This is a genomic window from Vulcanococcus sp. Clear-D1 (genome assembly GCF_014654725.1).
Taxonomy (GTDB): Bacteria; Cyanobacteriota; Cyanobacteriia; order PCC-6307; family Cyanobiaceae; genus Vulcanococcus.
In genome coordinates this window covers 218,189-403,792 of record NZ_JACVZV010000015.1, presented here as the reverse complement: position 1 = coordinate 403,792, position 185,604 = coordinate 218,189, and the positions used below count along the sequence as shown (strand labels likewise).

Genomic DNA, 185,604 nt, shown 5'->3' with positions numbered 1-185,604 from the left:
CTGGCCGCTTGGGAAGCTCTCATAAGGACTGGTTCAGTTTTTGGGGTCCACGTCAGGTAGGTCCGTTTAGGCCCAGGAGGCTCGAAACAAAAAAGCCGCCTCTGGGGGAGAAGCGGCTCAGGGACTGGGTTTTAGGCCGGTGATTGAATCGGAGCGGCGGGATTTGAACCCACGACCCCCACTACCCCAAAGTGGTGCGCTACCAAGCTGCGCTACGCCCCGGCGAGAAAGAAATTATCACAGCGCCTTCCCGCGTCTGGCCTGGATTTTGCGCAGTAGCGACACGGTGAGCTGCTCGCGATTGAGGCTGCTGTAACCCCAGAGCCGAAGGGCGCGCGCGAGGTCCCGCAACTCCATCAGATTCATCGAGGCAAGCCGCAGCTCCGGGATGCGCTGCCAGGCCGAGGTGGTCATGGGCAGGTCGCTGCCATCGCGGCCGGCCCGCAGACCCGCCAGGGCCCCATCGGCCATCCATTCCGGCACCAGCACGAACAGCACGGCCAACAGTCCGTAGAGCTCCACCAGTCCCCTGGGCAGCGGATGCAGCTGGCGCTGGGGCTTCGGGTCCACGCGGGTGATCGGAAACAGGTGCGGCAACAAGTGCGACGTCAGTGCCACCGGGGCATTGTCTCCCAGATCATCGGCATTCGTTTCGAGGCGAGTGAATCTGGCCCGTTCAGATCAGCTCGCCGCCACTGCGGCCCGGTTGTGCTGGCGGTTGAGGTGCAGGTGCTGCCTTCGGTTCCAGAGGGGCCGAGTCGCGCCACTGCAGCGCGGGCTCCGGCGATGGTGCCAACCGCACAAACCAGAACACCAGGGCGAACACCAACCCCAGGGTGATCACCATCCCGAGGATCACAGTGCGGTCGGGCAGGGGATTCATCGGCGGCTCAGGCTTGATCGGTGCGGGTGCATTGCAGCTTGCGGCGGCCCTGCTCCAGGGTGAGGTTGTCGCCCCAGAGGATCAGCTCCATCGCCTCGCTGCCGTAGCGCAGCCCAGGCTGGCTGCTCGCCACGCGAAACAGCGTGAAGCGGTTGCTGCCGCTGATCAATGACGCCTGCGCGTCGTTGCGCTCCACCACCAGCACACCCTGATCGCCGCAGAGAAAGCGCTCGCGGGTGTCGTAGTCCTCCCACCAAGGGCTGCTGAGGGCGAGGAGGGGAACCAACAGCGCGATCACAACCCAATCGGCGTGTTGTCGCCCCGCAGTACGCAGTGATCAATCGACCAGTCGTAGTGGCTCCACACCGCTGCCGGCAGCTTGTAGCTGGAGCCTTGAAAACCATCGAGCAGCACGCCGCTGGGGCGGGCTGAGCAGTAGGGGCGGCTGCCGGGGCGCGCCAGATATTGCTGGTGGTAAGTCTCAGCGAAGAAGAAGGGCTTGCCGGTTGCGATCTCCGTGGTGATCGCTCCCTTGCCGTTGGCGTTCAGCAATGCCTGGTAGCGATCGCGGGAGGCTTCAGCAAGCTTGAGCAGCTCAGGGTCATCCACATACACAGCTGAGCGGTATTGCGTGCCGGTGTCGTTGCCTTGGGCCATGCCCTGGGTGGGGTCGTGGCATTCCCAGAACAGCTTGAGCAGGTCGCTGAAATCCACGGCGTTCACATCCCACACCACCCGCACCACTTCGGTGTGGCCGGTGCGGCCCGAGCAAACCTCCTCGTAGGTGGGGTTGGGGGTGTAGCCGCCGGCGTAGCCCACGGCGGTGCTGATCACACCGGGCAGGCGCCAGAACCCCTTTTCAGCCCCCCAGAAGCAGCCGCAGCCAAACAGCGCCTCCTGCTGGCTGGTGCTGAGCGGTGCTTTCAAGGCGGTGCCGAGCACCACATGGCGATCGGCCGTGGCCATGGGCTCGGCGCGGCCAGTCAGCGCGGCATCGGGAGCGATCAGCGCGCCCTTGGATCCACCCAGTCCACCAAACAGTCCGAACACTGATGCCGCAGCCGATGTGCTGATTTCAGCCTACGGCGCTCATCCTTGTGGTGCGCCGGGCTCCAGAGCGATGTGGTTGAGCAGCGTGGTGGTGAAGGCGAACAGCAGAAACGGCAGCGAGAGCACCAAAATCAGGCCCACACCCACAAGCGCAAACAGCGGTTTGCTGGCGCCCATCAGGGCCAGCCCGGCCGCCAGGCTCACGAAGATCACCAGCATCCAAATCAGGATCTGGCCGTAGATATCGCCGAAAGTGAGGGTGCAGCGCAGGCGGTAAGGCACACCGGTGGTCATGGCAGCGGCGCGGGGCATCAGCTTCAGCTAAGCCACGGCTGCGTGAGTTGTCTGGTGAAGCGCACAGAGTGTGACTGAACCCGCTGATCCGCTTCTGGCGTGGCTTAAGCCGCCTTGCTCAGTTGTTGCTCCGCCTGTTCGCGCTCCCACAGACGGCGGTAGGTGCCGCTCTTCTGCACCAAATCGTTGTGATGCCCCTGCTGCACGAGGCGCCCGCCATCCATCACCAGGATGCGGTCGCAGGCGGCGGCGGCCGAGAGCTGGTGGCTGATCATCAGGATCGTGCGGTCCTGTTGGCTGCGCACCGATTGCAGAATGTCGGCGGCGGTGTTGTTGTCCACGCTGGCCAGAGCGTCGTCGAGCACCAGCAGCGGGGCCTGCACAAGCAGCGCCCTGCCCAGCGCCGTGCGCTGGCGTTGCCCGCCGCTGAGGGTGATGCCCCGCTCGCCCACCAGGGTGCTGTAGCCATCGGGGAAGCCGCGGATGTCGCCTTCCAGGCGTGCCTGGATCGCCGCCATTTCCACGGTCTCCTGCCCGGCTGATGGGTCGCCGTAGCGCAGGTTGTCGGCGAGGGTGGCGGTGAAGAGGTAACCCTCCTGCGGTACCAGGGCCACCTGGCGGCGCAAATCATCGAGGGCCACCCGAGTGATGTCGGTGCCGTTCAGGAACAGCGCACCCTCAGGCACCTCCACCATGCGGCCGAGGGCCCGCGCCAGGGTGGTTTTGCCGCAGCCCACTGGCCCCACCACCGCCACCAGCTCGCCGGGTTCGAGCCGGAAGCTCACGTGCTCGAGGGCCAGGCGCTCAGCATCCGGGTAGCGCAGCGAAAGATCGCGCGCCTCCACGGCTGCAGCGCGGCGTCCGGCCTTGGTCGGTGCCGCGATCGCCACCGGTTGAACCGGTGAGGTGACGCGGGGCTTGCGCCGCAGCAGATCCTCCACCCGCTCCAGGCTCACCTGGCCGGTCTGGAACGTGTTGAGTGTGAAGCCCAGCAGCGCCGTGGGGAACACCAGCCGCTCCACGTAGAGGATCAACGCCACCAGATCGCCGATGCTCAGGCGGCCGGTTTCCAGCTGCCCGCTGCCCAGGGCCAGCAGCAGCAGCAGGCTCACCGACGAGATGCCCTCGAGCAGCGGGAACAAGGTGCTGCGGGTGCGGGCCAGTTGGAGGGCGTCGTCGCGGTAGCGGCGGTTGCGATCGGCGAAGGCCTGCCGCTCCGTGGCCTCCTGGCCATAGATCTTGATCGCGTTGATGCCAGAGAGGTCTTCCTGGATCAGATCGCTCAGCTGGGCCAGGGCCTCCTGCTGCCGCCGCTGCTGGCGCATCATCCGCCCGCCGAACAGTCGCACCGTGACCAGCATCAGCGGGTACAGCCCCACCGCCGCCAGGCTGAGCAGCGGATCGATCGCCAACATCGCCGGCAGGGTGAGTGCATAGGCCAGCACCGTGTTGGTGAGGCTGAGCACGGCGAACCCCAGCAGCCGCCGCACGTTTTCCACATCGCTGGTGGCGCGGCTGATCACCTCGCCGCTGCCGGTGGTCTGCACCCACCCAGGTTCCTGGCGCAGCATGTGATCGAAGATCTCCTGCTTCACGCCGGCTTCCACCTGGCGGCCCACGCCGAACACCAGCATCCGCGACCACAGCCGCACGGCCCCCATCACCGAGGCCAGGGCGATGATCAGCGCCGCCTGGCGCAGCACATCGCTGAAGGTGAAACCGTCCTGCAGGTCGTCGATCACGCCCCGCACCAGCAGGGGCAGCGCCACGCTCAGCAGGTTCACCACCACGAGGGCGGCCACCCCCAGCAGCACCGTGCGCCGATAGGGCCGCAGGTAGCGCCCGATCAACCCGAACCGGATGGCTGCCATGACGCCTCGCAGGAAGCTGCCAACCTAGGGAGCCAGCCCAGCCGCACGATCTGATGCCTGCCAGCGATCAGCCTGAGCAACAGCATCCTTTGTATGCCAGTGATCGGGAGCTGGTGGATTCCCTGCTGGCCACCCAGCAGCCTGCCGATGGTCAGCTGGTGGATCTCGGCCGGCTGCTGATGCGCTACGCCGGCTTCCCTGGTGCCCTGGATCTGCAGGACGACCTGCAGAAAACCCTGCGCCTCTGGGGCCTCAGTCAGGCTGAACTGAATCAGCGCTGCCGAGCGATCTGGGCGGCCGGCTACCGCCCCGGCGTTGAGGCCCAGGAGCAGGCGGTGGGCTCAGGCTTTGATACGGCCGATCAGGACAGCCCTTGAACGGCTTTTTCTGCTACATCAGCCGCAGCTGATGCCTCCCCCATGGCCGCTGTTCCATCCTGGCCCGCGCTGCTGGAGCAGCTCTTGCAGGGGGATTCGCTCAGCGCTGATCAAGCCACGGCACTGATGCAGGGCTGGCTGGCCGAAGAGCTTGAGCCTGTGCTCACAGGTGCTTTGCTCGCGGGCCTGCGGGCCAAGGGGGTGAATGGTGAGGAGCTCGCGGCCATGGCCCGGGTGCTGCGCCAGGCCTGCCCCCTGCCAGGGCCCAGGCCCGAGCTTCCCCTAGTGGATACCTGCGGCACAGGCGGTGATGGGGCGAACACCTTCAACATCTCCACCGCTGTGGCCTTTGTGGCCGCTGCCTGCGGGGCGCACGTGGCCAAACACGGCAATCGCAGCGCCAGCGGCAAGGTGGGGTCGGCCGATGTGCTCGAGGCAGTCGGGCTCAATCTCAAGGCACCGGCGCAGCAGGTGATCGCCGCTCTGGAGCCGGCGGGTGTCACCTTTCTGTTCGCACCGGGCTGGCATCCGGCCTTGGTGGGGCTGGCGCCGCTGCGCCGGGCCCTCGGCGTGCGCACGGTCTTCAACCTGCTGGGCCCGCTGGTGAATCCGCTGCGGCCTGATACGCAGGTGCTCGGGGTGGGTGCTGCGGATCTGCTCGATCCGATGGCCGATGCTCTGGCACGCCTGGGGCTGGAGCGTGCCGTGGTGGTGCATGGCCATGGCGGCCTGGATGAGGCTTCGCTCTCAGGCCCCAGCGAGCTGCGGCTGGTGGAGGCCGGCACGGTGCGCGCTGAAACGATCACACCGGCCTCGGTGGGGCTGGCGGAGGCGCCGATGCAAGCTCTGGCCGGTGGTGAGCTTGCTGAGAACCAGGCGATTCTTGAGGCGGTGCTCCAGGGCCGGGGCACGGCTGCTCAGCGTGACGTGGTGGCCTTGAACGCTGCTTTGGTGCTCTGGGCTTCTGGCCGGGCTGAATCCGTGGTGGATGCGGTGTCGCAGGCCCTCGAGGCCATGGCTAGCGGTGGCGCCTGGCAGCGGCTCGAGCGGCTGCGTTCGGCTCTTGAGGCTCCCCTGGCTTGATCCCTCTGGAGGGGATGATGGGGTCATGACCACAGCCCCTTCCTCCTCTCCTGCTCTATTGGTGCTGGCCGATGGCCTAGTGCTGCGCGGTGAAGCCTTCGGCGCCAGTGGCACCGCCGTGGGTGAGGTGGTGTTCAACACCGGCATGAGCGGTTATCAGGAGGTGATGACCGACCCCAGCTATTCCGGTCAGCTGGTGACCTTCACCTACCCGGAGCTGGGCAACACCGGCGTGAACAGCGCCGATCAGGAGGCGGACGCACCCCATGTGCGCGGCGTGATCGCCCGCGAACTGGCCCCCGCAGCCAGCAACTGGCGCAGCGAAAGCACGCTCGAGGCCTGGTTGCAGCGTCACAACGTGGTGGGCATCCGCGGCATCGACACCCGAGCGCTGGTGCGCCATTTGCGTGAGGGTGGGGCGATCAACGGGGCCATCAGCAGCGATGGCAGCACCCCTCAGCAGCTGCTGGATCAGGTGCGCTCTGCTCCCTCGATGGCGGGCCTCAACCTGGCCCAGGCCGTGAGCACCAGCGCTCCTTACACCTGGAGCAGCCTCTGCCCGGCCGCCTTCGACCAGCGACTCCAGAGCAATCCCGCCACCCCCTTCCGGGTGGTGGCGATCGACTTCGGCATCAAGCGCGCCATCCTCGAGCGCCTCGCCGCCCACGGCTGCGACATCACGGTGCTGCCGGCGGATGCCTCCCTGTATCAGGTGCTCGCTCTTCAACCCGAGGGGGTGTTCCTCTCCAACGGCCCCGGTGATCCCTCGGCGGTGACGGCGGGCATTGAGCTCGCTAAGGGATTGCTGCAGCAGAAGAACTTGCCCGTTTTCGGTATCTGCCTGGGCCACCAGATCCTGGGCTTGGCCATGGGTGGCAGCACATACAAGCTTGGCTATGGCCACCGCGGCCTCAACCATCCCTGCGGCAGCCCCGGCGTGGTGGAGATCACCAGCCAGAACCATGGCTTCGCCATTGATGCCACGTCGCTCCCCGCTGATGCGGTGGAGGTGACCCACTTCAACCTCAACGACCGCACAGTGGCAGCCCTGGCCCATCGCCACCAGCCAGTGTTCGGCGTGCAGTACCACCCGGAAGCCAGTCCTGGCCCCCACGACGCGGACCACCACTTCGGCCGCTTTGCCGCCCTGATGGCCGAGCGGCGCGGCTGAGTGATGCGGCGCTGGCCGGCGCCCCATCAATGCAGCTTTGTTGCGGTCCTGCCCGTTCCGAAAACCATCACTACACTGCAGGCGCCCCAAACGTCAGAGGTCAGGAGCCATCACTGATCTGCAGCGATTGACCGTGTCTCTGCGCGGTGGCTTTCAGCAGCAGGACGGCTGTCTGCTGTTCAGCTTCACCGGCCAGCTCGACGCCTACTCCGAGAAACAGTTTCTCGCCTTCATCACCGAGCACCTCACCAGCACGCCTCAACCGCTGGTGATCGATCTGAGCAAGATTGACTTCATCGACTCCTCCGGGCTCGGTGCGCTGGTGCAGATGGCGAAGCTCTGCAACGACCAGGCCATGCAGTTCCTGGTGGTGGGCAATGCCCGCGTCGTGCAGACGGTGAAACTGGTGAGGCTTGAGCAGTTCCTCCATCTCCAGCCCGACCTCGATACCGCCCTCGGATCCATCGCTGCCTGATTGGCTCGCGGCCATCCCGGCCGCCTCGATCACGGCGGATCTCGGTCCGCTGCAGCTGGCCTGGCTGGGCGATGCCGTGTGGGAGTTGCATCACCGCTTGCGCCATTGCCGCCAGCCAGGCCGCAGTGGCGCCTTGCATCGCGCCGTGGTGGCTGAAGTGCGCGCCGATGCCCAGGCCGCAGCCCTGGCTGTGCTCGAGCGCGATGGCCTATTGACGCCGGAGGAGCTAGAGCTGGTACGGAAAGGCCGCAACCGTGCCGGCCGTGGACCCCGCAAAGGAGAGGCCGGCATTTATGGCCGGGCGACGGGGTTTGAGACAATGGTTGGCTGGCTCTTTCTTCAAGACCCCAGCCGCCTTGCCCAGCTGCTGGCACACCTCGAGAACGCCGACCCGATAACCCCTTTGCCCGCTGACGCATGAGCCCCCGTTTTGATCGCCGCAGGGACCAGGGCCAGGGATCGGGGGCGGCAGGATCGCGCCCCGCACGCCCGGGCCGTCCTGATGCCCGGGGTGGCTCGCGCCGCCCCTTTGCTCCGCGTGGTGAATGGCGTCCAGAGCGTTCCGAGGGCGGTGATCGTCCCGAGCGCGGCGATCGCCCCAGCTTTAGCCGTCGGCCGGAGCGAGGTGAGCGTTCTGAGCGCTTTGGTGATCGCGATCGTTCGCGCCCCGAGCGTCGCTTCGATGGCGCGCGCCGCCCTGGTGGCGATCGGCCTCGCTTCGAGCGCCCGGGTGCAGACCGTTGGAGCGCGGATCGCTCCGGCACCGATCGGGCTGCTTCCGATCGCGGTCCCTCCGATCGCGCTGGTGCAGAGCGCCGCGGTGGCGAATTCCGCCCCCGTTTTGATGGGGCCCGCGGTAGCGGTAGTCGCACGGAGCGCCGCCCCGGGCGTCCCCAGGGGCAGGGCCGTTTCGGTGCTCGGCCTTCCTTCCAGGAGCGCCGCTTCGATCGCAAACCCCTGCGGGGCGATCGCGATCAGCCGGCCGCTTCCCGCCCGCTGATTGTTGATGCCCCCAGTGGTGAATCGGAGCGCTTCAACGCCGGCCCGGCCGATGATCTGATCTGGGGGCGCCATGCGGCCCAGGCGGCTCTGGAGAGCGATCGCCCGATCCATCGCATCTGGTGCACGCCGGAGATGCGCTTCCAGCCCCGCTTCATGCAGTTGCTGCGTGAAGCGAAAGCGGGCGGTGTGCTGGTGGAGGAGGTCACCTGGGCGCGCCTCGGTCAGCTCACGGATGGAGCGGTGCACCAGGGCATCGTGCTCCAGGCCGCTGCCGCCGACACCCTCGATCTGGGCAGCCTGATCGATGGCTGCCGCTCCATCGGCGAGCCGCCGTTGCTGATGGCACTGGATGGTGTCACTGACCCCCACAACCTCGGCGCGATTGTGCGCAGCGCGGAGGCTCTCGGCGCCCATGGCCTGGTGCTGCCGCAGCGCCGCAGCGCTGGCCTCACCGGTTCGGTGGCCAAGGTGGCCGCCGGCGCCCTTGAACATCTGCCCGTGGCACGGGTGGTGAACCTCAATCGTTCTCTGGAAACCCTCAAGGAAGAGGGCTATCGCGTGATCGGCCTGGCCGGTGAAGCCGGTGTGGCCCTGAGCGAGGCTGATCTCGACGGCCCCCTGGTGATCGTGACCGGCTCGGAAGGCTCTGGTTTGTCGATGCTCACCCGCAAGCATTGCGACCAGCTGGTTCGCATTCCGCTGCGGGGTGCCACCCCGAGCCTCAACGCCTCTGTGGCGACCGCGATGGTGCTCTACGAGGTGGCTCGCCGCGGCTGGATGAAGCAGATCACGGGTTCAGCTCCGGCGCCGCGGATCGTGCGTCCCCAGATCCCCTCGACACCTCTGGTCAGCACTGCCGCGGCAGTTGTTGCTCCCGCCCTGGATGTGGGAGAGATCGATGAGCTCGATGCCTTCAGCCCCGAGGAGACAGAGGCCGCACAACAGGTTGTGGATCAGGTGGTGAGCGAGCTCAATGCCGGCCACAGCGCCCTGGATCACGGCGTTGCCACAGGTGCTGCCCCCACCCACGCTGCCCTCACGCACAGCGAGGCCGTGCCGACCGACCCCTCCGCTGAGCCGCTTCCCGACCTCGTGTTGACCATGGCGCCCGGCGTCGCCGATGGCTTCTCTGGCGATATCAAGCTCTGATGGCTGCGTTCGCCGCTTTCACGGCCACAATGAGTCCACTTCCCACCGCCCCATGACCACCCTGTTCCAGCCCATTCGCAGCGTTGCCAATGGGCTTGGTCTGGCCTGGTGGGCGCGGGTGGAAACGCGCCAGCCCGATGTCACCTACTGGTTCGGGCCCTATGTGCGGCGCAGCAGCCTGGAGGAGGCCCTGCCTCCCTTCCTGGCTGATCTGCGCAGTGAGGGAGCCGTTGAGGTCAACCACGCCCTGCTGCGCACCCGCCGCAGCGAGCCCTTCACCATCAGTGCCGACTGATAGCGTCGAGCCCTGGATTTGCAGCAGGGTTGATGGGGATCGCCGAGTGGCGTGAGCAGCTCAAGCGCGGCGAGGTGTCCGCCCGCGAGCTCACCGATCAACACCTCAGCCGCATTGAGGCGGTCGAGCCCAGCATCAACGCCTACACCGAGGTGACGGCTGATCGAGCCCGCGCCGATGCTGATCGCATCGACGCGGCCCGCGTCGCCGGTGAGGAGCTGCCACCCCTGGCCGGGGTCCCCCTGGCGATCAAGGACAACCTCTGCACCCGTGGTGTGCGCACCACCTGCTCCAGTCGCATGCTGGAGAACTTCGTGCCTCCCTACGAATCCACCGTCACCGGGCGCCTCTGGCAGGCCGGTGCGGTGTTGTTGGGAAAGACGAATCTCGATGAGTTCGCCATGGGCAGCTCCACCGAGACGTCGGTGTTCGGTCCGAGCCGCAACCCCTGGAACACCGAGAAGGTGCCAGGCGGCAGCTCCGGCGGCAGCGCCGCTGCTGTGGCGGCGGGTGAATGCGTGGGTTCCCTCGGGTCCGACACCGGTGGTTCGATCCGCCAGCCCGCTGCCTTCTGCGGGGTGGTGGGCCTGAAGCCCACCTATGGCCGTGTAAGCCGCTACGGCCTGGTGGCCTTCGCCAGTTCGCTGGATCAAGTGGGCCCCTTCGCCACCAACGTGGCGGATGCCGCCGAATTGCTGCAGGTGATCGCCGGTGAGGATCCACGCGATTCCACCTGCCTTAAGGCCCCCGTTCCCGACTACCGCGCCGCCCTGCAGCAGCCCGTGGCGGGCCTGAAGGTGGGCATCGTGCGCGAGTGCTTTGAGGCGGAGGGGCTCGACCCCGAGGTGAAGGCCTCGGTGATGGCTGCCGCTGCCCAGCTGGAAGCCCTCGGCTGTGAGCTGGTGGATGTGAGCTGCCCTCGCTTCAACGACGGCATCGCCACCTACTACGTGATCGCCCCATCGGAAGCCTCGGCCAACCTGGCCCGCTACGACGGTGTGAAGTACGGCTACCGCGCCGCCGATGCCGCCAGCCTTGCGGAGATGACCTCCCGCAGCCGCGCCGAAGGCTTCGGCGATGAGGTGAAGCGCCGCATCTTGATCGGCACCTACGCCCTCTCGGCTGGCTACGTGGATGCCTATTACAAGAAGGCCCAGCAGGTGCGCACCCTGATCCGCCGCGATTTCGATCGTGCCTTCGGCGCGGTGGATGTGCTGCTCACCCCCACCTCCCCCACCACCGCCTTCGGCTTCGGTGCGCATAGCGAGGATCCCCTCGCCATGTACCTGGCCGACCTGCTCACCATCCCCGCCAACATGGCCGGGCTGCCCGCCATCAGCCTGCCCTGCGGTTTCGATGGCGCCGGCCTGCCGATCGGTGTGCAGCTGATCACCGGCGTGCTCCAGGAAGAGCGTCTACTCCAGGTGGCCTGGCACTACGAACAGGCCGCCCGGGTGATGCAGAACCGTCCGGCTGCTGCCCTGGTGCCCTAACGCCACAGCTGGCGTTCACCGCCGCTGATGCCGTTGCTCAGGCCCTGAATCTGGTGGTGGCCCCTTAGCCTGGGGTGACTGCTTCAACCCTGCGGCACCGCCTGTGGCTTTCGTTCCGCTTCACAACCACAGCGACTACAGCCTCCTGGATGGGGCCAGTCAGCTGCCGGCGATGGTGAAGCGGGCCGAAGAGCTGGGCATGCCGGCTCTGGCCCTCACCGATCACGGTGTGATGTATGGCGCCATCGAGCTGTTGAAGCTGTGCAAGGGCACCTCGGTCAAGCCGATCATCGGCAACGAGATGTATGTCATCAATGGCTCGCTTGATGACCCCAACCCCCCCAAGAAGGAACGCCGCTACCACCTCGTGGTGCTCGCCAAGAACGCGGTGGGTTACCGCAACTTGGTGAAGCTCACCAGCATCAGCCACCTGCGCGGCATGCGCGGCCGTGGCATCTTTTCGCGCGCCTGCATCGACAAGCCCACCCTTGAGCAATACAGCGAGGGCTTGATCGTGGCCACCGCCTGCCTCGGCGGTGAGATTTCCCAGGCCATCCTTCGCGGTCGCCCGGATGTCGCCCGTGATGTGGCCCGTTGGTATCAGGCCGTGTTCGGCGACGACTTTTATCTGGAGATCCAGGACCACGGCTCCCCGGAAGATCGGATCGTGAACGTGGAGATGGTGCGCATTGCCCAGGAGCTGGGCATCCCGCTGATCGCCACCAACGACGCCCACTACCTCACCAGCAACGACGCCGAAGCCCACGACGCGCTGCTCTGCATCCTCACCGGCAAGCTCGTCACCGACGAGAAGCGCCTGCGCTACACCGGCACTGAATACATCAAGGGCGAGCAAGAGATGCTCGGCCTGTTTGCTGATCATCTTGAGCCCGAGGTGGTGGCGGAAGCCGTGGCCAACACCGCTCTGGTGGCCCAGAAGGTGGAGGACTACGACATCCTTGGCCGCTACCAGATGCCCCGCTTCCCGATTCCGGAGGGGCACACGCCGGTGAGCTACCTACGTGAGGTGAGCGAGCAGGGGCTGAGGGCCCGTCTGCAGCTACCGGAGGAAGCCGCCTTCACGCCGGAGTACGGCGAGCGGCTCACCTTCGAGCTGCAGGTGATGGAGCAGATGGGCTTCCCCACCTACTTCCTGGTGGTGTGGGATTACATCCGCTTTGCCCGTGAAAACGGTATCCCCGTGGGGCCCGGCCGCGGATCGGCCGCCGGTTCGCTGGTGGCCTACGCGCTGGGCATCACCAATATCGATCCGGTCACCAACGGGCTGCTGTTCGAGCGCTTCCTCAACCCGGAACGCAAATCGATGCCGGATATCGACACCGACTTCTGCATCGAGCGCCGCGGTGAGGTGATCGACTACGTGACCCGCCGTTATGGCGAGGAGAAGGTGGCCCAGATCATCACCTTCAACCGCATGACCTCCAAGGCGGTGCTCAAGGACGTGGCCCGCGTGCTCGATATTCCCTATGGCGACGCCGATCGCTTGGCGAAGTTGATCCCGGTGGTGCGCGGTAAGCCCGCCAAGCTCAAGGAGATGATCGGAGAGGAATCGCCGGCACCGGAGTTCCGCGAGAAGTATCAAAGCGACCCCCAGGTGAAGCGCTGGGTGGACATGGCGATGCGCATCGAAGGCACCAACAAAACCTTCGGTGTCCACGCGGCGGGTGTGGTGATCGCCGCCGATCCTCTCGATGAGGTGGTGCCGTTGCAGCGCAACAATGATGGCCAGGTGATCACCCAATACTTCATGGAAGATGTGGAGTCGATGGGGCTCCTGAAGATGGACTTCCTCGGTCTCAAAAACCTCACCATGATCGACAAAACGATCGATCTGGTGGAGCAGAGCACCGGCCAGAAGGTGGATCCTGATGCTTTGCCGCTTGATGATCCCGGCACCTACGGCCTGCTGGCCCGCGGCGATCTCGAGGGCATCTTCCAGCTCGAATCGAGCGGCATGCGCCAGATCGTGCGCGATCTCAAACCCTCATCGTTGGAAGATATTTCTTCGATCCTGGCGCTCTATCGCCCGGGCCCACTTGATGCCGGCCTGATCCCGAAGTTCATCAACCGCAAGCATGGCCGCGAAGCGATTGATTTCGCCCACGCCAAGCTCGAGCCGATCCTGCAGGAAACCTACGGGATCATGGTGTATCAAGAGCAGATCATGCGGATTGCGCAGGATCTGGCCGGCTATTCCCTCGGTGAAGCCGATCTGCTGCGCCGCGCGATGGGCAAGAAGAAGAAAAGTGAGATGGAGAAGCACCAGAGCATCTTCGTGAAGGGTGCCACCGAGCGCGGTGTGGACTCGAAGATCGCCGAGGCACTGTTTGAGCAGATGGTGCTCTTTGCCGAATACTGCTTCAACAAGAGCCACTCCACCGCCTACGGCGCGGTGACGTATCAAACGGCGTATCTGAAGGCCCACTACCCAGTGGCCTACATGGCGGCGCTGCTCACGGTGAATGCCGGCACCACCGACAAGGTGCAGCGCTACATCTCCAACTGCAATGCCATGGGCATTGAAGTGATGCCGCCGGATGTGAATGCTTCGGGGATCGACTTCACCCCCGTGGGCGATCGGATCTTGTTCGGGCTCTCTGCTGTGCGCAACCTCGGCGATGGCGCCATCCGGGCGCTGCTGGAGGCTCGCAGTAGCGATGGCCCCTTCCGCTCCCTGGCAGATCTCTGCGATCGCATCCCGGGCACCACGCTCAACCGCCGCTCGCTCGAATCACTGATTCACTGTGGTGCCCTCGATGCCCTGGAGCCCAAGGCCAATCGCGCCCAGCTGATGGCCGATCTCGATCTGATCGTGGATTGGGCCGGATCCCGCGCCCGTGATCGTGCGAGTGGCCAGGGCAACCTGTTCGATCTGCTTGGCGGAGGGGGAGCTGATGCCGAGGTGGCCTCGGCCGCTGGTGGTGATCTGAGCACGGCCCCCAAAGCGGCCCCGGTGCCCGATTACCCCCCCACCGAGAAGCTGCGGCTCGAGAAGGAGCTCGTGGGTTTCTATCTCTCCGATCACCCGCTCAAGCAACTCACCCGGCCGGTGCAGTTGCTCTCACCGGTGGGGCTAGGCAGCCTGGAGGAGCAGGCCGATAAGGCCCGTGTGAGCGTGGTGGGCATGGTGGCCGGTTTGCGGCCGGTGACCACGCGCAAGGGCGATCGGATGGCGGTGCTGCAGCTGGAGGATCTCAGCGGCAGTTGTGAAGCGGTGGTCTTCCCGAAGACCTACGCCCGCCTCGCCGATTTCCTGATGGTGGATGCGCGCCTGCTGATCTGGGCGTCGGTGGATCGGCGTGATGAACAGGTTCAGTTGATTGTTGACGACTGCCGCGTGATCGATGAACTGAAGGTGCTACTGGTGGAGCTCGAGGGCAGCGAGGCCAGCGATATCGCCGTGCAGCACAAGCTGCGTGAATGCCTGAATCAGCACCGCACCGATAAAGACGACGCTGGTGTGCGCGTACCCGTGGTCGCGATGGTGCGCCACCACGGCCAGACCCGCTTCGTGCGCCTCGGCCATCAGTTCTGCGTGCGCGACAGCGAGGCCGCCCTCAGCAGCCTCACCGCCCAAGCCTTCCGGGCCCGCCTCAGCTCGCCGTTGGTGGCCGCTTGATCGAGCTACGCAGTCGGCTGATGTTCAGGCCCATCTGCTCCAGCCCCAGAAGGCTCCCGGCTCCCGGCTCCCAGCTGGCGGAGAGCACCCCGTAACTCAGCCCCACCAGGCCCAACAAGAAGAATCCCCCTGACGTCACCAGAGTGACGCCGGGGGGAATATCCAACACGCCTTTGCTCACCAACAGATAGCTCGCCACAAAGGTGGACATCCCAAGAATGCTGGGGATGCCGGTGGCGACCGCCACGCGCCGGGCCATGCGATTGGCCACGTAGTCGGGGATGGTCTGCTGGGGCTTGGCTTTGGTCTTGTTGAGGCTGGCAGGGGGTTGTGGTCCCAGACCACCGCCGCCGCTGGAGCGGTTGTTCCCCTTGCCTGCCATCGTCAGCCGCGGATGCCGAGCTTCTGGATCAGAGCGATGTAGCGCTGTTCGCTGTTGCTGCGCAGGTAGCTCAGCAGACGCTTGCGGCGGCCGATCATCTTCAGCAGGCCCTGCCGCGAAGAGAAATCGTGGATGTTGTTCTGCAGGTGTCCGCTCAGCTTGCTGATGCGCTCGCTCAGCATGGCCACCTGAACCTCAACAGAACCGGTGTCGGTGCCGTGGGTCTGATGAGCGTTGATCAGTTCCTGCTTCTTGGTGGTGTCGAGCGACATGCGCGGCGTCTGGCCCTGACGGTGCAAACATCCAACTTACCGCCTCGTGGTCACCCAACCTCAGGCCGCCTGGCTGCGGGAGAGCCAGCGCAGACACTCCCGCAGCCAGTCGTCGGCGGCTTCGATCTCAGGGCTTTGCAGGGCTGCCACGGCCCTGAGGGCACGGTTGATCTCCAGCGCTTCGTAGCCAAGGGCCGTGAGGGTGAGGCTCACCTCATCGCGCACCGCGTTGGGCAGCGCCTGCGTTTCGCCGTTGGCCGTGAGGCTCAGATCGGCCGTGTCTTCCGGATCGGCACTGCTGCCAAAGCGCTCCTGCAGGCGGGTGCGCAGTTCCACCGCCAGGCGTTCGGCAGTGCGTTTGCCAACCCCTGGTGCCTGGGTGAGCAGCCGCAGGTCGGCCTGCACGATCGCCCGCACCAGCTCCTCGCAGCTCAACTGCCCCAACAGCCCGAGCGCCATTTGCGGCCCGACACCGCTCACCGCCACCAATTCCCGGAACAGATCACGCTCGGCGCGGCTGGCGAAGCCATAGAGGGTCCAGGCGTCCTCACGGATCACCTGATGAATGTGCAGGCTCAGGGCACTGCCAGCTTCCCCCAGGCGATCCCACTGGCGCCGGGGCATCTGCACCTCGTAGCCCACACCACCGCACACCAGCAGCAAGCTGCAGCGGCTGGCCTGCTGCCAGCGATCGGCGAGTTGCCCTTGCAGCCAGCCGATCATGGGAACACCGTTGATGCTCCCCATGCTGCCCGCTCCGACAACCCCATCCCCGTTGCTGGCAGTGCTGCGCCGGGTTGTGGCGCTGTTGCTCTGTGTGGTGCTCAGTTTCACGCTGAGCGCCTGCGGTGGCGCGCAACCCTCCCAGAAGGTGCTGCTCTCGGCTTTGGCTCTGCAGATTGATCTCACCCAGCGCTCGATCGCTGAGGCCCTGCAGCTCAACCCGGCCGACGGCATGCCCCAGGTGAGTCGGGTGCGGGTGGAATCGCAGCAGGCCATCGCGGTCGGCGGCAGCAAGGGATTGCATCTCACCGGCCGCTTCGACTGGCGCCTGCCGGGTGACCCGATCCGCGTCGACAGCTCCTTCGATCTCTTTTTGCAGCGGGGCGAGCGCGGCCAGAGCTGGCGCTTGGCACGGCCCAGCGGCAGCAGCGATGGCACCACGCAGGACTGGATCATCGATCCTTTGCCGATCGCCTGAGGCTGAGCAGGGTGGCGGCCAGCACGAGAGCCATCGCCAGGGTTGTGTCGGGGTCGAGGGCTTCGCCAAAGAACCACCAGCCCCAGAGCGCCGCCAACGGCACCTGGCCGTAGCTCAGGGCCGTTGCCCGTGCCGCTGGCATGCCCAGCAAGCCATTGGTCACCCCCAGCTGTCCCAGTTGGGTGAACAGGCCCACCCCCACCAGGGCCAGGGCTTCCCAGGCCGTGGGCCACACCGGCTGAAGCAGCACCAGCGGGGCGGTGAGCACCAGCCCCACCAGAGGGAAATAGAACACGATCACCAGCGGGTGTTCGGTGCGGCCCAGGGCACGCACACTCACGTAGGCGCAGGCCGAGAGCAGCGCGCCGGCAATGGCCAGCAGCACTCCTCCCAGGGGTAGTGGAGCTGCACTGCCCTCCAGCCAACCGCTGGCGATCGGGCCCAGCAATCCCATCAACTCGCTCGGATTGCTCAGCAGCACCACCGCCAGCCACCCCAGCAATGCCGCTAGCAGCACCCGCGGCCCCACCCGTTCTCGCAGCAGCAACCAGGCCAGCAGTGCCGTGAAGGTGGGCTGCAGGTACTGCAGCACTGTGGCCGGTGCCAGCGGCAGTTGCGCCAGAGCTGCGAACACGCACAGCAGGGCGCCGGTGCCGATCACCCCGCGCAACACCAGCAGGCCCCGCCGCTGCCCCCAGGGGTTCAGCCCCGCCTGCTTCAACATCGCGATGCTCAGCAGCAGGCTCACTGCCGACCTGGCCAGCACCACCTCCGCCACCGGGATCCGGCCGCCCACGGCCTTCACGCACACCCCCATCAGACTGAAACTGACGGCGCTGGACAGCATCCACAGGGCTGCCCTGCCATCCTGAAGCCGCACCCGCGTGCGCAGCGTGTCTGCTCCTCGCCTCCACCCCCGCACGATCGAGGCCGTTAAGGAACGCGCTGACATCGTTGATGTGGTGGGTGAGCACGTGGTGCTCAAGAAAAAGGGCCGCGAGTTCGTCGGGGTTTGTCCGTTCCACGACGACAAATCGCCGTCGATGACGGTGTCGCCGGCCAAGCAGTTCTACTACTGCTTCTCCTGCGGAGCCGGGGGCAATGCGATCAAGTTCCTGATGGAGCTTCAGCGCCAGAGCTTCAGCGATGTGGTGCTGGAGCTGGCGCGCAAATATCAGCTGCCGGTGGAAACCCTCGAGGGACCCCAGCAGGAGCGTCTGCGCCAGCAGTTGTCCCGCCGCGATCAGCTGCACAAGGTGTTGGGCTTGGCGGCGGGTTGGTTCCGCAGCCAGCTGCGCAGCCCTGAGGGGGCTGGCGCTCTGGCCTACCTGCGTGAACAGCGGGGCCTGAGCGAAACCACCCTCGAGACCTTTGGGCTTGGCTATGCCCCCGAGCGCTGGGATGGCCTGCTCTCCCACCTGCAGCAGGTGGAAGGCTTTGCGCCGGAATTGCTGGAGGCAGCTGGCTTGGTGGTGCCGCGACGGGGCGGCGATGGCTTTTACGACCGCTTCCGCCACCGGGTGATGGTGCCGATCTGCGATCGGCAGGGCCGGATCATCGGCTTTGGCGGCCGCAGCCTTGATGGCGGTGAACCCAAATATCTGAACTCACCGGAAACGGAGGTGTTTGAGAAGGGCAAGCATCTGTTTGGCCTGGATAAGGCGGTGAACGCTATCCGCAAGGACGATCGGGCCGTGGTGGTGGAGGGCTATTTCGATGTGATTGCTCTGCATGCCGCCGGCATCACCAATGCGGTGGCGGCTTTGGGCACGGCCTTGAGCAGCCAGCAGATCACCCAGCTCTGCCGCTGCTGCGATGGCAAGCGGCTGATTCTCAATTTCGACACCGACCGCGCTGGCGTTCGCGCCGCCCAACGGGCTATCGGTGAGGTGGAGCAGCTCGCGCTGCAGGGGCAGCTGGAGTTGCGGGTGTTGCATCTGCCCGCCGGCAAAGACCCCGATGAGTTCCTCAAGGAGCACGGGGCTGGGGAGTATCGCTCCCTGCTCGATCAGGCGCCCCTGTGGCTCGATTGGCAGATCGATCAGGTGCTTGAAGATCGCGATCTGGCCCGCTCCGATCAGTTTCAGCAGGCCGTGAGTGAGCTGGTGGTGCTGCTGGGCAAGCTGCCCGCCAGTGCCGTGCGCTCCCGCTACCTGCAGCAGGTGGCCGAGCGCCTCAGCGGCGGCCAAGCGCGGCTTGCCTTGCAACTGGAAGACGACCTGCGCCAGCAGGTGAAGGGGCAGCGCTGGCACGGCCGCTCCCAGCGCTGGGAGCAGCCCGGTGAAGCCGGCCTACGCGAACGCGCAGAAGCCGAGCTGCTGCGCCTCTATCTGCACTGCCCTAACCACCGCGGCGCCATCCGCGCTGAGCTGCGCCGCCGCGAGCTTGATGATTTCGCCATCGCCCACCACCGCCAGCTCTGGGCCGCGATCAGCGCTCTGGAGGAGGACAACCTGGGGGTGGGCCGGCTTGAAACGATCAACCGCGGCAGTGATCCAGGCCTGGAGCTGGCGGATCTGGATTTACCGCGCCTGCTTTCCGATCAGCTGTTGCTCAGCGATGCGGAGGTTCCTTCGGATCTGCTCACGCGGCTCACCCCGCTGCTCGAGCCCACCGATGTGCAGCGTCTCGCGTTGGCCAATCCCCTGCTGCAGTTGCGGGGGGCCACGGCTTCTCTGGAGCGCCAGCGCAGCCTCAAGCGCTGCCGGCATCTGCTCAATGCCTGGAGTGCCCAGCGGCTGGAAACCCTTGAGCGCTGTATTGCCCGCCTACTGGAAGCCGGTCATGGAACGGGGGAGGCGTCGGCTGATCCTCCTGGCGCCCGCGATCCCAGCGGCGCCCTGCAGCCCGCCGCCCTCGACATGGAAGCGCGCATCGAAGCGATGTTCGCCGATCTCAACGGCGATGCTCTGCGCTTTCAGGAGCTGTACTACAACGAGCGCCAGCACATCGCCCACCTCGATCAGCAGCGCCGCGCCGGCTTTGAAGATGTGCTGCAGGAGCAAGCGGATTCGCTCACGGCCTGAGCCTGATCGCCATCAGGTCTGGTAAGACACATGCATGTCCCTGCACTCCACCCCTCGCACCACCACGGCCCTGCTGGCTGCTGCTGTTGTGGCTGGCCTCGCCGCTCCTGCGCAGGCCAGCATGATCGACCAGATCATCCTGAATAAGTGCTCCGCTGCCATGCGTGAGGACTTCCAGAAGGCTGGCAAAACCCCGCCTGAGGGCATGGTGGCCGACACCTGCAACTGCGTGGTGGAGCAGGTGAAGAACCGCCAGACCATCGACCAGGCCAAAACCTTCTGCACCAAGCAGAGCCTCGAGAAGTACGGCCAGCCCTGAGGCTCAGCGGGCCCAGGCCGTGGGCAGATCGGCCAGTCGGGTGGTGGACGCGCGCGACAGCTGCTCGCGCCGCATCATCCAACCGGGCGTCAGCCCGCAGGCGGCCCACTGCACCGTGCCTTGCCCGTAACGGCGGTTGAGGCCATCGATGCGCTGCATCAGGGCCGCGCGCCGCTGTTGTTCCGCCTCCGGCAGCGGTGCCAGCAGATGGTGTTGCAGCTGCTCCTGGCTCTGCAGGTCTTGCAGCAGCACCCCGGCTTTGGCAAAGCGCTTGTGGGGCCGGTAGATCCGCGTCACCAGGGGCAGGGCTGCCTGCAGCAGCACGGCCGTGTCGTTGCTGGCCACGGGCAGGGTGGTGCCGGCGGCCTGGCTGTAGAAGCCGGGGCTGAAGGGGCTGGTGCGGGCGAACACGGTGAGCCGGCCGCTGCACTGCTGCTGGCGGCGCAGTTTCTCGGCGGCTCGCACCACGTAGGTGGCCATGGCTTGGCGCAGCTCGCCGGCATCGGTGATCGGGCGGCTGAAGCTGCGGCTCACGCAGGTTTCCCGCTTGGCTGAGGGGCCGTGCTCCAGGGGCAGGCAGCTCACCCCCTGCAGCTCCAGCTGCAGCCTGAGCCCCACCACCCCCGCCTTGGCCCGCAGCTCGCCACTGGCCATGTCGCGCAGCTGCCGGGCATTGGCGATGCCCCGCAGCCGGCACCAGCGGCCCAGCTGGCGGCCCACACCCCAGATCTCCTCCACGGGGGTGAGCTCCAGCCAGGGATCGGGGTTGGCTTCGCGGCCTAGATCGAACACGCCCGCATGGCGGCGATCCCCCTTGGCGATGCGGTTGGCGAGTTTGGCCAGCACCTTGCTGGAGGCCAGGCCGATGGCGATCGGCAGGCCCAGGTTGTGACGGATGCGGCTGCGCAGCTCCCCTGCCCAGGCGCTGAGGTCGCCGTGGCGCGGGCGCGGCAGCCGCGCGAAGGCTTCATCGATGGAATACACCTCCAGCTCCGCCACAAACGGCTCGAGGCTGCTCATCAGCCGTTGGCTCATGTCGCCGTAGAGGGCGTAGTTGGAGCTGCGCACCACCACGCCGTGTTGGGCCAGTTGCGCCGCAATCTGGAAATAGGGCTTGCCCATGCCGATGCCCAGCTGCCGCGCTTCGCTGCTGCGTGACACCACGCAGCCGTCGTTGTTGGAGAGCACTACCACCGGCCGGCCGATCAGGGCCGGATCGAAGGCCTGCTCGCAGGCGGCGTAGAAGTTGTTGGCGTCGATCAGCGCCAGCACATCAGCCATGGCGCGTGAGGGCATGGATCACGTGGATCGCCACGCCCCAGATCTGCACGTCACCGCATTGATGGAGCTCCAGGGGCGGATAGGCGCTGTTGGCCGCCTCCAGCCGCAGCCGGCCGTGGCAGCGCACCAGGCGTTTGAGGGTGAAGGCGCCATCGAGCACCGCCACCACGATCAGGCCGGGCCGGGGCTCCAGGCTGCGGTCCACCACCAGCAGATCACCGTGCTGGATGCCGGCGTCGATCATCGAATCGCCGCTCACCCGCAGGAAAAAGGTGCTGCTCGGGTGGCGGATCAGGGCCTCGTTGAGGTCGATGCCCACATCGATGTAGTCGTCGGCGGGGCTGGGAAAGCCCGCCGCCACGGTGCTGGCGGCCAGGGGCAGCCGCAGGCTGGGCCGCTGGCCGCGCAGGCCGCCGATCAGCAGGAGTGACACAGACCGCCCGGGCACGCTCCCGCGCAGGCTAGTTCATCTGTACTGATCTGGTGTTGTCGTTCAGTCCTCCTCGTCGCCTTCCAGCAGCAGTTGCTGGAAGGCGGTGTAGAGCTCCAGTTCCTCGCTGTTGGCGGGAGAGCGGCGCTGGCGATTGGGGCGCAGTTCGTTGCTGGCGCCCCGCGGCTGCAGGCCTGATGCAGTGGTGGGCCCCGGCGAGCTCTGCCGTTGGATGGCCTGTCGTTGCTCGGCCTGGCGCTGGCGCTGCTGATCGGCTTCCGCCTGGCGCAGCCGGTCCATCAGGTGGGGCGGAACGCTGCCATCGGGGCTCACCTGCATCAGCTCGCGGAACAGGGCCTGGGGGTCGGTTTCCGTTTCCACCCGATGGCGTTGTTGGCTAGCGGGGGCAGGTGCTGGCTCCGCTTCCGGCTTGGGTAGGGGCTTGGGCAGGCTGCGGCCCAGCTGCTGCAGGCGCTCAAGGCTGCGGGCGTCGAAGCTCATGGCGTGGCTCTCCTCAGCTGCACTCGAGGGTGTCGCGGGTGTTGCGGCCCGTGACGGGGTTGGTGCCGCTGGCGCTGGCGCACAGGGTTTTGAGCACGTCACCGCGGAAGGGAACGTTGGTGAAATCGGCGCCTTCGATCAACACATTGTTGAAGCGCGTGTTGAAGGCGAAGGCGTTCTCGAGCACCGCGTTGCGCAGATCGGTGCCGTCGAGCACGGCCGAGTCGAGGGTGGCGTCGGTGAGGTCGGTGCCGGAGAGGTTGGCGTCCTGGAGCTTGGCCCCAAACAGGCTGGCGCCGCGCAGGTCGGAGCCATGGAAATCCGCTTCCCGCAGGTTGGTGAGGTTGAAGGTGGCGCCGCGCAGATCCATGCCGGCGAAGTCGTGGCCGATCAGCACCTGCTTGGCCACATCCATGGCCGCCTGGGCGGTTGGGGCCGCCAGCAGCAGTGCCAGAGGCAGCAGCAGGAGCGAAAACAGCGGTCGCAGCAGGCGGCCCATCGGATCGGGATCGGGTCGGCCAACCCTAGGCAGCCTGTCGCGATCACCACCAATGCCTCGAGAGGCTTCCCTTAATCTCCGGCTCAATGCATCGATCGATGCAGCCCCTTGTTGCCGAATCGGACAGCGAGCGTTCGCGATGGGCAATCCGATCGATCAAGACACCTTTCTGGCTCGGGCCCGCTCCCGTTTCGGGGATCGCTACGACTACAGCGCCATCGTTTACAAGAGCTTCAAGACCCCGATCAAAATCCGCTGCCGTGAGCATCCGGTGCGCTGGATTTCGATTACTCCTGAGCGCCACCTGGTCACCACAGGTGGTTGCAAGTACTGCCTGCGGGCCTTGCGCGGCCAGTGGCCCGGTGAGTGACTCCCCCAGGGGAATGCTCAGAGCTGAAGTGCACCTCAGCAGCGATGGCCATCAGCACGAGCCAGCGGCGCGGCAATTGGGCCGAACAACGCGCCCTGCGCCTCCTGCGGGGCACCGGCTGGCAGCTGCTGGCGCGGCAGTGGCGCTGCCGTTGGGGTGAGCTGGATCTACTGCTGCACAAGCCGCAGCGCCTGCTGCTGGTGGAGGTGAAGAGCCGTGGCCGGTGCGGCGTGGATGGCTGGGGCCTGGCCAGCTTCACGGCGCTCAAACGCGTGCGCCTGGGCCGCGCTTTCGATTGCTGGCTCGCCGCCCATCCGCGGTATCAGCACTGCAGCTTGGAGCTGGTGCTGGCCCTGGTGCCGCAACCGCCGGCTACGGAGCCGGTGCGCTGGATCCGCTGCTGGGGCTAGCGCCGCTGGCAGCAGGGGCAGCCGGAGTGGTGGTGTAGTCGAGCGTGCAGATGTAGCGGTAGTTGCCGATGCGCACGTTCACCACGGTGCAGTGGGTGTTGGTGACGGTGGCATTCGCGGGCAGTTGTTGCTGGGCCCGTTCAATCGCGTTCTTTTTGTCCCAGATCGATTCGGCGGTGATCGATCCGGCCTGCACCCGAGGGCTGAAGCCGAGGAGAAGGGCGCTGGCGCAGGGGATCGCGGCGAGCCAGGCAGCAGCAGTGGGATGACGCATGGGTGAGAGCTGGATCCTCCTGTGTTTAATCACGTTGGCGCCGGACGGCCAGGGGGCAATCTGGAAGCAGGCCCTGTGGCGCACGGATTGATGACCTTCGCGGCCCACCGCACCCGGAAGCGCTTTGGTCAGCACTGGCTCAAGGATGAGCGGGTGTTGCAGCAGATCCTCCTGGCGGCAGAGCTCAGCGCAGAGGACACGGTGCTGGAGGTGGGGCCAGGTCGCGGAGCACTCACCGAGCAGCTGCTCGCTTCCCCGGCAGCGGCGGTGCGGGCGGTGGAACTCGACCGTGATCTGGTGGAGGGGCTGCAGGAGCGTTTTGGCGGTGATCCGCGCTTCGAGCTCACCCAGGGCGACGTGCTCGCGGTGCCGCTGCCGGCGGCCGGGATTGTGGTGGCCAACATCCCGTACAACATCACAGGGCCATTGCTGGAGCGGCTGGTGGGGCGGCTCGATCGCCCGGTGGCGCAGCCCTACCGGCGCCTGGTGTTGTTGATGCAGCAGGAGGTTGGCGAGCGCATCCGCGCCCGGCCTGGCAGCAGTGCCTACTCAGCCCTGAGCGTGCGGATGCAGCTGTTGGCCCATTGCAGCACAGTGTGTCTGGTGCCGCCCCGTTGTTTTCAGCCGCCGCCGAAGGTGATGAGCGAGGTGGTGGCGATCGATCCGTTGCCGGTGGATCAGCAACTGGATCCCGCCCTGGCCCGAACCGTGGAGAGCCTGCTGCGCCGCTGTTTTGCAGCGCGCCGCAAAATGCTGCGCAACACTCTGGCCGGGTTGCAACCGCCCGACCAGCTGGCGGCCCTCACCGCTGAAGCAGGGATTGCTCTCGAGCAGCGCCCGCAGGAGGTGGCGCCGGCGGCTTGGGTGGCACTGGCGGCGGGCTTGAATCGGCTCACCGCCTGAACCCCTCGCATGGCTGAGCTGCTGGTCAGCGCCCCCGCCAAAATCAATCTGCACCTGGAAGTGCTCGGGCTGCGGCCCGATGGCTTCCATGAGCTGGCGATGGTCATGCAGACGCTCGATCTGGCCGATCAGCTGCGCCTGCGGCCCACGGCCGATGGCCGCATCAGCCTCAGCTGCCAACGCAGCGATCTGCCCACCGATGGCAGCAACCTGATCGTGAAGGCCGCCGAGCTGCTCAAAGCCCGGGTGGGTTTGCCGGAGCTGGGGGCTTCGATCGAGCTGGAGAAACGCATTCCCATCGGCGCGGGTCTGGCGGGCGGCTCAAGCGATGGCGCCGCTGCCCTGGTGGGGCTCAATGCCCTGTGGGGTTGCGGCTTCAGCCGTGAGCCACTGCTGGAGATGGCGGCTCAGCTGGGCTCTGATATGCCGTTCTGCATCGATGGCGGCACGCAGCTTTGCTTCGGGCGCGGCGAGGTGCTGGAGCCGGCGGGGCTGGCGGCGCCGCCAGCCCTGGGCGTGCTGCTGATCAAACACCCCGAGGCGAGCGTCTCAACCCCCTGGGCCTATGGCCGCTGCCGTGAGCAGCGCGGCGATTTCTATCTGAGCTGTGAAGCTGATTTCGAGCAGCGCCGCCAGGCCCTGCGAGAGGGTCCACTGCTGGGGGCGTTGGCTGGCGAGAGGCCGCTTGCGCCGTTGCGTAACGATCTACAGGGGGTGGTGGAGCCGGAGGTGGCCAGCGTGCGCGAAGGCTTGGCGCTACTGCGCCAGGCCAGCGATGCTCTGGTGGTGGCGATGAGCGGCTCGGGGCCGAGCTTGTTTGCGCTGTTTGCCGAGGCCACCGGCGCCGAGGCTGCGCGCCGGCAGCTGCAGCCGGCGCTCACGGCGGCTGGTTTCGAAGCGTGGGTCTGCCGCTGCACCGGCTCCGGTGCCACGCTGGTCTGACGCCACACCCCGCCACCCCGTGAGCGAGAAGCCTGTCGCCAAAGCCACTCCTGACAGCACCAGCGAGGCCAGCAGCCCGAAACGGCAGCGCAAGGGGCCGATCAGCTTTCTGAGCGGATCGCTCACCAGCTTTGGTTTTGGCTGGCTGGCGCTGCAGCTGGCCCAGCGGATCGTGGGCTATTACGCCGAGCATCCGCCCCACTACGACGTGCGCTTTGCCCAGAGCATCGCGGTGTTCATGAAGACGCTGATCGTGGGGATGAGCTTCCTGGCCACCTTCACCTTTGCTTTCGTGGGCTTGGGGCTGTTTTTCACGTTCCTGCGCAGCTTGATGCCGGGTTGGAGCGAAGCGGAGCAAACTCCCTAGCCTGGGCGGGCGGAACCTGCTGCTCGATGACTGCCCACGACCTGCAGCTGCTGGTGCTGCTGCTCTCCCCCGGCATGCTGCTCTCGGTGCTGCTGCTGCTCACCTTTGCTGCGGGCGGCTGAGATAAGTTGGCGCAGCGACCGGCCTGAGCCGGACTGAGTGCTCCGCTGTGGCTGAGACCCTGCTGTTCAACGCCCTGCGCGAAGCCATCGACGAAGAGATGGCTCGCGATCCCCACGTGTGCGTGATGGGGGAAGACGTGGGCCAGTACGGCGGCTCCTACAAGGTCACCAAAGACCTCTACGACAAATACGGCGAACTGCGGGTGTTGGACACCCCGATCGCCGAAAACGCCTTCACCGGCATGGCCGTGGGCGCTGCGATGACGGGCCTGCGCCCGATCGTGGAGGGCATGAACATGGGCTTCCTGCTGCTCGCGTTCAACCAGATCTCCAACAACATGGGGATGCTCCGCTACACGAGCGGCGGCAATTTCACGATCCCCGCCGTGGTGCGGGGTCCAGGCGGTGTGGGCCGTCAGCTGGGTGCTGAGCACAGCCAGCGCCTCGAGGCCTACTTCCACGCGGTGCCCGGCATCAAGATCGTGGCGGTGAGCACCCCCACCAACGCGAAGGGCCTGATGAAGGCCGCCATCCGCGACAACAACCCCGTGCTCTTCTTCGAGCACGTTCTCCTCTACAACCTCTCCGAGGAGATCCCCTCCGGCGACTACACCTGTGCCCTGGATCAGGCGGATCTGGTGAAGGAAGGCTCCGACGTGACGATCCTCACCTATTCGCGCATGCGCCACCACTGCCTCAAGGCGGTGGAGCAACTGGAGAAAGACGGCGTGAGTGTGGAGCTGATCGACCTGATCAGCCTCAAGCCCTTCGACATGGAGACCATCTCCCGCTCGATCCGCAAAACCCACAAAGTGTTGATCGTGGAGGAGTGCATGAAGACCGGCGGCATCGGCGCTGAGCTGATGGCTCTGATCACCGAGCAGTGCTTCGACGATCTCGATTGCCGGCCGGTGCGTCTGTCCTCCCAGGACATCCCGACGCCCTACAACGGCACCCTCGAGAACCTCACGATCATTCAGCCTCACCAGATCGTGGAGGCGGCCAAGGCCCTCAAGAACGGCCAGGTCTGAAATCAGAGCTGAGATCGGCGTGATGCCGCTCAGCCGCTCTCCACACCAGTCAGCCTGGCAACCCTGTCACCCTTGCAACACTGATGGCGCGTCAACAGGGGTGGTTTGCCCTGATCCTGGCTCTGGCAATTGCGGCTGGGGCCGTGTTGGCCAGCTTCCCCCTCCAGCTCGGCCTTGACCTCAGGGGTGGCAGCCAGCTCACGCTGCAGGTGCTGCCGGCCGGTGCCATCAAGCAGGTGAAGAGCGAGCAGCTTGAGGCGGTGAAGGACGTGCTCGATCGCCGCATCAACGGTTTGGGTGTGGCCGAATCCACCCTGCAGAGCGTGGGTGATGACCAGCTGGTGTTGCAGCTCCCCGGTGAGCAGGATCCAAGCCGGGCGGCCAAGGTGCTCGGCACCACGGCGCTGCTGGAGTTCCGGGCTCAGAAGACCGGCACCGAGCAGGAGATGAGCGGTCTGCTCAAGCTCAAACGGCAGGCAGTGGCGGTGCTCAACCAGAGCCGCGCGCAGCAGGCTGCTGGTGATCAGCCAGCCGCGATCCAAACCGAAGAACTGGCCAAGGCCCTCGATCAGCTGGGGGTGAAGGTGCCGCCCGGCAGCAGCGAAACCGACCAGCTGGAGTTGCTCCTGGCTGAGGTGAATCAACGCATCGTGGCCCTCTACGAACCGGCCCAACTCACCGGTAAAGATCTCACCAGTGCCGGCCGCCAGCAGCAGCAAACAGGCAGCGGCTGGGATGTGACACTCGCCTTCAATGCCGAAGGCGGCCGTCAGTTCGCTGAGCTCACCCAGGGCATCGCCGGCAGCGGGCGCCTGCTTGGCATCGTGCTCGATGGCCGCTCCATCAGTGAGGCGAGCGTTGGGCCCGAGTTCAAGCCTGCTGGGATCACGGGCGGTGCCGCCAGCATTACCGGCAACTTCACTGCTGAAGAGGCTCGTGATCTGGAGGTGCAACTCCGTGGTGGTTCTCTGCCCCTACCGGTGAAGGTGATCGAGCAGCGCACCATTGGCGCCACTCTGGGTGCCGAAAACGTGCAGCGCAGCCTCGCCGCCGGCCTCTTTGGCCTCGCTCTTGTGGCGGTGTTCATGGTGGTGATGTATCGCTTGCCGGGCTTTGTGGCCGTGGTGGCCTTGGCGCTCTATGCCCTGTTCAACCTGGCGCTGTATGCGCTGATTCCAGTCACCCTCACCCTGCCCGGCATCGCCGGCTTCATCCTTTCGATCGGCATCGCCGTGGATGCCAACGTGCTGATCTTCGAGCGGGTAAAGGAGGAGCTGCGCCGCGGCAATACGTTGATCCGCTCGATTGATACCGGCTTCTCCCTGGCGTTCTCGTCAATCCTTGATGGCCATGTCACCGGGTTGATCAGCTGCGCCGCGCTGTTTGCCCTGGGCACCGGCCTGGTGAAGGGTTTTGCACTCACCCTGGCCATCGGTCTGCTGCTGAGCCTGTTCACCGCCCTTAGCTGCACCCGCACCTTGCTGCGCCTGCTGATGGGCTATTCCGGCTTGCGCCGCCCCACGTTCTTTCTCCCCGCCGCCCAGCTGCCCGGGAGCGCTTCCTGATGACTGCCAGTTCTCCCTCTCCTCAGATCGGCGCAACCGCCATGGCAGAGCCCCGTTTTCGCATTACCCGCATTCGCCGGCAGGGTTGGTTGGTGTCGGGCTTGGCCGTGCTGCTCAGTCTGGTGGGCATGGCCCTGTGCTGGAGCAATCCCCGCATCGGAGCTCCGCTACGGCCTGGCCTTGATTTCACGGGTGGTACCCAGGTGCAGATCGAGCGCAGCTGCAGCGGCTCCGCCTGCGCCAGCCTCACGGCCGGCCTTGTGCAGCAACGCCTCGCAGCGATCACCCTTCCTGGTGTGGCTGGAGCGGAAGCGCCGCGGCTGAGCAGCGCCGGGGTGCAGGTGCTCGATGGTGGGCGCTCTCTGGAGCTGCGCCTGCCTGATCTGGAGCCTGAGCAAACCCAGGCACTGCTCAACCAGCTCACCCCTTTGATCGGCGTGGTGAATCCCGAGCAGCTTTCGGTGAACACGATCGGGCCGTCGCTGGGCAGCCAGCTGTTGCGCAGCAGCGCGGTGTCGCTGCTGTTGAGCTTTGCCTTGATCGCGGCTTACATCAGCTTCCGCTACGACGGCATCTATGCGGGCCTTGCCCTGCTCTGTCTGGCCCACGATGTGCTGATCACCTGCGGAGTGTTCGCCTGGTTGGGGTTGTTGCAGGGGGTGGAAGTGGATTCGCTGTTTGCTGTGGCGTTGATCACGGTGGCTGGGTATTCGGTCAACGACACCGTGGTGGTGTTTGACCGCATTCGTGAGCAACGGCGTGAATTGAAGGACGTGGCTTTGAACGATCAAGTGGATCTGGCCGTGGATGCCACCCTCACTCGATCGCTCTACACCTCGCTGACCACCTTGCTGCCGCTGATTGCCCTGCTGCTCTTCGGTGGCGGAAGCCTGTTCTGGTTTGCCGTGGCGCTCACCGTGGGGATTGGTGTAGGCAGCTGGTCGAGCATCGGCATCGCTCCCACCTTGCTGCCCCTGCTGGCGCGGCGATGAGGGGTGCAGGGCGCCCAGCTCGCCTGCAGCTGCCGCTGATTCCGCTGCTGCTGGCGTTGCTTGCCCTCATGGATCTGCGCACGGAGCTGCAGCTCCTGCTTGACCACTTCACCATCACCAGCTTGGTGGAGATCCCGCGCCATCACCCTTTGGCGATGGCCGTGCTGCTCTGCACACCCTGGCTCTGGAACCGATCGCGCTAGCGAGCCAGTTGCTGTGTTCTCGTTAGAGCCAGCGATCCATGATTTGCTCCACCAGCACCCGCTGGGACAACACCTGAAGCACCACCACCAACGGCAGCGCCAGCAGCACCCCGGGCAGCCCCAGCAGAGCCCCCAAGCTGAGCTGTGCCATCAGTGCCACGGTGGGCAGCAGATTCACGGTTCGGCTTAACAGGAGTGGGGTGAGCAGAAATGCCTCCGCGTTCTGCAACACCAGCCGGAGGATCAGCACCTGCAGTGCCAGGGCGGGAGACACCAGCAGTGCCACCGCGAGTGGCAGCAGCGTGGCCACGGTGGGGCCGATCGTGGGCACAAACGTGAGCAGGCCGCACACCAGGCCGCTCAGCAGGGCCAGCGGCACCTTCAGGGCTGCCAGGCCGGCCCAGGTGAGCAGGAACACGGCGCTGGCAGAGATCGTCATCCCGGCCAGCCAGCCACCCAGGGCTTCCCGGCAGGCGCTCAGCAGCTCCCCCACCAGTGGCCGGTAATGGGCGGGGGTTGCCGCCAGCACCAGGCGCTGGTGGCTACGGGGATCGAGCACCAGCAGCAGGGCTAGCAGTCCCATCAGCAGCAGCTGAATCGTGCTGTTGGCGGCTCCTCCGGCGAAACCGAGCAACTGCCCACCGAGTGGCTGCAGTTTGTCGAAGGTGGCCAGGTCGGCGACGCGGCCTTCCAGGCTTTCCAGCATCGCCACACCACCCAGCAGCTCCCCAACGCGGTTGAGCAGGGCCGGAACCAATTGGGTGAACTGCTGCACCTGCTCGATCAACTCGGGCAGCAGCAGTTCCCCTAGCTGCCAGCCCCCCAGGAGCAGCAGCACCACCACCCCAGCCAGAGCCTGGGGGCGGTTCATCGGTGTGAAGCGCCGCAGCCAACTCACAGGCACATCCAGGGCCACCGCGAGCACCACGGCACCAAACAGCACCAGCAGCACCCAGCGAAGCTCCCAGGCCAGCAGGCCCAGCACCACCAAGGCCAGCAAACCGATCAGGCCGCGCAGGGTCATGGGATGCGCTGCTGCTGCCAGGGATCAAGCACATCGTGGATCAACACCTCACGAATCACCACCTGCAGGCACACCGCCAGGGGCAGGGCCAACAGCAGGCCCAGTGGCCCAAACAGCACGGTGAACAGGAACTGAGCCGCCAGGGTGAGGCCTGGCAACAGATTCACCTGGTGCTGCATCACCGAGGGGGTGATGACATAGCTCTCCAGGTTTTGCACCAGCACGTAGAGCCCCAGCACGGCCAGTGCCTTCCACGGCGACACCAGCAGCGCCACCGACATCGGGAAGATCGTGCTCAAAGTGGGCCCCACGTTGGGGATCACATTGAGCAGACCGGCCAGCAGGGCATTGGCTACCACGAGCTTCACCCCCAACAGCGACAGACCGATGCCCGCCAGCAGGGCCACACACAGGGAGCTGATCAGCACACCGCCCATCCAGCTGCTGAGGGCATCGCCGCATTGCAGCAGCACCTCGCGCAGGCGTCGCCGGTAGAAGGACGGAGCCAGCAGCACCGCCACCTCCCGGTAGGCGGTTGGATGCACCGCGATCATCAGTGCCACCGCGAGCACGAACAGCAGCTGAAGCAGGCCACCGCCCAGGTTGCCGGCCAGATCCAGCAGGTTCTGAAGACCCTGCCCCAAGGCCTCATTGCTGGAGCCGCCGCTGCCCCAGCTCTGCTTGATCCAATCGAGCGCCTGCTGGCCGTAGAGCATGCGGCTGCTGACATCCATCAACTCCTGGAGCAGTGCTGCGGCGCGGTTGGCCGCCAGCGGCAGTTGCAGCAGCAATTGTTGGAACTGCTCCAGGAACGGCGGCACCACGGCGGCCAGGGCAACGGCCACAAGCACAAGCAAGCCGAACAGGCTGAGCAGCAGGGCGAGCGGGCGGCTGCAGCGCAACCGCTCCCGCACCACGCCCACGATGGTGCAGAGCGCCATGGCCAGAACGACCGCGGCGAACAGCTGAATCACCACGTGCCGCAGCGACCACAGCAGCAGCGCTGCGGCTGCTGTGGCCAGCAAACCCAGCCCCTGGCCGAACTTCATCGGGCCGAACTCACTCGGCGTCGTCGGCCGAATCGCCAGCGTTGTTCTCCTTCTGGGAGAAGCCAAGGTCGTGGCTATCGGCGTAGCGCTGGGCAAAGCGCATGAAGCGCTCGAAATCGTCCGGAGTCTTCCAGGTGTAGGTGGCTTCCAGGGCGGCGGGCTTGCCGTTCACAAACTTGGCATTCACTTCGCGGGTGACGAGTTGCCCTTCCTCATCCACCATGTACATCCCGCCGATGTCGCCCATGCTTTCGGGCGAGAGGGCTTCGGGCTGATCGAACACAAAAATCGCCTGACCGGTGCGTCCATCGCGCGAGCGGGTCATGCGGATATCAGGAACCACAGGCTCGTCGACACCGCGGAAGAACTGAATGGCGGCCATCGATCGAACCCAGCAAAGCTCGATCCTAGGCAGCGTTCCGGCCCTGGGCCCTGATGACACCACGGCTGATCAGCTGGTCGGCGGCGGTCTCCGCGCTCAATCCGGCCAGATCCTCATGACCGAGCAGCCGGTGCTGATCGGCGGCGCCATGGCGCTCCAGTTCGTGGTCGTAGCAGCGGTCGTAGTAATCGAGCATTTGCTTTGCCGCTTCACCCCACTGCTGCTGGTCGATCGCCGTGAGGGCGGCAGCGGTGCGCTGCGGTCCGAGGCGGCGGCCAATGCGCTCGGTCGCCTCTTTCAGCGCCGCTGGGTCCTGGGAGCCATAGACCGCCACCAGTTGCTCCAGTCGCTCCTCGAGAGGTCTGCGGATCTCCAGCAGCGGTGCTGCCTGCATCTGCCGCCAGATTCCGCCCGGAATGCGGCAGCGGCCCACCTGCACGCTCTCGGCTTCCACCCAGATCTGCTCGGCTTCTCGGAGCCCATGCAGCGCCAGAGCAATGCGGTTTTCGTAGTGCTCGTTGCTGGGCTGCGGCGGCATCCCGAGGCTGCCAAAGCTGCTGCCGCGGTGATGGGCCAGGCCCTCCAGATCAACCACCGCCACCTGGCGTTCGGCCAGGGCGATCAGCAGGTCCGTTTTGCCGCTGCCGGTGCGTCCACCCATCAAATGGATGGGCCAAGGGGTGTCAAACAGCGCCAGCGCCCAGCGGCGAAAGCTCTTGTAGCCGCCCTCGAGCAGCACCACCGGTAGGTCCAGCTGCGTGGCCAGCCAGGCCACGCTTTCGGAGCGCATGCCACCGCGCCAGCAGTGCAGGCGCAGGGGTGCACCGCCGGCCTCCATTGCCCAGGCTCTGAGCTGGCTGCCGACCTCGCCCAGCCGCGGACCCACCAGCTCGAGCCCCAGCTGCACGGCGGCTTGCCTGCCCTGTTGCTTGTAGGTGGTGCCGACGGCGGCCCGTTGCTCATTACTGAACAGCGGCAGGTTGCGGGCACCGGGGATGTGGCCCTGGGCAAACTCCGCCGGTGCCCTCACATCCACCACCGGAGCCGTTCCCTGGAGAAACCGTTCCACCGGTTGGCGATTCAGTTGCATCCCAACCATTCGGGAACCCGCCTTGGCCTGGCCATGCCTGACATAGTGGGCCAACGCTGGCCCCATGGCAGGTCTGATCTCTCTTCATGCTTTCCGGACCCCCCGTCACCACAACGGTTAGCGCCGAACAACTTCTGGAGCGTTTTCTGGCGGCCAATGCCCGCCAGCGCCGCAGCTTGCTCAGCCAGGTGCAACAGCGCGCGGCTGAACTGCGTCCGCTCCTTCCAGAGCAGATCGATCGCCTCGATGCCACCGGCGATGACTGGGCAGCTGGCCTGCTGATTCAGCTGCTGGTGTCGGTCGATGATGGTCTGGCCCAGGCTTTCCGCGAGCGCTACCGCGACGGTTGGTTGGCGGTGACCAGTGCGGCTGGTTTGGATTACGCCCCGCTGCAACGGGCGCTGATCGATCAGGCCTTTGAGGAGGCGGATCGCCTCACCAGCGAACACCTGCGCCAACTGGCCGGTGAGGCGGCGGTGAAGCGGGGATACGTCTATTACTCCGAGGTTCCTCCCATCGCTTCGGTGGACCTCGAGAGCCTGGATCGCCTCTGGGTGGTGTATTCGCAGGGCCGGTTTGGCTTTTCGGTGCAGATCCGTCTGCTGCGTTCGCTCAACGGCCGCTGGGATCAGCTGTGGCCACGTTTGGGCTGGAAGCAGGGCGGCGTGTGGACCCGCTACCCCAATGCTTTCACTTGGTCGCTGGAGGCACCGGAGGGCCATCTGCCCCTGGTGAATCAGCTGCGCGGCGTGCGCCTGATGGATGCGCTGCTCTCCCATCCCGGGCTGCAACAGCGCGTGTCGGCCTAGATCGGCGGGTTCGCAGCAGCGGTAGCTTCAAACCACTGCACGGCTGCTCCGCCGGCTTGGGTTCGATGCCACATCGCTGGGCCGATTTCATCACCCCCTCCACCCTGCAGCTCTCGCCGCTGTTGGAGGTGTTGCTCGAGCCGATCAGCTGTGCCCAACAGATGGCCTCGCTGCAGCTGGGCTTGCAGGAGGTGCTGGTGAATGCCGTGCGCCATGGCAATGGCAACGACCCGGGCAAGTGCCTGCGGGTGCGCCGCATCGTGACGCCCCGCTGGTGGGTGTTTCAGGTGCAGGATGAGGGTTGCGGTGTTCCTGCGGATGCCCGCTGCGGAGCGCTGCCGCAGGAGCCGGATGCCTTGTGTGGCCGCGGGTTGTTTCTGATCCACTCCTGCTTCGACGACGTGCGCTGGAGCGCCCGCGGCAACCGGGTTCAGGTGGCCCTGCGGCGTCAGTGACCGTGGCTGGGGCAGCCGGGGTCCTTCAGCTCTCCGCGCAGCCAGCCCAGCCCATGCTCCAGCAGCTCGATGGCGTGCTGGCGTTGTTCGGTGGCCACTGGGGCGTTGGCGGGATTAGCCGGATCCAGCAATTGCACCAGAGCGGCAGCCACCTGTTCGGCGGCACGCCGCTGCGGCTGGCTCTTGAGCGCGTGCCACTGGCGGTTGTCGATCGTGAGCAGCCGATGCAGGGCTTCCGCCGCCTCGCGGCTGCCTTCGGGCCACTGTTGACTCGCTGCCACTGGACACAACCTCGGCTGGAAGGCCATCCTGGCGCCATGCAGCAGCGTCCGCGCTCCCCCCACACCCCTATTCGCTGGCTGCATCAGCTGGCGAACCTGATGGCGCAGGTGTCGAGGGCTGAGCGCATCAGCAGTGGCGACGAAAGCCTGCAAGCCCGGCGGCTGCGCCAGCGCATGGCCCTAGCTCAGCGCCTGCTTGATCCCCTTCCAGCTCCGCTCCGCCCAACCACCTGGCAGGAAACCACGCTCTGGACCGCGTTGCGCTGGGGTGGGCTCGGGCTGGTTCTGGCTTTGTGGCTGAAGCGCTAATCCCGGTACGGCTCAAGCCACTAGGCGGATCAGTGGCTCGAGTTCGGGCTGCTCAAGCGGGGTGGGCTCCACATCAGCGCTGGCTCCATTGAGGGGAGGTGCAGGCTCAGCCGCCGGAAGCCGATTGCCACGCAACCAGGCGTTGTGCAGGGCGCGGCGCCGCTGATCCTCAGCCAGCACCAAGCGGTCGGCAGCAACAACAGGGCTTTCGCCAGGTAGCAACGGTGTGCGCAGGCAGATTCCGAAGCCATGGGCTTCCACCTGCACACACCCTTCCATGAAGACGGTCTGGAAGGTCCAGCCTGCCAACCAGCGCACGCTGAACGGATTGCTCATGCCCTCATCGCTTTAGGCGGACCCTATGGCGTTTGGGCAGCGGTCACGGCCCTTTGTCAGGGCTTGGTGGCACTCCACACCCGCGTCATCAGATGCGAGGTGGCGCGGATGCCGCTGAAGCCAGTGGCAGTGAGGCGCGCCTCAATGTCATCGCCGATGTAATCGCGGTAGTACGGCTCGTGGAATACGCGGCGGAAGTTATCCATGGCTGTTTCGAACTGGGGAGAATCCGCCAGCTGCACGGAATCAGCAAGCACCAGAACACCGCCGGGCTCCAGAACACGGAAGCACTCATCGATCACGTTCTGGCGAGCATCGCCGGGCAGCTCGTGCAGCAGGAACACGCAGGTCACGCCCTGCATGCTGCCGCTGGCGAAAGGCATGCTCTCGCCATTGCCCTGCACCAGTTGCGGGAGTTCATCCGGCAGCTGGCTGAGCCAGCGGTTGGCCTGACGCAGATAGGCGGACGAGAGATCGAGGCCCACCAGCTGCACCTGCGGCAGGGCTGCACGCACCTGCCGCAGGGTGCGGCCGGTGCCGGTGGCCACATCCAGCACCCGCAGCTGGGAAGCCGGCCGCTCTGCAAACGCTCTCAGGCCCTGCACCAGCGGTTTGATCACACGGCGCCGCATTGGATCAGCGGTGCCGTTGAACAGGATCTCCACCTGCAGGTCGTAGAGCGAGGCGGAGTGATCGCTCAGGTAGCCATCAGTTTGGTGATGGAAGTTCTGGAGGTAGTAGTCGGGATAGTTGTCGCTCTCCACATCCGGCGGCAGGTCGCTCACGTTGCGTTCACTGCGCCGATTCCAGGTGCTGGGCATGTCGAGCCACACCATCGGATAGCGGGCGGCCCAATCCAGCCAGGGAGCATCGAAGAGAAGGCTGGTGGGGTAGAGCCCCTGCTCGGCTTCTTCCCAATCGATCTCCATCAATGCCGAATTGGCGGCTTGCAGATCCATCAGCATCTGCGGAGGGATTGGCCGTGTTTTCGGTGCTCCCTGGGGGGCCACCAGCTCCATCAACTTGGTGCTCACCTCCTTATGGGCGACACCCACCAGGCTCTTGCCCTGCTGCAGGGCCTGATAGGCGAGCTTGGTGAGGGTGTCGGCCATGGAGCGAGGCAACGTCGCAGCGATGCCCCATTCCAACGGATCACGGCCTGGATCGCGATCGGCCAGGTCCACGCGCTCTTCTGTGCCCTAACGAACGCAGATCACGTTTCGTGGAGCAGATCGGATTTCCGTAGCAACCGCTACAGAATGAATCCATGCGATCACCCCGGAGGGTGAGATGAAAGCCTCTCAAGGCGAGCCACTGTTTGTGGAGTACATGCGGCACCGTCAGATTGAGCAGCGTCGTCACCAGCCCGTCGTCGCTCAACGCCACGCCACCGCCGATCAGAGCGAAGCGTCCGGCGTGCATTCCCAGGAAGTGGCCTGGGCGGAGCGCCATGCCCATGAGCGCCGGCTGCACGACAGCGCCATCGCTCAGATCCGCCACGACTGAACCACCGGGCCTCGGGCCTGTTCATGGCGAACAGGCTCTGGCACGTTCTAGCGATCTACGCTCGGCCCACTGAATCGTGTGGTCATGCGCGGCCCTCGATGGCTTCGGCGGATTCGGGCAGTTCTGCTCCTGATGCTGCTCGCCCTGGGCCTCACGGCTCTGCCCCCAGGTGAAGCCAGAGGCATGCAGCAGCCCCTGCGCGTTCAGCTGCGCTGGCTTCCCCAGGCCCAGTTTGCCGGTTTTTATGTCGCCAAGGATCTCAAGTTCTTTGAGAACGAAGGCCTGGCCGTTTCCCTTCAACCGGGTGGACCATCCATCAACGGTCTGCAGCGGCTGATCGATGGTGAGGCCGATGTGGCGATCGGCTGGTCATCCGATGCTCTGGATCTTCGCCGTCAGGGCGCTGATCTGGTCAATGTGGCTCAGTTGCTGCAGCGTTCGGGCACGATGCTGATCTGCAGCGCTGAATCCGGTGTGAAACAACCGCTTGACCTCAAGGGGAAGCGGATTGGCACCTGGTTCCTGGGTGATCAGTTTGATGTGGGCCACTGGCTCAGGTCCCATGGGCTGGATCTGAAGGATGTTCGTCTGGTCCGGCAGCGTCCCGCTGCCCAGGATCTGCTCGATGGCCGCGTGGATTGCGCCACGGCCATGAGCTACAACGAATTTCAGACCGTTCTCAGAGCAGGAGCCTTCCAATCAAGGCTGTTCACTGTGCGTTTTGCTCTGGAGAACAGCGGCTTTCTCGAGGATGGTCTGTATGTGCGTGGTTCTGATCTGCAGGACCCCACGAAGCGAGCACGATTGATTCGCCTGCTGCGTGGCCTCGCGCGCGGTTGGCGCTACGCCTCCCGGCATCCTCAGGAAGCTGTTGCGATCACGGAACGTTATATGACCCACAGTGACAGCCAGCATCAAGCCGACATGCTTCAGGAGATTCTGAAGCTGATGGACCTCAGCCGAGGCTTTGCTCTGCTGGATCCGGTCAGCTTTGCCCGCAGTGCGGCGATTGTGGGGCAGGGGAGTGGTCACGAAGCGGCCATCCGGAATGCGGCCGAAGGTGCCTGGAGCCTGAAGATCTGGAGGGCAGCCCGGATCGATGGGCCGCAGCGCGGGCCCCTTGGCCCGGCGGGGCGACAGGTGTTTTCCGCCTTGGTTCAATCTCCATGGTTTTACGGGCTGGACCTGGTGGGCACGGCTGCCTTTGCCTTGTCAGGCTTCCTGCATGCCCTGCAGCGCCGCTATGACCTCTGGGGATGCTTCATCCTCACCCTGTTGCCAGCCGTCGGCGGAGGAACGCTGCGCGATCTGTTGATCGGCGGCATGCGATCACCTCCGTTCATCTTCAAGGACAGCACCTATCTGCTGGTGGTTGCACTGGTGGTGGCGGCAGGGTCTGTGCTGGCGGGCCTGCTGTCCAGTGGGGCTGCAGATGGTCAACGCTTCAATCGCGTTCTGGGCGTCTGCGACAGTGTCGGTCTGGCCACCTTCACGATCATCGGCGCACAGGTTGCCCTTGAGGGTGATCTGAGCTGGTGGTGGATGCCGATCTGCGCGGCGCTCACCTGTGCCGGCGGAGGCATGCTGCTCGACGTGGTGACCGGGCGTGAACCCCGGACCTTCCAGGGCGAACCCTATGAGGAGATCGCGGTTGCGGGTGCTTTGCTGCTGATCGTGGGTCTCCTGGTCGCCGACCAGTTCGAAACCCTGCAGTGGCCTGTCCTGGTTGTGATGATCCTGAGTTGGATCTTTGTGTTTGTCACCCGGCAGCTCGTGGTGCAGTTCAATCTCCGTTCCTGGAGTCCTGGTTGAGCTCCTCCGAACCCGCCAGGGCTTGGCGGTGCAAATCCTGAACCACGCCACTGCGTTTCAGCTCGCTGATGGCCAGATCAATGCGTCGCACCAGATCGGCAGGCAGGCTGGGAGAGAGGGCGAAGCCCTGGAGTTCCGGCCGGATTCCCTGAATGGCGAGCACGGGAATGATGTTGGGTGATTGATTGCTGGCGATCAGGTATCTGAGTTGCAGCTCATCGGCCAGCATCACGTCGATCTGCTCCCGGCCCAGTGCATTCAGGGCCTGGTCGATGCGAGCGATCGGCACGATCACGGCCTGATCGGTTCCGCTGCTGCGGTTGATCTCATGCACCAGTGTTTCGCTCACGGTGCCAGGTTTGAGCCCAACCCGCAGACCGGCGAGGTCGCTGAGCCTCTGCACCCGCCTGCCGGCTCGGCCCTGGGCTTCCTGCACCAGCTCAACGGTGAGAAAACCAACCAGCACGGCGCTGACGATCAGCCGCACGAGATAGGCCAGCAGCACCAGGGCACGCCCTCGGCTGGTGGTCACCACAGCGTCGTCGCCGCTGCCTGTGACCATCACCGCAAACACTCTGGAGAAGCCCCGCAGCTGTTGTCGCCAGCCCATGGCGCGCCGCTCAGGTTGTTCTTCCACCCACCAGACGGACCCTGTCAGGGCCAGCGTGAGCACCAGCGTCACCAGCAGCAGGCGGAGCAAGGTGCCGCTGAACAGGGCACTCAGAAAGGCCTGCCCCAGGCTGAAGGGGTTGCTGATCACCATCAGCGCCTGGCCATCCTCCTGGAAGGGAAGGCTGAAGCGGTAGCGGCGCAGACGATCGGGCGAAAGATTGATGCACTCCACCGCGACATCAAGCCCCCCCTTGCGCGTGGCTTCGAGCATGGCCCGGATCGAGGGCATCGGCTGCAGCACGTAGGGAATCCGCTCCCGTTGTGCGATCTGACTCCACAGCCGCACCGCAAGCCCCTGCCAGGCTCCCCCCTCGCGATAGCTGCAGGGCTGACTGCCATCCACAACACCAACCCGCAGGACGTTGGGTGCCATCGGCACGGCTTGAAGGGAGGCTGCGCCGAGCAGCAGACCGGTCAGCGGCGCCGCGACCCAGATGGTGAAACGCTTCAAACGATGGTTGGACACGTGGCTCACGACCAGAACCTCGGCGACGAGGGCACGGCCGGCCTCACGGCGGACTCCTGATTCCACCACAGGCCGACCCCGCACTGTTCAAGAAGGAACCCCCCGCGGTCCCCGGGCCGGCTGAGGCCCAGACCACGGGGGGTGCTCATCAACGTCGACAGCGCGATCCGTGGATCAGGCGTCGTAGTACATGGTGAATTCGTGGGGGTGAGGCCGCTGACGCAGCTGCTGCACCTCCTCGTACTTCAGGGCGATCCAGTTGTCGATGAAGTCTTCGCTGAAGACACCGCCGGCAAGCAGGTATTCGTGGTCGGCCTTGAGGGCTTCCAGAGAACCGTTCAGAGAAGCGGGGACCGTGGAAATCTTGGCCAGCTCTTCAGCCGAGAGTTCGAACAGGTCAACGTCGGTGCCGTCGCCCGGATCGATCTGGTTCTTGATGCCGTCGATGCCGGCCATCAGCATCGCGGCGAAGCCCAGATAGGGGTTGGAGAGGGCATCGCCGGAGCGGAACTCGAGGCGCTTGGCCTTGGGGTTCATGCCGGTGAGCGGGATGCGCACAGCAGCGGAGCGGTTGCCCTGGGAATACACCAGGTTCACCGGAGCCTCGAAGCCCGGCACCAGGCGCTTGTAGCTGTTGGTGGTGGGGTTGGTGAAGGCCAGGAAGCTGGGGGCATGCTTCAGCAGACCACCGATGTACCAGCGGGCGGTTTGTGACAGGTTGGCGTAGGTGCCTTCACCCCAGAACAGGGGCTGGCCGCCCTTCCACAGGCTCTGGTGCACGTGCATGCCGCTGCCGTTATCGGCAAAGATCGGCTTGGGCATGAACGTGGCGGTCTTGCCATATTTCTTGGCAATGTTGCGCACCACGTATTTGTAGATCATCACGTTGTCGGCGGCGCTGATCAGTTCAGCGAACTTGATACCGAGTTCGTGCTGGGCTGTCGCCACCTCGTGGTGTTGCTTCTCAATCGGCACGCCCAGGGCACCCATCGTGAGCAGCATTTCGCTGCGCATGTCCTGCAGGGTGTCGTTGGGGGCGACGGGGAAGTAGCCCTCCTTCAGTTGGATCTTGTTGGCGAGGTTGCCACCTTCTTCCACCCGATCGGTGTTCCAGGGGGCTTCAATCGAATCAACGCTGTAGAAGCTGGAGCCGTTGGAGCTCTTGTAGCGAACGTCGTCGAAGATGAAGAATTCCGGTTCCGGACCGAAGTAGGCGGTGTCAGCCAGACCGGTCGAGCCGAGGTAATCGAGGGCCTTCTGGGCCAGGGCGCGGGGGCAACGGGCGTAGGGCTGGCCGCTGCGGGGCTCCTGGATCGAGCAGATCAGGCTGAGGGTTTTGTGGCTGTAGAAGGGATCGATCCAAGCGGTATTCGGATCCGGCACCATCGCCATATCCGATTCGTTGATCGCTTTCCAACCGCGGATCGAGGAGCCGTCGAAGGCCACACCCTCAGTGAACGCGGCTTCGTCGATCAGGTCCTGGCACACGGTGAGGTGCTGCCACTTGCCATGAAGGTCGACGAACTTGAGATCAATCAGTTCGATGCCCTCGTCCTTGATCTGACGGAGGACGTCCTGGGCGGTTTTGGCCATGACGTGAACGCTTGGAGGCTGAGAGGAAGCCCGCCTGGAACCGGGCTCGCGGGACCGTACGGAGCAGCCTGACCATCTCTGTGTATCAGGTGTAACCAAACCGACGACTGGTGAGGGTGGATTCGCTTGCGTAACCGTTTCTGTCAACTTGATCAGATCCATGCAATGGCAAGGGATCTGGGCGTTTGCAGGTGCTACGTTCCGGCTCAGGTGCGTCGATCCTTCACGCCATGCGCGATGCCATCACCGGTCTGATCGGTCGGTACGACCAGCTGGGCCGCTATTTCGATCGTGATGCGGTCGACCGGATTGCCATCTATTTCTCTCAAGCGCAGCTCCGTCTGAGCGCCGTTGAGCTGATCAACCGTGAAGCCGCCGAGATCGTGCGCGAAGCCAGCCAGCGCCTCTGGCAGTCGGATCCGGAGCTGCTGCTTCCTGGCGGCAACGCTTACACCACCCGTCGTTGGGCCGCCTGCCTGCGCGACATGGACTACTTCCTGCGCTATGCCAGCTACGCCCTGGTGGCTGACGACAGCACGATCCTCAACGAGCGGGTGCTGAACGGACTCGACGACACCTACAAGAGCCTGGGTGTGCCCACCGGCCCCACCGTGCGCAGCATCGCCCTGATGGCGGATGTGGTGTGCGAGCTGCTCCTGGATGCCGGTGTGGCCAGCGCCGATCAGCTCAACGCTGTTGTGCGTGCACCGTTTGAGCACCTCTGCCGCGGTCTGGCTGACAACAACGTTCGCGCCCGCTGATCCGCCACGCCACGACTGCGTAGGCTCCACCCCACAGACCCCTCTAGGCCTTGGCAAGCACCACTCCTTCAGTGTCCGATCGGCATCGTCTGAACCTCGCTCCGATCGCGACACCGGATCGGTTGCTGCTGGGTCCTGGTCCTTCGAACGCTCACCCCACGGTGCTGCAGGCCCTGAGCCGCACGCCCATCGGGCACTTGGACCCCCTCTACGTCGCCCTGATGGGTGAGGTTCAGGAGCTGCTCCGCTACGTGTGGCAGACCGACAATCGCCTCACCCTGCCAATGAGCGGCACGGGCTCGGCAGCCATGGAAGCCACCATCGCCAACATGGTGGAGCCTGGTGACACCGTGCTGGTGGCCGTGAAGGGCTACTTCGGCCTGCGCCTGCAAGACATGGCCGGCCGCTACCGCGCTGACGTGCGCACGATTGAAAAGCCCTGGGGCGAGGCTTTCAGCCTCGACGAGATCGAGGCCGGACTGAAGGAACATCGCCCCAAGATCCTGGCGATGGTGCACGCCGAAACGTCCACCGGTGTGCGCCAGCCGATGGATGGCATCGGTGATCTCTGCCGCCAGTACGACTGCCTGTTGCTGCTCGACACCGTTACCTCCCTGGGTGCGGTTCCCCTCTTCCTCGATGACTGGAAGGTGGATCTGGCCTACAGCTGCAGCCAGAAAGGCCTTAGCTGCCCTCCGGGCCTGGGCCCCTTCACCATGGGACCCCGCGCCGAGGAGAAGCTTGCAGCCCGCAGCGGCAAGGTGCCGAACTGGTATCTCGATGTGAGCCTGCTCAACCAGTACTGGGGAAGCGACCGCGTGTATCACCACACCGCCCCGGTCAACATGAATTTCGGGATGCGTGAGGCCTTGCGCCTGATCGCGGAAGAAGGTCTGGAGAACGTTTGGGAGCGTCACCGCCGCAACGCAGAGCGGTTGTGGTCGGGTCTGGAAGCGCTCGGCTTGGAGTGCCATGTACCGGCGGAACTCCGCCTACCCACCCTCACCACCGTGCGCATCCCCGAGGGTGTGGATGGCAAGGCCTTCACGCTCCACCTGCTCAACAAGCACGGCATTGAAGTGGGCGGTGGCCTTGGGGCACTCGCCGGGAAGGTCTGGCGCATCGGCCTGATGGGCTACAACAGCCGCGAAGAGAACGTGGATCTGCTGCTCAACCTGCTGGAGCAGGAGCTTCCCGCATTCCGCAGCGCTGCTCCCGTCGCTGCTGCCGCCGCCGCCTGAACCAGCGTTCGAGCTGAGTCGCACAGCCCTCTGCCTCCACGCCACCCACTACGTTCATGTGGTGGTGAGCGCTGGGGCTGGTGCTCAGATCGAGCACGCCGCCCAATCCACCCCGTTTGGGGTCATGGGCGCCAAACACCACCTGGCCAACCCGCGCTTGCACCAGGGCTCCTGCACACATGGGGCAGGGCTCCAGTGTGACGAGCAGGGTGCAGTCGTTGAAGCGCCAATCGCCACGCAGGCGAGCCGCTTGCTGTAGCGCCACCAGCTCGGCATGGCCGAGGGGTTGTTGGTCTTGCTGCCGCCGGTTACTGCCCCAGCCCACGGCCCTTCCCTTCCCATCCACGATCACGGCGGCCACGGGAATCTCGCCCTGCTGGCCCACCAGCTCAGCGCGCCTCAACAGCCTCTGCATCCAGAGGATTTGCTCCGCCGGCCCCAGAACATCCGCCCACGCTCTGTGCACAATGCCAGCGCCTGATCCCATCCCGCCATTGGTGAGAATGGGCGAACCCTGTGGCGCCCCCTTGGCTCCAGCCCCTCAGCACGAGCCAGCGGCCGCGCCTTCCTTGCCGCTCTTTCCAGATCCTGAACGGCTGGATGCGGATCTTCTGGCGTTTCTGAAGCAGGCCAGCGATCAGCTCTGCCGCTGGTGGGGGGATTCCAGCCAGCGCTCGCCCCTGCCCCTGCTGAGCGTGTTGCCCGAGGTGGCACCGGCAGCGGATGGTTTGGATCCACTCGCCCTGCTCGACGATCTCCAGCTGGTGATGGATGGGGCGTTCAACCCGGTGCATCCGGGTTCAATGGCCCATCTGGACCCGCCCCCACTCACCGCATCGGTTGCAGCGGATCTGATCTGCGCGGGCCTGAACAACAACCTGCTGGCGGAAGAGCTCTCGCCGAGCCTCTCGCGGCTCGAGCGCATCCTGTGTGCCTGGATGGCTGAACGCCTGGGCCTTGGCGCGCAAGCCGGTGGTGTGGCCGCCAGCGGCGGCAGCCTCAGCAACCTGATGGCGTTGGTGGTGGCGCGCCAGCAGCGGCAGTTGCTTGGCGCACAGGAGGCGCTGGTGTTCTGCAGCGCGGATGCCCATGTCTCGATCGCCAAGGCGCTGGCGGTGATGGGACTGCCGCCATCGGCCCTGCGGCCAGTGGCGGTGGATGGTGGTGGTTGCCTTCAGGTGGATCAGCTGGCCGCGCAGCTCGATGCGGCCTCAGCGGCTGGCCAGCCAGTGCTGGCCGTGGTGGCCACCGCCGGCACCACCGTGCGCGGTGCGATTGATCCGCTGGGGCCGATTGCGGCCCTCTGCCGCGCGCGCCAGATCTGGCTGCATGTGGATGGGGCCATCGGGGCTGTGTTTGGGCTCAGTTCCCAGCACGCCGCCCTGGTGCAGGGTCTCGGACGGGCCGATTCACTCACGGTGAATCCCCAGAAGCTACTGGGCATCACCAAAACGTCCTCGCTGCTGCTGCTGCGCCAGCCCGATGCGCTGGCCTCCTGCTTTGCCACCGGCCTGCCCTACATGGAGCCCAGCTGGGCAGAGGCCCACGGTGGTGAGTGCGGTTTGCAGGGCACCCGCCCCGCTGAGGTGCTCAAGCTCTGGCTGGGGTTGCGGCAGCTGGGGCTGAACGGCATCGACCAGGTGCTCAGCGGAGCGATCGAACGTCGTCAGCAGCTCCAGACCCTGCTGGAGCCGTTGCCCTTGGAGCTTCGCAGCGGCCCGCTGCACCTGTTGGCCTTCACCCCCCGGCACCTCAGTGCTCCGGAGGCGGAGAACTGGTCGCAGCAGACACGCCATCGCCTGCTCGAACGCCAATTGATGCTGTCGAGGCCGCTGTATCAGGGTCGACATCACCTCAAGGCTGTGCTGGGCAATCCCCACACCGGCGTCGCCCAGCTCGAAGCTGTGGCCGATGTCGTGGCGGCTTCCCTGCCTGCACCGCAATCCCTTCGCTGATTCCACCGCATGACTGCACCCCAGACCCGCGGCCGCTGGGTGGCCATCGTGACGGGTGCCATCTCGATCCTGATTGCAGTGGCTTATTTGGTGTTGATCACCGTGCTGGATTCCCGGGGCCCTCTGCTGCCACCACCACCGGAGGCCATGGGCCTCGGCGCTAGCGCTTCCCCTCTGGCCTCGGTGGCAGCTGCTCCTGCTTCTGCTGACGCTGCAACGGCTCCACCACTCGGCTGAAGGCCGCGCTGAGGAAGGCCTTGAGCGCTGAATCGCGGCGGTTGAGGTCGTACTGGCGCTGCACCACCTCCTGCATGCCGCCATCACCCCAATCCTGATCCTGCTGGAAGTAGGTGATGAAGCTGCGCCCGGCCACCCGCGTGAGCCAGCCAGCACCCACGGCCTGCACGGCGCGGCTCAGCACCAAGGCTGGCAGGTTCAGGCTGAGCGCGGCGCTGATCAGCCCCATCCCCCCTTTGATCACACCCAGGCTCGCGAGGGTGCGCCCCACCGACACCGCCAACTCCTGGGCGGAGCTGCGGCTGAGGCTCACCCCATGGATGCGCCCGATTTCCATCACCATCTGGGCATTCACCGCCGCCGCCCCCAGCAGATCGATTCCGGGTAGGGGCGTGGCGGCGATCACTCCGGCGCTGATCCAGCTGTAGCGATCCACCACCGCCTCGGCATCCTGCTGGCGTTGGTCGTTGAGCAGCCGCCGCCCCGTTTCGCTCAGCCGGCGGCTCTGCATGAGGATGTTGTCGGCGATCAGTTCTTCGCCATCGCTGTGCAGCACCTGGGCGATCCGGCGCAGCAGCGCATCGAGTTCAGGCTCGGGCTGCAGCGGCCTGCCGCCCGGCATCGGCACCGATTGCGGTGCCGCGCTGGCGGCGATCACATCCTCCGGGGCGATGCGCCCCTGGCAACGGCGACGCAGTAGGGCCAGGAGGCGCCGCTCCTCGTCGCTGCCGCGCAGGTCGCATTTGTTGAGCACCAGCAAGAGCCGCTTGCCCAGCTGCGCCAGCGCCACGAACACCTCCTGCTCGGCGGCGCGCAAATCTCCATCCACCACCAGCAGCAGCAGATCGGCCTCCGCTGCTTGTTTGCGGGCCAGCTGTTCACGGCGCTGGCCTGCATCGCCGGCTTCAAGGATGCCGGGGGTATCCACCAGGCGAATGCCGCGGTTGAGGTTCTGCAGGCGCAGCCGATAACTCACGCAGGCATCGGTTGACCCCATCGCGGCACCCACCCGTCCCACTACATCCTTCAACAACGCTCGGATCAACGAGGTTTTGCCGGCGGAGCCGGTGCCAAATACCACCAACACCAGGTCGCCGCGCTCCAGCTCGGCGGCCACCCGTTCGCGTTCCTGCTGCAAGGCCTCCCGTTGCACGGCATCACGGATCCGCTCCAGCAGTTGATCCACAGCCTGCAGCTGCTGTTGCGCAGCCTCCTGGCGGTTGTGCGGAGCCGCGGCGGGGGAGGGTGTTCCGGCGCTGCTCCCATGGCGCTTGCGGCGCCAGCCCTCCAGCCAAGGCCATGCCACCCGGGCGATCAGCAAGGCACCACTGCCAAACAGCAGCAGAGTGAAGGGACCCACCAGCCAGGCCGGCAGCAGGTAGCTCAACTGCCAGATCAGGTTGTTGATCGCTTGCAGCACAGCGGTGAACACCACCAGCACCAGCAGGCCGCCACCGAGCCAGAGCCAGAGCCGTGCAGGAGCTTTCACAGGTGCCGGGCCTCAGCGCAGGGTGATACCGCGATCGAGGCTGCCTCGACCGGCTGAGCGGATGATCTCGCCCCAGAGCTCTGCCGCCAAGGCGCTACTGGATCCGGTGGGGGTGTTGTCGTCATTACCGAGCCACACACCCATCACCCAGTGGCGGCTGGGTTCAGCCCCGATGAACAGCAAATCCCGGCCGTTGTTGGTGGTGCCGGTTTTGCCCCATTCGTCGCCGCCGAGCCGTGCGGCGCGACCTGTTCCGGAACGCACCACGGCCCGCAGCATCGCCTGCATCTGGCGGGCCTGGGCTTCGCTGAGCACGCGCCGTCCCGGACCTGTCCCCTGGCCCTGCGGCTGGCTGACGCGACTGCGCTGCTGTTCGGCATCGGTGAGCTGGCGAATCGTGCTGGGCGGATGCCAGATGCCCTGGTTCGCCACCGCGGCATAGGCGCCTGTGAGTTCCACCAGGCGTACCTCCGCCTGCCCGAGAGCCAGGCCGGGCACGGCCTCCAGGGGTGTGGTGATGCCGAGCTTGCGGGCGGTTTCGATCACCCGATCCAGGCCTACGCGCCTGGCCAGGCGTAGGGCGGCTGTGTTGCTGGAGCTGGCCATGGCCTGCTCCAGGCTCAGGCTGCCGCCGCAGTTGCTGCGAAAAACTTGCCCGCCCCATTCCAGTGGCCCACAGCTCACCCGATCGCTGGGTTGAAGGCCGAGCTCCAGTGCTGCGAGATAGGGAAAGAGCTTGAAGGTGCTGCCCGGTTGGCGCAGGGCCATGCTGGCCCGGTTGTATTGGCTCTGGCTGTAGTCGCGGCCGCCGGCGATGGCGAGGATGCCGCCGTTGCGGCTGTCGATGACCACCACCGCACCCTGCTGGGGCCCCAGCTTGGAGCGCAGCAAGGTGCTGAGGCGCCGCTCCACCACCTGCTGCAGCAGTGGGTCGAGGTAGGTGCTCACCAGGAAATTCCCTTCCGCTGCGACATCCGCCCCCAGCAGCGCCTCCAGATCGCGCTTCACCTGGTCGGTATAGAAGGGCAGCGGTTGAGCGGCCTGTTGCAGGCCCGCGCCGCAGGCCTGGGGTGCCAGCTGCAGGGGTTGCCGCCTGGCACGTCTGGCCCGCTGCTGGCTGAGCCGCCCTGCTTCCACCATCTTCAGCAGCACCCGATTGCGGGAACCGAGTGCCGCTTCCGGTTGGGTGCAGGGATCGAAGCCGTTTGGCGACGGCAACAAGCCCACCAGCAGCGCCGCCTGCTCGAGGGTTAGCGCACTGGCCGGGCTGGCGAAGTAGTCCCGGGCGGCGTCTTCAAAGCCCCAACCCACTCCCAGATACACCCGGTTCAGATAACTGAGCAGCAGATCCCGCTTGCTGTTGCCGGCCTCCAGCTGCAGCGCCACCAAGAGCTCGCGCCACTTGCGGCCGAAGGTGTCACCGCGACCCACCGTTTCCGGATGCACGCTCCGTGCCAGCTGCTGGGTGAGGGTGCTTCCCCCCTCAAGAACACGCCCACCGCTGAGATTGGTGAGCAGGGCCCGGGCCGTACCAATCGGATCGATGCCTGGATGCCACCAGAAGCGGTTGTCCTCGCTGGCCAGCAGGGCGCTGATCAGCTCCGCTGGATACCGGCTGAGATCGTTCTGCTCGCGGTGCTGAATCGACTCGGCAGAGATCAACGGCCGATCGGCTCCATCGAACAGCAGCAGCGGCCCGCGGCTGGCTCCCAGGCCCGCTCCCACCGGAACCTGCAGCCGGCCGACGCTCATCAGGGCGAGCCCTCCGGCGGCCAGCAGCGCGGCAGAGGCGCTTCCCCACTGCCGCAGCAGCCGCCAGGGCCGTTGCGCCGGTTGATGAAACACCAGTTCGGCTGCTCCTTCCGCGCCGCTTGGTCCCAGGCGGATGCAATCGCCATCGCAGAGCAGCAGCTGCTGGATCCGCCGCCCACGCCACCACAGCCCGTTGGTGGACTTCAAATCTGTGAGCAGCCAGTGGCCGGCCACCCACTCGAGCAAGGCGTGCTGCTGGCTGACGCCGGCAGCCTGGATGGAGAGTTCGGCAGCTGGATCGCGGCCGATGCGGTAGGTGCCGGGCTGGAGCTGTTGGCGCTGTTCGCCCTGGCCAAGGGTGGTCCAGCTCAGTTCAGCGGGCCGGGCGGTCATGACGCCCATCCTGGCGGCGCAGCAGATCGATCAGGAGGCAGACCACCGCCAGATTGATCGCGGTGTCAGCCAGGTTGAACACCGGAAACTGCACCGGCACGAACTCGAGAAAATCCACCACGCTGCCGAGCCGCCAGCGATCAAGCCCGTTGCCAATCGCTCCACCCAACAGCAGCCCAAGCCCAAGGCTCTGCCAACGGCTGAGGGTCCCGCTGCTCTGAATCCAGAGCACCAGGCCCACGGCCACCGCGGCGCTGACGAGTCCGAGGCCAAAGGCATTGCCCTCCAGCATGCTGAAGGCCGCGCCGGTGTTGAACACCAACCGCTGCTGCAGCAGACCTGGCAGCAAGGGTTGAACGCCTCGCCCGCTGAGCTGCTGCAGCGCAACGAGTTTGCTCAGTTGATCACTCAGCACCACCGCCAGTGCGGTGAAATACACCGGGCGGATCATGACTCCAGTAGCAGCACACGCCGCAAGCCCAGGGCGAGCACGGCCACGGCGCAACACAACAGCAGCTGCGGCACGAGCGGGCCAAAGCTGTAGCTGATCAGCAGTTGGGGCAGGGCGCCGTTCCAACGCCCCACCAGGCCACCCAACAACAAATTGGCAAGGCCGCAGAGCTGCAGCACCAACAGCCCGAGCATGGCGGCGCCGGCGAGGCTCAGCAGGTTGTCCATGCCGTTTTGGCGGGCCAAACGGCCCGTGAGCCAGGCCGCCGGCAGGAAACCGGCGAGATAGCCGAAGCCAGGGTCGAGCAGGTAGTTCACGCCGCCACCGGCCTGAAACACAGGCAGTTGAAACAGTCCAAGGCTGATGTAGGCCACGCCCGCCAACATGGCGGAGCGGGCACCACACACCAGGGCGGTGAGCAGCAGCGCCGGCACCTGCAGGGTGATTGGCAGCGGGATCAGGCTGAACCCCGTGGGCCCAAGCCCGGGAAGGGCCGCCTGCACCAAGCCGCCACACACAATCAGCAAGAGGCCGGCGAGGGCACCGCTCCAGTTGGTGAGGGCTCGCACGGAGGGCCAGTCGCTCGCCCCATCCTGCAGGAGAGTGGAAGCCTTGCAAGCGATTGTGTCGCCATGACCGACCCCGCATCGCCGGCCATGCCCTTCGCCATTGGCAGCCGCGTGCGCCTGCGCGAGCTGCCCTCCTATCTCAAGAGCGCAGATCCGATGCCGATGCTGCGCCCGCCCGATCTGGTGGATGCCCAGGAGGAGGGCGAGGTGGTGGGCTTACGAGCCCTGGAGCAGCTGGCTGTGCGCTTCCGCCGCGGCACCTTTTTGCTGGAGGCCCGGCAGCTCGAGGCCATCAGCTCCTGACGCCACCACTGAGGCTGTGGGACTGCCACACCGCCTCGGCCTGCTGCAGCGCTGCCGAGGGGCCGCACAGGCTCAGGCTCGGCTGGGCGAGTAGCTCCCGTGCTGCCTCCAGCAGCTGCTGAGGGGAGAGCTCAGCGGCCTCGTTCAGGCTGCGGTCGGCGAAATCAAAGGGCAGCCCATGGCCCAACACCAGGGCATGGCGATCGGCGATCTGGCTGCTGTTCTGCCGGCCGAGGGCTTCCTGGCCGCGGAACTTGGCCAGGGCGAGCTCCAGATCGGCGGCGCTGATCGCTTGATCCAGCAGTCGTTGCCATTCGGCCAGCAGCTCGCGGGTGGCTTCCGCTGCCCGATCACTACTGGTGGAGAGATGGAACACAAAGGGGGCATCTCCAAGCCGGGCCGGGTAGTGAACGCCCACGTCGTAGGCGAGGCCATGTTCCTCACGCAGCGCCACGAACAGCCGGCTCGACATGCCCACCCCCAGGTGGCAGTGCAGCAGCCGCAGTGCCAGGGCGTGGGGGGCCCCAAGGGGCGTGGTGCTGGCGCCCAGCATCAGCACCAGTTGTTCGGTGTCGTCGTTGCTGCAGGCCAGCCTTGGCTGTTTCAGGCCCGTTGGGCCAGCCTTGCGCTCCGGCTCGCTGCAGGGCCATGCCTCGCCGTTCAGGCCTGAGAGCAGCCACGCTTCGGCTTCGGCAGGCAGCTCACCCGCCAGCACGAGCACCGCGCCTGAGCGGCCATAGCTGCGCGCCAGCAGCTCCAGCTCCGGCCGGCCGATCGCTTTGAGGTCGGCTTCAACGCCCAGGGCATCGTGGCCATATGGTCCATCGCCGTAAAGCAGGCCGCGCAGCTGGTCGTGGGCCAGTTGAAACGGGTCTTCCTTCTGCCGCTGCAGCGTTTGCAGATTGAGCTGACGCTCCAGATCGATCTGGTCGTCCACCAGCCACGGCCGCCGCACCATCAGCAACAGCAGCGGCAGCAGGGCTTCGGCATCGCTGCTGGCGCACTTGAGGCTGATCAAGGTGCCGTCTTCCGCCGCTTCACAGCGCAAGCCGGCGCCGCAACCCTCCACCAGATCGGCAAGGGCATCACCGCTGAGATCACCGCAGCCGCGGCTCAACACCCCGGCCAGCAGCTGGGCAGCACCGCGCTGGCCGCTTCGATCGCCGCTGCTTCCCCCCCGCATCCACAACTTGGCCGAGAGGATGCCGGCCCCGGGCCGATCGATCAGCCAGAGCGGGCATCCGCCCGGCAGCAGCCGTTGCTGCACAGCGCGCTCCTTCATGCCGGCACCGCCTGCAGGCAAAAGGCCTGATCGGGATGCAGCAAGGGAATCACGTCGCGGCTCAGCCGCTCGCTGCTCCAACCCTCGAGCCATTCCAGCGGGCGCTGCAGGTTGTGCTGTCTGCCCCACAACTGGCTATTGCCCACCATCGCGGCCACCGAGCCGGCCACCTCCAGGCTGAAGCGGTAGCCATTGCCCACCAACCGTTTGGCCCGATCCAGCTCCGCCTGCTTGGGCGCGTGCTCGATCAACTCCAGCAACACCTGGCGCACCTGCTGCTCCACCGCAGGCAGTTGCTCGGGATCGCACACCGCCTCCAGCAGCACCAGGCAGCCCGACTCGAGCACGTTGAGGTCGAGATCGATGCTTTCCACCAGGCGCAGGCGCTCCCGCAACTGTTCCACCAGCCGGCTGCGCCGACCCTCTGCCAGCAAGGTGGTGAGCAGATCGCCGCCCATCACGCTGTCTTGATCGGCGGCACCCGGCAGCTGCCAGGCCATCAGCAGCCGCGCCGCCTCCAGCCGCGCCAGTTCGATCCGATCGCGGCCGGGTTGCAACGTCAAGTTGGGGACTGGCGCCAGCGGCTCCGAGGGTTGGAGCGCAGCCAGGGGGGATTGGTTTAGGCGCGTCTCCAGCTCGAGGCCTGCGAGGGGCCCGGCCACAGACAGGCAGCAGCGATCGGCCCGGTAGTGCCGCCGATGGAAGGCGGCCATCGCTTCGGGGGTATGGGCCTCCAGGGCCTCCCGCCTCCCCAGGATCGGCAGCCCATAGGCATGGGTGCCGCAGGCCTGGCGCAACAACTCCTGGAATGCCACCTCCTCAGGTTGGTCTTCGCTCTGGGCCAGCTCTTCGAGCACCACCTGGCGCTCCATCGCAAAGTCGCCGCCATCGAGGCGTGGTTGCAGCACCAGATCCAGCAGCAGATCCAGCGCCTCAGGTGCTGCCTGGGGCGGGATCAGCACGTGATAGTGCACATCATCGAAACCGGTGGCGGCATTGCTGTTGCCCCCCAGGGCCTCCACCTTGAGGTCGAACTCACCAGCCTCAAGCTTCTCGCTTCCTTTGAACACCATGTGCTCGAGGAAGTGCGCCAACCCGGATTCAGCCTCGCCTTCACAGGCGCTACCGGCCCGGCACCAGAGATCAAGGCACACCACCGGCGCCTCGGGCAGCTCGATCTGCACCAGGCTCACGCCGTTTTCGAGTTGGTGGCGCCGCGGGTCCGGCAGGGGCGGGGTCGAGGGACCAGGCGACGCGGGCAACGGATCGAGTGCTGTGTCTGAAGGTTCATTCTGCTGTCAGGATCGGCAGCCTGTTTCCCAGGAACCCCAATGAGTTCAGCCGCCTTGGGAATTCATCCGCTGGTGGATGCACTGGCTGATCAGATCCGCCAAAGCTGGGATCACCTGCCAGGTCTGCAGCCGTTGGCTGTGGATCCAGAGCTCGAGGCGATCAGTGGCAGCCTCGATGGCGAGGCGCTGTTCATTCGCAATGAGCTGCGCCAGTGCCAGGGCCTGCGCAAGCTCCACCTTGAGACGGCTCGCCTGGGAGCCGGTTTGCAGATCCTGCACTGCGTGTATTTCCCCGACCCCCGTTACGACCTGCCGGTGTTCGGTGCCGACATCGTGGCGGGCCGGGGTGTGGTCTCTGCTGCGATCGTGGATCTCTCGCCCGTGACCGGTGCACTGCCCGAAGCCGTGGCCCAGGGGCTTTCCGCCTTGCCAGAGCGCAGCTTCAGCCAGGAGCGAGAGCTGCCGGAGTGGGGCTCAATTTTTTCTCCCTATGTGCGCTTCGTTCGCCCAGCCACTGGGGAGGAAGAGCAGCAGTTCATCAGTGTCGTGGGCGACTTTCTGCAGGTGCTCAGCACGGCATGCCGGGCGGCTCAGCCGCAGCCGATCGACCACCCGGATACCGTGAAACGGCACGAAGGGCAGCTCTCCTATTGCCGGCAGCAGAAGCGCAACGACAAGACCAGGCGGGTGCTGGAGAAGGCCTTCAATCCAGTCTGGGCGGACCGCTACATCGAGGAGCTCCTCTTCGACGATCCTCTGCCCCTGGTCTGATGCGTCGTCCCTGGCTGATTGCCGGCAGCGCTTTGCTGGTTGTGGTGCTGGCTGTGGCTGTGTCCCGCCGGTCGACTCCGAAAGTGCCGGCTCCTGTCCCGGCTACAGCTACGGCGCCGCGGCTTGAAGCCGTGTCGGCACTCGGCACCCTCCAGCCCGCCGGCGATGTGCGCCGCTTGGCAGCTCCCACCAGTGCCATGGGGGGAAGTCCGCGCCTGCTCAGCCTGGCTGTGGAAGAGGGCCAGCGCGTAAAGCAGGGCCAACTGCTGGCCACGTTTGATAGCCGCCCGAAACTGGTGGCAGATCTGGCTGCGCTGCAAGCACGAATCACCAGCCTGCAGGTGCAGATCCGTATGCAGACCCGTGAGGTGGAGCGCTACCAGAGCGCCGCCACCTCAGGCGCGGCGGCCATGGTGCTTCTCGAGGAGAAAAAAGATGAGCTGGTGAAGCTCCAGGGCCAACTGCGGGAGGCTGTGGCCCAGCGCCAGGGCCTGCAGGTGGATTTGGCGGATAGCGAGCTGCGCGCTCCACTGGCGGGCACGGTGCTGAAGATTCACAGCCGCCCCGGTGAGCGCCCCGCCAACGACGGTGTGCTCGAGCTGGGTGCCGGCGATCAGATGGAAGCGGTGGCCGAGGTGTACGAAAGCGATATCAACCGCGTGAAGCTGGGTCAAGTTGTGTCGCTGGTGAGTGAAAACGGTGGTTTCAGCGGCAGCCTCCAGGCACGCGTGATCCGCATTTCGCCCCAGGTGCGTCAGCGGGCCGTGCTCTCCACCGATCCCACCGGCGACGCTGATGCGCGTGTGGTGGAAGTGCGATTGGCCTTGGATCCATCTGATGCGGGCAAGGTTCACGATCTGGCCGGTTTGAAGGTGATCGCCCGCTTCGCCCCGTGAGCCTCGAGCCTGTGCGCGCTCAGCCCCTCACGGTTCAACGCTGGCTGGCTGGCCTCTGGCAGCGCCGCGGCATCCCCCTGTCGTTGCTCCTGCTCACCCGGCAGCCCGTGCGGCTGGCGGTGGCACTGGCAGGCATCAGCTTCGCGGGAATCCTGATGTTCATGCAGCTGGGTTTTCGCGACGGCCTGTTTGATGCCAGCGTCACCATTCATCGGCTGTTTGATGCCGATCTGGTGCTGATCAGTCCGCGCTCCACCAGCTCGGTGAGCATGGCGGGCTTTCCCAAGCGGCGCCTGGTGCAGGCGATGGCCGCGCCGGAGGTGGAAGGGATCACCCCGGTGCATTGGAACCTGCTGCTCTGGCGTAACCCAGAAACCCGCGGCACCCGCTCGATCCTCACCCTCGGCTTTGAGCCCAACGACCCCCTGTTCACCGATCCCAGCCTGGCGCCGAAAGCCCGTTTGCTTACCCAGAAGGGCCGTGTTCTGTTTGATGAGCAATCACGCCCGGAGTTTGGCCCGGTGGCCTCCTGGTTCAAGGCCGGTCGCACCGTGGAGAGTGAGATCGCTGGCAAGCGGGTGCGCGTGGCTGGTCTGGTGGGCTTGGGCACGTCGTTCGGCGCCGACGGCAACCTGCTCACCAGCTCTGAAACCTTCCTCGAGCTGCTGCCCAATACGCCCCCAGGCAGCATTGAAGTGGGGCTGATCCGGCTGAAGCCAGGCAGTGATCCGGCCGCGGTGGCCAAGCGGCTTCAGACGCAGTTGCCCAGCGATGTGACCGTGCTCACCAAGCAGGGCTTCATTGACTTCGAGCAGAACTACTGGCGCACCAGCACGTCCATTGGCTTCATCTTCACCTTGGGGGCCGCTATGGGCTTTGTGGTCGGCTGCGTGATCGTGTACCAGGTGCTCTATTCCGATGTGAGTGATCACTTGCCGGAATACGCCACCTTGATGGCCATGGGATACAACCTGATCAGCCTGTTGGGTGTGGTGGCCCGTGAGGGGCTGCTGCTTGCGGCCTTTGGATACCTGCCGGCCTACGCCGCGGGTCAGGGGCTGTATCTGTTGGTGCGCAGTGCCACGCAACTGCCTGTGTTTATGGACACCACCCGCGCGGTGACCGTGTTCACCATGATCCTGGTGATGTGCATGGCCTCCGCTGGTTTGGCCATGCGGCGCTTGGCGGATGCCGATCCCGCGGAGATCTTCTGAGCACCATGGCTGCTGCCGCTGCGATCGATGTTCAAGACCTCTGCCACTGGTATGGCAGCGGCAGCATGCGCCGTCAGGTGCTGCAGGGTGTGAACCTGCGGGTGGCGGCCGGTGAGGTGGTTCTGCTCACAGGTCCTTCCGGTTGCGGCAAAACCACCCTGCTCACCCTCGTGGGTGCCCTGCGGCAGGTGCAGCAGGGATCCGTGCGGGTGCTGGGCCAGGACCTGCAGGGGGCCGGTCGCCGCGAACGCCAGCAACTGCGGCGCTCGATCGGGATGATTTTTCAAGGCCACAACTTGTTGCGTTGCCTGACGGCTGAGCAGAACGTGCAGATGGGATCGGATCTACTGCCGGGATTGAGCTACCGCGTCCGGCGTGATCAGGCCCGCGAATGGCTGCGTGCCGTAGGCCTCGGTGATCAACTCAACAAATTGCCCCATGATCTCTCGGGCGGCCAGAAGCAACGTGTGGCCATCGCCCGTGCTTTGGCCGCACGGCCGCGCCTGTTGCTGGCGGATGAGCCCACGGCGGCGCTGGATTCCAAAACCGGCCGCGAAGTGGTGGAACTGCTGCAGCGCCTCGCCCGCGAACAGGGATGTGCCGTGCTGATGGTCACCCACGATCCCCGCATTCTCGATATCGCCGATCGCTTGGTGCGCATGGAGGATGGTCAGCTCAGCGAGGCTGAACCGATGGGCTTGGTCACCAGCGGTTGAACCCCATTCAGTAGTGTGGTGTTTACCCCAAAGTTCCAGCCGTCTCGATGGCCAAACGCCGCAACCTCAAGAAAGAAAAGCAGGAGCGCAACCGCGCCTACGCCCGCAAGTTCAAGAAGCGCAAGCTCCGCAACGACGGCCGTGGTGAAGGTGCAGGCAACGGCGTGACCGGAACAGCCAACAACGGTGGCGCTGCCGACTGATCGGCTCACACGAAAGCGTCAGCTGGGGATCCTGCGGGGTCCCCTTTTTTGTCACTGCTCTAGCTCCCATCCGGGCTGATCCCTCTGCCGCGCCATGTTCCTCAGCGTCGTCATCCCCACCTACAACCGGCTGCCGATCCTGGAGAAGTGTCTGCGGGCGCTGGAGCAGCAGCAGTTGGAGGCACCGATCAGCGCCTATGAGGTGGTGGTGGTCGACGACGGCTCCACCGACGACACGGTGCATTGGCTGCTCCGCCATGGCAGTCAGTTTCCGCACGTGCGCTTGGTGCAGCAGGACCATGGCGGGCCGGCCGAAGGTCGCAACCGTGGTGTGGATCACGCCCGCGGGGATGTGATCGTGTTCATCGACAGTGACCTGGTGGTCACTGACAGCTTTTTGCTCAGCCATGCGCGCCGGTTGGAGCAGACCTGGCAGCAGCGCGGCGATCGGCTCTGCTTCACCTATGGCGCGGTGATCAACACCGCCAATTTCGACGATCCCACCAGCGAGCCCCACAAGCTCAGCGATCTCTCCTGGGCCTATTTCGCCACCGGCAATGTGGCCATTGATCGCGAGGTGCTGGAGCGCAGCGGTCTGTTTGATACCCGCTTCCGCCTCTATGGCTGGGAGGATCTCGAGCTTGGTGAACGGCTGCGGCGCATGGGGGTGGTGCTGGTGCGCTGCCCGGAAGCGGTGGGATACCACTGGCATCCGCCCTTGAGCCTTGAGCAGGTGCCCCGCCTCATCGCTGTGGAGGGTGAGCGGGCGAAAATGGGCCTGGTGTTCTACCGGAAGCACCCCACCCGGCGGGTGCGCTTCATCATTCAATTCACCGTGCTCCACCGGCTGCTCTGGGAGTTGCTCACCCTCGGTGGCCTGCTGAATGAGCGCAGCTTGCGGCCGCTTCTGGCCTGGTTGATTCGCCGCGGCCAGCCGGCTCTGGCGATGGAGCTGCTGCGGCTCCCGCTCAACCGCATCGGTGTGCGGGCGCTTTACCGCGAGGCGCGGGCCGAGGGGCTCGCCTGAGCGGAGTTCAGCACTGCCATTTGGTAAGGTCACTGGGTTCATTCACACCGCACACCTGCATGTTTCGGGTGACCCGCTCGCGGAGTCCCTGGCAGGTGGAGGCGAACCCGAAACCCTCAACTCATGGCTGTTGTCACTCTCGCCGAAATGATGGAGGCGGGTGCCCACTTTGGGCACCAAACCCGCCGCTGGAACCCCAAGATGTCGCGCTACATCTATTGCGCGCGCAACGGTGTTCACATCATCGACCTCGTGCAGACCGCTGTCTGCATGAACAACGCCTACAAGTGGGTGCGCAGTGCTGCACGCAGCGGCAAGCGCTTCCTGTTTGTGGGTACCAAAAAGCAGGCCTCCGAGGTGATTGCCATTGAGGCAACCCGTTGCGGCGCTGCCTACGTGAACCAGCGTTGGCTGGGCGGCATGCTCACCAACTGGACCACGATGCGCGCCCGCATCGACCGCCTCAAGGACCTCGAGCGCATGGAAGCCTCCGGCGCCATTGCGATGCGTCCGAAGAAGGAAGCCGCTGTGCTGCGTCGTGAGCTCGAGCGTCTCCAGAAGTATCTGGGCGGCCTCAAAAACATGCGTCGTCTGCCCGATGTGGTGGTGCTGGTGGACCAGCGCCGCGAGACCAACGCTGTGCTCGAAGCCCGCAAGCTCGATATTCCCCTGGTGTCGATGCTCGACACCAACTGCGATCCCGATCTCTGCGACGTGCCCATCCCATGCAACGACGACGCCGTGCGTTCGGTGCAACTGGTGCTTGGCCGTCTCGCCGATGCCATCAACGAAGGTCGCCACGGCGCTAACGACCAGCGCGGCGGTTACGACGACGAGGAAGGCTGAACACCAGCCCGTCAGGCCTGAGGGCTGAGAAGCTCTCGCCTGATGACCTCAACCCTGCGGCGATGGAGCTTCCCTGAGGGGGAGCTCCTGCCTGTTTGAGCCCAGCATTTTTTCCCTCTTTCCACTTCAGATCCATGGCTGAGATCTCCGCCAAGCTCGTTAAAGAACTGCGCGACGTCACCGGCGCCGGCATGATGGACTGCAAGAAGGCTCTTGCAGAAACCAACGGCGACAAGGACAAAGCCGTTGAGTGGCTGCGTCAGAAGGGCATCGCTTCCGCCGAGAAGAAGTCGGGCCGTACCGCAGCTGAAGGCGCTATCGGCAGCTACATCCACACCGGTGCCCGCGTGGGTGTGCTGGTGGAAGTGAACTGTGAAACCGATTTCGTGGCCCGCGGCGAGATCTTCCAGGAGCTGATCCGCAACGTGGCCATGCAGATCGCTGCATGCCCCAGCGTTGACTATGTGAAGGTCGACGACATCCCTGCTGAAGTGGCCGAGCGCGAGAAGCAGATCGAGATGGGTCGCGACGACCTCGCCGGCAAGAAGGAGGAGATGAAGGAGAAGATCGTGGCCGGCCGCATCGGCAAGCGCCTCAAGGAAATGGCCCTCATGGATCAGGCCTACATCAAGGACAGCGGCATGACCGTTGAGGAGATGGTGAAGCAAGTAGCCGGCAAGGTGGGCGAGAACATCCAGGTGCGCCGTTTCGTGCGCTTCACCCTGGGTGAGGGCATCGAGGTGCAGAAGATGGACTTCGCGGCTGAAGTGGCTGCGATGCAGGCTGCCTGATGCGCGAGGAGGCCCAGCGCCAGATCAACCTGCTCCTGCAGCAGCAGGAGCAGCTGGCACCGGAGCTCTATCGCGACCTGGCCCTGTATCTCCAGGTCCTGCGTGAAGGCCTGCTGCATGGCGTGCAGCAGGCCTGTTTTCATCTGGCCACTCAGGTGGTCCCTGATCGCTACAACCAGTTACCGCCTGAGCGGCGCCAGGCCTTTCAACAACGCCTGCAAGAGCTGGTGCAACGCACCGGCACCCTGCTCACGGTGGAGCAGGTGATCGGTTTGGCTTCCCAGCAGCAGCGCCGTGAGCATCGCCGCCAGCGCGCCCAACAGCAGCGGATGCTGGAGGCCTTTCTCAATGGCGACGGCGCCGACAACAGCGACGAGGGCGACAGCCGCGCAGCGGCAGCAGATGACGTGGCTGCACAGCCAGGGCCCAGTGCCAGCGGATCGGTGCATCTGAGCTTGGATCTGCCTGTTTCAGCTGATCTCTTTGATCGCGGGCTACCCGGCCTTGCCGTGCCACAGCCTGCATCGCAGTCACCCGCGCCGGAGCCCTCCGCCGACGTGCCAGCGGACTCGCCGTCTTCGGAGCAGGCGTTGCTGCAGTCGCTGTTCCAAATGGCCGCCGAGGGTCTGCAAGCCAGCAGCAACACCCCAACACCCTCAGCTGATGCGCAGGCCGAGCAGGATGCCGAGCCCGCCGGTGAGGCGGCGATGCTCCTTGCCGCGCCTGCTGATCTCGACACGCGGGTCACCGCTGCATCGCTTCCCCGCGATCCACTGCTGCAGCTGCGCTGGTGGACCCATTTCGATCGCGCCCTACGCCGCCGGCTGCGCAACCTCTCCCATGCCATCAACGTGGAGATGCTGCGTCTGGGCCTGGCCCAGGGCTTGCTACCGATGAATCTGTTGGATGCCGTGCTCGATGGGCAGGTCGACGCCCTGCCGGCCCCGGCCAACCTGCTGCGACTGCCGTTGCCCTTGGGCCAGGTGCTCGGGCCCAATGCCCCCACCGAGGTGCTCACCCTGCTGCTGCGCTGCTCAGATCTCGAATACGAGCAACCTCGGCTGCGCACCTGCCGCAAGCGACTGGAGCAGCGCCGTCGCGCATTGCGCACAATGGCCAAGCGTTACCGCAGTTGGCAGCGCCGGCTGGATGCCCTCGAGGCTGAACATCAGTGGTATCAGGACCATGCTCACAACCTGAAGCCGGCGGCGGAGCATTCCTGAGCCTTCAGGCCTGGTTGCGGCCCCTGCAGCAGGGGTTGCAGCTGGAGGCTGATCATGGTTTTGGCAACCTGCAGGGCCGGCGTGAGCCCTTCCAAGCCTTTCTGAGCCGCAGCCTGCGCGAGGTGCCGCAGCCCTTGCCTCCGCACCAGCAGCAACTGCTCAGCCAGCTCGCGGAACAGTTCGATGCCTACGGAGAGCTGAGCCAGGCCCGCCGTCAGGCTTTGGTGCGCCGCACCCGTCAGTCGCTGCATGAGCTGCAGCGAGCCCATGCTCCCGCGTTGCCGGTGTCTGCGCCGCGGTTGCGCCTGGTGTCCGATGCTCCCCAGCCCAGCGGCACGGTTGGTGTCATCCACCCCCAGACCCCGCTCAGTGAGATCAAGGGAGTCGGTCCCAAGAGCGCCGCGCGTCTCGCGGCCCTGGATCTGTGGGTGGCACGCGATCTGGTGCGGTATTACCCGCGCGACTATCTCGATTATTCGAACCTGGTGCGCATCGCAGCGCTGGAGCCCGGCCGCACCGCCACGATCGTGGCCACGGTGCGCCGCAGCCACAGCTTCACCAGCCCCCGCAACCCCAACCTCTCGATCCTGGAACTGCAGCTGGTGGACATCACCGGCCGCATTCGCATCTCCAAGTTTTTTGCTGGCAAACGTTTCAGCTCACCGGCCTGGCTGAAGTCACAGCAACGGCAATACCCCGCGGGTGCCACGGTGGCCGTGAGCGGTTTGGTCAAGGAAACGCCCTACGGGCCAGCCTTTCAAGATCCGTTGATGGAGGTGCTGGCCAGCCCTAATGCACCGGTGCAGAGCGAGCAGATCGGCCGGCTGCTGCCCGTGTATGGGCTCACGGAGGGCCTCACGGCGGATCGTTTGCGGGCTCTTGTTCGGCCCCTGCTACCGGCGGCCCAGCGCTGGCCGGATCCTCTGCCCACGGGGCTGCAGCAGCAGGAGCAGTTGGTGGATCTGGCGACGGCTCTCACGCAGATCCATGCCCCCAGCAACCAGGACACCCTGGCCAGCGCGCGGCGGCGCCTGGTGTTCGACGAATTCCTGCTGCTGCAGCTGGGCCTGTTGCAGCGCCGCCGTCAGCTCACCAGCCGCCCCGCTCCGGCCCTCCATCACCCGAACGGCAACCTGCTCACGGCCTTCCTGCAGCTCTTGCCCTTTCCCCTCACCGGCGCCCAGCAACGGGTCCTGGCAGAGATTCGCGCCGATCTGGAGCGCGAGCAGCCGATGGCCCGGCTGGTGCAGGGCGATGTGGGTAGTGGCAAAACCGTTGTGGCCATTGCCTCGCTGCTCACCGCCATCGAAGCGGGTTGCCAGGGGGCGCTGATGGCGCCCACCGAGGTGCTCGCCGAGCAGCACTACCGCAAGCTTTGTGAATGGCTGCCGCAGCTGCATGTGAGCTGCGCCTTGCTCACCGGATCAACGCCTGCCCGGCGCAGGCGGGAGCTGTTGGCTGATCTGGCCAACGGCACGCTAAAGATGCTGGTGGGAACCCATGCGCTGTTGGAAGACCCGGTGCAGTTCGCGCGCCTGGGGCTGGTGGTGGTGGATGAGCAGCACCGTTTCGGCGTGCATCAACGCAACCGCCTGCTGGATAAGGGTTTGCAGCCCCACCTGCTCACCATGACGGCCACGCCGATCCCCCGCACCCTGGCCCTCTCGTTGCACGGTGATCTGGAGGTCAGCCAGATCGATGAGCTCCCGCCGGGCCGTACACCGATTCGCACGGCCCTGCTTTCAGGTGGTGAACGGGATCAGGCGTATCAGCTGATCCGTGAGCAGGTTGCCCTTGGCCAGCGGGCCTATGTGGTGCTGCCTTTGGTGGAGGAATCGGAGAAGCTCGATCTGCGCTCCGCGGTGGAGGTGCATGAGCAGCTGAGCACCCAGATCTTTCCTGATCTGCAGGTGGGCTTGCTGCATGGCCGCATGCCCAGCCCCGAGAAGCAGGCGGCGATCGGTGCCTTTGCCGCCGGCGACACCCAGGTGCTGGTGAGCACCACGGTGGTGGAGGTGGGTGTGGATGTGCCGGAAGCCAGTGTGATGGTGATCGAGCATGCCGATCGCTTTGGCCTTGCGCAGCTGCATCAGCTGCGGGGGCGGGTGGGCCGTGGCGCAGCCGCCTCCTACTGCCAGTTGATCAACGACAGTCGCAACGCCCTGGCGCGGCAGCGGCTGGAGGTGCTGGTGCATTCCACCGATGGCTTCGAGATCGCCGAGATGGATCTGCGCCTGCGGGGGCCGGGGCAGGTGCTGGGCACCCGCCAGAGTGGATTGCCGGATCTGGCCCTGGCCAGCCTCACCGATGACGGCGATGTGCTCGAGCAGGCGCGCCGCGTGGCTCAGCAGATCATGGAGAGCGATCCCAGCCTGGAGGCCCACGCCGGCCTGGCCGCCGCCCTGGCCGAGCAGCGCCAGCGCACAGCGGCCCCAGCCCGTCTGAACTGAGCGGTATGCGCCCCTGGAGCCCGATCCCCATCCATGACTGCGGCGAACCGCTGCTGCCGTTGCCGGGTGCGTTGCTGCGGCTGGAGCCCCATCCCTATGTGATGGCAGGTGCCCCCTACGGCGCGGACATCTGCCCGTTTCGCCTGCGGGAGGGGGTGATCGAGCGCCTGCTTCAGGCGCAGCGGTTGTTGCAGGACCGCAGCCCCGGCGATCGCCTGGCCATCTTTGATGCCTGGCGGCCCCTGGCGGTGCAGCGGTTCATGGTGGCCTACGCCATCGCCGAGGAATGCCAGCGGCGTGGGGTGGAGCCCCACCAGCGCAGCCCTGAGCTGGATGCGGTGGAGCAAGAGGTTGGGCGCTTCTGGGCACCACCCAGTGAAGATCCAGCCACGCCACCGCCCCACAGCACCGGCGCTGCTGTGGATCTCACCCTGGCGGGGCCTGATGGAACGCCCCTCGATTTGGGTTCGCCGATCGATGCGATCGGCCCCGTGTCAGAGCCCGATCACTTCGCTGTTGTCGCCAGGGAAGCCAGCGATCCAAGGCTGCGCAGCCAGGCGGCCTTGTTTCAGCAGCGCCGCGATCGACTCGCTGCCGTGATGCTGGAGGTGGGGTTTGCCCAACACCCCAACGAGTGGTGGCACTTCAGCCACGGCGATCAGCTGTGGGCCTGGCGCACGGGGCATCACCAGGCCATCTACGGACGCTGCGGCGGCTCAGGCAGCTCCAGCTAGCAGCTCCTTGACCTGCTCGCGGCCCAGCTTCGCCACATAGTCGCCGAAGGAGCGGCGACCGCCTGCCGCTTTCCAACCCAGCAGGAGCGGTTCAAGGGTGCTTTCCAGCTTCTCCAGCGGCATCCGCTCGAGGTAGGGCTCCGCCAGGCGAGTGAGGTTGGGCGTGCCACCCAGCCAGAGCTGGTATTGATTCACGCCGTCGCCCACCAGGCCAAGCTCCGCCATGTAGGGCCGCGCGCAACCGTTGGGGCAGCCCGTCATGCGCACCAGCATCGGCTTTTCGATCTCCAGCCGCCGCAGTTGTGCGTCCAGACGATCCAGCACATCGGGCAGGATGCGCTCGGCTTCCGTGACGGCTAGGCCGCAGAGGGGAAGCGCGGGGCAGGCAATGGCATGGCGTGCCAGCAGCGGTGGTGCATCCGGTGTGGTGATGCCCATCGCCTCCAGGGCACTGCGCACACTGGCGCGCTGGGCGGTGCCGATGTTGCAGAGCAGCAGGTCTTGGTTGGGGGTGAGGCGCACGTCCAGTTGATAGGTCTCAACCAGTTGGCGCAGGCCGCGCTTGAGATCACCGGCGAGGCGCCCGCACAACAGCGGAATCCCCACGAACCAGGTGCCGCTGCCCTGGCGGTGCCAGCCCAGGTAATCCTGGAGTTTGGCCTTGGGCTCCAGCCGCATTCCCTTGATCGGGTGCTGGAAGTACTTGGCTTTGAGCTCCTGCTTGAACCAGGCGATTCCCTGATCGTGAATCAGGTATTTCATCCGGGAGTGGCGGCGGTTGTTGCGATCGCCGTAATCGCGTTGCAGAGCCAGGATGGCCTGCACCAGATCCAGCACATGCTCGGCCTCCACATAGCCGAGGGGATCGGCAGTTCGAGCGAAGGTTTCCTCCTTGTTGTGGGTGCGCCCCATGCCACCGCCCACGTACACATTGCAACCGCGCAGGCTGCCGTTCGCGTCGGCGAAGGCAACAAGTCCGATGTCCTGCGTGAGCAGATCCACCGAGTTATCGCCAGGCACCGTCACGGCACACTTGAATTTGCGGGGTAGATAGGTGGTGCCATAGAGCGGCTCCTGGCTGTCGCCGCTGAACACACCGTCATCCATCTGGCGCTCGCGCACCTTGTTCACCGCGCGGCTCGGCTTGATCCGATAGCTGAGTTCTCCATCCACCCAGAGATCCAGATAGGCGCCTTCAGCGGCCACGGGGCTCAGGGTGTCGGCGATGTCATTGGCGAGTTGGCGAGCGGCGGGGTAGGCACCCTTGTCGAACGGGGCGGCGGGAGCCATCACGTTGCGGTTGATGTCGCCGCAGGCCGCCAGGGTGGAACCCATGCCGCGCACGATCGTGCCGATGACCTCGCGCAGGTTGTGCTTGCGGATGCCATGCATCTGAAACGCCTGGCGTGTGGTGACACGCAGCGTTCCATTACCCAAACGATCGGCCAGATCGTCCATGGCGAGAAACAGTGAGGCCGGAATCCGGCCGGCAGGGCTGCGCAGCCGCAGCATCATCTGCCAGTCCTTGTCTTGACCCTTCTGTCGGTTATCGCGGTTGTCCTGTTGATAGCTGCCGTGAAACTTCAGCAGTTGAACGGCCCCCTCACTGAAATTGGGGAGCTCGTTCTCGAGCTCGGTGGCCAGGGGTTCGCGCAGGTAGCCGCTGTCGGCCTTCAGCTGCTCAAATTTGGTGCGCTCGGCGCCGTTGGCGATGCAAGGCGAGAAGCTGCGGCCGCTCTGAGGTTCAGAGCTGCGCTCATCGGACCCTGCCGTCACGGTCACACGCTGCATCGAAATGGAACCATGACCGTAGCGAAACGCCGATCAGCACTGGCTTCAATCCGCTGGTGTTGCCCCTGCAACGCGGGCTCGGGCCAGCTCTTAGGCGAGGTCGAACCATCCAGACCCCTTCAATACAGTGGTCGGCTGTTGTGGGCTGAACCTCGTGTCGACCTTTCTGCTGGAGATCGGGACCGAGGAACTCCCTGCTGATTTCGCCCGGCTAGCGCTGCCTCAGCTTGAGCAGATGCTTCGCCGCGATCTCGCTGAGGCTCGCCTGGGTCATGGTGCGATCCGCTGCACCAGCACCCCGCGCCGCCTGGCGGTTCAGGTGGCAGACCTAGAGGCTGCCGCACCCGATCTGGAGGAGGAGCGCAAAGGGCCGCCAGCGGCTCAGGCCTTCAAGGACGGCGCGCCCACACCGGCTGCCGTGGGTTTTGCCAAGCGTTGTGGCATTGATCCTTCGGCCCTCGAGGTGCGTGAGACCCCCAAGGGCCCGTTTGTGTTCGCCACGGTGCTCGAGCGTGGGCGATCGGCCCCGGAACTGCTGAGTGAATGGATTCCGCTGTGGATCAGCAGTCTTCAGGGCCGCCGCTTCATGCGTTGGGGCTCGGGCGAAAGCCGCTTCTCCCGCCCTGTGCGTTGGCTGGTGGCGATGCTCGATGGCCAGGTGGTGCCGGTGCGGCTGGAGGGCAGTGATCCCGAGGTGGTCAGCGGAAACACCAGCCGCAGCCACCGTCTGCGCGGTGGAGCGGTGACGATCAGCAGCGCCGCCGCCTACGACAACGATCTTGCGGCAGCTGGGGTGCAGGTGGATCGTGGCCAACGGGCGCACTGGATCCGGAGCAACGTGGATCAAGCGGCAGCGGCACTACAGGCGAACCCCGATCTGCCGGAGGATCTGTTTGAAGAGCTCACCGACTTGGTGGAAGCTCCTCTGCTGATCGAAGGCAGCGTGGATGAGCACTACCTCGCCCTGCCGGCTGAGGTGCTGAGCACGGTGATGCGCGCCCATCAGCGCTACGTACCGCTGTATCGCCAGGGTGCGGCGCAGGACCCATTGGCCCTCGATGCGCGCAGCAGCTTGCTGCCTCGCTTCCTGTGCATCGGCAATGGCCTTCCCGAGGCGCTCGCCACGGTGCGCCGCGGCAACGAGCGGGTGCTCAAGGCCCGTCTCGCGGATGCTGAATTCTTCGTGCATGCTGACCGTGCGGTGCCCAGCATCGATCGGCGCGATCAGCTCGCCCGCGTGACCTTTGCCGCCGGCCTGGGCTCCCTGCTCGATCGGGTGGAGCGCCTGGAATGGTGCACGGATGTGCTGCTGGAGCTGTTGGAGCTTCCTGCAGGCACCGCGAGCCACGCCCGCCGGGCGGCCCATTTGTGCAAGCACGATCTGGTGAGCCAGATGGTGGGGGAATTCCCCGAACTTCAGGGGGTGATGGGCGGAAAGTACCTCCTGGCTGAAGGTGAGCCCCGTGAGGTGGCTCTGGCGGTGCTGGAGCACTATCTGCCCCGGGGTGCAGGCGATGCCTTGCCAGAGTCGGATGCCGGTGCGGTGGTGGCCCTGGCTGAGCGCCTGGAATTGCTTCTGAGCATCTATGCCAAGGGGGAGCGCCCCAGCGGCTCTTCTGATCCCTATGCCCTGCGCCGCGCCGGCAACGGCGTGCTCCAGATCCTCTGGGCGAAAGGCTGGAGCCTGAATCTGCAGCAATGGCTGGAGCGGGCCACGGCCCACTGGGCTCAGCTGCTGCCGGAGTTCAAGGTGGATGCCGCTGCCCTGGCTGCCGAGCTGTCTGAGTTTCTGCGCCAGCGCCTTCAGAGCCTGTTGGAAGAGAGCGGCACGGCTGTGGATCTGGTGCAGGCCGTGGCCGGTGATGGTGTTCCGATCGAGCGCGTGATCACGGATCCGGCGGATGCACGTCAGCGGGCTGAGCTGCTGATGGCGCTGCGCGCCAGCGGCGAGCTGGCAGCGGTGCAGGCGGTGGTCACCCGCGCGGCTCGCCTGGCCGAGAAGGGAGATCTCGCCACCAGCGTGCTCTCGGCTGCTGGGGTGGTGGATGCAGACCTGTTTGAGAAGAGCAGCGAAGCCGGGATACTGGCCGTGATTCAGCAATTGGAGCCAATCGCCACCAGCGATCGCGCTGATCGCTACAGCCGCTTGGCCCAGGGGTTGATCAGCGGTGCATCGGCCTTGGCTGCGTTCTTCGATGGCGATCACAGCGTGATGGTGATGGCTGAGGACGCCGCCATCCGCGGCAACCGCCTCAACCTTCTGGGTGTGCTGCGCAATCAGGCATCGGTGCTGGCCGACTTCAGCCGCATCAGCGGTTGAGGCGTCGCGGATCAGCGCGCGCCTGTGCAAGCCCATTAGGGTGTGGATTGAGCAGGTGATGCATCGCACCTGGTGATCAGGTTCGGCATCCTCCTTGCAACAAACCCAGCTTCGGAACCGCGGCGAATTTTCGCTGGCTCCCTTTCGTCGACCAGACAACCTCCGGGCTGTCTGGCAGTTGCTCTCCACCCTTGTTCCAACGGCCCTGCTCTGGGCCTGTTTGCCCTGGATCTGGCGGCCGCTGCGGCTCGAATCGCTGTTGATCGCGCCAGCTGTCGCTCTGTTGGTGCTGTTTTCAGCTCGCAGCTTTTCATTGATGCACGACTGCGGCCACGGCTCCTTCTTTCGAAGTCGCGCTCTCAACCGTGCCGTTGGCTTCCTGCTCGGCGTTGTGAACGCGATCCCGCAACATCCCTGGTCGCGCGGCCACGCCTTTCATCACCGCCACAACGGCAACTGGGAGCGCTATCGAGGGCCGTCGGCGCTGATCACCGTTGAGCAGTTTCAACAGCTCTCACCTGAGCAGCAGCAGCGCTATGGCTGGTCGCGGCATCCGTTGATGCTCTTCCCGGGTGGGTTTTCCTATTTGGTGGTGCGTCCACGGTTGCAGCTGTTGCTTGGGTTAGCGGAATGGTTGGCGGCCATGACAGGGGAGCTGCGCCGTGATGGTTGGCGTGCCTTGTTCAGTTTGTATCCACGCACGCTGAGCTTCCAATCCAGCCATTGGTATACGGCTGATGAATTCATCGATCTGGCGGCGAACAATGTGTGCGTGCTGGCCAGCTGGTGGTTGATGAGCCGATGGCTGGGAGCGGGATTGTTCTGGGGCACCTACGCGATCGTGATGACCTGCTCGGCTGCCATCTTCATCTGTATCTTCTTTGTGCAGCACAACTTCCCCGACTCCTACGCCCACCGCAGCAACGACTGGAGCTATTTCAAGGGAGCGATGGAGGGCAGCAGTAACCTGATTCTTCCTGGAATCCTCAACTGGTTCTCCGCGGATATCGCCTTCCACAGCATTCACCACCTGTGCGAACGCATTCCCAACTACCAATTGCGCGCCTGTCATGAGGCCAACCAGCATCTGCTGGGCGAGTGCACGTATCTGCGCATCAGAGATATCCCTCGTTGCTTCGATTTAATTCTTTGGGACAGTGCCCAGCAGCGACTGGTCTCCACGTCTGAGGTGTAAGCGCTCTCGTTCTGGCTTGAAGCGCTTGCAGGTTGACACAAAAAAGCCGCCCTTTCGGGCGGCGTGATCTGTGCTGAGACGGCTTCAGCCTTTACCAGCCAACACTGGTTCGCGCTCGTCCGAGGCTGAATCGGAGGCAACAGCTGCATTGGCTTTGCCTTCTTTGGCCTTGCCCACGCGGATCCCACCTTTGATCGTGCTCACCGCCAGCATGGCGTTCACTTCCGCTTCGTCGCGTACAGCGCTGGGCACCGGCTTGTAACCCTGCGGTGCCAGAGCGTTGCCGCGCAGCACCGAACCCAGGGTGAGCAGGGTCAGCTTGAGCTGCTGCCAGGGGTTCATCGCCACCACCCGCTTGTAGAGGTAGCTGTCGAAGGTGAGGCGCTGCACGTCCTTGTCATCGCACATCTCCACGAACGCTTCGCGGGCCGCATCGTTGCGGTAAAAGATGTTCTGGAGGATTTCCAGCACTTTGTAGGTGGCGCCGTACTGGCGGTCCCACTTCTTCAGGTACTTCTTGAGATCGGCCTCACTGGGCACCTTGCTGCCGCCCTGGCTCGACTCCACGATCTGCTCGGCGCACATGCGGCCGCTCTTGGCGGCGAAGTAGATGCCTTCACCCGAGCTCTTGGTCACATAGCCAGCGGCATCACCGACCAGGGCCATGCGACCCACCACACGTCGCGGGCGCGGGTGCTCGGGGATCGGGTGGGCTTCCACCTTGATCACCTCACCGTTCACCAGGCGCTTTTTGGCGCGCTCACGGATGCCTTCCTGCAGGCTCTTGATCAGGCCCTGGTTCTCCTGCATGGTGCCGGTGCCCACGGCCACGTGGTCGTATTTGGGGAACACCCAGGCGTAGAAGTCGGGCGACACATCAGTGCCCACATACATCTCGGCGAGGCTTTCGTAGTACTTCATCTCCTCGGCCGGGAGCTTGATCCGCTCCTGGAAGGCGATGGCCACGTTGTAATCGCCGGCATCCATGGCTTTGGCCACGCGGCTGTTGGCGCCATCGGCACCGATGATCAGATCCACCTCGAGACTCTTGGTGGTGCCGGTGGCCTCACCGTCGCTGTAGTCGGAGTAGGTGAGGGTGTAGGGGCCCTGACGGTTGGCGCCGGTGTCGATCTTGGTCACCAGACCGTTCACCAGGTTGGCACCGAGATCTGCAGCACGGTTGCGCAGGAAGGCATCCATCACCTCGCGGCGGCACATGCCGATGTATTCGTTCTGGTTCTCGAGATTGATGTCCACCTCGCGGTTGGAGGGGGAGATCATCTTCATGTTGCGCACTTTGCGGTCGATGATCGACTCGGGCAGGTCGAACTCATCCACCATGCAGAGCGGGATGGCACCGCCGCAAGGCTTGGCGTTATCCAGCTTGCGCTCGAAGATCCAGGTTTGGATGCCGGCCTTGGCCAGGACTTCCGCAGCACAGGATCCGCTCGGGCCGCCGCCCACCACCGCGACTCGCAACATCTTGAAACCCGCTCCGCCAGAAGGATGTTGGGGCGAAGCTAACACCGCTGAGCAGGCAGCTGCTGGCGCTCCTTGGGCACCGCCTTACCATCGGTCAACCCTGCTGCGATGGGAGTCGTCGCTTGCCCAGCGCCAGTCGGCAGTCCACAGCCACGCGCAACGCAACACGGCGTGGTGCTGACGACATCCCGCTCGCTCAGCGCACCATCTCCCCTGCCCTGAAGCGCAGGCCGGTTTTGCGCATTGCGCTCACAGCGGCCGGAGCTGCATTTCTGACAGCTGGCGCGTTGGTGGTGGTGTTCCCTCAGCCCCTCCGTCGCCTGATGGCGCCGCCGCCGGTGCAGGGCTTGCAGGCCCGGGTTGGCCTGGATGGCCGCTTGCTCGGCCACTTCCCCTATGGCGAAGCTTCCGCTGCTGATCTGGTGGCCATCGCGCCTGGTGTGCAACTCCATCGCGATGCGGCATCAGCCTTGTTGCGTCTGCAAGACGCTGCTGCAGCCGACGGCATCGATCTGCGGGTGCTCAGCGCCTACCGCTCGATCGATCTGCAGAAGCAAATCTTTTTTGATGTGAAGTCGGAGCGCAACCAAAGTGCCCTCGAGCGCGCCCAAGTAAGTGCGCCACCCGGCTTCTCCGAGCACAGCACGGGCTATGCCGTTGATCTCGGCGATGGAAATGCCCCCGATACCAACCTGTCGGCCAGCTTCAAATCCACACCAGCCTTCGCCTGGTTGCAGGCCCATGCCAATCGCTTCCATTTCACCCTCTCTTTCCCGGAAGGGAACGCCCAGGGCGTGAATTACGAGCCCTGGCATTGGCGTTTTGAAGGCTCTGCTGAGGCCCTCAAAACCTTCGAAGCCGCCCAGCGGCTCAACCGCTGATGGCGGGCTTGCCTGAATTGTTGGCTCCCGCCGGCTGCTGGGAGTCGCTGAAGGCGGCCGTGGCCAACGGCGCTGATGCCGTGTATTTCGGTGTGGAGCAGTTCAATGCCCGCTTGCGGGCCGAAAATTTCCGCACCGCCGATCTGCCGGAGGTGATGGATTGGCTCCATCGGCGCGGTGTGAAGGGATTCCTCACCGTGAACGTGCTCATCTTCGCTTCGGAGCTTGAGCAAGCGGCGGATCTTCTGCTGGCCGCTCAAGCCGCGCGCGTGGATGCCTTGATCGTGCAAGACGTGGGGTTGGCCTGGCTGGCGGGTCAGCTCACCCCCGATCTGGCGATCCACGGATCCACGCAGATGTCGATCACCAGTGCCGCAGGGGTGGCGATGGCGGCCGAACTCGGCTGCACCCGTGTGGTGCTGGCGCGTGAGTTGAGCCTGCGGGATCTCCGCCGCATTCAGGACCAATTGCAGCGCCGTGGGTTAACGATGCCGCTGGAGGTGTTTGTGCACGGTGCGCTGTGTGTGGCCTACTCCGGCCAGTGCCTCACCAGTGAAGCCCTGGGTCAGCGCAGCGCCAACCGCGGCGAGTGCGCCCAGGCCTGCCGGCTTCCTTATCAATTGATCGTGGATGGCGAAGAACGGGATCTGGGGGAACAGCGCTATTTGATGTCACCCCAGGATCTGGCCGCCTGGGATCTGCTGCCCCAGCTCGCTGACTGCGGTATCGCCAGCTTGAAGATCGAAGGCCGTCTCAAGGAATCCACCTATGTAGCGGCCGTTACTGAAGCCTACCGGCGTGGCCTGGATCAGCTGCGGCCTGGGGAGACCGATGAGGTTGCGGGCGTGGATCCCCCCTCGGAGATCTGCGCCAATCACGAACCGAATCATTCCGCTGATACCGACACTCTGCGGCGCCAACTCGAACTCAGCTTTTCCCGTGGCCTGAGCCACGGCTGGCTCGATGGCGTGAACCACCGCCAGCTCGTGCACGGCCGCTGGAGCAAAAAGCGTGGGCCTTGGTTGGGCCGGCTGGAGAGCGTGGAGGCGGGCGGGCGGCTGATCCTGCGCAGCAAACAAATGCTCAAGCCTGGGGATGGCGTGGTGCTGGAGATCCCCAGCCGTGATCCACTGCTGCCACCTGCTGAGATCGGTGGGCGGCTCATGCAGGTTGATCGCTTGCCCCGCGGCCGAGTCGCTCTCACCCTCGGGCCCGGCCGGATCGATTCTCGCGGCCTCCAGCCCGGTAGCCCCTGCTGGCTCACCAGTGATCCCCAGCTGGAGAGCCGGCTCCAGCGTTTGGCGCAGCAGGAGGTGCCTGAGCAGCGGCGGCCTCTCTCCTTACGGGTGTCGGGCAGGGCCGCTGAGCCCCTGCTAATCGAAGTGCTGGGCGGCACGGCCCGCGTGAGTTCTGAGCAACCGCTGGAACCAGCCCGTGGCCCCGGTCTGGATCAAGAGCGATTGCGGCAACAGCTTGGCCGGCTCGGTGGCACCCCCTGGCAGCTCGATCAGCTCGACGTTGCGCTCGAAGGGGAGTTGTTTCTGCCGGTGGCACAGCTCAATCAGCTCCGGCGCCGCCTGGTGGATCAATTGGCTGAGAGCACCACCACCGGACCCGCGGCCCCGCATTCGCGTTCCACTCCCGACGCGCAGGTGTCTGAGGTATTGCACACGTTGCTGGCGGCACAGATCAGCGGTGAAGGATCGGATGCACAGCTGCGCCATCAGCCGCACCTGGCGGTTCTGGTGCGCAGCCTGGAGCAGTTGGAGTCGCTCAAGGGCCTACCGCTCCAGCGCGTGATCGTGGATCTGGAGCACCCGCGCCAGCTGCGAGATGCGGTGGAAAGCGGCCGTGGCTGCTGGCCTGGTGGTGTGTGGGTCGCCGGCCAGCGCATCTGCAGGCCAGATGAGGCCTGGAGCCTCGAGCCGTTGCTGCGCGCAGGCGCCGATGGTTTTCTGGTGCGCAATGCCGACCAGCTGGAGCGGCTCACGCCCGTGGCCCCTTGCCAGGGAGATTTCTCGCTCAACGTGGCCAACCCGCTCTCAGCCCGTTGGTTGATCCAGCGCTGGGGGCTGGAGCGCATCACCGCGAGCTACGACCTTGCTCTCGATCAGCTGCTCGCGTTGGTGCGTGGCTGCCCTGCCAACAGCGTGGAGATCACCCTGCATCAGCACATGCCGCTCTTTCATATGGAGCACTGCCTGTTCTGCGCGTTTCTTTCTGAGGGGCACGATCACACCGATTGCGGTCGACCCTGCGAAAGCCATGAGGTGCTGCTGCGGGATCGCAGCGGCGCGGAGCATCCGCTGCGGGCTGATTTGGGTTGCCGCAACACCCTGTTCAACGGCCGTGCCCAGACAGCGGCCGAGGCCATTCCGCAGTTTCTCAAGGCGGGTGTGCGTGATTTCCGTGTGGAACTCCTCCAAGACAGCGCCGCCGACACCCGACGCCGGGTGGACCTGTATCTCCAGGCCCTAGCGGGCGAGCTCAGCGGCCGGGCTGTGTGGCAGCAGGAGCAGTTGGAGAGCCGCCTTGGTGTGACCCGGGGCACGCTGGCTGAGCGCCGTTGAAAGCCAGGGTGAGCGCGACGCTGCGATAGATTCTCTTAACGCACCGTAGGGGTCATCGGTCTGGGTTGTGGTCGTTGTTCATCAACGCTTCACGCCATTCAGACCACGCTGCAAGAGATACCAGCCCTGATCGCTCCGCTTTCTGCCATGCGATTCGGCTCAGGGGTTTCAGACACCGTTCCCACGCCAACGCCTGCGGCGTGCGCCATCGAGATCACAACCAACACCACCATTTATGAGCGGCGAGCATCCGGGAACCCCGATCCGCAATATTGCAATCATTGCCCACGTTGACCACGGCAAAACCACCCTGGTGGATGCGCTGCTGGCTCAGTCGGGCATCTTCCGCGACAACGAGGCCGTCCCCACCTGCGTGATGGACTCCAACGATCTGGAGCGGGAGCGCGGCATCACCATTCTCTCCAAGAACACCGCGGTGGACTACGAGGGGATCCGGATCAACATCGTGGACACCCCTGGCCACGCCGACTTCGGCGGTGAGGTGGAGCGGGTGCTCGGCATGGTGGATGGCTGTCTGCTGATCGTGGACGCCAACGAGGGCCCGATGCCCCAGACCCGCTTCGTGCTGAAGAAGGCCCTGGAGAAGGGTCTGCGCCCGATCGTGTTCGTCAACAAGATCGACCGTGCCCGCGTTGATCCCGAGCAGGCCGTCGACAAGGTGCTCGACCTGTTCCTGGAGCTGGGCGCCGACGACGATCAGTGCGACTTCCCCTATCTGTTCGGCAGTGGCATGGGCGGCTACGCCAAGCCCGACATGGCCACCGAGAGCGAGACCATGCGTCCGCTCTTCGATGCCATCCTGCGCCACGTTCCGCCGCCGGTGGGTGATCCCGAGAAGCCCCTGCAACTGCAGGTGACCACCCTCGACTACAGCGATTTCCTCGGCCGGATCATGATCGGCCGCATCCACAACGGCACGATCCGCGCCAACCAGCCGGTGGCGCTGCTCCGCGACGACGGCAGCGTCAAGCGCGGCCGCATCAGCAAGCTGCTGGGCTTCCAGGGTCTGCAGCGGGTGGAAATCGAACAGGCCCGCGCCGGAGATCTCGTCGCCGTGTCTGGTTTCGATGAGGTGAACATCGGCGAAACCATTGCCTGCCCGGATGAGCCCAAGGCTCTGCCGCTGATCAAGGTGGATGAGCCCACCCTGCAGATGACCTTCGTGGTCAACGATTCGCCCTTCGCCGGCAAAGAGGGCAAGTTCGTCACCAGCCGCCAGGTGCGCGACCGTCTGAACAAAGAGCTGCTCACCAACGTGGCGCTCCGCGTGGAAGACACCGATTCCCCCGACCGTTGGGCCGTGAGTGGTCGCGGTGAACTGCACCTGGGCATCCTGATCGAAACGATGCGCCGTGAGGGCTATGAGTTCCAGGTGAGCCAGCCGCAGGTGATCTTCCGCACCATCGATGGCACTCCTTCGGAGCCCTTCGAAACCCTGGTGCTGGATGTGCCCGAAGAGGCCGTGGGCGCGTGCATCGAGAAGCTCGGCATCCGCAAGGCTGAAATGCAGAACATGGAGAACACCAACGACGGCCGTACCCAGCTGGAGTTTGTGGTGCCTTCCCGCGGCCTCATCGGTTTCCGTGGCGAGTTCATCCGCGCCACCCGCGGTGAGGGGATCATGAGCCACTCCTTCCTCGATTACCGCCCGATGCAGGGTGACTTCGAGACCCGCCGCAACGGTGTGTTGATCGCCTTCGAAGAAGGAACCGCCACCTTCTATGCCCTCAAGAACGCCGAAGACCGCGGCCAGTTCTTCATTACCCCTGGCACCAAGGTCTACAAGGGCATGCTCGTGGGCGAGAACAACCGCCCTCAGGATCTCGAGATCAACGTCTGCAAAACCAAGCAGCTCACCAACATGCGCTCCGCCGGCGCTGAAGAGCTCGACACCCTGCAGGCACCGATGCAGATGACCCTGGAGCGCGCTCTGGAATACATCGGTCCCGACGAGATGCTCGAGGTGACCCCCGAGTCGATCCGTCTGCGCAAGCTGCCGGCGAAGAAACCCGCTCGCCGCTGATCCCTGCGTTGAATCAGCCTCCGTCTGAGGAAGCCAGCCTGATGGTCGATCCCCGCTTCGGGGAGGCCGTCAGGCTTTTCAATGCCGGCGAGTGGTACGCCTGCCACGACGGCTTTGAGGAGCTCTGGCATGAAACCCAGGGCCCCTGCCGCAAGGTGCTGCAGGGCATCCTGCAGATCGCGGTTGCTCACTTGCATCTCGAGCGTGGCAATCGCCGCGGGGCCACGGTGCTGCTCGGAGAGGGCCTGGGGCGCTTGCACAGCGCAGGACCAGCCCAGCTGGGCCTTAATCTCGATCAGCTGCGTCAGCAGGCACGGGCGCGGTTGCAGGCGTTGCAGCAGGAGCAGGACCCCACGGGGTTGCCGCTGCCGCGGCTCCATGCTGATTGCGCAGATGCCTGATGGGCCAGGCGAACTGAGCGATACGATGGCGCCATTCACACCGAGGGGAGCGGGGTTTGGCCGCCGAGTGCAGCATGCCCAGACACGCTTCCGCTCTGGTGGTTGCTCTGTTTCTCACCGCAGCAGCCTTGCCGCAGGGTGCCGCAGCGCAAGAGGCTGCAACATCTGCTGAGCCACCGGCTCCGGCTGAGCCAGCCGCAGCGGCTCAGCCGCCCGCTCCGGCCCAACCCGCACGGGTCTCGACTGGTCTGGTCACGATTGAATCCGATCAGCAGCGTGCCGATCAACTCACGGGCGTGATCACCGCCACGGGCAACGTGCGCATCGTCTACCCCGATGAGCGGGTTGTAGCCACCGCCCGCCAAGCCCAGTACTTCAGCAAGGAAAACCGCGTGGTGCTCAGTGGCGATGTGGACATCGTTCAGGAGGGGGGCAACCTGATCCGGGCTGAGCGGGTGGTGTATCTGGTGGATGGTGAACGCCTGATTGCCATCCCCCCGACTGGCCAGCAGGTGTTCAGCCGCGTTCGGATCCAGCAGACACCCCCAGCCTCACCAGCTGCGACCCCAGCGGCTGCGCCTGCGCCCGCTCCGGCTGCTCAGCCATGAGCTTGGTACTGGATCATGTGGCGCTGACCATCGGCGGTCGGCCACTGGTGAAGCAGGTGAGCCTCAACCTCAATCCCGGCGAGGTGGTGGGTTTGTTGGGCCCGAATGGCGCGGGTAAAACCACCACCTTCAACTTGGTTACCGGTCTGCTGCGGCCGGATTCCGGCGCCGTGGTGATGGATGGTCAACCGGTTGCCGATCTCTCGATGCCTCAGCGGGCACGGCTTGGCATCGGTTATCTCCCCCAGGAAGCGAGTGTGTTTCGCAATCTCAGTGTGCGCGACAACCTTTTTCTGGCCCTACAGGAGAGTGCAGCACCCCGTAGTCAGCGCAGCCAGCGGGTGGAACAACTGGTGGATGATTTCCATCTCCGCCCTTTCGTGGAGCGCCGCGGCTTCCAGCTCTCCGGAGGGGAACGCAGGCGCTGCGAAGTAGCCCGCGCCCTGGCCGTGGGTGAACACGGACCGCGCTATCTGCTGTTGGATGAACCCTTTGCTGGGGTGGATCCGTTGGCCGTGGCGGACCTGCAAAGCCTGATTGCCCGGCTGCGCGATCGCGGCATGGGGATCCTGATCACCGATCACAACGTGCGCGAAACCCTCGCCATCACCGACCGGGCCTACATCCTCACCGAGGGCAGCATTCTCGCCAGCGGGCCCTCGCGGGAGATGGCCAACGACCCCCTGGTTCGGCGTCACTACCTCGGGGAGGATTTCAGGCTGTGAGCACGCTTCCCTCCCTCTTCGAACCTTTTCAGCGCCAGTTGCAGCGGTTGAAACGCCAATGGCAGCGGCTGCCGTTGATGGATCGCTGGCTCTCCTCGGAGTTGCTCGGCCCGCTGTTGTTCGGGATTGCGGCCTTCACCGCTGTGTCGCTGTCGGTGGGGGTCGTGTTCGAACTGGTGCGCAAGGTGGCCGAGGCGGGGCTCCCTCCACTGGTTGCCATGCAGGTTCTCGGTTTACGGCTGCCGGGCTTTCTGGTGCTCTCGTTCCCCATGGCCACCTTGATGGCCACCCTGTTGGCCTTCAGCCGGTTATCGAGCTCCAGCGAACTCACCGCCCTGCGCAGCATCGGTGTGCCCACCTGGCGGATGGTGGTTCCCGCGCTCGTGGTGGCGGCCTTGATGACGCTGCTCACCTTTGTGTTCAATGATGTGATCGTGCCCAGCGCCAACCTGGCGGCAGCCGACACACTCGATTCCGCCCTGGGCCGCTCGGTTGCTGCAGAACGCGGCGACAACGTGGTGTATTCCCGCTACGCCGAACTCACGACCATTGATGAGAAAGGCCGTGAGCGCACCGGCAACGACCTCGCCCAGCTCTTCTATGCCCGCCGGTTCCGCGAGGGAAAAATGTATGAGGTCACCTTGGTGGATTTCACCAAGGCAGGCCACCAGCAGCTCTTGATTGCGAAAACGGGCATTTGGAACGAACCGCGCAGCATGTGGGAATTCCGCGATGGCCGCATTGTCGATATCGATAGCGCCAACAACCGCACCACATCCGCTGATTTCGACCGTTATTTCTATCCCTTCACGAAGGCACCCTTGGATGTGGGCAAATTGCCCAGCGATGCCGCCCAGATGACCGTTGCTCAGGCCTGGCGAGCTGAAGCACTTCTCGAGCAGGCCGGCGATCGCAAAGAAGCCAGGCGGTTGCGGGTGCGCATTCAGGAGAAATTCGCCTTCCCGGCCATCTGCCTGGTGTTCGGCTTGATTGGGAGCAGCCTGGGTGTTCGTCCGAATGCCCGCACCAGCCGCAGCCAGGGCTTTGGCATCAGCGTGCTGCTGATCTTTGGCTACTACCTGATGTCATTCATTTTCAGTTCGCTGGGTATCAAAGGCACCTTGATGCCTTTCTTTGCCGCCTGGATGCCGGTCTTCATCGGCCTTGGCGGCGGTCTTGTGCTGTTGAGACAAGCCAGCCGCTGAGCCCGCCCTTCACGGCAGACTGGGCGCCATTCCCTGCGTGGTTTTCCTTTTTCGTGACCGATCCGGTTTTGGCTCTTGGCCTCGGTGCCTTCGCCTTGCTGCTCCTGGCATTACCCCTGGCCTTCTGGAGCGTGAGCGGCGGCGGGCAGGGCAGTCAGGCTGTGCGCTTGATGGTGGCAGCGGCCAACCTGGCGCTCACCGCCCAGCTGGTGTTGCGCTGGTGGCAGTCGGGTCACTTCCCGATCAGCAACCTCTACGAATCACTCTGCTTCCTGGCCTGGGCCTGCACTCTCACCCAGTTGTTGGTGGAGCGCAGCTACCCCTCCCCGATCGTGGCGGCGGCCGCCACGCCGATGGGTCTGGGTTGTGTTGCTTTTGCCAGCTTTGCCCTTCCTGATCAGCTGCAGCAGGCCGCTCCGCTGGTGCCGGCCCTGCGCTCCAGCTGGCTGGTGATGCACGTGAGCGTGATCATGGTCAGTTACGCCGCTTTGCTGGTGGGCTCGCTGCTCTCCTTGGCGGTGTTGTTCACCGACCGCGGTCAGCAACTGGAGCTGCGCAGCAGCTCGATCGGCAGCGGAGCGTTCCGCCAGGCCAGTCTGGCCACCGAAGGCGGCTCACCAGTAGCTCTGCAACTAAGCAGTGCCACTCTTTCGCTGAGTGAGCAGCTCGATAGCCTCAGCTACCGCACGATCACCGTGGGCTTCTTGCTGCTCTCGATCGGCATCGTGAGCGGTGCTGTGTGGGCGAATGAAGCCTGGGGTAGCTGGTGGAGCTGGGACCCCAAGGAAACGTGGGCGTTGATCTGCTGGCTCGTGTATGCCGCCTATCTGCACACCCGGCTGAGCCGCGGCTGGCAGGGCCGCCGGCCGGCGATGGTGGCTGTGGCCGGCTTGGTGGTGATCTGCGTTTGCTACATCGGCGTGAACCTGCTCGGCATCGGCCTGCACAGCTACGGCTGGTTCCTCAGCGCCTGATCGCTGACTGGAGCAAACAGCAAAAACCCCGCTATCTGCACAGCTCGTGCGGAAAGCGGGGTCTTCAGAAAGCGATGTTTTGTTTGGCAGGGCCTGCGTTTGATCAGGCCCTGCACATCTTGATGCTGGCAGCCGCTGCGATCAGGCAGCCACAGCTACCGGGCGCTTGCTGTTGCGGATGCCGGTGATGGCATCGGCGTAGCTGGGCTGATTGAACACGCCCGAGCCACTCACGATGGCGTTAGCGCCGGCCTCGATCACCTTCCAGGCATTTTCGGCTTTGATGCCGCCATCCACTTCGATCCACGGATCAAGGCCGCGCTCATCGCACATACGGCGCAGGTCGCGGATCTTCTGCACCTGGTTCTCGATGAAGCTCTGGCCGCCGAAGCCAGGGTTCACGCTCATCACCAGAACCAGGTCGCACAGCTCCAGGCAGTACTCGAGCGTGTCGATCGGGGTGCCGGGGTTGAGCACGGCGCCGGCCATCTTCCCGAGATCCTTGATCTGGGCCAGGTTGCGGTGCAGGTGGGTGCAAGCTTCCACCTGAACGGAAATGATGTCGGCCCCGGCTTTGGCGAAGTCGGCCACGTATTTCTCGGGCTCAACGATCATCAGGTGAACGTCGAGCGGCTTCTGGGTCACAGGACGCAGCGCCTCCACGATCAGGGGGCCGATGGTGATGTTCGGCACGAAGCGGCCGTCCATCACATCCACATGAATCCAGTCAGCACCGGCTTGATCCACAGCGCGCACGTCATCGCCGAGGCGGGAGAAATCGGCCGAAAGGATCGACGGCGAGATCACCAGGGGTTTGGTGCTCATGGCAGCGCTGCTGGCAGAGAGAGGGGCGATTGTAGGAATGCACCATCCAATGGCCTTTGAAGCGCCCTCACAACGGCTCGAAGAGGCTCTGGCAGCACTGATACAGTGAGCGGCGCTTCAAGCCTGAAAGGCCTTGGTGTTGCTGGCCGAACCGGCTGTTCACACGGTTCCGGCGGTCACGATCCCAAGCACCTCCTGGCGTTGACCTCCCTTTCCCTTCGCTGCACCGCCTGTGGATCGCACCCTGATTCAAGAAATTCTCGAGGTTGTTGAGCAGGCAGGCATCGCTTCCGCCAAGCTCACCGGCATGGGCCTCAAGAACGAGGCTGACGCCGCCGCCGTGGAAGCCATGCGCGAGCGGATGTACAAGATTCAGATGCAGGGCCGCATCGTGATCGGTGAGGGCGAGCGCGATGAAGCGCCCATGCTCTACATCGGCGAAGAAGTGGGCAGCGGCACCGGCCCCGGCGTCGACTTCGCTGTGGATCCCTGCGAAGGCACCAACCTCTGCGCCAACAGCCAGCGCGGTTCGATGGCTGTGCTCGCAGCGTCCGACCGCGGCGGTCTGTTCAACGCGCCCGACTTCTACATGAAGAAGCTGGCCGCTCCCCCGGCCGCCAAGGGCAAGGTGGATATCCGCAAATCGGCCACCGAGAACATCGAGATCCTGAGCCAGTGCCTGGGCATTCCCAAGGATGAGCTGGTGATCGTGGTGATGGACCGTGCCCGTCACAAGGATCTGATCAAGGAGATCCGAGCCACTGGCGCCCGCGTGCAGCCCATCTCCGATGGCGACGTGCAGGCCGCGATTGCCTGCGGTTTTGCTGGCACCGGCACCCACTGCCTGATGGGCATCGGCGCCGCTCCCGAAGGTGTGATTTCCGCTGCCGCCCTGCGTGCCCTCGGCGGTCACTTCCAGGGTCAGCTGGTGTACGACCCGGCCGTGGCCCAGACCTCCGAGTGGGAGGGCCTGACCAAAGAAGGCAACCTGGCCCGCCTGGCTGAGATGGGCATCACCGATCCCGACCGCATCTACGAAGCCGAAGAACTGGCTTGCGGCGAGAACGTGGTGTTCGCAGCCACCGGCATCACCGATGGTCTGCTGTTCGATGGCGTGAAGTTCGAAAAGGACTGCACCCGCACCAGCTCCCTGGTGATCAGCACCCTCGACAACACCGCACGCTTCACCACCACCGTGCACATCAAGGACGGCGCCCAGAGCATCGCTCTGCGCTGATTGCTCCCGCTTTGGTTGGGGTGCTCTGAATCCTTCAGAGCACCCCGCCTTTGTGTTGGCACACCCTTTTCGCCTTCCCTCGCACGTTTCGTTTCCGCTCCATGCACATCGCCGTCGTCGGCCTCAGTCACCGCACGGCCCCGGTGGAGATCCGGGAACGCCTCAGCATTGCCGAGCAGGCGATCGAGGATTCCCTGCAGCGGCTGCGCTCGAGCGATGAGGTGCTGGAAGCCTCGATCCTGAGCACCTGTAACAGGCTCGAGATCTACACCCTCCTGCGCCATCCCGAACAGGGAGTGAGCGCCGTTGGCAGTTTTCTCAGCGATCATTCCGGGCTTGAGCTTGAAGAGCTCACCCCCCACCTGTTCACCTATCACCACGAAGACGCTGTCGCCCACCTGATGCGGGTGGCCGCTGGACTCGATTCGTTGGTGCTTGGAGAGGGCCAGATCCTCTCCCAGGTGAAAAAGATGTATCGCCTGGGCCAGGAGCACCGCTCCATCGGTCCGATTCTCAATCGCCTGTTGAATCAGGCCGTGAGCACCGGCAAGCGAGTGCGCAGTGAAACCAATCTCGGCACCGGCGCAGTATCGATCAGCTCCGCCGCCGTGGAGCTCGCCCAGCTGAAAGTGGGCCAGGCCCGTGGGGTCGACGATCTGGTGCCGCTCGATCAGGAGCAGATCGCCGTGGTGGGCGCGGGTCGCATGGCTCGCCTGCTGTTGCAGCACCTTCAGGCGAAAGGGGCCCGTGGTGTGGTGTTGCTCAACCGCACAGTGGAACGGGCTGAGCAGATGGCCGCTGATTTCCCCGGCCTACCAGTGCAGTGCCGGCCCCTCGCCGATCTGGATCATTGCCTGAGCACGTGTTCGCTGGTGTTCACCAGCACCGGTGCTGAGGAGCCGATCATCACGGTGGAGCGGCTTGAGAAGCTCAACCGCCGCTCCTCGCTGATGCTGGTGGATATCGGCGTTCCCCGCAACATCGCCGCCGGTGTTGGCGAGCTGGGTGGCGTCAACGCCTACGACGTGGACGACCTGCAGGAGGTGGTGGCACGCAACCAGGAGGCCCGCCGCGAGATCGCCGCTGAAGCTGAAGGGATGCTGCGCCAGGAGGGCCGCGATTTCCTCGATTGGTGGGATGGTCTTGAGGCTGTTCCCGTCGCCAACCGCTTGCGGACCCAGCTGGAAGTGATTCGCGAACAGGAGCTGCAGAAAGCGCTCAGCCGCATGGGCCCTGACCTCTCGGCTCGTGAGCGCAAGGTGGTGGAGGCGCTCACCAAAGGCATCATCAACAAGATCCTGCACACCCCTGTCACCAACCTGCGGGCACCGCAATCCCGCCAGCAGCGGCATCAGGCGATGAAGGTGCTTCAAGACCTGTTCGAGCTGCACGAAAGCCAGGACTGAGACGTTCTCCTGTGCTCCCCGAGACCTGGTGAGGCCGCGCTTGTGACGCGGCCTTTCCGTTTTCAGCCAATCTGCTCAGAAGGGTTCCGGTGTGGGCATTGCTTCGCCTACCGTCTTGGCGCCCAAGGCACTAGGAATCAGGCATGAAGCGCGTTCTGGCGATCATTCTCGGCGGCGGAGCCGGCACGCGCCTTTATCCGCTCACCAAGATGCGCGCCAAGCCTGCTGTGCCTCTGGCGGGCAAATATCGCCTGATTGATATTCCGATCAGTAATTGCATCAACTCCGGCATCAACAAGATGTACGTGTTGACGCAGTTCAACAGCGCTTCACTGAACCGGCACCTCACCCAGAGCTACAATCTCTCTTCAGGCTTTGGCCAGGGCTTTGTTGAGGTGCTGGCTGCGCAGCAGACCCCGGAGAGCCCCAGCTGGTTTGAAGGCACCGCCGATGCGGTGCGCAAATACCAGTGGCTGTTTCAGGAGTGGGATGTGGACCACTACCTGATCCTCTCCGGCGACCAGCTCTACCGGATGGACTACAGCACCTTCGTGGACCACCACATCGCCAGCGGCGCTGATGTGAGCATCGGTGCCCTGCCGGTGGACGCCGCCCAGGCGGAAGGTTTCGGCCTGATGCATACCAATGATCACGGCCGCATCCAGGAGTTTCGCGAGAAGCCCAAGGGTGAGGAACTCAAGGCGATGTGGGTGGACACCTCACGGCTCGGGCTTGCTGCCGATGAAGCCCTGAAGCGGCCTTACCTGGCCTCGATGGGGATCTATGTGTTCAGCCGCGACACCCTGTTCGACCTGCTGGCCAAGAACCCCACCGCCACCGATTTCGGCAAGGAGATCATCCCCGAGGCGCTCAAGCGCGGCGATCACCTGCAGAGCTTCCTCTTCGACGACTACTGGGAGGACATCGGGACCATCGGTGCCTTCTACGAGGCCAACCTGGCGCTCACCGATCAGCCCAACCCGGCCTTCTCCTTCTACGACGAACAGTTCCCGATCTATACCCGCCCCCGCTACCTGCCCCCGAGCAAGATGCTCGACGCCCAGGTGACGCAATCGATCATCGGTGAGGGCTCGATGCTCAAGGCCTGCAGCGTGCATCACTGCGTGCTGGGCGTGCGAACCCGCGTTGAAGACGAGGTGGTGCTTCAGGACACCCTGGTGATGGGCAACGACTTCTTCGAGTCGAGCGAGGAGCGAGCCGTGCTGCGGGAGCGCGGCGGCACACCGCTCGGGGTGGGGCGCGGCACCACGGTGAAGCGCGCCATCCTCGACAAAAACGTGCGCATCGGCCGCGATGTGACCATCGTGAACAAGGATCGGGTTGAAGAAGCCGACCGGCCTGAACTCGGCTTCTACATCCGCAACGGCATCGTGGTGGTCGTCAAGAACGCCACGATCGCCGACGGCACGGTGATCTGAAGCACGTTGACGTTGCCAGTTGGCAACGATGGGGCTGCGCTGCTGGGGCAGCCCCGCCACACTTGTGACAACCACTTCAAACCTCGTGATGGACAAGGCCCATTTCGGCCTGATCGGCCTGGGTGTGATGGGAGAAAACCTGGTGCTCAATGCTGAGCGCAACGGTTTCTCCAGCGTCGTGTACAACCGCACCTACGCCAAGACCGAGGACTTCCTCAAAGGCCGCGGAGCCGGTAAGCAGATCATCGGCGCCACCTCCCTCGAGGATTTTGTGGGCAAGCTGCAGCGACCGCGCCGCATCTTGATGATGATCAAGGCGGGCGATCCGATCGACGCCATGATTCAGCAGATCTCACCGCTGCTGGAGGAAGGCGATCTGCTGATCGACGGCGGCAATTCCCTCTACACCGATACCGAACGGCGTGTCGCCGAGCTGGAAAGCAAAAGCTTCGGCTACATCGGCATGGGCGTTTCCGGTGGTGCCAAGGGTGCTCTCGAGGGGCCGAGCATGATGCCTGGGGGCACCAAAGCCGCCTACGACGCGATCGAAAGCCTGGTGCGCAAGATGGCCGCCCAGGTCGACGATGGTCCCTGCGTCACCTACATCGGGCCTGGCGGTGCCGGCCACTTTGTGAAGACCGTGCACAACGGCATCGAATACGGGATCGAGCAGATCCTGGCCGAGGCCTACGACCTGATGAAACGCGGCGCCGGCATGAACGGCGACGCCATGGCCGACGTGCTCAAGCAGTGGAACGCCACCGAGGAGTTGTCGTCGTTCTTGGTGGAGATCACCGAGATCTGCCTGCGCACCAAGGATCCAGCTGATGGCGCTGATCTGGTGGAGAAGATCGTGGATGCCGCCGGCCAGAAAGGCACCGGCCTGTGGACCGTGGAGAGCGCCCTGCAGATGGGTGTGCCTGTGCCCACCATTTACGCCGCCCTCAACGCCCGCGTGCTCAGCTCGATGCGAGCCGAGCGCATGGCGGCTGAGTCGCACCTTGCTGCTCCGGCGTCACGGGCGGTGGAGCTTGGCAACCCCACTGATGCGATGGCCCCGCTGATGGATGCCTGCGTGCTCGCCTGCATCGCCAGCTATGCCCAGGGCATGGCGCTCCTGCAAGAGGCCTCCAAGCTTCACAACTACAACCTCGACCTATCGGCCATCGGCCAGATCTGGAAGGGAGGCTGCATCATCCGTGCTCGCTTGCTGCAGCGCATCCAGAACGCCTACACCGCCAAGGCTGATCTGCCCAACCTGATGGTGGATCCCTGGTTCACCGACCAGATCCAGCGCCGCATTGCCGGACTTCGGCAGGTGGTGGCCGGCGCAGCCGCAGCCGGGATTCCTGTGCCCTGCCTGAGCAGCTCCCTCGATTACATCGACAGCTACTTCACCGGCCGCCTGCCCCAGAACCTGGTGCAGGCCATGCGCGACTGCTTCGGCTCCCACACCTATGAGCGCGTGGATCAGCCCGGCAGTTTCCACACCGAGTGGATGTGAGAGGGCCCCTTTGATGAGCCCCTCTTCCGTCACCTACAAGCTGGAGGTGGTGAGCGATGCCACCCAGCTGGCTCGCGAGTGCGCCGAGCGCATTGCCGCGCTGATTGATCTCGCCCTCGATGAGCGCGACCGCGCCCACATCGCCCTCTCTGGAGGCACCACGCCAGCAGCGGCCTACCGCGTGCTGAACAAGGAACATCTGCCCTGGAATCGGGTGGATGTGGTGCTCGGTGATGAACGCTGGGTGCCGCCCACGGATCCTGCGAGCAATGCACGGATGTTGCGGGATACGTTGCTGGCCGCGGGTGGCCCCGGGGCTGATGCCTGCTTTCATCCCGTTCCCACCGAACTCGATTCGCCTGCCGCCTCGGTGGATGCATTCGAGGCGTATGTGCGTGATCTCTGCCCCGGGGATCCACCACGGTTCGATGTGATGCTTCTGGGGTTGGGGGATGACGGCCACACGGCCTCGCTGTTTCCAGGAACAGCTGCCACCCAGGAGCGCACCCGGCTGGTGACCATCGGCGCCGGCAAGGGGTTGGAGCGCATCAGCCTCACGGCACCGGTGCTCAGTGCGGCGCGTCAGGTGATCTTTCTGGTCAGCGGTGCTGGGAAGGGCGAGGCGCTACGGCGCCTGCTTGATCCTGCGGAACAAGCGGAGCGCACACCCGCCAAGCTGGTGCAGCCGCAGGCTCCCGTGTTGGTGCTCGCGGACGCCGAAGCGGCCCAAGCCCTGTCTGCCTGATCTCCTCGATGCTTGTTCCCCAGCCGATCGCCAGTGGCGATGGCTTTGCCGGCTGGCAGGCCCTGAACGACACGATCATGGGTGGCCGCAGCCAGGGGGCTGTGCAGACCACCAGCGACGGTCTGTTGCTGCAGGCCTTTGTGGAGCCCGAAGGTGGTGGGTTCGTGAGCTGCCGTTCACCGGTGTTTGATCCGCCCCTGGATCTCTCTGCCTATGGAGCCCTCGAGCTAGCGGTTGATGGTGATGGCCGCCGCTACAAGCTCGCCATCGCTTGCCGCGATGGATTGGCCGGGCTCACCGAGCTGATCCCTGGAGGCCTTCGCTGGGTGGCCGAGTTTTCCACTCGCCCCAACGGCACCTCAGTTGTGGTGATTCCGTTCAATCGGCTCACCCCCAGCGTGCGTGCAACCCCTGTGGGTTTGCCGCTGCGGTTTGACGCCGCAGGCGTCACCCGGCTGCAGATTCTCCATTCCAAATTCGGCGACATGGGCGGCCGTAACCCTGGATTCAGGCCTGGCGAGCTGCAGTTTTTGATCCGTTCCATCCGGGCTGTGGTGTGAGGGGCGAGCGCTGATGGATCTCTCCCCCTTTGATGCCGGCGAGCCAGTCGGTCCCTTCGAGGCCTTTCTCATGGATCTGGCCAAGGCCGCGGATCTGTGCCTCAAGCCGCACCGCCATGCACTGCGGTTCAGTGGCGAGGCTCCCACCACCATCGGTGAGTGCAGCGATTGCGCATTGTTGATCGAAGCCCGCGACAGCGACGGTGTGCGCGTGATGGAGTCTGATCTGGAGCTGGAGATCTACCGCAGCGGCGACGATCTCAACTTGATGCTCAGCCGGGTGAGCGATGACCAAGCCCCCATGCTTTGGCATGGGAGCCATCCGGTGTGGATGCATCCGGCCAGTGGCGAACGCTGCGAACGGCCCGCCGATGGAGCGCCTCTTGAGGCACTGTGCCGGCGCATTCGCGCTTCGCTGGTGGGCGTTGATCTGCCGGCCTGCTGATGGCCATCCTTTCACTCACACGCCTACGCCTCCACAGCTGGCGTGCTTACCCCGGATTCATCGTCTGGGTGCTCGGATCCATTCTGCAGTCGTTGCGCTGTGATGGCCTGCTGGGCCTGATGCTCCTACGGGATCGCCACAACGCCTTCTGGACGCTGACGCTCTGGCGTGATCAAAAGGCGATGCAGACCTTTCGCAATCAGGGGTCCCATGGGCAAGCGATGCGACGGTTGACCCAGTGGTGCGATGAATCGGCGGCTGCCCACTGGAGCCTCGACGAGGCAGAACTCCAACAAGCCAGAGAGCCTGACTGGGCTGCATTGCAGCAGAGCCTGATGCGCGATGGGCACTTTGCACCACTGCCGCTGGCTTCGCTGCATCAGCGCGAGCACTGGATTCCTGCACCCGCGCTGGGGCGGGGCCGCCTGATCAGATTGCGCTGAGTTCAGCCTGATCGGTGACGGCGCCCTTGCTGCTGGAGCTCACCAGTCGGGCGTACTTGCCGAGCACACCGGTGCGGTAGCGGGGGGCGGGCCTGGTCCAGGCGGCGCGGCGCTTCGCCAGCTCGGCCTCATCCACGTTGAGTTGGATCAGCAACTGATTGGCATCCACCGTGATGCTGTCGCCCTCCTGCACCAGACCGATCGTGCCGCCCACGGCGGCCTCCGGTGCCACATGACCCACCACCAGGCCGAAGGAGCCTCCGGAGAAGCGCCCATCGGTGATCAGCGCCACGGAATCCAGCAGGCCCTGGCCCACGATTGCCGCGGTGGGGCTGAGCATCTCGCGCATGCCCGGGCCGCCAACGGGGCCCTCCTGGCGCACCACCACCACATCACCAGGGTTGATCTGCTTGTCGAGGATGGCGGCGAGGCAGGTTTCCTCGCTTTCAAACACGCGCGCGGGGCCAGTGATCACCGGGTTCTTCACACCGCTGATCTTGGCCACGGCGCCTTCTTCAGCGAGGTTGCCCTTGAGGATCGCCAGGTGGCCCTTCGCATAGAGCGGATTGCTCAGGGGGCGAATCACGTCTTGCCCAGCGGGGGGCACTGAGGGCACATCGGCGAGCACCTGCTTGAGGGTTTTGCCTTCGATGGTCTTGCAGTCGCCGTGCAGCAGGCCGGCATCAAACAGGAGCTTCATCACCTGGGGGATGCCACCGGCCTGATGCAGGTCCACGGTCACGTAGCGGCCGCTGGGCTTGAGATCGCAGATCACGGGCACCCGCTGGCGAATGGTCTCGAAGTCATCGATCGAGAGGTCAACGCCGGCGGTGCGGGCCACGGCGAGCAGGTGCAGCACCGAGTTGGTTGAGCCGCCCACGGCCATGATCACGCTGATGGCGTTTTCAAACGCCTCGCGGGTCATCAGGTCGCGGGGAAGGATGTTGGCCTTGATCGCCTCAGCCAGTACCTCCGCGCTGCGGGCGGCGCTATCGGCTTTTTCGGGATCTTCGGCCGCCATCGTGGAGCTGTAGGGCAGGCTCAGGCCCATCGTTTCGAAGGCCGCACTCATCGTGTTGGCGGTGAACATGCCGCCGCAGCTGCCGGCGCCGGGGCAGGCGTTCTTTTCGATCGCGGTGAGCTCCTGCTCGTCGATCTTGCCGCCGCTGTACTGACCCACCGCCTCAAAGGCGCTCACCACGGTGAGATCGCAGGCTCCGAGCTTGCCCGGCTTGATCGTGCCCCCGTACACAAAGATCGAGGGGATGTTCATGCGCGCCATGGCGAGCATGGCGCCGGGCATGTTCTTGTCGCAGCCGCCGATGGCCAGCAGCGCATCCATGCTCTGGCCGTTGACGGCGGTTTCGATTGAATCGGCAATCACCTCACGGCTCACGAGCGAGTACTTCATCCCCTCGGTGCCCATCGAGATGCCATCGCTCACCGTGATGGTGCCAAACATCTGCGGCATCGCGCCGGCTACATGGGCGGACTCCTCGGCGCGGCGGGCCAGGTCGTTCAGGCCCAGGTTGCAGGGCGTGATCGTGCTGTAGCCGTTAGCGATGCCGATGATCGGCTTGCTGAAGTCGCCGTCACCGAAACCAACCGCCCGAAGCATGGCGCGGTTGGGGGAGCGCTGGATGCCCTGGGTGATCGCGGCGGAGCGAAGCATGGCTGCGGCAGTGTCGTAGCAGCAACCTACCGAGCGGCCTGGCCCGCTTTGCCTCAGCCCTGGGTGCTCATGCTCTCCAGCTGACGGCGCACGTCTTCGATGGCCTGGTTGAGCTCATGAACCTTGTCCTGCAGCTCGGTTTCACGAAGGGGCCGGCTGGTGGTCGGGGGATCCAGAGCCTCATCCTCATTCCAGGAGAGCCGGTTGAGGCGGAGGCTGCGGTTCTGCCGCTGCTCGCCGCGGCGACGCTCTGCTTCGGAGAGCAGCCACCAGCCGAGTCCTGCGGCGCCGATCAGGGCGCCGGCCAACAGGGTGCCCAGGGAGCCGGAACCGCTGTCTCGGTTGGCCATTGCGCCGTGATCGGAATGCTGTGCGCTCAGCCTACGAAGTTCGTCTGGCTGAGGCCATAGAGCCGTTGTTCGGCGTCACCGATCCCCGGCAGGATGCGGCCCTCGCTGTCGAGTTCTGCATCAATGCAGCCGGTGTAGATCGTGAGGTCTTCGTAGCGCTCACCCAGCTGCTTCAGGCCAGGACTGGCGGTGAGCGCCGTGATCACCCGCAGACGCTGGCCGCCCACACCACGCTGCTCCAGCTGCTCCAGCACCCGCAGCAAACTGTCGCCCCGTGCCACCTGAGGCGCGAACACCAGCACCCCAGCTCGAGCCGGGATGGTTTCAGGCAGGGTGTTGCACCAGAGGGCTGCCGGCGCCGTGCCATCGCCGTAGCTCACACCCACATGGGCGACCGCGGCACTCGGCACCACTGGGCGCGCGCCTTCCCAAAGGGTCAGCCCACCACGCAACAGGGGGACAGCCAGCATCGGGACTGAACCATCCACCACCGTGCCCTCGGTGCTGGCCAGCGGTGTTTGCACCTGAACGCGTTGGTAGGGGATCCAATCGCGCATGGCCTCATAGGTGAGCCAGCGCCCCAGTTCAGCCATGGCGGTATTGAACAGGGCCTGAGGCGTCTCGCGATCGCGCAGCAGGGTGAGCCAGTGGCCGATCAGAGGATGGGGCGGAACCACCACCCGCAGGGTCTTGCTCATCGATCGCGCTGCGGCGGCTGCCTGCAATAACTTGGCTGCCCAACGTAGTGCTGCCGTGTTGCCGCTCCCACGCTTCCTGGCCAGCGCCCTGCAGGCCACGCTGCGGGCGGCAGTGGTGCTGTTGCTGCCACTGGTGCTCTGGGGCCAGAGCGCTGCCGCGATCACAGCTCCGGAGCTGCGGAGCCAACGCAGCCTGCAAGACCTGCAGCCCGATATGCACGGCCGCAACCTGCAGCAGCAGGAATTCCTCAAGGCCAACCTGGAGGGCTTCGACCTCAGCGAGAGCGATTTGCGCGGCGCCGTGTTCAACACCGCCAATCTGCAAGGCGCCAATCTGCGCGGCGCCGACCTGGAAGACGCTGTGGCGTTTGCCAGCCGCTTCGACAACGCCAACCTCAGCGATGCCGTGCTGCGTAACGCGATGTTGATGAACAGCAAATTCGCCGGTGCCGAGATTGCGGGCGCGGATTTCACCGATGCGGTGCTGGATCTGCCGCAACAGAAGGAACTCTGCAGCCGCGCCAGCGGCACCAACGCACGCACGGGTGTCGCCACCCGCGACAGCCTCAACTGCCGCTGATCGGCCAGAGCAACCCAACCGCGAAGACCCACTACATTGATGGCGTCGGTTCTTCGGGGGATCAGCCCGAAGAGGAAACGGGGAAAGTCCGGTGCGAATCCGGCGCTGTCCCGCAGCTGTGATCGAACGGGGCTGAGGCCGCGTTCGCAGTCAGAACGCCCGCCGGTCGTTGCTCCCTCACCCCTGGCGCGGACCAGGCCAAGACATGATTCAACGCCTCATGCCGGTTGCCGGCGCTCTGGCCCTGCTGATGGCCGGGCCCGCCCTGGCCCATCACCCGATGGAGGCTATGCACCTGGTGCCAAACGCCTTCACCGGTCTGTTGAGCGGTCTGGCCCACCCCCTGCTCGGTCCTGATCATCTGCTTTTTCTGATTGCCCTGGCCCTTGTGGGCCTGCAGCGCTCGGTTCGTTGGATGCTCACACTGCTGACCGTTGGCCTGGCAGGCACCGCCCTGGGCCTGGTTTGGCCTGGTCTGCCTGTGGCTGAGCTGCTGGTGTCGCTGACGCTGGTGGTGGAAGGGCTTGTGGTGCTGCGCCGCCTGCCTCAGATCCTTCTGCTGCCGGCCTTTGCCCTGCATGGCTATGTGCTCAGCAGCACCGTGATCGGCTGGGAGAACACCCCGATCGCCACCTACCTGTTGGGCCTTCTGCTTAGCCAGGGTGCCCTGCTGCTTCTTGCTCTGGTCAGCCTGCGTGGAGCTGCTCAACGCCTTGAGGGTCAAGGCCGCACCTTGCTTGCCGGCAGCCTGATCGGCATTGGTGCCGCGTTCAGCTGGACAGCCCTGGTGGGTTGAGATGACATCAGCGACCAGGCGTTTGCCCGTCACCGTGCTGACGGGGTTTTTGGGTGCCGGTAAATCCACCCTGCTGCGTCAATTGCTGTTGAGCAGCGGCCTTCGCCTTGCGGTGCTGGTCAACGAATTCGGCGAAGTGGGCATCGATGGTGATTTGATCCGCAGCTGCGGCTTCTGCCCCGAAGACGAGCTCGACGGTCGTGTGGTGGAACTCGCCAATGGCTGCCTCTGCTGCACCGTGCAGGATGAATTCCTGCCCACGATGCAAACGCTGCTGGAGCGGGCTGATCAGCTCGACGGCATTGTCGTGGAAACCAGTGGCCTGGCTTTGCCGGTGCCGTTGGTGCAGGCCTTTGGTTGGCCCGAGATCCGCACCCGCACCCGTGTGAGTGGTGTGGTGACGGTGGTGGATGGTGAGGCGCTCGCGGCCGGCAGCGTGGTGGGAGATCCCGCCGCCCTGGAAGCCCAGCGCTTGGCTGATCCCAACCTCGATCACCTCAGCAGCATCCAAGAGCTGTTTGACGATCAATTAGACGCGGCTGACCTGGTGTTGCTCAGCCGCGCCGACCGGCTGGAAAGCGAGCAGATTGCCAAGCTGCAGACGCAGATCACCGCTCTGGTTCGTTCGGGCGTGTCAGTGGTGCCGATGCAACGGGGGGAGGTGCCGGCGGCGCTGCTGTTGGGCCTGGAGCGAGAGGAGCATGGGGCTCACCACAACCACGACCACGACCACGACGATCATCACGATCACGACCATCACGACCACAGCCATGTGGCGATGCAGTCCGCTGTGGTGCGCTGGAACGGGTCCTTGGATCGCAGCCGGCTCGAGGCTGCACTGGAAAGCCAGATCCGGACTCAAACCCTGCTGCGCCTGAAGGGGCGCGCCTGGCTCCCCGGCAAACGCCATCCCCTGCAGATTCAGGCGGTCGGTCCCCGATTGGAGTGCTGGTTCGATAGCCAGTCACCCGGTGAGAGGCCTGCAGAGGATGGGCTGGAACTGGTGGCGCTGGGTCTGGCGGTGGATGGAGCGGCCCTGGAGCACGCGATTCAGAACGCCTGAGATCTCTTGGCGGTACGGCCCATCGGCGGGGTTAATCGAGGGGAAAGTCGCCCTTCGTGCACACCCCGTCCCAACAGAGTTCCCGTTGGGCGGTCCACATCGGTTGAACCGTGCGGCTCACCCCAGTTGGGTCGCTCAAGGTGATGGTGCCGCGTCCATTGCTGTGGAACACAAGGCGCTGCTTACCGATCTGCAACCACCAGCGCTCACCCATCTGCTCGATGGTGAGGGTGCAGGGTTGCCATGCCCCCTGATTGAGCTGGCATTCCAGCGGCAGGCTCAGGGCTGGCTGGGCGCGCGCCGTCGGCATCGACAGCAGCGGCACCATGAGCAAGGCCGCGTGCAGCAGATGGCTTGGCAGACGGTGAAGGGCCACTGGCCGGCGTTGCGGCTTCTACCTCCACCGTGACCATGCACAAGGGGGTGTGGCAGCCGGCCTGCCAAGATTTAACAATCCTCGTGGAGCTCAGGTGCCGCTCTTCTCCGCCCGCGTGTTGGTGTCCCTCAGGCCGTCGGTGCTGGATCCCGCCGGGGAGGCCACCCGGGCTGCCGCAGCGCGTTTAGGCGTGGACGGTGTGAGCAAGCTCCGCATCGGCAAGGCCGTGGAGGTGGAACTGGACGCTCCGGACGAACAGTCAGCTCGCGCCCAACTCGAGCTGCTCAGCGATCGGCTGCTCGCCAACCCTGTGATCGAGAACTGGACCCTCGAACTCAAGGACGACAGCAGCGCAGGAGCCTGAGCATGAGCCTTGGTGTGGTGGTGTTCCCCGGTTCGAACTGCGACCGGGACGTGCAATGGGCCGCTGAGGGCTGCCTTGGTATCAAGACCCGTTTTCTCTGGCATGAGGAGCGTGATCTGAGCGGCCTCGATGCCGTGGTGATCCCGGGTGGCTTCAGCTATGGGGATTACCTGCGCTGCGGCGCCATCGCTCGTTTCGCTCCGGTGCTCCAGGAGGTGGCCGCCTTCGCCGAGCGCGGTGGGCGGGTGCTCGGCATCTGCAACGGCTTCCAAGTGCTGACGGAGATGGGGCTTCTGCCTGGAGCGCTCACGCGCAACCAAAAGCTGCACTTCATTTGTGAGCCCACCGATCTGCGAGTGGAACCTGGCCCGTGCTCCTGGCTGCAGGGCTACACCAGCGGTGAGGTGGTGAATTTCCCGATCGCCCATGGCGAAGGGCGCTACCAGGCGGATCCCGAGCTGCTCAAGCAGCTGGGCGATTCCGGCCAGGTGGTGCTGCGCTACTGCAACAACCCCAACGGCTCGGTGGGCGATGTGGCTGGTCTGAGCAACACCCAGGGCAATGTGCTGGGCCTGATGCCCCATCCCGAGCGCGCCTGTGATCCAACCACTGGCGGTGTGGATGGGCGTCGCTTGCTGGCCAGCCTGATCGGTTGAGCCAGCCATGAGGCGGCGCCGGCTGTTGCAGGCTGGCCTTGCCGTCGCTGGCAGCGCCTTTGGGGCGGCTGGCGGTGCTCAATTCACAGCCCCGCAACCACCTGCACTGACTCGTGGCAGCCGCATCGCGGCCCTGGCGCCCGGCACGTGGCTGGATCCGGCCGATCCGTTGCTGGATCAGCTCAGCCAGCGTTGCGCCGCAGAAGGATGGGAGCTGTTGCGTCCGCCCGGACTCCACCAGCGCTGGCACTGGTTCGCTGGAACCGATGCTCACCGCCATGCGGCATTGCAGCAGGCGTGGCTCGATCCTCGCGTGGATGCGCTGTTCTACGTGGGCGCTGGTTGGGGCAGTGCGCGTGTTCTGGAGGCGGGCTGGAGATGTCCGGCCTCGCCGCGTTGGTGCCTGGGCTTTTCGGATTGTTCTGCGCTGCTGTTAGCGCAGTGGGCTGCAGGCAGTGTTGGCGGCGTCCACGGCTGGTTTGGCCGTGACGCAGCGGGGTGGCAGCGGCTGGTGGCCCTGCTGCAACACCGGCCTGTGGCCCCACTGCAGGGCTTCCCGGTGCAGGGCGGAGTGGCTCGCGGCCCGCTGGTGGTGAGCAACCTCACCATCGCGACCAGCCTGATCGGCACGCCTTGGTTGCCTCCATTGAAGGGGGCGATTCTGGTGCTGGAAGACACCGGTGAGGCTCCCTATCGCATCGATCGCCAGCTCACCCAGTGGCGCAGCAGTGGTCTGCTGGATGGGGTGGCGGGGATCGGGCTGGGCCGTTTCAGCTGGGCGGAGGACGACGTGCTGACAGGCGACTTCTCGATGGAGGAGATCCTGCTGGAGCGGCTGGCACCCCTGGGGGTGCCGCTGGTCCGCAACCTTCCCGTTGGCCATGGACGCCCCAATCTGGCCTTGCCGTTGGGCCCTCAGGCTGAGCTGGATGGTCGCTCCGGCCAACTGCGGCTGCTCAGCGCCTGATCCAGACACAAAAAAGGGGCCCCGAAGGGCCCCTGACTGCCTGAGTTGGACTCAGTTGACGGCAGCGAAGAACTCTTTGCTCTTCACGGGGTCGGGGTTCATGGTCTTCTCGCCGGGGGTCCAGTTGGCGGGGCACACCTCGTCGGGGTTGTTGCGGATGTGCTGGAAGGCCTGGAGCAGACGCAGGGTCTCGTCGACGCTGCGGCCCACGGGCAGGTTGTTGATGGTGCTCTGCATGATCACACCATCGGGATCGATGATGAACAGACCGCGCAGGGCCACGCCAGCTTCCTCGTCGAGCACCTCGTAGGCACGGGCGATGTCCTTCTTGAGGTCGGCCACCAGCGGGTAGGCGATGTCACCGATACCGCCGTTTTTGCGGTCGGTCTGGATCCAGGCCAGGTGGGAGAACTGGCTGTCCACCGACACGCCCAGCACTTCGCAGTTGCGGCTGGAGAACTCGCTGTAGCGATCAGAGAAGGCGGTGATCTCCGTCGGGCAGACGAAGGTGAAATCGAGGGGATAGAAGAACAGCACCACGTACTTGCCGCGGTAGGAGGAGAGGGTGACCTCCTTGAATTCCTGATCCACCACAGCGGTGGCGGTGAAATCGGGAGCCTGCAGACCGACGAGCCTGGACATAGGTACGCAAGAGTGTGGGTTGGACGCGGGAAGGACCACTCGAGGAAACCCGTAAGCGGATCGACTTCCAGTTGTCGCTGTGACAAGTTATCACGCTTTCTGGCGTGGCTGGGGCCGCCTAGGGTGATCCAACGAGTGAGAGCGTGTCTTGATGAGCTGGGATCCTGCCCTGCTGCGGAAATACAGCAGCACGAACCACTACAAGCTGCTCAATCAGGTGCGCAGCGATCTCAAGGAGCAGCCGATCCAGCGCTCGAGCGGCGGAAGCTCACGTCGCAGCAGTTCAGCGGGTAGCGGAAGCAGTAGCAGCAGTGGTAGTGGTGGCACACGCCGCCGCTCCGTACCGGCACCTGTGCCCCAAGCAACGCCGATGCAGTCGACCCCGGCCAATAGCTTTGATCCCTTCGTCACGGTGCCGGTGCTGATCGCGCCGTTTGAGTGAATCGGCCCGGGTTCAGGACACCATTTAAGACACCGTCACGCCGCGCCAGAAGGCGACACGCCCTTTGATCTCGGCGGCGGCTGATTTGGGTTCCGGGTAGAACCAGGCGGCATTGCTATTGACCTGGCCGTTCACGACGACGTCGTAGTAGTGAGCCTCACCCTTCCAGCCGCAAGTGGTGCGGTGATTCGAAGGCTGCAGGTGCTCCATCACCAGGCTCTCAGCCGGGAAATAGGCATTGCCTTCCACTTTGACGATGTCATCGCTGCTGGCGATCACCGCTCCGTTCCAGCTGGCGTGCATGGTCTACCCGTGAAAGGCCCATCATGCTGGCCTCAGGGGCGCCGCGGGTTGTCGATCCGATAGCTGCCACTGCTGAGCCCAGCCGGTCCTTGATCGGTAAAGCGGAGCTTCAGTTCGGTGAGGGCGGTGATGCCCTCGCCACTGGCCGGACGGCCCAGGCTGAGCGTTGCCGGGTAGCTCATCGTTTGGCCCTCCACGCAGCTGGGGCCACCCTTGTAGATGCAGCTGTTCACCACAAGGTTGCCGGTGCCCTTGGCACCGTTCATGTCCCAGCGGCTCCAACGGATGCCACTCACCATGATGCCGCCATCGGCGCAGGAGATCTGAATCGCTGTGGGACGGCTCACGCCCTTCCCGGCGCAATCCATCAGCACGGGTTGGGGGGCAGACGGTTCGGCAAAAGCAGCGGGCGACACCAGCGCAACGGCGCTGAGCAGGAGGGCATGCCGGGCGGACATCCATCAGTTGCAGCTGAGCCACAGCATGCCGCCTTCTAAAAGGTTGCGCTTGACGGACGGCCTGGCGCTGTGAGCTGATGGACGTGGATGACAACGGCGCCATTGGCTCAGGCCTGGCTACCCGGATCCCTTCCCAGTTGTGGTGCGGCCATCAACGTTGCGTTCTCCTTCCTCAGCACCTCCTCTTGATCAGGCGGAATGGAAGGTGGTGCGGCTGCCGTCCGCCCTCGATCTGGCCCGCTCGGGTGAACGCCGGAGGCCATGGCTGAGCCGAACGGAGGAGGAGGCCAAGCAGGAGGCCAGGCTTGCCCGGGTGCGCCGGGAGAACGGCATTCCCTCGCCGGACGAGTGGATGTGGTGAGACCGGCAAGAGCTTCGGGTGAGGGCGGATCCCGCAACAGATGATGGTGCCGTGATCCGCTCGACAACGATGCGTCGTCTGCTTGCCGCCTTGGCCATCAGCGCTTCGGCTCTGACTCCGGTTCTGGCTCAAGACGCTCCTCCGCAGGAGGTGGTTGCCCAGCAGCAGCAACTGCAGAGCCTGCTCGACGACGCGATCGTGGCGGTGCGTGCCAAAAACGAAGCCCAGGCGTGTTCGCTGCGCGGCCAGGCGCTCACCATTTTGAACAACAACCTCCAGGCCTTTGCAGCGGTGTTCCCCGCCAATGACTGGAGCGATCTGCAGACCTCACTGCAGGGCAGCGTGGCTCGTTGCAGCGCCAAGGGCTTCTGAGGCACTGCCATCGGCGCCGCTCGCTGGGACGTTTTCCACAGGTTTTCCCCATGGGTCCGGCGCCCGTCTCATGTTGTCAACGGAGGATCCCTCTGGATGTCGCAACGCCTTCGGGTTCAGCAGCCGATGCGCCTGCAGCGGCGCTGACTCAAGAGGCAGCAGGATCAAACCCGCTGCAAGCCAACCTGTCGCGGAACGAGCCGATTGAGATCGAAACGGCGGTCAGTGATCTGCTGAGTGCGCCAGGATTGCTCTGAAGCTACGCCCCGGTCGCACGTCTCAGCTGGTGTTCAGTGTGATCGATCAGCTGCCGGAATGGCATGGTGTGGAAAACGCCGCCTTATCCAAGCGGCCTGCTGCGATCGCCTTGCGGTCGCTGCTGCGGGCTTGGCCCTTGGCCGCGCGAAGGCCTCAGGTTTGATCCAGAACGAACCGATAACGCACATCGCCTTGGCGCAGCCTGGCGATCGCGTCATTGATGCGATCCATGGGCAGGTGCTCCACTTCGGGGCGAATGTTGTGGCGCACGCAGAAGTCCACCATCTTCAGCAGGCTGGCGGGCGAGGACGTTGGGCTGCCGGTGATCGAGCGGCGGCCCATGATCAAGTCAAAGGCGCCCACCTGGATTGGATCGAGAACGGCGCCCAATTGATGCAGGCGGCCGCGGGGAGCCAGTGAAGCCATCACGTCCCCCCACTGGAGCGGGTGGTTCACCGTGTTGATCACCAGATCAAACCGGCCCGGCAGGTGAGCCAGCCGCTCGAGCGCTTCCACATGGTGCGCCCCAAAGCGACGGGCCTCCTCCGCCTTCGACAGATTGGTGGTGAGTGCGGTGACCTCACAGCCCCAGGCCCTGGCGAATTGAAGCGCCATGTGTCCAAGGCCGCCGATGCCGATCACGGCCACATGGGCGGTGGGAGACACCGCCTCATCCACCAGTGGTGCAAAGACCGTGATGCCACCGCAGAACAGGGGGCCGGCAGCGGCAGGGTCCATGCCAGCGGGCAACGGGATGGCCCAGTCCTGGCGGGCGGTGACATGGCTGGAAAAGCCTCCCTGTCGGCCCACGATCGTGGCCTCGAGCGAGGCGCAGAGGTTGCCCGACCCTCCCAGGCACTGCGGGCAGTGGCTGCAGCTGCCGCTGATCCAGCCGAGGCCGCGCAGCTGACCGATCAGATCGGGGTTCACACCCGTTCCAACCTGCACCACACGGCCCACCACCTCATGGCCTGGAACCAAGGGGTAGTTGCTCATACCCCACTGGTTGTCGAGCATGGAGAGATCGCTGTGGCAGAGGCCGCAGTGCAGCACCTCCAGCACAAGCTCATCGGCCGCGGGCTCGAGCATGGGGCGCGTGGCGGGCTCGAGGCGACCGCCAGCCTCCAGGGCCTGCCAGACAGTGATCGACACGACGGGATAGCGCAGTGACCTCCTTCTAATCACGATGCCCGTTGGTGCGCTGGGTTGAGCGGCGGCAAAGCGTGATCGGTCAAGTACCAGTCAGCACCGGATCCACCTCAGATCGCGATTGCTTGCCCAGCCGCTGCGACCGATCAGCAGCACTGAAGAGCGAACCTACCCACAGCCCCGGCACGCTTTTCCACAGGTTTTCCCCATCGGTCGCAGCACAGACTCAAGTGAGCGTCAGGCGCTCGCTGTATCCGTCCGGAAAACGCTTCTCCCCTTGACAGCCGTCAGAGCGGGCACCAGCAGTGGGCTGAAGCACCTGGCGTGAGGCGGCAAAGCCGCTGCGGCGCAACGCTTCTAGGTTTGCGACAGGATCCAGCAGTCTGATTCGAGCGGTTTTGACGGCGGGTGGCTCTCCGTGCGCTGATGGGTGGGTCAGAGCGAGCGAGGTGCGATGCAGGCGATTCCCGACCACATGCCGGAACACGTGAGTGTGGAAAACCAGTTCCCGGCTGATCTGTTCGAATCGATGGTTGGGTTTATTGAGCAGCATCCGCAGTGGGACCAGTACCGCTTGATGCAATCCGCCCTGGCTGGGTTTCTGTTCCAGCAGGGATGCCAGGACAAGCCGGTAGTTCGCCACTACCTCGATGGGCTCTTTCGTAAGCCTGAAGCAGCCCAGCGCTGAGCAGGCAACAGTGCCTGGTTGCTGCCTCGAGGGCAGCGCTCCATCGCTATTTCGACGGGATGCGTGATCGGTTGCGCGCCGGCTCGTGATCAACAGCGATTTTGGAGTTATCGCATGCCAGCAGCAGGGTCACCGCGAATTTGCTCCGGATTACCCTAAGAAAACCCAGTGGCGCGAGCGAAGGGTTAGAGTCTGAAATAATCCTTCACATCTGGATCGTCCTGCATGTTCACGCTTGAAAGGGCTGCCCAGATCTTTCCAGAAACACGCACGGCTGATGTCGTGCCGGCGATCACAGCTCGCTTTCAACTGCTGAGTGCCGAGGATCAGCTCGCTCTGATCTGGTACGCCTACCTCGAGATGGGAAGCACGATCACGGTGGCCGCTCCAGCTGCCGCGCGCATGCAATTTGCTGAGCGCACCCTCAACGAGATCAAGGCGATGTCGTTTGAGGAGCAGAGCCAGGTGATGTGCGATCTGGCCAACAGCGCGGATACACCGATCAGCCGCGTGTACGCCACCTGGTCAGTGAACATCAAACTCGGTTTCTGGTACCAGCTCGGTGAGTGGATGGCTGCCGGCAGCGTGGCGCCGATCCCCGAGGGCTATCAACTCTCCGCCAACGCTTCCGCCGTGCTGTCGTCGTTGAAGGCCGTGGAGCAGGGGCAGCAGATCACGCTGCTGCGCAACTTTGTGGTGGATATGGGGTTTGATCCCGCCAAAGGAGAGGGTCAGCGGGTGATGGAACCGGTCACACCACCCACCCCTGAGGAGCAGCGCAAGAAAGTGTTTATCGAGGGCGTGATCAACCCCACGGTGAACAACTACATGGATCTTCTCAACGCCAACGACTTTGAGAACCTGATCCAGCTGTTTCTGCCGGACGGCGCCCTCCAGCCGCCGTTTCAAAAGCCGATCGTGGGCAGCGACGCCATCCTGCGCTTTTTCCGCGAAGACTGCCAAAACCTGAGGCTCCTGCCGGAACGCGGTTACGCCGAACCCACCAACGACGGTTTCACCCAAATCAAGGTGACCGGCAAGGTTCAGACCCCGTGGTTCGGTGCCGGGATCGGGATGAATGTGGCCTGGCGCTTCTTGCTCAATCCAGAGGGCAAGATCTACTTCGTGGCGATTGATCTGCTGGCTTCCCCGGCTGAACTGCTCAAGTTCGCCCGTTGAGCCTGCTGCTCAACGGTGCCTTGATCCTGGGCTGGGGTTGCTCCCTGGCCCTGGCCCTCGGCAGCTCGATCACCCACTCTTCAGTCTGGCTGCTGGTGGCCATGGTGCTGCTCCGCACCCAGATGCAGACAGGGTTATTCATCGTGGCCCACGACGCCATGCATGGGTTGATCTGCCCTGATCGCATCAAGATCAACAACGCCATCGGCGCCTTGGCGCTGATGGTCTATGCCGGTGTTCCGTATGCGGCTTGCCACCGGCAGCATCAGCGCCATCACGGCCAACCAGGCACAGCTGACGATCCTGACTTTCCCTCTGACCAGCGCCGAGGAGTGTTGCAGTGGTACTGGCAGTTTCTGCTGCGCTATCTCAGTGCAGGGCAGATGCTGCGCTTGCTCGGCGGGTGGGGGGTGTTGCTGCTTCTGACCATGACCGGAACAACTCTTGGCCCAGGGGGTGCAGCGGTGCGCGTTCTGCTGGTGGTCACCCTTCCACTGCTGCTCAGTTCATGGCAGCTGTTCCTGGTGGGCACCTATCTGCCGCATCGCGGTCAGCGTTTGCCGGAGCTGAACGCCCATCCGATCAGCCTGAATCTGCCGCCCTGGCTGTCGCTGCTGGCCTGTTTTCACTTTGGCTATCACCGCGAACATCACGACAACCCAGGCCTCAACTGGTACCAATTGCCCTCTGCCCGGGCCCTGAGCCTCGCGCTCGCGGTGCCGGAACAGCTCCGGTAGCGTCGAGCACAGCGGTGTCACGCCAATGAATCAAGCGATTGTGGACACCTGGAGCGACAGCGAACAGGCGATCGCCCGCTCCGCCTTCCAGAAGGCTTACGAGCGCGCGGTGGCTCAGCTGGCTGCTGCAGTGCAAGCTCAGGCTTCAGCCCTGAGCACTGTGGAGTCGATCTGGGCCCTGCACGACTTTCTCAGCATCGAGCGCCACACGATGGAAGGTCGATTTGACTTCCGGTTGGAAGGGATCCTGTTCGTCTTTGCCAGTTTGGTGAAGGAGAACCTGCTGCACCTGCAGGAGCTCGATGGGCTTGATGCGGAGAAACTCGCCAAGGTTGCCGCGATGGCCCGCTTCTAAATCAGCGCCGATCTCGCCACAAAAAAGCCGCCCGGGATGGGCGGCTCAAGGGTGATCGCTCGATCAACGCATCACCAGCGGTTTCCGCCACCACCACCGCCACCACCGCCTGTGCGGGGTTCGGCCAGGTTGACCCGGATCATCCGGCCCATCCACTCCACGTTCTGGAGATCGTCGATGGCTTTCTGCTCATCAGCGTTGTTGGCCATCTCGACGAAGGCAAAGCCACGCTTACGGCCGGTGTCGCGATCGAGGGGCAGGCTGCATTTGCGTACAGCGCCGTACTCGGCGAACAGGCTCTGAAGGTCCTCCACTTCGGCATCGAAGGAGAGGTTGCCTACATAAATTGTCATGAAATGCGTTAAAGGTATGAACCCGATTCGTTGAAGGCCCTGAAGAAAGTTGCTGGCCGGGTGGAGAAATCTTGGGAACCCGCCGCCTGGAGTCGAAACCTGCTGGAGAGTGATCGTTGAATCTCTGCCACCCTACTGCACCCCTGTTGAGGATATGGGGAAACCCCCAGGGTGAATGTTCAAAACCCCTGGGAGCTGCATGTCCCCAGAGCGTGTCCTCATCACGGCACGCTCCACCCCCTTCATAGCCACGGCGCTGACGATGCCGGCGTAGGTTTGAAGGAACACCCCTGGGGGCATGGATGGCCGAACGCAATGGCTCGGCCCGGGGGGATGAACCATCGCTCACCCTTGGGCAGCTCGAAGGCAGTTATCCGGCTTACTGCAAGGCGCTGAGGATCCTGATCCGAGAGGGGAAAACGCTGCCCCAGATTCAACGCACGCTCTGTTGGCATCGCCTGGTGATGCTGCACGAACGCATGCCGCGCCAGTACCGCGATCCACTGCTCCACTACGGCATGACGAAGCGTGCCCTGGATGCGGATGCCGCCGCGAGGGGCTGAGCAGCCTCGTGATCCTGCTTGATCCCAGTCTCAGAACCCCTGTGGTCAATGGCAGATCACAGGGGGTTTAGAAGCGATATGGGCAGCCCTGGAGCTGGTCGTGGTTGTGCCATGAGATCTTCCCTTCGTTGAGCGCCGCTCTGTGCTGTAGGCCACCTGAGGGCCGAGCTGGAACGCACGGGCACGCCGATCGGAGCGGTGGACACGATGATTGGGCCCATGCACTCAGTCAGCAGAGCACGCTGGTGACCAACAACACGCGTGAATGTTCCAGGGTGCCAGGACTGGCGCTGGAGAACTGGCTTCAATCCGCCTGATCAGGATGGGCCAGCTGAGAACGGCTCAGCCGATCCGCTAGCTCGAGGCAGTGGTCCATCTCCTCCCAGAGCAGTTCTCGGCGCTCGGCCGTTACCGCAAAGGAGCGGTGGTGCAGATCACGGCCGAGGTAGCGAAGGGCATCGCAGATACGGCGCCAGTCACCAGGGCTGAGGTCGTGGGAAGGGTCAGTCATCGGTTGATCCTGGCTCGTGCAGCAGTCAGATGGTGTTTGGCTGAAGGCCATGGAAGCGCCACCGGCCAGTTGTCGAGTGCCCGCACCTGAAGCCGTCCGGCACGAGGACCATGGCAGGACGATCGGTGTTGTCCTCACACGGGTGCGTTGGCACCTCATCCATCCACACCTAGAACTCGGCTAGCAAGAGGCCGGCTCCGTGGATCAAGGGGCACGACAGGACCCAACCGAACTGCTGTGCCGACAGGAGGCAGGTCGCTTGGCGTGGCTTGTTCCTGTGCGGCACAGCCGCATGGCTGAAAACGCCTTCGCCTTCTTCCGGGGCGCGGCGGTCGTCATGGCGGCTGATCTGGCACGCAAGCCCCACTCGGGGCTGATGGTGCAGCTATGTGGCGACGCCCATTTGCTCAACTTTGGGTTCTATGGCTCTCCTGAACGCCAACTGCTGTTTGATATCAATGACTTCGATGAAACCCATCCTGGTCCATTTGAGTGGGATGTGATTCGACTGGCCACCAGCTTGCTACTGGCTGGGCAGAGCCTTGGTTTGAGCGATAAGCAGCAAGAAAAGGTGTGCCGTAGAGGTGTACAGGCGTATGCAGAGGCCATCGCTGATTTAGCGGCGATGCCCGTTCTGAAGATGTGGGTCTCCAGGTTGCCGCTACAGGACTTGATTAACGAGCGCGCGAAGGGCTCTTTGAGGTCGCATCTCAAGCAAGTGACGGCAATGGCGCTGCAACGCAACAGCCGCCAGGCCGTTCGTAAGCTCTGCGAGGTTGACAACAACGGAACGCTGCTTTTCCGGCATCAACCACCCTTGATCTGGCGGTATTCGCTCCTGCCAAGTGAAAACCTATCGGGTATGGACTGGCGACATCGAATCGATTTGATGTATGCCGAGTATCTAGACAGCCTTCGACCGGACATGCGTCGGTTGCTCAGCGAGTTCCGGATGAGCGATGCGGCCTTCAAGGCTGTGGGCGTGGGATCTGTGGGTACGCGGTGCGCCATTGGTGTGTTTGTTGGTGAACAGCCGGACGACGTGCTGGTGATCCAGAGCAAGCAGGCGGAACCATCAGTGCTCGCTCCCTATATCCATGGGGTCGACCAAGTACCAGCTCACCAGGGTCAACGGGTTGTGGAAGGACAACGCCTGATGCAAACCGCCAGCGACGCTTTCCTGGGGTGGACCACGACTCCAGAAGGAACGCACCTCTACTGGCGCCATTTCCGTGACTGGAAGGGTTCCGTGGATGTAAACGAACTTGATGTGGACGGGTTAAAGGATTACGGCAAGCTTTGCGCCTGGACCTTGGCCAAAGCCCATGCCCGCAGTGGTGACCGGAAAAAGATTCATGCTGTCATCCATGATGCAAAGTTGTTTGCCAGAACGATCTATGAGCAGGCCATCGAGCATGCGGATTTAGCAGTGCAGGATCACAAGGCACTGCTGCAAGCGATTGCCGACGGACGCCTAGAGACATCCGCGGTGTACTAAAATCTTTTCCCAGCCATGCCCTTGCTCATAAAAGGAATCAGCTTCATGCACGCCCAAGCACGAACGTTCGCTGCACTCGCGTCACTGGTTGTGGGGGTCGGTGGATCGGTCATGCCGTCGCAGGCCGAACCCCAGGTTTATCTGGCGCCCTTCTACGCCAACACCTCCAAATTCAATCCTCAAGGCCAGCCACTCGGAAAGGTGCTCGCCTCCGAACCTGCCGTGAGCACGGTTCCGGGCAGCAAGGCCTGGCGCATCGTCTACGTCTCCAGCGATGGCGCTGATCGCCCGACGGTCGTGACGGCCATGATCGCCGTACCCGACGCTCCAGCTCCGGTAGGGGGTCGGCGCCTCGTGGCGTGGGCCCACGGAACCACTGGCACGGCGCGCCGCTGCGGACCCAGCCAAATGGATCAGCCGGCCCAGCCCCTCAACCAGATCCTGCTACCGAGTGGCACCAGCTACAACGACTTTGGCCTGCCTGCCATGGAAGCGCTGATCCAAAAGGGCTACGTGATTGTCGCCACCGACTACCAGGGGCTTGGGGGGCCTGGTGATCACCAATACGCCCAGAACGTTTCCAACGGCCGTGACGTGATCAACGCGCTGCGGGCTGCCCGCAACTTCAAACCAGCCCAGGCTGGTGAAAAGGCGATCGTGTATGGATGGAGCCAAGGGGGAGGAGCCACCATCGGCGCCGCTGGCCAGGGCGCCTATGTCAAGGCCAAAGGTGCCGTAGCGCCCATTGATCTCCTTGGCTTCATTGCCATGGCGCCGCAGGACACCGGGATTCAGATTCCCAGCAGCATCACCACCGAGGCTGATGCTGCGACGTTGATCCAAGCCCTCAATCACCAGTTCTCCAACAACATCTTCAACTTCACCCACCTGGTGATGATGTACTGGGGTCTGGCCGCCGCCCAACCGGGGCTGAATCTCGGGGATCTGCTGACGCCCCAGGCCACTGCCCAGATCAACGACATCATGAGGCGCAAGTGCATCCATGAGCTGAGCGCCTCCTTCAGCTACAGCTACGGCAACACCTACAAGCAGATGCTCAAGGCATCACCCATCAATAGCCTGGCCTGGGTCAAGGCAATCCAGAGCCAAGCACCGGGCCTCAAACCGATGGCGCCGGTGGTCATCTATTGGGGAAATGAAGATGATGTTGTGCCACCTGTGATGCACAAGCTTTACTTTGAGGCTGCCTGTCGACAGGGCGCTGTAATGAGCCGAATTGAGTTACCGGGAAACAACACACACTTCTCAACACCAGCAGCAGCCGAGCCGTTCTATCTCGCCTGGATGGACGATCGCTTCAACGGCAAGCCGATCCGCAGTGGTTGCCCGATCAACTGACTTCAATTGCTCCCATGGAGATGGCGCAAGAGATCCCCGAACCCTCCATAGTGCCGTTGTGATCGCCACCAACCTTCCACATCAACAGTTGACACAAGAACCACAACAGTTCTGATCAAGGAATCGTTGGGGATCAGATCAACTTGAAGCTATAGGCAAAGAACTCAGTGCTTTGCTTTATCCCGTTTCATCGCGTCTGACTCGGCCTCCAGGGCATCCAGGCCAGCGATCTGGAGACACGGGTAACCCGCGAGGATCCGCTCACTCCTGGTGATGGCGACGCTTCTCGCGATCGAGCACATCCCCGATCACCATCGCCATGATCACCGACATTCCAATCGCCAATGCCGCGGCGAGAGACGCACGGCTGGCCAACTGTGCAGAAAGGGCAGCGATGGGGTCAGCCATGCCACCAGGCTGATCCGGGAATCACTGCAGCCCGTGTGCTGCCGCGGGTTCACACCAACGGCGTCACAGCCTGCAGATAACCCTCATCCGGCGCCCCAACGGGCGCCTCGTGCAACAACCAGCTGCGCAACCAGCCTCAAGGGTTTGCGACCACGCGAGTGCTGGTCGAGAACAGTTCCAGGTGAGTCAGGAGAATGTCGTCATGGACTCCCCTTTCGGGATCTGGTTCCCGCAGGTCACGATCCTGCGCAGTCGCAGGCTCAGTGATGCCCAGGCCGCTGTGGAGGCCATCCGCCAACGCCATTGCGTGCTGCTCCAACTGGATGACGCCGCACCGGAGGAAGCGCAGCGCATCATCGATTTCATCGCCGGGGCGGTCAGCGCGCTCGATGGACAGGTGGAGCGCATCTCTGACGCGACCTTTTTGTTTGCACCAGCTGGAGTGACCGTCAGCCACAGCTGAAGGCCATGCACAATCAAAGGCCGTTCACGGCAACAGATTGGCGCGGCTGGAAGCACTGCTCACAGGCATGCCGGAGGAGCGAGAACTGAGGTTGGTGCTCGAGCAGCTGGATCCAGGCCCAGATCGCGGAACCTTCACCTGGCTGGATCAGCGCAATGCCTCCTTGGCGCTGCTCCCTGGAAGTGCTGCAGTGCCCGTGCAAGTGCTGTTGGAACTGAGGGGCCGCGGTGAACTGCTGGTTCTGGTCACCAGCCGGGAAGGCATGGGCACGGGTGCGCCCCTGAGCCGCAGGGTGCATGAACAGATCCTGCAACGCCTCGCACAACTGCTGCCCGAGAGCGTGTTGCAGTACCGCTCCGATCGAGATGGCCCCTTGGAGCCGATCGCAACCTCCCGCACGAGCTGGTCTGCGCGGGCGTATGAGCAGCAGTTGTGACGTTGCACAACTGACACACTGCTTTTCGGCAAGCAGCGCATCCAAGGTGGGGTAGTTGCCTAGGCGCCATGCAGCAGCAGCGTCCCGCTCCACGCCTCAAGGCCGCTTTGGATCGGATCGGTGCCTGGGTGCTCGATCAGCCCCTCGTGCCGGCATTGGAGGGGCAGTGCTGCGATCGGCTTCGCCCGAATCAGATCCAACGGGAACTGATGGAGAGCCTGGAGCAGAGCGGCCTGGACGGCAGCAGCCTGGTGGATTGGCGTTGGGATGCACGGCAGGGGCACGCGAAGGGCTGGCTGTGGCAAAACGGCGCGCTGCAGCGTTTTCGTTGGTGGCGTGATTCCGGCCGACTGACGCTGCATGAACAGTTGAACTGCGTCACCACCGCACCGCTGCGCGCGCTGCGCTGAGCCCATCTGTCCAGGGGGTAGCTGGATCGTTGATGCCGCTGATCAAGGTTGCTTGAGGGGCGGCCGCGATTGATCAGTACCCCTGAAGCACGGCTCACCCCCCAAGCAAGCCACACTTTTCCACAGGTTTTCCCCATGGGTCCAGCGACAGACTCAAGCTGTCAAGCGGTTCAACCGAATTCGCTCCGGAAAAGAGTTCTCCTCTTGACAGACGCGCTGCACCTCGCCGAGGGGAGGAGGCGATCTGTGCATCAAGGCGCCAAAGCCATTGCGGTGCAGTTACTCCTGATGCGAGACACCTGCGATCGCGCTTTAAGACCATTCTTTGACGCCGTGGCCGCCTCTATGCGCTGATGGTTGGGTGATCGGATGAGGTGTTGGTTGGCAGAGGTTCCTGATGCGTTGGCTCCGCACGTCAGTGTGGAAAACCAATTCCCGGCAGATTTGTTCGATTCGATGGTGGGTTTCATCGAACAACACCCCCAATGGGATCAGTACCGGCTGATGCAATCAGCGCTGGCGGGCTTCCTGTTTCAGCAGGGCTGTCAGGACAGACCGGTGGTGCGTCACTACCTTGATGGCCTGTTCCGTAAACCGGACGCGGCTGTCCGTTGAGCTGCTGCCCAAAGACCTCGCTGGGGGTGGCGGCTGGTTCAGAGCCTCAGCGCGACCTGCGAGGCACCTCCACTCTCTTGGAAGCGCCTGGCCCAGCAGCGGACGAGAAGCGTCCCGCCTGTCAGCAGCGAAAGCCAGCCAGATCGCTGTCGCTGCAGTGATCCCCATGCCCTGACATTTGCTCGGATGTGAGCTTTGGGCCGGCGACGATCAATCCACACAGCGCGGGTTTGAGATGGCGGCTTCCGGTATGGACATGGGAAACGGCGGTCTCGCGAGCCTCGGCGGCTGGACCATCGCTCAACTGCGTGATCTGGCTCAACGCATCGGCTTGGGTGGCTACAGCCGTATGGACAAGAGTGCTCTGCTCGATGCCGTGAGCCAGGCCCTGCCCAAAGCCGCGCCCTCAGCGCAGCAAGAGCTGGCCACGGACGCCAGCGCTCCAGCGCAACAGCCACGTGCAGCCGTTCCAGAGCTCGCGAGCCACATCACCTTCCTGCCGCGTGATCCCCAGTGGGCCTATGTGTTCTGGGAGATCAGCAGCAGCGATCAGGAGCGCGCCAAGGCCGCCGGTGCCACGCAATTGGCACTGCGGGTAGCGGATGTGACCGGCTTGCCTTTGGGCGCTGCCCATCCCCACACCCTGCAGGAGCTGGTGGTGAGCAAAGGCGCGCGGGAATGGCATCTGCCGATGCCCGTGAGCGACCGCGATTACCGCGTGGAACTCGGCTACCGCACCAAGAGCGGCGGCTGGTTCTCCTTGGCCACCTCCTCGGTGGCGCGGATGCCAGCGCTTGAGCCTGCATCCGTGGTGGCCGATGCCTTTGTGCCCTTCTCCCTGGATGCACCGGTGATGGCCGCCGCTCAACCCGTCGTGAGCGGTGGGGTGGAGCACGAGCGGATCTATCAACTGGCCACCGCAGGCAGCCTGCGCAGCCGCCGCGTGGGATCGGAAGTCCTCCATGGGTGGGACCAGAATTCCGCGCGCAGCGGTGCCCTCAACGATTCCGGCGCCGGCCTCTGGGCCAGCGGCCGCAGCGAATCAGGCAGCGGCATCGTGCGGCCGCGCTCCTTCTGGCTGGTGGCTGATGCGGAGCTGATCGTCTACGGCGCCACTGAACCCAACGCCCGCCTCTCGATCGGTGAGCAAGAGATTCCGCTGGAAGCCGATGGCACCTTCCGGGTGCATGTGCCCTTCCGCGATGGCGAGCAGCTGTATCCGATCAAGGCCGTGGCCGCCGATGGCGAACAGGAGCGCTCGATTCGCCTGGAGTTCGAGCGCCGCACGCCCCAGGCGCGGGTGAACCGCAAAGAGGATGCGGTTCTGGAGTGGTTCTGAGGCAAGGGCGGCCAAAGGCTGTCTCAGACTGTCCCCCAGTTGGATCCAAGGCGATGCGCGGTGTTGTTTTGCATCAGGCGTGGTGGCCCTGTCTGGCGGCAGCCGTCTTGAGCCAGACCATCGTCAGCCCGCTCCAGGCGCAGCCCACACCGCAGGCTGAGTCACCAGCCGTCAGCCAACCGGCATCGTCAAGCCCAGCCGAGGTTCCAGCAAAACCGGGCATGGAGCTGAGTGAGAAGGAAAAAGAGCTGCTGCAGAAGATCAACGCCCTTAAGGCACCGCGCTGGCGCAGCTTTGGAGCCTGCCGTTACGACTGGGCCGGCTGGAAGCTGATGGGCGATGGGGTACGCACCACCGCTGTGGCCTGCGGTCCTGACACCAGCGCCCCCGCGGCCAGTCAACAGGTGGCGGTGCATTGCGACAGCCTCAAGCTGAGCCTCAGAAGCGGCGACCAGGCCTGGAGTGCCTGGCGACTGCCTTATTCAGCCGCTGAATCCAAAGAGCGGGGCGGAGAAGACCGGATGGTGGCGTCCCTCTGCGCCAATGCCAAACCGATCCCCAAACCCCAGCCCGCCGCTCCACCAGCGGTCAACCCAACCGCGAAGCCAGCGGCTGCCAAGCCGACGGCAACGCCGAGCAGCAAGAAGCCCCCGGCGGCCAAGCCTTGATCGGCGATGCCAGCCATGCGCGGGCTCCATACTGATTTGCTTTAGGTTTGAGACTTCCGGCCGGCTCCGTGCTCCCCACCCTTTCCCTGCTCAGCGCCTCGGCCTTGATCGGTTTTCTGATGCTGAAGCTCGCCATGGCGAACGCCGCCTGAGCGACGCCGCAGCCAGGAGGCCAGGGTTCGTAACGTGTTGTTACGACGCCTTGCAATGATGAACGATCGCTCCCTCAGCCGCGAATTCACGATCACCATGCAGGAGCGGGCGATCGAAAGCTGCGACGACATCGAGCAACTCCGCTCCGTTGCCAAAACACTGCTGCGCGCCTGGCAGATGCAGGCGTCCTTCACGGAGGACTACGCCGCCCAGCTGATGCGCCTCACGCCCCCGCCGTTCTCAGCCGCTGCACGCCCGGCCCAGTAACCCTCCGTTCAAGCCGCGTGATGGCGGTTGCTCACCAGCTCTCCAATGCATTCAACGGGCAGCAAGGCAGATCGGCCGGAGCTGTACTAAGCCTGAACCAGTGCCGCGCTGGAGCTGGGCGTGAGCTCCCCGGCCAGCAACCAGATCTCGTCCTGCAACACCTGCGTCTGATCCGGTGTCCTTACGTATCAGGGTGCCTCCGGATCCACCGACAGCTCCTCATGCAGCAGGAGTAGCCCCTCCAGAACGCAAGCGGCGGTTTCGGATGTCATCGCGGGCAAGGAATCACGATCCATGCATGCATGCGGGGGCATCGCCAAGGGCTCCTGGCGATTCGCAGGAATCCCGCAATAGCCCCAATGCTTGACAATTCAAGCGGTGCGGGCACCTCTTTGAGCTGAGCAGTGGAGAGAATGCTATGAGCCACACCACTGCGCCAGAGGCCAGCCATGAGGTGTTGAGCACCCAGGAGATCGCCCTGCACATGATGACTTCTGACGTCCGAGTTCTGCTGATGATCATCACCGCCGTTCTGGTCGGTGAAGTGGCTGCTGGTTCTACGCGACGGTTGTTAGGAGCGCGCAGGAATCACCATCCAGAAACTTAGCCTTCACACTCCGCAGCGGTGGAGAGCGCGTCTGGTTGATCATGCAAATTCACTGCCGCAAGAACGGCGAGCGTCACCGTCGGACGTCGTACGCGCATCGGCGATGCCAGCTCGCGCAGCCCTGGCGCCGTGTGACAGCCGCAATTCCCACCGCCGAGTGGCAATCATAACTAGATGACTAATGTCTGAAACCTTTCTGCAAACCATTCATGCGGCGCGCTGTTGGCGACACATCTCGGGCTTGCGCAGAACGATTCGCAGTATGAATTGAGCCATCTGATCGAACAGACTTTAGTTAAACTTGAACAATACAAGCATTCTCGGGAATCACCGCTAGGATCAAACTGCAGGCATCCTCAGCGGTCACCCTTCCTTGTTCCCGTGGATTCAGCCAACGAAAGCTTCCAAATTGACGAAATCCGACAGATCATCGAGGGGGATCTACTTCCCAATCTGGTGGTCCGGAGTATTCATCCCCACGACCCCGTTGTTGTCAATAGGCATCCTTCGCCATGGACCGTACTCGGATGCGGCAACTACGCAGCAGTATTCGCTCACCCAGATCATCCCAACCATGTTGTCAAGGTTTACGCACCGGGACGCCCAGGGTTACAAGAAGAAAGAGAGGTCTATAGACGAATCGGCGTACATCAAGCTTATTCCGTCTGCCACCACGCAAGCGATGCCTACCTAGTTCTGAACCGACTAGAGGGAGTGACGCTTTACGACTGTCTTCGCCATGGAATCAGAATTCCACCACAGGTTATCAAAGACGTGGACGAGGCAATTAAGTACGCGATTGGTCGCGGCCTTCACGGACATGATCTCCACGGCCGCAACATCCTCATGCATCAGGGGCGTGGATTTATCGTTGACATCTCAGATTTTTTAAACCCCCAGCCATGCAGGGCCTGGGTCGACATCAGAAAGGCTTACTACCGCCTATATCTTCCATTCATTTCACCTCTGAACCTCCGAATTCCAGGTTGGATGCTGAGCGTTATCCGCAAATGCTATCGAATCTACGCAAAGTCAGGCTTATTCGCTCGCGGCAAGACCACGGCAGCAACAAACTCCTTGGGATGCAGCGGAATCACATCTTGACATTACTTGAAGGGTGCAATGCGTTAGCGATGAGCTGGACCTTTTCAATGAAGAATGGCCGCAGTCCTTGCGTACGAACAATAAGAGAGTCCCACCCCTTCGCCACTGATCATGCAAGCTCGATTGGAGATTGAATTAGAACGCCAAAGCTATTCAGGGCTAGTGCCAATAGAGAGACACCAGATCACCTAATTTATTTCCAATATCGGACTGACCTAAAGATCTATGGCCTGGAGCATGCGGAAGTTCAAGCTTGAGAATCAGTCCATGTTCTCTCTTCCCCTGATCGCGAGGGAGGAGCTCCCATCACGAACTTATCGGCCGTAGTTCTCCAGTTGCTCCAGCCCTTTGCGCAGCAACTGCTGACCACCCTCGATCATCCGCTGCTGGTCACCTTTAAACTGACAGCTTGCCGTGCGGTACTGAACGGTCTTGCTCAGAGGCACGTACCAAAGCGCATCGAGTTTGCAGAAGTTTCGCCCCTTCTGTGCGGGTAAATCCTGCAATAGCTCACCGCTCAGGCAGCGATAGCCGCTGCGGTCCTTTCCTTCCCGCAGGCAGGTTCCAAGGTTGCGCACAAAGATCTTCTCCCCCTTGTTCTTGAACACCTGGTTGGCGTAGCCCGCAAACGACACTGGGTCGTAGCTGAAGGGCGCGGCTTGCGCTGCTCCGCTCAGAGCAGCCAGAAGCAACAGAGGGCTCAGATGGCGTAACACTGGAAGCTGGTGCGACAGGAGGAGGGGCCATCATCGGTTCCGCTGGCGTCATGGCGACAGGCTCGAGCAGATCCAATAGGGCTTGCAATTCAGATTGCGGCTCCCGCTGCAAAACAGTGCTCACATCAGGGCTCGGTGGTACAGCCTGGTCTAGCTCAACCCCCACGGGACCTGGAACCCGCGAGGACAGCTCAAGCGCCATTGCTGCTTTGGGGCGTCGATGCCACCAGCGTCAGGCTGCTCAACCACTCCATCGCCGCCCGGCAGGCGGGGTCGTGAAACGCGAGGCACTGCAGCAGCTCACGAAACTCAGGTGCATGCACGAACAGCCGCAAGGCTCGGTGTTCAGCGCGCCTGCGGGCTGACGCGTCAAAGGGCTCAACGGCCGCAAAGCCAGTGGGTATTAACCCGGAGTCCTGCTCATCGCTACCTCGTAAGGCCAGGTCCAGGCGCTGCTCCGCTGAGCGACGCAACACCTCATCAGCTAGATGCTCCACAAGGGCCATCTCGTCGCGCTTGGAGCAGGGGCCCCGTGTGCTCCATTGCTCAGAAGCTCAAGCTGACTCCAGTACCGATGTGGTGCTGCCAGCCCACACCCCAGCCATCTCCTCCTTGGCTGCTGTAGATCGGCTTCCAGTGTGCGAACACAACGACAGACTCAGCCAGGGGATACTCCAGTTCGATCTCACCTCCCCAGTCGGTTCGAAAGGGCAGGCCCGAATAGGACCCAGGGCTATAGAAACGTGGCCCGGCAGAGAGCGTGATGTTCAGAAGATCGATGTTGAAGCCCAGCCCAAGCCATGGGTCGGTGTAGTTGCCCAGATAGGTTCCTTCACTTTCCCAACCTGTTCTGTTTTCGAGCGAAACAAATACACCGTCGACGATGGTTTCCAGGCCATCGCCAAGTGCGAAGTTCACATCCCCATCCCCCAGTGCCCAGATGGCCTGAACACCAACCTCATTTTTCAGGCCAATGACATCATCACCTTGATTGCCGGTGACGTAATACGGCCACCACGTCAGCGAGAGCTCAAAACGATCGTTCGGTTGATAGCGCGCCTTAAGATAGCCCTTGACATCGGTGCGGCGATAGGGGCTTCCCTCCCCATGGGCGAGATCATGACCAGCGGAATGACTTTCGCTGTGGTGGGCACCATGGTCGTCCTCATGCTCGTCGTCGTGATCATCCCCGTGCTCGTCGTCCGAGTCCTCATGGTCATCGTCATGAGCGCTGCCGCCATGACCGTCAACATGAACACGCCCATAGAAATGTTCAGCCTCGCCCCACACCAAAGCAGGACCGATCTGAGCTTCGATGGCGAAACTGCCGCCTTTGTCTAAACCCCACTCAAAGACGGCTCCGAACAACCCGTCGACGGCGTAATGGCGGGGCTGGCCCTCCAGGTTGTTCTCCAAGCCTGCATGGCCCTCCAGTGTCACAACTGGTCGGATCCGAAATTGACCCGGCACCTGATCATCACCACCTGCAGCTCCATGGGCCAAGGCTGCACTGGGTGAGCCGGCAGCAGCCAAAGCAGAAAGGATCGAGACGATTGTGTGGCGTGTCTTCATCGGATCGCAGCCCATTGTTGTTGCAGCGCAGAGGCTGTGCGTTGATCACATCGGCCTCCTTGCGCGGTCACAAAGGTGCAGACATTGGCCGTAGCTGTTTGAATCAGCGATTTCCCGGGTGCCAGCCCATCGGCGTAGAGCGGTTGCTTGGCGATGGAGACACCGCTGAAAGAACTGATGCGCCGAAGCGTTTTGGACGGTGGCAACGCCTCAGCGAAGATTGCTTTTGTGCCTGATTGGCGGATGGCCCGGCTGATGGCCCCCAGGCTCGAGGGTCTCAGGGTCCCCCCCGACGCAAACTCATCGATCACCGGCAGTTCACGGATGCCATAGCGACGGGCAAAAGCTGAAAACGCTCGGTGCTCAGTGACCAGAACACGCTGAGTAGAGGGAACCGTCTGCAGCTGCGCCGCGCTCCAACTCCCCAGTTGGTTCAACACGGCCTGCATGGCCTGGCTGCGTCGCTGCAGTGCTCCAGCTTTTGCTGCTCCAAGGAGAGGCCTCAGTGCAGTCGCGCTCTCGCGGACCATGGCACTGGTGAGCCCTGGGTCGTGCCACACGTGTGGATCCTTGGCTGGGTTACCTGGGGTAGCGCGTTCAGCAACGGCCACCACAGGAGCACTGACACGAATCCGGTTCATCGCCGGCGTGAGGTTGTAGCCATTCACCAACACCAGGCGAGCGGTGCTCAGCGCCTGACGATCTGAACCGCGCAGAGCCATGCCATGGGGATCAGCTCCGGGTGGAACCAGGCACGTCACCCGAGCGTCGCTCTGCACGAGTGACCGCGTGATATCGCACAGCACGCCATCCACAGAAACCACCGATGGCGGCGGCGCCGCGGCAAGCACAAGCCCAACCAGGGCAGCGGAACCCATGACCCAGAAACAAGCTGCTGCGAATGATAATGGTTCTCGCCCTCGTGTCGCCAATGGTTGAGGCCATGGGTCAGCAGGGATCTTTTGGGTTCATCCGCCTGGCTGGCTCGCCTCGCAAGTCGCCAGGCCCCTGCGCCAAAACGACCGTTGATCGAAGAGATCTTTGGCGTTTCCCGCGGGGCGACCTTCGACTGTGTGGCCCTGGATGCAGAGATCGCGGGCTTCCTCGATGTCGTCTCGGATGCACCAGCGCTTCGGCTTAAGCGAGAACTCGCCGAGCTTGCGTCCAGCCACCATCTCCCGCACGTAGATGAACGGGCTGCCGGGGTGCCGCCGAATGCGGAAGCGCGACCGCCGCACCTTGAGCTCCTGTACGCACTGATCCCAGAACGGAAGGCTTGGAGAAGCTGTCTCAAGCATGGGATCCGAGAGCGACGGCACCCAGTGAGTGTTCCCCAAAAACGTGCAAAGTGCTTTGCACGTTTGGGATACAAGTGGCCTCTACTGGTACCAAGTAGCTCAGATTGGTCCCAGTTAAGGAATCCCCGAAAACCAAGTCCCAGACAGCAAAAAGCCCCGCCGAAGCAGGGCAAAAAGCTATGGCTCGGGGGAGACTTGAACTCCCGACCTTGGGGTTATGAATCCCACGCTCTAACCAGCTGAGCTACCGAGCCGCGGTGTTTGGATTGTAGAGGATCGTCTGCTCGAATCCCTGTGGCGCCGGGGCTTCAGGCCCGAGCCGGCAGGAACTGAAGCGGGTTCACAGCACCCCGGCCGGGAGGCAGGATTTCGAAGTGGAGGTGGGGGCCTGTGCTGCGGCCCGTGCTGCCCATCTGGGAGATCACGGTGCCTTGACTCACCGCTTGGCCAACCCGCACCAGGATGCGGCTGTTGTGGGCGTAGCGACTCCGGGACCCGTCGGGATGACGCAACTCCACAAGGTAGCCGTAGCCGCCGTCAGCCCAGCCGGCGACCACCACTTCGCCGCTACGGGCAGCCACGATCGGGGTTCCCACGTTGTTGGCCACATCGATGCCCTTGTGCATGCGGCCCCAGCGCCAGCCGTAGCCGGAGGTGAAGATGCCTTTGGTGGGCCAGATCCAGCCGGTGTCGGTGAGTTCAGCTGCCGGATCATTGCCGAAGCCGAAATCGGGCTGATCGGGCCAGCTCAAACCACCCGAGGCGGTGGGCTTCAGACCCAGGATCATTCGGCTCCGCCCCGGAGTGGAATGGGCGACGCGGATCTGGGTGCCAGCCACGAGCCGAGCCGCCTGCAGGCCTGGATTGAGGCGCAACAGTTCGCTGATGCTCAGGTTGTAACGGCTGGCGATTTTGGCCAGGCTGTCGCCCAGGCGGATCCGAGCGGGCTCCTGTGGTTCAGGAGGGGCTGCCAGCGGTGGGGTGCGGCGCAGCTCACTGGTGTCGATCGCAGCGAGTTGTTTGACCTTCTTGCTGCTCTGACTGGGCAGCACCAGCCAGTCGCCGCTGCTGAAGGAATGGTCTTCGTTGACGTCGTTGAGCTTGGCGAGCTTGCTCTCGTCCTGGGCGAGCTTGTCAGCGAGCTCCTCGATGGAAATGGCGCTGCGCACCTTCACCCAAAGGCGATCGCTGGTGGGCAGTGCCGCGATCAGCTGCTCGCTGGCAGCTGGAGGGGCAGGGAGTGGAACGGGATATTGAGGACGCGAATCAGCAATTGAGGGACCGACAATAGTGGCAACGGCGCCGATCGCGCTCGTACTCACCAGTGTCGTGAATAAGAATTGATAAGGCTTCATGCACCATTGGCCAGAGGTCAAAGCCCAGCGGAGAAGCCAGCATCCGTGAGCCGCGCTGAGAGTAACGGCTTGAACACACCGCTGCAAGTGTTCGTGGTCACTCTTTTGGTTGACCAAACGAAAAAAGCCCGTGCTACGAGGCGATCTCGGCGTTTCAGGCTGATCCCTTGGCCGTCAGCTCCAGCTGACGGATCGCCTCGAACAGCACCACCCCTGCGGCGGTCGCCAGGTTGAGGCTGCGCACGCCGCCACCGTGTTCGATCGCTCCAGGCATCGGAATCGCGAGGCAGGCATCCGCCTCGGCCACCACCTCAGGGGGCAAGCCGCTGGTCTCGCGCCCGAACAACAACCAATCGTCGCTTTGGTAGCGGAGCTGCGTGTAGGGCTGGCTGCCATGCCGGCTCAAGGCCAACAGCCGGCCTCCCCGCCGCTGCTGCTGCTCGCGAAAGGCGCTCCAATCGGCATGGCGATGGAGATCCACCCAGGGCCAGTAATCCAGGCCGGCGCGTTTCAGGGTGCGGTCGCTGATCTCAAAGCCGAGGGGCTCAATCAGGTGCAGCTCCGTGCAGGTGGCGGCGCAGGTCCGCGCCACATTGCCCGTGTTGGGCGGGATTTCAGGCTGAAACAGCACCAGGCGTGGCATCAGTGGCTCTGCGGTACGGGGTGCCCCAAGTGGCTCAGATTGAGTGCGCGCCCTGCCACCACGAGCCAGGCGGTGTGGCAGTGCTGCATCAGGGTTTGCTGGAGAGCTCCAAGTCGATCGCGGAACAAGCCGCCGATGGCTGTGGCTGGCACGACGCCCCAGCCGGTTTCTTCGACCACCAGGAGCACCGGTCCCAACTGCTGCGCGAGCGCCTCCAGCAGTTGATCACAGCGGTTCTCCCACTGCGGCGTCGATTCCTCGAGATGCCAGGCCACCCAGGTGCCAAGCGAATCAATCAGGAGCAGGGAGGGAACGGACTCCGCCCCAGGGTCGGGCGTGAAGCCTGGGGCACGGGCGAGCAGATCCTCCACAAGCCCGCCGCCCACCTCGCGGCAGCACCAGTGCTGCGGGCGCCTGCGCTGATGGGCCACCACCCGCTCAGTCCAGCTCGGATCGCTTCCAGCGGCTGGCCCCGTCGCCAGATACTCCACAGCACCGGGCCAAGCCTGCGCCAGGTGTTCCGCCCAACCGCTCTTGCCCCCGCGGCTGGGCCCGCTGATCAGGATCAGGCCGCGTTGGGGCAGGGGCTCACTGGGCCGAACATCAGCGGGCTCAACCACCATCCATGCCGCGCAGGGTGGCGACGGCGGAGGGAGACACGCGGTTGAGGTAGCGGAAGATCCAGTACTTGAAGATCGTGGCGAGCACCACCGGGAAGGTGGCGATGAACAACAGGATGAAGTTCTCCTCCGCTGGCAAGCCCAGGTGGTGGGCAATGCCATCCAGCAGCACGGTCCAACCCTCCGGGCTGTGGAAGCCCACAAAGATGTCGGTGAAGAGGATGATTGCGAAGGCTTTGGCGCTGTCGCTCAACCCGTACACCGCTTCATCGAGGAAGCCCCGCAGCACCTGCAGATCACGCCGTCCAAGCACACACACCAACGTGAAACCGACCAGGGCTGCCAGATCGGCCAATACGTTTTTCGTGGCTTCAAGGCTTTCGTCGTCCGCGTCCTGCTTGAGCTGATTAGCGCGGGCCATCAGCGCCGTTTGGATTTCCTCCGGCGAAGGAGGGGCTTTGCCCTCCAGCAGGGCTTCAAATTCGAGTTCCTGCTGATAGATCCGCAGCTTGTTCACCGCCTTTTCCTGCAGGTGCGGCTTCGTGTAGCTGAGGAAGGGAATCTCAGGTGCAAAGCGATCCAGCACCGGTGAGATCACCAGCGTTCGGCTGGTCTGCTGCACGATCAACGGCACCAGGATCATCAGCAGGAAGATCCGCAGCGACACCAGCGTGGAGCTGCGGCGACGGCGAAACCCCTCCAGCAGGGCCGTTTCCGCCTCAGGGTCCAATTGCCGGCGCACGCCGTCGAACACACCGAGCAGGCTGCGGGGCAGCAACTCAGGCGTGCGCGAGAGGCTGGGGGCACCGCTGCGGCGCTGGTAGCGGGCCGCCACCGACTGGATCAGTTGCAGCTGGCGCAGCTCCTGGCTGTCGAGCTCACCGCGGTGGCTCTGCAGGGTGGGCAGGATCTCCTGGCACACCTCAAGTGCAGCGCGAAAGCGGCGCAACATCTGGGCCTGGGCCTGCTTGGGAATGCTCAGGGGCAATTCCGGGCGGACCGGGCGGTCGTTGTAGTACTCGAGCTCGAGGCTTTGAATCAGCAGTGCGGCCTCATAGGCCCGCTCCAGATTCAGGCTCAGATCACTGTTGCTGGCGCGATCAAACGCACCCATCCAGTCGGTCAACCCCATGGCTGGTTCAGCGGGAGAAGACCCACCAAGTGATCATCGGCACCAGTGTGCCAACCACCAGCAGCACGACAACCCAAAGGAACGCATTGCTCGACTGCGTTTCCTCACGGGTGGGAATGTTGGTTTCGATCGGCATGCGCTCCACCAGTTGCGGCGGGCCGGGATCCTCTCCGCCGTTGAGCACAACAGCCAGACGATCCAGAGCATCGACACTGGCCTGGCGGTAGCGGGCTCCCTCGCGCAGGGGCAGACCCATGGTGCTGATTGCTGTGCTCGAGAGCAGTTCGCTGGGCAGCTGGCCCTCGAGATCGGAGGAGGCCACCACGGCGGCACTGTTGTTCTGCGACTCGATCAACAGCAGCAACAGGGAGCGATCAGGTTCGCCCGCGCTCCAGCGCTCCACGAGCTGCTCACCCAGGGCATCGAGGCTCAGGCCGTAATCCAGGCGGCGCAGCGTCAGCAGTCGGGCATCCACGTGATCGCCGCCGAACTCCTGCAACCGTCGATCCAGCTCAGTGTCCGCAGCGCGGCTGAGCAGGTCGGCCTGATCGAGCACGTGGCTGGCTGGTGGCTGGGGCGGGAAGTCGGCAACGCCGGTGGCCCAGGCCGCTGCTGGAAGTGCAAGAGCGGCCAACAGCAGCGCTGCACTGAGCAGTGCTGCCGACAGACGCGCGCGAATCACGTGCCCCACGGATGCAGTCGGATGGTTCGCCACAGTCTGCCGTCAGCCTGCCAGGCTGTCGCGGTTGAGGATGGCCACCACATCAACAATCACGCGGGCGCGCTCGCTGTCCACCGCCAGAGCCTGGCTGAGGGTGGCGAGGAAGGTTTGCTCAGCCGAGGATTCCACGTGATCGGCCTGGGTGAGGGCCGCTGCCACAGCCAGGGCCGTTTCCGCGGCCTCAGGCGGCAATAGAGGTGCCGCCATGGTCACCAGGGCCTGCCAACCCTGTTCACGCAAAAGCCGCAACAGGCGATCGAGCAGCTCGCCCATCGCCTGATCACTGAGATGGCAATAGGGCTCTCGAAATTCAAGCTGTTGGCGCAGACTCCTGGCCTCAAGATTCGCCAGCTCGCCATCGCAGGCCACGGCCGCCAGGGCCACGGCGGCAAAGGCCTCAGCTGCGGTGCTGATGGGGGAAGCGCTCAGGTTGACCATCGCTGGTGCCAATCCAGGGGCAATGCCTGCATTGGAACGCCCCCGGCCCTGGCCTGCCAATCGCTTTGTCACCAGTTGTGAGAGGGTGCCACGGCGATCTCTGCCAACTTCGCTGCGATGGGCCTCGCCGCCCGCCTTTGTCTCAGCGCCGGTGTCGCCGGCCTTGCCCTGTGCGTGGTGAACCAGCTCACGGCACCGCAGCTCAGCCCTGCACTGGAGCGGGCGGGAGTGCTGGCCAGCTTCCTGGCGGTGGGGCTGATGTTGGTCTCCATCCTGTGGACGCGAGCGGTTCCCGTGGCGCCGGAGCGTGTGGACCTCGAGGGTGAGCAGGGGTTGCGGCTTGCAGGCGATCTGCCCGAGCCCTTGCGCCAGGAGCTGGCCTGGGGAAGCCAGATGCTGCTCACTGCCACACCGGCTGCCACGGTGCTCCTGCACTGGCAGGGGCGCACGCTGCTGGAGCGTGGCGTGCTCGGGGTTGGTGGGTTTGCACCGGGTGCCATCTGTCAGCGGGCCTGGAGCACTGGCAAGGCGATTGGGCTGGTGAACCTCAAGCTTTACCCCGGCCGGGAAGAATTTCAGGGGCTACCGAGCGGCATCCCCGCAGTGATCGTGCAACCGATCGGCGATCAAGGCGTGTTGCTGCTGGCGGGATGGTCGCCCCGTTGCTTCAGCCGCAGCGATGAAACCTGGCTGGAGGGCTGGAGCCTCAAGCTCAGAAGCGCACTGCAGGAGCTGAACGGGCCTGTGGTTTCGCCACCTTCTGAGCCGGCGGGAGAGTGAACTGGGAGTTCACCTTGGCTCCCGGTGAACTGAACACGGCCGTGCCGTCCTTTCCGATGGAGCCCCGCAGTTCGCTGGATCGGGTGATCTGCTTGTAGGCCTGGCGCCGTAGCACCACATCGCCTTGGGCCTGGAAACGGCCCGTGGGCCAGTTCCACTGACAGCGCTGGGCCGTGAGCTCTTCTCCGGGCTGGCGCAGATTGCAGCCAACCGGGATGAACACGGTGCTGGTGGCGAGATTCACCTTGAACTGCTGACCCTCACCCTGCAGCTTGTTAAAGGCCCCCTGGAACGGTTGATCGCTGCTCAGTTGCTGGTCGTTGATCAGCCAGCGGGTCTGCTGAGCGTTGAGCCATCCCTTGCGCTTGGGATCACGCACCTGAACCGGAGCGATCAGATCGACAAACCCCTCGCGCAGATTGCCGTTGAGGGCAGAGGCGGTGAGGTTGAGCTGGCCGTCCTTGTCGCGGCGCAGGCCGCGCACCTGCTGTGGGGCTTTGAGGTCGCCCTGTTCAGGCTTCCAATCCACCTGGGCCGTCTGCACGCGCAGCGGGGCTGGCTTGGTCTTCGCCTTGGCAGTGCCCTTGGCCTTGGGATCCCACTGCTCGAGCACCGGCGAGCCGCGCAGCTCGATCAGGTCTCGATCGAGGTAGTAGGTGGCCAGCTGGGCGGTGATGCGCGACTGACGATCCAGCGCCGCTGGCTTGCGATCGATCAGCATCAACGACTGCGAGGGAATCCAGCGGGCCTGTTCGCCCGTAATCCGCACAGGGTTTTTGCCAAGCAGGGTGATCACCACAGCGCCTTCGAGCTGGATGGCCTGACCGTCGCCGATCACCGTGGCGCTGCTGGCGCTGATGCTGATGTTGGCCTTGCCGCGTTTGAACACCATCCCGCGGGGTTGCCGGGCTTGGGCCACCTGACGAGTGATGTCATAGCGGGCTTCGGGACTCTTCAGATTCCAGGCGGGCCGCCCCTTGGGATCCTGTTGTTCCAGATCCAACGACTTGAACACAAACGGCTCTGAGGGCGGCGGCACCTTCGGCTTGCTGCTGACGCAGCCGCTGACCAACAGGGCCATGGCAACCCCAGTGAGACGTTTCACGGCAACTGGCTCAAAGGGGCTCGCTGAGTTCAAGGCGGGCCATCACCGGCGAGGGCTCCGGCAGCGGCGCCCCACTCTGCAGTGCACCCCACTCCAGCTGCCTGAGCCAGGTGCCATCGGGCTGAGCTGTAGCCGAGGAATCGGGAACGCTCTGGCCGAGCTGCAAGAGCATCCGTTCACTCAGATCGGGCAAGAGGGGCGCCATCAGCAGGGCGGTGATACGGGCCGCTTCGAGCACGGCGTAAAGGTCATCTGCCACCTGATCCCGGGTGCCCTCCTGCTTCATGCGGCTCCAGGGGGCCTGTTCATTGAGAAAGCCATTGGCAGCAATGGCCAGCTGTAGGGCGGCTTCTGCGGCGCTGCGGAACTCCAGCTGTTCCAGACCGTCCAGCACCACCGTCCGGGCCTGGGCAGCCGCCTGGGCGAGCTGGTGATCACTGCCCATGGCCACCGAGGCCGGCGGCACAGCGTTCTCAAACCATCGCCGCGCCATCGAGCTGGTGCGGTTGAGCATGTTGCCGATGGTGTTGGCCAGGTCGTTGTTCACCAGATCGCTGAAGCGTTGCTGCTGAAAATCCCCGTCGTCACCGAAGGGGATATCGCGCAACAGATACCAGCGCACCGCATCGCGGCCGCAACGCTCGAGCAGTTGCGCGGGATCGAGCACGTTGCCCAGGGATTTGCCCATCTTCTGGCCCTCGCGGGTGAGGAAGCCATGGCCAAACACCTTCGCCGGGAGCGGCAGGCCGGCTGAGAGCAGCATCGCCGGCCAGTACACGGCGTGGAAGCGGAGGATGTCCTTCCCGATCACATGCACCGAGGCCGGCCAGCCGCGGCTGAGGGCCTGATCGAGATCCGGGGCGTCGCCCTCTTCGAGCAGGGCGGTGATGTATCCGAGCAGGGCGTCAAACCACACATAGAACGTGTGGCCTTCATGGCCGGGCACGGGGATACCCCAGGGCAGGTTCACGCGCGAGATCGAAAAATCGCGCAGCCCCTGCTTCACGAAGTTCTCCACCTCATTGCGGCGGCTGGCGGGCTGGATAAAGCCCGGCTGGGCGATCAGCGCCTCGATCTGCTCTTGATAGCGCGACAAGCGGAAGAACAGATTGACCTCATCGCGCCACTCCAGAGGACGCCGGTGGGTGGGGCACTCCGGGTCCTGGGCCTCGTGGGGATCGTCCTTGAACTCCTCGCAGGCCACGCAGTACCAGCCCTGCTGGCGGCCTTCCACGATGTCGCCACTGGCCTCCACCCGCGCGAAGAACTGCTCCACGATCTGGCGGTGGCGCGGGTCGGTCGTGCGGATCAGGCGGTTGTTGCTGATCTGCCAGCGATCCCACAGCTCCCGGTATTGGGCACTCACGCCATCGCAGTGCGCCTGGGGGCTGAGGCCAGCGGCCTCAGCGGTGCGTTGAATCTTCTGCCCGTGCTCATCGCAGCCGGTGATGAACAGCACCCGCTCACCTTTAAGCCGCTGAAACCGCGCCAGGGCATCACAGGCCAGCGTCGTGTAGGCGCTGCCCAGGTGCGGCTTGTCGTTGACGTAATAGAGCGGGGTGGTGAGGGTGTAAGTCATCGGGCGGATCCTACGGATCAGGGCCGTGGCTTTCAGCGCAGTCCTGCGAGGCTCTTTGCACTTGCACTCGCGATGCCGATGACCCCAGCGATCGACGCGGTGGATGTGCTGGTGTGGGGCGGCGGCACCGGTGGCATCGCAGCAGCGATCCAGGCGGCCCGAGGCGGCGCCACCACGCTGCTGCTCACGCCTGGGGCCTGGCTGGGGGGGATGGTGAGCGCTGCGGGGGTCTGCTGCCCCGATGGCAATGAACTCACCCCCTGGCAGACGGGGTTGTGGGGTGCCTTCCTGCGGGAACTGGAGCGGCGTGAACCCGAGGGGCTCGACCACAACTGGGTGAGCTGCTTCGGCTACCGGCCCACCACCGCCGAGGCGATCCTGCAGGACTGGGTGCACGCCGAGCCGAAGCTGCTCTGGTGGCCAGGCTGCCGGCTGGTGGCGGTGGAGCGTCTGGGGTCGCTGATTGCAGCGGTTCGGCTTGAAATCGAGGGTGAACAGCGCCGGGTGCGCTGCCGGGTGGTAATCGATGGCAGCGACCGCGGCGATCTGCTGCCCCTTGCAGAGGCGCCCTTCCGACTGGGCTGGGAGCCTCAGGAGCAATGGGATGAACCGAGTGCACCGAGCCAACACCGTCTCGATAGCGAGGCCTTCTTCCGTGAGCAACCGGTGCAATCGCCCACCTGGGTGGTGATGGGCCAGCTGCAGAGCGATCGGCTGGCGGCCGATCCGGTGCGAGGTATCGACCCAGCCCTCACAACCCCATTGCCAGCGCCCTTCGAGCGAGCCTGTGAAGCATTCGGGTTGGAGCGAACCCTCACCTATGGCCGCCTGCCCGGTGGTCTGGTGATGCTCAACTGGCCCTTGCACGGCAACGATTGGCACTGGGGGCTGGAGCGCGCCTTCGCTGGTGATCCGAGCCAAGAAGCAGCGCTCTATGGCGAGATGCAGGCCCACAGCCTGCGCTTTGCCGAGGTGCTGCAAGAGGCCAGTGGGGGCTGGCTGCAGCTCGGCGAAGCCTTTCCAAAGGAGGCGGGCAGCCCAGCCCCCTGGCTGGCCGCCATGCCCTACTGGCGCGAAGGACGGCGCCTGATCGGTCGCCAAACGGTGATCGAGCAGGACTTGCTGCCGCAAGCCAGTGGGGCGTCCGTGGCAGCCCTGCCGCTCGATGACGCCGGAGAGCTTCAGTCGATCGCGGTGGGTAACTATGCCAACGACCATCACTACCCCGGGCCCGACTGGCCCTTGGCGCCGAAAAGCTGCCGCTGGGGTGGCCGCTGGAGCGGGACTCCGTTCTGCATTCCCTATGGCGCTCTGGTGAGTGAGGCTTTCGACAACCTCCTGGCGGCCGATAAGGCCTTCAGCACGAGCCACATGGCGAACGGTGCCACGCGCCTGCAGCCGTTGATCCTGAACGTTGGGCAGGCGGCAGGAGCGGCGGCGGCGCTGGCGGTGCGTGTGGGCGTACCCCCCGCTCAGCTCGCAGTGCGGGACCTGCAGAACGTTCTAATCGCTGATCCCCTGGCGCCCTCCGCCGTGGCTCCGCTGTGGGACACCCCCTGGCATCACCCTCAGTGGCGTGAGCGGCAGGAAGCTGTGTTGGCCAATCCCCAGCCATTCGAGCAAGGACATGCAGCCGCCGGTTCAGCCGCTCAGGCGTCTATTCCGATCGACCGCCATGAGCAGCTGTGGTCAGGCAGGGTTAAGGCGACTAGCAATGGCGACTACAGCTTCACCAGCAGCTCGGGGGAGGTCTGGCCTGTAATCACGCTGGAACCATCCATGCATGAATGGCTAAGCCAACAGAGTGAGTCCAGACCGGTGGCACTGATCGGCCACGCCAACCCTTGGGGCCCCTGGCTGCGAATCTCGCGTTTAGCGGTGTAGTCCCACCAGGTCATCGGCATGGGCCTCAAAGCCGCTGACGCGCTCTGCCCTCTGCCGCGGCGGTTTGCGGGCCGTGCCTTGCCTTCCACCCTTGGCTACCCAGCTCCTGCATGACGGTATGGCGGCCAGCCACAACCTGAAGCTGCTGCTGCATGTCCTGCAATCCAGCCTATTGTGGTCGCATTGCTGGAGTCGGTGATGTCAGATGTGGTCGCAAGTCGGGTATCGGTGCGAGATCTCAAGACTCATCTCTCCGTCTGGCTGGCCCGCGCCCAGAGCGGCGAAGTGGTGGAAGTCACCTCCCATCGCAAACCGATCGCTCGCATCACGGCCGTGATGCCAGAGGAGCGTGCACCAGACAACCCGCTGCAGAGGGCGATCCATGCGGGGCTGATCAGCTGGAACGGTCAGAAACCCAACCTGCCTCCTCCCGTACCTTTGCGGGGGAAGGGCACCCCGCTCAGCAACATCGTGATGGAGGATCGGGGCTGACCGGATGATCCTCTTCTGCGACACGAGCGCCCTGCTCAAGTTGCTCGTTGCCGAAGCTCAGTCCGAGCAGATGCGTCAGATCAGCAACACGGCCGATGTCATCGGGGTCTGCCGAATTTCATGGGCCGAAGCGATGGCAGCCCTGGCCCGCCGCCAGAGGGAAGACCCAATCAGCAACGACGATCTCGAACAGGCACGGCAGCACCTGATCCAGGCCTGGATATCCTTCGCCATTGTTGAGGTCAGCCAGCCATTGGTGGAGAAGGCTGGTCGCTTTGCCGACGCCTTTGCCCTGCGGGCTTACGACAGCGTGCAGCTCGCCGCTGCTCATGAACTGCAGGTCAACGCTGGCCAGCCTGTGACCTTCGCGTGCTACGACCGGCGACTCAACCAGTCTGCACAGCTTCTTGAGTTGGAGGTTTTGGCGTGAGACACGGCTTGCTGGACGCGGCGGGGGCTCTGGTTGAGGGCAGGCCGTAGTGGCAGGCGCTTGCTCAGATCGTCAAAGGCACGGGGATTGGCGCTGGTGTCGCCGTTGATCACAGGCGCCTCCAGCAGCGTCAGCCTCGTCACCTCCAAACAGGTGAACCACTTCTGCGCGCTAGTCCACAACCCCGTAGCTCTGGGTGTAGCCCTCACAAACGCCAACAGGTCGAGCAGTTCGCCCTCAGAGAACGTCAGGTGGGGCCGGGTTCCAGCAATGTCAGGGGCTATTGCTGAACTGCTGTCTAGCTGGCTGAAGCCACCAGTTTCAGCTGATCTCGCAGCGAATCCACCTGCTGCACCCGCAGCAGCAGCGCTTCACCGGGTTGAGCGTTCTGGGGACATTCAGCCGCCAGGTCCATGGCCAGATCATCGATGCGCACCAGGCCCAGGCGGTCCTGGGGCCGAAGCCAGCGCAGGAAATCGGCACGCCATTGACCACTCTTATGGACCTCAAACCACACCTGCTGCCAATGGCGCTGGTCTTCGCGGGAGATCCCGATCCCTTCGCGCACGGCGCCATCAAAGCCGTTCAGCAGCTCTTGAAGGCCGTCTTCGCTCAGGGGGGTGCTGCCGCTGAGCTGGGCCTGAATCTGGCGTTGCACCACCAGATCGCCATAACGGCGGATCGGTGATGTGGCCTGGGCGTAGGCCGGCAGCCCCAGGCTGAAGTGGGCAGCTGGCTGGGTTCCCATCAACCCCCGGCTGAGGCAGCGCTTGATCGCGGCAAAGCGCACCGCACCATCCGGCAGGGCGTCGAGCTCAGCCTTGGGGGGAAGCTCGGCGGGCAACTGGCTGCGGAAGGGCAGGGCCAGGTTGTGCTCCACCCCAAAGCGAGCCGCGATCGCTCCAGCGAGGATCATCGCTTCAGCCACCATTGCCCGTGATGGGCTCGGCTCACTCACCTCCAGCACCGGTTCGCCATCTCGGCTGCGGATGCGGCCTTCCGGCAGATCCATCAACAACGCTCCCTGGCCAACGCGCCACTGCCGACGGCGGTTGAGCAGCTGATCCACATCCGCCAGATCGGGCTCCTCGGGCGGAGCTAGATCGATCAGATCATCGGCATCGCTGTAGCTCAGCCGGAAGGTGGGCTTCACCCAGCTGCGCACGATGCCGTAGTCAGCGATGTCGCCGTCCGCGTCGAGATCGACCCAGGTGCTCCAGGCAGCACTGCGCACGCCGGCCCGCAGGCTGAAGGGCCCTGTGGTGAGCTCCAACGGGAACATCGGCAGGTTGCCGCTGGCCAGGTAGAGGCTGCTGCCGCGCCGGCGCGCCTCCAGATCGAGTGGTGATTCCGGCTCCACCAGACGGCCCGGGTCAGCCACATGGATCCAGAGCCGCAGGCCACCATCGGCGCGCCGCTCCAGCGCCAGGCCGTCGTCGATGTCACGGGTGTCGTCGTCGTCGATCGTGACGCAACGCTGGCCGGTGAGATCGAGGCGCTCCGCATCGCCGGGGAGCTCCTGCTCATGAAGCGTCAGCAGCCGTGCGGCTTCCTCCTCCAGCTCAGCGCTGAAGCCCAGGCTCCAGGTGGTTCCACCCATCGACACCAGGTGGTGCCGGTCCCATTGGCCTAGATCCACCAGAAGATGGCGGAGATCGCCGCGGTCGTGGCCGAGATGCAGGGCCGTGAGGCTTTGGCGCAGGGCTGGATCCAGCTGCTCGAGCTCAAGCGCACCGGCCGCCAGCTGCTTGAGCGCTTCCAGCCGGCGTTGCTGCTCAGGCGGTAGGGCTTCGGTCTGCACCGGTTGACGGGCGCGCAGCAGCTGTTGCCACTGCTGTTCTCGTTGCTCAGTCAGCTGCTTGAGGCGCCGGTCGCGTCGCAGCGGCTTCAGATCGGCACTGCTTCGGGGCTGGATCTCCCCCTGCTTGAAGCGGAACCAGAGCTGCGGTCCGACTAACTCAAGCCAGCACACCGCCAGCTGCGCTGGCTCGGTTCCACCGCAGACGAGATCGGCAAACTCAGCAAGCGCAGTCGTCTCATCTGATTCCAGAAGCAGGAGCCAGGCTTCGCCCCAAGCGCGACGATTGAGACTGACTTGCCGGAGGCTTTCCGGCCTGAGATTCCAAGGCGAAGCCCCCAACCGCTGCGGTACATCAGCACCGGAGGGCAGGGGGCAAATCAGCTCCAGCTGACGCTGGGGCAAGACGGATTGTTTGGCGTCGAAACCGATCCGCAGGCGAGCTTTGCTGCCTTGGATCGCCTCGACAACCGCGAGCTGGGCTCCGCGGGATTCCTGAACACCGACCAGGTCGCCGGGATGGAACGCCGCGGATGCCAGGAGATCAGCCCTCGGGATTCACGAAGGGCAGCAGAGCCACGATGCGGGCGCGCTTCACCGCATTGGTGAGATCACGCTGCTGCTTGGCGGTGAGACCGGTGAGGCGGCGGGGGAGGATCTTGCCGCGCTCGGTGATGAACTTCTTGAGCAGATCGACATCTTTGTAGTCGATCGGATCACCGGGTTTGATCGGCGAAAGACGCTTCTTGAAGAAGGAGCTGGCCATGAGGGAACGGAGGGGGAGAAAAGCAGAAGGCGCTGACTACACAGCAGACGTTGATGTCGCCGAGATCACTTGATCTCTTTGTGGACCGTCGACTTGTTGCAGTGCGGGCAGAACTTCTTCAGTTCGATCCGTTCAGTGGTGTTGCGGCGGTTCTTCTGGGTGGTGTAACGGGACACACCAGGAGACCGCTTGGCGGGGTTGGACCGGCATTCGGTGCACTCGAGAGTGATCACGATCCGGACGCCCTTGTTCTTAGCCATAAAGGACGTTGCCTCGCTTGGGCGATGCGTGTTGGACAGCGATCAACCATACCGTGTCGCCTGACCTCTCCCTCCAGGCCCGGTCTTTAGAGTCGGCCGATTGCGAACGGTTCTGACATGCGGGTCTCGCTCCAATGGCTGCGGGAGCTGGTGGCCTGTGATCTGCCCGCCGAAGAGCTGGCCGAACGTCTGTCGGTGGCCGGCTTTGAAGTGGAAGAGATCGAGGATCTCGCCGCCCGCGCCGCCGGTGTGGTGGTGGGCCATGTTCAGAACCGGGAACCCCATCCCAATGCCGACAAGCTGAGCGTCTGCACAGTGGAGATCGGCGTTGCCGAGCCGCTGCAGATTGTCTGCGGCGCCAAGAATGTGCGGGCAGGGATTCATGTGGCCGTGGCCACGGTTGGCTCCTATCTACCCGCCGTGGATCTCACGATCAAACCGGCCGAGCTGCGTGGCGTGGCCAGCAGCGGCATGATCTGCTCCCTCTCTGAGCTGGGCCTGGCCGACAGCTCAGATGGGATCGTGATCCTCGATGAGGTCCTGAAGAGTGTGCCTGCGCTGGGTGCGCCGGTGGGGCCTCTGTTCGGGCTCGACGATCAGGTACTGGAACTGGCGATCACGGCCAATCGCCCCGATGGCCTCTCGATGCAGGGCATCGCCCGTGAGGTGGCGGCCCTCAGCGGTGGTGCACTCACCCTGCCCGCCGCAGCACCTGCGATTGAGGCCAAGGCCCTGCCCGTGGATGCGGCGGTGCAGGAACGCATCGAATCCGGTGGTTTGTTCAGTCTCACCGCCTTCAAAGGCCTCAGGGTGGCTCCATCGCCCCAGTGGCTGCAGAGCCGGCTGGAGGGAGCCGGCCTGCGTCCGATCAACAACGTGGTCGACATCACCAATTTGGTGATGCTCGAGTTCGGCCAGCCGCTGCATGCCTTTGATGCCGCAAAACTGGCGGCCCTCAGTGGCGGCCAAGCCGATCCGGCACGGCTTGATCTGCGCAGCGGCCGCCCCGCCGAGGCCTTCAAGGCTCTCGATGCCAGTGAGCACAGCCTCAGCGAGGAAGCCTGGGTGGTGAGTTACGCCGACCAAGCCGTCGCTCTGGCCGGCGTGATCGGTGGCGACAACAGCTGCGTGGATGACTCCACCACCAGCATCTGGCTTGAGGCGGCGATGTTTGCTCCCCAGACCGTGCGCCGCAGCGCCCGCAGCGTGGGGCTTCGCACCGATGCCAGCAGCCGTTTTGAGAAGGGTCTGCCGCGGGAGGTGACACTCACGGCCGCCGATCGAGCCGCGCAGTTGCTGCAGGAACTCTGCGGCGCCGAGCTCGAGGAGCGCTGGTGCCATGAGCGCCAGGAAGCAGCGCGCCCGGCGCTGAGCCTGCGCAGCGACGCGCTGCACAACCTGCTCGGCCCGGTGGTCGATGCCGACGGCCAAGAGGCCGACCTGCCCGACACCGAGATCGAACAGATCCTCAGCGCCCTGGGCTGCAGCCTTAGCCCCGACGACGACGGCTGGCAGGTGCAGGTGCCCCCATCGCGCGCCATGGACCTGCAGCGCGAAGTCGATCTGATTGAAGAAGTGGCTCGCCTGGTGGGCTACGACCGCTTTGCCAGCCACCTGCCCGATCCGATTGAACCCGGTGGCCTCAGCGATGAACAGCAGGCCGAACGGCGTCTGCGCCGGATGCTCGTGGCCGCAGGTTTACAGGAGACCTGCAGCCTTTCGCTCGGCCCCGCGCAGTCGGAGCGTCCCGGAGCGGATCCCGCCAAGCGCGTGGCCCTGGCCAATCCCCTTCTGGCGGATTACAGCCACCTGCGTGACAGCCTCGTCGACGAGTTGCTCCAGGCCGCCCAACGCAACCTGCAGGCCGGGCGCAACGGCTTCTGGGCCTTCGAGCTGGGCAACGTGTTTGATGCCACCGCCAAAGACGGCGGCCAACGGCTGCAGCTGGCTGGCGTGATCTGCGGCGCCCGCCAAGCGGAGCTGTGGAGCAGCAGCGGCAAACCCCGCACCCTGGATTACTTCGAAGCCCGCGGTGTTCTGCAGCAGACCCTCGAGAGCCTCAAGCTGCCGGTGGAGGATCGCCGCCTCAGCGATGAGCCCCTGCTCCATCCCGGCCGCGCGGCCCAAGTGGTTGTCGAGGGCCGGCCTGCCGGCTGGTTCGGCCAAGTGCACCCGGAACTGGCGGAGCGCTACGACCTGCCCGCCGCCACCTACCTCTTCCAGCTGGACGTGCCTCAGTTGCTGGGTGCAGCCACCCGCCGCAACCGCTGGCAGCCGGCCTTCACGGCGTTTGCCACCGTGCCCGCCTCCGAGCGCGATCTGGCCCTTGTGGTGCCCAGCAGCACGGCCAGTGGTCAGTTGTTGCAGGCGATCCGCAAGGCGGGCAAGCCCCTGCTCGAGCAGGCCGAACTGGTCGATCGCTACGAGGGTGAGCAGGTCGCAGCAGGCAGCTGCAGCCAGGCCTTCCGCCTGCGCTACCGCGATCCCAAGCGCACCCTCACCGATGCGGAAGTGGACGGCGCTCACGACAGGATCCGCGCCGCCCTCGAGAAGCAGTTCGGCGCGCAGCTGCGGGCCTGAGGCGGCTGTCCTCAGTCCCGCTCCAGCAGGGCCACACATTCCACGTGGCTGGTCTGGGGGAAGAAGTCAACCGGTTGCACCGGCCGTAGCCGGTAGCCGGCTTCGCTGGTGAGGCGCCCGAGGTCGCGCGCGAGGGTGGCAGGGTTGCAGCTGATGTAGGCGAGTCGGCTCGGCGGTGCCTGCAGGATGGCCTCCATCACCTCCGCTGTGAGCCCTTTTCGGGGTGGATCGACCAACAGTGATGCGGCCCATGTGAGGTGCTCCGCCAGCGAGGCCGCCACATCCGCCTGCTCGAAGCGTGCGCGGGGGAGCTGGTTGCGTTCCGCATTGGCGCGGGCCTGCTTCACCGATCCCGGATGTAACTCCAAGCCGAGCACATCCAGGCCAGCGGCGGCCAGGGGCAACGAGAAGGTGCCGATGCCGCTGTAGGCCTCCAGCACCTGACTCTCAGCGGTTTCCGAGAAGAAAGCCGTGAGTAGCGGCACCACCCGTTCGGCCTGGGCCGTGTTCACCTGAAAGAAGGTGTCGGCCGCGATGCGCAGCTCCTGCCCCGCAAAACGCTCGAGCAACCACGAGCGGCCTGCCACCTGGTGGGTTTCCGGGCCGAGCACCACATTGCTCGCGATGGGCTGAATGTTGAGGTTCACCCCCACCACCTCCGGCCAGCGCTGCATCCACTCGTTGGCGAGCTGTTCCAGCCCCGGCAGGTTGTTGTGGCTGCTCACCAAAGTGATCAGCACCTCACCGCTGTGGTGGCCCACCCGCAGCGCTAGGTGGCGCAGGCCGCCCCCGCCGCTCAGATTCACATCCACCGGCCAGCGGGTGGCTTCCAGGTCGGCCTTGAGCGGAGCGATCAGAGCATCGATGCGCGGATCCAAAACTGGACAACGATTCATGTTCACGATCTTGTGGCTGCCGCGTCGGTAGTAGCCCGCACGCAACTGGCCCTCCGGGCCGCGCTCCAATGGGATCAGGGCCCGGTTGCGATAGCCCAGTGGGCTGGCCGCGCTGAAGATCGGCAACACCTCCACCTGGAGATGGCCAACGCGCTGGAGCGCCTGACGCACCAGGTCGGTCTTCAGTTCAGCCTGAGCGGCATCAGCGCAGTGCTGCAGGGAGCATCCCCCACAACGCTCCGCAAGGATGCAGGGGGACTTGCGTCGATCGGGGGATGGATCCTCAACCCCCACCAGGTCGGCCTCGAGATGCCGCTTGGCCTGACGACGCAGCCGTGCCACCACCCGTTCGCCCGGAAGGGCGCCGGGAACAAAGACCACCAAGTCGTCAAAGCGCCCGACGCCTTGGCCCTCATGGCCCAGGCCCTGGATCGTGAGTTCAAAGATTTGCCCCAGCCGCAGTGCAGTTGGTGTGGCCATGGCACGCGCCGGTCTGTTCTCTCGACCCTATCGGTGCGTAAACACCTGGCCTTCGCAGCAAGGATCAGGCCTTCAGTCTCGATAAGATCGCTAGGCACCAGGTGGTTTCGATGAGCGTCGTACGCGATCTGATCCTGCAGGCCGACGATCAGCTGCGCTATCCCACCGGCGGTGAGCTGCGCTCGATGGTGGACTTTCTCTCCACCGGCGCCAGCCGCATGGTGGTGGTGAAGGCGCTCACCGAGAACGAGAAAAAGATCGTCGACGAAGCGGCGAAGCAGTTGTTCAGCCGTAAACCCGAATACGTCGCCCCGGGCGGCAATGCCTACGGCCAGAAGCAGCGCGCCCAGTGTCTGCGCGATTTCGGCTGGTACCTGCGCCTGGTGACCTACGGGGTACTGGCCGGCAGCACCGAGATGATCCAGAAGATCGGCCTTGAAGGTGCCCGCGAGATGTACAACAGCCTGGGCGTGCCCATGCCTGGCATGGTCGAGTCAATGCGCTGCCTCAAGGAAGCGTCGCTTGTGCTGCTCAGCGGTGACGATGCCGCTTTGGCGGCTCCCTACTTCGACTTCCTGATCCAGGGCATGCAAACCCCCTCCTGATCGCACGATCACAAGACGCAGTGGAAGCCGGCTCAAGCAGCCGGCTTTTTTATTTGCAGTGCCTGCCTGTCGATCAAAGAAGCCGGAAGCCACCCACAGCGTCCCAGGTGTATCAGACCAGAATGCTTTCTGGTCTTACCCTGCGCCTCAATCTGGATGATCGCGAAGTTCGGTGTGCCGCGTTGTTCATGCTCGACAGAGTTCGCGCAACGCGAGTTGCGATGAAGCACGCATTCGGACCAAGAACAGAACGACAGGTCGTGCGCAAAACGATTCTCCGCCCTTCGCGGGCACCTAGGTTCAGTCAATGGCTCGCCTATCTTGATCACTTCTAGGAATGGGACCAATAGCACGTCTCACACCGGACTATTTGATTGAGCTGTTTCTCAGTGTTGCGCTCCGGCATACCTGATCGTCAAGCGCCGACGAATTGGAAGCCAGGGCGCGCAACGGGATCATCCTGCGCGCCGTCCCGAACACGCCGCAGGGCAAGACTCACAGCGCCGTTTCATTGGCGTACCTGTGTCTACAGCAGGTACGCCTTAGCAAGAACCATGTGGTTACAGGCATTCTGAAGCAGTCCAGCCATTCTGGACATGGCTGCAAAGCCTGTGGACAGTCGAGCAGGTCACAACCTGGCCCTCGTGCAACACGACGCATCGCGCTTCAAGCATCAAAGAGCTCCCAGCGACAAAAGGGAGGACCTGGAAGCAGGTGAGCGCCCGTTGTGCCAAAAACTGTATGCCTGAGATCGGGGACGATAACTACAGCACCGTTGCGGACAGAATTCACGAGAATTGGCAGACTGAACAGAATTCGGTGCACGTTTTGATTACGAAGAGGAAGAGCCTGCTCAACAGAAATAATCCTGAGTCGACTCGGCCGACTTCAATGCGAGTAGGCCCATCCGTTGCTCCCGTATCAGTCTCACACCTAGACCATGGACGGGTCTCATCCGGGTCGCATGATCATGCTGCTTGGCGATAGCGCTCTTTCAAAAACTGGTAGGCCTCGTTCAAGCGGCGCATCGCATCGGCGGAGCCGCCTGCATCTGGGTGGTGGCTTTGGGCCTGCTCCCGGTAAGCCTCGCGAATTTCCTTGAGGGTGTACGGACGATCAGCAATGGTGGGCAGCTGCAATAAACGCAGAGCACCATGCACGGTCATCGATTGATCAATGGCCTCAAAGGAAGTGCTGCGTTTCTGCTTGCTGCGTTGGCGCTGCACAAAACGCGTGATCAACGTCGGTACCCGTACAGCAAGGCTGCTGCCGCCAAAGGGATCTTCAAGGATTCCCGCGGCGGTGATCACGCGCTCCAACGTGGGATCCCCCACTATCCAGCCTGGAGCAAAGCTGAGCAGGACCTGCTGGGCTAAGCCCCAGCTGAACGGCCGGCCATCACTGTGATCCGACTGGGGCCAGAGATCCCGGGCGAGCCAGGTGAGCGCCGCGTCCTGGGCGGCATCACTGGGCGGCGTGCCGTAAATCTCCAGCCAGTGCTGCTGGGCCCGCAACAAGGCCTCCTGCAGGGCCTCCGCTGGAATCAGTGCCAGGCCTGCATTGCGTTCATCACTGATTGGCGTGGCCTGTTCAGCCAGGCTGCGTTTCACCGCTCTGGCCTGACGACGCACGAACCCGGGCAGCTGGATGCCAACGCCAATGGCAGCACCCATCCTTGAAGAACCCGTTCCACTGGCCTCAGTTGAGACGCGCTTCTGATCCCGCTTCGAGATCCCACTGGATCCAATGAGAACGATGGCTGTGTTGTCGTCGAGCTCGCCGGGTGCAACGCGCCTGTCTTCTTCAGAAGGGCTCGCCTGCTCCTGAACTGGGGCTGGCGTCTCTGCTCCACGCGCAGGCGTCTCACCGCTCTGAGCGTCGGCTGCCCCACGGCTTGGCCGAGGCTGACCGCTGACCTCGTCCACGATGGAAGCCCCTTGGACGCTCCCTTCGGCTTCAACAGCCTGCTCATCGTCGAGGTCAGGGACCAGTTCGCGCAGCAGCTGCTCCACGATGAGCCCGCGGTTGCGGAAGCCCATCTGCGACTTCAAACCATCGATCCAGCGCAGCAGGTCTTCGCTGAGTTCCAGGGTGATGCGCCGTTTGTCGGATCCGCTCTCCCCCACGCCCCGCTGCTGATGCCCTCTGAGGTTATCGGCCCATCAGGGAATTCATCAGCTGCTGTTGGGCCTGAACGGCTTGCTGATAGCGCTCCATCAGGCTCTGGCTCATGCGCGTGGGCGTGATCACCGCGGGTGGCATGCCCTGCAGCACAGGGACAGGCGGCAGCGGTTGGATCCAGCCAGGATTCATCACCACCGCCGGCGCGGTGGGCTTGGGTTTGGAGGCTGGTTTGGTCGCCGTTGGTTTGGCAGCCGCAACTGGTTTCGCAGGCCTGGGCGCCGGAGCGGCAGCTGGGGCAGTGGCCACATCCGCTAACGGCGGAGCGGCTGGCGCAACCTTGGGCTTGCTGGCCTGCGCGGCAGCCAGCAGTTCCTCCCGCTGGCGCAGTTGAGCCAGTTGTTGGTCGGGCACCACGCTGAGCAGGTGGCCTGGTGTGGCATCGGCTGGATAGACCAGGCTGACTTTGACGGGATTGTTCTGGCCCGGCTTGAGGTTGAGGGAAGCGATCGGAAGGCTCTGGCCTGACCGCATGCCCACATGAACTTCCCGGTAGCCCTCGTCGGTTTCAATGCCGATGGATCCGCGGAAGGCGGTGAAATGTTTGCCGTTCGGTGTGGGGTGGCTGAACACCAGCTGGTGCGGGCCTGATCCCTTCAGATTGAGTTGCACATCGAAGCGAACGCCGTAGGTGCCGACGTTGTCGAGGGAGGAATCAACCATCCTCGACGCCAACTGATTCACCTGCACTTCCCGGGTGCCGAAATGGTGGCGGTTGGTGCTGGTCAACGGCACATGCAAGGCCCCTTGACTGAGGTCGTGGCTGAGGCTGGCGGTGTAGGTGTCGCCCAGGGCTACGCCTCCAACCCGGGAAAACACCGTGCCGTCCTGGATCTGGTGGACTCGGCTCAGGTAGATCCGGCCCGGTGCAAGACGCTTGCTATCGAGCACCCGGAAGATGTCGGAATCGTTCTGAGGTTCGCGGGCGGCGACCACGGCCATCTGGAAGGGGCCGTCACTGCGGCCGCGCAGCAAGCCATTGGCGATGCCCAGAGCCGGCAGGGCTGTACTGAACAGCACAATGCGGCTGTAGGGCGGGATGGTGATCTCATCCTCAAGGCGACGATCGAGCTGACCGCGCAGCATCTGAACAGCGGTGGCATCGCCAGGGCCGGTGTTCCACGGACGGGGGCCCAGCGGTTTCACCCCCATCAGGTTGTTGGCCAGGTAAGGCGCTTCAAAGCTGTTCCGCACCGCACCCTTCTTGAAGCGGATATGGACAGGGGTTGCACCTGGATTGATCAGGATCGTGGCGAGGGTGAGCTCACCACGCCGGCCGTTGGTCCCACGGATGCGGCTGCGGTCTTCCGGGTAGTACTTGTGGTGGACGTGCAGCCCGAATTCACCATTGAAGGTGTAGGTGGCATTGGCTAGGGGCTGATTCGTTTCAGCCGCAATGGCGGAGCCAGGGCGCGTATCCACCAGGATTCCTGGACCAAGCACCTCCTCCGGTTGGTTGGAGTGGAGCACAGGCACGTTGTTGAACGTGCCGCCCAGGGGACGGGCACTCTGGCCGGCCATCAGCGCCACATAGGCCTGAGACGGCATGGGGGCGACGATCACGCTGCCGAGCAGCGCCAGGAGCGTGGCTTTCATCGATGCTCTGGGACCCACTGCTCTCACCCTGCGATCAAACCAGCCTGGGGTGGCCGAGGGTGCGGAATTGCTTTAGCTCTCTCGGCATAAAAATCAGTCAAGGCAAAGGGTTCTGGCCTCACGGATGAGGCGGTGCAGCCCTGTCGATCCATTCCCGCGGTCGGCCGTCGTCGACCGCTAGAACAACAACTGGTGACTATTTTCCCATGTTCCCGCCATTCTTTGGCTGCGGAGACAGCTCCACCCCCCAGGAGTGCCGCCGGCGCCATCAGGAGCGCAAGCTGCACACCCTCACCTTCTGGCGTGATGGCCTGGAGCGGCAGCTGGCCGCAATCAATGCCGCGATCAACACCCTGGAGCGTCAGATGCAGGACTCAGCTGACGCCTGAGCTCCTCTAGCGCCAGGTGCAGCACGCGATGCACGGTGGCGGCGCTGATGCCAAGGCGTTTCCCCACCGTGCGCAGGGGTTGTCCCCGCAGCACCACCGCTTCCACAACCTGCCGTTGGCGTTGGTTCAATCGTCTGAGCGCAGCCATGGCGTTGTCACGTTCCTCGGCAGCCTCCCGTTCGGCGAGCCCGTCATGGCTGCCTTGATCCAGCCGCAGCGCGTGGGTGTTCTGGAGACGCCATGGCGGCAGCAAGTCCACGCATCGCTCCCTCTGGAGCGTCTCCAGCTCCGCCAAGACCGGCCATGGCAATGCCTGCTGGTGTCCCAACGCGTCACGGCATTGGCGGCTCAACCGTTGGGCCCGCTCCTGCAGCCGCCGCGACATGCGGAGTAACGGCGCCACATCCCTCAAGTAGTGCAGCACTGCGCCTCGGACGTGCGGTCGAGCAAAGGCGGCAAACGGCACGTGGGTGCTGCTGTCGTAGCGCTCAGCGGCGCGAATCAAGCCGAGCGCTGCCACCTGCTGCAGATCCTCGCGGCGCTCCCGTGTGCAGGCGGCATAGTGCCTGGCCACGCTCTGAACCAGAGACAGGTGTTCGGCGACCCGCTGATTGCGCAGCTGGATGGGGTCGGAGCAAGGGTGCGGCATGCAGTCCACGGCTGGGCTCTCTCAGCCAAACCGCCAGCAGCGTTGAGGCGCATCCGGGAAAGCACGCAATCAGCTGGCTTCGCGGGCCACCGCCGCCAGCAACGCCAGGGGGCCATGGCGCTGCAGCCAGGCTGTATCGGATTCAGGGGTGATCAACAAGCACCCGGCAAAACCGAGGGCATTGATGCTCAAGCCAGCCCAGTGCTCCTGGCTGCGCACCACAGTCATGAACCAGTTGGGCTCGATCACCAGGTTGTAGGGGTGCAGAGGCTGGGGCTGCTGCTGCGGTGAACCGAGCCCCAACTCCCATTGATGGCGCTCGTACAACTCGCGTAATTCGGCGGCGGCCTGCTCAGCACCGCAATGTTCACGGGGGCTCAGGCGGTAATGCCACGGCCAGAAGGGGGCCTTCCCCTCCAATTGCTCAGTGCAGGCTGAGGCCAACGGACAGCTGGGCTCTCCATCCACCCGTGGGAGCAGCTGCAGATGGCGATGGGGTTGGCTGGCACCGGCCGCCGCGCAGCTGTTGAAAAACCACAACCCCGGCGTATCGGCCTCCACATCAGCCAGGGTTTGCCAATCGAGCGGGCTGAGCCAACCAGATTGCGGCTGCCAGCGCTGCGGAATCAGCAACACGTGGCCGCGCTGCACCGGGAATTTGTTGAGGATGAGCACGTGCTCATCGCTGAGGCGTTCCACCTCAAGCGCCGGATCCCAGGGCAGAAATGGGTTGGGTTTCGGACCGGCGCTGCGCAGATGCTTCGGCGTTTCAGACAGCAAGCGGCGCAGCACGAACGGCTCACAGCCCGGGACAGCAACGATCTCCGTTTCCAAGGGCACCAAGGCGCCGCAGCGTTCGGCCTCCTGGGAGCGGAGCAACGCTGCATCCAGCAGCCGCCCCTTAGCGTTCGCCATCAACCGGAACCCTGCCGCAGCCGTGCCAAGGAGGCTCCGCGGTAGTAATGGCCAAGGATCTCGTTGTAGCGCTGGCCGCTGCTCGCCAAGGCCTGGGCACCGTGCTGGCTCATCGACGCCCCCAGGTGGCCATGGGCCTCCATGCTGATTTCGCTGGTAGCCGCGTACAGACTCTCCACAATCCCGCCCTGGTAACTGAGGATCAGCCCACGGGTGTCGGCGGCCGCCTGACGCGTGCGGTGGTGGCTGCTGGCCAGCCCTCGGTAGGCCTGCCAACGGGTGGTGTTGCCCAGATGCCAGTGGCGGTTGGCCGGGCGGGCCATGTGGGCCAAGGCATAGGAGCGCGCGGCCACCGCCTGGGCTTTCAACGCCTCCAGGCTCCAGGAGCTCGGCATCTCAGCGCCAACAACCGAAGCCACGTATGCCTCAAGTGGCAGATGATTCACCGCCAACAACCCACCGGTGTCGCGCAGCACCCGCAAGCGACCGTGATAGCCCTGGCCATTCACCCGCACAGCGTGCCCCCCGGAAGTCTCCAGCCACAGCTCTGCCGGCAAGCTCTCCGAGGCGCTTAGGCTGATGGTCTCTGCAGCCGATCCCTGCTTCAGCACGCTGCCATCGGCTTTCCGCAACCACCAGGGGCCAGAGGCGGAGAGCTGCAGCTGATCGGCCTCGCGCACCACAGCCACACGGATTTCCAGCTCCAGCGGAGTCCCCTTGGCGGGTTCGGCCAGGGCAAAACCGCCACCGCCAGCGACCGTGCGCTCGGCGGCAACACCCTTGAGATCATCACGGGCTGACCCGTTGGGCACCGCATGGGGCGGCGGGCTGGCCAGCATGGCCTCAAGCAGTGGGCCGTTGATCCCCGAGCTCCCCGGTAACACCGCCTGAGCCCAGAAGCCAAGGCCCAGAGCACCCAGACCCATGGGAGCACCCAGCATCCAGCTGCGCCAGTTCACAGCCGCACAGCTTGCAGCCAGTCTCCGGGGTCGCAGCCGGCTCCAGAACTGTTGATCTGTCCGTCCCATAGGAGCTGAGCGGCGCCTGTGAGCCGGACCTGGCCGGGACCGACTGACTCGCAAAGCATTCCACCACGACGGGCGGAGGCTTGCCAGCCGCGCACCTGGCTTCGTTGCAGCTGCTCCATCCACCAGGGCGCCACCAGAGCATGGGCTGATCCGGTCACCGGGTCTTCATCAATGCCCAGCCCTGGAGCAAAGAAACGCAGCTGGTAATCGCAGGGGGCACCCATCAGCGGGGGAGCCGTGCCCGCCAGAGGCTGCATCAGCACCAAACCCATGCGATCGGCCCCCTGCAGCTGAGGCGATGGGTTCTGCATCGTCGCCAAGGGTGCTTCAGCCGCCAACAACGCCACCCGATACCCCAGAGGCGAACCCCAGTAGCGCTCGATCCTCTGGCCAAGTGTGGTCTGCAACGTTTCCGGCACCTCCAGCGGGATCAAACCTGAACTGGGCAGCACCAGATGGGCAATGTGGGCCTTGGAGCGATCCAACCCCACCTGCAGTCCACCACTGCGGGTGGCCAACGGCAGCGATTGGCCGGGGTCCAGCAGGCCCCAATGGGCCAATCCGATGGTGGCCGCCAACGTGGCGTGGCCGCAGAGCGGCACTTCGCAGGTGGGTGTGAACCAACGCAGGCGCCAGGGGCCAGCGGCATCGCGGTGGAGAAAGGCGGTTTCCGATTGCTTGAAGCTGCCGGCCAAACGCTGCATCCAATCCGCTGTGGCGGGCTGATCGAGCAGCACAACCGCCGCCCCATTGCCCTGAAGGGGCTGATCGGTGAAGGCTTCCACCAACAGTGCAGGGCTTGTCGTCATCAGGCGAAGGCCAGTTCCTCAGGCCGCAGGCCACGGCCCATCAGCTGCCGCACGGCTGCTTCGGGCTGGACGGTGCCAGCCATCAATGCTCCCACCTGTTCGCAGATGGGCAGCCGCCAGCTGTGGCGTTCCGCCAGTGCGAGCACGGCCAGGGCCGTCTGAGCCCCTTCCACGGTGGCGCCCACGCGGGTGAGCGCTGCATCACGATCGAGCCCCTCGGCTAACGCGAGCCCGAAGCGGTAGTTGCGGCTAAGGCTGCTGTTCGCCGTGGCGAGCAGATCCCCCAGACCCGCCAGGCCATACAGGCTGGGCGCCTCTCCGCCCAACCCCTGGATCACGAGACCCATCTCCACCAGGCCCCGACACAGCAGCGATGCCTTGGCATTGGCTCCCAGATTGAGGCCATCGCACACACCGGCCGCGATCGCCATCACGTTCTTGAGGGCGCCGGCCACCTCGGTGCCCACCGGGTCGCTGTTGGTGTACAGCCGCAGACGCTCACTGCTCAGGGCCTGCTGCAGCTGCGTCGCAAGCGCCTGATCGTGGCTGGCCAGCACGCTGGCGGCAGGCAGGCCCGCCGCCAGTTCTGTGGCGAGATTTGGACCGCTGAGCACGACCAGGGGGATGGCGCTCAGCTGCTGCTGCCAGAGCTGGCTGGGGGTGCACTGCTGTTCGAGGTCGATCCCTTTGCTGCAACTCAGCAAGGGCACGCCTGCTGGCCAATGGGGGGCCAGGTGCTGCGCCAGCTCGCGCACGCCCTGGAGGGCGGTGGCCATCACCACCAGTTCGGCATCAGCCAACAGATGGATGGGGTCGCCACCTTGGCGGCGGCTCCAGCCTTGAACCCGGTGGCCCTGCTCCTCGAACAGGCCAGCCAGGGTGGAGCCCCAGGCCCCCAGACCAATGACTGCGATGCGCAGGCTCATCGCGCCATCATGCGGCAGCGCTGGCGTGCTCCTGCAACAGCTCGAGAGGAATCACCTCCAGAGCACTCTGTTCGCAGGCCTCCAGCCGCACCGGCGGTGCCATGCCATCTTCATAGGCCTCGAGCCAGCGGCCGGCGCAGACGCACCAGTGATCACCGGGTTTCAGCCCAGGGAAGCCGTACTGGGGCATCGGCGTGCTGAGGTCGTTTCCCTGGGCGCGCGTGTACGAGAGGAAGCGCTCATCCACCACACAACACACGGTGTGTCGGCCCAGATCTGCGCCATCGGTGCGGCAGAAGCCATCGCGGTACCAACCGGTCATCGGCTGGCAACCGCACAGCTCCAATGGTTGCCCCAACACGCTCAGGGCCACTGAATCAGGGGAGGTCACAGGGGCGAACAACGCTCTGGTGAGCGGCAGTCTGACGACGGAGTGGCACAAATCGCGATCAGACAGTTGACGGACCCTGGGGGGCAGGCGTTAAAGGTCATTCAGCAGACCCCCCTACATGAGCTGGGACTTCACCGAAGACGGCGCCTTCCTGGCCCTGTGCGATGCCTTCAAGGAAAGCGGCGAGAGCTCGGCGATCGAGTTCCTGGCCAACGGTGAAGGTGCCTTCCACTTCCAGGAGCTGGCTCAGAACGCTGCGGGTGAAGGCATCGATCTCTCCGACTCCACCGATCTCGAGGAGTTTCAACAGGAAGTGATCGAAACCCTCGAAGACCTCTGCAGCTGAGGCGGTGTGCGGCGGAGGCTCGAGCCCCTGCCGCTGACGTGGATCAGGCGCCGTAGAAGAAGGCGATCTCCTTGTCCTTCAGACCCTCCCAGCCGGCGGCCTTGAGGCGCGCATCGAGGGTTTGCTGGTCGAAATGCTTCGAGCCGGTCTTCACGATGCGGTTGCGCATCGATTTCTTCACGCCGCTGCGGGCGCGCTGGCTCTCCAGATCCATCACCTCCTTGTAGAGGCTGATCATCTCCGCAGGGATCGGGGTGCCATCGAGGTCGAGGCCTGCAGCGATGGCGTCATCAACGCCGCCGGGTCCGGCAATGGCCATGCAGGGGAGGAGTTCAGGGCCAGCCAACCCTAGGGCCGGCCCCCTGCAGAACGGTTCTCAGGCCGAGAAGTAACGCGCCTGGCTATGCAACGCCACCAGAGCTGTGGTGCTCTGCTCGGGCTCGAGCTGATCGCTTTCATCCATCGACAGACCGATCCGGTCGGTGTGCAGCCAGGCCAACTGTTGACGGGAGTCCGCCACGTTCGGGCAGGCGGGGTAGCCGAAGGAATAGCGGCTGCCGCGATAGCGCTGGGCGAGCACATCGCGCAGTGGCATCTCGGCGGGATCGGCGAAGCCGAGCTCAGCACGGATGCGGGCATGCACCCATTCGGCCAGGGCCTCGGCCATCTGCACACCCAGGCCGTGGAAATAGAGGTAGTCGCTGTACTGGTCGCCCTTGAACAGCTCCTGGGCGAAGGCCGTGGCCTTCTCGCCCATGGTCACCGCCTGCATCGGCAACACATCGCTGGGCTGGCCGCCGGCGAGGTCTTGGTAGAAGTCGGCGATGCAGTAGCGGTTGCCGGAGCGCTGACGCGGTAAAGCGAAGCGACCGAGCTCCCGCTCGGGCTGCTCCGGATCAAACACCACCACGCTGTTGCCTTCGCGACCGCAGGGGAAGTAGCCGTAGGCCACCCGCGGGGTGAGCAGCTGCTCCTCGAGGCAGCATGCCATCCACTGCTGCAGCACCGGCTCAGCCTTCTCGGCGAGCATCGCCTCGTAGTCCTCGCGGGATTGGCCCTGGGCTTTGCGCAACTGCCACTGGCCGGCGAACAGGGCGTTGCGATCGAGATAAGCAAACACCTGCTCGAGTGGGATCTCGGCTTCGGTGAGCACCTGGCTGCCCCAGAAGGGCGGCGTGAGCGCCGGCTCGGCGGGCACAGCCTCGGAGCGGTGCTCGTTGGGCGCTGCAGTCGCCGGTGACGCAGCGGAGTCAGCCGTTGCGGCGGCCTCGGGAGCCGTTCCGGCGGTCTCACCGGCCGGTTCACCCCCAGCTTCGGCGTCCGGTGCCGTCTCGAGTCCGAGTCCCTCGGGAGCACCGGCGAGGAAGCCGCGCTGGTTCTCCCACTGATCGGCCTGCTTCGCGGCCACGTAGGCGTCCATGAAGCGCAGGTCGGCGAAGGCATCGCGGCCGTAGATCACCTGACCGCGGTACACCTCGCGGCAGTCCTTGTTCACGAAACGCGGGGTGAGCGCGGCGCCGCCGAGGATCACGGGAACGTCGATGCCGGCTTCGTTGAAGGCGGCGAGGTTGTCCTTCATGAAGGCGGTCGACTTCACCAGCAGTCCGCTCATGGCGATGCAGTCGGCGTTGTGGGTCCGCTGGGCCTCGATGATCGCTTCCACCGGCTGCTTGATGCCGAGGTTGATCACCTCGTAGCCGTTGTTGGTGAGGATGATGTCGACCAGGTTCTTGCCGATGTCGTGCACATCGCCCTTCACCGTGGCGATCAGGAACTTGGCTTTGGCGGAGCTTTCGCCTTCCACCTTGTCCATCAGCGGTTCGAGGAAAGCCACGGCCGACTTCATCGTTTCGGCGCTCTGCAGCACGAAGGGCAGCTGCATCTGGCCGGAGCCAAATAGCTCCCCCACCACCTTCATGCCATCGAGCAGGAAGGTGTTGATGATCTCCAGCGGCTTGTAGGTGTTGAGCGCGATCTTGAGGGCGTCTTCCAGGCCGATCCGCTCGCCATCGATGATGTGTTGCTTCAGCCGCTCCTCGATCGGTAGATCGCTGAGCTGAGGCCCTGAGGCGCGGGCCTCCTTGGCGCTCACCCCCTCAAACAGCTTGGTGAGCTCGGTGAGCGGGTCGTAGATGCACACGCCGTTGTCGAAACGGCGGTTGTCGTTGATCAGGTCACGGCACACCTGCTGGTGCTCATCGCTGATCTTCACCAGCGGCAGGATCTTGGCCGGGCTCACGATCGCAGCATCCATGCCGGCTTCGCAGCAGTCGTGCAGGAACACGGAATTGAGCACGATCCGCGCCGCCGGCGATAGGCCGAAGCTCACGTTGCTCACGCCAAGCACCACATGCACGCCGGGCAGGTTCTGGCGGATCATCCGGATCGCCTCCACTGTGGCCAGGCCGTTCTCCCGGTCTTCCTCGATGCCGGTGGAGATCGGCAGCGCTAGGGGGTCGTAGAAGATCTCGTGGGCCGGGATGCCGAATTCCAGGGCATCGCGGTAAGCGCGCTGAGCAATGGCGAATTTGCGCTCCGCCGTGCGGGCCATTCCCTCTTCGTCGATCGTGCCCACCACCACAGCGGCGCCGTAATCACGGGCCAGCTCCAGCACCTTGAAGAAGCGCTCATCGCCGTCTTCGTAGTTGGTGGAGTTGAGGATGCACTTGCCCCCGGCCACTTTCAGGCCGGATTCCATCTTTTGCCACTCGGTGGAATCGAGCATTAGCGGCAGGTTCACGTTGGTGACCAAACGGCTCACCAACTCGCGCATGTCGCGCTCGCCATCGCGACCCACATAGTCGACGTTCACGTCGAGCACGTGGGCGTTCTCCTTCACTTGGCCGCGGGCTACGGCCACCAGGCCATCCCAGTCTTCTTCAGCCAGCAGCTCGCGCACCTTCTTGGAGCCGCTGGCGTTGAGCCGCTCGCCAATGATCAGGAAGGAGTTGTCCTGCAGATAAGGGGTGGTGCCATAGATCGAGCTGGCGCTCGGCTCATAGGCCAGGGCTGGGCGGGGATCCTGCTTGCTTGCACGCAGTTCCGGGGTGCGCACCTGGCGCGCGGCGGGCTTGAGCTCTGCCGCCAGTTCCGCCAACGCACCGATGTGGGCGGGAGTGGTGCCGCAGCAGCCGCCGATCACCTGCACGCCGAGGTCCTCGACGAAGTGCATCAGCTGCATCTTCATCTCCACCGGCGTCAACCGGTAGTGAGCCACACCGCCGATGTTCTCCGGCAGACCGGCGTTCGGGATGCAGCTGACGACGAAGGGGCTGTGCTCGCTGAGGTAGCGCACGTGCTCCTTCATCTGCTCCGGGCCCGTGGCGCAGTTCAGGCCGAGCACATCAATCGGGAACGGCTCCAGGATGGCCACCACCGCGGCGATATCCGAGCCCACCAGCATCGTGCCGGTGGTTTCCATCGTCACGCTCACCATCAGCGGCCGCCGCTGGCCGGTTTTGGCGAAGGCCTGCTCGATCCCCTGCAGGGCTGCCTTGATCTGCAGCACGTCTTGACAGGTTTCGACGATGAACAGATCCACATCGCCGGCGATCAGGCCCTCGGCCTGTTCGGCGAAGGCATCGCGCAGCTCATCGAAGCCGATGTGCCCAAGGGTGGGCAGCTTGGTGGTGGGCCCCATCGAGCCGGCCACAAAGCGGGGTTTGTCGGGGGTGCTGTAGGCATCCGCCATCTCCCGGGCCAACTCAGCGGCGCGCTTGTTGATGGCGAAGGCCTGGTCCTGCAGGTCGTATTCCGCCAACACGGTGGAGGCGGCTCCAAACGTGTCGGTTTCGATCACATCGCAGCCCACCTCCAGGAACTGACGGTGCACGTCCTGCACCGCATCCGGGCGGGTGAACACCAGGTTCTCGTTGCAGCCCTCCAGGGCCGCGCCGCCGAAATCCTCGGCGGTGAGATTCATCTGCTGCAGCGAGGTGCCCGTGGCACCGTCGAACACCAGCACCGGGTGGTCGGGGCTGTGGAGGCGTTCGAGGAAACCGATCCGTTGGGTGGCCAGCATCAACCGTTCAGACGCACGCGGGTGACCCAGTGATCGAAGGCGGGATCGCGGCCTTCGGTGATGGCGGTAAGGCGCTCACGGATGGCATCCATCACAGGGCGCTCACTGCTGAGATCGGTGGTCTCCACGCGGCGCACCGGGGTGACTTTGGCGGCGGTGCCGCTGAGGAACACCTCATCGGCGATGAACAGCTCGCTCTTGTCCACCGGGCGCTCCAGGGTGGGGATGCCCATGGTCTTAGCCAGTTCGAGCACGCTCGCGCGGGTGATGCCCTCGAGGATGTCTTGATCGACGCCGGGGGTGATCAGCACGCCATCGCGCACGATGAACAGGTTCATGCCGCTGGCTTCGCTCACCTTGCCGCGGCTGTTGAGCAGCAGCGCCTCATCGAAGCCGCTCTTCACCGCCTCAGTTTTGGCCAGGGAGCTGGTGATGTAGGCGCCGCTGATCTTGCCGCGCAGGGGCAGGGAGCGATCTTCCTGGCGGGTCCAGGAGCTGATGCGGCAGCTCACACCCTCAGGAGAGAGGTAATCGCCGAGCTCGAGGCCATAGATCAAAAAGTCGGTCTCGATGTTGTGCAGGCGCGGGGCAATCCCCAGATCGCTCGTGTAAACGAACGGGCGCAGATACACCGGGCAGGTGGGCTTGTTGGCCTGCAGGAACTGATGGATCGCGCTGTGGATCGTGTCTTCGCTGAGTTCGGTGAGCAGTAAGCGAGCGCTCTGGCTGAGGCGGCGGGCGTGGCGATCAGCTCGGAACAGCAGGATCTCGTTCGGATCAGAAGGGTTGGGCAGGGCCCGCATGCCGCCGAAGGCACCGGTGCCGTAATGCAGGGCGTGGGTGGCCACCGAGAGCGTTGCTTCGGCGAAAGGAACACATTGGCCACCGAACCAGGCGTAGGGCAAAAACTGATGCATGGGTCGGTGGGGCGGGGCGGCCACTGCTGACGGTGATCTTCTCATCGGCAGGGTCCTGACTGCGGGCGACACGGGCCCGACAAGATGGGGCCATGCATCGCCTCGCCGCCGTTCCGGGCAGCAGCAGCCCCGCCGACGGGGTGCTGTTCATCCAACAACCAGCCGCCACGGTGGTGCTGCTCACCAGCGCCGACACCGATCTCACCGCCCTCGCGGCTGAACTCGATCGCAACCCGCAGGTTTTGGGGCCCGAGCGCAGCATCCGGGGCCTGAACTTGGCTGCCCTTCAACACCCTGCGGTTCTCGATCACTACATCCGCACCAGCCTTGAGCTCACCGAGCTCGTGGTGGTGCGCCTGCTCGGAGGACGCGGCCACTGGAGCTATGGCCTGGAGCAGCTGCGGGAGTGGGTGGAGGCCAAGAGCAACCGCCACCTCCTAGTGATGGCCGGCACCGCCGACGAGGACGACAACCTGCTGGAACTGGGCACGGTTGCAGCGCCACTGACCCTGGCCTGCAGCCGCTGCCTGCGCGAAGGCGGGCCCGCCAACTGGAACGCCGTGCTCACCAGCCTGACGGCGCTACTGGATGGCACCGAGCCGCCACCGCCAGAACTCCAGGCCCTGGCCGACCCTCAACCTCATGACTGGCGCGCTGAGCCAGGCCCCCGTGTTGGGGTGGTGCTCTACCGAGCCCTGCTCCAGGCAGGCGATCTCGCTCTGGCGGAGAGCTTGCTGCAGGCCCTGCGCGCCGCAGGCCTGGCGCCACGCGCGCTCTGGCTGAGCAGCTTGCGGGATCCAGCGGTGCAGCAGGGCGTCGCCGATCTGTTGGAGCGTGAGCAGGTGCAGGCGGTGCTCTGCACCACCTCCTTTGCTTCCGTGCAGATGAGTGAGGCGGGCCTGGGCGCACCCCTTTGGGATCAATTAGCCGTGCCCGTGCTGCAGCTGCTCTGCAGCACCCAGAGCGAAGCCAGCTGGCGCGAGAGCTCCGTGGGATTGGCACCCTTGGATCTCACACTCCAAATCGCCCTGCCGGAACTCGACGGCCGCATCACCACTCGGGTGGGCGCCTTCAAAGAGGTGGACGTGGCTGATCCGCGCCTGTCCACAGCGCTGCAGCACTACCAGCCCCAACCCGAGCGGCTGGCCTGGGTGGCTGAGTTGCTACGCCGTTGGTGCGAGCTGCGCACTACCCCTGTAGCCGAACGCCGCCTGGCTCTGGTGTTGGCCAATTACCCCACCCGCAACGCGCGCTTGGCTAATGGCGTGGGGCTCGACACGCCGGCCAGCGCTGCCGCCATGCTGCATTGGCTTGCAGAGGCCGGCTATGAGCTCGGCTCGCAGGAGCTGCCCGCCGATGGCGATGCCTTGATTCAACGGCTGCTGGCCGGCCGCAGCAACGACCCCGAGAGCCTGCACCGTCCGGCCCTCGCCCATTTGCCTCTGGCCAGCTACGAAGCCTGGTACGCCCAATTGCCGCCCGCCGGGCGTCAAAAGCTGGAGCAGCGCTGGGGCAGCCCGCAGCAGGATCCACTCCTGGAAGCGCAGGGGTTTCCGATCCAGGCCCTGCGATTCGGGACGGTGACGCTGCTGATCCAGCCGGAACGCGGCTACGACCGCGACCCGAGCCTCAGCTACCACTGCCCGGATCTGCCGCCACCGCACCACTACCTGGCTCAGTACCTCTGGCTGCGCCAGGAGGCTGGCGTGCAGTTGATCTGCCATGTGGGCAAGCACGGCAACCTCGAATGGCTACCGGGCAAGGGCCTGGGGCTCTCCAACAACTGTTACCCGGAGTGGGCTCTTGGGCCCATGCCTCACATTTATCCCTTCATCGTGAATGACCCGGGGGAGGGCTCGCAGGCCAAACGGCGCGCCCAGGCTGTGATCCTCGATCACCTCACGCCACCGCTCGGCCGGGCCGGACTGCATGGCGACCTACGGGATCTTGAGGCCCTGATCGACGAATACTGGGAAGCCGTTCAGCTCGGCAGTGCACGCAGTGCTCAACTTCGCCGGAGCGTGTTGGAGCGTCTGGCCGAGCTTGAGCTGCCTGATCTGCTCAGCGGCAGCGCTGATGGCGATCCCCTCGATGCGGCCGATGGCTATCTGTGCGAACTGAAGGAAGCCCAGGTGCGCACCGGTCTGCACCGTTTCGGCAGCCTGCCGGAGGGTTCAGCCCTGGCCGAACTGCTCAATTGCCTGGCGAGGCCACCGCAGCAACAGGGGCTCGGTCTGACCCAGGCCCTGGCGCGCGACCTGGATCTCGAACTGGATCCCTGGTGCGAACCAGAGGAGCAAGCCCTCAGTCGCGCTGATCAACAGCGGTTGCTGGAGCTGGGCGCAGCGCAGCCGCGCCTGGTGGGAGATGCGGTGGCCTGGATCGAGGCGGTAGCGGAGCAACACTGCCAGGCTCTGCTCGACAACCGTCAAGCCATACCGGCCGCCGGGGAGCACACCGGCGCGGTGCTGAAGCGGCTCGCCTCGGGCCTGGTGCCCAACCTGCTGCAGTGCGGCAGCGCGGAACGCCAGGCGTTTCTCACCGCTGTAGCGGGTGGGCGCATTGCAGCTGGTCCGTCGGGTGCGCCGACGCGCGGCCGTCCGGACCTGCTGCCCACGGGCCGCAATTTTTACAGCGTGGATCTGCGGGCGCTGCCCACGGAAGCGGCCTGGGATCTCGGCCGGCGCAGTGCCGAACTGCTGCTGGAGCAGCACTGGATGGAGCAAGGCGAGCCACTGCTACAGCTCGCCCTCTCGGTGTGGGGCACCAGCACCATGCGCAATGGCGGGGAAGACATCGCCCAGGCCCTGGCGCTGTTGGGGGTGCGCCCGATCTGGGATGGCCCCAGCCGGCGCCTTGTGGACCTGGAGCTGATCCCACTGCGGGAGCTGGGGCGGCCGCGGGTGGATGTGACCCTGCGCATTTCCGGGTTATTTCGGGATGCCTTCCCGCAGCTGGTGGCCTGGGTGAACCGCGCCACGGCCATGGTGGCGGCGGCGGATGAATGCGATGCCAACAATCCGCTGGCGGCAGCGGCGCGGCGCGATGGCCATGCCTGGCGGGTGTACGGATCGGCGCCGGGCGCCTACGGAGCAGGCCTGCAGGGCTTGATCGACAGCGGCGAATGGGAGGAACGGGCCGATCTGGCAGCCGCCTACCTGAACTGGAGCAGTTGGCGTTACGAGGGCCTTGGCGGCAGCGATGGCTCGGGCGGCCGGCTGGACGTGCAGGCCGATCGAGAGGGGTTGGAAGAACGACTCCGCGGGGTGCAGGTGGTGTTGCACAACCAGGACAACCGCGAGCACGACCTGTTTGATTCCGACGACTACTACCAGTTCCAGGGCGGACTGGCTGCTGCCGTGGAGGCTGTGTCGGGCCGGGCACCGCAGCTCTGGTTCGGCGATCACTCGCGCCAGCAACGCCCCCGTGTGCATCGGCTGGAGCGCGAGTTCGACAAGGTGTTGCGCTCACGCGTCCTCAATCCCCGCTGGATCCAGGGGATGCAGCAACACGGCTACAAGGGTGGCTTTGAGATGGCCGCCAGCCTCGACTATCTGTTCGCCTACGACGCCAGCACCGGCCGCGTGCCCGACTGGAGCTATGGCGCCATCACAGAACAATGGCTGGGTGATGAGCAGGTGCTCGCCTTCCTCAAAACGGCAAATCCCTGGGCCCTGCGCGACATGGCGGAGCGATTGTTGGAAGCCCACAATCGCGGCCTCTGGAGCCGAGCACAAAACAACCAGCTGGAGCGCTTGCGCCAGCTGGTGCTTGAAGCCGAACAGCTTGTGGAGGGGTGATCCCCCTCATCCATCAGAGGTCTTTCACCCAGCCCTTGAAGGCGCCGATGTCGCCTGGCTTGCTGGGCTGCTGTGTGGTGATCTGGGGCTGCGCTTCAGTGGGGGCCTGCAGCTTGGCGTTGGCCTGGCCAGGGGTGTTCACGCCCACGGCAGAACCCTTCATGCGCTGATCGAGCTCGGCCTTGCTCATTTGCTCGGCGAAGGTTTTCTTCACCGGCTTGGGAATCCCACCGGTGAGGTTGATCTCCTCCTGCTTCTCTTCCACACCACCGAGGCCGGGGGTGGCCTTCTCACGGCGCATCTCCATCGAGGCCACTTCCTCCACCAGCTCTTTATCGCCGGGGCTGCTGGCGGTGCCGGGGAAGGTGTGACGGATGGTGTTCGAGCGACGCATGAAGTCGACATTGCCCATGCTGCTGGAGGCATCGGCATCCAGGAAGAAGGCTTCCTCTTGCTTCTTGGCGGGCTTCGCTGCGCCGGTAACGCTCACCGGCTTGTTGCCACCGAGCAGACGATCAAACAGGCCCATCGGCAGGGGATGAATGCTCCGGGAACCCTAGCGGCCATAGAGCTCGAGGCCATGGGTATCGGTACCGCAACTTCGCAGAAGTGCGTGATCCTCCAGCAGGCGGGCAATTGCCTCGCACACCACCGGCGTGGGTTGCCAGCGAGGCTGCATGGCGTAGTCGTAATAGGCCTCACCGCCATCGAAGCCGAGCGCGGCGGCCGCAGGGATCAGGCGCTGAAAGCTCAGGCGGTAGCGACCGGGGTGGGCCAGCAGCGCGAGGCCGCCGGCAGCGTGAATGCGGTTCACTACCGCGGCGGCCTGCAGCGCTTCGCCAATCGGGGCCTGTCCCTGCCGGTAGGGCTCGAGAGCTTCATGGCCGGGTTCAAAGCCCAGGGCCAGCACATGCACCAGGCAGCTCTCCAGCAGACAACTGATCTCCACGCCGCTCCAGAGGGTAGGCACAACAGATCCCTGCTCGGCCTGACGCTCAAACCAGTGCTGAAGGGGAGCGAAGGCCACGGCGCTGTGGTGATCAGTCACCGCCAGGTGTTCAAGCCCCAAGGCCAGAGCCTGCTGCCCCAACTGCTCCGGTCGCAGGCTGCCATCGCTGTGAATGGTGTGGCAGTGGAAATTGAGCCGGCCCGGGCAGCTGCTGGCCTCCACCTGCTCCAGAACGGCACGCAGTGGATGGCTGGCCATGGGATCAGGCGGCGCCGGCAGCCGCTTCGCGTTCAGCCCGAAGGCGCCGCCAACGCGCATAGAACTGAATCGAAGCAGCCATGAACACCACCAGCGCCACGATGAACCAGGTGGCTGCACCGGTGGGGAACTGGTTCTTGAACACCACCAGCATCACCACGATCACGAGCAGCAAGGTGGGCAACTCGTTAAGCGCCCGAAGCTGCTTCGGGCTCCAGCCACAGCGGCCATCCTGCAACTGGCCCATCAGGCGGTAACAGAAAACGTGATACGCCAGCAAGGCCGCCACGAAGGCCAGCTTGGCGTGCATCCAACCCTGATGGAGCCAGGCCGGATTGCTCACCAACAGGCCAATGGCCATGCTCACCGCTACCACCATCCCGGGGGTGGTGATGATGTTGGCCAGCCGCTTTTCCATCAGTGCGTACTGGGCCTGGAAGGGGGCCCGCAGAGCCGGCTCTAGTTCCTCAGCTTCGCGGTGATAGATGAACAGCCGCACCAAATAGAACAGCCCGGCAAACCACACCACCACGCCCACGATGTGGAGGGTTTTGAACCAGAGGTAAGCCTCAGGCGGAAGGGCTGCCAGGGGGGCGATCACAGACCGGTGCCGAACAGGCCATCAAGGTAAAGCTCGCGCACCTCGGGCCGGGCACCACCCTGTTGCACCAGGAACTGGGCCAGAGCGGTCTGCAACAAACGGGCGGGGTCGAGCCCAGGTCGCTGCGCCACATAGCCCTCCACAGCCCGGGCCAGATCCACCGGCAGCTCCACGTCCAGTGCATGCACCTCAACCGCTTGAGCACTAGTGGTGGTGGCGCCTTGGCTCATGAACCCAGATCTGGTGGATGCCAAGGATCCGCTGCGCGGCTGCGCCTGTCAAGCAACCGTTGCAACCATTTGGCGGCGATGCTGCTGAGCCGCCGCACGGATCTGCTCCAGTTCCGCCTCGGGCAGCTTGTCGAGCTGCTTCATCACCAGGCCCATGCGTGGGTTGCGGCGCAGGGCTGCGGCGTGGCGATCGAGGAAGTCCCAGTAGAGGCTGTTGAACGGGCAGGCCTTGGGGCCGGTGCGCTGCTTCACGTCGTAGCGGCACCCCTTGCAGTAGGTGCTCATCCGCTTGATGTAGTTGCCGCTGGCGGCGTAAGGCTTGCTGGCCAGTCGGCCGCCGTCAGCAAACAAGCCCATGCCGAGCACGTTGGTCTGCATCACCCAGTCGTGCCCATCGATGAACATTCGATGGAACCAGGCGGTGAGGGCCTGGGGATCGAGACCGGCGATCAGGCCGTAATTGGCGAGCACCATCAGGCGCTGGATGTGGTGGGCGTAGCCCCTGAGCTTCAGCTCCGAGAGCACTGTGTCCACACAGGACATGCCGCTGCCTCCCAGCTGGTCCAGCCACACCGGTAGCGGCTGAGTGGCGCCGAAGTGATTCAGGGCCGGGTAGTCAACGCCGAACCAGTGGTACAGACCATGGGTGTATTCCCTCCAGCCGAGGATCTGGCGGATCACTCCTTCAAGACCAGCAAGGGGGACCTGCTGCTCCAGCCCCGCCTGCTCCAGCCTCCGGATCACCTCCAACGGGTGGAGCAGGCCCAAGTTCAGATAGGGCGAGAGCAGGGCATGCCAGAGGGTTGGTTCCCCGCTCACCATCGCGTCCTGATAGGGGCCAAAGCCATCCAGGCGTGTAGCGATGAAGTGCTCAAGCACGGCGAGGGCCTGTTCGCGGTTCACAGCCCAGCCGAAAGGTTTGAGATCACCCGGCAACGGCGCCAAACCTGCTTCAGCCCGCTGCCGATCGATTCGCGCCACCTTGGCGATCACCGCCTGCGTCATCGCATCCGGTTCGAACCAGAGAGGCTTCGGACCCTGCAGCCCTTTCGGCGGTTGCTTGCGGTTCTCCGCATCGAAATTCCATTGCCCGCCCAAGGGTTGAGTGCCCTTGTCCTCGCCGTCCATCAACACGCCGAAGCGGCGGCGACCCTCCCGGTAGAACAGCTCCAGGCGCAACTGCTTGTAGCCCTGAGCCCAAGCGGCGAACGCCTCACGGCTCCAGAGGAAGGCGTTGCTGGGGAGCCAGTGCAGCGGCACCGGCAGCTGCACTGCCTCAATCGATTGACGAAAGCCACGATCCGCTGGCTCCATCAAGCGCAACGCGCTGATCCCAGCGCTCTGAATCCAGTCGCGCACCGCCACACCAAAGCTGTCGCTCTCCACGTAGTCCACCGTCCAGCCGGCGGCGCGCAGCTCCTCGGCGAAATGGCGCATGGCGCTCCAAACCAGCACCAGCTTCTGGCGGTGATAAGCGCGGCGCTGCAACACCGAGGTGCTTTCAACCAGGAGCACCCGAGCAGCCGAGGGATCCACACCAGCCAGAGCGCTCTGAGCCGCGTTCAACTGATCCCCGAGCACCCAGATGCCAACGGTCATGCCGGTGCCTCACAAGCGAGACGGCAGGCCTTACGGGCCACTGCTGCGGCATAACCCCGCTCCACCAGGCCCGCAGCGGGGCTGAGGGAGCCGTTGCGGCAATCCACAGTGATGCGTTCCCGATGTCCGAGCTGATCGCTCAGCCGCATGCGCAGCTGAAAGTGATGCTTGGCGCTGCGGGTGATTTCATCACCACAGATCGGCCCCACGCATAGGCCGGGCGCTGCAGCCACCGGAAGCACCCCAACCCAGAAGCTGATCAGCAGGGCCACGACACAGGCCAGAGCAGGCACTTTGTTCAACCGGCCAGCTCCAGCGATGGTTCATTCTCCAGTTCCGCGTGCGCTTCCAGCTCCTGGGGATGGAAGTACTCCCACACCACCCGCGCCAGGCCCGGCCCCATGCCCGGTGCCGCCGCCAACGTTTCCACGCTGGCGAGCTGGATCGCATCGATCGAGCGGAAGTGGGCAAGGAGCTCCTTGATCCGTTTCGGGCCCAGGCCTGGAATATCGGAGAGGCGCGAGCGCTTCATCCGTTCACCCCGCTGCTGGCGGTGGAAACTCACCGCAAAGCGATGCGCCTCATCGCGCAAGCGCCGCAGCAGTTGCACCCCCAGCTGCTCCGGTTCGCTCTCCAGTGGTTCTTTCGCCCCAGGGATGAACACCTCTTCGCGTTGCTTGGCGAGCGAGCAGACGACGAGGTCTTCATCGAGGTTGAGCTCACGCAGGGCCTCCATCACGGCGGAGAGCTGGCCCTTACCGCCATCGATCATCACCACATCGGGCCAGTCGTTCAGGCCGCCGGTGTGCAGGGCGCTGCCGGCGGATCGCCGCAGCTCGCGCAGGTCAGCGCCCTCCGCCTTGGCCTGGGCCCAGCGGCGGAAGCGGCGCCGCATGATCTCCGCCATGGCCATGAAGTCGTCGGAGTGACCGGCGCGGATGGAGCTGCTCTGAATCTTGTATTTGCGGTAGTGCTGCTTCGCCGGCAGGCCATCGATGAACACGACCTGCGAGGCCACGGCATCGCTGCCCTGGATGTGGCTGATGTCGTATCCCTCGATCCGCCGCGGTGGAGTGGGAAGCTCGAGCAGCTGGGCCAGGTCTTCCGTCGCCAAGAGGTTCTGCTCACTGGCGCGGCGGGCTCGCTCCAGCTCGTAAGTGGCATTGCGCTGCACCAGCTCGATCAGATCGGCCTTTTGGGAGCGCTGCGGCACCGCCAGCTTCACCTTGCGGCCTCGCAGCTCCGAGAGCCACTCCTCGATCAGAGCCTGTTGGGGCAGCGGCACCTGCAGCAGCAGCTCCGGCGGAATCTCCACCGGCTCCACCTGGCTGTAGTGCTCCTCAACCACGGTTTGCAGAACGCGGCCAAGGACCGCTGCACGCTCCGGCGACGGCGGCAGCTCACCGCCGGCACCCTCCTCCGCAGCGGGCATGCCGATCGCATCGGCGGTAAAGCCGAGCCGCCCCACAAGCTTGCCGGCACGCATCTGGAACAACTGAACCGCTGCCACCCGTTCATCCGCCGCGAGGGCCAACACGTCGCGGCTCACGGAGCTATCGCCGATGCTCATCTTTTGATCGGCTGTGAGCGTGTCGATGCCCTGCAGCTGATCGCGCACCTTCGCGGCGCTTTCGAAATCCAAGCGCTCGGCGTAGCGCTCCATCTGATCCTGCAGCAGCTGCAGCAACTCCTCATTCCGCCCCTGGAACACCATCGCCACCTGACGCAGGGTGCGGTGGTAGTCGTCAGAGCTGATCTTTTCCTGGCACACGCCGGGGCAGCGGCCGATGTCGAAGTTCAGGCAGGTGCGGTCTTTATGCAGGGGTAGCGGTCGCTGACGCAGCGGAAACACCCGTTTCACCAGACCGAGGGTGCGGCGCAGTAAGCCCACATCCACGTAGGGCCCGTAGAAGCGATCGAGGGGTGAGCGAAAGCGGCGCTTGCGCGTAATGAAGATGCGCGGGTAGGCCTCACTCCAGGTGATGCAGAGGTAGGGATATTTCTTGTCGTCCTTCAGCAGCACATTGAAGTGCGGCTGATGGTTCTTGATCAGGTTGGATTCCAGAGCCAGCGCTTCGGCTTCACTGTCGGTGACGATGAATTCGATCTCGCACACCTGCCGCACCATCAGGGCGATGCGGGGCGAATGGCCGTGGCCGCTGCCGCTCTGGAAGTAGCTGCGCACGCGATTGCGCAGCACCTTGGACTTACCGATGTAGAGGATGCGGTCCTCGCCATCGCGCATCAGATAACAACCAGGCTCAGCGGGCACCTCCTTCAGGCGTGCCCGCAGCCGGTCCCGGTCCTGAAGGAGGGGCTGGATGGTGCTCAACAGCCGATGCTCAGCCGCCGTACTGCCAGCCGGTGCTGCTCAGCTCCAGGGCTGCGCCATCGCGATGCAGCACAGCACTCTTCACCTCACCCACAAACACGGTGTGGTCACCATGGGCCACCTGACCCACCAGCTCGCATTCCACGGCACCCAGGGCATCGTTCAGCACCGGCAGGCCCAGCTCGCCCAGCTGATACGGCGCGGCATCAAAGCGGCCCCCCACACCCTTCTGGGGCTTGAAGAACACGGCGGCCAGATCCTTCTGGTCCGCGGCCAGCACATTCAAGGAGAAACGGCCGGTGCGCTGGATCATGCCGTTGCTGGTGCTGTCGGAGCGCACGGCCATCACCACCAACGGCGGCTCGAAGGAGCCCTGGGTCACCCAGCTGGCGGTAAAGCCGTTCACCTCCTCGCCCTCGGCCACGCCACAGATGAAGACCCCGTGGGGGATCTTGCGCAGCAGTGTCTTCTTGGCTTCAGCGTTGAGGGCCATGGGCGAAGGAGCAGGGGAGCAGGAACCTGATTGAACTCTAGAAACGCCCCTGGGCCGCGAGCTGGCCGGTTGCCCGCCCCCGCAAGGCTCGCTCCATAGGATCAGCTTCATGCAGGCTCTCTATCCCGGCAGTTTTGATCCGCTCACCCTCGGTCACCTGGATGTGATTGAGCGGGGTTCGAACCTGTTTCAGGGGCTCACGGTGGCGGTACTGCGCAACCCGAGCAAAAACCCCTGCTTCAGCGTGGAGCAACGACTGGAGCAGATTCGCCAGGCCACCCGCCACCTCGCCAAAGTGCAGGTGGCCGCCTTCGATGGCCTCACGGTGGACTTCGCCCAGCGCTGCGGCGCCGGTGTGATCCTGCGGGGCCTGAGGGCGCTCAGCGACTTTGAATACGAGCTGCAGATCGCCCACACGAACAAGAGCCTGGCGCCACAACTAGAAACACTGTTTCTCGCCACCGCCACCACCCACAGCTTTCTCAGCAGTTCGGTGGTGAAGGAGGTGGCTCGCTTCGGGGGCAGCGTGGGTCACATGGTGCCCACAGGAGTGGCAGAAGACCTGGCCAGGCTTTTTAATCAGTCATTCCCTTGATCGTTTCCCATGGCTGAGGCGCAGCTCACGTCCGTGCTCGACCAGCTCGATCAACTGGAGGAAATCGTTCTTGATGGCACTCGGGTGCCATTCAGCGGCGGCCGCCTGGTGAACGAGCAGGACGCCATCGAACTGATGGATGCGGTGCGCGAAGCCCTGCCGCCTCAATTGGCCCAGGCCGAGGAACTGGTGGCCAAAAAAGACGACTTCATCAATCAGGCCCGACAACAAGCGGACGAAATCCTCAACCAGGCCCGCCAGCAGCGCGAACAGCTCATCAATAGCCAGGCCATCCGCCAGGAAGCGGAACGTCAGGGTGCCGAGCTGCGCGAGCAAGGCCGCCAACAGGGGGAACAACTGCTCACCCAGGCCCGCCAGCAATTGGCCAAAGCTGAACACGACCATCAGGCCCGGATGGCCCAGATGGAGCAGCAGTTCAGCCAGCGGCGTCAGCAACTGGAGCAGGAAGCGCTGCAGCGCCGCCAGCAGCTGGATCAAGAGGCGCTGGAATTGAAGCGCCAGCTGGCCGAACAGCACGAGCAAGCGCGGCAGCAAAGCCTGGTGGAGCTGGAGAAGATTCGCCAGGAAGCGGCGCGAGTGCAGCAGAGCAGCCAAGCCGAAGCGGAACGGGTGCAGAGCGATGCCCTGCAGTTCCGCCAACAGACGCAGCAACAGTGCGAAGCCCTGATCAGCCGCAGCCGTCAGGAGGCCGCCACGATCCAGGAGGGCGCCAACCGCTACGCGGAACAGGTCCTCACCGAGCTGGAGGGCCGGCTCAAGGAGATGGGGCAGGTGGTGGTCGCTGGCCGGCGTGAACTGGTACGCCTGCAGGCCGTCGACCCCACCACCCTGGTCCAACAGGCCCGCTCAAGTGAAGAGCAAGCCGTACCGATCAGCCGCGCCCGCCGCGCAGCCGATCGCCTCAAGCGTGCAGCCGGCCAGCGCTAGAGCGCCTGGGCCGCTGGGGCCTGTGCGGGACACAGGCCTGCCACACGGCTCTGTCGCAGGATTTCGCCGATGGTGCTGTTGGGGGAACCGGCACCGTTGGACACCATGCTCACGTAGCGCACCCCATCCGGTGTCTCGAGCACACCACTGATGGAGCGCACACCGCTGATCGTCCCGGTCTTCCCGCGGAAGCGACCATCGAGTTCGGTTCCACGCCAGAGGTTGCGCAGGGTGCCGCGCTGACCGGCGATCGCCATCGAGGCCCAGTAGTGGTTGGCATAGGGGTGTTGGGCCATGCGCAACATCAGTGCCGCTAGCAGACGACTGGTGAGCTTGTTGCCGCGGTCAAGACCGCTGCCGTCCACCACCGTCACCCCCGCCATCGGCAGTCCCTGAGCCGAGAGCCACTGCATGGCGCGTTGGCGCGCCTGGTTGAGATCCCAGCTCCCCGTGCCCTGGCGTAGCAACACCTCGGAGGTGAAATTGTGGCTGTCGGTGTTGGCGAGGCTGAGCAGGCCATGCATGCTCACCGAACGCTCCTCATGCAGCAGGGTGGCCGTGTCGGTGTTGGCGGTTGCGACGGGCACCAGCCGAATCGCGGCACTACCTCCTTGGCGTTTGATCTCCTGCCCCAACAGCTTCTGCATGCGGCTGGGGGGATTGCTCACCGCCATATCGAGTGCGTTGCTGGTGAGCGCCAAGCGGGTGATCGGCGCGCCATAGGCTTCGGCACGATCGGCCCAGTGCCACCCCTGAGGCCACCAGCGCTGCTGGTGTTCCTCGACCAGCTGAATGGTTAACGGCGTGCTCCCAGCCGTCGCCGGCTGGCCGCTGCTGCCACCAGAGCCCAAGGCAAGCTTGGCAAAGCGCTGCAGTTGAGCCAAATCGAGATCGGGATCGCCCTCACCGGTGATCTGCAGGGTGCCATCAGGCTGACGCCACAGCCGGGTGGTGAGGCGGTAGTCGGGCCCGAGGCGATCAAGGGCGATGGCCGTGCTGATCAGCTTCTGGTTGGAGGCGGGGATGCGGGCCTTGGTGCCGTTCACATCGGCCAGCAGCCGGCCATTGGCATCGGCCACGCTCACGCTCCACACCGCTGCTTCACCGCCCAGCGCAGAGCGGATGCGCTGTTGCAGAGCCGGGCAACTCACCTGCTGCTGCAGCTGCGGTAGGCCCACCGGCGGTGGGGCGGCGGGGAAGCTGCTTGCAGCCACCGTGGGCACATCGCTTGAGACCTCCAGCGCTTGGAGGGGGAGGCTGATGCTCAGCGGCAGCAGCGCTGCCAACAGCAGGCGTGACGCCATCTCAGGAGCCCACCTTGAGGCCGGTCACCGAACCGCTGACGCGGAACTCGGTCCCTTCCAGCTCAATCGGCGCGCCGATTTTGAGGTTCTGATTCCCGAAAACCACCCCATCGGCCCCTTTGCGACCTTCACCGCGCAGCACGAAGCGGGCATCAAGGCTGGGGAACTGAGCCTGGTTGGGATCCGGCGCACTTACCACCTTTCCATCCGGCAGCACAGCGGCCAGGCGCCGTTGCAGGGGAATCACCTGCTCCACGGGCACACTGCCGTGGGGCTGGTTGCGGATCACGATCGCCACCTTGCCGGCCTCGCGCGCCGCGCTGATCACGCTGGCGGGGTCTGCCACAGGCACACCCCGCACATCGACCATCACGGTCACTGGCACCAGGCCACCGGTGGCCCGTGCGACGGCGCCACTGAGCTTGGGGCTCCAGATCACCCCCGCCGCAGCCAACAGAACAGCCGCAGCTGCGCCCGCATCCACCAGGGAGAAACGACGGGAGTTTTCAGCCATGGCGCAACAGCAGACACCGAACTGTAAGGAGCGTGTTCGGGCTGCACAAGGTCAACGGGCGGCCTCTTCCAGGGCTTCCAGCTGCTTCTCTCGGTCCGGGCGCTGCTCGAAGCTGCAGACACTGCGATAGCCATCGGGATCGCGGCGATAGAGCTGCCAATCGTCGGGATAGGTGCGGCGCAGCGCACCCTCGGCGGTGGGGATTAAGCCATAGGCGCTCTGCCAGTCCGCCAGGAATCCCTTGCGTCGCTCCCGGGCCACCGTGCCAATGCCGATGGCGGCATCTTCAAGGCGACCATTGATCATCACCAGGGAGCCGCGATGCTGCGCGCAGAGTGATTCCACCTCCTCATAGTCGGCGGGGGTTGGCGCCGCCAGCAACACCAAGCCCTCACTGCCGCCATCGGCCTGTTGGAGCCGCAACAGATCTCCCAACCCCAACAACTGCGCCGCCTGATCGGGCGCATCGCGTTTGGCCAGGGCCGTGGCCCCTGCATCGGGAAACAGCAGCCGCGCCTCGGGGTGTTGGGGGGTGAGGGCGGCCAACAACCGCAGCGCCACCGGCAGGATTCGTAACCCCTCGAAGCGGAATTCCACGGTCCACAGGCCCCGGCTCTGGCTGGCCAGGGCCGCCTGAACAGCCGCCAGGGCCTCCACTTCGGCTTGGCGCAGGTCGGCGGGGAGCATGGCTGTCGGTCGGATCGGCCGACCCTAAAGCGCTGCTCGGGCCCGCTCGAGCGCTTGCGGCACCTGCTGGAGCAGCTCCGAGCCATGCCAGGGGCCCAGGCTGAGCCGCAGACCTGCAGCGGCGGCGGCGGGCTCATAGCCCATCGCCAGCAACACAGCACTCGCCGCTGAGCCGCTGCTGCTGCAGGCCGAGCCGCTGCTGCAGGCAAAGCCTTCCCGCCAAAGGGCCTGCACCAGCTGGCGACCGTTCAACCAATCACCATCGCGACCTCGCACCAACAGGCTGAGGTGGTGGGAGAGACGCGCGGGGTGGCTGGCCTCCCGTGGATCTGGACCGCTGAGCTCGACCCCCTGCATCACCAGCAGCGCCGAGACCAACGCATCCCGGAGTGGCGCCACGGGATCACGGCCGCCATGCGCCACCAACCGATCGTTGGCCAGATGCAACGCCGCTTCAAAACCAGCCACAAGGGCCACCGCTTCTGTGCCAGAGCGCAACCCTCCCTCCTGGCCGCCGCCGCCGATGCAGGGCTGCAACTCCACGCCAGGCTTCAGCACGAGGGCGCCAACACCGCGCGGGCCCTGGATTTTGTGCGCCGCGAAGCTGAGCAGATCCACCGGCAGCTCAGCGAGCCGCAGAGGCTGATGGCCGAGCACCTGCACGGCGTCGAGGTGCAGCATCACACCAGCGCTGCGGCACAGCGCTGCGATCCGCTCCACGGGTTGGATGGTGCCGACTTCGCTCTGCCCCCAGATCAACGACACCAAGCGCGTGGGCGGCGCCAGCAAACGCTCGAACGCCTCAAGGTCGATGGCCCCCAGGTGATCGACCGGTACGTCCTGCACCAGCCAGCCCCGCTGCTCCAGAGCTGCCGCCGCCGCTCGGCTGGCGGGATGCTCCACCGCCGAGAGCAACAGCCTTGGGGCCCCGCCACTGGTGGTGCTCAGCTCGAGCGCCGGGGCGCTGCCCAGCAGGGCCAGATGGATCGATTCACTGCCGCCGGAGGTGAACACCAACCGCTCCCGATCACAGCCCAGCAGCGCGGCGATGCCCTGGCGCGAACGCTCCAGCTGCTCCGCCGCCGCCAAGCCGAACCCGTGCAGGCTGGAGGGATTGCCCCAGGCTTGTGACTGAACCGCCGCCATCCGCTCAGCCACCTCAGGCGCCAGCGGTGTGGTGGCGCAGCAATCGAGGTACTGGTTGAGGGGCTGCGGCGCCATCGCCTCAGCTGCCCAGGCCGGTATCGCGCTCGAAGCGAGCACGGGTGCGGGATTCGAGTGTATTGGTGGCCAGGGTCACCAGGTCATCAAGGGAGCTGCCGCTCAGCAGCGCCGCCACCCGGGCCCTCGCTTCAGCACTGGGGCAGTTGTCAGGTCGGATGCAGCCGTTGGTACACACCGTGGCGCAATCGATCTCAGGGGCAGCGGCAACGGGTGTCGGCTTGGGGTCTGGTGCAGTCGCTGTGGCCTCGGCCGAGGCCTGGCCTGCGGCTTGGCTGCGAGCGTCGGCAACAGCGCGGGGATCAGGGATCACGGCATCGAACACGTGCTCTGCCGGACCATCCATGAACACCTTGCCGCTGGCGGCATCCCAGTGAATCTGCAGGGGGCCGCCGGGCAGATCGAGGCGGGCCCGCCGCTCACACAGCCCAAGGCTGTGGCATGCCACGAGAGTGGCGCAGGCTCCAGTGCCGCAAGCCAGGGTGGGGCCAGCCCCTCGCTCCCACACCCGCATCACCAGGTGATCAGGGGCGAGCACCTGCACAAAGTGCACGTTGGTTTTGGCGGGGAAGGCGGGATGCACTTCGAGCAGGGCGCCAAAGCGCTCCAGATCGATCTCCTCCACCAGTGGCACGGGAATCACCGCATGGGGATTTCCCATGCCCGCGGCCGCCACCGCAAAGCATTCACCATCCACCTCCAGCTCACCCTGGGGTAGGCCAGCAGGGCCGCTCTCCAACGTTGTCGGCACCTGGGCCGGCTCGAGGAATGGAGCACCCATATCCACACGAATGGTGCCGTCCGGCAGGAGCTCGGGCACGATCCGACCGGCCAGGGTGTCGATCTGCCAGGTACGACCGGGGCCATCGCCGTCGCGGTCGGCGAGGAAGCGGGCCAAACAACGGATGCCGTTGCCGCACATCTCCGGCTCCGTGCCATCGGCATTGAAAATGCGCATGCGCAGCTCGCCACCGTTGTTCGGGGGCAACGCCAGGATCACGCCATCACCGCCGACGCCGAAGCGGCGATCGCACAGCTCCACCACCAGGGCCGGTGTCAGGCCAAACACAAAGTCGGGATCGCTGGCGGCGCGGCCATCGAGCATCAGGAAGTCGTTACCAAGCCCCTGGTACTTGCTGAAGCTCAGTTCAGCCTGCAGCGAGCTGAACGGGGTCTTGCTGGGGGACGACACGCGCGGCAGCCTGCCTGGGCAGGCATGAGGTTGAGGCAAATCCTATGGGGAGCAGCATGGACAACCGGGCTGCGCCGTTCGACACCTCCCAGCCCGGAATTCGGCAACTTCAAAGCTGGATTCGCAGCCGCTCCAACTTGGCCGTGCAGCTCATGGATGGCACAAGTCTCACGGGAATCCCCCGCTGGGTGGATGCCGATTTCGTCGCGCTGGAGCCCGCCCATGGCGGTGAGCTGGTGTTGGTGAACCGCCAGGCGATTGCTTTGCTCAGAGCCCTGGTCTGAGGGCTGTGGGAGCATCGCCCACACGCCCCTACTTGACCCCAGCCCGTCCGTGAGCGAGAGCAGCCGCTACCAACCCCAGGCGATCGAGACCGGCTGGCAACGGGCCTGGCAGGAGAACGGCCTGCACGACACGCCAGAGCTGAAACCCGGCGACGACGCCTTCTACGCCCTATCGATGTTCCCCTATCCCTCGGGGAATCTGCACATGGGCCATGTGCGCAACTACGTGATCACCGATGTGGTGGCGCGGGTGCAGCGGCTGCGGGGCAAAAAGGTCCTGCATCCGATGGGCTGGGATGCCTTCGGCCTGCCAGCAGAGAACGCGGCGATTGAGCGGGGCGTGGATCCCGGCGCCTGGACCGATCAAAACATCGCCTCGATGCGGGAGCAGCTCAACCAGCTGGGTCTCTCGATCGATTGGGAACGCGAGGTGGCCACCTGCCACGCCGATTACTACCGCTGGACCCAGTGGCTGTTCCTGCACTTCCTTGATTCCGGGCTGGCCTATCAGAAGGACGCCACGGTCAACTGGGATCCGATCGATCAGACCGTGCTCGCCAATGAGCAGGTGGACAGCGAAGGCCGCTCCTGGCGTTCCGGCGCCTTGGTGGAGAAGCGCAAGCTGCGCCAGTGGTTCCTGAAAATCACCGATTACGCCCAGCAACTGCTCGACGACCTGAGCCAGCTCGACGGTTGGCCGGAGCGCGTGCGCACCATGCAGGCCAACTGGATCGGCCGCAGCACCGGCGCCGAACTGCAGTTCACGGTGGTGGATGCCGCCGGTCACGACACGGCTGAGCGAATCACCGTATTCACCACCCGGCCCGACACAATCTTCGGCGCCTCCTATGTGGTGTTGGCACCGGAGCATCCGCTGGTGGCGGAACTCACCACGGCCGAGCAGGAGATCGCCGTGGAAGCCTTTTGCGATCTGGTGTCGCGCCAGAGCGAACAGGAGCGCACCGCCGAAGACAAACCGAAGCGCGGCGTGCCGATTGGCGCCCAGGTGCGCAATCCCGCCAACGATGAACTGATCCCGATCTGGATCGCCGACTATGTGCTGGCCGAATACGGCACCGGCGCAGTGATGGGTGTGCCAGCCCACGACCAGCGCGATTTTCTGTTTGCCCGCCAGTACGAACTGCCGGTGCAGCAAGTGATCATTCCCGAAGGGAGTGATGAACACGCCTTCGAAGGCGGCGCCTGGACAGAGGGGGGTGTACTGATCCACTCCGGCCGCTTTGATGGCCTGCCGAATGGCGACGCCAAACAGGCGATCACCTCGGCCGCTGCGGCGGAGGGCTGGGGTCAGGAGAAGGTGCAGTTCCGTCTGCGCGACTGGCTGATCTCGCGCCAGCGCTACTGGGGATGCCCGATCCCGGTGATCCACTGCGACAGCTGCGGCGTCGTGCCCGTGCCCGCCGATCAGCTGCCGGTGGAACTGCCGCAGGGCGCCAACCTCGCCGGCAAGGGCGGCTCCCCCCTGGCGCAGCTGGAGAACTGGGTGAACGTGAGCTGCCCCTGCTGCGGTCAGCCCGCCAAGCGCGAGACCGACACCATGGACACCTTTATGTGTTCCAGCTGGTATTACCTGCGCTACAGCGACGCAACGAACACCACGCGTCCCTTCAGCGAGGACGCCGTGAACAGCTGGCTGCCCGTGGATCAATACGTGGGCGGCATCGAACACGCGATCCTGCACCTGCTCTACTCGCGCTTCTTCACCAAGGTGCTGCGCGACCGGGGCCTGCTCGGCTTCGATGAACCCTTCCAGCGCCTGCTCACCCAGGGCATGGTGCAGGGCATCACCTACAAGAACCCCCACACCGGCAAATACATCGCTCCGGCGGATGTGGCCGATCCCACCGATCCACGCGATCCGGCCAGTGGCGAAGTGCTGGAGACGTTCTACGAAAAGATGTCGAAGTCGAAGTACAACGGCGTGGATCCGGCTGTTGTCATCGACAAGTACGGCGCAGATACCGCCCGGATGTTCATCCTGTTCAAGGCGCCGCCGGAGAAGGATCTCGAGTGGGACGACGCCGATGTGGAGGGGCAGTTCCGTTTCCTGCAGCGGATCTGGCGCCTGGTGGATGGTGCCTGCGAGCGCGGCCTGAGCCTGGCGGCGGGTGCCGGTGGCCCCGAGGCCGTGGTCCAGGCCCTGGCCGCCGGATCACTGAACCCCGCCGAGCAAGAGCTGCGGCGAGCGGTGCACACCGCCATCACCGAGATCAGCGACGACCTCGATGGCGACTATCAGTTCAACACCGCCGTGTCGGAGCTGATGAAGCTCAGCAACGCCATGGGCACCCACCTGGAAAATTGCGGAGAGGTGTTCGCCTGCGAGGCGCTGCGCACGCTGCTGATCCTGCTGGCACCCTTTGCGCCCCACCTGGCCGAAGAGCTCTGGCTGAAGCTCAGCGGCCGCAATGCCGGCGATGCCCTGGCCAGCAGCAGCATCCACGCCCAGCGCTGGCCCGCAGCCGATGCCAGCGCCCTGGTGCGCGACACCGTGACCCTGGTGATTCAGATCAAGGGCAAAGTGCGCGGCAACCTGGAGGTGCCCGCCGATGCCGACAAGGCCACGCTGGAGAAGCTAGCCCTCGAGAGCGACATCGCGGCCAAGTGGCTGGAGGGCAAAACCCCCAGCCGCGTGATCGTGGTGCCGGGCAAGCTCGTGAACCTGGTGCCCTGAGGCAGCGCCTCAGTCGTGGATGAACACAAGGGATTCCGGCTGGCCCCAATCGCCGCGCGCATCAATGTGGCGGCGGTTGGCGCAGAGGTGGCGCAGGATCCAATAGAGCGGCTCAGGTGAGGGCAGCCCCATCAGCTGCTGAAGCTCCGCAAGCGTGTGTTCGCGCTTGTCAGCCATCGCCTGCTCCAGCCGTGCCTGCAGATCGAGCAACGCGGCGGCGGCTTTCTTGCCGGCTTCAACGCCGGGCTGGTGGTAGGCGTTGATGTTCACCAGCTCGCCGTAATACCCCACAGCGCGCTCAAACAGGGCGATCAAGGCGCCGAGGCTGCGGGCGTCGAGCTTCTGCATCGTGATGCTCAGGTTGTAGCGCCCCTCATCGGTGAGCGCTGAGCGGGTGCCCTGCAGGAAGCCATCGAGAAAATCACCGGGGTTCTCGCCCTCGAGAGGTGGGATGTCGCCCGGATCTTCGAGCACTTCAATGAAGGTCACGAAGTAGTTGTCCACCCCATCGCGCAGCTGCTGCACGTAGGCGTGCTGGTCAGTGGAGCCCTTGTTGCCGTAGACGGCGATGCCCTGGTGCACCACGTTGCCCTGACGATCGAGCTTCTTGCCCAGGCTCTCCATCACCAGCTGCTGCAGGTAACGGCTGAACACCTCCAGCCGGTCGCGGTAGGGCAGCACCACCATGTCCCGCTGGCCTCGGCCACCGCCGGCCTGGAACCAGGCGGCCGCCAAGAGGGCGGCCGGGTTGGTGTCCAGGGTGTTGGCGGAGCGGGTCACCTCATCCATCTCGGCAGCGCCGGCCAGGAAGGCGCGAATGTCGGAGCCGATTAGCACTCCCGGCAGCAGACCAACAGCGCTGGTGATGCTGGTGCGGCCACCCACCCAATCGAACATGTCGAAGCGAGCCAGCCAATCGCCCTGCTCCGCTTCCTGATCGAGGCGGCTGCCGAGCATGGTCACCGCTGCGGCCTGCTTGATCCAATTGCCACCGGCGGCCTCGACGGCACGGCGGGCCTGGAGCATGCCGATATGGGGCTCCGGTGTGCCGCCGGATTTGCTCACCACGATCACCAACGTGGTCTTGAGCCGATCACCCAGGGAAGCCAGGGTGCGGCGCATCCCATCGGGATCGACGTTGTCGAAGAAGTGAAAGGGCAGGCCAGCGCCGGGATCCTGCAGGGCCCGAATCATGAGCAAAGGGCCAAGGCCAGAGCCGCCGATGCCGATCCACAGCACATCAGTGAAACGGGTTCCGCCGTCAGGCCCGATGGCGCCACTGAGAACATCACGGCCGAACGCCTCGATCCGATCAATCTCCGCCTGGATGTGTTGGCCGCTGGCCGCATCCGGTGCCAGGGATGGGTTGCGCAGCCAGTAATGCCCCACCTGGCGCTGCTCGTCGGCATTGGCGATCGCTCCACCCTCTAGGGCTGCCATGGCCTGGAAGGCCTCTTTGAAGCGCGGCCGGAGGCTGCTGAGCACGGCCTCATCGAGGCCCATACGGCTCACATCGAGCCAGAAACCCAGGCTCGGGTTATGCCAGAGCTGGCTGCAGAACCGCTGCCACTGGCTATTGGCGTCAACGCCGGGAGCGGAAGCGGTGGATGTCATGAAGCCAGTTCAGGCAGGCGCAAATCGAACCTATCGGTGAAATCACCGTGGGCAAACCCTTTTGGGATCAGAAACACTGCAAAAAGCCGAGACTGAACCGAGACTGTGTGGACAAGCACACAGCCGGCCGGCCACCGAACGAGCGAATCGGGAAGAGCTTCGTAAGATTTGATTAATCCCACCTCAGCCCTGGGCCAGACGTTCCGCCACCGCAGCACCCGCAGCGCGCTCTGCGCAGGCGCTCTGGGACTCGCCATGCTCAGCCTGGGCAGCGTGGACTGGAGCGCGCGTGGGCACGGCTCAACAGCCCCCACGGCTGAGCGCTCCAGCATGGCTGAAAATCCGGAAGCTGACCCCACCACCTTTACAGCCGAGGAACTGCAAGAGCTGCAGCGCCGCTTCGGCGTGCATGGGCCGCAACCCAAATTGGCACAGCTGTTCACCCGCGGTGTCGATCAGCTCACCCCCCTGCGCAGTCACACCGTGACGCGACTCGATGCCCTGCGCCCGGTGGTTTGGCGGGAAAGCCATCGCACCGGCATCAACCCGATGCTGCTCGCGGCGATCCTCTTCGATGAGATGCAGCACGCCAAACCAGGAGAAGACCTGCCGTTGGCGGCCCATTCAGGTTTGTTCAGCACCCATGGCCCAGCTCAGCTGGGGCTGAGCGAGATGGTGAAGCAGGGCCTGCTGCGGGAAGACGCCAACCCAGAGGAGGTGGCAGCCGCCCGCGATCAGCTGCTGGATCCCGAGCGGAACGTGGAGCTCCTCGCCGGCAAGATGGCGCGGCTGCTGGCGCTGCTCAAGCAACCGGCCTCGGCCACCTTCAACGTCAGCCAGAACCGCGGTCGCGCCAAAACAGTCGCGACGCTGGCATACCTCCACAACGGGAAGCTCGACTATCCCGCCCGGATCCTCCGCTACATGCAGGATCCTGAGCTGCATGGCCTGATCTTCAGCGTGCAGCGCAAACCAACGCCTGAGCTGATCTGATCAGCAAAGAACGCCCAGGGCAGCCAGGCGCACCTGAAGCTCACTCCAATCGAAACTGCGGGGGTCGGCCCGTTCGCCGCCAAGATCCACGTAACGGTGGGTGGTGATGTGCTCAAACGGAATGCGGTAGCGACGCATCCACGTCGCCAAAACCACAGCCAGAGCGTCGTACTGGCGGCTGGAGTAACCGCTGTGGGCTGAATCGGCGTCCTCACCATCGAGCGGAGTTTCCAGGCTCAGGTGCAACGCGAAGTTGTTCACGGATCCATCCATGTTGGGGTTGGTTACGTCCCAGCGCCCCTTAAAGGCGGAGTAGCCAGCGCCAAAGGCGCGTTTGGCAGGATCCAGGGTCTCCACCACCTGGCCGTCCTCACCGATCAACAGGTGGTAGCTCACCTGGTCTTGATCGTGAGGGTGGTGGGTGATGAAGGTGTTGATCGCGGAGCCGATGCCGTAGACGGTTTCATGCAGCACCACGAGCGATGGTGTGGTGTCAACCGAGTTGCCGTAGGCATCACGCGAGGTGCGCTCGCCGTAGTTGCTGGGATCGATGCTGACGCGGCGGGTGCGGCTGGGCAGATCCCGTTGCAACGCCTGAAGCCGCATGCGCAAAGCTAGATCCTGCACGCCGCACTGGCGCACGAGCGGGCTGATCCAAGCCTTCTGTTGCGGTGGCGCCGGTGCCTTGGGCCGCTGAACCACACCAGGAATCGACACCGGGAGAGGATCTCGGCCCTGGTGCACGGCCACGGCCACCAAAGCCAGCAAAGCAACGCCGCTGGCCGCAGCTGCTGACCAAGCCGGCGGCCTGATCGGTTTGGCGTCGCTGAAGGGCCGCACCATCAACCCAACCGCGCTGGTTGTTGCAGCAACCAGCGTTGCTGGGCATCGAGTTGCTCGTCGGTGGCCTCGACGACACACTTAAGGCTGTAGCGCTCCACCTGGGGCGATTGGGGGCGGAGCTCAAGGCGGCGCAACTGAGAGCGCCGGGCAATCAACAGGGTTTGGGGCTGGTTGGCTCGCAGCGCGCGTTGCAGGTCGTCCTGTGTTTTGAGGCGCTGCTGATCCAGGGCCACGAGCTCATCGCCCACCATCACACCGGCCTGTTCGGCCGGACCGCCGCGCACCACCCGCGCTGCGGTCAGACCGCCGGCCTCCAGGCGCGGCGTGAGTCCTGCCCATGGCGTGCTCGCCATCTCCGCATCCAGGAATAAGCCCACACTCGATAAGTAGCCATCGAGATCGGGATCGTCGAGTTCGTTCAGCCAACGCGGCAGTTGGGTTGCGAGATCCGGGGCTTGTGTCGCAAACGACTCCACCAGATCAGCCTCGCTGTAGCCACGCCCCCAGCGGCCGTGGCTCAGCCAGAGCTGGCGCAACACCTGCATCAGAGAACCGCCGCTGCGGCGCAGATGCAAATCCAGGCACAAGGCCACAACCGCGCCTTTCAGGTAGTAGCTCACCTGGGCATCGGCCGAATAGGCATCCGCCTTGTAGAGCTTCACCCAGGCCTCCTGGCTGCTCTCCCGCAGACTCTGCACAGCGCGCCCGGGGGTGAGCCGGTAGCGGCTGAGGTCTTCGGCCAGGTCGAGGAACAGATCCTCAGGCTCACTCAAGCCAGCGGTGAGCGGCAGGAACTGATCGAGGTAGCTCGTAACCCCCTCTGCAAACCAAAGGCTCGGCACCACGGGCGGGCGGTGATAGTCGATCGGCGTCAGCTCCGCGGGACGCAGGCGGCGCACGTTCCATTGGTGCAGGTATTCATGGGCCACCAACTGGAGGAAGCGGCGGTAGCCGTTCGGCTTCTCGAGGTTGCGGCGTCCGTAGACGAGAACAGTGCTGTCGTCGTGCTCGAGGCCGCCGTAGCCCTCATCCACCAGATGCAGGATCACCAGATAGTTGTCGGCAGCCGGGCGTTCCACACCCATCAGCCGGCAACAGGCCTCACAGACGCGGCGCAGATCATCGAGCAGTTGCGGCTGGCGCTCGAGCAGCCAACGCTCATCGCCGGGGCCTCCTGCCCAGCAGACCAGCTGATGGGGAACACCATGCACCGCAAAGTGGAGGGGTTGGTGCGGACCTGCCTCCACTGGGCTGTCGAGCAGGTGATCGAGGTTGCGGGCCTCCCACACCCCATTGGAGACGGGGAGTGGCAGGAAGGCCTGCCATCCCTTCGGGAGCGTGCAGCTGAGCTGATAGGGACTCCAGCGCTCACCCTCCAGTTCGAGCACCACGGCCGCCAAGGCCAGGAACCCATGCTCGTGATCGAGATGGCAGGTGCGCACGGTGAGCTCCGTCGCCAACACCCGGTAGCGAATCGTGAGCAGACCACCACTGGGATCGCAGGCCACAACCCAGGCGGAGGGCTCTAGGCGCTGGAGCTCAAGAACGCGGCCGTCCTGCTCCACCACCAAGCCCTCGAGCAGGCGCACGTAATCGCGAATCAGATACGACCCCGGCGTCCAGCCAGGCAAAGCGAGCCGCAATCGCGCCAGCCGCGGCGCAACCTGGATCTGAACGGCCACCAGGTGTTGTTGGGGCTCGCTCAGATCGAGATGGACCTGAACCACGATTTGCCTCAGGGATTCAGGCTGTGGGCCAGTTCCAGAGTGGCGCCGGGCAGATCCTGGGCCAGGGTCCGCAGGGCTTGCCGGGCGGCATAGCGACGTGTGATGGCACCGATCAGCTGTTGCAGCGAGCGGGAGCGACCGAGCTGCTGAAGATCACCCACCAGAGCCAGCTGACCGCTGGCGTCATGGCGCCAGCCCAGCCAGGTGCCCTCGGGGAGCTGAACGCGCACACTCACGGACTCGCTCTGATCGGCAAAACCACGCAGGTCGCCACCGCGCACCACCGTGAGCTCCAGATCCTCAAGCGCCTGAACCAACACATCCTCATCGCGAAGGACGGTTGGCAGGATGGAGAGATGGGACATGGCCCGACACCCGATCTTTCAAACCCTAGCGAGGCCAACCGGTCCATCCAGTGGCCGTTGCCACCAGATCGCTCGCCCGCCGGAGCCCGCCCGCTGCGCCTGGGGGTGATGGCCTCAGGCTCAGGCAGCAACTTTGAAGCGTTGGTGGCTGCCTGCCGGGGGGGGCAGCTCGCAGCAACGGTGTGCCAGCTGGTGGTCAACAACCCCGGCTGCGGCGCTGAACAGCGCGCCGCACGCCTCGGTGTGCCCTGCATGCTCCACGATCACCGCTGCTACGCCAGTCGGGAAGCGCTGGATCAGGCGCTGATTGCCAGTTTCCAGGCCGCCGGTGTGGAGCTGGTGGTGATGGCCGGCTGGATGCGCATCGTGACCCAGGCCCTGATCGATGCCTACCCCGAGCGCCTGATCAACATCCACCCCTCCCTGCTACCGAGCTTCCGCGGTGCAAAAGCCATCGAACAGGCCTTGGCAGCCGGCGTGAAGCTGAGCGGCTGCACGGCCCACCTGGTGAGCCTGGAGGTCGACACGGGGACAATTCTGGTGCAGGCGGCTGTGCCCGTGCTCGAGGCTGATTCGGTGGCCAGCCTGGCGGCACGGATCCATGCCCAGGAGCACCGGATCCTGCCGCTGGCGGTTCAGCTCGCAGCCGAACGGCTCGATTTGGTCTAGGGATAAAAAGGCAGCAGGGGCAGACCCGTTTCAGCCGGCAGACCCGCCATCAGGTTGAGGCACTGCACGCCCTGGCCGGCCTGGCCCTTCACCATGTTGTCGATGGCGCTCATCACGATCAGCTGGCCGGTGCGGCCATCCACCTGCACCGACAGCAACGCGCGATTCGTCTGCCGCACCCACTTGGTGGAGGGATACGTGCCCACGGGCAGCACCTGCACGCAGGGGGCGTTGCGATAGGCGGCCTCCAGCAGCGTGGTGAGGTCTTCGGCGGTGAGGCCTGGATCCCGAAGCCGGCCATACACCGTGGCCAACAGGCCCCGCACCATCGGAATCAGGTGCGGCGTGAACTGCAGGGCGATCGCATGACCTGAAGCGCGGCTGCACAGCTGCTCGATCTCGCTGGTGTGGCGATGGCCCACCACGCCATAAGGGGCCACACCTTCGGAGGCTTCAGCCAGCAACAGATGCTCCTTGGCGGCACGTCCACCACCGCTTGTCCCGGTCTTCGCATCGATCACGATGCCGCTGGTTTCAATCAAGCCCTGCTTCAGCAGCGGTGTGAGCGCCAGCAGGCTGGCGGTGGGAAAACAACCGGGTGCCGCCACCAGCCGTGCCGCCGCGATCCGCTCCGCCTCCCACTCCACAAGGCCATACACGGCTTCGGAGCAGAGCTCCGCGTCGGTGCGGGGGAAGGCGCGGGCCTCCGAGGCATACACCTCCTTCCATTTCTCCAGGGAGCTGTAGCGGTAGTCGGCCGAGAGGTCGACCACCTTCACGCCCCGCTCCAGGAGAGGAGGAACCAGGGTGGAAGCCAGGCCATTGGGCAGGCTCAACACCGCCAGATCAGCCGCAGCGGCGATCGCGTCGGGATCGGGCGACTGCACCACGGGATCACCCGGCAGGGGCAGAAAGGGTGTGAGCTCGCTCCAGCGTTTGCCACTGCTGCGCTCGCCGCCGAGGAAGCTCACCTCCAGTGAGGGATGGCCTTGGAGCAGGCGCAGGGTCTGCAGCCCGCCATAACCGGAGGCGCCGATCACCGCAACGCGCTTGCTGGCCATGCCGGGATGTCAGGAACGCCAGATCGTACCGGGCTCTATAAAAGTGTCTGCAACCCGGGCCCGGCGGGCCCTCCACCCCTGAACCCAAGCGCTTTCCAGTTCGACACCATCGCCGATGGCCTGGCGGCGATCCGCAATGGCGAAATGGTGGTGGTGGTGGACGACGAGAACCGAGAGAACGAGGGCGACCTGATCTGCGCCGCTCAGTTCGCCACCCCGGAACAGATCAACTTCATGGCCACTGAGGCGCGTGGCTTGATCTGCCTGGCGATGGAAGGCGAGCGGCTCGATGCCCTCGACCTGCCGCTGATGGTGGATCGCAACACCGACAGCAACCAGACCGCCTTCACCGTGAGCGTGGACGCGGGCCCAGAAAACGGTGTCAGCACCGGGATCTCCGCCGAGGACCGGGCCCGCACCATTCAGGTGGCGATCCATCCCGGCACCCGTCCCGCCGATCTGCGTCGGCCCGGCCACATCTTTCCGCTGCGCGCCAAGCAGGGCGGCGTGCTCAAGCGCGCTGGCCACACCGAGGCTGCGGTGGATCTGGCGCGCCTCTCAGGCCTCTATCCCGCCGGTGTGATCTGCGAGATCCAGAACGTGGATGGCTCCATGGCGCGGCTGCCGCAGCTGGTCGACTACGCCCAGCGCCATGGCCTGCGGCTGATCAACATCGCCGATCTCATCCGCTACCGGCTGGATACCGAGCGCTTTGTGCGCCGCCAGGCCGAGGCCACGCTCCCCAGCGCCTTCGGCAGTTTCCGCGCCATTGGATTCCGGAACGAGCTCGATGGCAGCGAGCATGTGGCGATCGTGAAAGGCCAACCAGACCAGGCAGAAGGCCCCGTGCTGGTGCGGGTTCACAGCGAATGTCTCACCGGTGACGCCTTCGGCTCCCTGCGCTGCGACTGCCGGCCGCAGCTGGAGGCTGCCCTGCGCATGATCGAGGCCGCAGGCGAGGGGGTGGTGGTGTACCTGCGTCAGGAGGGCCGTGGGATCGGCCTGATCAACAAGTTGCGGGCTTACTCCCTGCAGGATGGCGGCCTCGACACGGTGGAAGCCAATGAGCGCCTGGGCTTCCCTGCCGATCTACGCAACTATGGCGTGGGGGCCCAGATCCTCAGCGACCTGGGGGTGCATCGCCTGCGCCTGATCACCAACAACCCGCGCAAAATTGCCGGCCTGGGCGGCTACGGCCTGCAGGTGGAGGACCGGGTGCCGCTGGTGATGGACCCAAGCCAGCACAACGCGGCCTACCTCCAGACCAAGCAAGCCAAGCTCGGACACCTGATGGACACGCCGGCCGGCCGCGGACCGGCAGCGGTGCTGGCCTGGACGACGACAGCGGACGTGGAACTGAGCAGCGAAACCAAGGCCGCCCAGTACCAGCAACTCCGCGACTGGTGCACGGCCCACGATCTGGAGCTGGAACTCGAAGAGCACTCCAGGGTGCTGGCCCTGCTCAATCAGCCCGACCTGGCTGTGTTGGTGGCCAGTGGTGATGCGGCACAACTCGCTCAGGTGCTGCACACCATGGCTGGCTGGCCGCAAACCGGCAGCGTCAGCCTGTTGCTCGCGCCTGACAGCCAACGCACAACGCACCCCAGCAACACCCTGGAAGCGGAGCGACGCCCGCTGGTGGAGCTGCAGGCGAATCGCCCCCAGCTCCGGGTGGATGCAGGCACGCTGATGCGCTGGAGCTGAGGGGATCAGCCGGGACTGATCAGTCCTGAATGGTCACCGAGGTGATGCGGCTGCCGTTCTTCAGCGCCATCACCACATCCATGTTGCCGGTGTGGCCGAAGACGGTATGCACACCATCAAGGTGGGGCTGGGCCTCATGGCAGATGTAGAACTGCGAGCCACCGGTGTTGCGGCCAGCGTGGGCCATGGCCAGGGTGCCGGCCTGATGCTTCTGGCTGTTGATCTCGCAGTCGATCTGGTAGCCAGGGCCACCGGTGCCGGCCATGCCGCGGGCACCTTCACGGCTGTTGGGGCAGCCGCCCTGGGCCATGAAGCCCGGGATCACGCGGTGGAAGGCCAGGCCGTCATAGAAGCCGTCCTTGGCCAGCTTCACGAAGTTGGCCACGGTGTTGGGCGCATCGGCTTCGAACAGCTCCAGTTCGATCGTGCCGGCGTCGGTCACCATCACGGCTTTGGTCACGGCAGAGAAAGAGCAAACAGAAGTCAGTATGGGCGCTCCGGTAGAAGGGTTGCAGGCGCTACCGAACCATGGCTTCTCCCACCGGTCTGAACCTCGCCCAGGCTCGCCTCGGCGTGCTCGGCGGCAGCGGGCTCTATGCCATGGAGGGACTGGAGAACGTGCAGGAGCTCACGATCGACACGCCCTTTGGGCCTCCCTCCGACAGCCTGCGGCTGGGAACACTCGGCGGCATGGAGGTGGTGTTTCTGGCGCGCCATGGACGCCATCACACGTTTCTGCCCACGGAGGTGCCCTACCGGGCCAACATCTGGGCGATGCGCTCCTTGGGCGTGCGCTGGATCCTCTCCCCCTCGGCGGTGGGTTCTCTGCAGGAGCAGGTCAAACCCCTCGACATGGTGGTGCCCGATCAATTCATCGACCGCACCATGCAGCGGCCGATCAGCTTCTTCGGTGAGGGGGCCGTGGCCCACGTGGCTCTGGCCGATCCCTTCTGCCCGAGCCTCAGCCGCCTCCTCGGTGATGTAGCGGACAGCCTGATGCCGGAAGGCCGCAGCCTGCACCGCGGCGGCACCTATCTGTGCATGGAAGGCCCGGCCTTCTCCACTCGCGCTGAATCCAACCTCTACCGCAGCTGGGGCTGCACGGTGATCGGGATGACCAACCACACCGAAGCCCGCCTGGCGCGTGAAGCGGAGATCGCCTACGCCACTCTCGCCATGGCGACCGACTACGACTGCTGGTACGCCGACCACGACAGCGTCACCGTGGAGATGGTGATCGGCAACCTGCGCGCCAACGCCGAACTGGCCACCCAGATCGTGCGTACCACGGCTGAGCGCATCGGTGTGCAACGCCCCGCCAGCCAGGCCCACGCCGCCCTGCGCGATGCCCTGATGACGCCTGCTGATCAGGTGCCAGCCGCCACACGGCGCAAGTTGGATCTGTTCACTGAGCCCTACTGGGGCTCATTCGAGGGCTGAGCGCAGCTGGCCGCCATGGCTGGCGAGCCGTTCCCGGGCGCGGGCCGCCGTGATGTTGCAGCGAGCCATCAACAGCGCCAGCTTCACCGAGCCTTCGCTCTCCTGCAGCAAGGCACGGCCGGCGTCACGGTCGACACCGGCCAGATCCGCCAGGATGCGCAGGGCTCTGTCCTCGAGCTTGCTGTTGGTGACCGCCACATCCACCATGCGGTTGCCATACACCTTGCCCAGGCGCACCATCACGCCGGTGCTGAGGATGTTGAGAGCCATCTTGGTGGCGGTTCCAGCCTTCAAGCGCGTGGAACCGGTGAGCACCTCAGGGCCGGTGATCAAGCGAATGTCGAGATCGCAGGGCATCGAAACCTGCTCGGCCGGCACGCAGGCCATGGCGATGCTCAGGGCACCAAGGCTGCGGGCATGGCTCAAGCCGCCCTGCACATAGGGCGTGGTGCCGCCCGCAGCAATGCCCACCAAGGCGTCCGCAGCGTTGAAGCCGCGGGCAACGAGATCATCACGGCCCGCTTCGAACAGATCTTCCAGGCCCTCTGAGCTGCGCAACAGCGCCGGTGCGCCGCCCGCCAAGACCCCCTGCACCAGCTCCGGCGCACTGCAGAAGGTGGGCGGACACTCCGCCGCATCCAAAACACCCAGTCGGCCGGACGTCCCGGCCCCCAGATAAAACAGGCGGCCGCCGGAACGTAAACGCTCAGCAATGGCGTCGATCGCTGCGGCCAGGGCCGGTGCCGCGGCGGCCACGGCCTCTTGGGGGCGCCGGTCTTCTTCAACGAAGACGGCCACTAGGTCAGCAGTGCTCAGGGCATCGAGATCAGCACTGGAGGGGTTGGCCTGCTCGGTGAGCAGATGGCCCCGTTGCACCTCGGCAAAGGAGCTGCTCACAGCAGGCCCTCAAGCCGGCGACGAAAGTCCTCGAGTTCCGCGTTACCGGTACTGATCGGATCATCAGCAGCTGCCACCACGGGCTCACTAGCTGGATCCTCCTGCTCACGCCAGGAGGTCACATCCATGTTCTTCTCAGGCGGAGCAATCAGCAGGCGATCTTCGGCGCTCTGGGGGAGGAAGCCCGCCGGAACGAAACGGGCCTCGTAGCCGGCGCTGCTGCAGAACTCCTCCATCTCGCGGCGTTCGATCGCCTCGACCGTGGGAGCCGGGAAATCCTGGGCCTCCAGCAGACCGGCGTAGCGCTCGGCATCATCGCGGTCCTCAAACAACAGCACCACGGTGGTGCCATTCAGTTCGAGGGAGTGGATGCCCTCGTTGTCGCTGCCGGCATCGAACAGCAGGACGTGAACCGACATCGTGGAGCAAACGCTGGCTTCAGTGTCTCACTGATGGGCGGTGTCGGCTCAGCTCCGTTCACCATCGAGCTCAGCTGCCAACTGTTGCAGGCGGGCATACAGCGCCTCCTCTGCCTCGGTGAGGACGCTGGGCACCACCAGGCGCAATTCCACCAACTGATCGCCACGCTGCTCGCCTTGTTGCAAGCCTCGTCCGCGCAGGCGCAGCAATCGGCCGCTGGAGGAGCCGGCAGGAACGCGCAGCTGCACCGGACCATCCAGGGTCGGCACGACCACGGAGCAGCCCAGCGCCCCTTCTGCCGGAGAGAGATCCAACTGGTAGAGCACCCGAAGGCCGTCGATCCGCAGCCCCTCGGGCGTGCGCACCCGCAGCTGCAGAAAGTGATCCCCCCCACCGGGAGCCACGCCAGCCAGGCGCAAACGCCAACCATCCCCCGCCATCGCCGGGGTCCATACCTCCACACAGGTGCCATCGGGGAGATCGATCTCCACCCGCTCACCCTGCAGCGCCTGCTCTGGCGTGAGCTCCACCAGCGACTCACAATCGCTGCTCGCCACCACCGGTGGCGGTGGCGGTGGTGCCGCAGTGACCTCGCTGCGCTCGCGGGCCTCGGATGCCGGGGGCCTTTCGGAGTCACCAGCGCGACTGGCCGGCGATCGGCGCTGCGGAACGCCGAACAACTCCTCGATGTAGTCGTCAAAATCAGGGAAGCCCTGGGCGAAGGGATCCAGCCCGGCTGCCGCCGCCTCCGCGGTATCGAGCCCCTGCTCCCACTGCTGGCGGCGCTGGGGATCACTGAGAACGGCATAGGCCTCGTTAACGGCCTTGAACTGTTCCTCAGCGTGGGGATCATTGCCGTTGAGATCCGGATGCCAACGCCGGGCCTGTTGGCGAAAGGCACGCTTGAGCGCCTGCGAATCGGCGCCGGGGTCGAGCCCCAGCACAGCCCAGTGATTCACAGCCGAGCGATAGGGAGCACTGCTCACCGGGCTCACTCCTCAGCCCAGGGATCACCCTCAAACGGGGCCGGCCGTGCGCTGCGGCGAGGCGCCGCCTGAGCACTCAACCGGTCGGAGTCCCAATCGCGCTCATCGCGGTAGCGGTCCTCGCGGTAGCCGTCATCGGCGAAACGATCGTCGGCGTACTGATCATTGGGTGCAGAGCGCGGACGCCGGTCACGGTCGCGCTCTTCAGGGAACGACTCATCACGCTCCTGGGGATCGCGCTCGGGCCTGAAGCGCTGAGAGCTGTAGCGATCATCATCGTCATACCGCCCTGGATCTGCGAACCGATCCTGATCCGAATAACGAACGGGCGGAACATCGATGCGTGGTGCCGGTGCAGGCCGACTCCAGTCATCGGCACCCCAGCCGCTCCGTGCAGCACTCCAGGAGGGCTCGGCCCAGGGATCACGGCCTCGGCCGCGGGAATCCCAGTCATCCCAATCGTCATCGGCAAAGAGCTCATCCTTGAGCGAACCCAGGGTGTTCTTCAGGCCCTGCAGCGGGCTGCTGTCCTGTTTGCGTTCACTCGCCAGACGACGGTTGAGCCCATAGAGGGCCTCTTGCAACTGGCTCACCGCCAGATCCAGATCGCCCAGATCTCCCGTCGCCAACTGATCTTGGACGTCACGCACCGCAATCTCCACAGCGCGTTGCTGACGCTCGGCTCCGTATGGGCCTAATTCCAGAGCGGCATCGCGCAAGCGGCGTTCGGCCTGGGCCACAAGGGTCTGGGCCCGGTTGTGCCGGTCGATTTCGGCCTTGCGCCGCCGATCCTCGCTGGCCTTCTGCTCGGCCTCTTCGATCAGGGTCTTGATCTCGTCCTCACTGAGGTTCGAGCCGCCCTGAATGCTCACGCTTTGCTGGCGACCTGTAGTGCGATCGGTGGCCGCAACCTGCAGCAATCCGTTGGCATCGATATCGAACGACACCTGCACCTGAGGCACACCGCGCGGGGCTGGCGGAATGCCTGAGAGGCGGAAGCGGCCCAGACTCTTATTGCCTTCCGCCATCTGGCGCTCGCCCTGCAGCACGTGGATCTCCACGGAGCTCTGGTTGGGCTCCGACGTACTGAACACATCGCTCTTGCGCACCGGAATCGAGGTGTTGCGCGGGATCAGAACCTTCATCACCCCACCGATCGTTTCCAGACCGAGGGAGAGCGGTGTGACGTCGTTGAGCATCAGATCGCGCAGCTCACCGGTGAGGATCCCGGCCTGTACGGCCGCACCGATCGCCACCACCTCATCGGGATTCACCGATTGGCAGGGCTCCAGCGGGATCAGGGTGCGCACCATCTCCTGCACCATTGGCATGCGCGTGGAGCCGCCCACCAGCACCACGTCGTCGATGTCCTCAGCGGCCAGGCCCGAATCCCGCAGGGCGCGCTGCACGGGCCGCAGCAAACGATCGAGCAGATCGGGGCAAAGACCCTCAAAGGTGCGCCGCTCGAGTGTGGTTTCGATGTGCAGCGGACCTGCCTCGCCGGTGGCAATGAACGGCAGGGACATAGGTGTGCTTTGCACACCACTCAGCTCGATCTTGGCCTTCTCCGCTGCTTCGGTGAGCCGTTGCAGAGCCTGGCGATCGCGACGCAGATCGATGCCGTGCTCGCTCTGGAATTGATCAGCCAGCCAATCCACGATGCGCCGATCCCAGTCGTTGCCCCCCAGCTGGGTATCACCACTGGTGGCCTTCACATCGAACACCCCTTGGGCGATGCGTAGCACCGACACGTCGAAGGTGCCGCCACCCAAGTCGAACACGAGCACACGCTTCACGGTGCTGCGATCGAAGCCGTAGGCCAGCGCAGCGGCCGTGGGTTCATTCAGGATCCGCTCCACGCTGATGCCCGCCAAGCGGCCGGCATCACGGGTGGCCTGGCGCTGGGCGTCGTTGAAGTAGGCGGGCACAGTGATCACCGCTGCCTCCACCGGCTCCCCTAGATAGGTGCTGGCGTCGTCTACGAGCTTGCGCAGGATGCTGGCCACCAGCTCTTCCGGCGCGTACTCCCGCTCCGTGGCCGGACACACCACCCGCACGTTGCCCTGGTCGTTGGCCCGCACGGTGTATGGAACAGAGAGGCTGCTGTCCTCCAGCTCGTCCCACTGGCGCCCCACAAAGCGCTTCAGATTGGCGAAGGTGTTGCGGGGGTTCAACACCAGCTGGCGGCGGGCCAGTTGCCCCACCAACAGTTCAGCGTCCTTGCTGAAACCCACCACGGATGGGGTGGTGCGGCCGCCCTCGGCACTGGCGATCACCTGAGGGCGCCCACCCTCGAGCACCGCCACCACCGAGTTGGTGGTGCCCAGGTCGATGCCAACGATCCGTGCCAACTGACTGACTGCGCCCCAGGGATTGTTGCCTAAGCCCTAACGCTAACGGCCCTGCGCCAGAGCTTTAGATTTGGGCCAGGTAAAGATCCCCATGGCAGCGGGTGCGCGCCCCGAACTCTTCTCGCAGCGGCGGCGTCCCCCCTGGGAACTGCTGATTGATCGGGGATTCCAGAAGCTGGCGGTGGTGCTGGCCTCCGTGGTGGGGCTCGTGCTCATCGGCATCCTGTTCACGGTTCTGGGA

197 protein-coding genes, 2 tRNA genes and 1 riboswitch (1 of these 200 running past the window's edge) are annotated in these 185,604 nt (G+C 64.7%); of the genes, 101 read left to right on the top strand and 98 right to left on the bottom strand.

Features of this window, described 5'->3' with window-relative positions:
• Positions 1 to 148 precede the first annotated feature (148 nt).
• The 7 genes from H9532_RS06510 to H9532_RS06480 form a co-directional block, all read right to left on the bottom strand.
• Positions 149 to 222: transfer RNA gene (locus H9532_RS06510), tRNA-Pro, on the bottom strand.
• Positions 223 to 237: 15 nt separating this feature from the next.
• Positions 238 to 597, bottom strand: coding sequence for a Rho termination factor N-terminal domain-containing protein (locus tag H9532_RS06505; RefSeq protein WP_296366627.1), 360 nt, complete (start codon positions 595 to 597; stop codon positions 238 to 240).
• A gap of 79 nt (positions 598 to 676) precedes the next feature.
• A complete protein-coding gene (locus tag H9532_RS06500; RefSeq protein ID WP_296366625.1) occupies positions 677 to 883 on the bottom strand; it encodes a hypothetical protein in 207 nt (68 codons plus the stop codon).
• A gap of 7 nt (positions 884 to 890) precedes the next feature.
• Entirely contained in the window at positions 891 to 1,169 is a 279-nt protein-coding gene (locus H9532_RS06495) for a hypothetical protein (protein WP_296366623.1), read from the bottom strand.
• 8 nt (positions 1,170 to 1,177) lie between these two features.
• On the bottom strand, positions 1,178 to 1,933 hold the full coding sequence (gene msrA, locus H9532_RS06490; RefSeq protein WP_366664532.1) for a peptide-methionine (S)-S-oxide reductase MsrA: 756 nt from the start codon (positions 1,931 to 1,933) through the stop codon (positions 1,178 to 1,180).
• Positions 1,934 to 1,972: 39 nt separating this feature from the next.
• Positions 1,973 to 2,227, bottom strand: a complete 255-nt coding sequence (locus tag H9532_RS06485; RefSeq protein ID WP_217795437.1) for a hypothetical protein — start codon at positions 2,225 to 2,227, stop codon at positions 1,973 to 1,975.
• Between the two features lie 104 nt (positions 2,228 to 2,331).
• A complete protein-coding gene (locus tag H9532_RS06480; protein WP_296366621.1) occupies positions 2,332 to 4,098 on the bottom strand; it encodes an ABC transporter ATP-binding protein in 1,767 nt (588 codons plus the stop codon).
• Between the two features lie 53 nt (positions 4,099 to 4,151).
• Between H9532_RS06480 and H9532_RS06475 the strand changes: the two genes are divergently transcribed.
• The 9 genes from H9532_RS06475 to H9532_RS06435 all read left to right on the top strand — a co-directional run bounded on the left by H9532_RS06475 (position 4,152) and on the right by H9532_RS06435 (position 14,783).
• Positions 4,152 to 4,475 (top strand): DUF3288 family protein, encoded by a 324-nt coding sequence (locus H9532_RS06475; RefSeq protein ID WP_296366618.1) that lies wholly within the window; start codon positions 4,152 to 4,154, stop codon positions 4,473 to 4,475.
• Between the two features lie 42 nt (positions 4,476 to 4,517).
• Complete coding sequence (gene trpD, locus H9532_RS06470) at positions 4,518 to 5,558, top strand: anthranilate phosphoribosyltransferase (protein ID WP_296366616.1); 1,041 nt, start codon at positions 4,518 to 4,520, stop codon at positions 5,556 to 5,558.
• Positions 5,559 to 5,583: 25 nt separating this feature from the next.
• Positions 5,584 to 6,729 carry a glutamine-hydrolyzing carbamoyl-phosphate synthase small subunit gene (carA, locus tag H9532_RS06465; protein ID WP_296366614.1) on the top strand — a complete coding sequence of 382 codons (1,146 nt, stop codon included), beginning with the start codon at positions 5,584 to 5,586 and terminating at the stop codon, positions 6,727 to 6,729.
• A gap of 127 nt (positions 6,730 to 6,856) precedes the next feature.
• On the top strand, positions 6,857 to 7,204 hold the full coding sequence (locus H9532_RS06460; protein ID WP_296366612.1) for an STAS domain-containing protein: 348 nt from the start codon (positions 6,857 to 6,859) through the stop codon (positions 7,202 to 7,204).
• The gene (locus H9532_RS06455; RefSeq protein ID WP_296366684.1) at positions 7,197 to 7,625 is read left to right on the top strand and encodes a ribonuclease III domain-containing protein; all 429 of its coding nucleotides are present in this window, start codon (positions 7,197 to 7,199) and stop codon (positions 7,623 to 7,625) included. Before H9532_RS06460 ends, H9532_RS06455 begins: the two co-directional genes overlap by 8 nt.
• Positions 7,622 to 9,355 (top strand): 23S rRNA (guanosine(2251)-2'-O)-methyltransferase RlmB, encoded by a 1,734-nt coding sequence (rlmB, locus tag H9532_RS06450; RefSeq protein ID WP_296366611.1) that lies wholly within the window; start codon positions 7,622 to 7,624, stop codon positions 9,353 to 9,355. Before H9532_RS06455 ends, rlmB begins: the two co-directional genes overlap by 4 nt.
• A 52-nt stretch (positions 9,356 to 9,407) precedes the next feature.
• Complete coding sequence (locus H9532_RS06445; RefSeq protein ID WP_296366609.1) at positions 9,408 to 9,650, top strand: DUF1816 domain-containing protein; 243 nt, start codon at positions 9,408 to 9,410, stop codon at positions 9,648 to 9,650.
• A 32-nt stretch (positions 9,651 to 9,682) separates the two neighbouring features.
• Positions 9,683 to 11,143, top strand: coding sequence for an Asp-tRNA(Asn)/Glu-tRNA(Gln) amidotransferase subunit GatA (gene gatA / locus H9532_RS06440; RefSeq protein ID WP_296366607.1), 1,461 nt, complete (start codon positions 9,683 to 9,685; stop codon positions 11,141 to 11,143).
• Between the two features lie 103 nt (positions 11,144 to 11,246).
• Entirely contained in the window at positions 11,247 to 14,783 is a 3,537-nt protein-coding gene (locus H9532_RS06435; protein ID WP_296366605.1) for a DNA polymerase III subunit alpha, read from the top strand.
• Here H9532_RS06435 and H9532_RS06430 read toward each other — a convergent pair.
• From H9532_RS06430 to ruvA, 3 genes are read right to left on the bottom strand one after another with little or no spacing between them, the layout of a single operon-like run.
• Complete coding sequence (locus H9532_RS06430; protein WP_296366602.1) at positions 14,758 to 15,165, bottom strand: PAM68 family protein; 408 nt, start codon at positions 15,163 to 15,165, stop codon at positions 14,758 to 14,760. The genes H9532_RS06435 and H9532_RS06430 overlap by 26 nt on opposite strands.
• A gap of 2 nt (positions 15,166 to 15,167) precedes the next feature.
• On the bottom strand, positions 15,168 to 15,437 hold the full coding sequence (rpsO, locus tag H9532_RS06425; protein WP_010307963.1) for a 30S ribosomal protein S15: 270 nt from the start codon (positions 15,435 to 15,437) through the stop codon (positions 15,168 to 15,170).
• 60 nt (positions 15,438 to 15,497) lie between these two features.
• On the bottom strand, positions 15,498 to 16,160 hold the full coding sequence (gene ruvA, locus H9532_RS06420) for a Holliday junction branch migration protein RuvA (protein ID WP_296366682.1): 663 nt from the start codon (positions 16,158 to 16,160) through the stop codon (positions 15,498 to 15,500).
• A 13-nt stretch (positions 16,161 to 16,173) separates the two neighbouring features.
• Here ruvA and H9532_RS06415 point away from each other — a divergent pair, with 13 nt between their 5' ends.
• Entirely contained in the window at positions 16,174 to 16,638 is a 465-nt protein-coding gene (locus H9532_RS06415) for a hypothetical protein (protein WP_296366600.1), read from the top strand.
• Here the strand turns inward: H9532_RS06415 and H9532_RS06410 are convergent.
• Complete coding sequence (locus H9532_RS06410; RefSeq protein WP_296366598.1) at positions 16,613 to 17,485, bottom strand: DMT family transporter; 873 nt, start codon at positions 17,483 to 17,485, stop codon at positions 16,613 to 16,615. The two genes, H9532_RS06415 and H9532_RS06410, sit on opposite strands and share 26 nt — an antisense overlap.
• Positions 17,486 to 17,531: 46 nt before the next feature.
• Here H9532_RS06410 and dnaG point away from each other — a divergent pair, with 46 nt between their 5' ends.
• Together dnaG and H9532_RS06400 are read left to right on the top strand one after the other, a co-directional pair.
• Positions 17,532 to 19,664 carry a DNA primase gene (dnaG, locus tag H9532_RS06405; protein ID WP_296366596.1) on the top strand — a complete coding sequence of 711 codons (2,133 nt, stop codon included), beginning with the start codon at positions 17,532 to 17,534 and terminating at the stop codon, positions 19,662 to 19,664.
• Positions 19,665 to 19,698: 34 nt separating this feature from the next.
• Positions 19,699 to 19,983, top strand: coding sequence for a hypothetical protein (locus H9532_RS06400; RefSeq protein ID WP_296366594.1), 285 nt, complete (start codon positions 19,699 to 19,701; stop codon positions 19,981 to 19,983).
• Positions 19,984 to 19,986: 3 nt separating this feature from the next.
• Here the strand turns inward: H9532_RS06400 and H9532_RS06395 are convergent, their stop codons facing one another.
• From H9532_RS06395 to H9532_RS06380, 4 genes are read right to left on the bottom strand one after another with little or no spacing between them, the layout of a single operon-like run.
• Positions 19,987 to 21,264 carry a Y-family DNA polymerase gene (locus H9532_RS06395; RefSeq protein WP_296366680.1) on the bottom strand — a complete coding sequence of 426 codons (1,278 nt, stop codon included), beginning with the start codon at positions 21,262 to 21,264 and terminating at the stop codon, positions 19,987 to 19,989.
• Positions 21,257 to 21,697, bottom strand: a complete 441-nt coding sequence (umuD, locus tag H9532_RS06390; protein ID WP_296366592.1) for a translesion error-prone DNA polymerase V autoproteolytic subunit — start codon at positions 21,695 to 21,697, stop codon at positions 21,257 to 21,259. Before umuD ends, H9532_RS06395 begins: the two co-directional genes overlap by 8 nt.
• A 60-nt stretch (positions 21,698 to 21,757) precedes the next feature.
• On the bottom strand, positions 21,758 to 22,195 hold the full coding sequence (locus tag H9532_RS06385) for a hypothetical protein (RefSeq protein ID WP_296366590.1): 438 nt from the start codon (positions 22,193 to 22,195) through the stop codon (positions 21,758 to 21,760).
• Positions 22,196 to 22,208: 13 nt separating this feature from the next.
• On the bottom strand, positions 22,209 to 22,694 hold the full coding sequence (locus tag H9532_RS06380) for a pentapeptide repeat-containing protein (protein ID WP_010307994.1): 486 nt from the start codon (positions 22,692 to 22,694) through the stop codon (positions 22,209 to 22,211).
• A gap of 139 nt (positions 22,695 to 22,833) precedes the next feature.
• Between H9532_RS06380 and H9532_RS06375 the strand changes: the two genes are divergently transcribed.
• Positions 22,834 to 23,064: a hypothetical protein gene (locus H9532_RS06375; RefSeq protein WP_366664531.1), complete on the top strand. Its 231-nt coding sequence runs from the start codon at positions 22,834 to 22,836 to the stop codon at positions 23,062 to 23,064.
• A gap of 44 nt (positions 23,065 to 23,108) precedes the next feature.
• On the top strand, positions 23,109 to 23,474 hold the full coding sequence (locus tag H9532_RS06370) for a YraN family protein (RefSeq protein WP_296366586.1): 366 nt from the start codon (positions 23,109 to 23,111) through the stop codon (positions 23,472 to 23,474).
• On the opposite strand, the gene H9532_RS06365 is transcribed toward H9532_RS06370, so the two are convergent.
• Positions 23,437 to 23,748 carry a hypothetical protein gene (locus H9532_RS06365; protein WP_296366584.1) on the bottom strand — a complete coding sequence of 104 codons (312 nt, stop codon included), beginning with the start codon at positions 23,746 to 23,748 and terminating at the stop codon, positions 23,437 to 23,439. The two genes, H9532_RS06370 and H9532_RS06365, sit on opposite strands and share 38 nt — an antisense overlap.
• Positions 23,749 to 23,838: 90 nt before the next feature.
• Here H9532_RS06365 and rsmA point away from each other — a divergent pair, with 90 nt between their 5' ends.
• The 7 genes from rsmA (at position 23,839) to H9532_RS06330 (ending at position 29,873) form a co-directional block, all read left to right on the top strand.
• Positions 23,839 to 24,651, top strand: coding sequence for a 16S rRNA (adenine(1518)-N(6)/adenine(1519)-N(6))-dimethyltransferase RsmA (gene rsmA, locus H9532_RS06360; protein ID WP_296366582.1), 813 nt, complete (start codon positions 23,839 to 23,841; stop codon positions 24,649 to 24,651).
• Positions 24,652 to 24,660: 9 nt separating this feature from the next.
• Positions 24,661 to 25,593 (top strand): 4-(cytidine 5'-diphospho)-2-C-methyl-D-erythritol kinase, encoded by a 933-nt coding sequence (ispE, locus tag H9532_RS06355; RefSeq protein WP_296366579.1) that lies wholly within the window; start codon positions 24,661 to 24,663, stop codon positions 25,591 to 25,593.
• On the top strand, positions 25,577 to 25,960 hold the full coding sequence (locus tag H9532_RS06350) for a DUF3082 domain-containing protein (protein WP_296366578.1): 384 nt from the start codon (positions 25,577 to 25,579) through the stop codon (positions 25,958 to 25,960). The genes ispE and H9532_RS06350 overlap by 17 nt, the downstream gene beginning before the upstream one ends.
• A 169-nt stretch (positions 25,961 to 26,129) precedes the next feature.
• Positions 26,130 to 27,113 carry a pyruvate dehydrogenase complex E1 component subunit beta gene (locus H9532_RS06345; RefSeq protein ID WP_296366576.1) on the top strand — a complete coding sequence of 328 codons (984 nt, stop codon included), beginning with the start codon at positions 26,130 to 26,132 and terminating at the stop codon, positions 27,111 to 27,113.
• Between the two features lie 83 nt (positions 27,114 to 27,196).
• Entirely contained in the window at positions 27,197 to 28,678 is a 1,482-nt protein-coding gene (gene secD / locus H9532_RS06340; protein WP_296366574.1) for a protein translocase subunit SecD, read from the top strand.
• Complete coding sequence (gene secF / locus H9532_RS06335; protein ID WP_296366572.1) at positions 28,678 to 29,670, top strand: protein translocase subunit SecF; 993 nt, start codon at positions 28,678 to 28,680, stop codon at positions 29,668 to 29,670. Before secD ends, secF begins: the two co-directional genes overlap by 1 nt.
• Positions 29,667 to 29,873, top strand: coding sequence for a hypothetical protein (locus tag H9532_RS06330; RefSeq protein ID WP_296366569.1), 207 nt, complete (start codon positions 29,667 to 29,669; stop codon positions 29,871 to 29,873). The genes secF and H9532_RS06330 overlap by 4 nt, the downstream gene beginning before the upstream one ends.
• 22 nt (positions 29,874 to 29,895) lie before the next feature.
• Here the strand turns inward: H9532_RS06330 and H9532_RS06325 are convergent, their stop codons facing one another.
• From H9532_RS06325 to mnmH, 4 genes are read right to left on the bottom strand one after another with little or no spacing between them, the layout of a single operon-like run.
• Positions 29,896 to 30,897: an AI-2E family transporter gene (locus H9532_RS06325; RefSeq protein ID WP_296366567.1), complete on the bottom strand. Its 1,002-nt coding sequence runs from the start codon at positions 30,895 to 30,897 to the stop codon at positions 29,896 to 29,898.
• Entirely contained in the window at positions 30,894 to 31,946 is a 1,053-nt protein-coding gene (locus H9532_RS06320; protein WP_296366565.1) for an AI-2E family transporter, read from the bottom strand. The genes H9532_RS06325 and H9532_RS06320 overlap by 4 nt, the downstream gene beginning before the upstream one ends.
• A 10-nt stretch (positions 31,947 to 31,956) precedes the next feature.
• Positions 31,957 to 32,328: a photosystem II reaction center protein Psb28 gene (gene psb28, locus H9532_RS06315; protein ID WP_296366563.1), complete on the bottom strand. Its 372-nt coding sequence runs from the start codon at positions 32,326 to 32,328 to the stop codon at positions 31,957 to 31,959.
• 25 nt (positions 32,329 to 32,353) lie between these two features.
• Entirely contained in the window at positions 32,354 to 33,418 is a 1,065-nt protein-coding gene (gene mnmH, locus H9532_RS06310) for a tRNA 2-selenouridine(34) synthase MnmH (protein ID WP_296366561.1), read from the bottom strand.
• An 86-nt stretch (positions 33,419 to 33,504) separates the two neighbouring features.
• Here mnmH and H9532_RS06305 point away from each other — a divergent pair, with 86 nt between their 5' ends.
• Both H9532_RS06305 and H9532_RS06300 read left to right on the top strand, forming a co-directional pair.
• Positions 33,505 to 34,227, top strand: coding sequence for a GUN4 domain-containing protein (locus H9532_RS06305; RefSeq protein ID WP_296366560.1), 723 nt, complete (start codon positions 33,505 to 33,507; stop codon positions 34,225 to 34,227).
• A 65-nt stretch (positions 34,228 to 34,292) separates the two neighbouring features.
• On the top strand, positions 34,293 to 34,682 hold the full coding sequence (locus H9532_RS06300; protein WP_296366678.1) for an ATP-binding protein: 390 nt from the start codon (positions 34,293 to 34,295) through the stop codon (positions 34,680 to 34,682).
• On the opposite strand, the gene H9532_RS06295 is transcribed toward H9532_RS06300, so the two are convergent.
• Positions 34,676 to 34,963 carry a DUF6439 family protein gene (locus tag H9532_RS06295; RefSeq protein WP_296366558.1) on the bottom strand — a complete coding sequence of 96 codons (288 nt, stop codon included), beginning with the start codon at positions 34,961 to 34,963 and terminating at the stop codon, positions 34,676 to 34,678. The two genes, H9532_RS06300 and H9532_RS06295, sit on opposite strands and share 7 nt — an antisense overlap.
• Before the next feature lie 36 nt (positions 34,964 to 34,999).
• On the opposite strand from H9532_RS06295, the gene H9532_RS06290 reads away from it, so the two are divergent.
• Complete coding sequence (locus H9532_RS06290) at positions 35,000 to 35,272, top strand: hypothetical protein (RefSeq protein ID WP_296366557.1); 273 nt, start codon at positions 35,000 to 35,002, stop codon at positions 35,270 to 35,272.
• A 12-nt stretch (positions 35,273 to 35,284) separates the two neighbouring features.
• Here the strand turns inward: H9532_RS06290 and H9532_RS06285 are convergent, their stop codons facing one another.
• Entirely contained in the window at positions 35,285 to 35,608 is a 324-nt protein-coding gene (locus tag H9532_RS06285) for a copper-binding protein (protein ID WP_296366555.1), read from the bottom strand.
• Positions 35,609 to 35,664: 56 nt separating this feature from the next.
• Positions 35,665 to 36,720 carry a class I SAM-dependent methyltransferase gene (locus H9532_RS06280; protein WP_296366675.1) on the bottom strand — a complete coding sequence of 352 codons (1,056 nt, stop codon included), beginning with the start codon at positions 36,718 to 36,720 and terminating at the stop codon, positions 35,665 to 35,667.
• A gap of 178 nt (positions 36,721 to 36,898) precedes the next feature.
• Here H9532_RS06280 and H9532_RS06275 point away from each other — a divergent pair, with 178 nt between their 5' ends.
• Together H9532_RS06275 and H9532_RS06270 are read left to right on the top strand one after the other, a co-directional pair.
• Positions 36,899 to 37,114, top strand: coding sequence for a hypothetical protein (locus H9532_RS06275; protein WP_296366553.1), 216 nt, complete (start codon positions 36,899 to 36,901; stop codon positions 37,112 to 37,114).
• An 84-nt stretch (positions 37,115 to 37,198) separates the two neighbouring features.
• The gene (locus H9532_RS06270; RefSeq protein ID WP_296366550.1) at positions 37,199 to 38,926 is read left to right on the top strand and encodes an ABC transporter substrate-binding protein; all 1,728 of its coding nucleotides are present in this window, start codon (positions 37,199 to 37,201) and stop codon (positions 38,924 to 38,926) included.
• On the opposite strand, the gene H9532_RS06265 is transcribed toward H9532_RS06270, so the two are convergent.
• Both H9532_RS06265 and glnA read right to left on the bottom strand, forming a co-directional pair.
• Positions 38,898 to 40,064, bottom strand: coding sequence for a transporter substrate-binding domain-containing protein (locus tag H9532_RS06265; protein WP_296366548.1), 1,167 nt, complete (start codon positions 40,062 to 40,064; stop codon positions 38,898 to 38,900). The genes H9532_RS06270 and H9532_RS06265 overlap by 29 nt on opposite strands.
• Before the next feature lie 174 nt (positions 40,065 to 40,238).
• Positions 40,239 to 41,657 (bottom strand): type I glutamate--ammonia ligase, encoded by a 1,419-nt coding sequence (glnA, locus tag H9532_RS06260; RefSeq protein WP_296366546.1) that lies wholly within the window; start codon positions 41,655 to 41,657, stop codon positions 40,239 to 40,241.
• A 230-nt stretch (positions 41,658 to 41,887) separates the two neighbouring features.
• Between glnA and H9532_RS06255 the strand changes: the two genes are divergently transcribed.
• Positions 41,888 to 42,418 carry an allophycocyanin subunit beta gene (locus tag H9532_RS06255; protein ID WP_296366545.1) on the top strand — a complete coding sequence of 177 codons (531 nt, stop codon included), beginning with the start codon at positions 41,888 to 41,890 and terminating at the stop codon, positions 42,416 to 42,418.
• A gap of 71 nt (positions 42,419 to 42,489) precedes the next feature.
• On the top strand, positions 42,490 to 43,659 hold the full coding sequence (locus tag H9532_RS06250; protein WP_296366673.1) for an alanine--glyoxylate aminotransferase family protein: 1,170 nt from the start codon (positions 42,490 to 42,492) through the stop codon (positions 43,657 to 43,659).
• On the opposite strand, the gene H9532_RS06245 is transcribed toward H9532_RS06250, so the two are convergent.
• Complete coding sequence (locus H9532_RS06245) at positions 43,589 to 44,074, bottom strand: nucleoside deaminase (protein ID WP_296366671.1); 486 nt, start codon at positions 44,072 to 44,074, stop codon at positions 43,589 to 43,591. The genes H9532_RS06250 and H9532_RS06245 overlap by 71 nt on opposite strands.
• Before the next feature lie 88 nt (positions 44,075 to 44,162).
• Between H9532_RS06245 and H9532_RS06240 the strand changes: the two genes are divergently transcribed.
• Positions 44,163 to 45,614 (top strand): pyridoxal-dependent decarboxylase, encoded by a 1,452-nt coding sequence (locus tag H9532_RS06240; RefSeq protein WP_296366543.1) that lies wholly within the window; start codon positions 44,163 to 44,165, stop codon positions 45,612 to 45,614.
• 160 nt (positions 45,615 to 45,774) lie between these two features.
• Here the strand turns inward: H9532_RS06240 and H9532_RS06235 are convergent, their stop codons facing one another.
• The 4 genes from H9532_RS06235 to H9532_RS06220 are packed head-to-tail and all read right to left on the bottom strand — an operon-like array spanning position 45,775 to position 50,505.
• Positions 45,775 to 47,340 carry a YcjF family protein gene (locus tag H9532_RS06235; RefSeq protein ID WP_296366541.1) on the bottom strand — a complete coding sequence of 522 codons (1,566 nt, stop codon included), beginning with the start codon at positions 47,338 to 47,340 and terminating at the stop codon, positions 45,775 to 45,777.
• 12 nt (positions 47,341 to 47,352) lie between these two features.
• Positions 47,353 to 49,485, bottom strand: a complete 2,133-nt coding sequence (locus H9532_RS06230) for a transglycosylase domain-containing protein (protein WP_296366539.1) — start codon at positions 49,483 to 49,485, stop codon at positions 47,353 to 47,355.
• Positions 49,466 to 49,936, bottom strand: a complete 471-nt coding sequence (lspA, locus tag H9532_RS06225; RefSeq protein WP_296366537.1) for a signal peptidase II — start codon at positions 49,934 to 49,936, stop codon at positions 49,466 to 49,468. Before lspA ends, H9532_RS06230 begins: the two co-directional genes overlap by 20 nt.
• Positions 49,933 to 50,505, bottom strand: coding sequence for a biotin transporter BioY (locus tag H9532_RS06220; RefSeq protein ID WP_296366535.1), 573 nt, complete (start codon positions 50,503 to 50,505; stop codon positions 49,933 to 49,935). Before H9532_RS06220 ends, lspA begins: the two co-directional genes overlap by 4 nt.
• 63 nt (positions 50,506 to 50,568) lie before the next feature.
• Between H9532_RS06220 and H9532_RS06215 the strand changes: the two genes are divergently transcribed.
• On the top strand, positions 50,569 to 50,808 hold the full coding sequence (locus H9532_RS06215; RefSeq protein WP_366664528.1) for a DUF3148 domain-containing protein: 240 nt from the start codon (positions 50,569 to 50,571) through the stop codon (positions 50,806 to 50,808).
• Here the strand turns inward: H9532_RS06215 and H9532_RS06210 are convergent.
• Together H9532_RS06210 and H9532_RS06205 are read right to left on the bottom strand one after the other, a co-directional pair.
• Positions 50,798 to 52,090, bottom strand: a complete 1,293-nt coding sequence (locus H9532_RS06210; RefSeq protein WP_296366533.1) for a pitrilysin family protein — start codon at positions 52,088 to 52,090, stop codon at positions 50,798 to 50,800. The two genes, H9532_RS06215 and H9532_RS06210, sit on opposite strands and share 11 nt — an antisense overlap.
• Positions 52,087 to 53,352 (bottom strand): pitrilysin family protein, encoded by a 1,266-nt coding sequence (locus tag H9532_RS06205; protein WP_296366532.1) that lies wholly within the window; start codon positions 53,350 to 53,352, stop codon positions 52,087 to 52,089. Before H9532_RS06205 ends, H9532_RS06210 begins: the two co-directional genes overlap by 4 nt.
• A 69-nt stretch (positions 53,353 to 53,421) precedes the next feature.
• On the opposite strand from H9532_RS06205, the gene H9532_RS06200 reads away from it, so the two are divergent.
• The 11 genes from H9532_RS06200 (at position 53,422) to H9532_RS06150 (ending at position 64,253) form a co-directional block, all read left to right on the top strand.
• Positions 53,422 to 54,153 carry a phycocyanobilin:ferredoxin oxidoreductase gene (locus tag H9532_RS06200; protein ID WP_296366530.1) on the top strand — a complete coding sequence of 244 codons (732 nt, stop codon included), beginning with the start codon at positions 53,422 to 53,424 and terminating at the stop codon, positions 54,151 to 54,153.
• The gene (locus H9532_RS06195; protein ID WP_296366529.1) at positions 54,153 to 55,049 is read left to right on the top strand and encodes an HlyD family efflux transporter periplasmic adaptor subunit; all 897 of its coding nucleotides are present in this window, start codon (positions 54,153 to 54,155) and stop codon (positions 55,047 to 55,049) included. Before H9532_RS06200 ends, H9532_RS06195 begins: the two co-directional genes overlap by 1 nt.
• A 44-nt stretch (positions 55,050 to 55,093) precedes the next feature.
• Positions 55,094 to 56,263 carry an ABC transporter permease DevC gene (gene devC / locus H9532_RS06190; RefSeq protein ID WP_296366669.1) on the top strand — a complete coding sequence of 390 codons (1,170 nt, stop codon included), beginning with the start codon at positions 55,094 to 55,096 and terminating at the stop codon, positions 56,261 to 56,263.
• 5 nt (positions 56,264 to 56,268) lie between these two features.
• The gene (locus H9532_RS06185) at positions 56,269 to 56,979 is read left to right on the top strand and encodes a DevA family ABC transporter ATP-binding protein (RefSeq protein ID WP_296366528.1); all 711 of its coding nucleotides are present in this window, start codon (positions 56,269 to 56,271) and stop codon (positions 56,977 to 56,979) included.
• Positions 56,980 to 57,026: 47 nt separating this feature from the next.
• Positions 57,027 to 57,182, top strand: a complete 156-nt coding sequence (locus H9532_RS06180) for a hypothetical protein (protein ID WP_006171625.1) — start codon at positions 57,027 to 57,029, stop codon at positions 57,180 to 57,182.
• A gap of 94 nt (positions 57,183 to 57,276) precedes the next feature.
• On the top strand, positions 57,277 to 58,209 hold the full coding sequence (locus H9532_RS06175) for a glycosyltransferase family A protein (RefSeq protein WP_296366502.1): 933 nt from the start codon (positions 57,277 to 57,279) through the stop codon (positions 58,207 to 58,209).
• Positions 58,210 to 58,332: 123 nt separating this feature from the next.
• Complete coding sequence (rpsB, locus tag H9532_RS06170; RefSeq protein ID WP_296366500.1) at positions 58,333 to 59,055, top strand: 30S ribosomal protein S2; 723 nt, start codon at positions 58,333 to 58,335, stop codon at positions 59,053 to 59,055.
• Between the two features lie 134 nt (positions 59,056 to 59,189).
• On the top strand, positions 59,190 to 59,846 hold the full coding sequence (tsf, locus tag H9532_RS06165; protein WP_296366498.1) for a translation elongation factor Ts: 657 nt from the start codon (positions 59,190 to 59,192) through the stop codon (positions 59,844 to 59,846).
• Positions 59,846 to 61,069, top strand: coding sequence for a hypothetical protein (locus H9532_RS06160; protein WP_296366495.1), 1,224 nt, complete (start codon positions 59,846 to 59,848; stop codon positions 61,067 to 61,069). The genes tsf and H9532_RS06160 overlap by 1 nt, the downstream gene beginning before the upstream one ends.
• A 14-nt stretch (positions 61,070 to 61,083) precedes the next feature.
• Positions 61,084 to 63,519 (top strand): ATP-dependent DNA helicase RecG, encoded by a 2,436-nt coding sequence (gene recG, locus H9532_RS06155; protein WP_296366493.1) that lies wholly within the window; start codon positions 61,084 to 61,086, stop codon positions 63,517 to 63,519.
• 5 nt (positions 63,520 to 63,524) lie between these two features.
• Positions 63,525 to 64,253, top strand: a complete 729-nt coding sequence (locus H9532_RS06150) for a M15 family metallopeptidase (protein ID WP_296366492.1) — start codon at positions 63,525 to 63,527, stop codon at positions 64,251 to 64,253.
• Here H9532_RS06150 and sir read toward each other — a convergent pair.
• Complete coding sequence (gene sir, locus H9532_RS06145; protein WP_296366489.1) at positions 64,236 to 66,044, bottom strand: sulfite reductase, ferredoxin dependent; 1,809 nt, start codon at positions 66,042 to 66,044, stop codon at positions 64,236 to 64,238. The genes H9532_RS06150 and sir overlap by 18 nt on opposite strands.
• Positions 66,045 to 66,198: 154 nt before the next feature.
• Here sir and glyS point away from each other — a divergent pair, with 154 nt between their 5' ends.
• Both glyS and H9532_RS06135 read left to right on the top strand, forming a co-directional pair.
• Positions 66,199 to 68,364: a glycine--tRNA ligase subunit beta gene (glyS, locus tag H9532_RS06140; protein WP_296366488.1), complete on the top strand. Its 2,166-nt coding sequence runs from the start codon at positions 66,199 to 66,201 to the stop codon at positions 68,362 to 68,364.
• A gap of 94 nt (positions 68,365 to 68,458) precedes the next feature.
• On the top strand, positions 68,459 to 69,559 hold the full coding sequence (locus tag H9532_RS06135; protein ID WP_296366486.1) for a fatty acid desaturase: 1,101 nt from the start codon (positions 68,459 to 68,461) through the stop codon (positions 69,557 to 69,559).
• A gap of 84 nt (positions 69,560 to 69,643) precedes the next feature.
• On the opposite strand, the gene chlP is transcribed toward H9532_RS06135, so the two are convergent.
• Positions 69,644 to 71,041 carry a geranylgeranyl reductase gene (chlP, locus tag H9532_RS06130; RefSeq protein WP_296366483.1) on the bottom strand — a complete coding sequence of 466 codons (1,398 nt, stop codon included), beginning with the start codon at positions 71,039 to 71,041 and terminating at the stop codon, positions 69,644 to 69,646.
• A gap of 122 nt (positions 71,042 to 71,163) precedes the next feature.
• On the opposite strand from chlP, the gene H9532_RS06125 reads away from it, so the two are divergent.
• The 8 genes from H9532_RS06125 to ccsB all read left to right on the top strand — a co-directional run bounded on the left by H9532_RS06125 (position 71,164) and on the right by ccsB (position 80,449).
• Entirely contained in the window at positions 71,164 to 71,922 is a 759-nt protein-coding gene (locus H9532_RS06125) for a M15 family metallopeptidase (protein ID WP_296366481.1), read from the top strand.
• Entirely contained in the window at positions 71,922 to 74,492 is a 2,571-nt protein-coding gene (locus tag H9532_RS06120) for a U32 family peptidase (RefSeq protein ID WP_296366479.1), read from the top strand. The genes H9532_RS06125 and H9532_RS06120 overlap by 1 nt, the downstream gene beginning before the upstream one ends.
• A 235-nt stretch (positions 74,493 to 74,727) precedes the next feature.
• Entirely contained in the window at positions 74,728 to 76,536 is a 1,809-nt protein-coding gene (gene typA, locus H9532_RS06115) for a translational GTPase TypA (protein ID WP_296366477.1), read from the top strand.
• A 41-nt stretch (positions 76,537 to 76,577) separates the two neighbouring features.
• The gene (locus tag H9532_RS06110; protein ID WP_296366475.1) at positions 76,578 to 76,937 is read left to right on the top strand and encodes a DUF309 domain-containing protein; all 360 of its coding nucleotides are present in this window, start codon (positions 76,578 to 76,580) and stop codon (positions 76,935 to 76,937) included.
• A 98-nt stretch (positions 76,938 to 77,035) separates the two neighbouring features.
• Complete coding sequence (locus tag H9532_RS06105; protein WP_296366473.1) at positions 77,036 to 77,545, top strand: hypothetical protein; 510 nt, start codon at positions 77,036 to 77,038, stop codon at positions 77,543 to 77,545.
• Positions 77,542 to 78,270 carry an LPS export ABC transporter ATP-binding protein gene (lptB, locus tag H9532_RS06100; protein ID WP_296366471.1) on the top strand — a complete coding sequence of 243 codons (729 nt, stop codon included), beginning with the start codon at positions 77,542 to 77,544 and terminating at the stop codon, positions 78,268 to 78,270. Before H9532_RS06105 ends, lptB begins: the two co-directional genes overlap by 4 nt.
• A gap of 77 nt (positions 78,271 to 78,347) precedes the next feature.
• A complete protein-coding gene (locus H9532_RS06095) occupies positions 78,348 to 79,475 on the top strand; it encodes an LptF/LptG family permease (protein ID WP_296366668.1) in 1,128 nt (375 codons plus the stop codon).
• A 53-nt stretch (positions 79,476 to 79,528) separates the two neighbouring features.
• Positions 79,529 to 80,449, top strand: a complete 921-nt coding sequence (gene ccsB, locus H9532_RS06090; protein WP_296366469.1) for a c-type cytochrome biogenesis protein CcsB — start codon at positions 79,529 to 79,531, stop codon at positions 80,447 to 80,449.
• Positions 80,450 to 80,590: 141 nt separating this feature from the next.
• Here the strand turns inward: ccsB and rpe are convergent, their stop codons facing one another.
• Positions 80,591 to 81,274, bottom strand: a complete 684-nt coding sequence (gene rpe, locus H9532_RS06085) for a ribulose-phosphate 3-epimerase (protein WP_010308233.1) — start codon at positions 81,272 to 81,274, stop codon at positions 80,591 to 80,593.
• Positions 81,275 to 81,506: 232 nt separating this feature from the next.
• Here rpe and glpX point away from each other — a divergent pair, with 232 nt between their 5' ends.
• The 8 genes from glpX (at position 81,507) to H9532_RS06045 (ending at position 89,053) form a co-directional block, all read left to right on the top strand.
• Complete coding sequence (gene glpX, locus H9532_RS06080; protein WP_296366464.1) at positions 81,507 to 82,511, top strand: class II fructose-bisphosphatase; 1,005 nt, start codon at positions 81,507 to 81,509, stop codon at positions 82,509 to 82,511.
• 101 nt (positions 82,512 to 82,612) lie between these two features.
• Entirely contained in the window at positions 82,613 to 83,917 is a 1,305-nt protein-coding gene (locus H9532_RS06075) for a glutamyl-tRNA reductase (protein ID WP_296366462.1), read from the top strand.
• A 143-nt stretch (positions 83,918 to 84,060) separates the two neighbouring features.
• Positions 84,061 to 85,356, top strand: a complete 1,296-nt coding sequence (locus tag H9532_RS06070; protein WP_296366460.1) for a glucose-1-phosphate adenylyltransferase — start codon at positions 84,061 to 84,063, stop codon at positions 85,354 to 85,356.
• An 88-nt stretch (positions 85,357 to 85,444) separates the two neighbouring features.
• Positions 85,445 to 86,860: an NADP-dependent phosphogluconate dehydrogenase gene (gndA, locus tag H9532_RS06065; protein ID WP_296366458.1), complete on the top strand. Its 1,416-nt coding sequence runs from the start codon at positions 85,445 to 85,447 to the stop codon at positions 86,858 to 86,860.
• Between the two features lie 13 nt (positions 86,861 to 86,873).
• Entirely contained in the window at positions 86,874 to 87,605 is a 732-nt protein-coding gene (gene pgl / locus H9532_RS06060; protein ID WP_296366455.1) for a 6-phosphogluconolactonase, read from the top strand.
• Between the two features lie 8 nt (positions 87,606 to 87,613).
• Complete coding sequence (locus H9532_RS06055; RefSeq protein ID WP_296366453.1) at positions 87,614 to 88,165, top strand: CIA30 family protein; 552 nt, start codon at positions 87,614 to 87,616, stop codon at positions 88,163 to 88,165.
• A 13-nt stretch (positions 88,166 to 88,178) separates the two neighbouring features.
• Positions 88,179 to 88,610 (top strand): hypothetical protein, encoded by a 432-nt coding sequence (locus tag H9532_RS06050; protein ID WP_296366450.1) that lies wholly within the window; start codon positions 88,179 to 88,181, stop codon positions 88,608 to 88,610.
• Complete coding sequence (locus H9532_RS06045) at positions 88,610 to 89,053, top strand: hypothetical protein (RefSeq protein WP_296366448.1); 444 nt, start codon at positions 88,610 to 88,612, stop codon at positions 89,051 to 89,053. The genes H9532_RS06050 and H9532_RS06045 overlap by 1 nt, the downstream gene beginning before the upstream one ends.
• Here the strand turns inward: H9532_RS06045 and ilvD are convergent.
• Genes ilvD through upp form a run of 3 tightly spaced genes read right to left on the bottom strand, consistent with a single transcriptional unit; the run spans position 89,040 to position 91,773 of the window.
• Positions 89,040 to 90,725, bottom strand: a complete 1,686-nt coding sequence (gene ilvD, locus H9532_RS06040) for a dihydroxy-acid dehydratase (protein WP_296366446.1) — start codon at positions 90,723 to 90,725, stop codon at positions 89,040 to 89,042. The two genes, H9532_RS06045 and ilvD, sit on opposite strands and share 14 nt — an antisense overlap.
• Positions 90,726 to 90,778: 53 nt before the next feature.
• On the bottom strand, positions 90,779 to 91,075 hold the full coding sequence (locus tag H9532_RS06035; RefSeq protein WP_296366445.1) for a hypothetical protein: 297 nt from the start codon (positions 91,073 to 91,075) through the stop codon (positions 90,779 to 90,781).
• 26 nt (positions 91,076 to 91,101) lie between these two features.
• On the bottom strand, positions 91,102 to 91,773 hold the full coding sequence (gene upp / locus H9532_RS06030) for a uracil phosphoribosyltransferase (protein WP_296366443.1): 672 nt from the start codon (positions 91,771 to 91,773) through the stop codon (positions 91,102 to 91,104).
• 55 nt (positions 91,774 to 91,828) lie between these two features.
• On the opposite strand from upp, the gene H9532_RS06025 reads away from it, so the two are divergent.
• The 3 genes from H9532_RS06025 (at position 91,829) to cobW (ending at position 94,212) form a co-directional block, all read left to right on the top strand.
• On the top strand, positions 91,829 to 92,353 hold the full coding sequence (locus tag H9532_RS06025) for a pentapeptide repeat-containing protein (protein WP_296366441.1): 525 nt from the start codon (positions 91,829 to 91,831) through the stop codon (positions 92,351 to 92,353).
• 29 nt (positions 92,354 to 92,382) lie between these two features.
• Positions 92,383 to 92,535, top strand: a riboswitch (cobalamin riboswitch).
• Positions 92,536 to 92,558: 23 nt separating this feature from the next.
• On the top strand, positions 92,559 to 93,149 hold the full coding sequence (locus H9532_RS06020; RefSeq protein WP_296366439.1) for a HupE/UreJ family protein: 591 nt from the start codon (positions 92,559 to 92,561) through the stop codon (positions 93,147 to 93,149).
• Between the two features lies 1 nt (position 93,150).
• Complete coding sequence (cobW, locus tag H9532_RS06015; protein WP_296366436.1) at positions 93,151 to 94,212, top strand: cobalamin biosynthesis protein CobW; 1,062 nt, start codon at positions 93,151 to 93,153, stop codon at positions 94,210 to 94,212.
• A gap of 31 nt (positions 94,213 to 94,243) precedes the next feature.
• Here cobW and H9532_RS06010 read toward each other — a convergent pair whose 3' ends face one another.
• Positions 94,244 to 94,588, bottom strand: a complete 345-nt coding sequence (locus tag H9532_RS06010) for a hypothetical protein (RefSeq protein WP_296366434.1) — start codon at positions 94,586 to 94,588, stop codon at positions 94,244 to 94,246.
• A 94-nt stretch (positions 94,589 to 94,682) separates the two neighbouring features.
• Between H9532_RS06010 and purS the strand changes: the two genes are divergently transcribed.
• The 3 genes from purS to H9532_RS05995 are packed head-to-tail and all read left to right on the top strand — an operon-like array spanning position 94,683 to position 96,575.
• Positions 94,683 to 94,952 (top strand): phosphoribosylformylglycinamidine synthase subunit PurS, encoded by a 270-nt coding sequence (purS, locus tag H9532_RS06005; RefSeq protein ID WP_296366432.1) that lies wholly within the window; start codon positions 94,683 to 94,685, stop codon positions 94,950 to 94,952.
• Positions 94,953 to 94,954: 2 nt separating this feature from the next.
• Entirely contained in the window at positions 94,955 to 95,608 is a 654-nt protein-coding gene (purQ, locus tag H9532_RS06000) for a phosphoribosylformylglycinamidine synthase subunit PurQ (protein ID WP_296366430.1), read from the top strand.
• 7 nt (positions 95,609 to 95,615) lie between these two features.
• A complete protein-coding gene (locus H9532_RS05995; protein ID WP_296366426.1) occupies positions 95,616 to 96,575 on the top strand; it encodes an LD-carboxypeptidase in 960 nt (319 codons plus the stop codon).
• Between the two features lie 51 nt (positions 96,576 to 96,626).
• Here the strand turns inward: H9532_RS05995 and H9532_RS05990 are convergent, their stop codons facing one another.
• Positions 96,627 to 97,217: a peroxiredoxin gene (locus H9532_RS05990; protein WP_217795617.1), complete on the bottom strand. Its 591-nt coding sequence runs from the start codon at positions 97,215 to 97,217 to the stop codon at positions 96,627 to 96,629.
• Between the two features lie 151 nt (positions 97,218 to 97,368).
• Here H9532_RS05990 and H9532_RS05985 point away from each other — a divergent pair, with 151 nt between their 5' ends.
• Positions 97,369 to 97,659: a hypothetical protein gene (locus H9532_RS05985; RefSeq protein ID WP_296366419.1), complete on the top strand. Its 291-nt coding sequence runs from the start codon at positions 97,369 to 97,371 to the stop codon at positions 97,657 to 97,659.
• Positions 97,660 to 97,683: 24 nt separating this feature from the next.
• Here H9532_RS05985 and H9532_RS05980 read toward each other — a convergent pair whose 3' ends face one another.
• Both H9532_RS05980 and H9532_RS05975 read right to left on the bottom strand, forming a co-directional pair.
• Positions 97,684 to 97,962, bottom strand: a complete 279-nt coding sequence (locus H9532_RS05980) for a DUF427 domain-containing protein (protein ID WP_296366416.1) — start codon at positions 97,960 to 97,962, stop codon at positions 97,684 to 97,686.
• Positions 97,963 to 97,994: 32 nt separating this feature from the next.
• Positions 97,995 to 98,420, bottom strand: a complete 426-nt coding sequence (locus H9532_RS05975) for a hypothetical protein (RefSeq protein WP_296366415.1) — start codon at positions 98,418 to 98,420, stop codon at positions 97,995 to 97,997.
• A 157-nt stretch (positions 98,421 to 98,577) separates the two neighbouring features.
• Here H9532_RS05975 and H9532_RS05970 point away from each other — a divergent pair, with 157 nt between their 5' ends.
• Both H9532_RS05970 and H9532_RS05965 read left to right on the top strand, forming a co-directional pair.
• Positions 98,578 to 98,781, top strand: coding sequence for a hypothetical protein (locus tag H9532_RS05970; RefSeq protein WP_296366414.1), 204 nt, complete (start codon positions 98,578 to 98,580; stop codon positions 98,779 to 98,781).
• A 69-nt stretch (positions 98,782 to 98,850) separates the two neighbouring features.
• Complete coding sequence (locus H9532_RS05965) at positions 98,851 to 99,153, top strand: hypothetical protein (RefSeq protein ID WP_296366412.1); 303 nt, start codon at positions 98,851 to 98,853, stop codon at positions 99,151 to 99,153.
• A 411-nt stretch (positions 99,154 to 99,564) separates the two neighbouring features.
• On the opposite strand, the gene H9532_RS05960 is transcribed toward H9532_RS05965, so the two are convergent.
• A complete protein-coding gene (locus tag H9532_RS05960) occupies positions 99,565 to 100,563 on the bottom strand; it encodes an NAD(P)-dependent alcohol dehydrogenase (protein WP_296366410.1) in 999 nt (332 codons plus the stop codon).
• Between the two features lie 472 nt (positions 100,564 to 101,035).
• On the opposite strand from H9532_RS05960, the gene H9532_RS05955 reads away from it, so the two are divergent.
• From H9532_RS05955 to H9532_RS05940, 4 genes are all read left to right on the top strand, one after another.
• A complete protein-coding gene (locus tag H9532_RS05955) occupies positions 101,036 to 101,248 on the top strand; it encodes a DUF2811 domain-containing protein (RefSeq protein ID WP_366664537.1) in 213 nt (70 codons plus the stop codon).
• Positions 101,249 to 101,473: 225 nt separating this feature from the next.
• Positions 101,474 to 102,427, top strand: a complete 954-nt coding sequence (locus H9532_RS05950; protein WP_296366407.1) for an orange carotenoid-binding protein — start codon at positions 101,474 to 101,476, stop codon at positions 102,425 to 102,427.
• Positions 102,424 to 103,164 carry a fatty acid desaturase gene (locus H9532_RS05945; RefSeq protein WP_296366405.1) on the top strand — a complete coding sequence of 247 codons (741 nt, stop codon included), beginning with the start codon at positions 102,424 to 102,426 and terminating at the stop codon, positions 103,162 to 103,164. Before H9532_RS05950 ends, H9532_RS05945 begins: the two co-directional genes overlap by 4 nt.
• Before the next feature lie 25 nt (positions 103,165 to 103,189).
• The gene (locus H9532_RS05940) at positions 103,190 to 103,519 is read left to right on the top strand and encodes a hypothetical protein (RefSeq protein WP_296366403.1); all 330 of its coding nucleotides are present in this window, start codon (positions 103,190 to 103,192) and stop codon (positions 103,517 to 103,519) included.
• A 71-nt stretch (positions 103,520 to 103,590) separates the two neighbouring features.
• Here H9532_RS05940 and H9532_RS05935 read toward each other — a convergent pair whose 3' ends face one another.
• Positions 103,591 to 103,872, bottom strand: coding sequence for an RNA-binding protein (locus H9532_RS05935; protein WP_296366401.1), 282 nt, complete (start codon positions 103,870 to 103,872; stop codon positions 103,591 to 103,593).
• A 302-nt stretch (positions 103,873 to 104,174) separates the two neighbouring features.
• On the opposite strand from H9532_RS05935, the gene H9532_RS05930 reads away from it, so the two are divergent.
• Complete coding sequence (locus tag H9532_RS05930; protein WP_296366399.1) at positions 104,175 to 104,435, top strand: DUF3136 domain-containing protein; 261 nt, start codon at positions 104,175 to 104,177, stop codon at positions 104,433 to 104,435.
• A gap of 304 nt (positions 104,436 to 104,739) precedes the next feature.
• Here H9532_RS05930 and H9532_RS05925 read toward each other — a convergent pair whose 3' ends face one another.
• Positions 104,740 to 104,946 (bottom strand): hypothetical protein, encoded by a 207-nt coding sequence (locus tag H9532_RS05925; RefSeq protein WP_296366397.1) that lies wholly within the window; start codon positions 104,944 to 104,946, stop codon positions 104,740 to 104,742.
• A 199-nt stretch (positions 104,947 to 105,145) separates the two neighbouring features.
• Here H9532_RS05925 and H9532_RS05920 point away from each other — a divergent pair, with 199 nt between their 5' ends.
• Together H9532_RS05920 and H9532_RS05915 are read left to right on the top strand one after the other, a co-directional pair.
• Positions 105,146 to 106,444 carry a DUF2252 domain-containing protein gene (locus tag H9532_RS05920; protein ID WP_296366395.1) on the top strand — a complete coding sequence of 433 codons (1,299 nt, stop codon included), beginning with the start codon at positions 105,146 to 105,148 and terminating at the stop codon, positions 106,442 to 106,444.
• Between the two features lie 111 nt (positions 106,445 to 106,555).
• Positions 106,556 to 107,803 carry an alpha/beta fold hydrolase gene (locus H9532_RS05915; protein WP_296366393.1) on the top strand — a complete coding sequence of 416 codons (1,248 nt, stop codon included), beginning with the start codon at positions 106,556 to 106,558 and terminating at the stop codon, positions 107,801 to 107,803.
• A gap of 261 nt (positions 107,804 to 108,064) precedes the next feature.
• Here the strand turns inward: H9532_RS05915 and H9532_RS05910 are convergent, their stop codons facing one another.
• Positions 108,065 to 108,211 (bottom strand): hypothetical protein, encoded by a 147-nt coding sequence (locus tag H9532_RS05910; protein ID WP_296366391.1) that lies wholly within the window; start codon positions 108,209 to 108,211, stop codon positions 108,065 to 108,067.
• 202 nt (positions 108,212 to 108,413) lie between these two features.
• Here H9532_RS05910 and H9532_RS05905 point away from each other — a divergent pair, with 202 nt between their 5' ends.
• The 8 genes from H9532_RS05905 to H9532_RS05870 all read left to right on the top strand — a co-directional run bounded on the left by H9532_RS05905 (position 108,414) and on the right by H9532_RS05870 (position 114,273).
• The gene (locus tag H9532_RS05905) at positions 108,414 to 108,674 is read left to right on the top strand and encodes a cell division protein SepF (protein WP_296366389.1); all 261 of its coding nucleotides are present in this window, start codon (positions 108,414 to 108,416) and stop codon (positions 108,672 to 108,674) included.
• Between the two features lie 37 nt (positions 108,675 to 108,711).
• Positions 108,712 to 109,110 carry a hypothetical protein gene (locus tag H9532_RS05900; RefSeq protein ID WP_296366386.1) on the top strand — a complete coding sequence of 133 codons (399 nt, stop codon included), beginning with the start codon at positions 108,712 to 108,714 and terminating at the stop codon, positions 109,108 to 109,110.
• Positions 109,111 to 109,178: 68 nt separating this feature from the next.
• Complete coding sequence (locus H9532_RS05895) at positions 109,179 to 109,520, top strand: hypothetical protein (RefSeq protein WP_296366384.1); 342 nt, start codon at positions 109,179 to 109,181, stop codon at positions 109,518 to 109,520.
• A gap of 381 nt (positions 109,521 to 109,901) precedes the next feature.
• Complete coding sequence (locus H9532_RS05890) at positions 109,902 to 110,135, top strand: DUF2811 domain-containing protein (protein ID WP_296366382.1); 234 nt, start codon at positions 109,902 to 109,904, stop codon at positions 110,133 to 110,135.
• A gap of 235 nt (positions 110,136 to 110,370) precedes the next feature.
• On the top strand, positions 110,371 to 111,474 hold the full coding sequence (locus tag H9532_RS05885; RefSeq protein ID WP_296366379.1) for a DUF4912 domain-containing protein: 1,104 nt from the start codon (positions 110,371 to 110,373) through the stop codon (positions 111,472 to 111,474).
• A 221-nt stretch (positions 111,475 to 111,695) separates the two neighbouring features.
• Complete coding sequence (locus H9532_RS05880; RefSeq protein ID WP_296366376.1) at positions 111,696 to 112,142, top strand: hypothetical protein; 447 nt, start codon at positions 111,696 to 111,698, stop codon at positions 112,140 to 112,142.
• Between the two features lie 210 nt (positions 112,143 to 112,352).
• Positions 112,353 to 112,562: a hypothetical protein gene (locus tag H9532_RS05875; protein ID WP_296366374.1), complete on the top strand. Its 210-nt coding sequence runs from the start codon at positions 112,353 to 112,355 to the stop codon at positions 112,560 to 112,562.
• A 988-nt stretch (positions 112,563 to 113,550) separates the two neighbouring features.
• Positions 113,551 to 114,273 carry a serine/threonine protein kinase gene (locus H9532_RS05870; RefSeq protein ID WP_296366372.1) on the top strand — a complete coding sequence of 241 codons (723 nt, stop codon included), beginning with the start codon at positions 113,551 to 113,553 and terminating at the stop codon, positions 114,271 to 114,273.
• Between the two features lie 314 nt (positions 114,274 to 114,587).
• On the opposite strand, the gene H9532_RS05865 is transcribed toward H9532_RS05870, so the two are convergent.
• The 12 genes from H9532_RS05865 to H9532_RS05810 form a co-directional block, all read right to left on the bottom strand.
• The gene (locus tag H9532_RS05865; RefSeq protein ID WP_296366370.1) at positions 114,588 to 114,965 is read right to left on the bottom strand and encodes a hypothetical protein; all 378 of its coding nucleotides are present in this window, start codon (positions 114,963 to 114,965) and stop codon (positions 114,588 to 114,590) included.
• Between the two features lie 215 nt (positions 114,966 to 115,180).
• A complete protein-coding gene (locus tag H9532_RS05860; RefSeq protein WP_296366367.1) occupies positions 115,181 to 115,495 on the bottom strand; it encodes a hypothetical protein in 315 nt (104 codons plus the stop codon).
• 40 nt (positions 115,496 to 115,535) lie between these two features.
• Positions 115,536 to 116,561 carry a hypothetical protein gene (locus tag H9532_RS05855; protein ID WP_296366365.1) on the bottom strand — a complete coding sequence of 342 codons (1,026 nt, stop codon included), beginning with the start codon at positions 116,559 to 116,561 and terminating at the stop codon, positions 115,536 to 115,538.
• Positions 116,558 to 117,439 (bottom strand): zinc ABC transporter substrate-binding protein, encoded by an 882-nt coding sequence (locus H9532_RS05850; RefSeq protein WP_296366363.1) that lies wholly within the window; start codon positions 117,437 to 117,439, stop codon positions 116,558 to 116,560. The genes H9532_RS05855 and H9532_RS05850 overlap by 4 nt, the downstream gene beginning before the upstream one ends.
• 90 nt (positions 117,440 to 117,529) lie before the next feature.
• Positions 117,530 to 117,859 carry a hypothetical protein gene (locus H9532_RS05845; protein ID WP_296366362.1) on the bottom strand — a complete coding sequence of 110 codons (330 nt, stop codon included), beginning with the start codon at positions 117,857 to 117,859 and terminating at the stop codon, positions 117,530 to 117,532.
• 180 nt (positions 117,860 to 118,039) lie between these two features.
• Positions 118,040 to 118,113: transfer RNA gene (locus H9532_RS05840), tRNA-Met, on the bottom strand.
• Positions 118,114 to 118,167: 54 nt separating this feature from the next.
• Positions 118,168 to 119,181, bottom strand: coding sequence for a peptidoglycan DD-metalloendopeptidase family protein (locus H9532_RS05835; protein ID WP_366664526.1), 1,014 nt, complete (start codon positions 119,179 to 119,181; stop codon positions 118,168 to 118,170).
• Between the two features lie 187 nt (positions 119,182 to 119,368).
• The gene (locus H9532_RS05830) at positions 119,369 to 119,857 is read right to left on the bottom strand and encodes a tRNA (cytidine(34)-2'-O)-methyltransferase (protein ID WP_296366357.1); all 489 of its coding nucleotides are present in this window, start codon (positions 119,855 to 119,857) and stop codon (positions 119,369 to 119,371) included.
• Positions 119,857 to 120,480, bottom strand: coding sequence for a bifunctional adenosylcobinamide kinase/adenosylcobinamide-phosphate guanylyltransferase (locus H9532_RS05825; RefSeq protein WP_296366355.1), 624 nt, complete (start codon positions 120,478 to 120,480; stop codon positions 119,857 to 119,859). The genes H9532_RS05830 and H9532_RS05825 overlap by 1 nt, the downstream gene beginning before the upstream one ends.
• Positions 120,470 to 121,609, bottom strand: a complete 1,140-nt coding sequence (pxcA, locus tag H9532_RS05820) for a proton extrusion protein PcxA (RefSeq protein WP_296366353.1) — start codon at positions 121,607 to 121,609, stop codon at positions 120,470 to 120,472. Before pxcA ends, H9532_RS05825 begins: the two co-directional genes overlap by 11 nt.
• A gap of 7 nt (positions 121,610 to 121,616) precedes the next feature.
• On the bottom strand, positions 121,617 to 122,300 hold the full coding sequence (locus H9532_RS05815; RefSeq protein ID WP_296366351.1) for a TPM domain-containing protein: 684 nt from the start codon (positions 122,298 to 122,300) through the stop codon (positions 121,617 to 121,619).
• A 33-nt stretch (positions 122,301 to 122,333) separates the two neighbouring features.
• A complete protein-coding gene (locus H9532_RS05810; RefSeq protein WP_296366349.1) occupies positions 122,334 to 122,768 on the bottom strand; it encodes a hypothetical protein in 435 nt (144 codons plus the stop codon).
• Positions 122,769 to 122,885: 117 nt separating this feature from the next.
• On the opposite strand from H9532_RS05810, the gene H9532_RS05805 reads away from it, so the two are divergent.
• Complete coding sequence (locus tag H9532_RS05805) at positions 122,886 to 123,548, top strand: cofactor assembly of complex C subunit B (RefSeq protein ID WP_296366346.1); 663 nt, start codon at positions 122,886 to 122,888, stop codon at positions 123,546 to 123,548.
• Here the strand turns inward: H9532_RS05805 and lptC are convergent.
• Both lptC and metG read right to left on the bottom strand, forming a co-directional pair.
• Complete coding sequence (gene lptC / locus H9532_RS05800) at positions 123,481 to 124,653, bottom strand: LPS export ABC transporter periplasmic protein LptC (RefSeq protein ID WP_296366344.1); 1,173 nt, start codon at positions 124,651 to 124,653, stop codon at positions 123,481 to 123,483. The genes H9532_RS05805 and lptC overlap by 68 nt on opposite strands.
• 10 nt (positions 124,654 to 124,663) lie before the next feature.
• Complete coding sequence (gene metG, locus H9532_RS05795; protein ID WP_296366342.1) at positions 124,664 to 126,232, bottom strand: methionine--tRNA ligase; 1,569 nt, start codon at positions 126,230 to 126,232, stop codon at positions 124,664 to 124,666.
• A 78-nt stretch (positions 126,233 to 126,310) separates the two neighbouring features.
• On the opposite strand from metG, the gene H9532_RS05790 reads away from it, so the two are divergent.
• The 3 genes from H9532_RS05790 (at position 126,311) to H9532_RS05780 (ending at position 129,038) form a co-directional block, all read left to right on the top strand.
• A complete protein-coding gene (locus H9532_RS05790) occupies positions 126,311 to 128,116 on the top strand; it encodes an FAD-dependent oxidoreductase (protein WP_296366340.1) in 1,806 nt (601 codons plus the stop codon).
• A gap of 228 nt (positions 128,117 to 128,344) precedes the next feature.
• Entirely contained in the window at positions 128,345 to 128,608 is a 264-nt protein-coding gene (locus H9532_RS05785; protein WP_296366337.1) for a type II toxin-antitoxin system prevent-host-death family antitoxin, read from the top strand.
• Between the two features lie 4 nt (positions 128,609 to 128,612).
• Positions 128,613 to 129,038: a type II toxin-antitoxin system VapC family toxin gene (locus H9532_RS05780; protein ID WP_296366335.1), complete on the top strand. Its 426-nt coding sequence runs from the start codon at positions 128,613 to 128,615 to the stop codon at positions 129,036 to 129,038.
• A 298-nt stretch (positions 129,039 to 129,336) separates the two neighbouring features.
• On the opposite strand, the gene H9532_RS05775 is transcribed toward H9532_RS05780, so the two are convergent.
• The 3 genes from H9532_RS05775 to rpmG all read right to left on the bottom strand — a co-directional run bounded on the left by H9532_RS05775 (position 129,337) and on the right by rpmG (position 131,862).
• Complete coding sequence (locus tag H9532_RS05775) at positions 129,337 to 131,295, bottom strand: ribonuclease catalytic domain-containing protein (protein ID WP_296366666.1); 1,959 nt, start codon at positions 131,293 to 131,295, stop codon at positions 129,337 to 129,339.
• An 85-nt stretch (positions 131,296 to 131,380) separates the two neighbouring features.
• A complete protein-coding gene (gene rpsR / locus H9532_RS05770) occupies positions 131,381 to 131,602 on the bottom strand; it encodes a 30S ribosomal protein S18 (RefSeq protein WP_010308434.1) in 222 nt (73 codons plus the stop codon).
• A gap of 65 nt (positions 131,603 to 131,667) precedes the next feature.
• Complete coding sequence (rpmG, locus tag H9532_RS05765; protein WP_296366328.1) at positions 131,668 to 131,862, bottom strand: 50S ribosomal protein L33; 195 nt, start codon at positions 131,860 to 131,862, stop codon at positions 131,668 to 131,670.
• Positions 131,863 to 131,979: 117 nt separating this feature from the next.
• On the opposite strand from rpmG, the gene pheT reads away from it, so the two are divergent.
• The gene (pheT, locus tag H9532_RS05760; RefSeq protein ID WP_296366324.1) at positions 131,980 to 134,442 is read left to right on the top strand and encodes a phenylalanine--tRNA ligase subunit beta; all 2,463 of its coding nucleotides are present in this window, start codon (positions 131,980 to 131,982) and stop codon (positions 134,440 to 134,442) included.
• Between the two features lie 11 nt (positions 134,443 to 134,453).
• On the opposite strand, the gene rlmD is transcribed toward pheT, so the two are convergent.
• A complete protein-coding gene (gene rlmD, locus H9532_RS05755) occupies positions 134,454 to 135,818 on the bottom strand; it encodes a 23S rRNA (uracil(1939)-C(5))-methyltransferase RlmD (RefSeq protein WP_296366321.1) in 1,365 nt (454 codons plus the stop codon).
• Between the two features lie 110 nt (positions 135,819 to 135,928).
• On the opposite strand from rlmD, the gene apcD reads away from it, so the two are divergent.
• The gene (apcD, locus tag H9532_RS05750; protein ID WP_296366318.1) at positions 135,929 to 136,423 is read left to right on the top strand and encodes an allophycocyanin subunit alpha-B; all 495 of its coding nucleotides are present in this window, start codon (positions 135,929 to 135,931) and stop codon (positions 136,421 to 136,423) included.
• Positions 136,424 to 137,391: 968 nt separating this feature from the next.
• Here apcD and H9532_RS05745 read toward each other — a convergent pair.
• Both H9532_RS05745 and H9532_RS05740 read right to left on the bottom strand, forming a co-directional pair.
• Positions 137,392 to 138,549: a DnaJ domain-containing protein gene (locus tag H9532_RS05745; RefSeq protein ID WP_296366316.1), complete on the bottom strand. Its 1,158-nt coding sequence runs from the start codon at positions 138,547 to 138,549 to the stop codon at positions 137,392 to 137,394.
• Positions 138,550 to 138,574: 25 nt separating this feature from the next.
• The gene (locus tag H9532_RS05740; RefSeq protein WP_296366314.1) at positions 138,575 to 140,200 is read right to left on the bottom strand and encodes a DUF3370 family protein; all 1,626 of its coding nucleotides are present in this window, start codon (positions 140,198 to 140,200) and stop codon (positions 138,575 to 138,577) included.
• Between the two features lie 206 nt (positions 140,201 to 140,406).
• On the opposite strand from H9532_RS05740, the gene H9532_RS05735 reads away from it, so the two are divergent.
• Positions 140,407 to 140,589 (top strand): sigma factor SigF, encoded by a 183-nt coding sequence (locus H9532_RS05735; protein ID WP_296366312.1) that lies wholly within the window; start codon positions 140,407 to 140,409, stop codon positions 140,587 to 140,589.
• Here the strand turns inward: H9532_RS05735 and H9532_RS05730 are convergent.
• From H9532_RS05730 to H9532_RS05705, 6 genes are all read right to left on the bottom strand, one after another.
• On the bottom strand, positions 140,546 to 141,238 hold the full coding sequence (locus H9532_RS05730) for a sigma-70 family RNA polymerase sigma factor (protein ID WP_296366309.1): 693 nt from the start codon (positions 141,236 to 141,238) through the stop codon (positions 140,546 to 140,548). The two genes, H9532_RS05735 and H9532_RS05730, sit on opposite strands and share 44 nt — an antisense overlap.
• 69 nt (positions 141,239 to 141,307) lie before the next feature.
• Positions 141,308 to 142,153, bottom strand: a complete 846-nt coding sequence (locus tag H9532_RS05725) for an ATP adenylyltransferase (protein WP_296366306.1) — start codon at positions 142,151 to 142,153, stop codon at positions 141,308 to 141,310.
• Complete coding sequence (locus H9532_RS05720) at positions 142,153 to 143,094, bottom strand: SpoIID/LytB domain-containing protein (protein ID WP_296366304.1); 942 nt, start codon at positions 143,092 to 143,094, stop codon at positions 142,153 to 142,155. Before H9532_RS05720 ends, H9532_RS05725 begins: the two co-directional genes overlap by 1 nt.
• A gap of 14 nt (positions 143,095 to 143,108) precedes the next feature.
• Positions 143,109 to 143,990 carry a PhzF family phenazine biosynthesis protein gene (locus tag H9532_RS05715; protein WP_296366303.1) on the bottom strand — a complete coding sequence of 294 codons (882 nt, stop codon included), beginning with the start codon at positions 143,988 to 143,990 and terminating at the stop codon, positions 143,109 to 143,111.
• A complete protein-coding gene (locus H9532_RS05710) occupies positions 143,990 to 144,916 on the bottom strand; it encodes an NAD(P)H-dependent glycerol-3-phosphate dehydrogenase (protein WP_296366302.1) in 927 nt (308 codons plus the stop codon). The genes H9532_RS05715 and H9532_RS05710 overlap by 1 nt, the downstream gene beginning before the upstream one ends.
• A 7-nt stretch (positions 144,917 to 144,923) precedes the next feature.
• Positions 144,924 to 145,307 (bottom strand): DUF2237 domain-containing protein, encoded by a 384-nt coding sequence (locus H9532_RS05705; protein ID WP_296366300.1) that lies wholly within the window; start codon positions 145,305 to 145,307, stop codon positions 144,924 to 144,926.
• A gap of 118 nt (positions 145,308 to 145,425) precedes the next feature.
• Here H9532_RS05705 and H9532_RS05700 point away from each other — a divergent pair, with 118 nt between their 5' ends.
• Positions 145,426 to 145,653, top strand: coding sequence for a hypothetical protein (locus tag H9532_RS05700; RefSeq protein WP_296366298.1), 228 nt, complete (start codon positions 145,426 to 145,428; stop codon positions 145,651 to 145,653).
• Positions 145,654 to 145,696: 43 nt separating this feature from the next.
• On the opposite strand, the gene H9532_RS05695 is transcribed toward H9532_RS05700, so the two are convergent.
• The 3 genes from H9532_RS05695 to H9532_RS05685 are packed head-to-tail and all read right to left on the bottom strand — an operon-like array spanning position 145,697 to position 150,591.
• Entirely contained in the window at positions 145,697 to 145,972 is a 276-nt protein-coding gene (locus H9532_RS05695; protein WP_296366295.1) for a DUF4090 family protein, read from the bottom strand.
• A 57-nt stretch (positions 145,973 to 146,029) separates the two neighbouring features.
• On the bottom strand, positions 146,030 to 149,674 hold the full coding sequence (metH, locus tag H9532_RS05690) for a methionine synthase (protein WP_296366293.1): 3,645 nt from the start codon (positions 149,672 to 149,674) through the stop codon (positions 146,030 to 146,032).
• Positions 149,674 to 150,591 carry a branched-chain amino acid transaminase gene (locus tag H9532_RS05685; protein WP_296366292.1) on the bottom strand — a complete coding sequence of 306 codons (918 nt, stop codon included), beginning with the start codon at positions 150,589 to 150,591 and terminating at the stop codon, positions 149,674 to 149,676. Before H9532_RS05685 ends, metH begins: the two co-directional genes overlap by 1 nt.
• A 92-nt stretch (positions 150,592 to 150,683) precedes the next feature.
• Between H9532_RS05685 and cobN the strand changes: the two genes are divergently transcribed.
• Complete coding sequence (gene cobN, locus H9532_RS05680; protein WP_296366290.1) at positions 150,684 to 154,391, top strand: cobaltochelatase subunit CobN; 3,708 nt, start codon at positions 150,684 to 150,686, stop codon at positions 154,389 to 154,391.
• 13 nt (positions 154,392 to 154,404) lie between these two features.
• Here the strand turns inward: cobN and H9532_RS05675 are convergent, their stop codons facing one another.
• From H9532_RS05675 to H9532_RS05640, 8 genes are read right to left on the bottom strand one after another with little or no spacing between them, the layout of a single operon-like run.
• Positions 154,405 to 154,920 (bottom strand): hypothetical protein, encoded by a 516-nt coding sequence (locus H9532_RS05675; protein WP_296366287.1) that lies wholly within the window; start codon positions 154,918 to 154,920, stop codon positions 154,405 to 154,407.
• Positions 154,921 to 154,947: 27 nt separating this feature from the next.
• Positions 154,948 to 155,598 carry a PHP domain-containing protein gene (locus tag H9532_RS05670; RefSeq protein WP_296366285.1) on the bottom strand — a complete coding sequence of 217 codons (651 nt, stop codon included), beginning with the start codon at positions 155,596 to 155,598 and terminating at the stop codon, positions 154,948 to 154,950.
• Between the two features lie 4 nt (positions 155,599 to 155,602).
• Positions 155,603 to 156,199: a protoporphyrinogen oxidase HemJ gene (gene hemJ, locus H9532_RS05665; RefSeq protein ID WP_296366283.1), complete on the bottom strand. Its 597-nt coding sequence runs from the start codon at positions 156,197 to 156,199 to the stop codon at positions 155,603 to 155,605.
• Positions 156,196 to 156,429, bottom strand: coding sequence for a DUF2811 domain-containing protein (locus H9532_RS05660; RefSeq protein ID WP_296366280.1), 234 nt, complete (start codon positions 156,427 to 156,429; stop codon positions 156,196 to 156,198). The genes hemJ and H9532_RS05660 overlap by 4 nt, the downstream gene beginning before the upstream one ends.
• 48 nt (positions 156,430 to 156,477) lie before the next feature.
• Entirely contained in the window at positions 156,478 to 158,028 is a 1,551-nt protein-coding gene (locus H9532_RS05655; RefSeq protein ID WP_296366279.1) for a cryptochrome/photolyase family protein, read from the bottom strand.
• Positions 158,025 to 158,312 (bottom strand): hypothetical protein, encoded by a 288-nt coding sequence (locus tag H9532_RS05650; RefSeq protein WP_296366665.1) that lies wholly within the window; start codon positions 158,310 to 158,312, stop codon positions 158,025 to 158,027. The genes H9532_RS05655 and H9532_RS05650 overlap by 4 nt, the downstream gene beginning before the upstream one ends.
• Before the next feature lie 14 nt (positions 158,313 to 158,326).
• Positions 158,327 to 160,360, bottom strand: coding sequence for an excinuclease ABC subunit UvrC (gene uvrC / locus H9532_RS05645; protein WP_296366276.1), 2,034 nt, complete (start codon positions 160,358 to 160,360; stop codon positions 158,327 to 158,329).
• Positions 160,361 to 160,370: 10 nt separating this feature from the next.
• Positions 160,371 to 160,853 (bottom strand): flavin reductase family protein, encoded by a 483-nt coding sequence (locus H9532_RS05640; RefSeq protein ID WP_296366273.1) that lies wholly within the window; start codon positions 160,851 to 160,853, stop codon positions 160,371 to 160,373.
• A gap of 109 nt (positions 160,854 to 160,962) precedes the next feature.
• Here H9532_RS05640 and coaD point away from each other — a divergent pair, with 109 nt between their 5' ends.
• Both coaD and H9532_RS05630 read left to right on the top strand, forming a co-directional pair.
• The gene (gene coaD, locus H9532_RS05635; protein ID WP_296366271.1) at positions 160,963 to 161,448 is read left to right on the top strand and encodes a pantetheine-phosphate adenylyltransferase; all 486 of its coding nucleotides are present in this window, start codon (positions 160,963 to 160,965) and stop codon (positions 161,446 to 161,448) included.
• A gap of 9 nt (positions 161,449 to 161,457) precedes the next feature.
• Positions 161,458 to 162,396, top strand: a complete 939-nt coding sequence (locus tag H9532_RS05630; protein WP_296366269.1) for a hypothetical protein — start codon at positions 161,458 to 161,460, stop codon at positions 162,394 to 162,396.
• Here H9532_RS05630 and H9532_RS05625 read toward each other — a convergent pair.
• The 5 genes from H9532_RS05625 to dapF are packed head-to-tail and all read right to left on the bottom strand — an operon-like array spanning position 162,393 to position 167,314.
• Complete coding sequence (locus H9532_RS05625) at positions 162,393 to 163,700, bottom strand: D-alanyl-D-alanine carboxypeptidase (protein ID WP_296366267.1); 1,308 nt, start codon at positions 163,698 to 163,700, stop codon at positions 162,393 to 162,395. The two genes, H9532_RS05630 and H9532_RS05625, sit on opposite strands and share 4 nt — an antisense overlap.
• A gap of 1 nt (position 163,701) precedes the next feature.
• Positions 163,702 to 164,214 carry a DUF4330 domain-containing protein gene (locus H9532_RS05620; protein ID WP_296366265.1) on the bottom strand — a complete coding sequence of 171 codons (513 nt, stop codon included), beginning with the start codon at positions 164,212 to 164,214 and terminating at the stop codon, positions 163,702 to 163,704.
• Between the two features lie 51 nt (positions 164,215 to 164,265).
• Positions 164,266 to 164,901: a DUF1995 family protein gene (locus H9532_RS05615; RefSeq protein ID WP_296366263.1), complete on the bottom strand. Its 636-nt coding sequence runs from the start codon at positions 164,899 to 164,901 to the stop codon at positions 164,266 to 164,268.
• A 24-nt stretch (positions 164,902 to 164,925) separates the two neighbouring features.
• Complete coding sequence (locus H9532_RS05610) at positions 164,926 to 166,122, bottom strand: aminotransferase class V-fold PLP-dependent enzyme (RefSeq protein WP_296366261.1); 1,197 nt, start codon at positions 166,120 to 166,122, stop codon at positions 164,926 to 164,928.
• A gap of 4 nt (positions 166,123 to 166,126) precedes the next feature.
• A complete protein-coding gene (gene dapF / locus H9532_RS05605) occupies positions 166,127 to 167,314 on the bottom strand; it encodes a diaminopimelate epimerase (protein ID WP_296366258.1) in 1,188 nt (395 codons plus the stop codon).
• A gap of 56 nt (positions 167,315 to 167,370) precedes the next feature.
• Between dapF and H9532_RS05600 the strand changes: the two genes are divergently transcribed.
• On the top strand, positions 167,371 to 167,598 hold the full coding sequence (locus H9532_RS05600) for a hypothetical protein (protein WP_296366256.1): 228 nt from the start codon (positions 167,371 to 167,373) through the stop codon (positions 167,596 to 167,598).
• Between the two features lie 49 nt (positions 167,599 to 167,647).
• Complete coding sequence (gene leuS, locus H9532_RS05595; RefSeq protein ID WP_296366255.1) at positions 167,648 to 170,293, top strand: leucine--tRNA ligase; 2,646 nt, start codon at positions 167,648 to 167,650, stop codon at positions 170,291 to 170,293.
• A gap of 9 nt (positions 170,294 to 170,302) precedes the next feature.
• Here the strand turns inward: leuS and H9532_RS05590 are convergent, their stop codons facing one another.
• Positions 170,303 to 171,907, bottom strand: a complete 1,605-nt coding sequence (locus H9532_RS05590; protein ID WP_296366253.1) for a glucose-6-phosphate isomerase — start codon at positions 171,905 to 171,907, stop codon at positions 170,303 to 170,305.
• A gap of 255 nt (positions 171,908 to 172,162) precedes the next feature.
• Here H9532_RS05590 and H9532_RS05585 point away from each other — a divergent pair, with 255 nt between their 5' ends.
• Positions 172,163 to 172,900: a helicase DnaB gene (locus H9532_RS05585; RefSeq protein ID WP_296366664.1), complete on the top strand. Its 738-nt coding sequence runs from the start codon at positions 172,163 to 172,165 to the stop codon at positions 172,898 to 172,900.
• On the opposite strand, the gene H9532_RS05580 is transcribed toward H9532_RS05585, so the two are convergent.
• Genes H9532_RS05580 through H9532_RS05570 form a run of 3 tightly spaced genes read right to left on the bottom strand, consistent with a single transcriptional unit; the run spans position 172,901 to position 175,835 of the window.
• Positions 172,901 to 173,743, bottom strand: coding sequence for a peptidoglycan recognition family protein (locus tag H9532_RS05580; protein WP_296366251.1), 843 nt, complete (start codon positions 173,741 to 173,743; stop codon positions 172,901 to 172,903).
• Positions 173,743 to 175,470: a PDZ domain-containing protein gene (locus tag H9532_RS05575; protein ID WP_296366249.1), complete on the bottom strand. Its 1,728-nt coding sequence runs from the start codon at positions 175,468 to 175,470 to the stop codon at positions 173,743 to 173,745. The genes H9532_RS05580 and H9532_RS05575 overlap by 1 nt, the downstream gene beginning before the upstream one ends.
• An 8-nt stretch (positions 175,471 to 175,478) precedes the next feature.
• Positions 175,479 to 175,835, bottom strand: a complete 357-nt coding sequence (locus tag H9532_RS05570) for a DUF1257 domain-containing protein (protein WP_296366247.1) — start codon at positions 175,833 to 175,835, stop codon at positions 175,479 to 175,481.
• A gap of 108 nt (positions 175,836 to 175,943) precedes the next feature.
• On the opposite strand from H9532_RS05570, the gene purN reads away from it, so the two are divergent.
• Positions 175,944 to 176,504 carry a phosphoribosylglycinamide formyltransferase gene (gene purN, locus H9532_RS05565; RefSeq protein ID WP_296366244.1) on the top strand — a complete coding sequence of 187 codons (561 nt, stop codon included), beginning with the start codon at positions 175,944 to 175,946 and terminating at the stop codon, positions 176,502 to 176,504.
• On the opposite strand, the gene argC is transcribed toward purN, so the two are convergent.
• Positions 176,501 to 177,565 carry an N-acetyl-gamma-glutamyl-phosphate reductase gene (gene argC, locus H9532_RS05560; protein WP_296366242.1) on the bottom strand — a complete coding sequence of 355 codons (1,065 nt, stop codon included), beginning with the start codon at positions 177,563 to 177,565 and terminating at the stop codon, positions 176,501 to 176,503. The genes purN and argC overlap by 4 nt on opposite strands.
• Positions 177,566 to 177,571: 6 nt before the next feature.
• Here argC and ribBA point away from each other — a divergent pair, with 6 nt between their 5' ends.
• A complete protein-coding gene (gene ribBA / locus H9532_RS05555; protein WP_296366240.1) occupies positions 177,572 to 179,269 on the top strand; it encodes a bifunctional 3,4-dihydroxy-2-butanone-4-phosphate synthase/GTP cyclohydrolase II in 1,698 nt (565 codons plus the stop codon).
• Between the two features lie 19 nt (positions 179,270 to 179,288).
• On the opposite strand, the gene H9532_RS05550 is transcribed toward ribBA, so the two are convergent.
• On the bottom strand, positions 179,289 to 179,729 hold the full coding sequence (locus H9532_RS05550) for a peptidylprolyl isomerase (protein ID WP_296366238.1): 441 nt from the start codon (positions 179,727 to 179,729) through the stop codon (positions 179,289 to 179,291).
• A gap of 68 nt (positions 179,730 to 179,797) precedes the next feature.
• Here H9532_RS05550 and H9532_RS05545 point away from each other — a divergent pair, with 68 nt between their 5' ends.
• Entirely contained in the window at positions 179,798 to 180,709 is a 912-nt protein-coding gene (locus H9532_RS05545; RefSeq protein ID WP_296366236.1) for an S-methyl-5'-thioadenosine phosphorylase, read from the top strand.
• On the opposite strand, the gene murQ is transcribed toward H9532_RS05545, so the two are convergent.
• From murQ to dnaK, 4 genes are read right to left on the bottom strand one after another with little or no spacing between them, the layout of a single operon-like run.
• Entirely contained in the window at positions 180,695 to 181,606 is a 912-nt protein-coding gene (gene murQ, locus H9532_RS05540; protein ID WP_296366234.1) for an N-acetylmuramic acid 6-phosphate etherase, read from the bottom strand. The two genes, H9532_RS05545 and murQ, sit on opposite strands and share 15 nt — an antisense overlap.
• The gene (locus H9532_RS05535) at positions 181,603 to 182,025 is read right to left on the bottom strand and encodes a DUF3110 domain-containing protein (RefSeq protein WP_296366232.1); all 423 of its coding nucleotides are present in this window, start codon (positions 182,023 to 182,025) and stop codon (positions 181,603 to 181,605) included. The genes murQ and H9532_RS05535 overlap by 4 nt, the downstream gene beginning before the upstream one ends.
• 48 nt (positions 182,026 to 182,073) lie before the next feature.
• Positions 182,074 to 183,021: a DnaJ domain-containing protein gene (locus tag H9532_RS05530; RefSeq protein WP_296366230.1), complete on the bottom strand. Its 948-nt coding sequence runs from the start codon at positions 183,019 to 183,021 to the stop codon at positions 182,074 to 182,076.
• Positions 183,018 to 185,363 carry a molecular chaperone DnaK gene (dnaK, locus tag H9532_RS05525; protein ID WP_296366227.1) on the bottom strand — a complete coding sequence of 782 codons (2,346 nt, stop codon included), beginning with the start codon at positions 185,361 to 185,363 and terminating at the stop codon, positions 183,018 to 183,020. Before dnaK ends, H9532_RS05530 begins: the two co-directional genes overlap by 4 nt.
• A gap of 91 nt (positions 185,364 to 185,454) precedes the next feature.
• Here dnaK and pstC point away from each other — a divergent pair, with 91 nt between their 5' ends.
• Positions 185,455 to 185,604 carry the 5' portion of a phosphate ABC transporter permease subunit PstC gene (gene pstC, locus H9532_RS05520; protein WP_296366226.1) on the top strand. The gene runs 804 nt beyond the window's last position, so 150 of the gene's 954 nt are visible here — the first part of the coding sequence; it begins with the start codon at positions 185,455 to 185,457; its stop codon lies beyond the right edge, outside the window.

What these genes read in the sequence shown, in the direction of transcription:
- H9532_RS06375 (WP_366664531.1), top strand. Translation starts at nt 22,834, where the DNA reads ATGGGCAATCCGATCGATCAAGACACCTTTCTGGCTCGGGCCCGCTCC.
- rpe (WP_010308233.1), bottom strand. Translation starts at nt 81,274, where the DNA reads ATGAGCACCAAACCCCTGGTGATCTCGCCGTCGATCCTTTCGGCCGAT.
- H9532_RS06075 (WP_296366462.1), top strand. Translation starts at nt 82,613, where the DNA reads ATGCACATCGCCGTCGTCGGCCTCAGTCACCGCACGGCCCCGGTGGAG.
- H9532_RS06045 (WP_296366448.1), top strand. Translation starts at nt 88,610, where the DNA reads ATGGCCATCCTTTCACTCACACGCCTACGCCTCCACAGCTGGCGTGCT.
- ispE (WP_296366579.1), top strand. Translation starts at nt 24,661, where the DNA reads ATGGCTGAGCTGCTGGTCAGCGCCCCCGCCAAAATCAATCTGCACCTG.
- H9532_RS05780 (WP_296366335.1), top strand. Translation starts at nt 128,613, where the DNA reads ATGATCCTCTTCTGCGACACGAGCGCCCTGCTCAAGTTGCTCGTTGCC.
- H9532_RS05965 (WP_296366412.1), top strand. Translation starts at nt 98,851, where the DNA reads ATGCGTCGTCTGCTTGCCGCCTTGGCCATCAGCGCTTCGGCTCTGACT.
- H9532_RS05895 (WP_296366384.1), top strand. Translation starts at nt 109,179, where the DNA reads ATGCAGCAGCAGCGTCCCGCTCCACGCCTCAAGGCCGCTTTGGATCGG.
- H9532_RS06120 (WP_296366479.1), top strand. Translation starts at nt 71,922, where the DNA reads ATGGCGGGCTTGCCTGAATTGTTGGCTCCCGCCGGCTGCTGGGAGTCG.
- H9532_RS06275 (WP_296366553.1), top strand. Translation starts at nt 36,899, where the DNA reads ATGAAAGCCTCTCAAGGCGAGCCACTGTTTGTGGAGTACATGCGGCAC.
- H9532_RS05880 (WP_296366376.1), top strand. Translation starts at nt 111,696, where the DNA reads ATGGAGCTGAGTGAGAAGGAAAAAGAGCTGCTGCAGAAGATCAACGCC.
- H9532_RS05600 (WP_296366256.1), top strand. Translation starts at nt 167,371, where the DNA reads ATGGACAACCGGGCTGCGCCGTTCGACACCTCCCAGCCCGGAATTCGG.
- H9532_RS05885 (WP_296366379.1), top strand. Translation starts at nt 110,371, where the DNA reads ATGGCGGCTTCCGGTATGGACATGGGAAACGGCGGTCTCGCGAGCCTC.
- H9532_RS05810 (WP_296366349.1), bottom strand. Translation starts at nt 122,768, where the DNA reads ATGGTCAACCTGAGCGCTTCCCCCATCAGCACCGCAGCTGAGGCCTTT.
- H9532_RS05930 (WP_296366399.1), top strand. Translation starts at nt 104,175, where the DNA reads ATGGCCGAACGCAATGGCTCGGCCCGGGGGGATGAACCATCGCTCACC.
- upp (WP_296366443.1), bottom strand. Translation starts at nt 91,773, where the DNA reads ATGAGCAAGACCCTGCGGGTGGTGGTTCCGCCCCATCCTCTGATCGGC.
- cobN (WP_296366290.1), top strand. Translation starts at nt 150,684, where the DNA reads ATGCATCGCCTCGCCGCCGTTCCGGGCAGCAGCAGCCCCGCCGACGGG.
- metG (WP_296366342.1), bottom strand. Translation starts at nt 126,232, where the DNA reads ATGACTTACACCCTCACCACCCCGCTCTATTACGTCAACGACAAGCCG.
- H9532_RS05805 (WP_296366346.1), top strand. Translation starts at nt 122,886, where the DNA reads ATGGGCCTCGCCGCCCGCCTTTGTCTCAGCGCCGGTGTCGCCGGCCTT.
- purQ (WP_296366430.1), top strand. Translation starts at nt 94,955, where the DNA reads ATGAGCCTTGGTGTGGTGGTGTTCCCCGGTTCGAACTGCGACCGGGAC.
- sir (WP_296366489.1), bottom strand. Translation starts at nt 66,044, where the DNA reads ATGCAGCGTGTGACCGTGACGGCAGGGTCCGATGAGCGCAGCTCTGAA.
- lspA (WP_296366537.1), bottom strand. Translation starts at nt 49,936, where the DNA reads ATGATCCGCCCGGTGTATTTCACCGCACTGGCGGTGGTGCTGAGTGAT.
- H9532_RS06485 (WP_217795437.1), bottom strand. Translation starts at nt 2,227, where the DNA reads ATGACCACCGGTGTGCCTTACCGCCTGCGCTGCACCCTCACTTTCGGC.
- H9532_RS06320 (WP_296366565.1), bottom strand. Translation starts at nt 31,946, where the DNA reads ATGAAGTTCGGCCAGGGGCTGGGTTTGCTGGCCACAGCAGCCGCAGCG.
- H9532_RS06210 (WP_296366533.1), bottom strand. Translation starts at nt 52,090, where the DNA reads ATGAAGGAGCGCGCTGTGCAGCAACGGCTGCTGCCGGGCGGATGCCCG.
- H9532_RS06270 (WP_296366550.1), top strand. Translation starts at nt 37,199, where the DNA reads ATGCGCGGCCCTCGATGGCTTCGGCGGATTCGGGCAGTTCTGCTCCTG.
- H9532_RS06330 (WP_296366569.1), top strand. Translation starts at nt 29,667, where the DNA reads ATGAGGGGTGCAGGGCGCCCAGCTCGCCTGCAGCTGCCGCTGATTCCG.
- H9532_RS06325 (WP_296366567.1), bottom strand. Translation starts at nt 30,897, where the DNA reads ATGACCCTGCGCGGCCTGATCGGTTTGCTGGCCTTGGTGGTGCTGGGC.
- H9532_RS06110 (WP_296366475.1), top strand. Translation starts at nt 76,578, where the DNA reads ATGGTCGATCCCCGCTTCGGGGAGGCCGTCAGGCTTTTCAATGCCGGC.
- H9532_RS06195 (WP_296366529.1), top strand. Translation starts at nt 54,153, where the DNA reads ATGCGTCGTCCCTGGCTGATTGCCGGCAGCGCTTTGCTGGTTGTGGTG.
- rlmD (WP_296366321.1), bottom strand. Translation starts at nt 135,818, where the DNA reads ATGGCCACACCAACTGCACTGCGGCTGGGGCAAATCTTTGAACTCACG.
- H9532_RS06395 (WP_296366680.1), bottom strand. Translation starts at nt 21,264, where the DNA reads ATGGCTGATGTGCTGGCGCTGATCGACGCCAACAACTTCTACGCCGCC.
- H9532_RS05735 (WP_296366312.1), top strand. Translation starts at nt 140,407, where the DNA reads ATGTTCCCGCCATTCTTTGGCTGCGGAGACAGCTCCACCCCCCAGGAG.
- H9532_RS06160 (WP_296366495.1), top strand. Translation starts at nt 59,846, where the DNA reads ATGCGCGAGGAGGCCCAGCGCCAGATCAACCTGCTCCTGCAGCAGCAG.
- psb28 (WP_296366563.1), bottom strand. Translation starts at nt 32,328, where the DNA reads ATGGCCGCCATTCAGTTCTTCCGCGGTGTCGACGAGCCTGTGGTTCCT.
- apcD (WP_296366318.1), top strand. Translation starts at nt 135,929, where the DNA reads ATGAGCGTCGTACGCGATCTGATCCTGCAGGCCGACGATCAGCTGCGC.
- H9532_RS06050 (WP_296366450.1), top strand. Translation starts at nt 88,179, where the DNA reads ATGGATCTCTCCCCCTTTGATGCCGGCGAGCCAGTCGGTCCCTTCGAG.
- H9532_RS06430 (WP_296366602.1), bottom strand. Translation starts at nt 15,165, where the DNA reads ATGGCAGGCAAGGGGAACAACCGCTCCAGCGGCGGCGGTGGTCTGGGA.
- ruvA (WP_296366682.1), bottom strand. Translation starts at nt 16,160, where the DNA reads ATGATCGGCTGGCTGCAAGGGCAACTCGCCGATCGCTGGCAGCAGGCC.
- mnmH (WP_296366561.1), bottom strand. Translation starts at nt 33,418, where the DNA reads ATGCAACTGAATCGCCAACCGGTGGAACGGTTTCTCCAGGGAACGGCT.
- H9532_RS05955 (WP_366664537.1), top strand. Translation starts at nt 101,036, where the DNA reads ATGCCGGAACACGTGAGTGTGGAAAACCAGTTCCCGGCTGATCTGTTC.
- H9532_RS05660 (WP_296366280.1), bottom strand. Translation starts at nt 156,429, where the DNA reads ATGAGCCAAGGCGCCACCACCACTAGTGCTCAAGCGGTTGAGGTGCAT.
- tsf (WP_296366498.1), top strand. Translation starts at nt 59,190, where the DNA reads ATGGCTGAGATCTCCGCCAAGCTCGTTAAAGAACTGCGCGACGTCACC.
- H9532_RS06150 (WP_296366492.1), top strand. Translation starts at nt 63,525, where the DNA reads ATGCGCCCCTGGAGCCCGATCCCCATCCATGACTGCGGCGAACCGCTG.
- H9532_RS05700 (WP_296366298.1), top strand. Translation starts at nt 145,426, where the DNA reads ATGAGCTGGGACTTCACCGAAGACGGCGCCTTCCTGGCCCTGTGCGAT.
- H9532_RS05545 (WP_296366236.1), top strand. Translation starts at nt 179,798, where the DNA reads ATGGCTTCTCCCACCGGTCTGAACCTCGCCCAGGCTCGCCTCGGCGTG.
- H9532_RS06280 (WP_296366675.1), bottom strand. Translation starts at nt 36,720, where the DNA reads ATGGCCGACACCCTCACCAAGCTCGCCTATCAGGCCCTGCAGCAGGGC.
- H9532_RS06400 (WP_296366594.1), top strand. Translation starts at nt 19,699, where the DNA reads ATGTCCCTGCACTCCACCCCTCGCACCACCACGGCCCTGCTGGCTGCT.
- H9532_RS05855 (WP_296366365.1), bottom strand. Translation starts at nt 116,561, where the DNA reads ATGAAGACACGCCACACAATCGTCTCGATCCTTTCTGCTTTGGCTGCT.
- H9532_RS05910 (WP_296366391.1), bottom strand. Translation starts at nt 108,211, where the DNA reads ATGGCTGACCCCATCGCTGCCCTTTCTGCACAGTTGGCCAGCCGTGCG.
- H9532_RS06480 (WP_296366621.1), bottom strand. Translation starts at nt 4,098, where the DNA reads ATGGCAGCCATCCGGTTCGGGTTGATCGGGCGCTACCTGCGGCCCTAT.
- H9532_RS06305 (WP_296366560.1), top strand. Translation starts at nt 33,505, where the DNA reads ATGCTTTCCGGACCCCCCGTCACCACAACGGTTAGCGCCGAACAACTT.
- H9532_RS06410 (WP_296366598.1), bottom strand. Translation starts at nt 17,485, where the DNA reads ATGCTGTCCAGCGCCGTCAGTTTCAGTCTGATGGGGGTGTGCGTGAAG.
- rsmA (WP_296366582.1), top strand. Translation starts at nt 23,839, where the DNA reads ATGACCTTCGCGGCCCACCGCACCCGGAAGCGCTTTGGTCAGCACTGG.
- H9532_RS05570 (WP_296366247.1), bottom strand. Translation starts at nt 175,835, where the DNA reads ATGTCCCATCTCTCCATCCTGCCAACCGTCCTTCGCGATGAGGATGTG.
- H9532_RS05725 (WP_296366306.1), bottom strand. Translation starts at nt 142,153, where the DNA reads ATGGCGAACGCTAAGGGGCGGCTGCTGGATGCAGCGTTGCTCCGCTCC.
- H9532_RS06070 (WP_296366460.1), top strand. Translation starts at nt 84,061, where the DNA reads ATGAAGCGCGTTCTGGCGATCATTCTCGGCGGCGGAGCCGGCACGCGC.
- H9532_RS05590 (WP_296366253.1), bottom strand. Translation starts at nt 171,907, where the DNA reads ATGACATCCACCGCTTCCGCTCCCGGCGTTGACGCCAATAGCCAGTGG.
- H9532_RS06180 (WP_006171625.1), top strand. Translation starts at nt 57,027, where the DNA reads ATGGCCAAACGCCGCAACCTCAAGAAAGAAAAGCAGGAGCGCAACCGC.
- H9532_RS05995 (WP_296366426.1), top strand. Translation starts at nt 95,616, where the DNA reads ATGAGGCGGCGCCGGCTGTTGCAGGCTGGCCTTGCCGTCGCTGGCAGC.
- pheT (WP_296366324.1), top strand. Translation starts at nt 131,980, where the DNA reads ATGCGGGTCTCGCTCCAATGGCTGCGGGAGCTGGTGGCCTGTGATCTG.
- H9532_RS05640 (WP_296366273.1), bottom strand. Translation starts at nt 160,853, where the DNA reads ATGGCCCTCAACGCTGAAGCCAAGAAGACACTGCTGCGCAAGATCCCC.
- H9532_RS06200 (WP_296366530.1), top strand. Translation starts at nt 53,422, where the DNA reads ATGAGTTCAGCCGCCTTGGGAATTCATCCGCTGGTGGATGCACTGGCT.
- H9532_RS05915 (WP_296366393.1), top strand. Translation starts at nt 106,556, where the DNA reads ATGCCGTCGCAGGCCGAACCCCAGGTTTATCTGGCGCCCTTCTACGCC.
- H9532_RS05730 (WP_296366309.1), bottom strand. Translation starts at nt 141,238, where the DNA reads ATGCCGCACCCTTGCTCCGACCCCATCCAGCTGCGCAATCAGCGGGTC.
- H9532_RS06500 (WP_296366625.1), bottom strand. Translation starts at nt 883, where the DNA reads ATGAATCCCCTGCCCGACCGCACTGTGATCCTCGGGATGGTGATCACC.
- H9532_RS06185 (WP_296366528.1), top strand. Translation starts at nt 56,269, where the DNA reads ATGGCTGCTGCCGCTGCGATCGATGTTCAAGACCTCTGCCACTGGTAT.
- H9532_RS05990 (WP_217795617.1), bottom strand. Translation starts at nt 97,217, where the DNA reads ATGTCCAGGCTCGTCGGTCTGCAGGCTCCCGATTTCACCGCCACCGCT.
- H9532_RS06445 (WP_296366609.1), top strand. Translation starts at nt 9,408, where the DNA reads ATGACCACCCTGTTCCAGCCCATTCGCAGCGTTGCCAATGGGCTTGGT.
- H9532_RS06255 (WP_296366545.1), top strand. Translation starts at nt 41,888, where the DNA reads ATGCGCGATGCCATCACCGGTCTGATCGGTCGGTACGACCAGCTGGGC.
- H9532_RS06290 (WP_296366557.1), top strand. Translation starts at nt 35,000, where the DNA reads ATGCAGCAGCGTCCGCGCTCCCCCCACACCCCTATTCGCTGGCTGCAT.
- H9532_RS06240 (WP_296366543.1), top strand. Translation starts at nt 44,163, where the DNA reads ATGGGCGAACCCTGTGGCGCCCCCTTGGCTCCAGCCCCTCAGCACGAG.
- H9532_RS05620 (WP_296366265.1), bottom strand. Translation starts at nt 164,214, where the DNA reads ATGGCTGAAAACTCCCGTCGTTTCTCCCTGGTGGATGCGGGCGCAGCT.
- ribBA (WP_296366240.1), top strand. Translation starts at nt 177,572, where the DNA reads ATGTCAGGAACGCCAGATCGTACCGGGCTCTATAAAAGTGTCTGCAAC.
- H9532_RS05850 (WP_296366363.1), bottom strand. Translation starts at nt 117,439, where the DNA reads ATGGGTTCCGCTGCCCTGGTTGGGCTTGTGCTTGCCGCGGCGCCGCCG.
- H9532_RS05710 (WP_296366302.1), bottom strand. Translation starts at nt 144,916, where the DNA reads ATGAGCCTGCGCATCGCAGTCATTGGTCTGGGGGCCTGGGGCTCCACC.
- cobW (WP_296366436.1), top strand. Translation starts at nt 93,151, where the DNA reads ATGACATCAGCGACCAGGCGTTTGCCCGTCACCGTGCTGACGGGGTTT.
- H9532_RS06230 (WP_296366539.1), bottom strand. Translation starts at nt 49,485, where the DNA reads ATGACCGCCCGGCCCGCTGAACTGAGCTGGACCACCCTTGGCCAGGGC.
- argC (WP_296366242.1), bottom strand. Translation starts at nt 177,565, where the DNA reads ATGGCCAGCAAGCGCGTTGCGGTGATCGGCGCCTCCGGTTATGGCGGG.
- H9532_RS05715 (WP_296366303.1), bottom strand. Translation starts at nt 143,990, where the DNA reads ATGACGACAAGCCCTGCACTGTTGGTGGAAGCCTTCACCGATCAGCCC.
- H9532_RS05845 (WP_296366362.1), bottom strand. Translation starts at nt 117,859, where the DNA reads ATGCTTGAGACAGCTTCTCCAAGCCTTCCGTTCTGGGATCAGTGCGTA.
- H9532_RS05905 (WP_296366389.1), top strand. Translation starts at nt 108,414, where the DNA reads ATGGACTCCCCTTTCGGGATCTGGTTCCCGCAGGTCACGATCCTGCGC.
- gatA (WP_296366607.1), top strand. Translation starts at nt 9,683, where the DNA reads ATGGGGATCGCCGAGTGGCGTGAGCAGCTCAAGCGCGGCGAGGTGTCC.
- H9532_RS05980 (WP_296366416.1), bottom strand. Translation starts at nt 97,962, where the DNA reads ATGCACGCCAGCTGGAACGGAGCGGTGATCGCCAGCAGCGATGACATC.
- secD (WP_296366574.1), top strand. Translation starts at nt 27,197, where the DNA reads ATGGCGCGTCAACAGGGGTGGTTTGCCCTGATCCTGGCTCTGGCAATT.
- H9532_RS05875 (WP_296366374.1), top strand. Translation starts at nt 112,353, where the DNA reads ATGAACGATCGCTCCCTCAGCCGCGAATTCACGATCACCATGCAGGAG.
- coaD (WP_296366271.1), top strand. Translation starts at nt 160,963, where the DNA reads ATGCAGGCTCTCTATCCCGGCAGTTTTGATCCGCTCACCCTCGGTCAC.
- H9532_RS05860 (WP_296366367.1), bottom strand. Translation starts at nt 115,495, where the DNA reads ATGGCCCTTGTGGAGCATCTAGCTGATGAGGTGTTGCGTCGCTCAGCG.
- purN (WP_296366244.1), top strand. Translation starts at nt 175,944, where the DNA reads ATGGCCTCAGGCTCAGGCAGCAACTTTGAAGCGTTGGTGGCTGCCTGC.
- H9532_RS06175 (WP_296366502.1), top strand. Translation starts at nt 57,277, where the DNA reads ATGTTCCTCAGCGTCGTCATCCCCACCTACAACCGGCTGCCGATCCTG.
- H9532_RS06055 (WP_296366453.1), top strand. Translation starts at nt 87,614, where the DNA reads ATGCTTGTTCCCCAGCCGATCGCCAGTGGCGATGGCTTTGCCGGCTGG.
- H9532_RS05675 (WP_296366287.1), bottom strand. Translation starts at nt 154,920, where the DNA reads ATGGGCCTGTTTGATCGTCTGCTCGGTGGCAACAAGCCGGTGAGCGTT.
- H9532_RS05630 (WP_296366269.1), top strand. Translation starts at nt 161,458, where the DNA reads ATGGCTGAGGCGCAGCTCACGTCCGTGCTCGACCAGCTCGATCAACTG.
- H9532_RS05985 (WP_296366419.1), top strand. Translation starts at nt 97,369, where the DNA reads ATGAGCTGGGATCCTGCCCTGCTGCGGAAATACAGCAGCACGAACCAC.
- H9532_RS05720 (WP_296366304.1), bottom strand. Translation starts at nt 143,094, where the DNA reads ATGCTGGGTGCTCCCATGGGTCTGGGTGCTCTGGGCCTTGGCTTCTGG.
- H9532_RS06385 (WP_296366590.1), bottom strand. Translation starts at nt 22,195, where the DNA reads ATGAGCTTCGACGCCCGCAGCCTTGAGCGCCTGCAGCAGCTGGGCCGC.
- H9532_RS05740 (WP_296366314.1), bottom strand. Translation starts at nt 140,200, where the DNA reads ATGAAAGCCACGCTCCTGGCGCTGCTCGGCAGCGTGATCGTCGCCCCC.
- H9532_RS05585 (WP_296366664.1), top strand. Translation starts at nt 172,163, where the DNA reads ATGCTCAGCCTGGGCAGCGTGGACTGGAGCGCGCGTGGGCACGGCTCA.
- H9532_RS06245 (WP_296366671.1), bottom strand. Translation starts at nt 44,074, where the DNA reads ATGCAGAGGCTGTTGAGGCGCGCTGAGCTGGTGGGCCAGCAGGGCGAG.
- H9532_RS06035 (WP_296366445.1), bottom strand. Translation starts at nt 91,075, where the DNA reads ATGGCCAACCGAGACAGCGGTTCCGGCTCCCTGGGCACCCTGTTGGCC.
- H9532_RS05975 (WP_296366415.1), bottom strand. Translation starts at nt 98,420, where the DNA reads ATGTCCGCCCGGCATGCCCTCCTGCTCAGCGCCGTTGCGCTGGTGTCG.
- H9532_RS05670 (WP_296366285.1), bottom strand. Translation starts at nt 155,598, where the DNA reads ATGGCCAGCCATCCACTGCGTGCCGTTCTGGAGCAGGTGGAGGCCAGC.
- H9532_RS06095 (WP_296366668.1), top strand. Translation starts at nt 78,348, where the DNA reads ATGGATCGCTGGCTCTCCTCGGAGTTGCTCGGCCCGCTGTTGTTCGGG.
- H9532_RS05625 (WP_296366267.1), bottom strand. Translation starts at nt 163,700, where the DNA reads ATGGCGTCACGCCTGCTGTTGGCAGCGCTGCTGCCGCTGAGCATCAGC.
- H9532_RS06215 (WP_366664528.1), top strand. Translation starts at nt 50,569, where the DNA reads ATGACCGACCCCGCATCGCCGGCCATGCCCTTCGCCATTGGCAGCCGC.
- H9532_RS06380 (WP_010307994.1), bottom strand. Translation starts at nt 22,694, where the DNA reads ATGGGCCGCCTGCTGCGACCGCTGTTTTCGCTCCTGCTGCTGCCTCTG.
- H9532_RS05790 (WP_296366340.1), top strand. Translation starts at nt 126,311, where the DNA reads ATGACCCCAGCGATCGACGCGGTGGATGTGCTGGTGTGGGGCGGCGGC.
- glnA (WP_296366546.1), bottom strand. Translation starts at nt 41,657, where the DNA reads ATGGCCAAAACCGCCCAGGACGTCCTCCGTCAGATCAAGGACGAGGGC.
- H9532_RS05535 (WP_296366232.1), bottom strand. Translation starts at nt 182,025, where the DNA reads ATGTCGGTTCACGTCCTGCTGTTCGATGCCGGCAGCGACAACGAGGGC.
- H9532_RS06365 (WP_296366584.1), bottom strand. Translation starts at nt 23,748, where the DNA reads ATGCGTCATCCCACTGCTGCTGCCTGGCTCGCCGCGATCCCCTGCGCC.
- pxcA (WP_296366353.1), bottom strand. Translation starts at nt 121,609, where the DNA reads ATGGGGTTGACCGACTGGATGGGTGCGTTTGATCGCGCCAGCAACAGT.
- H9532_RS05580 (WP_296366251.1), bottom strand. Translation starts at nt 173,743, where the DNA reads ATGGTGCGGCCCTTCAGCGACGCCAAACCGATCAGGCCGCCGGCTTGG.
- trpD (WP_296366616.1), top strand. Translation starts at nt 4,518, where the DNA reads ATGGCCGCTGTTCCATCCTGGCCCGCGCTGCTGGAGCAGCTCTTGCAG.
- carA (WP_296366614.1), top strand. Translation starts at nt 5,584, where the DNA reads ATGACCACAGCCCCTTCCTCCTCTCCTGCTCTATTGGTGCTGGCCGAT.
- secF (WP_296366572.1), top strand. Translation starts at nt 28,678, where the DNA reads ATGACTGCCAGTTCTCCCTCTCCTCAGATCGGCGCAACCGCCATGGCA.
- lptB (WP_296366471.1), top strand. Translation starts at nt 77,542, where the DNA reads ATGAGCTTGGTACTGGATCATGTGGCGCTGACCATCGGCGGTCGGCCA.
- H9532_RS05695 (WP_296366295.1), bottom strand. Translation starts at nt 145,972, where the DNA reads ATGGCCATTGCCGGACCCGGCGGCGTTGATGACGCCATCGCTGCAGGC.
- H9532_RS05655 (WP_296366279.1), bottom strand. Translation starts at nt 158,028, where the DNA reads ATGACCGTTGGCATCTGGGTGCTCGGGGATCAGTTGAACGCGGCTCAG.
- H9532_RS06370 (WP_296366586.1), top strand. Translation starts at nt 23,109, where the DNA reads ATGGCCATCAGCACGAGCCAGCGGCGCGGCAATTGGGCCGAACAACGC.
- gndA (WP_296366458.1), top strand. Translation starts at nt 85,445, where the DNA reads ATGGACAAGGCCCATTTCGGCCTGATCGGCCTGGGTGTGATGGGAGAA.
- H9532_RS05925 (WP_296366397.1), bottom strand. Translation starts at nt 104,946, where the DNA reads ATGACTGACCCTTCCCACGACCTCAGCCCTGGTGACTGGCGCCGTATC.
- H9532_RS05610 (WP_296366261.1), bottom strand. Translation starts at nt 166,122, where the DNA reads ATGGCGCCGCAGCCCCTCAACCAGTACCTCGATTGCTGCGCCACCACA.
- H9532_RS06020 (WP_296366439.1), top strand. Translation starts at nt 92,559, where the DNA reads ATGATTCAACGCCTCATGCCGGTTGCCGGCGCTCTGGCCCTGCTGATG.
- H9532_RS05940 (WP_296366403.1), top strand. Translation starts at nt 103,190, where the DNA reads ATGAATCAAGCGATTGTGGACACCTGGAGCGACAGCGAACAGGCGATC.
- metH (WP_296366293.1), bottom strand. Translation starts at nt 149,674, where the DNA reads ATGCTGGCCACCCAACGGATCGGTTTCCTCGAACGCCTCCACAGCCCC.
- H9532_RS06475 (WP_296366618.1), top strand. Translation starts at nt 4,152, where the DNA reads ATGCCTGCCAGCGATCAGCCTGAGCAACAGCATCCTTTGTATGCCAGT.
- pgl (WP_296366455.1), top strand. Translation starts at nt 86,874, where the DNA reads ATGAGCCCCTCTTCCGTCACCTACAAGCTGGAGGTGGTGAGCGATGCC.
- chlP (WP_296366483.1), bottom strand. Translation starts at nt 71,041, where the DNA reads ATGTTGCGAGTCGCGGTGGTGGGCGGCGGCCCGAGCGGATCCTGTGCT.
- H9532_RS06300 (WP_296366678.1), top strand. Translation starts at nt 34,293, where the DNA reads ATGCCACATCGCTGGGCCGATTTCATCACCCCCTCCACCCTGCAGCTC.
- typA (WP_296366477.1), top strand. Translation starts at nt 74,728, where the DNA reads ATGAGCGGCGAGCATCCGGGAACCCCGATCCGCAATATTGCAATCATT.
- rpsR (WP_010308434.1), bottom strand. Translation starts at nt 131,602, where the DNA reads ATGGCCAGCTCCTTCTTCAAGAAGCGTCTTTCGCCGATCAAACCCGGT.
- H9532_RS05950 (WP_296366407.1), top strand. Translation starts at nt 101,474, where the DNA reads ATGTTCACGCTTGAAAGGGCTGCCCAGATCTTTCCAGAAACACGCACG.
- H9532_RS05935 (WP_296366401.1), bottom strand. Translation starts at nt 103,872, where the DNA reads ATGACAATTTATGTAGGCAACCTCTCCTTCGATGCCGAAGTGGAGGAC.
- rlmB (WP_296366611.1), top strand. Translation starts at nt 7,622, where the DNA reads ATGAGCCCCCGTTTTGATCGCCGCAGGGACCAGGGCCAGGGATCGGGG.
- rpsO (WP_010307963.1), bottom strand. Translation starts at nt 15,437, where the DNA reads ATGTCGCTCGACACCACCAAGAAGCAGGAACTGATCAACGCTCATCAG.
- rpsB (WP_296366500.1), top strand. Translation starts at nt 58,333, where the DNA reads ATGGCTGTTGTCACTCTCGCCGAAATGATGGAGGCGGGTGCCCACTTT.
- ilvD (WP_296366446.1), bottom strand. Translation starts at nt 90,725, where the DNA reads ATGCTTCGCTCCGCCGCGATCACCCAGGGCATCCAGCGCTCCCCCAAC.
- H9532_RS06415 (WP_296366600.1), top strand. Translation starts at nt 16,174, where the DNA reads ATGCTCCCCATGCTGCCCGCTCCGACAACCCCATCCCCGTTGCTGGCA.
- H9532_RS06285 (WP_296366555.1), bottom strand. Translation starts at nt 35,608, where the DNA reads ATGAGCAATCCGTTCAGCGTGCGCTGGTTGGCAGGCTGGACCTTCCAG.
- H9532_RS05830 (WP_296366357.1), bottom strand. Translation starts at nt 119,857, where the DNA reads ATGCCACGCCTGGTGCTGTTTCAGCCTGAAATCCCGCCCAACACGGGC.
- H9532_RS05685 (WP_296366292.1), bottom strand. Translation starts at nt 150,591, where the DNA reads ATGCATCAGTTTTTGCCCTACGCCTGGTTCGGTGGCCAATGTGTTCCT.
- rpmG (WP_296366328.1), bottom strand. Translation starts at nt 131,862, where the DNA reads ATGGCTAAGAACAAGGGCGTCCGGATCGTGATCACTCTCGAGTGCACC.
- H9532_RS05615 (WP_296366263.1), bottom strand. Translation starts at nt 164,901, where the DNA reads ATGCTCCCCGCCGACCTGCGCCAAGCCGAAGTGGAGGCCCTGGCGGCT.
- H9532_RS05825 (WP_296366355.1), bottom strand. Translation starts at nt 120,480, where the DNA reads ATGGTGGTTGAGCCCGCTGATGTTCGGCCCAGTGAGCCCCTGCCCCAA.